Genomic DNA, 230,686 nt, shown 5'->3' with positions numbered 1-230,686 from the left:
CTGGAAACTTCGCGATCACGGCCGGCAATCACGGGAGATCCAGACGGCCGTGCATCGTCGTCATGAATGGCACTCCTGCTCGACTGAGCATGGGCAGATGTAGCCAGTCGATGTGGGCGTGAATCACGTCGAACTGGTTAGTGCAATTGGATACAGCTTCCAACTGGGCAGCCAAAGCCGCATTCGGATCTGAGAGTGGCGGCCCAAGGCGAAGGGCCTTGGGCCAGACGGGGAAAAGTGTAGCGCGGGTCCTGGAATCGCCGCTCGCGAACAAGGTGACGTCGTGCCCAAGCTCGACGAGCAGCGTTACCGCTGCGGCTCCGCGCGCCTGCAGCTCGCTCGCGACAGATTCCACGCCAGTCACCTCCTCGTCGTTGATCCGCTACATCGCGACCAACGTCGCGTTCGCCTTACATCGGAGACTCGAATTGCGGCTGCCATCGCAAGAGGTAGGACTGCAGCGAGCGCACCGCGATCGCCAGCAGGATGCCCACGAACATCATGACGAAGATGGCCACCATCATCTCGCTGGCATTGGCCCGCGCCTCGGCTTCGATGATGAGCTTGCCGAGACCGCGTTCGGCGCCGATGAACTCGCCGACGATGACGCCGATCAGGGCAAAGGACACGGCCGGCACGAGCGAGGCAAACACCCAAGCGAGCGCGGATGGGATCACGACGGTACGTAGTACCCTGAATTCGCTGGCGCCGAGCAGGCGGGCGGCGGCGATCTGATCACGGTCGACCGCGCGCGTTCCCTCGAAGGTGTTGAAGAACACCACGAAGAACACGACGAGCCAGGCGGTTGCGATCTTGGAGAGGTCACCGAGGCCGAAGATCAGGATGACGAGCGGCACCAGCGCGATGCGCGGGATGGAGTTGAGCGCCACGATGTAGGGGCCGAACACGCGGGAAAGGAAATCGGAACGGCCGAGAATCAGGCCGGCCGCGATGCCGCTCGCGGAGCCGAACAGAAAGCCCCACCAAGTGTTCTTCAGGGTGATGAGTGTGGCAAGCCACAGATTGTTGTCGCTGCCCGTGATGCAGGCGGTAAAGCCGGCCGCGTCGGAGAAGCAACCGAGCCGCAAAAAACTCTGCCAGATCAGCGATGGCTTGGCGACGAAATAGGGGTCGAGGATCTTCGGCACATAGGCCTTCGGCAACAGCGCCTTGCTCCATTCGAAGCCCCACTGCCAGACAACAAGAATAGCTGCGAGAATGGCAAGTTGCCAGAACAGGATGACGGCGCGGCTGTTGGACATGGTCAATCGGCCCTGGTGCGGCGGAATTCTTCGCCGAGGGAATGCCAAACGTGGGAATAGAGTCGGCCGAACTCGACCGTCTCGCGCACGGCCACGGGATCGCGCGGGCGCGGAATGGCGACGTCGAAGTCTTCCTTGAGACGCCCGGGGCGCGCCGAGAGCAGAATGATGCGGCTCGCCAGCGTCAAGGCTTCGCCAAGATCGTGCGTTACGAACAGCACCGTCTGCCGCTCGCGTTCCCAGATCTCCAGCAGCGTCTTGTGCATCTCGAGCTTGGTGTGGGTGTCGAGTGCACCGAACGGCTCGTCCATCAGCAGGATCTCGGGCTCCAAGATCAGCGTGCGCATCAAGGCGACGCGCTGGCGCATGCCGCCGGACAGCATGCGCGGAAAGCTCTGCGCAAAGCCTGCAAGGCCGGCCTTCTCGACCGCCGAAGCGACGCGCCCGGAGCGCTCGGTCTTCGGCACTCCCGCGATCTCCAGCCCATAGCCGATGTTCTGCTCCACCGTTCGCCAGGGAAACAGCGTGTCGCGCTGGAAGACATAGCCGACCCTGGGGTTGACCTTGCCGGTCTCCACCGTGTCCTGGTCGATCAGAATGCGTCCGCCGGAGCGCGGCAACAGCCCCGCGACCATGTTGAGAATGGTGCTTTTGCCGCAGCCGGATGGACCGAGCAGCGCGACGAACTCGCCCTGCTTGACCTCGAAGGAGACGTCATCCACCGCCACGAACTCGCGCCCGGAGGCGTTGAAGCGCTTGAAGAGCCCCTGCACGGCGATGCGCGTGCGCGCCGCCACTGTTTGATCCTCGTCGTTCGGGAGCGCGAGGCCCTTGCCTGGCGCGGCGTTCATTTGAATTTCGCCCTTGCCGCCTGAAGGAAGCTCATGTCGACCGCATCCTCGTACCTGGTCTCGGGAATGTCGGTTCCTTTGCGGTACCAGGGCTTGGCGCCGCGTTCGAACGAAGCCTTGTCGATGACGCCGTCATAGACCCAGGTCGACTTGTCGAAGCCGAGCTCGGCGCTGACCGCATCGGGATCGATGCCCGAGAAATATTTCGGCGTGACCAGCGCCTGCACCTCCGCGAGCGGCGTCGCCTTCACGAAAGCCATCGCACGGTAGATCGCGTTGACGTAGGACTGCACGATCGCCTTGTCCTGCTCGACCGTGTCCTGGAGCGTGTAGATCACGAGCACGGGCAGCGTCCCTCCGAAATCCTTGTCGAACACGCCAGGCTTCGACGTGTCGTAGATCGTCCGGCCAAAACCCTTCTTCTCGACCTCGACCATCCAGCTCGGCGGCGCCATGATGGCGTCGAACTGCTTGGTCTGCAGCGAAGGGAACATCGTGTTGGGTCCGCCGCCCGCGACCCAGTTCACCTTGTTGCCGAGTCCACGCGCTTCGAACACATAGGTGCCAAACACCCAGGTACCCGATCCGATGGCGGTCGCAGCAACGATCGGCTTGGCGCCATCGGGGCGCTTGTACTCCGTGAGCTCCTCGACCGAATTGATGCCGCTGTCGTAGAGGTCCTGCCGGACCATGATGTTGGCGTAGGAGCAGACCATCTCGGTCGCGAGCAGGATCTTGCAGGGCTTGCCGCGCGCACCGAGCTGGAGCGGATGGCTGGCATCGCCATGCGCGAACAGCGCCTGTCCCGCCGCCAGCGTCTGCCGGCCGAATGTGCCGGCATTGCCGGTAACGAGCTTGGAATCGAGTCCTTCGTCCTTGAAGTACCCCTTCAGCTCCGCGATCATGCCGATGGCGTAGACCGGCGACACCGGCCCGAAAGCGAGCGAGACCTGCTTGGTCTCGGCACGCAATTGCCCCGGCAGTAGCGATGCGCCGGCCCATGCGGAGCCCGCGATCAGCGCCTGGCGCCTGGAAATGCTCATGTGCTCCTCCTCCGTTGGTTCTTGTTCAATCGCGCGGTCGGTCAGGACGGCGCGACCTTGATCGTCCCTGCTTGTCTCAGGTGTTCGATCTCATTCGGTGACATGCCGATCTCGCTCAGGATCTCGCCGCTGTGCTCACCGATCCCGGGAGGATCGTAGCGATTGGGCAGACGCATTCCGTCCATGGAAATGGGCAACAGTGGCGTCTTGGCCTCCCGGCCGTCAGGAAGCCGAATGTCGGTCAGGCCACCCGACCGGTTGAGATGCGGATCGTCGAAGAGATCGCCGGGCTTGTTCACCGGGGCGTAGGGCAGATCGAGCTGCTCGAGCCGCGCTGCCAGATCGGCCTTGTCCCATTGCTTGAAGATCTTCGCGATTTCGGGAATCAGCCAGCTCCGATGATCGACGCGGTCATTGCTGCTCGCAAAGCGAGGATCCGAGAGCCAGGCTTCGCGATCGAAGGCGCGGCAAAACGCTTCCCATTGCTCTTCACCGACGATGGTGACGAACAGTTTTGAGCCGTCCCTGGTATCGAAGAGGTCGTAAACTGGCCACGGGCTGTCCTTGATCGAATACGGGATCGAGGGCTGGCCGCTGACCACCTCGCACATCATGGCCTGCGCCATCAGGAACACGTTGTTCTCGTACAGCGCGCTCTGGATGTAGCGGCCCCGGCCGGTGCGCTGCCGCTCGGCCAGTGCGGCCTGGATCGCGATCACGCCGAACATGCCGCCCATGACGTCGTTGACCGAAGCGCCGGCGCGCATCGGACGTTCGGGCAAGCCGGTCATATAAGCGAGGCCGCCCATCATCTGCACGACTTCGTCGAGGGCCAGGCGATTCTCGTAAGGGCCAGGCAGATAGCCCTTGAGCGAGCAATAGATCAGGCGAGGCGCGAAGGCCGCGACGCTCTCGTAGTCGAGGCCGATCCGCTTCAACAGGCCCGGCCGGAAATTCTCGATCAGAACGTCGCTGCTCGCGATCAGCCTGCGTGCGATGTCCTGGCCCTGCGCTGTCGACGTGTCCAGCGCGATGCTGCGCTTGTTGCGGCTGTACGTCGCAAAGAAGCCGGCGGCGGGCCCCTTGAAGGTGCGGGTGCGGTCACCCTTTGGGGGTTCGACCTTGATCACGTCGGCGCCGAGATCGGCGAGGATCAAGCCGCAGCTCGGCCCCATCACCATCTGGCTGAACTCGATCACCCGAAGGCCCGCCAGCGGACGAAGCTCCGATGCCGTCTCGCGCGCTGCGGCCGTCATGCCGCCCTCCGCAGGACCTTGGGATTCCGGCCTCGTGCAGATGCCCGGTCAGATGGTTTGCCGGGATGTGGCGGGCGAGAATCTCGCGCGTCTGCATCAGGCGGTCGAGGTCGATGCCGGTTGAGAGTCCCATGCGCTCCAGCATGAACACCAGATCCTCGGTGACGATGTTGCCGCGTGCGCCCGGAGCGAAGGGACAGCCGCCGAGGCCAGACACTGCGGCATCGAAACGGCGGATACCCGCTTCGAGGCCGGCAACGGCATTGGCCAAGCCGGCGCCGAGCGTATCGTGCAGATGCAGCCGCAGCATCATTTGCGACCCGACCTCGCGCCGCACCGCCGTGACGATCTGCCGGATGGATTTCGGCGTCGCATAACCGACGGTGTCGGCAAGCCCGATCTCGTCGGCCCGCGCTTCGGCAAAGGCGCGCGCGACCCGGCATACCGCCGCTTCGCTCACCTCACCTTCCAGCGAGCAGCCGAAGGAGGTGGAGATCGCGCCCATTAATTGCGGCCGCTGGCCGGCCGGCCGGGCATCGATCGCGGTGTGGACAGCGCGAAATCTCTCGACCTGCTCGTCGACCGAGCGGCGCACGTTGGCGCGGTTGTGCGTCTCGCTGGCCGAGATGACGAAATAGACCGCGTGGACGCCGGCGTCGATGGCGCGCTCGGCGCCCTTCGGGTTCGGCACCAGCGCGCCGATGGTAGTCGATTTGTGCGTGAGCGCATGCGCCATCACCGCATCGACGTCGGCGAATTGCGGCACGACCTTTGGCGGGACGAACGATCCGGCGTCGATCTCGCGTACGCCCGCCGCGGCGATCGTGTCGATCAGCGCGCATTTGGCGTCGGTAGGGACGAAGACGTCCAGGTTCTGAAGACCATCGCGAGGGGCCACCTCGCAAATGTGGACGTCGGACTCGCGCGCCATCGGGTCTCCTCCAGATGATTGTATATTGTTGCACAAAAGAACAATCCGTGGGACACTCTGTCAAGCCCTAAACTTGCGTGCACTGCAATGATTGCATCCGACAGTTCCCGACAGCGCAGCGTGAAGAACGGTTCCGAGCGCGCCGAACATCTCGCCGGCCTGATTATGGCGCTCGCCCGCCGCGAAGGCATGAAGGCCGGAGACCGCCTGATCGAACAAAGGCTTGCGGATGCTCTCGACCTTTCACGCGCGCCGATCCGGCTCGGCCTGAAGGCTCTGGAAGCGGCGGGACTGGCGCGCGGCGAGCCGCATCGCGGCTTTGTGCTGGCAAAGAATCCCACCAGCGGCGCTGCCCAGCCGGCGCTCGCGGCGGTCAGGCGCAACGAGCAGGTTTATGCAACCATTGCAGGCGACGTACTCGCAACACGGCTACCCGCCGACGTCACCGAAGCAGAGCTGATGCGCCGCTATGGCCTCAGCCGGGCCGAACTACAGCGGCTGCTCGACCGGATCGCGGCCGAGGGCTGGATCGCACGCCTGCCGGGGTATGGCTGGCGCTTTGCGGAGACCGTCTCGAGTCCCGAGGCTTTGGCCCAGGCCACGGCGTTTCGCTCCGTGATCGAGCCGGCAGCCATCGCGCAGCCCGACTTCATGATTCCGCAAGAGGTGATCGCACGCTTGCGCGAGCGCCAGTTGCGTGTCCTCGAAGGCGAGCTCGAGAAGATGACGATCGGTGAGATCTTTCACTCCGGCTGCGATTTCCACGAGGAGATCATCCGCGGGGCCGGCAATCCGTTCTTCATCGAAGCGCTCAAGCGGGTGAACTCGATCAGACGTCTGTTCGCGTATCGCAGCTTCGCCGACCGCGACGGCATGCGCCGGCACGTCCGTGAGCATTTGCGCCTGCTCGACGCTCTGGAAGCACGGCGCTATGCCGAGGCGGCGCGGCTGATGGCAAAACACCTGCAACGCCCGCTGATAGCAGGTCTGTCCTGACGCTCCATCCGGTTGGAGTTTTCGCTGAGGGCTATTGATATGGGTTTTTGGCTTGGTTGGAAAACTCCCTCGGAAAACAATGCCAGTGCCCGTGCTGCAGCGGCTGTGTTGCTGTGGTCGTCTTGGAATTTGATGGAAGCGCGCCCCGGCGCTGATCAGGTTATGGATACTGTGCCGGCCGGCAAGGTAGATGCGCCGGTCCCTCCGCTGCCGGAGCCCGCCGAACGGGCCAGGCGACGGCGTGAACGCCGCGAGCGTTAGCGCGAGGCCCGCGATCGAGCGCGGGGCGCACGCGTCTTAGTTTCTCCGTACGTCGACGGGCCCCAGTCGATGTCCTCCTTAACATCAAGCTGAGCTGCGATCCCGACAAAGCCAATCATCCAGATCGGGACGACCTCGAGCGTGCCCATCATGGCCGACGATAGTCCATTCCGCTCAATGGACGATATCCTGCACATCGCGAGGACGGATCGTGCGCGCACGGTAGTACAGGGCTAAACACTGAAAGAATAGGACCTCTTGAAGTTTGGGTATAGCAGCGGAGTCGGTCGAGAGCATTCCGCCCGGCCATGTCCTGGTGATCGACAGCCGCAACGATCCGCGGGCCGCATCGGCGGGCGCCATGCTGCCGACGCGGATGAAGGTGCGCGGCGCAGCCGCCATCGTGACCGACGGTGCGTTTCGTGACGGCCAGGAGCTGGCTCGGCTGGATTTCCCGGCCTATGCGCGGCAGGTCACGGCGTCGACGCGTTTGTCGTATCATCGCGTCGCGGATCTGAACGTCCCGATCGCCTGCGCCGACGTCGCGGTCTATCCGGGCGATATCATCGTCGGTGATGGCGACGGCGTTACGGTTGTGCCGCTGCATCTGGCGGCCGAGATGGCCGATCTCTGCGAGCGGCGCGACCAGCTGGAGAAGTACTGTCGTATCGCATCTCGGCCGGCGAGCCACTCTACGGCGTCTACCCGCCGACACCGGCCATACGCGCCGACTTCGAGGCATGGAAGAGGCGCCGGAGCAGATCCGGCCAGAGCAACGACGATCCGGGCGGGAGCATGAGATGAGCAAGACATCGCCCACCGCCATGGAGGCGACGATCCGTCGTTATTTCGATGCCTGCAATGCAGCTGATTATGACGGCCTCACAGCCTGCTTCACCGCGGACGCTGTGCACTACTTTCCGCCTGGCCTGCCGGACATTCCATTGCGTGGCGGCTGATACCATCGCTCGCAAATGGATCTGGTGCGTCGAGACGCTCGGCTCGCAATGGACGATCGAGAAGATACTTTGCTCGCCGACGGCGCCGGTTGCCGTGATCGAATGGACGCATTGGAAGCGCAAGCAGAGCACCGCGCTTCGCGGCGACGAATGGTACGTCTTCGACGAGACGACGGACGCATCAAGGAAATCAGGGCCTATTATGCGGCGCCGGCCGATGCCTCCGCGCGGATCTGCCAGCTCGTCGATTTCGACTATCGTGGCCGCGGGTATCATCTTGCTTGCGAATAGCGGGTTTCATCGTACCGCCTGTTGGCGTTGCCACTATCGACAGGTCAGCCTTTGCCATGGCCAGCGACCATCGCCGCTCCGGGTCAGAGCATCGGCTCGAACTGGCAGTGCACGAGCATTTCGGAGACTGAGGCATTGTTCGGCAGCATGAGTGCGGTTTCCGCAAGGCGGGCGATATCGCCCGGCTGGCTCATCTCGTGGCGGGGGATCTCGTCGTCGTTCAGCGTCATGTCGGTGGCAACATAGCCCGGGCAGATCACAGTCGCGCGAATGCCGGCCGCGCGTCCTTCGCGGCGAATGCCGTGGGTGAGTGCAACCACGGCGAATTTGGTCATGGCGTAGCCAACGTTGCTCCCCACGCGCTTTCCAGCGAGAGACCCCAGATTGATGATCCGGCCATGACCGCACATCGCCAGATGGCGCAGGGTTGCTCTGACGAGGCGCAGGGGACCCTTGACGTTCACGCGCCACATTTCATCTAGCTCGTTCTCGCCCTCGTCGGAGACACGGACCTTCGGATTGATACCGGCAGCGTTGACGATGGCGTCGACGCCGCCCCACCGCGCGACCGTTGCGTTGACCCAGGCGGTCGGGCTCTTGGCGTCTTCGGCGTCATAGCGGTGCGTCATGAGCCTCTCGCTTTCGGTGAGGCGGCTCGGATCGCGAAGCCCCGCCGATACGCGAAAGCCCGATTCCAGCAGCCGGTCAACGACGGCGCGTCCGATGCCGCGCGAAGCCCCGGAGACCATGACGATCCGATTGCCGACTTCCAACATCCGCGTCCGTCTCCTGCCGCGAGCCAAGCACCGAGGGAAATGTAAGGGGATGCGTACGAGGACAGTAAGAGAAATTCAGTCTGCCTGCATTGGGCATGCTTATGGCTCGCGGGTGTGCGGCTCGGAGCAGGATATTGGATGTCCTTATGAGGGCAGAATAAATCTGCTGTATGCGTGCGCCGATCTCCGCAAGTAGCTTCCCGCCGCTCTGGCTGACTGCAAGAAAGCCCCTTGCGGATGGGATTTTCAGACTACCGAACGGCGTTGGTGACGGGTGCATCCTCAGGTATCGGGGCTGCAACGGTTCGTCGCCTCCGCGCCGAGAGGCTTGAGGTTCACGCACTGGCGCGCGACGTTCGCAGGCTGGCCAGCCTTTCAGCTGAGACCGGATGTCACGCATGCGCGGTTGACGTGAACGATCTCGACGCTTTGAAGCGCCTTGCGAGTTCGGCCGAATTCGATGTTCTCGTCAACAATGCCGGCCAGTCCCGGCGCAGCAATATTATGGATACAGTCCCTGACGATGTCGACACGCTGGTCGACGTCAATCTGCGGGCGGTCCTGCACCTGACGCGGCTGATTGCACCGGGCATGGCGCACCGCAACCGCGGCCACGTGGTCAACGTCTCGTCGATCGCCGGCCACTACGCTTTCGGCGAGAACGCCACTACATTCAATTCGTCCGTGGCCTATCACGCGACGAAGGCTGGCGTTCATTCGCTGTCGCAGCAATTGCGCGTCGATCTCTACGGCACCTGTGTTCGCGTCACCGAAGTCTCGCCCGGGCGCGTGGCGACGAGCATCTTCCAGAACCAAAACGCTGCCGACAATCCGGATGCCCGCTTCGTCGGAGCATTCGAGACACTTCAATCCGAAGACATCGCCGATGCCATTGCGTTCGCGGTCGGATCGCCGGCGCGGATGAACGTCGCGACGATCGAGGTCGTACCCACGTTCCAGGTCGTCGGTGAACTGCGATTTGCGAGCCGATCCGAGGCCGCGCGTTTGAAAGAGATGAGAAGTGGAGCCGATAATGCCTGAACTCGCAAACCGCCTCAAGACCGTGAAGGTGTCGGCCTCGGCGGCGATGACGGACAAGGCGCGTGAGCTCCGGGATGCCGGCGTCAAGATCGTCGGCCTGTCGTCCGGCGAGCCCGATTTTCCGACGCCGCCGCACGCGATCGAGGCCGCACATCGGGCCGCCCTCGCAGGCGATACCAAGTATCCGGCGCAGCCGGGAACCGTCGCGCTGCGGACCGCGGTCCAGCGCAAGTTCAAGCGCGAGAACAATCTCGACTACGCCCTCGACGAAATCCTGATCGCCAATGGCGGCAAGCAGATCATCTTCAACGCGCTGTTCGCGACCTGCAATCCCGGCGACGAGGTCGTCATTCCGGCGCCAGGCTGGATCACCTATGCCGACATCGTTCTCCTTGCGGAGGCGACGCCCATCGCGGTGCCTTGCCCGGAGAACAACCAGTTCAAGCTCCGCCCCGCGGATCTGGAGGCGGCCATCACGCCTAAAACGAAGTGGTTGATCCTGAATTTTCCCAACAATCCGACCGGCGCTGCCTGCACGCGCGAGGAGATGCGCGCGATCGCCGACGTCATGCTGAAGCACCCCGATGTCTGGATTCTCACCGACGACATCTACGAGCATCTCACCTATGACGGTTTCGAGTTCTGCACCATCGCGGAGGTCGAGCCGAAGCTGAAGCATCGCGTCGTGACCGTGAACGGAGCGTCGAAGGCCTACGCCATGACCGGGTGGCGGGTCGGCTATTGCGGCGGTCCGAAGGACCTGATTGCGGCGATGAACAATGTCCACGGTCAGGCGACCGGCGGAATCTGCACGCTGAGCCAGGCGGCGGCCGTCGCGGTCCTGGACGGTCCGCAGGACTACCTGAAGGAGCGCGCGGACATTTATCGCGACCGCCGCGATCTGGTGGTCAAGCTGCTCAATCAGATTCCGGGCATTACCTGCCACAAGCCGCAAGGCGCCTTCTACGTGTTTCCAAACATCGCGGGCTGCATCGGCAAGACCACGAAGGGCGGGCGACGGCTGGATACCGATGCCGACTTCATTGCAGCTCTGCTGGAAGAACACCATGTCGCGGCTGTCCCGGGCAGCGCCTATGGCATGAGCCCGTACTTCCGGATTTCGTACGCGACCGATACCGAATCACTCAAGGAGGGCTGCCGACGCATCGCCACTTTTTGCGAAGGCCTGCGCTGACCGCGGATCGCGATGGCGGCGCGCCGCTGGTGCAGTGCGAAAGATGCAGCGGGCGGCATTCATCGGTCAAGATCGGAGCAGTTTGCCGAACCAATTGTCATAATCCATCCTGATACCCCCCAACGAAGATGTTCTTGGTCCTGTAGGATGCCGACGCATAAGCTTTGTGCAGCAGAGGGGTATGCCTTGGGATTGCGCAGTCGAGGACGGCCAGCGATGACCACCAGCGACGATGCGGTGGCAGTCTTAGGTGTTCAAGCTCCACCGGCAACCCGGCGGGCATCGCGGTGGCGTCTGGCTCTGCCGGTCGGGCTTCTCGCCGTCCCGATGCTGGCGTTCCTCACGTACTTCTTCTTCTATCCGGCGCTGGGGCTGCTGCTCTCGAGCATCCAGACCCAGGACAGCCGCGGCATCATCGGCCGCCCGTTCACGCTGGCGCACTACGCCCGTCTGATCAACGTCGAGCTCTATGCCCGCGTTCTCTGGACGACGCTGCGGACTAGCATCGTCACCTCGGTGCTTGCGACGGTGCTCGCCTATCCGGTCGCGCTGGTGATGGTCAAGAGCCGCCCGATGGTCACGCGCATCATTACCCTGATCGTCATCGCCCCCCTGATCGTGAGCGTGGTGGTTCGTGGATACGGCTGGCAACTCGTGCTTCAGAACGGTCCGAAGGGGATGCTGAATTGGATGCTGATGACACTGCACATCATCGACGCACCGATATCGGTCCTCTACACCGAGGCCGCCGTCGTCATCGGATCGCTGCACGTGTTCTTTCCGATGATGGTTCTACCGCTGGCCTCGGCACTCGGGAAGATCGATCCCAACCTCGAAGATGCAGCCCGGATGCTGGGCGCGCCATGGTGGAAGGTGTTCCTCCGCGTAACGCTGCCGCTGAGCATGCCCGGTTTCGTGGCGGGCTTTACCCTGGTGTTCTCGCTCACCGCCGGCTCCTTCGTCATCCCCGCGATCCTTGGCGGCGCCTCGGCGGTCATGCTCGGCAATCTGATCGAGCAGCAGATCTTCGTCGTCTACGACTGGCCGTTCGGCGCCGCGATCGCCGTCGTTCTCGTCGGCCTTGTCCTTGCGGTGAACGGCGTCTCGATGTGGCTTCTGGAAGGCCGGCGACTGAGGAGGCCCGAGTGATGGACGAGCGGTTTTCCGGCATCGGCGCCTTCATCCTCTACACGATCACTGCCGGCATGATGCTGTTCATCCTGGCGCCGCTGCTCCTCGTCATGGCAGCGTCGATCTCCGATTCCTATTTCGTGACGTTCCCGCCGCAGGGCTTCACGCTGAAATGGTACGCCAAGGTTCTCCAGGACCGCGACTTCCTCGAGGCGATGAGGCTGAGCATTCTCCTCGCCCTCGGCACGACCGCGGGCTCGCTCCTGTTCGGCGTGCCCGCGGCCTTTGCGCTGGTCCGCGGCAGGTTCTTTGGACTGGCAGCAATCAAGGGGTTCCTGCTGTCGCCGCTGATTTTCCCGGCGCTGGTCACGGGCCTGGCGCTGCTTCAGGTCCTGACCAGGCTTGGCTCGCAGGATGCGCGCCTCAACCTCCTGATCGGGCACGTGGTCGTGACGTCGCCCTATGTCATCCGCACCGTCGTCACCAGCCTTCAGCTCGTGGATGAGAACCTGGAGGATGCCGCGCGCACCCTCGGCGCAAACCGGCTGACGACTTTCTGGCGCGTGACGCTGCCGCAGATCGCCTCGGGCGTCGCCGCCGGCGGACTGTTCGCCTTCATGGTGTCCTTCGACAATTACCCGGTCACGATGTGGCTGGCGAACTCGGAGTACTCGCCCGTGCCGCTCGTCCTGATGCGGCAACTGGTCAACGTCTTTGACCCTTCCGTGCCGGCGATGTCGACGATCATCATCCTGATGGCGATGGTCGGCGTGCTGCTGCTGGAGAAACTGGTCGGCCTTCGCCGCGCGTTGGCTGCCTGATGTGCATTGGTTAGATGGAGATTGGACCCATGAAGCTGACACGTAGGACTCTCATTAAGGCCGGTGCATCCGCGGTTGCATTCCCGGCGATCATCAGCCGGTCGTGGGCGCAGGACACCAAGCAACTGCATGTCGGCGTCTACAACTCCGCGCTGGGCAAGCTGATCCAGAAGGAGGTCATTCCCAAGTTCGAGGCCGAGTTTAAATGCCGCGTCTTCACGATCGAAGGCGCAACGCTTTCGAACATCGCTGCCCTCCGCGCGACGCGCGACACGCCGCGGTTCAGCATGATGATGATGGACGACGTCGGCATCCCGCAGGCCAAGCAGGAGGAGCTGATCGACAAGCTCAATGCGGCCAAGATTCCCAACCTTGCGAAGGTCTATCCGCGCTATCTCTTCGAGGACGGCTATGGCGTCGGCTTCTCGATCTCCAGTGCGGCCATGTTCATCAATCCGCAGGTGACAAAGCCGCTCGAGAGCTATGAGCAGATCTTCGACGCGAAATATCGCAAGCAGATCCTGCTCAACACGCCCAAGAACACCCAGAGTGTGCTCATGCTCATCGTGGCGACGGCGCTCGTGACCGGCAAGCCGCTGAAGGAGGCGCAATACCTGGTCGATAGCGGCTGGGACAAGCTCGCGACCCTCAAGCCCAACGTCCTGACGATCTACGACAGCGAGGCGCAGGTGCTTCAGGTGGCCCAGGGCCAGGCGACGATCGGCGGCATCGAATATTCAAAGGCGATCTATCCGCACACGGCGAAGGGCATGCCAATCGACATGACCTTTCCCAAGGAAGGTGCGTTCACCGGCATCAACAGCATGACGCTGGTCAAGAATGCGCCCGAGCCCGAGCTCGCCTGTGCCCTGATCAACCGCATTCTGGAGCCCTCGGTCGCCAAGATGCTGTCCGAGCAGACGCTCAGTGCACCCTCAGTGGGCGGCATCGACTTCAAGCCGGAGACGGCCAAGTTCCTGGCCTATCCCGACACCAAGGCGACCGATCTCGGACTGTTCACGCCGGATTGGAAGTTCATCGTTCCGCGTCGCGGTCCGTGGCTGGAGCGTTATAACCAGGTGTTCACGAGCTAGGACAGGCTGCCATGAGGTCTTCCGAAGTCAGGCTTGACCGCCTCAGCAAGGAATATAACCGCACCAGTGCGGTCGACGACGTCTCGCTCACGATCGAGCCAGGCCACATGGTGGCGCTGCTTGGTCCGAGCGGATGCGGCAAGACGACCTGCCTGCGCATGATCGCCGGGCTGATCCGCCCGACATCCGGCGACGTTTTCGTGAACGACAAGAGGATGACCGACGTTCCCGTGCATCGCCGCAATGTCGGAATGTTGTTCCAGAACTACGCGCTGTTTCCTCATCTGACCGTCGAGGAGAACATCGCCTTTGGCCTCGAGATGCGCGGCATATCCAAGGCCGATGCCGCAAGGAAGGTGGCCGAGGCGCTCAGCCTCGTGCAGCTCTCGAGCTTCGGCAAGCGCTATCCGGCGCAACTCTCCGGCGGCCAGCAGCAGCGCGTCGCATTGGGGCGCGCCCTCGTGATCGAGCCGGCCATGCTGCTGCTCGACGAGCCGCTCGGGGCGCTCGACAAGGGACTTCGCGAAAGCATGCAGGTCGAGCTGCGCGCCCTTCAGCGCAGGCTCGGCCTGACCACCGTCATGGTCACCCACGACCAGGACGAAGCCCTGACCATGGCCGACAAGATCGTGGTCATGCGCGACGGCAAGCTCGAGCAGGTCGGCTCGGCGACGGAAATCTACCAGCGTCCCGCCTCGAAATTCGTCGCGCAGTTCATCGGCGCGTCGAATCTTTTTCAGGGGCCCGTCGAGCAGCGCAACGGCGGCGGGGCGGTCATTCGTGTGTCGCCCGAACTCAGCCTTCAGGTTGACCAGATCCCGTCGTCGGCCAGCGACGTGATGGTTTCGATCAGGCCCGAGGCGATCGTGGTCGAGCGCGTTGGCCAGAGCCCGGCGGCGCAACGCGCCAACAGCGTCACGGCGCGCGTCGACCAGGCCATCTATCGCGGGTTCGTCAGTCACTACTACCTCAAGACACCGAGTGGCACTCAGATCATCGTATTCGAGCAGAACCAGTCGCAGCAGGCCGGACTTCGATACGCGGTGGGCGAGGAGGTCGTGGCGCGGTGGGAGTCACCCAGCAATCACATCATTGTGCGTCACTGAAGCCGGACGCGAGCGCGACGTCCTGCGGGCAATCGACATCCCTTATACCCGCAGACGAACATCGTCTTGGATCGGCTTGCGCCGCTTGACTAGATCTAGGGGTGGCAGCGCCGCGGGCGTTCGACCAGCGAGGCCCTTTTGTCGATTAATCAGCCCAACGCTCCTTTTGTCGGCACGATCGAGAAAAGCCCGAAGATCAGCCTGATCGGCACGCTTGCAATGCTGGTCGAGGCACCGGGTGATTTCGACCTGGTGCAGCAGGGCCGCATCTGGGCTCTTGCGGATGCGGTTTCCACCTGGCCCAACGTCCAGGAGGCCGTCATTGGCGTCACCAATGTAATGCTCGTATTCGAGCAGCCACCGGCGGATATCGGTATGCTCGGCGCCTCGATCGTCGAACTGTGGCATCGCGTGCCGAGCCGCAAGGCCGACGGCAAGCTCATCGAGATTCCGGTGATCTATGGTGGCGAGCTCGGCTTCGATTTGCCGGCGGTTGCGAACCGCGCCGGCCTGTCCGAACGCGACGTGATCAGGATTCACAGCGAAGGCGAATACACCGTCTGTGCGGTCGCGAGTTCGCCGGGGTTCGGCTATCTCTACGGCCTCGATCCGCGCATCTACATGCCACGCAAATCCGTTCCGTCGCTCAATATGCGCGCAGGTTCGGTGACGATCGGCGGGATGCAGACAGGGGTGGCGGCGCTGACAAGCCCGAATGGATGGAACGCGATCGGATGGGCGCCGGTCGTCATGTTCGATTCGAAGTCAGAGCAGCCGTCGCTCATGCTTCCCGGCGACCGTGTCCGATTCAGAATCGATCGGATCGAGCTGTGATCGAGATATTGACCAGCCCCGCCTTCAACACCATCCAGGATCTTGGCCGCCACGGCGCGCGTCGTTTCGGCGTGAGCACGTCGGGCGCCATGGATCCCGTTGCGCTCGCCGCCGGCAATGCGCTGCTCGGCAATGACGACAATGCGGCCGGCATCGAGATACAGACCTTTCCGTTCCGCCTGCGCTTCCAGGCAGATGCTGCGTTTGCACTCACTGGTGCCGATCACGACGCGACACTGGCGGGATCGGCCGTCCGGCCGTGGTGGTGCACGCGGGCGAAGGCGGACGACGTTCTCGCGATCACAGCGCCGCGGCGTGGTGCGCGGGTCTACATCACGTTCGGCGGCGGTATCGATGTTCCACGCGTGCTGGGCTCGCGCAGCACGCATCTACGCGGCGGCTTCGGCGGGCTGGAGGGTCGTCCCTTGCAGGTGGGCGAAGTCGTGCCGATCGGCAGTTCCTCGGAGAGCAGCGACCGTCGCTTCGATTTCGGCGTCACGCCGCCGGAAGTCGCGATCGCGGGTGCCGCTCCGGCGGATGACCGCGTGCTGCGGATACGCGTCATGCGGGCCGGTGAGTACGACCTGTTCTCGGAGGCGATGCAGGCGACGTTCTGGTCGACGCGATGGCAGATCAGCGCCCGTAGCGATCGGGGCGGCTACCGTCTCACCGGCGGCAAGCTGACATTGGATGCGCCGGTCGAGATGCGCTCGCACGGTGTGGTGGCGGGCGTCGTGCAGGTGCCGCCGGCTGGCGAGCCGATCATCCAGATGAGCGATGCCAACACGGCCGGTGGCTATCCCAAGATGGCGGCCGTGATCCAGGCTGATCTCTGGCGCCTCGGCCAGGCGCCGCCGGGATCGCTCATCGCCTTTAGCGAGGTGAGCTACCAGGACGCGGTTGTGGCCATGGCTCCCGTCAACGACTACCTCGCGAAGTTGCGAGCGACCGCGGATCTCTATCGAGCGCTTTAGAGCATGATCCGGAAAAGTGTGAAGCGGTTTTCCGAAAGGATCATGCTCAAGTGAAAGTGGACGTCAACAATAACAAGAGCAGGGTACGAACATGAAAATCGGCATCAATTCGGACATGGGCGAAGGTTTCGGCAACTATCGCATCTGCGACGACGAGGCGCTGATGGGCATCATCTCCTCCGCCAACGTGGCGTGCGGTTTCCACGCCGGCGATCCCATCATCATGGATCGCATGGTTCGCCTCGCGAAACAGAAGGGGGTCGAGATCGGCGCCCACCCGGGACTGCCCGACCTTCTCGGATTTGGCCGCCGCGTGATTCAGATGGATGCCGCCGAGCTCGAGATGCACATGGTCTATCAGATCGGCGCCTTGCAGGCGATCGCGGCCAATGCAGGCCATCGCGTGACCCATGTCAGCTTCCATGCCGCGATGGGCAACATGGTCAATGCCGACCCTGACATGGCCGATGTCGTTGCCCGTGCGATTGCGACCATCAATCGTGATTTCATCGTGTTCTCGCAGCCTGACGCCGAGATCGTGCGTGCCGCGCGCAAGGTGGGCCTGCGCATCCTCACGCTGTTCCTGGCTGACCGCGCCTATGACGAGCACGGCCACCTGGTGTCGCGCAAGCTTCCCAACTCCGTCATCACCTCGACCGAGGCGGTGGCCGAGCGGGTCAAGCGTTTTCTGGACAGCGGGACGGTGCAGACCATCGAGGGCAAGTCGATCAAGGTCGAGGCGCGCTCGATCCTGATCCACAGCGACACGCCCGGATCGGTCAACCTCGCTGGCACGGTGCGCCGCGTGATCGAGCAGGGCGGTGGCGAGGTCACGCCCGCAACCGTCCTGCTCAACTGAGCGGGCGGATGCGCACGACCGGTGTGCCGTAGCCGACCGTTGCGCCGGTCTTCGCGATCACGGCATCGACGATACCGGCGGCCGGTGCCACGATGGGCGCATACAAGAGCCCGATCTTGACGAGGCCGACGATCGCGCCGGCCTCGATGCGCTGGCCCTGTGCGACGAACGGCTTGTCCCGCCAGGGATGAGCCGCAAGGAAATGCCCTGCGACGTCGGCCTTGGCGACGACGGAACGGTCTGCAGCGGGGGCGGCGAGCGTCGGTGCCGCAGCCATTCGCTGGCCCGTGTCGACGACGAGCTTCAGGGACTGGCCGGGCTCCTCGATCTCGATCGTGTCGACGCCGGACCTTTCGAGGATCTGCGCCAGACGCGCGATGTCGGTCAGCTCTATCGGCATGTTCGGGTCTCCTCGACAAGGCGCACATTGGTCCTGAGCCGATCGAGATAGGCCGACATCTCGGCTTCGGCTGCCAGCGCATCGGTATATGCAGTTTGCTCGAACCGCAGCCTGCTGCCGAGCCGCGCCTGCCCGATGCGCCACAGATCGGCGCCGATCACGGTCGCGATCTTCGGGTAACCGCCGGACGTCTGCGCGTCGCGCATCTGGATGATCGGCTGTCCGTTCGGCGGAATCTGGATCACGCCCGGGACGATGCCGTGCGAGCGCTTCTCGATCGGCACCTTCGGCTTCACGGCGGGGCCCTGCAGGCGGTAGCCGTAACGGTTGCTCTGCGGCGTGATCTTCCAGCTGATGGACCAGAACAGCGCCTGCGTGGCGGCGTCGAACCCGTCATACTCGCCGGCAATCACGACCCTGACGATGGTCTCGTCCACGGCGGTGTTCGGCCGCGCCAGCGTGATCTCGGCCGGCTCGACCCCGAACTCGCCGATGGTCGAAGTCGACGCGGCGCAGGGCAGGATGTCGCCCACCTGGAGCGGCCGTCCGTGCCAGCCGCCGAACTCGCCGCGAAACTGCGTGCTGCGCGAGCCCAGCACCATGGGCACGTCGATGCCACCGCCAACGGTCAGATAGAGCCGTGCGCCGCGGGGCATTGCCTTGATGATCAAGATATCGCCGGTACGGGCGTGCGACCGCCACCATGGCGCAATCACGCGTCCCGCGATTTCGGCCTCGACATCGGCGCCCGTGAGCGCAAAGGCCATGTCGCGCTCGAAACGAAGCTTGAACGGCAGCATCGGGATTTCGATGCCGGCGGCGTTCTCGTGGTTGCCGAGCAGGATGTTGCCAGCGCGCAGCGCGACATCGTCCATCGCACCAGACGTGCCGACCCCGAAGCGATACTGGTCGAAGCGGCCGAGATCCTGGACGCTGGCCGGCCCCGTGACTGACAGGATCTCGATCACCGGATCACCCGTTCGATCTGGAATCGGATCGTATCGCCCGGTGCGAGCGCGGCAGGCGTCGGCCAGGACGGATCGAAGAAGGTCCAGCTCGTGTGCCCGATGGCGTGCCAGCCGCTAGGGCCGGGCGATGCGGAGACGCCGGTCTGCGATCCGCCGATCGACACCGAGCCGCCTGCGGAGCGTTGCAGCGGCGTCTGCCGGCGCGGCATGGTGATGCGCGGGTCCATGCCGCCCAGATAGCAATAGCCGGGATGGCTGCCGAGCGCGAATACGGTGTAGAGCGGGGCGGCATGGATCGAGACCACATCGTCGACGGAGAGGCCGCAATGATCGGCGACGGATTGGAGCTGCGATCCGATCTCGCCGCCGTAGGTGACAGGCAGCCTGATCTCGCGGCCGCCGATCGCGAGGCCTTCCGCCGCGTCCCAGCCGTCGTTGAGCGCGGCGACCAGGGTGTCGAGCTCGCGCGGAGGCGTCTCGAAAGTCAGCATCATGTTGGTGATGCCAGGAATGGCCTCGCGGATTCCGGGCCATTTCGATGCAGTGGCCGCCAGCGCCCAGATGCGCCGCTGATGCGGCAGGTCGAACGCGCCGGGTGCCTCGAACAAGAGAGCTGACGTCCCGAGCAGGCTGATCCGCGGCCGGTCGGACGCCGTCATTGCGCGGCCACCTTCGCATTCATCCAGTGCTCGAGATGGTGGATGTCGTAGCCGCCCCGGCAGAAGGTCGGATCGGCGAGGATCGCCTGATGCAGCGGCACATTGGTTCGGATGCCTTCGGCGCGCAGCTCAGACAAGGCGACGCGTGCACGCGCCATGGCCTCGTCGCGAGTGACGCCGTGGGCAATCAGCTTGCCGATCAGCGAGTCGTAGTGCCGGGGAACGGTGGCGCCGGCGGTGATATGCGAATCGACGCGGATGCCGATGCCGCCGGGAACATCCCAGCGCGTCACCGTGCCGGGCGAGGGCGCGAAAGTGGCGGGGTCCTCGGCATTGATGCGGAATTCAATGGCATGGCCGATACGTGCGATGTCGCCTTGCACGATGCCCAACGGCTCGCCTTGCGCGATCCGGATCTGCGCCTTGACGATGTCGATGCCCGACGTCATCTCGGTGACGGGATGCTCCACCTGGACGCGCGTGTTCATCTCGATGAAGAAGAACTGGCCATCGTCGTAAAGGAATTCGAAGGTGCCGGCGCCGCGATAGCCGATCCGCCGGCAGGCCTCGACGCAGCTCGCGCCTACCTGCTCGATCAGTGCGCGGTCGATGCCTGGCGCGGGGGCTTCCTCGACCACCTTCTGGTTCCTGCGCTGGAGCGAGCAGTCGCGGTCGCCGAGCCAGAGATGATTGTCGTGCTGGTCGCTCAGCACCTGGATCTCGATATGGCGCGGCTTTTCGAGGAATTTCTCCATATAGACCGCAGCGTTCTTGAAGGCCTTGCTGGCTTCCGCGCGGGTCAGCGCCAGCGCCTCGTCCAGCGCGGCCTCGCTGCGCACGATCCGCATGCCGCGTCCGCCGCCGCCACCGGCGGCCTTGATGATGACGGGATATCCGATACCCCGCGCGATCACGTGCACCTCGGCCGGATCATCCGGCAGGGCGCTGTCCGGCCCCGGCACGCAAGGCACGCCTGCCAGCCGCATTGCGCGCTTGGCCGCGACCTTGTCCCCCATGGTGCGGATACAGTCCGCAGGCGGGCCGATGAAAGTGAGACCGGCGCGCGCGACGCGTTCGGCGAAGTCCGCGCTTTCCGAGAGAAATCCGTAACCCGGGTGGATCGCCTGGGCGCCGCTGACCTCGGCTGCGAGCAGGATCGCCGCAACGTTGAGATAGGTGCTGCTCGCCGGCGCCGGCCCGATGCAGAGTGCCTCATCGGCGAGCGCGACATAGCGCGCGTCACAGTCCGCTTCCGAGTAAATGACGACCGTCTTGAGACCCATCGCCCGACAGGCGCGCTGGATGCGAAGCGCGATCTCGCCCCGATTGGCGATCAGGACCTTGTCGAACATCAGGATGAACTCACAGGACCGATCCGGAACAGGGCCTGACCCGCTGCGATCTCCTCACCGTTCTCCGCGAGGACCGCAAGCACGACGCCGGGCGCCTCGGCGGCGATGTCGATGAAGGTCTTCATCGCTTCGATGATGCAGATCTTCTGCCCGGCCTCGATCCGCGCGCCGACCTCGACCAGCGGTGGCTCCTCCGGCGCCGCAGCCCGGTAAAAGATGCCATGCATCGGTGCGGGCACGACAATGTCGGCAGCTGCCGCGGGAGCTGGGCTTTCCTGATGATTGAGAGTGGGGGCCTCAACCTTGACTCGGTTTGTAGACTGGGCCGGAACCGCAGACGCGTCTGTAGACGCGCGCTTGAGGATGCGGATGCGGGTGCCGTCCTGCGTGAGGTCCAGCTCCGCGATGGAAGAGCGTGTAACGAGATCGACGAGTTGTTCGATTCTGGAGAGATCCACGGTCACGTTCCGCGTTGACAGCCTGTCGAGTTAGGGGCGTTCATGCGTCACTCCGCAGGCGGCCGGCTCTTCTGTGCAAAATTGAGGCCGCCGACGACCTGCTGAGTCGGCAGGACTTCCATGAAGGCAACATTCATGCGTGCCGGAGACCCAACCGCGAACGCGATCGAATTGGCGATGTCCTCGGGCTGAAGTGAATCATAGTCGTCGAAGAAGCGGCGCTTGGCTTCGGCGAGGTCACCGAGCAGCCGGCCGAAAACCTCGGTCTCGACCCGCGCCGGCGATATCTCCGTGACACGAACCCTGGTCCCGTAGAGATCGACACGGAGTTGCTGCGACAGCGAGTGAATGCCGGCCTTGGTGGCGTGATACACGGTGTTGCCGCCGCCGAATGCGTAGTGGCCGGCGATCGAGGAGATGTTGACGACATGGCCGCGGTCGCGGTGCGCCATGCCCGGCACGACCAGCCGCGTCAGATGCAGGACCGCGCGCAGATTGACGTCGATCAGGGCGTCGACATCCTCGGGCGTGGTGTCCAGGATATTGCCGCGCCGGGACTGACCGGCGTTGTTGACCAGGACGTCGAACTCGACCGACTTCGCCAAGGCCGCAAGCGTATCGAGGTCGCTGATGTCGACGGCGCAGGGTCGGCAACCGGTCTCTGCCGACAGGGCGCTCAGGCGAGTGGCGTCGCGGGCCACGGCGTAGACTTCGAGCCCTTCCGCACTCAGGCGGCGAACCGTCGCAGCCCCTATTCCGGAGGATGCGCCCGTCACCAGGGCCGTACGATAGTCCGAAAATCCCATCCGCGAGGGCTCCTCTGCTACCGTCCAACCCGCTGATGGCGTCGGCTGCAACGCGAGCGGCGGACGAGTTCAGCACTAGCTATAGGCCCCTCAGGTTCCCAGTGGTAAGAACAATTCCTTCTGATCCCATAGCTTCAGCCTATTGCTGCTGCACTGCTCCCTGACTGGATATGCGGAGACGCCGTATTGGATACGAAACGTTTGGAGGCCTTCATCAAGGTCGTGGATCTCGGCAGCATGACGAGCGCGGCGAAGGTGCTGAATGTCGCACAGCCGGCCCTGAGCCAGCACATTGCGAGCCTGGAGGCGGACTTCAAGTGCAAGCTGCTCGACCGCAGCGCCCGCGGGGTCAAGCCCACCGAGGCCGGAAGAATTCTCTACCGTTATGCCAAGTCGATCCAGCGGCAGCTCGAAGAGGCGAGGCGCACAATTCTGGACAACAAGCCGGAGCTGACCGGCAACGTCACGATCGGACTGGCCCCGCTCAGTTCGGCGGCATTGCTGGCGACCCCGCTGCTGATGCAGGTGCGCGAACGCTATCCCGGCATCGTGCCGCACATTTACGACAGCTCCGGGGTCATGCTCAGCGAGATGATGCTGAAGGGGAGCATGGATATGGCTGTCCTCTACGGCGAGCGACCGGTGACCGGTCTCGATTACAAGCCGCTGATGCGCGAGTACTTTTACCTTGTCGCGCCTCGCAGCATGTATCCGGAGCAGATGCCTTCGGAGGACGTTTCGGCGGCGGAGGTCGCAGAATTCGACCTGCTGCTTCCATATCGGGAATCCTTTCTGCGACAGACGGTGGAGCGGGTCTGCGCCGAGGTCGGACTCCGCCCGCGCATCGTCGCCGAGATCCACTCCCAATCGACCCTGTCTTCGGCGATTGCCGCCGGCGTGGGGGCGGCGGTGCTGCCCATGTCGATCGCAAAGGAGTTGCCGAACCTCGACGAACTCTGCATTCGGCGCATTAACGCGCCGTCGGCCTCGCAGCAGATGTCGTTATGCATTTCCGATAACGCTGCGTTGTCCGACGCCGCATTCGCCGTCTACAAGATCCTGCTCGAGATCATCGTCAAGACCTGGGGGCCGTTCGACGCCCAGCTCGGCTCGGCTGCCATCGCCGCGGGTGGCCCAACGTCGTTTCCGGACGGGCCGAAGGACGAGCCATAACGAAACACGATGCGGCAATCCTAAAATCTGAATTTGCCGCCCCCGGGCGGTTGGTTATGGAGGTGTAACGGAGATCGCGACCGCAAGGAGGTTTTCATGGTGCATGTGATCAGGACATTCGATCGGCCCACCGCCGAGCTTGTCGAGCGCATCAAGAAGTTTCCTCCGTCCACCCTGCATGAGGCGCAAGGGCGCTCGGGCGCGCTGACCTCCCGCATCAAGCCGATCTATTCCGGCATGCGCGCCTGCGGACCGGCGCTGACGGTGAGCTGCCATCCGGCCGACAACATGATGCTGATCACGGCGATTTCGCTGGCAAAGCCCGGCGACGTGCTCGTGGTGAGCGCGGGCGATCATCCCGAGCAGGGCGGTTTCGGCGAAGTGCTGGCGACGGCCTGTGTCGCCAAGGGCATCGTCGGCCTGGTCACGGATGCCGGCGTTCGCGACGGCCTTGCGGTGCGTGACGCCGGCTTCAACGTCTTCTCCTACGGCCTCTGCATGAAAGGCACCGTCAAGGAGACCCTCGGCACCATCAATCAGCCGATCGTCATCGGCGGCATCGCGGTCCGCCCAGGTGACATCGTCAGCGCCGATGACGACGGCGTCGTGATCGTGCCGAAGGAGAACGTCGCCGACGTCTGCGCCAAGTCGGCGGCGCGCGAGGACAAGGAAGCCGGCGTGATGAAGGCGCTCAAGGCCGGCGGTGACATCCTCGAGCTCTCCGGCATCGGCAAGGTGCTGGAATCCAAGGGCTGCACGTTCGGCTAGGCTGTCCGGCATCGCACTCTTGCAATGATGAGAGATCAGGTGTCTGCCGTTCTCGGCTCGGGCGAGCACCGCTACCGCGTCGTCGACAATTGGGCGAAGCTGCCGGAGGGCTGGCAGCTCACCGACGTCGCCTCCGTCGCCGTCGACAGCAAGGACCGCGTCTACGTCTTCAACCGTGGCACCCATCCGATGGTGGTGTTCGATCGCGATGGCAATTTCTTGCGCAGCTGGGGCGAGGGACTGTTCTCCCGCGCTCACGGCCTGCATATCGACACCGCCGACAATCTATACTGCACCGACGACGGCGACCACACCGTGCGAAAATGCACGACGGACGGCAAGGTGCTGCTGACGATCGGCGCCCCCCAAAAGCCCGCACCATTCATGAGCGGCGATCCCTCCCATCGCTGCACCCACACGGCTTTGTCGCCGAATGGCGAGATCTACGTCTCCGACGGCTACGGCAACGCCCGTATCCACAAATTCACGCCTGACGGCAAGCTGATCAGGAGCTGGGGCGCGCCGGGCACTGATCCTGGCCAGTTCAACATCGTGCACAATATCGTCACCGATGCCGATGGCTGGGTCTATGTCGCCGATCGCGAGAACCATCGCGTGCAGGTGTTCGACGGCAACGGCAAATACGAGACCCAGTGGAACAATCTGCACCGGCCCTGCGCACTGTGCTCTTGCGGTGGGGCTAAGAATCCCACCTTCGTCATTGGCGAGCTCGGTCCCGCCATGCCGGTCAACCGCAAGGTGCCCAATCTCGGCCCGCGGCTGTCGATCGTGGATGCCAGGGGCAAGCGCATCGCGCGGCTCGGTGGCGAGGATGGCCCGGGTCTTGCGAGCGGCAAATTCCTCGCGCCGCATGGTATCGCGCTGGACTCCAGAGGCGACATGTATGTTGGCGAGGTCGGCGTCACCGACTGGAAGACGAATTTTCCCGACGAGGACATGCCGGCCGTGGTTCTCGCCACGCGGTGCTTGCAGAAGTTGGAGCGCGTGAGGGGTTAACCTGGCTAGAGGCGCTATGGTTAGACCATCAGGATCCCAAGCTCCGAGCGTGGCTACTCTTCGCTAGAACAGGGCTCCGAATAGTGACAATCGCGCCGATTTGTCCGCCAAACTACGGTTTCTTGCTAATAAGGACTTGTACATCGCGATATGACTTCCAGCACTAGTTGCCACCCGTGATCCCGCGCTCTCGGATGATCTCGCCAAACCGCTTGGAATCTTCGCGGGCTCTCGCACCGAACGCATCAGGTGACATCGCCACAGGTACATTGCCAACGGCAGTGATACGTTCCTTCAACGTGGCCGTCGCGAGCGCCCGGTTGACCTCGGTGTTGAGGCGCAGGATGACCTCCTGCGGGGTTCCGGCAGGTGTATAGACGCCAAAGATAGCGTCCGCGTCAAAACCGGTGAGGCCAAGCTCATCCAGTGTCGGCACGTCGGGGAGCTGAGGCGAGCGCTGCGGGCTTCCGATCGCAAGAGCCCGCAGTACGCCGGACTTCACGTGCTCGATGGCGATGCCGGGGTCGAACAGGAAGTCGATCTGTCCCGCCAGCAGGTCATTCAGCGCCGGAGCTGCGCCACGATAGGGCACATGCACGGCGTCCGTGCCGGTCATCTTCTTGAGCAGCTCGGCGGCGAGATGTGGAGAGCTGCCGATACCCGGCGATCCGAAATTGCGCTTGCCCGGGTTGGCCTTGAGATCGGCGACGAACGCCTTGAAATCCTGCGCCGAATTCTGCGTGCGAACGACGAGATAGAAGGGGACACGCGCAACGGAAGCGACGGGAACGATGTCTTTCGTCGGATCGAAGGGCAGGTTGGCATACAAATGCGGATTGATCGCAACCATGCCGCCTGACGACATCAACAAGGTGTAGCCATCCGGTGTCGCGCGGGCTGCCATTTCGCCACCGAGATTTCCGTTGGCGCCGCCCTTGTTTTCGACGACCACGGGTTGCCCGAAGGTCTCACTGAGCGACTGTCCGATCAGACGGGCAAGCAGATCGGCAGCCCCGCCCGCCGGGAAGTTGACGATGAGGCGAATGGGATGGGTCGGCCAGGGAGCCGACGTAGAAGTCGACGAAGGAGTGGGCGAAGTCTGCGCCAGCGATGGCGATAACATACTCGCAACCAGAGCAAGCGCGGTCACGATGGCCCTCATATGCGTCTCCCTGAACTTTGATTGTTGGTACATGGTAGATCTTTGATCCACCTTGAGGATCTCGCTCGCTGCAAAGAGGCAGCTCGCGCAATTCAACCGAGGAAATCGCCGATCGCTGTGACGCAGTTTGGATCTTCCTGCATGGCAAAGTGCCCGACATCAGGCACGATATGGATGCGTGCGTTTGGAATCTCTTTTGCCCATAGCTCGGCCTGGCTGGCCAGCGCGATCCTGTCCTTATCGCCCCAGAGCAGGAGGGTTTCATTGGGGATGCGGCTCAGCCAGCGACGGAGATTTGGGTGTCCCATGCCATGCGCTTTCATGATGTGGCCGAGCGCCCTGCCTTCTCTTTCCCTTGCCGCGACGAACCGTTCGAGTGGAGGTGCAAGCGCGCCTCCGGGAAAGTATTGGGCCGCGATCTCGGCGCGATGAGCGAAGTATTGCGGCAAATCCTGCGGAATGACGCTGCGGGGGTCGGCGCCGCGATGATCGGGATGGTTCAATCCTGCGGGCGCATTGAGCACCAGACGAGCAAAACGCTCGCCCGCGACGACAGCCATTTCCGCGGCCATCCAACCACCCATGGAATGTCCGACAAGGTGCGGCCGATCAAGCCCCAGCGCCGCGACGAGCCGCAAGTTATGGACGGTCAGATCCTGCATTCCGCAAACGTGCGGGGCGGGCCCGCTTTCGCCGAAGCCAGGGTGAAACGGCAGATACACGCGAAACCTGTTGGCGAGACCGCGCGCCCATTCATGCCCCTCGATGGTTGCTGCGCCATGAAGGGCCAGGACGGCGGGTCCCTGTCCGATAGCCTTTATCACCGTATCGACACCGTCGATGTCGAGTCTTAGGGTTTCGAATGTCACCTCAAACTCCCTGCTCCTTCCAGGCCCGCCGCGCGTCCATCCCAATGGGAGGCGCTAGCTGTCTTGCGAGGCGTTGCATGCGCACAAAATCCACCACCTGGTGGCCGACCGTCTCGAGCTGGCGCGCGGTTGCCGGATCGGTGCAGTTTCCGTCGGCGTCGAACAACACCGCGGAGGTGTTGAGCATCGCTCCAAACGGGGTAGTCCAGCCCCGGAGCGCATGCGTGATCGTTCGGAGCGCCGCCAGCGTCTGCCCAACCGCCTGCCAGCCGCCAGCGCATGCGATGCAGCCGACCGGAATTCCGTCGAGATAGGCGCGCGCGTCGGTCCTTAGCTCCTCGGCGTAGTCGAGCGCGTTCTTGATCAATCCGGATATCGATCCGTGGTAGGCGGGCGAGGCGACGATCAGGCCGTGGCATTGACGAAGCGCGGCCAGGAGGCGGGAAGCCTGTTCAGATGGCGGCTGCCCGGGCATGTACATCGGCAGCAGCAATTCTGTGCCGGAGAGCAGGATTGTCCTTGCGCCTCTTCGCTCGGCCGCCTTGAGGCTGATGGTGAGCGCGCGCTCGGATGACGACCCGGATCGCGGCGTTCCACCAATCCCGAGAACGAGAGGCCTGTCCTGAATCATCCTCTGCTCCAGCCGTTGTGCCGCCAGGGGCGGGCGCTCAGCCAATCTGCGCGCGCCGCATCTGGGGAAGAACCTCCTCGCCAAAGAGAACGAGCGATTCGAGGCGTCGCGCCGCACTGCCCCGGCTCAGCATCGCGAGAAAATGCCCCGCACCACATGTGCGGCATTGATCGATGATCTGCTCGGCGACCTGGGACGGCGTGCCCGCGACGTAATCGTCGTCATGCAGCGAAAATCCGGCTCCGGCCTTCGGCGCATCGAGGGTTGACGATGCGCGGTCGGCGACACGTGGATCGCCGGCGACGATCTTCAAGGTCGCCGCCTTTGCGGTCCGCGCCTCTTCGCGTGCCGCGGCGGCGTCGCGCGAAACGGAGATGTTGCGGCGGATTCCGAACTGGTTGGGGCCTGCGGGCTGTGCGAGTGCGGCGCACTCCCTTCGGTATGCATCGAATATCTCGGATATGCGGGCGACCGACTCGAAGCCGGTGCAAATCTTAGATTGCCGTTGAGCGGACTTCTGCGCGGATGCAGTGCTGACGACGGTGGTCCATTTCGGCGGCGCAGGCTGCAGGAAGATGCCCGGCATCAGGTTGAGGTTCTCGAAGGTCCAATACTTTCCACGGTGGTTGATAATGGGGTTCGCTAGGGCCGCATCGAGTATCTCGAGAGCCTCGTTGAATCGCTCGCGGGCCTCCGCCATGCCGAGACCGATCTGCGCCAGTTCCTGCGGAACTCCGGCTGCAAAGCCGATCTCCAAGCGCCCGTTCGTCAGATGGTCGAGCATCGTCAGCTCTTCGATGACGCGCCACGGCTCATAGAGCGGCACCACGTTTCCCATCGTCCCCAGGCGCAGCCTTTTGGTGTGGCGGGAGATGGCGGCGATCAGGAGATTGGGGGAAGGGCTCAACGAGTGGGCGAAGTGATGCTCGCTGAAGAAGATTCCTTCAAAGCCGAGCCGTTCGGCTTCCAACCAGAAGGCGAAATTGTCGTTGAACACGGCCGTCACGGCGCCCGGCAGGACGGTCCCATCGCTCGGATTGGGGGCCTGCATGAATTCGAAGATCCATGGCTTGATCACGGTGTTCCTCCGGAGCGCGATTGTGTTTGGCGGCGTTTTCAGCGCGCTGAATTTAGTTGCATGGTTCCCGAAATCTGAAAAATCGATTATATTGATCCGTGATATTCACAGGATGGATGCGATAGATGCGGTTCGAGGGGCTGGACCTCAATCTCCTGGTCGCTCTCGACGCGATCCTCGAAGAGCGCAGCGTCATGGGGGCCAGTCGCCGGCTTCATCTGAGCCAGCCGGCGATGAGCGCAGCCATTGGAAGATTGCGTCAGTACTTCGGCGACGAGATTTTCACGATTTCACAGCGAAAGCTCGTGCCAACGCCGTTGGCGCAATCGCTGGAAAAGCCGACGCGGGACATATTGCTGCGTATCCGGGCCAACCTGATCTCGCCCCCGAAATTCGACCCGGTGAGCTCGGAACGTCGTTTTCGTCTGGTCGTTTCCGATTATGCGAGCATCGTATTGATGCATGCCGTGATGAAGCGCGTCTATCAGGCTGCACCGCGCGTTTGCCTTGAAATTCTTCCCTTTAGCGACCGGGTCGATGACCAGCTTCAGCGAGGGGAGGTCGATTTTGCCGTGGTGCCGACGTCGAATCTCATTGACGGCCATCCCAGCCAGCATCTGTTTGCAGACGAATTCTGCTGCGTCGCCTGGCGCGGAAGCCGCCAGATCGGCCGTTCGATCTCGCTCCGGCGTTATCTGCAAGCCGGACATATAACGGCTCAACTCGGGCTTATGGGCGGGGTATCCTTCGATGAGCGTGCGCTCGTCCAGCTAGGTTATCGACGGCGCGTCGAGGTCATTGCCCCGAACTTTACGGCGATGGCTGCCATGGTGATCGGGACAGACCGGATCGCAACCATGCATCATCGCCTCGCTGCGATCTTTGCGAGAAATTTTCCACTAAAATTGCTACGCGCGCCTGTCCGCTTCCCGGCATTTCGGGAGGCTCTTCAATGGCCAGCGTCGTTTCACATGGATCCAGCGCTGGCGTGGTTACGCGAGATAATAACCGACGTTGCTTCCGAGGTTGAGCGAACTCCGGCAGCACAAATGAAGGTTGGCTAATGGAGCGGCTCGAACCTGCCACTTTCGCTGGCAACGTCGTGCCGGGCCTGACCGCGCTCAGCTCTTGTACAGGCTGTAGAGATTGGATTCGAAGCTCGCTTCTGCCACCCTGAACCAAGTCACGATGTCCTCGCGAAATTTGAGCCATTCGCCGTAGATCTTGCGGAAGTCGGGATTCTTCTCCGCTTCTTCGGCGTACAGCGCGAAAGCCGCGCGGTAGCCGCCCTCCATGATCTCGCGGGAGAACGGCCTGAGCTCGACGCCATTTGCGATCAAGCGGCGCAGCGGCGCCATGTTGCTGGCATCGTAGTGCGACAGCATGTCCCACGACGCCTCCGCGGCCGCCACTTCAAACGCGCGCTGGTAGTGTGACGGCAGCGATGACCACGCCTTCGCGCCGACATAGAACGCCAGCTGTCCCGTGCAGTCCCACCAGCCCGGGTAATAGTAGTATTTGGCGACCTTGTTGAAACCGAGCTTCTCGTCGTCGTAGGGGCCGACCATTCGACGGCGTCGATCGTGCCTCTCTCCAATGCAGGATAGGTTCGCCGCCGGCGATGTTTTGCGGAACGACCCCGAGCCGCGCGACGACGTCGCCGGAGATGCCGGGGATGCGCATCTTTAGGCCCTTCAGGTCATTGAGTGTGTTGACCTCGCGGCGAAACCAGCCGCCCATCTGCACGCCGGTGCTGCCGCCGGGAAAGTTCACGATCCCATAGGACTTGAAGAACTCCCTGAACAGCTCGAGCCCGCCGCCGCGATACATCCAGGACAGATGCTGACGCGGAGTCATGCCGAAGGGCAGCCCGGTGTCGATCGCGAACGCCTTGTTCTTGCCGCTGTAGTAGATCGAGGCGGTATGCCCAAACTCGGCCGTCTCGCTCTGAATGGCATCGAGCACCTGCAGGCCCGGCACGATTTCGCCGGGGCCGAACACCTGGATTTGGAAGCCGCCATCCGTCATCTCCGCGACGTGCTTGGCGAGGCGAATGGCCATGCCGTGGATGGTGTCGAGGTTCTTGGGATAGCTGGACGCCAGACGCCAGCGGACCGTGGCTTTCTGCGCGCGGACGACGGTGGGAGCGGCCAACGGCAACAGTCCAACCGCTGCAGCTCCAACGATAGCTCGACGAGTCTTCATGGTTTCCACCCCGGTTCGTTATGATTGCTTATGATTATTGTTGGTTGGATCGGCTGACGGCGCGCCGGCTCTTTCCGGCGCTCCATCCGCAAATCTAGAGCTTCCGTTCCATCACGGCGTCGAAATTGGTGACGGGCGGAAAGGCCTCCTTGTCGATGACGACATCGATCACGAACGGATCCGATGCCTTCATGGCGATCGCCAGGGCTGCCGCAAACTTGTCGCGGCCCGTGACGCGCCCGCCTCTTGCGCCGAGGGCGATGCCAGCCGCAGCGAAGTCGACCCGGCCGAAATCGTTCACTCCCGCGACGACATTGCCGTTCCAGCGGTACTTCTGCTCGTGGTACTCGAAGGCGAGCGCGCTGTTGTTCATGGCGATGATCACCACAGGCAGCTTGTACCGGACCGCGGTCTCGATATCGGCCAGATGATAGCCCGCGCCGCGATCGCCGGTGACGCACACCACCTTCTCCTGTCGCGCGATTTGGACGCCGAGGGAAGCGGGAAGGGCCCAGCCGAGCGATCCAACTGCGCGGAAGAACGCATCGTATCGCAGCGCCGGAAACAGAACGCCCGTCCAGGCTGCCATGTAGCCGGTGTCCGCCACAAGGGTGATCTCCCTGGGTAGCGGGAGAGCTCGTCGAGCACCGTCAGCGGGGAGAGCGCGGCGTTTCCGGACGCAGCGGGCATCGCCAAAGCGGAACGTTGCCTTGGTAGAGATCAACAACTTGTCACGGCTCCCTTTAATGGCTTGCCCACGATGCGCTCGGACTCGCAGAGAGAATAGCCGTCTGCGCTGTCAGACATCGATACGCCGGCGTCGAGGCAGATATCTGAGAGGCGCCGGCTTCGTTTGCGTCGGTGCTGCCCCAGGCAGGGAGCCGACCAACCCCCCCAAAGGTGCCCATCCCCAGACTGAGAGCCGGTACCACCCAAGCGCCTGTCTTCCATTGTTCAACGCCGCCTACGTTCTCGTGCTCGCAGGGCTTTATCTGCTATGGCAGCGGGTGCGGAACGGCGAATTGCGGGGTCCCGCATGCAAAGTCTCGGCGCGATGTTGCTCGGGGCCATCTTCAATCTTCTCGAGGGCGTGGCGATCACGAGATCCTGCGCTGCATCAGGTCAACGAAACGGTGTCCGAAGGCCAGCGCGTCTTTGGGTTATCGGGTTCCTGGTGTGGGGAGCGGCGACGCTGACCATGGGCGCCAACATGGTGCGCGCGAGCCAGGAGAGAATGCATGCTGAAAGCCGCTTACAGTCTCGCTAGCAAGCCACAGCGATGGTGATTTACGCGGTCTTCCTGCTGCTGCTGCTGCTGGTGCTCGCCATGGTTCCAACATTTCGCGTTGTCCTGTTCGGGGTACTCGACGATCTCCTGCAATTGCGCTGCTTCGAGGCGGGCTGAATTTCACAAGTGAGTCGAGCCTCTTCGTTCCCACGATTGTTCTTGAGCGTGCCGGAGGTAACCATGGTTGATTTCAGGCTTCCGAAACATTCGCGTACCGAAAAAAACCGTGTGGCCGAAGCCGGCCGGAAAGACACTGATTCCAGGTCTAGCACTGGAATCCGGACGATGGCGGCAATCCCAGGCTCGATACCTATTCGTGGACGCGTCGGGCTGCGCGCCGATGCTGCTTGACCATGCGAAGAATGTGCAGCGCGCCGAGACCTTCTCGGGCATCGCCTGCGTGAAGCGCCAGAACATCGCCGGCAGGATGTTGCCATCCCCGTCGCTTGCGGCGGTAGCAGCCTCCGGCAGCTTAGCCGCGCTGGAGCAGCTTTCTCCAGCGCGTTAGTGAACTTCAGAAAAACCAGTTGCTTACAGAAAACGACTCGGACTTAAAGTCCGACACGACAAAATAACTCGTTCCTACAATCAAAGCTGACTCGTTCTTTCAGCGCAGGAGCGTGAATTTTTAATGCGTTAGTCGACTCGTTCTTAATCTGTCAGCATAGCACCAGGAGGTTCAGAGCCCCGACATCATAACGTACTTGATCTCAACGTACTCTTCCATGCCATGGTGGGAACCTTCACGCCCGAGGCCGCTTTCCTTCACACCTCCGAACGGCGCCACCTCGGTCGTGATCAGACCGGTGTTGATACCGACCATGCCAGATTCCAGTGCCTCTGCGACACGCCAGACGCGCCCGATATCACGTGAGTAGAAGTAGGAAGCCAGACCAAACGGCGAGGCGTTGCACATCTCGATCACGTCGGCTTCGTCCTTGAAGCGGAATACGGGCGCGAGCGGGCCGAAGGTCTCCTCGCGTGCAACGAGAGCGTCAGGCCTGACATTGGCGAGCACGGTTGGCTGGAAGAAGCTCCCGCCAAGCGCGTGACGCTTGCCGCCGATTACCACCTTCGCGCCACCTTTCACCGCGTCGGCGATATGCTTCTCGACCTTGTCAACGGCTTCCATGTTGATCAGTGGTCCCTGTGTGACGCCGTCTTCCGTTCCGTTGCCGATTTTCATCGCGGCGACCTTCCTTGACAGCTTATCGACGAATTCGTCGTAGATCTTGTCCTGGGCGTAGATGCGGTTGGCGCAGACGCAGGTCTGGCCCATGTTCCGGTATTTCGAGACCATGGCGCCCTCTACCGCGGCGTCAACATCGGCATCGTCGAACACGATGAACGGCGCGTTGCCGCCGAGCTCGAGGCCTAGCTTCTTCACGCCCGCGGAAGCCTGCTGATAGAGGATCTTGCCGACTTCGGTCGAGCCGGTGAAGCCGATAAAGCGCACCGCAGGATGCTCGCATAGAACCTTGCCGATCGCCGACGAATTGCCGGTGAGAATGTTGAAAACGCCTCTCGGGACGCCGGCTCTTTCGGCGAGAGCAACCAGCGCCAGCGCGGTGAGAGGGGTTTCGTTGGCGGGCTTGAGCACCACGGTGCAGCCAGCGGCGAGTGCCGGTGACACCTTCCGGGTGATCATCGAGCAAGGGAAATTCCACGGCGTAATGGCGCCGCAAACGCCGATCGGCTGCTTGATCGCGAGCAGCCGCGCATCGGCACGCTGCGTTGGAATCGTCTCGCCATAGACGCGGCGCGCTTCCTCGGCGAAGAACTCAACATAGGCGCCGCCAATATCGACTTCACCGAGCGCCTCGGTGAGCGGTTTGCCCTGTTCGGAGGTCAGGATCAGCGCTATGTCCTCGCGGTTCGCGGCGATCAGTTCGAACCATTTGCGCAAAATGTTGGCGCGCTGCTTGGCCGTCAACTTGGCCCAGCCGGGGAAAGCGCGTGCGGCGGCTTCGACCGCTTGCGTCGTCTCGGCGGCGCTCATCACCGGGATCTTGGCAAGTTCCACGCCGTCGACGGGGTTGGTGACCGCGCGTGAAGGCGATCCGACCCAGGTGCCATCGATATAGCAGGCGTCCCGCAGCAGCGACGGATCCTTAAGGCGGTTGTGCAAGGCGGAGGTGTGTTGGGTACGTGTGGCAGCCGTCGGGGTCATGGCGTTGGTCCTGAGGCAATCGTGGATTCAATCGGAGCTCTAGAAAAATGGCCGCGCGACATACCGCGCGGCCAAGTCAGGGAGGAAACGCCCCAAAGGGCCTAGGAGCTGCAGCAAGTAGATGAACTCGCGGCAACTCCAATCTTGCACGAAACGTCGTGAAATTCGTGCAAGCACCCATCGCATACTCATTTCCTCACGAGTATTGGCGGCGTTCGCTGGGAGATCTTGCAGCTTTTTTGCGCGAATACACCGAAGCTCGCAGAAACTGCGTCAACGCAACATTTCGTAGGTGAAGCGTCGAGCTCGGGCGCTGTTCAATTAAGGACATCGAGTAGTCGTTCGACATCGCGTGGCGGCGTCGGCTTCAGGGAAAATCAATCTGCGCGCCCCGAATTAGCACCATTTGCGTGTAGCGACAGCGCGGACAGCTTCGTGTTTCGGACAAAGTCATTGAAGGGCTGGCAGCGAAGCTGCGATTCGCGCCCGCTGATATTGCTATGAGCGTCACCGGCAATCCGCGAGCAGTTTGAGCCAGCGCCACCTTGTCCGCCGGCGACGAATTTCGGTGGCCCATCCACCCCGCCTTCCTTCGCTTTTGAGATCAGGCTCGCAATCCAGAAGCGCCGGAACGTCCCTTGGAGTAGGGGGCGGTATGTGATCAGCCGTAGCAGAGTTGAGGGCACCTGTGCCTTTCAAGCGCGCTCGGCTCTGTGCTCTCCATCTTTATCTTTGCTCGCTTTATCTGATCAACCCGAGTGAGGGCGTGAGGATCTAGTGACGGCAGTGAAGTACTCTGACCACAACCCTGCTTTCCCGACGCCGCAAGGCCGACCGATTTTAAAGGTTGTCGGGTTTACCCGCAGCAGAATTTCACTGGAGGGCGCTTCTTTGGAGCAGGATTGCTGCGTGCCTTCGACTGCCCATAGCGGAATGACCTGACAGGGTTGCGCGCCACAAATCATCGGCATCGGCCGTCGCTGAGTTCTCAGCCACTCAATCACGGCCTTTTGGGGTGTGGTCGCGCATCATGGCGTTCTCGTGCGTAGCGAGTCTTGTCTAATTGACACCTGCCAACTGGAAGCACGGCTGACATGGCCTGAGAGTGGCCTTTGATATGCAATTTGATGAGATCGCCCGTACCTCGTCATAAAGCTGTATCAGTGTATCCGTAGCCTAGGTCATTCTGCGGCGGAGTTCGTTTTGGGACGTTGTCAGCCCGAGAAGGAATGAACACGGTAGTGACTTTGGCAGGAGGCCGACAACCGGCCGGTTCTCGCTACCTCAAAAGATATTGCCGTGACTGCTGCGTTCGCGAAGGAAAGATTCCGGTTCATTAGAAACAAAGACGAATTCGTTTCATTGACTGAGCGAAGATCGCTCCTACATTTTCAACGTCAGAGCGAAGTCATCATGCCGTAGTAGAGTCCCTGCCGACGGCCTTTGCTCAAGAAGAAACTTTTTCGATTGAACCACGAAGCGCCAAATCGACGATCGCTCAAGCGACCGGCGATGGCGGAGTGTTGCTCTACCGGATCATAGGATGAGGATAGAACGATGCGAAATACGAAAATCGTTGATGCATTCATTCCGCGGACAAGCGTCATTAGGCGGGCGCTGCGGCTTGGTGCCGAGATTGTGAATGTCAAACTTTCTTCCAAAATGTCGCAGGACGTTCTCTGTGCCATTCGACAAGTCCTGCATGAGCAGCAAGTCATCTTCTTCCGTGACCAGACGCATCTTGACGAGGCCGAACAGTACCGCTTGGTGGCTATGCTCGGCAACGCAGGCTCGCAGCCCTCGCTCGCACCTTCCGTTCCGCTCGCGACCGTCGAATATGCCTCATATGACCATCGGTCTACGAATATCATTCATCATGTCGATTCAGGACTCTGCCTTCTACGGTCCGGGACGATCGCACCCGGCAGCCACGAGGCGGCCTGGTCGAACATGCGAACTGCCTATCTCGACCTTCCGCTGCCGCTTCGTAAGCTGGCTGACGAGCTGTGGGCTATTCATCGCGGTGAGTCTGCGGACGGCCTGGAAGCATGCGATGCCGAGGCGAACACAAAGTTTCCGAACGAGCAGCTCGCTCAAACAGGCTTTGAAGTCGACCATCCGGTGGTGAGAATCCATCCCCTGACGGGTGAACGCGTTCTTGCCATTGGTAATGTCGTAGATCGATTCGTCGGATTACAGAAGGATACGGGCCAGAAGCTCTTTCATCTGCTCCACTCCTATATCACTGCGCCGCAAAATTCGGTTAGGTGGAGCTGGCAGGCCGGAGATGTGGCGATTTGGGATCCTCGTGCAGCTCACTACTATACGATCCATGACATGCAGAGGGGCACAACAGATCGTGACAATCTCGCTCGTGATCTGCCGGTCAGCGTGAATGGTCATCGGGGCGGGATGCGGAGTATGCTGCCGAAGCCTCACGCAGCGAGGGCGGCCTGACTCTGGACGACGCTTGCGATCTGCCTCAGCCGGCCTCTTATATATATCGAGCGAGCCCCGACTCGCGACGAAATCGCCTGCTGCCTATTTGAGAGGAATTAGGTCTCTTGGGTCGACGTGAGGCGCAGACATGAGACGCGGAATTTGCCCTTCGCCGGTCTTGCGCGCAGGAGCGGTGCCGGCAGCCACAATGATCATTTCGGCGCGCTCGCTTCTATCGAATCCGGACAAGCGTCTCACTCGCAGCAGGGGGCGGCCATCACGGGTGATTGCTTCAAATTTCAGCTCTTGAACGCACAATTGCGGCTTCTAGCGGGTGAGATAGCCGATTCGCAACTCTCAGGTTCGATATTAATACTCCGACATGGACCTGTCCGTGGGCCGCCACATTCTTGAGGGTTGGATAATCGTAACGATCAGCTAGGACGCGGCCCCACCAGGTAGAACGCCGGACCGGGGGCACATCGCGGACGCCTTGATCGCGATCCCGCAGCGATTGCACTGCTCATCACTGTTTGATCTCAGTCATTGGTAGGTTCGTGAGATAGCAGGAATGGGGGACTGGCACGATGTTGCAGTACGAACATAGAAACATATACTGGTGCTGGCTTTGCTGGCTCGTTCACCACCGAAAAGGATTTGTGAAGCCAGGCGAATTAGCAGCCAGCGAAGAACGGATCGGAAAGAAGATCTGATCCGCCGGTCGGTTCCGAGGAGGAGAGCGGCAAAGCTCTCCCCGACCAAGCCTCTTGAAGACAGTGAAGCGGTCCCGCTCGAGCCGCGTGTGCGTGGCGCCAGTCGGACATTGTGAACGCTGCGAGGAGAAACGTTCGGTTCTCGCATCGGAGATGGCTTAGTCGCGTCCTCAACGTTAAGTTTGAGGAGTGGGGGGTCCTGAGCGACGCTGCACTGCAGTGCTTGGGGGTGTTTCTCCGGGTTTGCCAAGCGCAGACTTTGAAATTACAATCTCCGCAGCGCTTGGGACGTTTAACATCTTGAATTTTGGACCAGAGTGAATTCGCCAGATAGGTTTTCCCTGCGGGACCCTATGCTTAATGCCGCAACCACCGCTCTTGTGCGCGCCGTCATCGGTGAGATCTGCGGGCACATTGCCACTCACAACACGGGCGCCCGGGCCCATGTTGCCTCGAAAGTTCTGGAAGCCGCCAGCCGAGGGTACGCGTCTCCCGAGCGCCTCAGGCAGATCGGACGTGAGGCTCTCACGGAGCCGCCGACGATGTGGCGATAGTGGCGAAAGGCGTGAGGACGTGAACTTCCAGGTCACAGTTCTGAAGATCCTGGTAAGCTATCCGGATGGCTTCGCGGCAATGGCGGATCTCAAGCGCGACATGGCACTCCTTGCGACCAGCGGACGCGATTGGGCCGATCGAACCAAGCGATTGGCCGCGCACGTGCCTGATCTGGACATATTCTCGCAAAAGCTGGTTGAGCGTCTAAATGGCGGGTGGCGCATCACCGCGAAGGGGCGGGTAGTTCTGGACTTCATGGAAGGCCGCTCGCGTCGTCCAGAGCCTCTGACTCAGGAGGCTCCTTGCAAGTCAACCGCGCGGTCGATGTCGATACCGAGGCTCCCAGAGCAAAGCGCTTCGCGACGAAGCTTACGCCTCCAGCGGCGATGCGCCGCCCGCGAACGAGGTGCAGGTCGGACTTAGCATTTTGCCGGCCAACCCACCCTTCCCGACAATGCCTCCAGAAGACATCCTGAAGGCCCGCTCTAACGAACCTCCAAGCGCATCATGGAGGATGGCTTTGAGGCGCGCTGCCCCTTTAACCAGTGCGCGATCGACGTCCGATGTGATGGCGACAGCGTAGACGTTGCCGATCTCCACGGCATGGCTTGGATCGTTGCGTACGCGGCGGCAGGAGCTGATAGGGCTTTAAGCCCACGGTATGCGTGTCGCTTGCCCGGACAACCATCCGTGTCTCATGATATGGCGGAGGCGCCACTGTCGGCAATGGATTGGCAGCAAGCGCGACCGCGTAGCTGCCCCAAGAATACGCCCGCAAACCAACCGAGGAATCATCCAACATGCTGTGGAGCGTTGAGGCGCGCGTGTATGCCGTTCCACTGTGCGCTTCGAATGCAAGACGCCATTCAGTTATGTTGCCGGTTTGATCGCTGCTGCGTGCGCGTGCATGCAAAGTTTGTTCGAGATCGCCCGCAAGGGGAACGACGACTTCGAACGCCCTAACCTGTCCTCCCTGCTGCGAGGATTGTCCTTAAAAGTGGCGATCGCGGCCGGTGGGCCTCGGACAATGCAGCTACGCTGGCGTTCTGCGCCGTGCAATCCAGCGGTACGTCGCATGCAGCCCTTCAATGTCAATGTCGGCGAAACGCCACCGATAGGTGCTCTTCCCTCCCGGCGTGAATTTGTGGTCATCGGCGCAATTTTGAGACAGTGGCCAAAGAGTGGCCTATGAGCTCCTTGAGTGTGTCTTGCGTGGCGGGTGCGGGTGTGGCTGCGCCGAATCCGCAATGACCGAATGGCGCGAGCTGCCCCCACGCAAGGGCAGAAGACGTGCTTGCTACGGTGACTGCTGTGCAGATCGAAAGGCTAAGTTTGACAGGTGTTAGGAGGCTTCCTGAATTTCGATGAAGTGCAGCCATCTGCGGGATGGGCCAAGCGCGTGGGCCAGGGAACATTTACGGAGGGCATCGGGCTGGTCGGGAGCGGCTCGAAGCCGCTTTTGTGCTGGCTGCGTGTCGCCAGCATGATGGCAAAGGCCGTGAAGAGGATCAGAAGACCGCGCATTTTGAAAAACTACCTGAAATGACCTAGGCGAAATTATGAAGCCGCTCACACCTGCCACTTGAGACGCAATATCTCGAGGGCACGAGACGAGCGCCGACAACTCGATAGCCTCTCTATTCGCCGCAGGTCGGCGAACTGTACCTTAGATGCGCCGAAAAAATGCAGTACGTCAGGACAATAGCAGAAAGAATGCATTAATGATTGCAGAACACTCAATGGAGCTGTCAGACCGGCCGCTTTCTCTCAGGGAGCTGATCGAGGGCATTCATGTACGAATGTGCGTTGGGTCTCAGGTGGCCTGGCGGCGCTGACCGCTGCAGGCATCGCGTTGTTCTGCTCGAGCCTACTCGCATTTGCGTTGATTTAGGTGGATCGCGCTTTTGGTCGCACCAAAGCGGGCGCTCGTAGTCATGCGCTCGTCGCTGACACCTGAATGAACAAAGATGGCGCACTTTGCCCCAACGAGCTGAGCGCCTTTGCGGCACTGATCTACCGTGTTGCCCTCGGTGGCGCACGATACTGTCGTTTGCTGAACTATGGCTTTCGCTTCAGGAGATCGCAGCTCGACACATCAACGTTGCGGCCGAGCTGCCGCGTCGCTTCCTCCAGCACCAGCCGAAGCACGGCATAAGAGCCCGGCCCAAGGCTTTGAAGCTGCCACATCGAATCGATGACCCTCATCATTGAGGTAGATCGAACCCACGCCGATCTCACGAGCAAAACCTGGTAACGACACTCGGGGCGTTTCCTTGTGGCCTGCGCGATGTGTGAGAAATCGCTCGACTTGGCGAGGGGCGGTGACACTCAGTGTGTCCGCATCCCAGAGTTCTAGACTAGCGCGGTGATCGGGACGCGTGTTGAGAAGCAACATCTTGGTCTCTCTGCCGCGAGCAATGGATCAGTCTCAACCGTGTTCTCGAGCATAGCGTCGCATTGCGGAGCGCGAGGCTCTCTAGCCTGGCTGCAAAGCTCCTGAATGACTGACCGGCCATCGCTACGCCTGGGGCGCGGCGCACCGACGCGAATCTGATTGATCGCCAAAACTTGCGCAAAACCACGCTGTCGGCGCCCGCACCTCATCGGGGCTCTTGACCCTCCCCGGTTATCAGATGAACGAGAATAGCCAGACTGGCGGACAATGGATGTGATCGATCAAACGAGTGGCTCGGAGCTGCCGCCCTTCTTGCACAGACCTGCAAGACGTTTTCGTTGGATTCTCGCGCTCGTGGTCGTCTCGATCAGTCTGTGCGCCTTACCAGCCTGTTTTTGGATTAATTGAAGCAGTTTTCGCGACGCAGCCACGCGTGAACCTGTTCCTGCACCGCTGTTAGCACCTGAAGACAGGGAAGCTCTCTCGGAGAGTCGATGTGGGCAACGACAGGCAATCGATGAAATTGCAGAGCTCAATCGCAACATCAGCACGCAGCAAGCAGATCTGAAGCGGATGGCCGATCAGATCGAGGCATTGACCGCGAAGATTGTGTCTTTGCAGAACCAACCGTTTGCTGCGTCTGTACCCTCGGCTCCTTCTCCGCCTGCACCCCGTCCCATTTTGAGGCCGGCAAAGAGAACGATCCAGCCCTTTAAACCGGAAGGTCCAGTCTCGGTCGGGGGTGCGCCGCTGACCCCCGAGCCAGACTCGGACCGACGTTGAGAGAAGCGATTGTTAGCATCCATTTTGCTTGTTGCGCGTCAGCAATGCGAGACCCCGACGGGCCGAGATGATGGTCCTGCGCCTCCTTCGCGCTCGCGAAGAGAGGTAAAGGCATCGATCCGAGCTTATAAAGCCGGATCCTCGATCAATCCTCCGGCGGCATCTCGATTGGAATAGCAAAGCCCGCTTTTATGCGATCCAATACGACCATCGTCTTGAAGCCCTTTATGTCAGGGTTCACGTAGAAAAACTTCCGGGTGAAGTCCTCATAATCCTCCATGGTGCAGGCGGTAACGTACAGGACAAAGTCCGCATCGCCTGTGACGTAGAAGCCGTTGACGACTTCACATGACGACTTAACCGCCTTCTTGAATCTGTCGATTATATCTGCACGCTCCCGCTCAAGAGTCACAAGCACAAGCATTTGAATAGGTCTGCCCACCGCCTTCGGGGAAACGATCGAGATATCGGCCTCTATGATTCCTTCAGAACGGAGCCTCTTCAGTCGGCGCTGACATGCGGTGGCAGAAAGCCCGGCCAGTTCGCCGACTTCCTCGGAAGTGACACGGTTGTTTTTTTGGACGATCTCGAGGATGCGGGCATCTATCCGATCGTAATGCATAACCGGCCCCAACCTAGAGGTGAATTTCACCGCGAAATGGGTTCACGGTGCAGGAAATCCTCGCAAGGGTAACCCAGGTTCAGGGTTAGTTTCAACTAATGACCGGGGTCCGATCCATGCCGATTTTCTGAGTAACCGTCCGATAAAGGGGCGAGGGAAAATGGTGCAGCGCCAGGCCACGCGAAAGCTCGGCCAGGAGGGCACGACCGCGGTGCCAGGGTAATTGCTTCCGCGTTCGGTGGCCTCGGCCAGCGTCTTCAATAGTGGGCCGGCGATCGCGCCGAAGCCAAGGTGAATCGTCGGTTGCCCGTTTCTCTCGACCAGCGGAAGACCGCACCTTTCGCCCGGATGTTCGTCGGGGGATAGCGGGCGATCCAAGCAGCCGAAGGCCCCTTCCACGAGCTCGAAGATCCTGCCGCGTGTCGGGGTCCACTTGGCGAGGCAGTGCTTCGCCGTGAGTACCCAGCCGCTTCCCACCCGTACTCCAGAGCAAACGCGATCTCGGATGGCCTGTGTCTCGTCTCCCGTGTCGATCAGTACAACGTCCTGCAAACCTTCTCGGCAGTAGACGGGCGAATTCGTGGACCATTGAAACTCGTCCATCGTCGGGATCGACGGCGATGTCGGTGGCGCACAGTGTCGAGCCGAGCCTGCGGAGTCGGTACCCGTGGCGGCCTCCATCAGAGTCGGTGCGGCAAGGATGGGAGCGGAATCCGATGATATGTTCGAGTTGGCAGGCAAGTCGACCTTTCCGCCCGCGTCGATGCCCGGTTGCGCTTGTTCGATCGAGGCCCTCGGAGACGGGGTGGGCGGCTTAATGGCGACGGGCGGCAGCACGGGAGAGGAGGAGGGCGTCGCCGGTCCACTCGGAGCACCGCCGCCTCCGGCAGGTGCCGATTTCTTGTCATCGCCCTCCGTCCAGACGAGTTCGAGTTTTCCGGCGTTGACCCCTACGACACGCGCATGCTTCGTGATTCGATGTTCGACGATGTCGGAAGCTGGCTTTCGCGCAGCGTGAGCGAGAGGGGTGGGAAGCGGCTTGGGTCGGTCGTTCTGTATCTCGGATCGCCGCCGTGCGGAGCCCCAGCATCAGCAAGACCGGCAGCAGGAAGGGCAGGCGCACCGATCCGCTAACGAGGCTTTCTTCGGCATTTGCATCGCTCTATCCAGTGCTAGGTCAGGACTACGGCTTCGGCGGGATCCGGATCACTGTGACTTTCGCGAAGTCCCTGTTGAGCTCGTGCGCGACATTTGCCAGACGCCCGAGGCAGGCTTGTTGAGCCAGACGTATAGCTCTCCGTCGGGGATCGGCGTCAAGGGGTCGTCCAATCTGTCGCAGCTCGCGGGCGGCGCGTCGGCGTCAATGAAATTCTCCTCGTTTCCAGTCGGCAGTAGCATTGGAGGAAGCTCCCTCTCGGTCCGTCCAACGAACGCTTGAGGAAATACACGAACTCGAACAACTGCCTGGCCCGTCCCGCGGCGTAATTGCGGTTCGCGCGAAGCGGGTGCGCTCCATAACCGAGCCACTCCCATGATTGCGGCAGGAGCGCAGGAAGTTTCATCCTAGGTGCCGAGTGTAGACACGGCCAGTTCGCGGAAATCGAACGTCGTGCACGCAAACCGCCTCTGCAGAATGGTCGATCAGTGGAGTCATCCAGAGGCTGCCAATATTTGCCGACGACGAGCTGATATCAAGCGTTCCTCCCGCCGAAAATGCCATCGAACAGGACCTTCCTGATGGACCGCTCGGTCGAAGCTTTGGGTAGCCTGAAGGTCGAGTTGTTTGCCCGCGGGTGCAACGACGCCGAACCATACGGCGAGCTCGTATCCGGACGCTCCGGCCTCCAACGCGGTCGGTCCATTTGGAGCGAGGGCTGAGCGCATATCGCTGCTGACGCCAAGCCCCGCAGCTTTTTGCCGTTGAACTGGGTGCCTTCCAGGTGATCAAGGCTGCGGCTGCCGCAAACGTTCAGCAGAATCCGGGTTAGCGCCGTGCCGAATAGGGAAACAAACTTGACGCGTTTTTTTTTCGCGAGAGCCGGTCGGGGAGGCTAGCCTTGAGCGGGCTGCGCTATGCGAACCAACGATCGGTGCAGGTTCTTCCTCGCGTGATCATCTGGTGCCCGCGGAACATTGGGAATAACAACGCGCGTACTGGCGTCAGCGCCGCCTATGACGATTTCTGGTTGTCGAATTTGCCGGGACTCGATAAGCTGGCTTCATTGTCCGATGCTAATACTTTACGGCTCGTAGCGCGATTTGCGGAGAGCAATCCATGTTCCGCGCGATTCAAATATCCATCCGTATTCCATTGGTCGCGTTTGCCGTGCTTATCGCTGAGACCGGCCACGCTCAAATTGTTGGCCAGGCCGGCGCAATGCGACCGGTCGCGGCGCTGGCAACGAACGATCCGATACGACAGGTCGCGCAACCAGTCGGGTTGTTGCGTGCAGAGTTACCTGGCGGTTCGATAAGGGCCTGCACGGCTGCGATCATATCCGACAGCTACATCCTGACTGCAGCGCATTGTGCTGTTGATGCGCTAAGCCTGACGACCATTTTCGGCCAGGGACAGGAGAGTGCAAAGTTTGCTGTAACGCGCCCAATCGAAATCAATAAGGATCGGGATTATGCCGTCCTCGAAGTCGACGGGACGCCGTCCCGGCAATTTAACGCTGCGAAGTTGCTGCTTCGCATCCCCTTTAAAGGGGAAAGCGCATTCATCCTCGCTGTGAATACCGACGGTGAGCAGACGATATCCAGAAATTGTTCGGTGCTTGGAACAAACGACAGGGGCTTGGTTCTTCACGATTGTGACACGACGGCCGGCAGCAGTGGCGCGTTACTGTTTTCCGCCAACGATCTGGCAATCCTCGGTCTGCATATGGGGCCTGCCGATACTCGATCCAACCAAGCGTCCGCAATGTATTCAATTGCTCTTGAGAGCGATCTAATTCGCAACATTGCGACGATCAGACCCTCGACCACTCCGATCATCGATTTCCGGACGGTCGGCGGCAAGCCTGGCGAGATAGCTTCCGATTTCAAGCGCCTTTACCTGTCGCTTTACAATGATGGCCGACTTCCTCTCAAGCCCTATCAAGTGGGAAGCTTCACAAGTATTGAAGACGCATTCCGATTCAATCAGCTATTCTATGGATCTCCGTTCCCGCTAGAACTCGACAGTATAGCTTGTGATGTAAATCCGAATGTCTGCACGCGAGAGAGGGTCGCGGCGACTTTGGAGGAACTGAAGTCGGGCGTGTACATACGCGATGTCATTCCTGATACCGGCAGGCCGAGTGGAATGTCCAAACCGTCCGCCGGTAAATGGTCCGTGGCGCCGTCCACGTCGTTGTGGCTTCCTAGTATCAGGTTTGAGCAACAGCGGGGTTGGGTGGTCTATCGCAAACGCGCGGGCCAGGAGATCAGCGAAATCGTACGTGAGTTTGGAGTTTGCGATCAGTTCGACGACCAGTGCAAGACTCTCATACTCGGAATGAACCGTAACCAGGCCGAGAGACTCAACCGCGACTATGCGGGTACGGTTTTGCTGCCCAAGATATCCTTCAGCGCGCGGGATATCGACATCTCGACTGCTTCAGAGAAAGGCGCGGGCCCTACGAAAGAAATTAAGCCGGTATCGTCCGAGCAGACCGGTCCGTTGATATTGCGCGCAAGCGAAGCAGCACCCGGGAAGACATCGCAATCGTCGGACTCCGACTATCGCGTTTTGCAGGTTCCCGCCGAGGCCAGCATATCGACAGGTTTGGACGGGGTACTCAAATCGCTCGGTTCGACGGCGTCCGGCTCGGCACGCATCGAGCAGAACTCCACATGGCAGCCTCGATGCACTGGCAATGAGGCCGGCCCATGCGAATTGGACCCGATCGACTTTTCTGAATTGCAAAAGCGGTTCCTCGATGGCGTCAACTTTCCATATCGAACCCTTGTCGACTTTCCGCCGGCCGTTAAGACCAAGGCAAAGCGTCTGGGGGTCATCGACACGAGGCTGGAACTCGGACATTGCGCATTCGACCACCTGAGGACAGCGAACCGCCTCAAGCTTATCGATACCACTATAATATCGAATCCGGCGCCGATGAGTGCAGGGCACGTACCCTGCAAGTGGATAATGCCGAATGGGAAAATCGACCCCGGTGTTCATGGAACGCATGTAGCCGGGCTGATGGTCGGTAAGATCAGCGACCAATCGTGGGGATTGAACCCCTTTGCAACGCTCTCTGCCGGACAAATCGGGACCACGACAATAGGCCAGCAGGTGAAAGTCTCAAGTCTTGAACTGGCTAAACTCTTGGGAAACATGCTCGATGAGGCGGGCTCGGCAGGCGGTCTGGATGTCGTCAATCTCAGTATGTTTTATCAGAAAGAGAGTATAACTCCCGTGGGACCTGGTGGCGCCGGGACTCGTCCTCGCGGCGATCCGGTTCTCGATGTCATCCAATCTGGCGCCGGTTATGAGACCTTGTTCGTCGTCGCTGCGGGCAATGATGGGGAGGATTTCACGGCGATTTGCGACATGAGACCGGCTTGCCTGGATTTGCCAAACGTCATTTCTGTGGCCGCGCTGGACGGCAAGACTGCCGGATTGCTCGCCGGAAATGCTGGGGGAAGCAATTATGGCGGCCGGGTGCATGTTGCGGTGCCCGGAGCCGATATCCTGGGCGTGATCAACGGAAATTACCTCGGGCTTTTGAGCGGCACATCCCAGGCCGCTCCCCAAGTGGCGGCGATCGCTTCTATCCTGCGGACGATAAAACCGCGCGCCACCCCGGGGGACATCAAGGAGCGGCTCATCGTTTGCTCACAACCCGTACCGGCACCACCGGGCACCCCCAATGCAGTCACGAATGCAATATTCGGTGGTCGAGTGGACGCGACTTGCACACTTCGCTCCGACGGGGAGGGCATACTGCGGGAAAAGAACTCAAAGGAAATTTTTCGCGTCAGGAGTGTGATCGCTGCGGCGCAACCCGATATTGGGTTCGACCCTGTCGTCAGTGACTACAATTATCACCTTGTGATCCCTCCGAAGCAGCTTCGTGGTTTGCGAGAAAGCAGCAATCCGGAAGAGTTCACGATCTTCTACAAAAGATCTCCTGAGAACAGCAATGCCTCGCTGTCAAAGGATGAGCGTATGTCGGTCCAAGCGGGTGCGCAGCTTAGGGTAGAGGTGTGGGAAGAGACGCCGCCCGCTCCCGGAGCATGGAGGCCCAGGACGTTCTCCGTTGGCAACATCGCCCGTTTTGTCGCTCCCATGCTGAACCGTTAGTGCGCAGGGGAATGTTCGATGTTGCGAACACTATTCTGTGTGGCTGCCGTTTTGACCGGGTCACTCAATTGGCAGGTTGCGGCCCAAACCTTCCAGAATGGACGCGCCCCGCTCGTTGTTGGACAGACACAGGACGTCAGGCTCGAGATTGCATTGGCAGATCCGCAGTCTGCAAACAGAACGGCCGTCGTGCAAGGGCTTCCTAGCGCCACGACGATCAAACTCCGGTTGGATCATATCAGCGGACCGAATATCCCACTTGGCGCGATCGTTGTCATACGGGATGCCGGCAATAACGAAGTGGCCCGGTACGCCGGGGCAAAATTGGTCGAAGAACGCAGGATCTGGACCCCGCTGATAAAGGGGACGACGGCTCAGGTTGAAGTGGCGGGGGAGCCGCAGGCGGGGGCCGAATTTCGTGTTTTGATCGGAGCCGTCGCTTCCAACGTTCCACCCTCAAAGCCGACGCTCAATGTTGTCAGGGACTTCGACCTGGAGAATATCGAGTACATCCGGGTAAATCAGCCTGAAATGTTCGTTGCTAGTCGTCCTGTAGCAAAGATTTCTTTTGTGAGCAGCGAGGGGCCCGCAGCTTGCACGGGATTTATGGTGACCGACGATTGGATGCTCACCAACCATCACTGCATCAACACCGACGAGATTTGCAAGACAGCGGACGTAATCTTCGGCTTCAACAAATCCGACTCTCCGCTCGGGGATGAGATGCAGAAATGCCTGCGGCTCGTTGACAAGGACGAAGACCTTGACGCGGCCCTGATAGAGATCGCCGGTTCGCCGGGCAAACGTTGGGGCTTCCTTTCGTTCAGCGACCCCATACCAACTCTCAACGAGGCGGCTGTCGTGGTCCAGCACCCCGCAGGCTTTCCCAAATTTGTTTCACGCATAGACTGCGTCGTATCCACAATGCCGGCAGACGGAGTGAAGATAGGCAAGGGAAGCGACTTCGGTCATTCGTGCGACACCATGGATGGTAGCTCCGGATCTCCGGTGCTCAGGCGGGCCGATCTGAAGGTGATGGGCCTCCATCACTGGGGATTTGTCGATCAGGTCGAAAAGTGGAGTGCGGAGAACAGGGCCGTGCAGATACGCTTCATCAGGGAAAGATTTGGTCTTTAGCTGGCGCAATGGATGCGCTTGGGACCGCTTTGCGGCGAAGTCTTTCAGCTGATCGCCGTGACGAGGAGAAGCGGCAGGTGGTCCGAGAGAGCAGCGCGCCAGAGAGACAGTGTGGAGCGAAGCATGCTGGTGAAGTTTCTCATTGCTTTGGCTGCAGCCAAGCTCTTAGTGGGATTTGTATCGCCCGCGCTGGCGCAAGCGTCGACGGACCTCGCTCCGTTGGTCATTCTCGTCCGGCACGCGGAAAAAGCCTGCACGAATTCAGACGATCCGCCATTGTCGCAAGCCGGCAAAAAACGCGCAGAGGCCCTCGCGGCTGCCCTCGCCAGCGCCGGGGTGAGGCGTGTGATCACGACGGATTTTCGGCGAACGAACGAAACCGCGGGACCTTTGGCGCAGGCACTTGCGCTTCAACCTGTTATTATCAATTTGAAGAACGACCCGCCCGATCTGCCCTCTCACATCGGGCGAGTTGTGTATGCCGTCCGCGCATCCAACGAGGGTGCCGTGCTCGTTGTGGGTCATACTGTCACAATTCCGGGCATTATTGTCGGTCTTGGCGGACCTGACATGGGAGAGATTTCCGAGTCCGAGTATTCCAACCTGTTTGTCCTGGTCGGGGGCCCAAAAATACGCGTGGTTCGGTCCCACTATGGAGTGTCCGATCACAACTCGCAGGCTGACTGCAACTGAGGACTGCCTTGTCGTCGCACCAGACTATCCGGGCGGTTTTATATCCCGCGGCCTTGGTTCGATGCTTGGACTACGCTGAACGTTGCTCTGGACTCACCGTGTGTGTTGCGCTGCGTGGGCAACATGCGACGAGAGCGCGCTGGCAAAACCTCAATACGGTGATAGGATCATTAAGGTTGCCTTGAATAAATTTTACCACCTTTGTTCTTCTCGAAAGGAGTAGATCATGATTGTCGGATTTTGTCTTTCGGCGGTATTGCCGCAACGAGTTCGCTGCCCGCTAACCGGGACGGCCCTGGTCTTGGCCGTCTCAATGATTGCTGGTTCCAATGTTCTTGCGCAAGACAGTAAGGGCCCATTCAGCCCCGACGAAGGCAAGCTTTTTTTGCGAAGCGCCGCCGAAAAGGCGAGAGTGAAGCAGAAGGAGGCCGCCAAGACGTTTGAAGAATTCAAGAAATCCGTCACCAAAGAGCCGTTCCAAAACGGAAAATACATTGTGAACGGGGACACGCCCATTTCCACCGACAAAGGCCTCGAAGAATTCTACAAGCAGAACGTGGTTGTCGCAGGACATGCGACCACTGAGTTTGCCGTCTTGAGCATACTGGGAGTAGACGTCATTTGGAAACCGGCGGATAAGAAAGCACTCACATACTGCGTGAGCAATGCTGCGGCGGATTCGGGTGGGTTCGGAAACCGCTATAACACCGTTGTGAGCACCATGGCCGATGCGACGCGAGCATGGGAAGCAGTTGCCGACGTCAAATACGTTCACGTAAATACAGAGGATTCGAACTGCACGCCGGCCAACTCAAACGTCAAATTTGACGTCAGGCCGGTCAATCTCAACCAATATTTGGCGCGTGCATTTTTCCCGAACGATGACCGCGAGGCGAGAAATGTCCTCATTGATAACTCGGCATTCGAGATCCCGGCTGGCGGAAAGCTCTCGCTGACGGGCATTCTCCGGCATGAGCTCGGACATACGTTGGGCGCACGACATGAACATAACCGGCCCGAGTCAGGAACTTGTTTTGAGGACAACGATTGGAGAGGTGTGACCGACTATGATGCCTTCTCGGTCATGCACTATCCCCAATGTAACGGGAAGGGCGATTGGTCGCTGATATTGACCGTCCAGGACAAGAATGGAATCGCCTGCCTGTACGGGCCGGCACCTGGATTCACGATTGACACGACTATTTGCAAACCGAAGCAGTGATCCGGCGACCTGACGAATGATGCCGTTAGCAGCCTTGGCCATTGCCTGGGCTGCTAAAGGTCGAGGCCTCCCCAAGGTATCGTTATGAAGATGGCGCCTTTGCTTCTCTCGGGACTTTTTAGTTTATCGTCTCCTTGGCAACTCGGCCACGCTCACCTGAGGGTTGAGACTGCACAGCTACGTAAGGCGCTGGATTTGACTGCAGCTCAGGATCAGGCAACCGATCGCGCCGCGAACTTTGCGGTTATCGACGGCGGGTGGATTACGCGCACGGCTGGATCTGCTGACTCGGGTGGTGACAAAGGTGCCCCTGACACCGTTCTGGAGCTTCAGAGCTTTGCGTTATACGCGCTATCGCGGGGCAAGGGCTTGTCCGACGATGGCCGGAGGGCGCTCGAGGGATTTCGTCAGCTCTTGCGTGAAATGAAGGCGGAAGGTCAGGTTGTCGAAGTTTCGGACACGAGAATCGGGCTAGAGGGCGAAACGAGGGTATGCGCCAAATTCGCGAGTTCAGATTTGGCAGGGAAAGCGTGGATGCAAATGCAGCGCCTTTCAGCTGGTGCTGACCTCGTGCATCTAAAGCCAGAGAAGTGCTGAGTACCGTCTCACTTGCCAGGGAATATGAATGCTCGTTGTAAGCCGCGGCATTATGCCACCATTTGCCAAACGGCCCGCAGAATCCGCACTCCTCCAAAAATGGAGGGGCAAACTTCTTCTTCCGGCCCAATGTGCAGACTTTTGCCGACGAGACGAATATTGGAAACAATTCCGGCGAATGCGAGCGCCGACGACTATCGGTGTTTCCTGCAACAGTTTCCGCGGGGTATTTCGGCGCTCAAGCGCGCGCGAAAAGGGATTCCGCTCCATGGCCGGTGACCGAGCCGCACCCGACGTAGGTCGAAATATTGGAAGATGGTACCGCCCTGCGGGATTCGCCGATCGAAAGCGCCGCCGCTGGAACGTCATATAAGAAGGGGATGCGTGGCATTCTGATCTCGTCTTCCAGCGACTAGGTGTTTCTGCAAATGTCCGACGGCGAGCTGGGCTATGTGGCGCCTCGGTCCGTCAGACGGTGCCGTTGTTGCAAGCACCGGTGATCCTCGACTATGCCGCTGCCGGTGACGATCCTCCGGCAGAACTCGACAATTTGCTGAACCGGTTCGCGACTTCACGGATCGAGCGCGTAAGCATCTTGGCGCATGCCGATCAAACGGCACCGGGAACTGCCCTGGCTCGCATCGCCAAGGTCAACGCAGCACTGGAAAAGAAAGGCGTGGGCGGCGCCATCATCGAAATCAAGCCGCTGGCCCAGCGAGCAACCCGATGCGTCTGAAGCAGGTCGAAGTGACCTTGATGGGCACCAACTAATCACGATGGGTCCAAGGCGAAAGCTGCCTGCCATTCTTGATGCCAATTCGCGTCGCTGACGGCGCTTCTCCGACGGGCCCCGGATTGTCACCGCGGGATCGCGGGTGCCGCTTCGCTTAGTCGTTAAATCGTCAACGCCAATTCGCCGATTCGAGTTCAAAGATATATTCCCATTGTATGCACTTTTTGGTAGCGTATGATGAAGGTGCAATATTCTTAAATGCATTTCTAGGGAGGCCTGTCATGGCAACTTCGCGCAGGGACGTATTGCTGCAAGGTGCAGTGATCGGAGCAGGTATTATCGCGGCCAACACGACTGGCATGGAAGCGTGGGCGCAGAACGCGCCGCCTGCGCCAAAATTGCGGCGCTCGCTTCATGGCATGGCGCTCAATGATCCAATCTTGCAGACGTGGCGTGATGGGGTGCGGCTCCTGAAGTCAGCCAATGGCGATATCAGTTGGGCGAGCTTTGCTGCCATTCATGGCAACGACGCCGGTTGGGGTCTGTGTCCCCACGGCAACTGGTATTTCTTGCCCTGGCATCGCGCTTACCTTCTCATGTACGAGCGTGCGGTACGGCAACTCACCGGCAATAGTGATTTTGCGCTGCCCTACTGGGACTGGACATTGGATCGGCAGATGCCGCAGGCGTTCACGGATCAGACCTACAACGGACAGCCGAATCCCCTGTTCGAGCCGCAGCGCGACGCGACGCCGACGGATACCCTGCCGGACAGCGTGGTCGGACAGGCGGTCATCAACCAGATGCTCCAAGAGTCGCCGTTCGAGACTTTTGGCACTAGCCGCCCTGACGGACAGGACAATGTCGACCAATCATGGATCGTCTGTGAGTTCTGCGGCGTGTCCGGAACGCTAGAAGGTACCCCGCACAACAACGTCCACAATTTTGTCGGTGGCATCATGGCAACAGCCGGCTCGTCGCGGGACCCAATTTTCATGATGCACCACTGCAATATCGATCGCATCTGGTGGCTGTGGAGACAGGGCGGCGGCGCGGATTCTCCCGATCCGTTGTGGAGCGGCATGACATTCCAGAACAACTTCTTCAACCCCGACGGCACGCGCTTTTCGCCAACGGTTTCCGAGATGCTGACGCCGGAGCCGTTGGGCTACACTTACGTCGAGACGCCAATCGCGACCGTGTCCCTCAGCGGAATGTCGACGGCGCTTGTCATGCGATCCAACAAGTTCACTAGTCTTTGGTCGACGCCAAGGGGGGGCGCGAGGCCAGCAGGCATCGCCTCCTATTCTGCTCCGGTGACGCAGCCTGCTGCAACCGTCGCGAAATATCTGGAGGTCCCAATCGATGTGGATGCCGCAGCACTTGCGCCAGTCGCCGCCCGGCCGTCGTTACCGAGCGGCTTCGAGATTTTGAGCCTCGCCACGGCCCGCCAGCACTATCTCGACGGACCGCGCTGCTTTGCTTTCCTGCGCGACTTCGACTTCCAGAAGAACAAGAACACCGAATATCGCGTCTTCTTGAACTGCGATTATTTGTCGGCGAGCACGCCGACCACTGACCGGCACTATGTCGGGTCGTTCGGCTTCTTCGGCAGCCACGGTGGCCATTCCCACGGCGGCGGCGAGCCGAAAAAGCCGTCCATCAGCGTCGATCTGACGGCGGCGATTGCCCGCGTTTACGGTCCGGTAGCAACGCCGCCCGGCAAGTTGCGCCTGCAAATCCAGCCGGTGGCCTTGCGGGCCGGCGGCAATGCGGACGGCAGCGCCAGACCGGCCAGCGTCGAAGTTGCGATTGTCTCGGCGTGATCCCACATCAGGCGTTGCGGGTGACGCAAAGCTGATGGACCAAGGTCATGAACGTTCGTCGATTTTCGATAATGGGTGTGGGAAGCGCGCTCGCGACCCTTGTCGCGATCGGAGCACTTCCCGCAGAGGGGGATCCTTTGATTGCAACCGTCGGCAAACCCGCGATAGTGACGGCGACGCGATCGAAGCCGCAAGAAGGCCTGACAGCAGACAAGGTGCCGTCCCGCGTCGTGGTGCTCGTCACCGGTTTCCAGCCCGCACAACAGGGCAATGTCCGCGCTATCGTGAAAGTGCAGAGGGCGGACGGGAAGGAGCAGGAGATCGGGACCTTCGGGGTGTTTCCGGACAGGGCTTTCAAGGCCGAGACGTCCCGAGCGAGGGCGTTCAGCTTCCCACTTCCCAAGGAGTTGGCGGTCGATTCCGTGAAGCTGAAAATCGAGGTCGTTCCCGACAAGGAACGCGGAACAGGAGAGGGCGCGCGCCTAGAGATCGGACGCGCGGAAATCCAGTAAGCCGCGCGATGTTGGAGGCTGAGCTCCGGAGGGGGTTCGCGCCATGGATCCGCTTAGCTAGCAGGATTGGTCCAGCCATCCGCGGTGCAGCCGTTCGAAAACGCCTCCAGAGATCGAAAAGCGATCGCAACGGTCCGCTCGAGTTACTCTCTCGGGACCGCACGGGCATCGCGGGGGGCCTCGTTGCGGATGCCGTGATCGGCTGGATTGCGTCTTCGGCGTACGGCTGGGGACGTTACCATTACTACGGCGGCCCAAGGCCCATACGCCTACGACTAGGGTACGACGAGCTGTCCCTGGGGCGGCGGATACACCACGACCTACTCCACGGCACCCGTCTCTTACGGTGATCGCTATCGCCGCGTCGTCCGCCCGGCCTACGCTTATACCGCGGCTCCTATCCGGTCGTTCGGCACCGCTGGCATCGGCCCTATCGACACTGGTGACGAGCCCCGGTTCTGTCGCGTGATAGCGGCCGACTGGCCCAGTGCTTTCCGGTTAAGGGCGGCCCCCTGCTCGGGTCAGAGAAGGAGGCATGATCGCGGAGCGCGCGAACGGGCGTAGCCGCCGTTGTGGGTAATGGAACTTAGAGGAGAGGGCACCTTCGCCAGCAAAGCCTAAATAGACGCCCCCGCAGTCGCGATTTGTTATGGTTTTTTGCGGGAACCCAAAATATAAATGTGAAGGTTGCCTCTCAGTTTTGGTTCCAATGAAACGTAGCGATCTCAGCCACACAATCCGCGAGACCCTGAAACGGCTACCTTCGCCCTACGACTCCCACTATGGGATCGTGCCGCCGCCACCCCCGGAGGACGGCGTGTTCGTCGGCCGGGCGATGAAAGCCCTGGAAGCCGCTCAAGCGGCGTTCGGCAAGGTCGACGCCATCTGGGCGCAGATGAAGGACCCCTACACCGTCAGCCGGGTCCTTACCAGACGCGAGGCAGTCAGTTCCTCCTCCATCGAGGGCACCCAGAGCACTCTCGACGAACTGCTTTCGGTCGAAGAGACGGGCAACGACGGCGCACGGGACGAAGCGCGCCAGGTCCGCAACTACGCCGTTGCCTTGGAAGGATTCATCCCGCGAGCCACCAAGAGCGGCTACGGCGTCTTCACGATGGACCTGATCAAGGACCTCCATCGCGTCGTGATGAAGGACGATCCTGACTACCAGGACATTCCCGGCGACCTCCGCACGGGCGTCGTCTGGATCGGCGGAAACAAAGACATCGCATATTCCAGTTTGAATCCTCCGCCTCCTGCGGACGTCGCCGATTGCCTCGCCCAAACGGTGGATTACCTACGGAACGAGGGAATGCAGCAGCTGACGCAAGGGTTCATTACGCGCATGGCGATCGCGCACACCCATTTCGAGGCTGTACACCCCTTCCGCGACGGCAACGGACGCGTCGGCCGTCTTCTGCTTCCGCTCATGATGGCGGCGGAGAGGCACGTGCCTCTGTACCTTTCGCCTTACATCGAAAGCAAGAAGGGCTCGTACTACGCTTCGCTCAAGGACGCTCAACAGCGGCTCGACTGGGAGCCCATCATCACCTTCATGGCGGACGCCGTCACCGGAACCGTCGAAGAACTCATCCAAACCAGGACGGCACTGTCTGAATTGTCAGATCGCTGGAGAGAGCGCCGAAAATTCCGAAAGGGATCCGCGGCTATCCGCGCCTTGGACGAACTTCACAACTATCCCGTCCTGACTGCGAAGCGCCTTGGCCAACTGCTCGATGTGTCGCCGGCGCAAGTAAATCAGGCCATCGCCCAATTGCAGGAAGCGGGCATTCTGCAGGAGAGGACTGGATATGCGCGAAACCGGATCTACGCCGCCCCCGAAGCTCTCGCCATCATCAACCGTCCGTTCGGCGAAGAGCCCATCTTTGCCGAATTGGATGCCGACGACACCGATCTGGACGAGGTCTCGGTTGGCCCGAAGGGTCCGTGATCTCCCGGTAGACACGGAGACCGCATTGAGGCGGCTGCGAGCGAGCGTCCCCCCGCATCCTGCAGCTTAGCATCCGCATCGGGGACGGTGCCACCGGCGCCACAGCCGACGGCGAAGTCTCAGCTTATCTGACACGCGTCGCGTCCGCCGGATGAGCAGGTCCATTCCAGGTCCACAGCGATCGACCCCAGCGGTACGTTCCCCCGATCATGCGCGCGACCTCCTCGTCCGTGACAGGACGATCGTCTCGGTTATCTGCTATCCGTGCGGTTCCAACGAACGTGCCGGTGCTGGTTGTCGTTGCAAGAGAGGGTGTCTGGAGCGGACGGATCTTCGCTTCCGGCGACGATGACGTCGCAGTCCGATAAGGCAGTTTCCGCCTTCAAGCGCCCGATCGTAGCGAGGACACGTCGCACTTTCTTTCTCGACGCGCCCAACAGGCGGTCGCCGTTGCTCTGTTTCTTCGTTCGCGGGAAGATCCGCGTGTACTCGATGATCGGTCAGCGCACATGAACGAGGGCCGCCACTGATCGTTACGGTTTGAAAGATCGCGAGGACAGAAACAGCGGCTTCGACAAACTTCCAAGGATTCATTGAGCAAGAAGCGAAGTGCGTCCCCGTGGGCATCCCCAGCGGCGTTCCGCCTTAAAGATCTAGTACGCAAGCCGAGAGCAGAACCGGCAGTAACGAGGGGGATTCCGATGCCGCCAGTGGCGGACGAAAGGCTTGCGGCGCTGGTGAGGCAGGGTGATGCCGCCCGGAGCTCAGCAATGGATGGTGCAGGTCGTCGACGCTCATCAAAGACGCTTGCGAGATGTTTAAAGGAAACGTTCTGCGGGTCCATCGACTGGCCGACCGATGTCCACGACGCGCGGCTGCATTCCGTTCTGGCTTACCATCCGCTGAGTCTGAAGAAGGTGCCGTCGCAGGTTCTCCGGGCTCGCGTACAGTCGTCTACAAGAGACGCCTTTCGGAGGGTTCCTGGCCCGGAGCTCGGATGGAGAACTCGCGTTCCCCAGCACCGCCCCGGCGGGCTGAACTGGATGCGCTTCGCGAGGTCAAGCGCGCCATCTACGAAAGGGCCCGTCGGGCCCGGTCTCGAGCTCAACCAGACGAAGATTACCAAGATTTGTTGAGCAAACGTCTGACGCTTCGGACTATGATGGCTCCTTCCGTGTCCCGCTCTCGGACTCCGAACGCTGGTTGCCGAAGCAGAATACCGAGACCTTGAGGCTCTACGGCGAGGAAGGCGTACCGCTGCTGGTGATCGAAGACGCGGCGTTCGGGCTTGTCCCTTCGCTGAACGACCAAAATCTGGCGAACCTAATCTACCAATTGGACCGCGACGTCCAACGCGCAGAAACCGAGACGGACGACCGGGCGCTAGACCAGACGTTGGGAAGCCTGAACGACGGCTGGGCCAACAGTCGTAAACGAGAACAGGCCGACGATCATCGTCCCCGCATGATCCACATGGCGCCGGCCACCGCGATCATCGCCGACGTCATCAGCGCTGGCGCCGATCATCGGCGGCACCATGATGAACAGCATGATGCCGCTGCCGCTGATGGACATGTCGATCATCATCGGCCCCTGCATGATCACCGGCAGCATCATCAGCAGCACCAGCACCACTTCAGCAGGATAGATTGGAGCGCTGGCGTCTACCAGCGGCTACTGGCGGTCACGGATCGCTTGCGATCAGCTCAAAACCTACTATCTCACTCACGGCGAAATCTTCGCGGCGTTAATGTTTAGCTTCGGGCCCCGCCGCCGACTTCCCCTGATCTAGCGTCGATTTACGAAATCGAGTCGTTCTTAAAGCCCGGAATCGAGTCGCTCTTATATCCCGAGCGAGTCGCTCTTAAAGTGGACCAACAGCGGCGAGGCGTTGTGGTGGGGCCGGCAGGAGCATCCACCATTCTCGCAAAAGCCTGAGCTTTCTAGGTGCGGCTGGTAGGGGCGGAACGAAATGTCCCACCCCCATTCCTCACACCTATCCTCAACACATACCTAATCGCAATAGCGAGGTTGGTTCAGTAGTCCCCATGCAGATGAGCCTACCGTACTACGAGCTATTACGCGCCTCGTAGTCAGGTCTGTAGTAGCTTCGGTGGCTTGCAGCGCTTTCGGGATTGTACGGCACTCTTGACCTAAACATGGGTCATTCTTCATCAAAGATTTTCAGCCGCAAGAACGCCCTCAGCTTTGCTTCGCCGCTAGTACCGGGTCTAAATCTTTCGATAGTAAAATAGTCGGATCCAACATCCACGCGTTTGAACAGTTCGAGAAATTTTTTGACCTCTACGAATTGTCCGGGACGGGCTACATAATTGTAGGCTTCGCCGAACACTCTCATAAGCGCCCGAAAACCCGTTAGCTTGGTTGAGCTTGATGCCTTTGCCGCTTGCATTCCAGGCTTCCTCCCATCGCTCTCGTATGGCCATGAAATACGACGATCGCGATAGCTCGTGTCAGCGCGAAGATCTCCTCAATTCGTTCATCTGCCCGCTACGGGTTACGACAATAGAGGGTGGCGGTAAGAGAGTTGAAGCGGCACCCTCTCATGATCTTTGGATCGTCGACGAGCGACTTACATTTGCGCAATACTTCAGCTCTGACACCGAATTTGCGGCGCTCTCATCCGCCACTGATAGCAAGGACCGGCCAGATGTTCTAATTTTTGACCACGTGCATGGGTTAAGGCAGACAAAGGAGCCGTCTAACCTTTTGGTTGAATTTAAGCGGCCAGGCCGTAGTTCGTATGGAGATGATGAAAATCCGCAGATGCAGGTGCAGCGGATGTGCAACACCTATTATCTGGAGTCCTCAGAGATGTGCGAGGGCGGCCCATTAAGCTTGGGGCCGATACTGTATTCTATTGCTTCATAGTCGCAGATATCATCGGTAAGCTAGATGAATGGACCTTCAGCTGGCAACGCACTGCTGATGGTCGGGGCCGCTTCATGCAGCCGCAATACGGCTTCAAAGGCTCCATCGAGGTCATAGGGTGGGATGCACTTTTGTCTGATGCGCGGGAAAGAAATCAGGCGTCCTTTGATAAGGCGGGAATTCGGGAAAAAGCTATTTTAGCGCAGATTAATTCGCGGTCGCAGGGCTTTTGCCATCAGAGCCGGATATGATCATAGTGAATCCGTGCTTTTCGATGCCTTCCAATAATCCAGCGTTGAGGCCGCGCAAATACTTGAGCGTATCAACGCCCTCGCGACCGTAGGCAAAAAATTCGGCCCAGATCAGACCCATGATCCCGGACTCGCTCCAGTTCTGGAATATTTTCGATTTCTCTTCATTCGTATGGGCCAGGCCGCCGTAAATTACAACGTCAGCAATAAAGCGGATGCTGACCGCCGTATCCCCAAAAATAACTGTGGCTGTGCTATCGAGGTGATCGTTGAGCTGTTTGCGCGCACCTTCGAAGCATTCTTGTGCGTTGCCGCCCTTTAACCACTCGCTTGCATAGATACGAGACAACGAACGAAGCGAGATACGGTCGTTATCTTGGGTGAACAGGCGAAAGGTCAGTACAAAAGCGTCTATCTCGTCCTGGTCAAACTCAGGGATCCATGAGTGGATGCGTGCCAGCATCGAAAAAGTCGCAATGCCCGTTTTCTCCATGGTCAGGTCGTCCATTTTCACGACGACGTTCGGCACTTCGTTCTCGTAGCGCCTCCAGAATCCGGTCGTCTCAAGCCGGTCGACCTTGCGATTGAACTCCCGCAGGACGTTCAGCTGCGCTTCGATTTCCGCGCGTTGTCCTTGCGGCAATCCGCTCAAAGGTACGCCGGTCACGGCTGCACCCTGAGATCGATCCAGAAGTGATGAAGCCTGATCGGTGAAATCGCGAAACCGCGGTCAAAGCTGTGGCCGAGCTGCGTGGTCGCTCCCGCCACCCACGCACCCGTAGGGGTCAGGTCGGGAAATGCCTGACGCTGGCACTCTGCATTAACTGCAGCGAGGATCGTTTCCGGCGTCATGCTCTGCATATAGCCGACCATGGCACCACTCTGCGCGCGCTTCGCATAGGCCCAGTCGGGATGCCTGAACCGGACAATCCCATGTTCAATGTAGTTGAAATTCAGAACCCAGTCCGCTCTAGGTGGCTCGCCCAGCCGCTTGCACTCGACAACGAACTGTTTACTGCTGCGGAGCGGATCAGATTCATAACGGTCCAGGTAGACCCACTGGAAATCCGGCCGCTTCTGCTCCCGACGTGCCCGCGAGTCGTCGTCCGGGTCCGGCTGGTTGCAGCATTCGGTGACCGGCGCGACTTCATCATCGGGATACAGTTCCCGGCTGGCTGCGAGCAGGCAAAAATAGAACAAGCGGTTCAGCTCGATTTCCGAGTCTGGGAAGGCAGCTCGCTCACGAAACAGGTCAAGCGCGCGCGTGATGACGGCGAGACACTTGGCCTCGCGGCTGCGCCATAGCCGGTCTGATGGTATGCGCGGAACGCCTGCACGCATCATGCGACATCCGCAGCCGTGGAGTTCATCAGGAACGTGCGCGCCGATTCGGCGTCTTCGCGCGCCGCCGTCCGGGTCCAAAAGCGACGCTCGTTGCGCTTGATGAACAGGATTTCCGTATCGCTTACATAGCGGAAGAAACTGTCCACGAAGATTTTGGATCGCTCGACCGGGCTAAGCGAAACCCGGTCCAGGGTCGCGAGAACATTACGCCATGCGTGCGCGTCGTCCCTGGCTAATGGCGATACGGCATCAGTCTTGTAATGGGCCGTAAAGGACACCGCTATGAGCGGTGCCCCGGAGGGGGGAGATAGGACACGCCAGTGGAATTCGGAATCGGATTCCAGTTCTGCATTCCAGATTTGCAGGAATAGGCGCAGGTAAGACGTCAAACCGTTGCCAGCTCTCTTAAGATTGGCAATGGTCCCGGCGTCCTCCTGCGGTCTGGCGACCGCTTGCAGGGCATCGCTGTTCTCCCTACGGTAAAATAGGTCGAGTCCCAGATCGCACATCTCTCGGATGAGGTCTCTTTCTCCGAGCGACAGCCCATAGAGGTCGAACACGGCTTCGTCGAGTTGTCGTTCCAGTTGCGGCAATTGATCGAGAGCCTGGACCGAACCGAGCGGAAAGTTCTCCTCGATATCAAGCGTTTGAAGTTGCGTAACGATGTTAACGATCCGCTCGCGCAGTTCTGCGCTTTCGGGAAATGAAATCGGCATGTCCTGGACATGTTCGAGATGCACTTCGTCGTGCCATAGGCCCCAGGAGCCGATGGTTGTGAAGTAATAGTAGCGTGCGAGCGATGACCAGAAGATCGCCGTGATGACGGCTTCCTGCCATTCTTCCAGCCCTTTGAACCGCACTCCGTGGATCGAGTTCTTGAAGCAATATTTTTTTGTCTCGAAACGCGATGTGATGAAGCCGCTGCCCTTGATACCGCGTCCGACAAGCAAGCGTCGTCCGCTATACACTTCACGCTGTCCGCGACGATAGACCTTGCCCGGGACTTCCCGCAGCGACCGAAGGGATTGCGGCCCGTACTTCACCAAGTCCTTCGCAGGCAGTTCCTTGTAGCCGGTCAGCCAGTCGCTGTCTGTGCCGGTGCTCAGGACCTCGAAGCCGCGTCCTGCCGTCAACGTGACTCCCGGAAGAGTATTGGGAAGCTCGGAAAGACGATGACCGGCATCGAGCCGTCTGATCAGGGCGTCATCACGATGACCGCCCCACCAGTAAATTTTCCAAAGCTTTTCATTTTCAAGGCAATCACGTTGCGAAAGCCAGTGCATATCGCCACGGCTGAGCACAACGGCTTTCGTATTGGCGACGACAGCCGTGCGCTTGGCAGACCAGTACGGGAAATGGACGTCGTCGCGTTTCAGATCAACGTCGGTCTTGTCGAAGACGACAGAGACGAAAGGCGAAATGCCCTGGGCTTCTCGTTGAGTTCCGGAGAAAAAGATATGCCGCACATGCGCAAAGTTCACAACGTGCTTGAGCTTTGCGGATTCTAGCCATACGCGGCGGAACGCGCGGCTGTTATCGTGGTGCTTGAAGAACACGCCGGACGATACAAGCAGCCCGGCCCTACCGCCCGACCGCAACAGGGCCAGTGTCAGATGGATGAAGGCCTGTGAAAGCTCCTTGTCGCCAAGCGGACGGCCATCCTTTGCCTGACACCAGTTCGTCGTTGCTGTCATGGCCTTGCGGCCTTCTGCGTCTTCCTTCTTGGGATAGCCCCACGGAGGGTTCCCGACCACGACCGTCGCCGACCCGCGCCCAAAACGCTTAGTCACCTCGGCAGGGTATTTGTCCGAAATCACGTCGAAAGAATTGGCATCGAGCAGGATGTCGAAGAACTGCGCGTCCGGGCTCTTCTTCTCGCGCTTCCTGCGTTCGTCTTCCGCGACCCACTTGAGGTACGGCAGCCTGCGTTCGGTGTTGATCTCGCGCGGCGACTGGTAGTGCAGGAACGCCAGATAGAGGCTGAACGCGGCAACGCGGACCGCTTCCTCGTTGATGTCCATGCCAACGATCTGTTCGCGCAAAATCTTGCGCAGCTGCGGGCGGCTCACACGCCGTCCGGCCTGTTCCGCGCACAGGTGGCGGACAATGCGCCTGAAAGATTCCACCAGAAAAATCCCCGATCCGCATGCCGGGTCCGCCACGCGTGGCTTTTGAGCAAGCACATCGGGAGTGAGCGTCTGCGCAAGGACAAATTCAACCAGCGCAGGAGGAGTATAGTGAGAGCCTTTGTTACGGTCTTTGCCTTCGCGCTCGTTGTAGAACTCTTCATAGATCGTGCTGATCAGCTCGATTGGTATGACATCGAATCGGTAGGCGAAGAAAAAGAGTTCCTGCTGGCCGGTCGTATTACCAAGCAGGAACCCTCGGAGCTGGTCCAGGTGGTCCTGCTGGATACGTTCGCGTTCTTCGTCGTCAATGGGGAACGTGTCCCCGTTGAAGTCGATCGCCATCTGGTCGAACAGAGCATATGCGAAATCTTTGTTCTGAAGCACGCGCAGAAAACGGTTATCCGCCAGACGAGGTTCGATGGCTGGAGCCACAGGAGCCTGTGCGAGCAGTTTGTTCCACTCTTTGCGGCGCGAGGCCACTCCCTCGAAATAGGCTGGTGTCAGTATTTCGCGGTCTTCGAGGTACCGGATGAAGATCGCTCGTCCGATCAACGAATGGAGGTCGCGCAGGGTTGGCTTCTTGAATCCCCGGCGCGTCGGAACGGCGGCCAGCTGCTGGCGCACCGTTTTGAGGTCGCGGATCAGGGCACGGTCGGACCTATTGAGAGAATTTGAGAACCGCTCTTCACCGAACAGCACACCGGTCTCGACACGCTCGCGGTGGTAGTCGAGGAGTTTGGATTGAACCTCGGCAATGGACCGGGCGACGGCAATCAGGCGGGATTGGTCGTTGATCGACTCCTCCGGCTTTGGCGGAGCCTTGGTAAGATCGAGGACGAGCAACTCTCCCGGACAAGCCAGAAAGAGCAGCTGCGGCCTGGACATGCACCAAACGCGTTCATAGAACGCCCGCAACGCCGCTTGCGTCGTATCCGCCGTGCTGGCGAAGACCACCACGGGTTCACGGTCTACGAAGAAGACTTTTTCCGCGCCAACCTGGGCAGCCAGTGTCTGCCAGTCGCCCTTATCGATCCACTCGTGCAATGCGGACCGTTGCGGCTCTGCTGTGGCAGGCAACAATGCGCCCTGGTTGAAGCCCAGGTGTTCGTAGGCAGCCTTGAGTAGGTCCGCTGGAGCATCTTTGTCGATTGCCGGAGCCATTCTCTAAGACCTGCAAACCGGACGCGCTCTTGGAAGGACTGGAGTGTTGCTCTGGGAAAGGCTCTCAGTCATTTCTAGCTTTCAATGCAGCGAAGGCTTCGTAGAGCAGCTGGTTCAGTTTTTTGTTGTGCTGGAGAGCGTAGGTTTGAATTCGCGCCGGAAGTCGACGGGAATCTTGAAATTGAGCGGCGTGGTGCCGGGTGCCGCAGCCTCGCTGCGTTTTGGATTGGGAGGGCGCGTATTCGATTGCTTTATACCGGCCTGGGCTTTCGCCATCTGAGGAATCCTTTCCGTAAATCGGCACGGCAGGCATGCTCGATTCACCGGGATAGAATAGGACGAAAGCACGAAAGCACGCAACCGGCTGCCGGGCGAACGACTTACTCACATCGAGGGGTGCAGCGAGGGCGATACTGCGCGTGGTCCAGCGGCAAGGCGCTGGCGGCATCCAACCGGCGGAGGGTTGGCCATGGGGGTCTCGGGGGAGCTGGGACGCTCCGGCCGAGTGGCGCTGGACCGGCCATAACGGTCCTCCATGGTCCGGTGCCGGTGGAGCGGGAAGGCTCCAAGCCTGGCGAGCGGGTTTATGAGGGGCGGCGGCGAGCCCTTCGTGTCGATGGGGGGGTGCAGGGAGAGCGAAATCTCCCGCGCGTGGTTCAGGGGCAAGACCCCTGACCATGGGGGTGCCGGGGGAGCAAGGAGGCTCCGCCCCAGCTGGTGATGAAACGGCCAAACGTTCCGTCATGACGCGACCAGCTCGATGCCGGTCGTCGCGTCATGCGCCGGGGGGATGCAACGGGGGCGCGCCAGCGGTCCCCTTTGCCAAGATGCGTGCTGTATTACAGCACACATCTTGCAGTTAAGCGCGAAGCGCGCCGTTGTGCTGTACGACACGATTCGCTGGACTTGGTATTAATGGTAGCGCTTGGGCGGCAACGATTGCTTCGTCGTGGACAGCCATCCGAATTCTGTCGTGGCTTTGCGACCTGGCTCCCAGACGACCCACATGTACTTGTGGATGTTCTGGCGCCAAGGTGCTGGTCCGAACGCGGCCGCATCCCAGCACGTGCACTCGTCGAGTGCGTAGATGCGTGCGGGTGCATGCTTGCGCCACCAATCGATACATATCGGATGGCACAAGCTTGCGAGGTTAAGCAGCATGACGACTTGCCCAGCACTCCCGCTAGTCAGGCGCAGCGCGTGTTCGACAAACTGGTCGGCCAAGCCCTTGCCATAAGGCGGGTTGGTGACAATGTGCCGGGCGCGCGGGCGGGCTTCCTTGAGGAAGTCGATGCCGCGCTCGCCGAAGCCGTAAGGATGCAGTGCTGACGACCGGATAGCCGCAGCGGCTCAGGTCGCGAGGCGCTTTCCAATGGTTCGATCGCGGCGCGTCCTCGGCATCCGCAGGCCATCAATGATGTTGGCGGGCGCGGTGCTCGTCATGGGTAACTAAGTGAAGGATATCGGCCACACACTTTGCCCGCTACGCGAGCCTGCGCATACACGGCGAAACGCGTCGATAGTCTTTCTGCGAGGGAAAGTCGCAGGAAAGCTGCGCCAGGTTCGACCGACGTTCGCGGGCCGACGTTACGCCGTTTTATTGCGTGCCTTTATGTACCCCTATCCCGCTCGCCTTTGGCCGCGCTCGGCGGCACCAGTCACGCTGAAACCCTCTTTACGGCCCTAGCCTGCGGACTGACCCGGCAATCTGCCATTGACTAAGATAGGAGTGCAATTCAGATCCTTTATCCTTTGCGAACTTAACGGAGGCAAGAGATCTCATGCGCTACCTTATCGGAGTGCTCGCACTTCCCATCCTTGCCGGCTCAGGATCGCGTTCAACCGCTGATTCGCTGCCTTACTCGCACAGGCCAGCGGTTCGCCAGGACGTCTATTGTATGCAGGGACGCAGTTGGGGATATCCGGGCAATTGCCAGTTCTCGACCTATGGCCTGTGCATGGCTACTGCATCAGGTACATCCGCCTACTGCGGCATCAATCCGACGTACGCCTTCGAGCGGCAAGGAAGACGATCGCCCTGATGTGAATCAGAATTGCTGGTACACCAAGCCACGGTTTGCGCTTAAGATTTGCTCGTGCAGCCCTAGGTGCCTTTGTTCCCCTCACATGTTTTGTGCTGGATCGCCTCCCCCCTAGGATATCCAAGGCGCTGTGCTTCTCCGCCACACACAAAACAGGAGTACAACATCTGTTCGAAGGAGTGGCTGAGCGGAAATTCATCAAGACGGCGCCCCAAGAAGCCGAAAATAATCAGGTGATCTGACTTAAGCACCAGGGGGCCGGCTGCGGCTGTCGATTTGGGCCGGCGGCCGCAAGCAGACGGCAACGGGCTGCCCTGTGCGCCGAGCCAGGGCGGCCCTACTGCTCTGATTGGCTTCCTGGGCAGGGATGCACTCGGACGCCAGGCGCCATTCCGAGCAGAAATACCGCGCCTGAACCTTTGCATTTGGTGCGATTCTGCTTCTTGCGGTGCTACATGGCAAATATTCCCTGGGGGAGAATGGCCATTGGTTAGATCGCTGTATTTCGCCGTCACGGCGGTGCTCTTTTGGGGCGCTCTCGGTTGGCTTTTTTACTCTCTCTGGAAGTTGCCGTTCTAGTCGTCGCGCGGGCTGGTCTCACGCAATTTCATTCTGAATCGGCACTCTTGCGATATTATCGCCTGTCTTCAGTCTTGCGCCGAGCCGAAACCGCTCGTCAGAAATTGCTCATGGGTCCATTGCTTCAGCGCATCATGGTTGAGCATCGAGTTGACCAACGCATTCCAATTCTCACCTGCCTCTCTCCATTTCGTTTTTCGATCCGGAAGGGTCCGTAGCAACCGAAATGCCCTGGTTGCGATCTTGCTTGCCTCTTTCTCTTCAGCAGCCTCGCGGATCACGTCTTTGAACAATTGCTCGGGAAAGATCCACCCGGCGGCGATGAAGCGGTCTGCAAACATGTATTCGAAAGAGGCGCGAAACACGACGGCGGCTAACGCATCCTCGTGTTCCGTGCCTGCGCTACGCAGGTCGAACCATTGCAGCAGTCTTTGAACGGCTGCAGCAGGCGAGCACTGGCAGTCCCCGAGCGTCAGGGATACGAACATATACCCGATGTCCGATTGAAGTTCGTCGTCCAGGGACACGTACCAATGTTTGATTGCTTCAGTTGGCGTCATGGGAAGATTGCTATGAAAACGCGAGAATATAGGAGCCCGCCGATCGTGAGCGCTTGTTCAAGCGTAGCCGTAACTCTCAGTGCGTCCGGCTTTGCGCCGAGGCCAAGTTGTTCACGCTGCTTCTCTGCAGCAAGACAAGACGATGATGATGATGCTTCTCGGCAGGTCGATCGCACCTCGCTGTTGCTGCAAAACGGCGGATTCGTAAACAAAGGGGAAGCAACGATGTCCGATAGTCCTTCCTGCACATGAAGGTATCTCCGGCACTTCTCCTCAACATGGGACGGCAAATCATTTCGCCAGCGAATCGGGCCTGCGTCAACTGACCGGAACACCGTCGCCCTGTTCCAACTCGATCAGCGTGTCAACAACATCATTTGTGGTTCGGCAATGCCGAGTGCATGCCGTTGAAACACGAAGGCCGTCTAGACGAACATTAATGCCGATGATCTGCCATGTGAATCCCTTGAGCCCCGGCTCGCGACAGGGCTCTTCCGGAGCCGTCTTGTCAAATTCTGGCAGCTCTGCCAGAGCGAGTGCCACGATCAAACGTTGCACGAAGCGTGAAACTACCACACACGCGTGAACGTATCGGCACCCTTCATCTTGCTAGGCTTGCCGTTCTTATCAACATAGAACAGCGTCCAAGACGTTGGCATGGTCGACCCGTTAAGTTTACCAATCCACCGTGTAAAGGAATTGCACTGGGCAAAGGTAACAACAAAATACAGTCCGGTTGGACTAATGGCTCCGGATGCGGGATACGGAATGCCCTGGCACGCAAATCCTTGGGCATGGTTTGTGAAGGTCGCTTGGATTGCCCCACTGTTGGCGGACCAAACAAACAGTTCTGACCCTCGTTCATTCTTCCAGTAAGAGGGCGCGGGAAGTCCCTGCGCCATCGCCTCGGCGGAAAGAAAGAACGAATGGGCGAGAAGCAAGAATCCCAAAAGTCTCGTCATATCGAAGCTCCAACTAGAGATCGGCAAAAAGTAAGAACTCACATCACAAGTTTGGTACAACTTAACTTCCCGTTCGCTGCTCTTATCTAGCGTTCGCCAATGGAATGCGGCTCATATGTCGAATTTGCGCTGGATCTCGGCGTACGCGGATTCCCTCGAAATCCGGTTGATGCGCGATTTAGCAATTCAGTCTCATGGGTCGATAGCTCAAGGCCAACAGTGACGTGACCATGCTAAGGTGCGACGTTAGGTAGGGCCGGAGACGAAAAGGATGTCTGGTGCAGGTGAACGAGACCGACGGATCGGCCAGGTTTCCCTACGCAGCACTCTCCGGGACGTGTCCCCGGCGTCGTGAATGGCCAATTTGAGCCGGGCCAAAATTGCTAAAAGCCGAAGTTAAGTTGTCCCGGAAGGGACCGGAAATGGGAGCAAACATTCTCCAACTTGCCAAAACGTCAACGCAAATAGGCGCTGACGTAAACAGACTTCGGCCGGCCGCCTTGGCTTGCCATGACCACCTCCCTTTCTGCTTGGGCGGGTTACAGCCCACCGGCTCGGGCCCGCGTAACGCCGAGTCCCGGCGCAGGGAGCCCGGCCGTTAGGCCGGGCTGCAGAGGGGGGCCGCTGACGATACCAGCTATTTTATCCCGATTCGCGTTTGCGCACCTGACAAGCCCGAAGTGTTTCGGACCGCAATTGCTACTGGGCCAAAGAGCCAGGTGAGGGACCGTCGAGAAGTGGCGTGTCGAGGCTTTCTATTTCAGGCATGGCCTTGCCCGCGATGCCTTGCAGATCTCCATACATTCCAATCGTGGACTCAATGACGCTCGTCAATTGACTTTCGCGCTTGGCCCATACCCGCGTCATGAACTTCCGCTCTTTATCCAGATCTTCACGCATATCGTTAAAGCGCTCAACAATCGCCTCGAGGCGCTGCCGGAATCGTTTTCCGGTGAGATATCGATAAACCTCCTCAGCTTTGCTGAGTTGCCCCTGCTGCATCGTCCGAGCACCGTTGACCGCTACAAGAGACTGCCGCAAGGCTATGGCGACCGGGATGGCGCAGCGCGGATGGGCGACCCAAATTCCGTCCACAAGGTCGAAGTTTTCGATGTCTTTGGGAAGGGCGTTCGAGATCACCAACGCAATATCGGCTCCGCAGCGTCTCTGATCATCCCGCAACTTGGGAAGCCATCCATCCGACCAGTTCTTGGTCCGTTTTGACTCCCACAAGATCACCCCCGCAGGAACCCCGATCGCCCCGTTGACACGCTGAACAAGATCGGCGCCGAGCTCGCCCTTCGCGACTGGCTCAATCACATCCATCGGAAACCGTGCCTTGAGCACTTCTTCTAGTTCAAGTTCCAGGACCTCGCCTTGAGCTTGTTGTGAGGTCTGCTCCGCCTTTCGCTTCAACTCCTCGATTGTGCGGGTCATACCGGCGATCTGCTGGTCCTTTTCCGAGACCTTGAGCTTCAGCTCGTCCTCGGCTTCCTGCTTAGCCTTCGTCCTGACACTGGCAAGTTCCTCCTGAACCTTTTTTTGAATTGTGAGATCCAGCTCCCTGTGGGCGTCCTCGAGCTCCCGCTGTTTGCGCAGCAGGTCTGCCTGGTCCTTCTGGGCGGCGGCAAGTTTCTCGTTATTCTTTGCCAGTAGCTCCCGAAGCTCCGACGTTTCTCTGTCTTTATTCTCAAGCTCAACGGCTGTTGCATCGCGGGCCTTCTTGGCTTCGCTTGCGATGATTTGCGAGCGCTCGTCTTTTAACTTGGCCGCGACCAGCTCGTCGATTTTCTCCCGTGCTTTTGCTACCTGGTCCTGCTGTACGCGAAGTTCTTCGGATCTCCTCGCGAACTCTGTTTCCTTGGCAGCAAGCTGATGCTGGAATTGCTTCTGGGCCTGCGCAAGTAGCGGAGCCGCAAGCGACTCAGTGAGCTTTATCTCGCTGCTGCACTTCGGGCAGGTGATGGTTGGCTCGATCATATTGTGTCTCTGTCCTTCCGTACTGCTCCTCTATCTGACTCGCTTGAACTGGTAACCGGCATCCTTGACAAATTTGTTCAGGTAGCTCCCGACCGAGGATGCACTTTGAAGGCGGTCAAACAGGGACTTAGGGACCGCAAAGTAGTGGTACTCACTGCCATTGAGGAATTGCACGCCGAGAGCCCCTACCGAATCATCGTAGCCGACCGCGGCCACGGTGCTGGACCTTACTTCCACGTAATCCATCATTTCTCGAAAATCTCCTATGTCAGCGCCAGGATCGCTGCACAAAGCCGGTCGAGCGTGGGAAGCTTTGCGCCTTTGCTTCTCAAGATCGCCAGATGGTCGCCGATATGGACCGTATTCTTGGTGAAGCTGCCCGACGGATTGCCCAACCCCTTGGTCGCCGCCGAATAGGAGCTCTCCCACAGCGTTGCGCCAGCCTCTTGCTTGAGAATACAGCCGAGATTTTCCGGCCACACAGCATAGCTGCTGGTCCACAGCGGCTTGTCTGGAAAAGGCGTGTTTACATCACCGTCTAACAGGGTGAGAATTTTCAAATTGTCCAGTTTATGAAGGTTTCGTCGGCCCGGGTCCTGCACATTGCCGTCGGCATCAAAGACGACGAACGTCGGAATCCCAAGTTCCTTTGCTATCAGAAGCGGCTCTATGAGCGAGCTCTTTCCGTTCGCGGCGACGATGTTGCATCCAGACTTGCGATAATCATCCCACAGATTCGAATATGCCAGCCACGCCGTGATGTAAGCCGTATCTTCCAGCCCCTCCACGAGCACCAGCTTCTGCGTAAAAAACATCTCGTTTATGTGGGGTTGCAGGGCTTGGTGGAGCTGGGCGCGCTCGGCTTCAATGGGCGCTACCTTGTCTCCGGAGATTTCGGATAATCTATGGGCAACCCTTTCGCAGGTGGTCCAACGTATGCCGGATTCCTTTTTTGTCTCGTCCCTGCGAACCAGGCGTACATATTCGAAGTGCCGCCCCGACACGAAATGCGGGCTGTGGGTCGAAACCAGGATCTGTGCGTTTTTCTGGCTCAGCTTCTTAAAGACAGAGGCCAGATGGCGTGCCTGGGGCGGATGCTGATAAAGCTCCGGTTCTTCACACCCAAGGATCAACCGAGGCTGGGCTGTTTCGTTCGTTGCGGCAAGCTCCTGAAGGAGAGCCAGGAGATAGGACCGCTGAAGGCCGTGCCCAAATCTTGCAAGATCGCCGGAAAATGTTCCCTCGCTGGCGAAGAGCCGCGCAATGGGGTCGGCTATTTGTACAGATTTGATCGGATCCTCGGTCCATTCCAGCCTCGCAACCGCCTCTGGATGTGCCCATTCACCGAGCTTGGCTGTCAACGCCTGCGAGAGATGGTCGAGCGCAGTTTGCTGCTTTTGGATTATTGTCTTGTAAGATTCGAGTGTAGAATCCCTCAGCGAGGCTATCTCTCCGTCAAAATTGACCTTTGAGCGCACTGTCCGGGCGAGGAGTTTGCCAAGGGCAGTGTTGCGGCCTTCAACGTTTTCCTTTGTCGCGTCTTTAACGGCAGGAACGTAAACCCACTGAATATAGCGCGATAGACGATCGCCTCCCTTGCTGAAGCCGTAGAACTGATCTTCGCTGTCGATCAGAACACACCGCTCAGGATGATCTTCTTCATAGGATCGAAGCGCTTGTCGATTTGCTTCTTTGCTGCCTTTCTTGGGCAGGCCAAATTCAGGGTGCGCCTCTCGAACCGCCTCATAGATTCCTGCCAATTCCCCCGCCGGCGCCCCATCGTTGTACCTGCGGAAAAATTCGCTGAACTCTTTCATTGCGCTTCTTTTCGCAAACTGGCGGACTTGCGCCTTGCGAGTGGCTTCACTGAACTCGGCCAGCGCGGACACGACCAAGATGCCTGACCGATAATATTCGGAGAAATCCGCCTGAGCCTCCGGTTCGAGATCGTGGAACGTCAACGTAATCTCGACCGGCTCTTTGACGTTGCCGTTGTGAAAATCCTCGATATCCAGCTCGATGAGGTTGGTCGGAGCTTCCTCTGTCTGACGAAAGAAGATATTCAGCGCGCACAGAACGGTGGACTTTCCGGCACCGTTAGGGCCAACGAAAGCAGTATAATCATCCAGATCAACCACCATGTTCTTGAAAGAACGAAAATTCTTGATAGCGATAGACTTTATTTTCAAGAGTCGATCCCCAGGTATCGGACAATCTAAAGTAGTGGAAGCTTTATCGAACTTTGCTTGTTGCAGGCAACACCCAGGCGGAGTGCGGCCGCCGCAAGCGACAGCAATCGCTGCATCACTCGACAATGCTTGCGCGTTCGTTCTCCCGTTCTTCGTCTATAGCAGCATGGGTTTGGCACGAGCTCCGTGAAATTACTGCTCAGCGGCGCATCATTTTCACCAAATTGCGGTCGGGCACGCTTAACCGAAACACGTAGATCGAGGTCGGCGCAGCTTTCCCGCGTTCCTGGGGTGAGAGGACCGTTTCTGTCTTAATTCGCTACAGTTGAAAGTTGGCGAACTCGCCGTGGACTAGCTCCTAGGCGAAAGCGAACACGGAAAGAAGGGCCCTTGCTAGAGCTATGCGGGAAAGTGGGGATGACGGGCTGAGAGAGGCGGCGTATCAGGCGGGGGTCGAACCTGCCAGAACCTCTCAAGGAGCGACGCCATGAATGAGATTACCAACATCCCAGCCGTCTGCGGTTGACGGTCACTGACCGAAATTCTGCGGAGCTCGTGAGTTGCTCGCGGCCGGTCAAGATCGAACTGCAGGCTCGTAGGATTGGCCAAGGGGATCGGCGCGATGGCGGTCGCCCCGAGGTCAAAGACCGTGGTGCGGCCGGAGCTGATCGGATGTGCTTCACCTCGGCTGATCCTGCCGCTGTGGGCGCGCCGGACGAAGAGTCTGAGTGCGCTGCTGCCGGTCCTCTGTCTGCGCGGCATCTGGACCGGCGATTTCCAGGAAGCGCTCTCGGCGCGGCTCGGCAAGGATGCGCCCTCGGTGATCTCACGCCTGAAGGCGCAATGGCAGGGCGAGTATGAGCGCTGACAGACGCGCGATTTGTCTGCGCGGATGTCTACGTCTGGGCTGACGACGTTTTCCTGTAGGCCGGATGGGGGACCACAGCGAATGCATGCTGGCTTTGATCGGCGCGACGCCGGACGGCAAGAAGGAGCTGATCGGCTTTGAGGCTCGGCGTGGGCGCGAGCGACCAGAGCTGGCGCGAGCTCTGATCTACATTCGCCGGCAAGGGCTGCAGGTCGCGCCTGAACTGGCGGTCGGCGAATGGCGCACCCGGCTTCCGCAGGGCGATGAACGACGTTTTCCCCGGCACGCGGCGGCAGCGATGCTGACAGGACAAGGCCATCAATGTGCTGAACAAGGTTCCGAACTCAGTGCAGAGCGGCACGCGTCGTATCTCGGATGTTCGAAGGGGTGCTAATCGGATCTGGCACATCGAGTGTGGCACTGCCCGCGCTGGCGGCGCTCACCGCCCACGTCAACCTACACACGGCTTGACCTCCAGATGTCGCTTGCCGCACCAGACTATTGGATCTGAATCTGCGGTAGCTACATGGCATCGCTAACACTGTCTCGCGCAAGATCGAAAAAGCGTGGAGCGCTGCCGCGTCGCCATTCGGCTTCGAAATTCGTACGTGGGTCGCCAATTTTCGCAGTTTTCCTGCGGATTTCCGGCTGTTTTCTGAGGATCTATCGCCATCCCGCCGTGATAGATCTAACTATGGAACGCTAGGCACGTAAACGTCTGTTCGTCTTCGCGCAAAGTGGCACATTGCGTAAATGAGAAAGAAATGCGGATCGGTCAGGCTCATGTCCCATGGCAGAGTTGTTAGGCGTTCAGGCCTGTGGGGCAATCAGACCAGAGGGTTGTCGAGGAGCCTGCGGCGGTGCCTGTCTAGGGCACCCTTATCAGCCGCGGAGTACACTTGGGGTCCTCGCGCAATGTTGTTTAGGCAACGTACGGTGGGCAGTGCCTCGCCGATAGGATGTAAGCGCAGTGCGAACGGGTGGTGGTGTTGAAGGCAGCGATTGCACGAATTCAAAGGGATTAATGGTGACTCCCTTGCGGCAATGAACTCCGCGCTCCGAAGCAGGACGTGGCGTCTTAGGGTGCCGAGTAATCTAAGACAGGAGAAAGACGATGACTGAAGCGCTCCATTTCAAGAGCGAGGAGATGGCTTTTTCGCCAATGCATGGCGATGCTAGCGGCAAGGCAGCCTGCTGTGAATTGATCGGTCCAAAAATTAGCAAGACGATCGATGCGGGGATCGCTATCTACGACGACTGTTCGATCGAACGCACAGTAAATTACGACGAGGCTGCCGTTGTACTTAGTGGGACGTATCGAATACTTTGGGGTAAAGATTACAGCCGCACCATTGAAGCGAAATTTGGTGATGTGATTTGGCTTACCAAGGGCACTCGGCTGAAGTACCAGGGCGACAAGGCAAAGGTGTTCTACGCGCGTTACCCGGTTGATTGGAGCTCGCGCAGCGAGTCCATGGAGGACGTGAAACCGCTGACCGAGATCTATCATTTCCGAAGCACGGACATGATCTATTCGCAAATCCAAATCCATGCGGGTGGATTTGCTTCTACCTGCAGCCTAGTCACGCCAGAAATTAGTAAGACCATTGCTGCCACGATAGCTACGTACAACGACAGCTCTGCCGATTGGACGACTGAATATGACCAAGTCTCCATTTGCCTGGGTGGGGTCCTACGCATCCGCACAGGCGAGAACTACAGCCGTACAATCAACGCGAAGTTCGGCGACGTAGTGTGGCTTCCTAAGGGCACTCCGCTCAAGTACGAAGGCGACAAAGGAATCATGTTCTTCGTTCCATATCCGGTGGATTGGCGCTTGCGCAGCCAGCCACACCGGCCGAAGCCGTGGCCTGCATCGGTCCGCTAAAGTGCTTTCGGACTGCATAAGCGTTTGTTGCTGTCGCGAAAGTCCCTGAATGGATGGCGCGAGTTACGGGCGTGCGTTGGCGCGATGTCCGCCATATTGATGCTCATGGTGCTTTCGTGGCGGGCTGCGCGGGCGTCGTAGCTGTGGCGGCCAGATTGTTCTATCCACGGCTTGCACCGGCCTGTCCAGGACTGGACGTGAGCCGCGCGCGTAAACAGGGAAGACGGGAGTAACAGTCATGTCGCAGCGACTTCAAATCGACACGGGGACTGACGAGCTTGCCGCGGAAATCCGCGACCATGTTGCGGTCCTTACACTCAATCGACCGGAGGTCCGGAACGCCTTATCCAGGCGTCTAAGCGCGGCATTGGGCAACGTGATTAAGCGCTGCGGCGAAGATTCGCAAGTCCGGTCGATCCTTATAACTGGCGCGGGAGCCGCCTTCTGCGCGGGGGGCGACGTAAATGGGATGAGCCAGAATTCGCCCGCGACAGCACCAACATTCGATCAGCGGGTTTCCGATTTGCGCTCCAACCAGCGCGCGGTGTGGGGCGCGCTGGTTGGTCTGAGGAAGCCAACTGTGGCGGCGATTCCGGGAGCGGCTGCGGGTGCGGGCCTCGCGCTCGCGCTAGCATGTGACATCCGTGTCGCCGCACAGTCAGCTATTCTGATCACGGCCTATTCGCGCGTCGGTCTGTCCGGCGATTGCGGCATCTCCTGGCTACTGACCCGCCTGGTTGGATTCTCCCGCGCGCGCGAACTGATGTTCTTGTCTGAGCGCGTTGATGCACGTCGGGCTGAATCGCTGGGCCTTATCAACCAAAGCCTTCCTGACGCGGATTTGCAGGAGAGGGCGTTTGCGCTCGCGACCAGCCTTGCGCGAGGGCCGACTTTTGCGTTCGGTTGCATGAAGAATAACCTCGATCACGCTGTGAATGCCGAATTCCTAGAGTCGATGGACTATGAGGCGGAAAATCTGATCCGGACCGAACTAAGTCTTGACCACAAAGAGGGCGTCAGCGCCTTCGGGGAAAAGCGTAATCCTGCTTTCCAGGGAAGTTAACGACCCGAACAACTGCGTTGCCTTGGCTAGCGGAGGGCCTGTGCAGCTCATGACCTGTTTCAAGGCGACAGGAATTCCGTGCGATTGCGATCCTGAATTTTCCAGGCTTAGATGGTGTGGCGCACGCAAATAGCATCCAGACCAGTGATTTGCCATGGAGCCCGGTCATCATGGTGCGGATTAGGTCGGTGTGAGGCGAAGAAGTTGAAAACCTGCGCTAGCCGCGGACGTTTTGCAGAAATTCATCCCGCGATCCCGAAATTAAGCTCTAAAAGCTACTGGAAGCTGCGTAATTTGGTCTTGGCCCGCCCTGTAGTGCCATCACCGTGAGTTTCAGCTGACCGAGGAGGGGGCACCAATGAAGCGCTCAAGTCCGTCTGGTTTCATTCGAAATCGCGCAGTTGATCTCACAAAAGCACCGAAGGCACCTGTCACGGGGCTCCGACGTTCAGGGGTCAATCGCCGAACTCTCTTGCAGTTTGCCGCTGCCGCGATGAGCATTCCGGCAATTGCGCGGTCAACCACAGCTTTCGCCAAGGATAAGCTTGCCGGCAGTGGAGAGGTCGTAGTGTTCTCCTACGGGGGGACCTATACGAGGGCGTTGCGCAAGGCCGTGTTCGAGCCATTCACGCAGGCAACAGGCATCTCTGTGCTTGACGTGGTGGCCGACTTTGCCGAACCGCAAGTCAGGGCAATGAGCGAAGCTGGTCGCGTCGACTGGGACATCGCCATGATCGATGCACAGAATTACCCGGCCATGGACCAGGCTGGCATGTTTCTGCCCATCGATTATGGTCTGTGGGACGATGAGGCGGTGAAAGGGACATCGCAAGATGCCCGAATCAAAGGCGCGGTGGTCGCATTCCGGTCTGTGACAATGGTGGCCTACGACCAGCGCGCATTTCCGAAGGGCGGACCAAAAAACTGGGAAGAGTTCTGGGACGTCAAAAATTTCCCAGGACCGCGCGGTCTTGGTCCCAACGCGAGGCATAATCTCGTGTTCGCGCTTCAAGCCGACGGCGTCTCAAAATCAGATCTTTGGCCGCTGATTGACGACAAGCTCGAGAGGGCCTTCAAGAAGCTTGACCAGATCAAGCTGCAAATACCGAAATGGTGGGTGGCCGGCGGGGAGCCTGTCAACCTGCTCATGAACCGTGAATACGCGGCAACGAGCTGCCCGGACGGTCGCGCCATCGGGGCAATTCGTCAAGGCTCTCCTCTGCGCATTGTATGGGACGGAGGGAACTTAAACTACATTTACTGGACTGTGCTCAAGGGCGGTCCCAACAGCTCGAACGCGCAAAAGTTTATAGCATTTGTAAATCGGGCGGAGATCGCTGCGGCTTATACAATGGGCGTCGGGTATCCCGGCCCGAATACGAACCAAATTAAACATTTGCCGCCTGATCTTGTCCCGAACCTCAGCATCTTCGACGACAATGCATCAAAGCTCGTGCTTCAGGATAACGCCTGGCTCGTCGCCAAACGTCCCGACGGAAAGACGAACATAGATTACATCCAGGAGCGGTGGCTAGCTTGGCGATCGTCCTAGTCGGGGCCAACTCAATGCCGGGCGTATGAGCAAACTTAGCAGCCGCTGAAGAAAAGGCAGGTTTAGATGCATCTCGCGTCCGGCGGCGTGCTTGCTGGCAGAGTTCTTCTTAGAGGCCTGTCAAATCGCCGAGTCCGCATCGTGACGAGTTCTCGGTTGCCGAAGGGTGTCCCTGTGCCTTCCACAGTGTGCTTTGCAACACAGCTCGAAGGATCGGCGGGCCGGACAAAGGCATTGCCAATTTCCGAATAATGAGCAGTTCAGGCACTCGCCAGTCTGGTCGAACTGGCCCCGCGGATGTGGCGACACGCTCAGTACCACGACCGACTGCGCTATGGCCCAATGTGGAGGCATCACGTACCGGTGGGCAAATCACTAAAGTGGTTCGGCCTGGTGCAATGTTAAATTCGGCCATGCCGACACGCAACTTTGAAGAATTCGGTTGGGCTAGACGTAATTTACCGGGGAGTGTCCTGGTTGACGCCAGCGATGTCTGCAACCAAAGATACGGAACGAAACTCAAATTGCGGTCGCTTAAGTTTCCGATTTTGCGCGCCAGGTACTCAACACAGTCCATTTTTGAGGCGAACTCCTGCGTCGACAGTAAAAACTAGCTCAATTCCATGCGGGCGCGCCCTAAACTTAGCGATTTCCTTCGTCGTCAAGCCAGTAGTTTTCAGTTGAAATAGTGCCCAGACAACAAGGTGGATCAAACAATCTAGGATGAGTAAGCACAGCAACGGCTTTCTATCGGATGTCGAGCGCAATGCGGTAATCGAGCTAAGGCACGCGATGCACCGTGAGCCTGAGCTCTCCAACGCGGAATGGAAGACTCAGGAACGAATTCGTGTTTCGTTGCAGCAATTCGGGCTGACCGGCGCCAAGACCTTCCATACCACCGGGCTTTTTATTGATATTGAGGGCACAGGCTCCGGCCCGAAGCGGTCAATCGCCGTGCGCGGCGACATCGATGCCTTGCCGATCCAGGAGACGCGCGCGGATCTGCCCTATCGATCGCAAGTTGATGGTGTCATGCATGCTTGCGGTCACGATGTGCACGGCTCGATAGCGCTAGGAACTGCGCTCGCCTTCCACCGGCTGCGCGACAATTTTGCGGGCAAGGTACGCGTGTTCTTCCAGCCGGCGGAGGAGGCGGAGCCCCTCGGCGGCCGCACGATCCAAGACGAGAAGTTGCTGGATGGCTTCGACAAGGCCGTCGGATTCCATGTCAGTCCCGATATTCCAGCAGGCATGTTTGGTGCACGCGAAGGGGCCGTGACCAAATCCGCCGACCAGTTCAAGCTCACTCTCACCGGCAAAATGGCGCACGGCGCCTCACCCCACAAGGGTGTCGACGCAATTGCCATGGCGGCCGCTTTCGTCAATGAGGTGCAGAAGGTGGTCTCGCGCGAAATGCCGGCCGATGACGCCGCTGTTGTCACTGTCGGCACCATCCATGGAGGCGAGGCAACGAATATTATCTGCCCGTCTGTTGTCATGGAAGGTACGATCAGGACTCGTAGTCCGGAGCGTCGAGCTCTATTGTTCCAGCGCGTGCGCGAAGTAGCGGAAGGTGTGGCGGCGATGCATCGCGGACACGCTGAATGTATCATTCGGACCGGTGAGCCCGTCGTTGTCAATGACGCCGAAATGGTGCAGCGCTTCCGCCGCGCCGTTCACGAGAGCGTCGGCCACGACGCCTTCTTTAACGGAAAGAAGGAGATAGCCGGAAGCGATGACTTTGGCTTCTACTCGGCCTGCGTGCCATCAATTTACTTCTGGATGGGAACACGCGCGCCCGGCAACGAATCGCATGTGCATACCCCCACGTTTGGGGCGTCCGATGAGCTCATCATTCCGGCTACTGAGCTCACGGTGAGCTATATCTTCGATCTGCTGAACGCTTGAGATCCATTTGGGTGTCAAGAACGCCGAAGAGGCCCATCTGGTGACCGAACCCAGCGGAGACACGAGTATGTCGAAAAACCATGCCCCTGCTGCGCTGGCCAACTTGTTCGTCCCACTCTTGTGATCACGAACATGCCTTGGGGCCGCGGCGCGAGACCAAATAGCGTCGACCTTCGCGTTCTCAGCGGAGCCCGACGCGTACTGACGCCGGCAACCACCAGCCGATCGTGCAGCTGGCCAATGCTTGGCCTCTTTGACTAAAGGGGATGCTTATGATTGGTCTGGCTGCTATTCAGGATGCGCGCAATCATATCGCCAGACGCATTCTCTCAACACCGCTCGTAGGCTCGCCGACACTGTCCGATATCTGCGGCGTCACTGTCGGGTTAAAGCTCGAGCATCGTCAAACGACCGGCAGCTTCAAACTGCGTGGTGCCACAAATGCGATTCTCAAGCTCACGAACGCCGAGCGGGAGCGGGGAGTCGTGGCCGCATCGACCGGAAATCACGGCCGAGCGCTTTCTCATGCGGCCCGCACAGTAGGTTCGCGCGCGACGATCTGCATGTCGCGGCTCGTGCCCGAAAACAAGGTCGCCGAAGTCCGACGCCTAGGTGCGGACGTGCGCATTATCGGCAGTTCCCAAGACGAGGCGCAGAAGGAGGTTGAGCGCCTCGCCGATGAAGATGGGCTGGTGATGCTGCCACCATTCGATCATCCTAACATTGTTGCCGGACAGGGAACAATTGGTCTCGAGATTGTCGAAGCGATGCCAGACGTCGCGACCGTGCTCGTGCCGCTGTCTGGCGGCGGCCTCGCCGCTGGGGTCGCGGCAGCGGTCAAAGGCATTCGACCCCATACGAGAGTTATAGGGCTTACGATGGCGCGCGGCGCCGCGATGAAGGTTAGTCTTGATGCTGGTCGACCGGTGCAAGTGGAGGAATTTCCAAGCTTGGCCGATTCTTTGGGCGGCGGCATCGGCCTCAACAACAAGGTGACCTTCGCGATGTGTCGAGCTTTGCTCGATGACGTGGTGTTGCTAAGCGAAGAGGAGATCGCGGCAGGGATTCGTCATGCTTACGAGCACGAGCGAGAAATTCTGGAGGGCGCCGGCGCCGTTGGAATCGCCGCGCTGATAGCCAACAAGATCCCAAGATTGATGGGGCCCGTGGTACTGGTGCTCTCAGGCCGCAATATCGATATGAAACTGCACCGCTGTGTCGTAAACATGGTGAGCAATCCTTTGGGGCAGGAGATGTGATGCCAAGAATGAAGGTGCTCACGGAACGCGAGCTCAGAGACATCGTTCCTCTCGGCCTGATGGCAGTGCAATGTGTCGAAGGCGCATTCTTTTGGCTCGCCACGAAGGCCGTGGCGATGCCGCCCATTCTAAGGCTCGATATTCCCGAACACCAAGGTGAGGTTGATGTCAAGACGGCCTATGTGCCCGGCCTGGACAACTTTGCCATCAAGATCAGCCCTGGTTTCTTCGACAATCCAAAGATCGGATTGCCGAGCACTAACGGCATGATGGTGCTGCTTTCAAGCAAAACCGGTCTGGTGCAGGCTCTCTTGCTTGACAATGGCTATTTGACCGATGTCCGCACGGCCGCCGCTGGTGCCGTTGCTGCAAAGTATCTCGCTTGCAAGGACGCTTCGGTCGCTGCTGTGCTGGGTGCCGGAATTCAGGCAAAGCTGCAGTTGCAGGCGCTTGCTCTGGTTCGGCCGATCCGTGGGGCACGGATTTGGGCGCGCGACGCTTCCAAGGCTAAAACCGTGGCGCAGGAGCTCTCGGCGCTGTTGAAGTTTCCTGTAGTCGCATGTGAAGACGCGATTCAGGCTGTGACCGGCTCGCACGTTGTCGTAACAACGACGCCGGCCGACAAGCCAATTCTGAAATCGTCATGGCTTGAACCTGGACAGCACGTAACCGCAATGGGGTCTGACGCCGAACACAAAAATGAGATCGAGCCAGAGGCGATCAAGCGTGCCGACCTTTATGTTGCTGACAGTCTCAAGCAGACGCGACGGCTTGGCGAATTGCACCATGCCATAGCCGCGGGCACAGTCCGCGAGGATGCAAGGTTTCCAGAACTTGGCGAAATTGTCGCTGGCCTGAAGGCTGGGCGCACGAACGACATACAAATCACGATCGCCGATCTTACCGGGACGGGAATCCAGGACACCGCTATCGCATCACTTGCGTTTGAGCGATCTGTGGCGGCAAAGGTCGGCTCGGAATTCGAGAGTTGATGATCGGCCATGCGAAGTCGATCTCTGACTTCTAATCTCAATCAATCAGATCCAATGGAGCTACGATAATGGCGATCAGCAAAGGACCTCAGGCGTTCCCGCGGGCCGAGTTTCTACGAAGGCTCGGCGCGGTAAAATTAGAAATGAAGCGGCGCGAGATCGAAGCACTTGTGGTTTCCGATGCCCATAACATTACCTACCTTACTGGATACACGGCCAACTCAGGGTATGTGCCGCAAGCAGTCGTGGTTTCTCTTCAGAATGAGGAGCCCACCTTTATCCTGCGCCGCCAAGACGCACCAGCTGCGATCCATCAGACCTTTATGGATCGTGACAAGATCATCGGCTATCCCGAGGCGCTCATTGGCAATCCGACGATGGATGGTTACGACACAGTCATCGATTTCCTCAGCGATATAGGCTCAGGAAACCACGGCATCGGGCTCGAGCTAAGGGGCCTTTCCGCGCAAGCCGCAGAGAAGTTCAGGACGCGGCTGCCCAAGGCCAAGATTGTCGACTGTACGAATGTCGTAACCTGGATTCGCATCGTCAAATCCGATCTCGAGATATCGGTCATGCGAGAAGCGGCCGCCATCTCGGATGCAGCGATCATGCGCGCCGCCGAAGTCATTCGGCCTGGTGTGCGGGAAGCTGACGTGATCGCCGAAATCATGGGAGCGCTGGCCCGCGGTGCCAATGGAAAGCCCGGAACGACGAGATTTCCGAACGTCAGCTTGTGCTCCTCTCCTCGGACCGGAACCCCGCATATTTCGTGGAGCGAAGATGTCTTTCGCGAGGGTTCGCAGATCAACCTCGAGCTCGGCGGGGTACGCCATGGGTATTGCGCAGGGATCATGCGCACCTTCTCGATCGGTACACCGTCTGAGCGTCTGCGTCGGGTCCACGAAGCCGAGATGGAAGGTCTTGAAGCCGCCATCGACGTGATCCGGCCTGGGTCGACCTGCAGCGATGTCGCCAACGCATTTAATCGTACCATTGCGAAGCACGGGCTCAAGAAGGACTCTCGATGCGGCTACGCCCACGGCATAGGCTGGTTGGAGCCAACTGCTAGCCTGCAGGACGGGGATCTGACAGAACTGAAGGCGAACATGACCTTCCATTTGATGTTGGGTAATTGGATCGATGAGGACTTTGGCTACGTGCTCAGCGAGACATTCCGAGTGACGGAGTCTGGCGTCGAAGTTTTGACCAAGGCGCCGCGAAAGCTGTTCGAGCTTTAATTGAAGTTTGCATCGTCATAGGCATAACACTAATCGGCGCGCGGTGGCATTTGCCCACCGTCGCCTATCTAGGTTCTGTTTGCTCCTGGGCTGTACTCGACCGTGCCGCGACGCCGGCTTCACGAGGGCTGCAAGGTGCGAGATACAACCAAACGTTCTGGACGCGTGCCGGCGCGACTAGTCGGCACGACCTCGCGCGTGGCTCCCAGATCAAGACGGCAAAATCGTTTCAAGCTATTGCCGCCGCCTCACTCGGCACGTTGGCATGACCGAGGGTTTGGTCCGCACGCAATCGGTCAGCCCCCGGTAAACTGCTCCTCAGGCAACAGATGCGAGTGTCAAGCGACAGAGGGTGGTGATGTCGTAGATGGGCAGCTTCGTCACACGACGCATGGCAGGCGCGACCAAGGGAAAAGCCGTGCATTCGAACAGGATGGCAGCAATCGCTGGATGCTCACTTCGAAGCCGCGCAACGCATGCGGCAACTTCCCGTTCAATCACGCTGACTTCGGTCTGTGGAGGCGGACGTCTCATCTCGTTTTGCCACATCTCGCCGCCTTCGATGCCGCCAATGACAACCCGCGACCTGTCGCTGGGATCAATCCCTAACAGATCCTCGCTCAAATGGGTGGAGTCCGCTGTCAGCACTGCAATTTTCGCAGCCTTCGGGAGCTGGCGAAGAAGGGTTGGCAGTAAGAGTAGGCTGGAGGTCACGACTGGAACGTCAACCGACGCGGCCACTGCGGCCTGATGCCGAATAGAGAAGCCGCAGTTGGCAGTGATAACAACAGCTCCACGCTCGACCAATCTTTGGGCGGCTGAGATGTAAGCTGGCTCGAGTGCTGGATCTCCCCGAATGACGATCTCTGCCCAAGCTCCTGCGACGGTTTCCAAGATGACTGGGAAATCGTACGAAGTCGGATTCAGAATAGAGTGAGCGCGGGGTGCCCGAGAAGGAGCGCCAGGCGTCAATCCTTGTTCAAGGTTAAGAATTCCAAGAGAAGGTGTCGGTGCCATCTGACAAGTATAGCGTCGCTTTGCTGACATAACTTACCGATTTAAGGGGGATCTTGCTGAAAATCTGCACTACATTATTGGGTTCTTCAGGCTTTGCGCATTTTGGTTATTTGCCACACCTAACGTCCAGGAGGCGGCGCCCAACACATCGCCTCGCGTTCTCGAGAGTGTAGCAGTCGTAAGCCATGGCCTCCGATCGTCGGCACGGACTTGCAAGATCGCATCGACACGACCGCTGGAAAGGAGATCCCGACCGAGCGCCGTCAGGGTGCCGCCAGCTGCTGCCTTCTGACGGACGGGCGGATCGCTGGACCAGGAGCTATGGATTTCTCGCATCGGCCCCATACCGGATGAGTTGCAACGTCTTCGGGTTTGCCAGCCCATTACCAACACGCCCGGACAGCAGCCATGGTCTGCTCGCTGTCAATCTCCGGTATATATACCGTCTGACCAGGGGCGGATATTTCCTTCAAATTGATTCGCATTGAGATTGCGGGCCGCGCGATGCTTGCCCATATTTCACAACCGGTGCAGAGGCCTGAGCCGACCACGTCCTCGAAGTGTGTCGGCGTACGCGATGAGACACCGACACACACCATCCGGCTTTCCCGGCACGGATCGCCTCTCGTCGCAATTCTGCGGCTTGATAGAGTTATGGCTGGATAGCCCACACGTGGTCGTCAATTGTCGACGGGACGCGCATCCAACTCCAACCTGAGAAGCGGTAGATTCCGCGCCCAGCTGATTTTCACCGACGATCGCGCTACGGCGACGAAATAACCGCCTTTTCAGCTTGATATTAGAGAGCTACTTGCTCTCACTCGCTGAGTCACGATGCTCTAGATTAATCGAGAGACTACGCTTATCGTCTTGCCTCTGATCTGCAGGGCTCGCATCTAAAACGTTGATCGATAGGTGCTCGGCTACACGCGGCCAGCGCATGTTGGCCGCAAATAGATCTCGACGCTTCTTCGAGCCAAGACGCTGAGCTGATTTCAGAGCACCGATTGGTAGCTACTGCGCTTTGGTTGCAAGGCGTAGCGTCGCTCGAGAAAACGAAGGCCGGCAACAGCAGGTACACTAACCGCCAGGAAGAAGGCGCCGACCATGGTGATCGGCTCAAGATATCGATAATTGATGTTGGCAACAATACGCGCCTGAGACATCAATTCGACGACGGTAATCACGGACAACAGCGGAGTCTCTTTGAACATGGAAACCACGTAGTTGGCGAGTGCAGGAACCATCGGAGGCACGGCCTGCGGAATGATGACGTGCCGCCACACCTGAAAACGGGTCAGGTTCAGCGCTTTGGCAGCTTCCCACTGCCCGCGTTCCACATTGTCGATGCCAGCGCGGTAGACTTCCGACGTGTAACTCGAATAATGCACCCCAAGCGTGATCACTCCGGCGGTGAGGGGGCTGAGAAAAATGCCAATGTCGGGCAACATGTAAAAGACAACGTAGAGCTGAACAAGAAGCGGCGTGCCTCGTACGAATTCCACGAAGTACCGCAGAAGCAAGGCTACTAGGGGTAGTTCTGACCGTCTGCCGATCGCGATTGCACAACCCATTATCATAGCGACTGCGGAGCCGAGTAGGCTCGCGAATACCGTGATCTTTACTCCCTCAACGAGCTGAGGAAGGATCTCGAAAGCGAAGGACCAACTCCAATCCATTCTGCATCTTTCCGTTGCTTGGGTGCACTGTTGCTCAAGAAAGTGCGTCAACGTCGAAATAGCCGAAGCCGGACCGAGGCGCGACTCCAGAATGTCCATACACGGGATGACCGCCCCCGTGCTTTTGAAGCTTGCATCCGGTCGCTGCTTTGCGAGAGGCGTTGCTCGAGCAGACGCATCAACGTCGAAATGATCATCGCGAACGCGAAATAAATAACCAATATGGTGAGATAGGGAATGGCCGTTTCGCCAGTCTGCGTGCGCACTGTCTGGGCCCGGAAGGCCATTTCAGAAAGCGAGATCAACGACACGATGGAGGTGCTTTTGAGCAGCTCGACGGCGCTGTTCGAGAAGGGAGGGATCATCAGCAGCAAGGCCTGTGGCAACAGTACGTGCCTCAAGCGCTGCCAACGCCCAAGATTGAGTGCTATGCATGCTTCGATCTGTTCATGAGGCAGGGCGAGCATCGCCCCCCGAACAATCTCGGAGGCGTAGGCGCCGGAGTTCAGGCCGAGGACCAGCACGGCTGCCTGAAACGGACTCAACGAAAACCCCGAAAGCGGTAGCACGAAGTATGCCCAGAAGAGCTGGACATACATGGACGTGCCACGGAAGAATTCAGTGAAAACGAGTGCTGGAAGGCGCAACCAGAAAGTTCTCGACAGCCGCGCGAATCCTACAGCGAAAGCAACTATCCCGGCTAACAAATTTCCGAGGAGCGTCAATTCTATCGTGTGGATTGCACCCGAGAGGATAATCGGGAGAAACTGGAGCGATTCGGGCATTTAGAGGCTCAAGCCCGCAGCCACAATCTTACGCAAGAACGCTTTGGTTCGCTCTTGCTGTGGATTGCGAAATATTTGCTCCGGCGGTCCCTCTTCGACAATGCGTCCACCGTCCAAAAAGAGGATACGGTCGGCGAAGTCTCGTGCAAAGCTCATTTCGTGGGTTACGAGCAGCATGGTCATGTCCGTGTCGAGCGCCAGCTTGCGCAAGACATTGAGCACTTCCTCAACAAGCTCGGGATCTAGCGCGGACGTCACTTCATCAAACAGCATGACTTTTGGTTTCAGCGCGAGCGCTCGCGCAATTGCCGCTCGCTGCTTCTGGCCGCCGGACAGTTCGGCCGGCAAGGCATGCGCCTTGCTGGCCATACCGACCATTTCGAGCAGATCCATCGCTAGATCCCTGGCGGCCATCTCGGTGAGGCCGCCCCTGAGTACTGGCGCCAAAGTAATATTCTGCAGAACGCTCATGTGCGGAAAGAGATTGAATTGTTGAAATACCATGCCGATATTGCTGCGCATGTGTTCCAGATGCGCTTCCCGCCGACGTGGACTGAGTGTCATCGTCTCTGCACTCCAGAGCGGGTGACCTCCGACTAGAACCGCGCCACGCTGGACTGTTTCGAGCGTCATGAGGATGCGTAATATCGTCGTCTTGCCCGAACCCGAGGCACCGATGAGTGCCAGCTTCTCGCCAGGAGATACCGTGAAGCTCAGATCGGTCAAAACAGGATGAGTACCGTAAAACTTGCAGACCTCGCTGAACTGAATCATCGGCTGCGTCATTGCGCCTCCTCCAACACAGAGCTCTCTACGAACGCCAGAGCAGAGCCGATGGCCCTGATATCACGCTTGCCAGCCACATCCATCTGCTCGCCCTTAGTGACACGCCCGGTTCGATGTGCGTTTAAAGCTGTGCTGAGCAGCTACTTGGTGCACAGCTCTTCGGTTGTGATTTTCCCAACACCGACTGTGCCATCCTCCCGTCCGTACTTCTTCATGATTTCAAGATATTTCCCGCTAGCGATGATCTTTCGGAGGCCCTCATTGTAAGCGTTTCTCAATTCCACGCTGTCCTTGCTAAAGGCAGCCGCGGCGCAGGAAAGCTTTGTATCGGCCACATGGATGACTTGTGTCAGGGAGGGATCGCCAAGTCGCTTCTGCAAGTCAGCGGCAGTTGCAGTATCGTGGGCCAGAAGATCGATACGTTTGTCAGCCAGCAATTTCATTCCGCTAGTGCCATCAGGGAATATGACAATGTTGTCGGCCTTCACACCTGCGGAGATCGATAGCTTCTGCTGAGTGCAGCCGCCACAGACACCTATCTTCAAGGATTGTTCGGCGACATCCTTATAGGAACTCACTTTGCCGGCCAGTGAGGCGGGGAGAACAAATGCTTCCCCTCCACAACTGACGGGATTAGAGAAAATGACTGCCTGGCAGCGCTCGGGCCGAATGAAGAGAGCGCCTGACGAGGACAGCGTCGCTCGTTTCGATTGGATCGCCGGGATCATCGCGCCATATTCCATCATCTGGCCGGTGAATTTGGTCACTCCGACTTCCTGTAGGATAGCCTTGTCGCGTTCGGGGCCGAGGCCGGCGGGCGACCCATCCGACTCCAGCTTCATCCAGGGAGGCTCATTGGCAATTGCGATAATGACTCCGTTTGTTTGTGCTTCGTCCAACGTTGTGGCCGATACGGAGTAGGCTTGCGAACTGAAGATTGATGCGGCCGCTATCGCAGCTAGCAACCACCTTGCGCTACTCTGGAGCGAACATGAAACGTCACTTCGGTTCATCATTTGCGCGTCCTTCGATTTCCGCGAGTCAGGGTAACGTAGAGGTGCGTTCAAGCGCCTTATTAAAGAGAGGGCAGCTTGAGTGGCGGATCGCTGTCCGAATGAATGTCGCTTTCCCGCGAGCAAAGCAGGAGGCCTACCTGCTGGTGAGATTAGGAAAAGGCGCGACTTCCTTTGACGCGTCGCTGCTCATGGCAGATGAGCCTGCCGCCCGCGAGTGCACAGGAATTCGGTTGCGTCGTGCATCTGCACCTCGCCGAATGGCTCATTGTCCCGCGGTCATGCCCGGAGGCTTTTCTCTTAAATAGTATTGCCAAGCTCCGGCGCTGGATTTCTCCATTTTTTAGCTGCTTTTTGCAGGAATCCTGCGCACCAGTGGCGTTTTTTGCAGGATATAGTGCGTTTCCGCTCAGACGGGCTCGATCCAAGGAATGGGGTGGCTCGGCCTTAGCTTGCGGACAATCAGCCCGAAGAAAAGGCCGCGCTTCGTAATCATTTCAACCGCCCACAATCGGTCTGGCTCTCGGCGATCGAGGTGTTCGCCAAAATCGGGTCACCACTCGAGTGTCTCGCCATTGTAGTCCAGGAAAGCACCGCTAGTGGCAGGTGTGAGCTCCGCAATTCGTCGGGTGAGACAGAGCGCGCTATGTTCGGCAGAGATCGAAGTGGGGGAGGCAGACGCGCGTTCCCCTCCCATATCGGTACGCACCCATCCGGGGTAGAGTATTCCTACGAGTATCCCGTCTTCGGCCCAGTCGCGCGCGAGGCCGCGCATGCCGTTGTTGAGTGCCGCCTTCGAGGCTCGGTAAGCATATCTGTCGCGGCTCGAGCCGTAATTGTTGCCGGTGGAAGCATAATCGCTGCTAATGGCCACTAGCTTCTTCTCGCAGGAGCGCAATAAGTTGCCCCGCATCGCCTGCGCGATCAGCATGGGCGCCAGTGCGTTGATGCGCATCGTAGTCATCCAGCCTTCGACATCAATTTGTTCAGCCGACTGTGCTTTAGGTGTTCCGTTGATCCCCGCATTGTTGATGAGAATGTCGAGAGGCAGGTCGCCGATTGCGCGCTTGAGCGAGCTAATGGAGGCGTCGTTGGCTACGTCGAGCTGAACGATCCGCACCTGCTCACCGAATGTGGCCGCGAGTACCTTGAGCTCAACGGCTGTTGACGGGTCGCGGCAGCACGCGATGACCTCGGCGCCGTCGGCGGCGTATTGACGCGCAAGAGCAACGCCAATCCCTCGATTTGCGCCCGTAACTAGAACTCTCCTCATGTGGAATACCTCCCTATGATTGCCGCGGCTCGCGCCTGCAAATCTGTGAACTCGAAGGCTTCTCAAAGGCCGAAGCTTTGGCACGCCAGCTTAGGCTTGTTAGGTGCTAGCTCCCGGTCGGGCCGAAGTCACCCGAACTGGGCCTCTTTCGCCCGGTGGCTGGGGGGAGGCGAGCTCCAGCGTAGCGCAGCAATGATGGTATCGCTCTGAGCTGCGCTGACATTTTCCCTAGCGGAGAAGCTGACATTTTCCCTAGCGGAGAAATCGTAAGTGGCGGGATAGAGCGCGCGGGAGCCAGCCCCAGTCGAGGCGGTACCTCACCTGGCGACCGTCCGCGTTCGAGATTGAGGATTCCGGGAGATGGTGTTTTTTCTGACGGCATAAACAGAGCATAGCGCGCAAAGGCGGCGGAATCCGCTCGTGCTAAGCCCCGTTTCAGTTGAAAATCTGCATTCAATTGGAAAGGCGCGCAGGTGTCATGCAAATCCAGTGCGCTGGCCGCTCCCCTTCTTTTGCAGATCAAGATACGAAGCTTCAGTCGAGATCGTCTGCGCCGGCCCCGGTGAGGCGATGCCGAACATCGTACTCCGTTAGACAATGCGCCACACAGCCGACCTCCGTTTTCGAGGCGGAGCCGGCGCAGCTCTGCCCTAATCGGCCTTCTTCGCTGTACTAGCCTAGAGCTCATTCGGAACGCAGTCGGGCACCTCTTCTTTCCAGCGTACCGATCCGAACGGGCGCTCCAGCATACGGCGAATACGAATAGGCGGAGGGCCGACGTGGAAAGCCATGGCCTTCTCTTCTAACGCGCGTTCCGACTGGGTCCAGCGGTTGCGTTGGCGCAAATAATCTAACCAAGTGGGGCAGTGATACCGCTCGGTCCATAGCTCGGGATCAGCGATGTCACGCGCGATTGACCAGCCATAGGCGCCGTTGCGTTGCCGATAGAGCTGCACATCCTGCATGACGCTGTGGAAAGCGCGCGCATTCTCGGAAGCCACCCTGTATTCGAGTTCAACCACCAGCGGCCCGCTGCGGTAGGTAAGCGGAAGCCGCACCTTAGGATCGGCAAGCATCTCGGCGTCCTCGCCCCGCTCGGTGACGGACGGCATGGGCAGCCAGTGGCCAAGCAGCGGCAAGAGCAGCATCAGGGCAGCGGATAGAAGTAGCCCGATCTCGACTCCCACTCCATCGGTGAGCCGTCCCCAAGCCCAGCTGCCGATCGCAAGTCCGCCCGAGAACGATGCCTGCCACGCCGCAAGCGACCGGCCCGCAACCCATCGCGGCGCTGATAGCTGCATCCCGATGTTGAACAACGTCCACACGATTGTCCACACGGCGCCGGCTAAAACCAGAGCCGCGACTGTCAATATCGGCTCGCGGCTGAGCGCGACCGCGGCTATCGCGCCGCTCATCGATATCGTGCAGGCCCGAACCGCGGCTTCGCTGCTCATCCGCGCGCGTAATTCACCGATGTTGAGCGCGCCTATTACAGCTCCAACGCCGAAAGCACCTAGCATGATGCCGTAGGTTTGCGCTCCTCCGTGCAACAGATCGCGGGCGACCAGCGGCATCAATGCCTGGATTCCGCTGCCAACTATCCCGGTTATCATCGAGCGCGCAATCACGACCTTGATCGACGGCGAATTGGCGATATAGCGCACGCCCGAGACAATGGCGCGGCTCAAGTTTTCCCGTGGTAGCCGCGAGGGCTTCGGCACACGCTTCCACAGGAACAGCGCAGTTATCAGCGGGACGTAAAGAAGCGCGTTGACGGCAAACGCTAAAACCGCGCCTGCACTCGCAACGATTAGGCCACCAACGGCCGGCCCGAAACTCCGAGCGATGTTGTAGCTGATGCCATTGAGAGCGATCGCAGAAGGCAAGCTCTCGGCCGGCACCTGCTCGCTGACAGAGGATTGCCAGGCCGGTCCCATCAACGCCATGCCAGTGCCGACCACAAAGCAAAGCACCAACAATAAATTTGGAGTCGTGAAACCCAACCAATCAATCGCCGTAAGGGCGGTGGCCCCGCAAAGCGCGATCGACAGTGCAATCAGCATTACGATTCGGCGATCGTGCATATCGGCAATGGCGCCGGCCGGCATCGCCACCAACATGACCGGCAGCAACAAGGCTGTCTGCACCAGAGCAACCTTATCAGCGGAAGACGTCATCTCGGTCATCGCCCAGGCCGCGCCGACGCCTTGGACAAGTATACCGAGGTTCGACAGGAGACTCGCCAACCAAATGCGCCGGAACGTGGGATATTGCAGCGGCGTGGCAACGCTGTTGGATGATTGAAAGTCAGAAGTCGTTGGCATTTAGGTTCGCGGCCCGCGCGCGGCAATCTGATCCCAGCTCAGAAACTCGCGAAACGTTAGGGCCGAGGTGGACGAGCGGCTCTGACACGCGCCCAAACATTTGAAATATAAGCGCCGTGCCGCTCTTGGCTTTGCTGCCGCTAACATTGACCCGCAAACACCATATCGAGATCTCGTGATAATCTGTCTCGCTTTGATCGGAGGTCTCCTCGAATCTTCTGACAGCCCATCTTAGCGTCTAAGCAGCGCGACGCTGTCAGAGCCAATCTGAGAGGAACGGCCTTTGCCTTCTCTTGCAGATGCGCGCGTACAGATGTGCGCGACATCCATTCACTGGCTTGGAGCAATCATGCCCCTACCTTGGTGCGAATTTAACATCGCCAGACTCTAGCACAGCGATTGCACGACTTTTGTGCGTTCGGCGTGGCTAATCGACGAAAAAAGGCGAGAAGCCATGGGTCAACGACGACAAAGACACAAAACTCAATCTTCGTTGGGAGCCTCTACGGGAATCGCAAAACCAGCCTTCACGCGATCCATGACGACCATCGTTTTGAACCCCTTGATATCCGGATTCTCGTAGAAGAATCGCCTGGTAAACTGCTCATAATCTTCCATCGTCCGTGCCGTAATATACAGGACGAAGTCGGCATCTCCAGTGACGTAGAATCCGTTGACGACTTCAGCTGATGACCTAATCGCTTTTTTGAATCTGTCGATGATATCTGCGCGCTCACGCTCGAGACTTACCAGTACCAGCATCTGAATGGGCCTTCCAACGGCCTTCGCCGAAACGATCGATACGTCGGCCTCGATGATTCCGTCAGAGCGAAGCCTCTTCAGACGTCGTTGGCACGCAGTTGCAGACAATCCAGCAAGCTCTCCGATGATCTCAGAGGTAAGGCGATTGTTTTTTTGGACAATCTCCAGGATGCGGGCGTCTGTTCGGTCGTATTGCATTACTCGGAGCTCCAGTTGAATTCCGCCGCCAAATGGCGAGGTCCTGCAGGAAACCGTCCAAACGACGGTAATAAGCGACGCAAATCTGTTCGCAACATTAGTATCCTGATTGGCAGCAGAATTTCAACAAAATGACCGACAGGGACTTCTAAATGGTTTCGCAAGCTGTTCGGCCCAAAAGTCCACCTCTGGTCGGGCTAGCAAAAAAGCATCTCGAGAGTCTGAGTCGTCGGGATTTTGTCGCTGGGGCCGCTCTGATCGACGGACGCTGGATCGAGGGTGACAAGAGAGATGCCGTCGTTGATCCGGCAACTGGTGAAGTGATCGCTCAAGTCGCTCGTTGCGGCGCTGCTGATATGAATCTTGCGATCGAGGCCGCCGAACGATCTTTCGCACAATGGCGGAGCCTGCTGCCAGAAAGGCGAGGCGCGATTCTGAGGTCTTGGGCCTCATTAGTGCTCGCCCATTCGGAAGAGCTCGCCGTCCTCGTCACGAGCGAGCAAGGCAAACCGCTTGCGGAGGCGAGGTACGAAATTGGCTATGGCGCGGGGTTTCTCCAATGGTTTGCCGCAGAGGGAGAGCGCGCTTATGGCGAGACGATTCCGAGCCATAAGCCCGCAAGTGTGCTTCATGTCAGAATGCAGCCCGTTGGTGTTGCGGCGGCAATTACTCCTTGGAATTTTCCCGTCGCTATGATTACGCGCAAGGCCGGCGCCGCTATGGCGGCCGGCTGCCCGGTCATTGTGAAGCCCGCCCCTGAAACGCCGCTCTCGGCTCTTGCGTTAGCAAGACTGGCCGACGAGGCCGGGGTGCCGCCCGGCGTCTTCCAAGTTCTGGTTGGCAATCCAGTCGAACTGTCGACGCCGCTCTTGCGCGATACCAGAGTGCGAGCCCTATCGTTTACAGGATCGACAGAAGTTGGCCGGCTGCTGCTGGAAGGGGCTGCGCGGACAGTAAAGAAGGTGTCGCTCGAGCTAGGAGGACATGCTCCCTTCATCATCTTTGATGATGCTGATATCGACAAAGCTGTCAAAGGCGCAATTGACGCAAAGTTTGCAACCTCGGGACAGGACTGCCTGGCGGCTAATCGCATCTACGTACAGAGAGGCACTTATAGCGCTTTTGTCGAGAAGTTTGCTGCGGCAGTCACTCGGCTCAAGGTTGGCCACGGTCTTGAGGCTGGGACTGATATCGGGCCGATGACGAAGTTGTCCGTGGCTGAAAAGTGCAGGCATCAAATCAGCGATGCGGCGGCGAAAGGGGCGCGCGTTATTTCTACGAGCCAGGATCAGGGCTTCGGGCCAAATTTCGTCGTTCCAACTCTGCTGAGTGATGTCACGGAGGATATGCTCATTTCCAACGAGGAGACGTTCGGCCCAGTCGCCGCAGTGCTTCCATTCGACTCGGAGGAAGAGGTCCTGGCCAGAGCCAATTCAAGTGAGATGGGCTTGGCCGCCTACATCTATACCGACAGCTTGCGTCGTGCGCTGCGACTTTCTGAGAACATCGAGTACGGAATGGTCGGCATCAACACGGCGTCATTCACTGGGCCGCCCATTCCGTTTGGAGGTTGGAAGCAGTCCGGCCTGGGTCGCGAAGGTTCGCGGCATGGCATCCAGGAGTTTATGGAATTGAAGTACGTCTGCTTCGGCGACTTGGTGGCTTAGGAGATTTGGTATGAATGATATCAAGACGATCGCGGAGAAAGATCGCGCGACTGTTCTACATCCCTTCACCCAGCTCAAGGAGTTTGCCACAGGTAAAGCTGGTGATCCGACGATTGTCACCGGAGGGAAAGGAATCCGCATTGAGGATGCGCAGGGACATAGTTACATCGACGGGTTTGCCGGCCTTTACTGCGTCAATATTGGCTACGGCCGGACCGAGGTCGCCGAGGCAATTGCGCGGCAGGCCTACAAGCTGGCCTACTATCACACCTATGCGGCCCACACGACGGACGAGCTAGCTAACCTCTCCCATCGCCTTGTGCGAATGGCGCCGGGCAAGGCGAGCAAAGTCTTTTACGGTCTGTCCGGGTCAGACGCCAATGAAACACAGGCGAAGCTGGTCTGGTATTACAATAATTTGCGCGGGCAGCCCAGAAAGAAGAAGATCATCTCGCGCGAGCGCGGATACCACGGCTGCACTGTCGTTTCTGGCTCAATGACCGGTATGTCGTTCTATCATGATCACATGGATCTTCCGTTTCCAGGCATTTTGCACACCGGAGTCCCCCATCACTACTGGGGCGCGGAGTCAGGTGAAACGGAAGAGGCGTTCTCTCGCCGGCGTGCAGCCGAACTTGAAGAGATGATTGTGCGTGAGGGGCCAGAAACAATCGGAGCCTTCATTGCCGAGCCGGTGTTGGGTACAGGAGGCATCACACCGCCGCCCGATGGTTATTGGCGTGAAATTCAAGCCGTACTGCGACGCTACGACGTGCTCTTGATCGCAGATGAAGTGATTTGTGGATTTGGCCGCACAGGCGCTGAGTTCGGCAGCACTCTTTATGGGATGGAGCCTGACCTCGTAACGGTGGCCAAGGGTCTGACGTCCGGTTATATGCCGCTCTCTGCAGCAATCGTTGGCGAGAGGGTCTACAGGGTCATGGAAGAGGCCGCCGATCGGGTCGGCGCGTTCTCCCACGGATATACCTATTCCGGCCATCCGATTGCAGCGGCGGCCGCGAATGCAGTTCTCGATATCGTGGAGAAGGAGCGACTAAAGGATCGCGCGAGAATCGTTGGCGCTCATTTTTTGAAGCGCCTCAATGAGCGATTTGCGCAGCTAGAGATCGTCGGTGAAGTGAGAGGCGTAGGCTTGCTCGGTGCAGTGGAGTTCGTCGCCGATCGCCAGACCAAACGCCGTTTTGATCCCCAGCTCAAAGTGGGCGCCCGAATCTCCAAGGCGGCGCGCGAGAGGGGACTTATTGCCCGAGCAATGCCGCATGGGGACATTCTGGGATTTGCCCCACCTCTCGTCGTTTCCGAACATGAAATAGATGAGATCGTCGAACTCGCCTATCGCGCCACAAAGCAAGTGATGGACGAGCTTACGAAAGAATTTGCGGTTTGAGCTCGACACCTATTCTCGCCTATGCGAGGTGCCGGTTCGTCAATTTCGTTCATGTTCGCTTGCTTTGGCGGCAACCAGGACCCGGTTTCGATCGCGCTGCAGCAAGGTCCTTGTAAGGTACTCAAAGACCCACACGTCGGCGTCGTGATGGTTGAGTTGGACGGATTTTGCGTTCCATTCGACCATCGCAAAGGCGGTGATAGGAGTGCAATGCCGGCGGCGCCTGATCAGTCGGACGCGCTGGTCCGCGATATCGCCCAAACTTAGTTCCAAGAGGTGGCATGGAGTGGTGTGTGGTGCCCACGCGCATGGCGCCCATAACCGCTGGGTGAAATCGCAGCTACGTTCGCTGCACCTGCAGGTTTTCTTCAGTGCTATGGCCTCCTGTGCTGTCTTTGAGCGTAAGGGCGGCGGTAGATGGTGAAAATGTTTGCTTTAAACCATGTAGTGCTTGCGTCAGGGAGAGGATGCAATGACCGAAAAGAACTGCCTCGGCCAATTACATCGTGACCTGAGCCGACGTTCGTTTGTTGGATCAGCCGCAGCTTTACTGAGTGCGCCGTTTGTTGCGAAGGCGACTGCAGCCTGGGCGCAGGAAAAGCTTGCCGGCAGTGGGGAAGTCGTAGTCTTCAGCTACGGGGGATCGTTCACGCAAGGGGTGCGAAAATACGTTTATGAGGCCTTCACGAAGGCGACAGGTATTGCTGTGGTCGATGTGACTGGAGACTTTGCTGAACCCCAAGTGAAGGCGATGAAAGAAGCCGGGCGCATGGATTGGGATCTGGCCTTCATCGACGCGCAGAGTTATCCGGCGATGTCCGAAGCCGGCATGTTCGAGCCCGTCGATTACAGCTTGTGGGACCCGGAATCCCTGGTGGGCATTCCGGCCGCTAATCGTCTCAAGGATGCGGCTGTCGCCTACCGGGCAACAACAGTGCTCGCGTATGATGCTCGCGCGTTCCGAGATAAGCAGCCAAAAAGCTGGGCGGACTTCTGGGACGTGAAAACGTTTCCGGGCCCGCGAGGGCTCGCCTCGAACGTCCGGCACAATGTGGCATTCGCGCTATCAGCCGATGGGCTACCAGCAGCGGATCGGTGGCCCTTGACGGAGGGCAAGCTCGATCGAGCTTTCAAGAAGCTCGATCAGATCAAGCCGCATATCACGAAGTGGTGGAGCGCGGGAGGCGAGCCGGTTCAGCTGTTGCTGAATCGTGAGCTGGAAATGACGAGCTGCGGAGACAATCGAGCTTTAGCGGCCATCCGTCAGGGCGCGCCCATTCGTATCGTTTGGGATGGCGGTAACTTGGTTTACGTGTACTGGGCGGTACTAAAAGGCGGTCCTAATAGCGCGAATGCGCAGAAGTTAATCGCATTCGTTAATCGTGCCGAGAGCGCCGCCAATTTCACACTCGGGACGTTTCTCCCCGGTCCCAATACGAACCAGCTTCAGCACTTGCCGTCTGATCTTCTTCCGTTGCTTAACATCAATCAGGCAATCGCATCGGCGGTGGTTGAACAGGATTCCGCTTGGCTCGCCAACAAGCGATCGGACGGAAAGACGAATTTGGACCACCTCCAGGAGCGCTGGCTATCATGGCGGGCACAATGAGTTCCATCGCAATCAAAGACCAAACGCAATATTCGCGGCCTTGGCCTACGCCGTGGGCTTGGCTGTTGTTGCCTGGCACTATCTTCCTGGTGGTACTCTTTGTCGTGCCGCTCACGGGACTTCTCTTGCTCGCGTTTGGCATGCCAAACTGGACTCTGGCGAATTTCCTGCGGATCGGCGACACCCCCGTCTATTTGACCGTGATGCGTAACACGCTCGAGATCAGCGTTACGGTGACCGCGCTCGCCTTCGTGCTTAGCTATCCAATCGCCTACGCTCTCACGACGGCAGGAACAACGTTGCGTACCTTCCTGCTCATCGCAGTCGTGCTGCCCTATTTCACCAGCACTCTGGCTCGAACCTTTGCCTGGATCGTCCTACTCGGGCGCAATGGCGTCATTAACCAGTACCTGCTCGAGCTCGGCTGGGCATCTCAACCGATCTCAATGCTCTACAACCGGTTTGGTGTGATTCTAGGCATGACCCACATTGTCATGCCTATGATGATCCTGCCGATGTACACGGTCATGTCCAGCATTGACCCGAAGCTGATGCGCGCTGCGAGGGCGAACGGAGCCAGCCCACTGGCGGCGTTTCTCACTATTTTTCTGCCGCTCAGCCTCCCGGGCCTGATTGCAGGAGTGCTGCTCGTGTTCATCTACTGTCTCGGGTTTTACATTACACCTGCCTTGATGGGTGGGCTGTCGGACGTCATGATCACGATGGCGATCAGCTCCCAGATCCTGGAGCAACTCAATTGGAATTTCGGCTCTGCGCTTTCAGTGGTCCTGCTGGTCGCCGTCCTGAGCATCTTGTGGATCGGCTCGCGCTTCTTCCCAATCGAGCAATTGCTGGGATTCTCCGACGGCAAGCTCGGTTCGAGCGCTGCCCGCCGCCAGATGGGTGCCAAGATGTTGATGCGGATCGGCTCCGCGTCAAACGCTCTTGATCGCTGGCTTCCTTCGCTAGGAGGTCGAGGTGTCCCGATCCTGGCATGCGTTCTGGCTGTGCTTCTCCTGCTGCCAGTCCTGATCGTCGCATATTTGTCGTTCAGCGCCTCGTCCTACTTCGTCTTTCCGCTGCCTGGCTACTCCCTGCGCAACTACGAAGCCTTTCTGTTTGATACGCTATGGGTGCGCGCGACCGTCACTAGCATCCGTATTGCGCTTATGGCGGTTGCCATGGCGACTACACTGGGCGCCATGATTGCCTTCGGTCTTTCGCGCGGCGCCATGCCTGGTCGGGGAGCGATGGTCGCTCTCTTGCTCTCGCCGATTATCATGCCGACTGTTATCGTGGCCGTCGCGACCTATTTCCTCCTGGCACGGTTCGGATTGCAGGGCACCGAGTTCGGCTTGGCACTTGGTCACGCGGTCCACGCCATCCCCTACGTGGTGGTGATTGTGGTTGCCAATCTGCGCGACCTTAACCCGAGCTACGAGCGCGCGGCCCGCAGTCTTGGTGCCGGATCTTGGGCGACATTTCGCACCATCGTTGCCCCGCTTGTTATGCCGGCGCTCATCGTCGCCAGCTTCTTTGCGTTCCTGACCTCATTCGACGACGTCGTCTACGTGCTGTTCCTTGGCATTGGAAAGATTACGACCTTGCCGATGCGCATGTGGGAGGGGATCCGGCAGGACATCAGTCCCACCATTGCTGCCGTAGCCACTCTGCAGATGCTGTTTGCGACAATCGTAATTGTCGTTGGGACCCTGCTCAGACGAAAAAAGACCACCTGACGGCCCTGTCTGGGCGCAGGTGAATCTGAAAACCAATGATGAATTCATCCTAGGGAGCTGAAATGTTGATGAAAGCGACCGCGAGCGGCACTGATGTGAAAACCGGAGGCATCGCCCTGCGCAACCTGCAGAAGCGTTACGGTAGCGCGATCGCCGTCGATGATGTCAGTCTTTCCGTGGCACCCGGCGAGTTCATCTCGCTGCTAGGCCCGAGCGGATCGGGAAAGACAACAACTCTCATGATGATTGCCGGTTTCGAGCTGCCGAACAGCGGTCAGGTCCTGCTCGATGAGAAGGATATCACGCGCCTGCCGCCTCACCGCCGCGAACTCGGCGTGATCTTCCAGAACTATGCCCTATTCCCACATATGACGGTCGCCGAGAACGTCGCGTATCCGCTTCGGATGCGGCGTATGGCAAAGGCTGAGGTCGAAACGCGGGTGCGGCGCATCCTCGATCAGGTGCATCTTGGTGCCTTGGCCTCGCGCTCCCCTCACCAGATGTCCGGCGGTCAACAGCAGCGAGTGGCGATCGCGCGGGCTTTGGTTTTCGATCCACCCGTTCTTCTCCTTGATGAACCTCTGGGCGCGCTCGACAAAAAGTTGCGCGAGCATCTGAGGAACGAGATCAAGACCCTACACAAGGAGGTCGGCAAAACGATGATCTACGTCACGCACGACCAGGATGAGGCGCTCGCCATGTCCGATCGGGTCGCGGTGATGCACGAGGGCCGGATTCGCCAGGTTTCGGCGCCGAAGGACATCTATCGCAGGCCCGCCGACTTGTTCGTCGCTGGTTTCGTGGGTGAAGTCAATTTGATTCCGGTCAAGCTTAAATCCGGGACCGTGCAAGGTCCTGCGGGCGAAAGCCTCCCGGCTCCAGCCTGGCAGCATGCCGACAGGGACGCGACGCTGTGCGTGCGGCCTGAACATCTGCATCTTCAAGCCGGCGCCGCCGGGTGCTCCGGCGGAATTGAAGGGCGTATCAGTGGCATGACCTTCGTTGGCGACTCGACCCTCTTCGAATTCCGGAGCGAAGCTGGATTGCGGTTGCTATCGAAGGTGCTGAACGTGTCGGCCAAGACAATGCCGGAGGTCGGCGACGCCTGTGTCGCATCGTGGGCTGCTCACGACGCAACGATTCTGACGGATTAACTTGCTACGGTTACAGGTATCGCGAGCGCATGCGGGCCGTTTGAACATGACGAGCGGTCGTGCACAAGTGACATAAACAACAACTGGGAATGTCGACCCTTAACGATTTCCTCGATTGTGCTTGCGTCGAGTGGTGCGCGACCCATAGGGTCATCGAGATTGGCTCAATGTAGTTCCGGCCTGCCGCGCCGCTCGCAACTCGCATAGAGGGCAACGTTGTATCTTGCGCGGACAACCAAGCGCGAAATATTCGCGCCGTATAGGTTCATTAGCGAAAAAGCTGAGCATCGTCCGGCTGAGCTCGATTCGTGCGATCGCCGTCGTCCGACAAGAAAGGATCAGCAAGTCACTTCATGCTTGGCAAAAAACTTTGCGATCGAACCGACTAAGCTGGATCCAAAATCCATTCTTGCCGAGCGTCAACTTGCTGAGCTTCCAATCTCTGGGCGGGGGATTCCTGCTAAGAGCCTGACTATCAATCCCGAATTAGGCTTCATCAAGTAAAAGTTGGAGATTTTCCTCCTGTGAGAAGCTGTAAGCTCTTTTACGGCAGCTCGATCGCAACTGAACTCTCCAGGGGAGAATCCCAAGGCCTAGGAGCGGATCGTCGGCATTCCAACAGAGGTCTGGGTTCAGGGCTCTCTTACAAAATACCGGCTGTTATATCGTATCGAAGGCAACGTTTTCGGCGCCAAGTCAATCACAGTATGAGGCGACGTCGTTGGATCGCCAATCATTAGGTGGCGAGAGACGCAGACAAATCAAACACATGACGGTCTTCCTCAACTACTCAGAATTGCGACAGTTGGCTCAGCGCAGGTTACCGCGCGGCATTTTCCAATACATCGACAGGGGTACCGAGGATGAGGTTGGTCTTCGACACAACCGGATGTCCTTGGACGCGGTGCGGATTAAGCCGCGAATATTGACAGGCGATCGCCCGCACTCTCAAGCTATCTCTCTTTTCGGTGAGACGTACGATGCGCCGATGATTGTCGCGCCGACGGCCTTCGCTGGCCTCGTTTGGCACCAAGGCGAAATTGCGCTGGCTAAAGCTGCGTCGACTGAGGGGGTAGCCCTTTGTGCCGCAACCGACTCGATCTCTTCTGTAGAGGAAATCGCTGCAGCAAGTAGAGGGCCGATCTGGTTTCAGTTGTACCTTTGGAAGCACTACGAAATGACCCAGGCACTGCTCCAGCGCGCCTGGGAGACGGGTGTTCGAACGTTGGTGGTAACATGCGATACGGCCGTTGGTCCCAATCGTGAATACAACGCTCGCAACGGTTTTGACATGCCGTTCAGGTTTTCAGCGAGTAACCTGTGCGATGCTGCTGTCCATCCGCGTTGGGTGCTTGGCGTGTTGGCTAGATACATGGCAACCGGCCGCCTCCCAGGATTTGCGAACTATCCGGCTGGGTTTGAGAGCAGCATATTTGCTGCGGGAAAAGCACTACCTTACGACCGAGATCTTAGCTGGGAGCATATTCGTCGGCTTCGCGACGACTGGAAGGGCAATCTAGTGCTGAAGGGCATTCTGCGTGTGGACGACGCGCTTGTAGCAGTAAGAATGGGTGCCGACGGTATTGTGGTTTCAAACCATGGGGGGCGCAATTTGGACAGCGCGGTCGCACCCATCCAGGTGTTGGCAAAAGTAGTTGATGCAGTTGGTGGGCAGATCACAGTGATCGCCGACAGCGGAGTCCGGCGAGGCAGTGATGTCCTGAAGCTTCTGGCTATTGGAGCAAGGGCGGTAATGCTTGGCCGTATGCCGCTGTACGGGGCAGCCGTCGGTGGAATGTCCGGCGCCAGCCAGGCGATACGAATCTTGCGACGCGAACTTGATATTGCGATGAAGCTGAGTGGTTGCAGGGATTTCCGTCAGATGGATAGGAGCTTACTCGACATGTCGGAACTGCTCCACTAACGAGTGACTGCCGCTGATGCCGTCGAGTGACCGCAATAACTCAGGCGCCTCATTCCACCGCCGAGCACTCGACCGAGCTGACGTGGGGGGGGCAGGCGCAATGGGCAGGGCGACCATCACAGCCGTATTGGCTGCCGGAGAGCTAAGGCGATGTCGTCGGCTATGGAAGTGCAAAAGTGTTCGAGCTTGGGGTCGATGAGCGCGAATCTGGCTGTGCTTAAGAAAAGAGCTTTAGGGGGGATTTCTGCTATGAACACGATTTATCTCGTCGGTACTTGCGACACGAAGGGCGATGAACTGCGATATCTTCGAGAGTGTATTCGACAATCTGGTTGTCGCGTCGTTCTTGTTGACGTGTCGACGTCTGATTTGCGAAGCCATGCCCAAGACGTCGATGTTCATCCGGGCGAGGTCGCCTCATTCCATCCGGATCTGCCGAAGCGCAAACAGCTCGGGGATCGCGGTGAGGCCGTTGCCGCCATGTCGCAAGCACTCGTGGAGTTCATTCGATCGCGAAATGACGTGGATGGCATCATTGGTGCCGGCGGTTCTGGCGGAACAGCCTTAATCGCACCAGCAATGCGCGCTCTTCCCGTGGGAACTCCGAAGGTGCTCATTTCGACCGTTGCCTCCGGGAATGTCGCACCTTACGTGGGGCCAACCGATATCAGCATGATGTATTCGGTCACCGATGTATCCGGCTTGAACCGAATTTCGCGGGTGGTCCTCGCGAACGCGGGTAACTCGATCGCCGGAATGGTGCTAAACAAGCGCGCCTCTGTGGGCGACGATGGGTTGGCAATTGGGCTCACAATGTTTGGTGTCACGACGGCCTGTGTTCAGGCAGTGACTCGCGCGCTAGACAAGAGCTTCGATTGTCTAGTTTTTCACGCCACGGGAACTGGTGGGCAATCATTCGAGAAGCTCGTCGACTCCAGGCTGCTGGCGGGCGGAATTGACGTGACCACTACCGAAGTGTGCGACTATCTCATAGGAGGTGTCTTCCCCTGTACATCCGATCGCTTCGGTGCCTTCGCCCGTACTGGCTTGCCCTATGTGGGGTCCTGCGGCGCGCTTGACATGGTGAACTTCGGCGCGATGGAGACGGTTCCGAGCAAATTTCGGAAGCGCCGGCTGCACGTGCACAATCCCCAAGTTACGCTGATGCGGACGACCCCTGATGAGTGCGACACGATCGGTGAATGGATTGGACGGCGACTTAACAGCTGTACCGGGCCGGTGCGTTTTCTGATTCCAGAGTTAGGTGTGTCGGCCATTGATGCTCCGGACCAGCCTTTCCACGATCCTGACGCCGACGCTGCTCTATTCTCGGCGCTTGAGCGCGCGGTACGTCGCACCGATAAGCGGCAGCTCACGCGCGTTCCTCTCCACATAAACGATCCACAATTTGCGGAACTACTTGTTGCAAACTTCCAAGAGGTCCTTCGTGAGCAGTGATAATCGTATCCAACGTATCGATCGGCTTGAGTTGATCGAGCGGTTTCAAAAGAAGATCAGGGCCGGAGAGCCCATCATAGGAGGTGGTGCTGGCACCGGTCTCTCCGCTAAGAGCGAGGAGGCCGGCGGCATCGATCTTATTGTCATCTACAATTCGGGCCGCTATCGGATGGCCGGCCGTGGTTCGCTCGCTGGCCTTCTGGCGTACGGAAACGCCAATCAAATTGTCGTCGAAATGGCGCGTGAAGTCCTTCCCATCGTAAGACGAACCCCCGTTCTTGCTGGAGTCAACGCCACAGATCCATTCATCGTTCTTCCGAGCTTTTTACGCGAACTGAAGGAGATCGGGTTCGCCGGCGTGCAGAATTTCCCTACCGTCGGCCTAATCGACGGGCTCTTCCGGCAGAACCTCGAAGAGACCGGAATGAGCTATGTTCAAGAAATCAATATGATCGCTGAAGCAAACAAGCTCAACCTCTTGACGACTCCTTATGTCTTTTGTCCGGAGGATGCGGCGGCAATGACGGAAGCCGGGGCAGATATTCTTGTGTGCCATATGGGACTGACCACGGGTGGTGCGATCGGTGCTCGGTCGGGCAAATCCTTGGACGATTGCGTCGTTCTGATTAATCAGTGCGTCGAGGCGGTGCGAAAGATTCGCGATGAAATCATCATCCTCTGTCATGGTGGGCCGATCGCCAATCCAGGCGATGCTCGCTTCATTCTCGATGCGTGTCCCGGGTGCCACGGCTTCTACGGAGCAAGCAGCATGGAACGGCTGCCAACCGAGGAAGCCATCAAATCCCAGACACTCGCCTTCAAGGCGATCCGCAGCAAAGCAACAACATCAACCTAAAAGAGACGAGGCAAATGGCGCTTCATCGAGGACTGCTCCGTGAAGGTTTTAAGCTACCAACCTGCGAGAAGCACTTTCATGACTATGACGAGACTTGGCTAATTCTCTCGGGCCGCGGCACGGGTTATTGGATTGATCATGACGGTTTCCGGGAAGAATTCACTCTGGAAGCTGGTGACGTCTGGATGATCCCTGCGGGTTTCGAGCACGGTTCGGAGGGGTTTGCTGATACTAAGTCAAACAGCGAGGACTTTCGCATTCAGGTGTTCAACGGGACTTTGGCCGCCGGCCACCATGTCTTGGGCCACCACTATGTCGAGCAGTCGGGATACATTCCCCGCCTCACTCTAACGAAAACACCGACCGATCGATACAAACAGAAACTTCGCTCCAACCGGGGCGTGACATTTGTAGAAAAGGGGAAAGCAAAATTCGGCGCCGTCGACTGTCCACCTTTGCGCGAAGGCGAAATCCTGTGCCGGACAGTTGTGTCGGGTCTAACCAACGGGACTGAGAGAAACTCGCTTTTAGGAGGAAACTATGGCGGAGCGTTTCCGAGGCGCGCTGGATATCAACGGGTTGCCGAGATTGTCGAGCTGGGCGGCGGTGTAGCCCGTCGAATCTACAAGACGGGAGACCTGATCTTCTCGGGGCGAAGTTCAGGAATCGGACACGTCGAATACTTCACTTGCAATGTAGCCAACCCTAACGATGAGGACATGTTGCTCGTTAAGCTGGCGAAGGATGGGTCGATCGATCCGATCGCTGCGAGCCTCTTCGGGATTGCCAGCGTCGCGCTGCATGACATCCGTCGTGCCGATGTCAGGCTCGGTGAAGAGCTGCTCGTGATTGGAGCTGGGCCAGTGGGGCAGCTCGTTGCACAGGTGGGACGCGCAGCAGGCGCTCGAACGACCCTTGTGGACCTTGACGAAGCGCGACTAAAGTTGGGGCTGTCCCTCGGGCCTTTGACGGTGTTTCAACCCACCCCGGCGGAGACACTGGTTGACCATTTCGGCCGAGACCGGTTCGACGTCATCATGGAGACAAGCGGAGCCCCTGTTCTCGATGCGGTGTTGGGGACTGATTGGGCTGGAGGTCTTTTGAAGCCCAAGGGGCGGCTTGCTCTCATCGGTGGACGGGGAGAAGTGGGCTATACCTTCAACGCAGGTCAGGCGCGCGAGATCGAGGTGCTGCACGCAAGTCACTTCGTCCAATCGGACCTCGAGGAGGTGTCCCGGTTGGCCTCTCTCGGAATACTAAAAACGCGAGAGCTGATCACCAAAGTCGTTCCAATCTCAGAATGTGAAGCCGTTTATGCAGAGCTTGTCGAAGCACCAAGCAATTTGCTCGGCGTCGCATTTGATTGGCGATGCGCATAAATCGTGCTGCGTATCGTCAATAGGCCTAAAGACGGAGGTGATATGCCGGTTTTCAGAAGTGGAGAACAGCCCCCCGCATGGTGTGAACTCATGGGGTTCGAATTTGTCGAACTCACCGCGCAGCCGCGTGCAATAGCGGTTAAAGCCGACAAACAGCGTCTACTCGTCACGCGCGGATCTTGCCGGTTGACGAGCAGGGTGGGGGCGCAAGTGCTCAATGAAGGTCAGTTCTCCGACCTCGATGCGGCCAAGGGTCCCTTTACGGCAGACGCTGGCGATCGCACCGCGCAGGTCATCATGTTTTTGGGCAGGTGGGGCGCTGAGTTGGGCGGATGCGGCATTTTCAAGCTCACTCCGAGCACTCCAGCTTGGTGCAAGGGAGACCCCTTTAACTACCCCAAGTCGACGAATTTCGACTCTCACTATCACGACTGTGATGAATACTGGGTCATCCTCGAGGGCGCAGGAACAGTCATAGTCGGATCGCGCAGTTTCGAAGTCGAGGCGGGTGACTGCGTGGCAATTGGAATGGGGCACCATCATGACCTTCCTCAGCTTCGGGCCGACGTAAAGGGTGCTTATTTCGAGACGACTCTCGAAGGAAAGAAGCGGTTTGGACACCTTTGGGAGCATAGGCACGGACCTGCTGACGTTCGCGCCGAGCGGGTGTGACTTAAGCTCAACTCCCTCATTTGAAGGAGAGGTTCATGGCCTACAACGTCCTGCATATCGGCGCCGGCGGCTTTGGAGAGTTCTGGTGCAACACGTACTTACCAATGAACGTGGCAGACGGCACGATCCAAGTCGTCGGCTTGGTGGATATTGATACCAAAGCCCTGCAGAAGGGCGCGACGCATCTGGGACTTAACGCGGAGCAATGCTTCACTTCGGCACAGGAGGCCTTCCGCGCGGTGAACGCCGACTTCTGTACCATCGTGATCCCGCCCGCTCTGCACGAGTCAATCGTCGATCTTGCCCTTGCTCGAGGTATGCACATCCTTTCAGAGAAGCCAATTGCGGACACAATGGAAGCTTCGGTCCGGATAGCTGAAAAAGTGAAAGCGTCCCGTTGCAAGATGGGAATAACCATGAGCCACCGGTTTGATCAGGACAAACTAACTCTGAGAGAGGTCGTTAATCCGGATGCTCTCGGCCGCGTCAACACAGTATCATGTCGTTTCGGCAGCGATCATCGCGTTTATGATTCGTGGAGACGCTTTCGTCACGAAATGGCTCATCCTATGCTGATCGAGGGCGCGGTGCATCACCTCGACATCATGGCCGATCTGGCAGGGGCACCCTGCACGTCAATTTTTGCCCGTAGTTGGAAGCCGGAATGGGCGGACTACAAAGGCGACACTGACGTCATTGTATTGATGGAGTTCGCCAATGACGTGCGTGGAGTATACGAAGGCTCCTCGGCACAAGCGACGGGGCTCAACGGCTGGTCATTTGAATACTTTCGCGTTGAAGCAGCAACCGGGACGGCTGTCCTCGACCACCGTGAGGTGGAGGTTTTTCATCGCAATCCGAAGCGAATTTGTCAGGGCAACCGGCAGGGCAAAGGACAGCAGGTGTCGCTGCTCGCGGGGAAGAAGTGGGGGAACTCATTGCTAATCGAGCAGTTCTGTCGTTGGCTCGACGGAGGGCCGCCAATGGCTACTAACGTAGAGGACAACTTACAGTCCGTGGCAATGGTGTTCGCGGCCATCCAAAGTGCACGGCTCGACAAGCCTGTCAAAGTACAGGAATTTCTCCAAACCTTTCGGCAGGGCCGTCAGATTGCATGATTGCATCACGGTCGGGGTCAGGTTTCGCTGACTAGTGTTTTTCTACGCTCAACCTAACCGAATTCGCCTAGAAACATACGAAGTAGACTACGCGCTGCATGACTGGCTGTAAGCGCATACGTGCGAGAAGCGCTTTACAATGATAGTGAAACTTAGCTTCTTTCAGATCCAGGCGATGGTTAATCGATTGATCATGACAGCATACGCAGCGTTCTAACGAGAGCCGGCCAATGAAAACACCTCCGTCGCCGCACTTTACTCCCATAGACATGAAGCGCTCGTTCAACGGCAATCGCCGAATGCTCGCCGCAGAGCTCGGGAAAACATGCGATAACATTGATTGGAGCATCGATCTGCAAGGGCTCCAGACGTTCCGAGGAATGCCGTTCCTTTTCGGCGACGATGCTGGCCCCGACGTGCTCGTTCTACGCCCTGGGGAAGCTCCTACTCTTGTGAGCCTGCCGCCGACGATCGCCACTTACATCCTTTTTATCCAGGTGGCCGCGGATCGTCCACACACAACGCCGTCCAACTTCGGAGCCATAGGACCTACCCTTATTCTTGACTGCCCTAACGAAAGCAATGAGCTCGGCGACTTGGTGTCCACATACTCTCTTGCCTATACCGATGGCAGCAGAATCGATATGCCAATCCTGCGGCGGTTCGCAATTCAACAGATTCATGTTTCATGGGGCGCTCATCCGTTCGCGGCGGTCCCGGCGCGGTCGCCGAGCGTACATGCCACTCATCTTGAAGATTTCGTGCTTGGGCGAGCGCCCATTCTAGATTTCGGCGGTGCCGAGACTCGCACAATGTCGGGACGCCAATATCGTGGCCGAGAAAACCTCTGGATTTATGCACTGCCTAATCCACACCCCGACAAGGCGATCATAGGCCTCAAACTGCACGCAAAAGACGAGCTCTCCCTGCTGTATGCGGTGAGCACAACGACCGTCCAGGAGCATCCGCTGCGGCTTCAAGGTCGCCGGAAGCTGAGAATGCGTCTGCCATCCGGCGTCAACCTCAACGGACTGGGAGAACTTGACACCGACGATCGCGCTGATCAAATTGGAATCGACCTCGGTGCAGTCATCTCTGCTCGCGCCGTGCTTGAGTACTCACAATCGGATTGGCTGAGCGACTTGCATGACGTTCAGCCTATGCGGTCTCCTAACGAGGTTGTTGTTGAGTACACCGCTCACCCCGATGCGAGACTTTACCTGCGGTCTGAGGACGGCAGCTTGCTGATGCGGGAGCTTCTTTCTCTAGAAGCTACTCATTCTGCCGATTCCCCGCTGGAGGCCGTTGCCATCGAGCCAGCCAAGAGGCCCGTGAGTATTCGGATAATCGAGAAGTCTACAGGGCAGCGTGTCGCCGCGCGCTTGCATGTCCATGGCCCGCACGGGGAGTACCTCCCGCCAAAAGGTCACCACCGGAAGGTGAATGTAGGCTGGTACGTGGATAACGCAGCCGAATTTGCAAATGGGCTAAACCAGTATGCTTATGTGGATGGGTATTGCACTGTCGATCTTCCGCTCGGCCATGTCTTCGTTGAAATAACAAGAGGTTTCGAGGTGCGCCCGATACGGCGGATCGTGGAGATTGATGAGAATACCGAGAGTCTCACCTTTGAGCTAGAAAAGGTGCTCCGCTGGCGCGAGCAAGGCTGGATCAGTTCCGACACGCATGTTCACTTTTTGAGCCCGCAGACAGCTCTTCTGGAGGGGCAGGCCGAGGGAGTCAACGTCGTGAACTTGCTCGCATCTCAGTGGGGCGAAATGTTCAGCAATGTTGGCGACTTCGACGGACGAACGACGCTGGGAGCAAAGGACTTCGGTGGTGATGGCGAGTTCTTGGTTCGCGTCGGAACCGAGAACCGCATGCAGGTTTTAGGCCACATATCTCTTCTTGGATATGAGGGCGACATCATCGACCCGCTATGCACGGGCGGTCCCAACGAAGCAGCCATCGGTGATCCACTGGAAGCTACAATGGCCACTTGGGCAGAACGTTGCCGTCAGCAAGGTGGGCTCGTGGTAATGCCGCACGCTCCGAACCCTCAGGCAGAGCGTGCCGCAGACATCGTTCTTGGATTGGTCGACGCGATCGAGATGATGTCCTTCAATCCGCGGACTGCCCAGATCAGCGCTTTCGGTCTTGCTGATTGGTATCGCTATCTTAATATTGGCTATCAACTGCCGTTGGTCGCTGGATCCGACAAAATGGATGCAGCCTCGCTCCTCGGCGGCATCCGCACATATGCACATTTGGGAGCCCGCGATTTCACATATCAAACCTGGATGGACGCTGTACGTGGCGGCGACACGTTCATCACGGTCGGGCCGCTCGTTAGTATGACCGTGGAAGGGAAACGCCCTGGAAGCAAGGTCCGGATTCCCTCTGGAGGTGGCACGATTACCGTCGACTGGCGAGTTGAATCGCTTAGCGTTCCTCCCACACGCGTAGAGCTAGTGCTTAACGGCGTGGTCGTCGAGGAATGGCGTTGCGACAAATTGTCGTGCAAAGGGCACAAAGCACTGCAAATTTCAGCCTCTTGTTGGCTAGCAATTCGCATTCGAGGCAGTGTCGCCGGACGTGCTACTGATATAGCCGCGCATACCAGCGCTGTTATTGTAGAGGTCGGAGATAGTCCAATCTTTGCGACGGCCGATGCCGTCGCTGTCCTTGCGCAGATCGAGGGGTCAATAGCTTACTTAGATACGCTCGCTCCAAAATCTGATGAAGCGAGGCACGCACGTTTAAGGGCTGCTCTGGAGCTAGCTCACCATCGTCTACATCATCGGCTTCACCAGCTCGGCGCGCACCACGAGCATGCACCGGTCCACGCTGTTCACATAACACGCGAGCATTGAAGATCTAACTCATATGGCGTAGCTCCTGTGTTGCGGCGCCCTTGGGGGGACGACGCTTGATGAGGCCGCATGAAGCAGACGCGGCGTTGACTCACTGATCCGGTGCGTGGTGCAAATCAATACGGGTGGTTCGTGTCAGGCTCGTGAGGGGCGTACCGTTTCCGCGGCTCCGGCCAGGCCGGTGCGCCGATGGTGTCCTTCGACAGGTCATTCCTGATCACGTCGATCTGCTGCTGTGCCGCGGTTGTCGATTGTGCCGGTATCCGCTGGATTGCAGTCTGCAGTGACACGGTCTCTCCCCGATTTGGGTCGTGAGAGGCTCTGGATCGTCAGGGCGATTAGTCCGTTCGATCCTTAGATCGAGAAGCGCAGAAGGCCGCGAGTGCGTCGATGCTGATAAACGGCCGAGCTGCCAAAACGTTGTGCCAGATATGCCATCCGGTCGAACATTCACCTGGTAGTTCAAGCCAACGATCTGCTTGCGACCCATCAGGCGTGCAGCCAAAAATGACACAGCCATCCTTGTCGAGCGCCCCTGAACGCAAATCCGGGGACCAAACCAAAGATGATGCCGATAAATGAAGCTCGAAGAAACGGTCCTGTGGGCCTTCTCAAGCCCTGATGTAAAACCGCCCTGGCTCCCTTCCACGATCTGATATATCGCCCCGATCGAGATGGAGCTAGAAGCAGCTTAACGATTTTATTTGCGGGGAGATCACCCGTGGCGCTCTCGACCCGGTTCGCCTCGGCGATCCTGACGAAAAAACAGCTGCTTCTCCAGTCCCGGAGTTTGCCACTTGCAGCGGTGTGATGAGCGCCCCATCCTCGCCGGCTTACTTACCGGTTTAGAACTTATCTCCGTCCGCCTCTGGCATCGGCTGGACCCTACCACCACAACCAGGGTTGCGGGGAAAATGCATCCTGTACAATCAATCGCAGCTTTCCGGACGAAGAGGGCATCATCTGCAGGCTACTGTTAGGCCGTAACTGCTACGTCCGGCTACAAAGGCGGAGGTTCGTCAGAGGCGATCGTCTAATCGGATGATTTCATAGCATCGCGCTGCGATTTGCGATGTATTGAGGTTGGAAACGGAAAAGTAGAAATGGCTTTCAACGGTCTGGGACTTCATCTCGGCATGCTACCGCTTCTGTCTAATGCCGAGAGTCGATCGATAAGTCCAGAGAATCTACATGGTGCGCCTGGTCAGGGCGGCATGGCAATCGAGGGCACCGGCAGTTCGCGCGCGCGCTCCCTGGGCCAAGGTTGGAAGGTCTCGCCGTCGATCGATATCGCTCCTGGCACCACCCTTGTCCTTGCGGATATTGAGGGTCCAGGTGCATTGCAGCACATCTGGGCGACGGTCCGCGGCGGACGTTGGCGTTTCCTAATTCTGCGGATCTATTGGGACGATCAGGCGGAACCATCCGTGGAATGCCCCTTCGGCGACTTCTTCGCCAACGGGTGGGAGCGTTACGCCCACGTCAGCTCACTCGCGGTGTGCGTCAATCCTGCCGGAGGCTTCAATTCATACTGGGAAATGCCGTTCCGGAAGCGATGTCGCGCCACGCTGACCAATCTCGATGATGTCGAGACCAGAATCTATTACCAGATCGACTATACGCTTACTGACGTCCCGGAAGAGGCTGCGTACTTTCATGCAAGCTTCCGTCGCTCCAACCCGCTGCCCTATAAGTCGGATCACGTCATCATTGACGGCGTTAAAGGTAAAGGCCACTACGTGGGCACGTACATCGCTTGGGGTACTAACAACTCCGGCTGGTGGGGCGAAGGCGAGATGAAGTTTTTCATCGACAGCGACCACAAATTTCCAACCATCTGCGGCACTGGGACTGAGGACTACTTCTGCGGGGCCTATGATTTCGACATTGGTACGTTCGAACGCGATCAGCCGCAGGCGTATGTCCAATACTCAACCGCATATTCAGGTCTTTGTCAGGTAATCAAGCCCGATGGCGTGTACAAATCGCAGCAGCGATTTGGCATGTATCGCTGGCACATAATGGACCCTATCCGCTTCAAGGAGCGGTTGCGAGTCACAATCCAAGCGCTCGGATGGCGGACCGACAAGGAGGAGCGCTATCTACCACTTCAGGACGATATTTCGTCTGTTGCTTTTTGGTATCAGACTCTTCCTCATGCGCCCCTGCAACCGCTCCCGGAGCGCGACTTCCTCGAAGTCGTCTAAAGTGCCATCGCGTCTATCAGTGCCGCTACAAACTGCGGATCATTGTTAGCCATCGTTGCCAACGGCCGGCGTGCGTGCAGGTGCCAGGTAAACGCTTGTTGTGGTGTCAGTCGGACAGTATCGGAAATGAGGCTACGCCTCGGACCAGCGTGTCCTCAACAATCCGAAGTTTGTCGTCTCTGGAAAACCAGAGGCGTGGTCTTGTCTCCGTGATCACTTGCCAGTCGATGCGTCACTAGTTCCGACTTAAGCGTACAGCCAAGCGTAGACACGAGCCGATCCCTTCAAAGAGATCGTGAAACTCGCTATCGCGCCGCGAGAAGGCAGTAACAAAACGACACATACGATCAGCCATCCAGCAACCCCAAGCCGTTCCTGACAGTCTTGAGGAGCTGTCGAGGTAGCGCTAACGCAAAGACGTAACGCGCGGCACAATGCACGACAAAATGCTTCTAAGGGCCTAATGACGCTGACTTTCCGCGCTTCGCATCGGGGACGCCGATATCGCATTGCGCGACGACGAGCAGGCAAAAGGGAGGCGACACTAAATCCATGTAGTCAATTCCTTCTGTTGGGCTCGCCAGGGATCGGCCGCAAATCGATTGCCGACGCTAGGCGCGCTTTATCTGGCCGCGGAGCTACGCAGGAAGTGTGTCGCGCGCCTGCGCCCTAGTTGACCGCAATCATGCTTACGGATATTTATACGTAATACTAATACGAATCAGCATAATGGCGAAGAGAGCGACTCAGAAAGACGTGGCGAGACTGGCTGGGGTTTCGCAGGCGGCTGTTTCCATCGTGCTAACCGGCGCCGGCACGGGCTCCATTCCCGCCGAGACCTGGCAGCGCATCACCGACGCGGCGCGAAAGCTTGGTTATGCGCCAAACCGCTTTGCGCAAGGGCTTCGGACCAGACGAGCGATGACAGTAGCGTTCGTTGTGCCGGATATCACGAACCCATTCTATCCAATGCTGATGCGCGGTATCCAAACAGTGACCCAGGAGCACTCTTACGACGTGATCGCCATCAGTACCGATGGGGTGGCCGAGGGCGAGCGGCGTTTCCTTGACTGGACACGGCAGGGGCGTGTTGATGGCGTGATCGGTGTCTTCTTCACGCTAAGCGCGAGGGATTTCCGGCCATTGCTCGACGCTGGCATTCCGGTTGTCCGAATCGAGGCTCAGAAGAAGTGTGGCGGCGACATCCCGCTCGACGATATTTATGTAGACAGCTACGCGGCCGCGCGTAGTCTCACAGAGTATCTAATCGCGCGAGGCCATACGCGCGTTGCCATGATCGCGGGGCGCGGTGGGCCACAGAACGCGCGGCTCGAAGGCTACAACGCCGCGCTGAGAGAGGTCGGTCGCGCCCCGTACGTCGTGATCGACGACGTCTTCAACGAGGAGGGTGGGTTTAGAGCCGCTCAAGCCGCGCTCGATAGCGGCTATGGACCTACGGCTATCTTTGCCGCAAATGATCTGATGGCCATCGGTGCAATGCGGGGGCTGCGCGAGCGCGGCATCTCAATTCCGCGAGAGATTGCTGTCGCGGGCTTCGACGACATTTTGGCCGCCAAGCTCGTTGCGCCTTCGCTCACCACCGTCACGCAATTCCAGGGGAATATGGGCATCAAGGCTGCCCAGGTCTTGATGGACCGACTGCGGGGCGAAAATCCGGTCCGCGGGCGGGTATTTGAAATGCCATTCCGGCTGATTATGCGCGACTCGACCTGAGTCGCGCCAACAACACGAATTCGGAGAGTAAAAAATGAAAATACCCAACGACTACCTCGATCGCGTTTATGCAGGCGTCCTGGGTAAACTCATTGGTGTCTACCTGGGCCGGCCCTTCGAGGGGTGGAGCTACCAGAAGATAATGGAAGAACTTGGTCCCATCGAATATTTTGTGAATGAGCGGCTGAACCACCCGTTGGTCGTCACTGACGATGACTTGGCGGGTACGTTCACGTTCATCCGTGCTCTCGAGGATTACGGCGTCAAGCCTGGCCTCAGCTCGGAGCAGATCGGCAAAGCCTGGCTCAACTACATCGTCGAGCAGCGGTCGATTCTCTGGTGGGGTGGCAGCGGCAATTCAACCGAGCATACGGCCTGGCTGAACCTTAAGCGCGGCATCGCGGCGCCCGGCTCAGGCTCGATCGAGACGAACGGGCAGACGGTCGCAGAGCAGATCGGTGCGCAGATCTTTATCGACGCCTGGGCCATGGTTGCCCCAAGTCAGCCCGAGCTCGCTGCGCGTCTTGCGAAAGAGGCCGGCAGCGTCAGCCACGACGGGGCCGCGGTGCATGCAGCGATGCTGTGGGCGGCTATGGAGGCCGAAGCATTCGGTTCGTCAGACGTCGATCACTTGCTCGACATCGGTCTTAAGCAGATCCCCGCCGACAGCCCGATCGCCAGACTGATCGTCGACATCCGGGGTTGGCATAAGGAGCATCCCGATTGGCGAGACACCCGAAAGCGGATCGAGGAGAAATACGGCTACGACAGATATCCGGGCAACTGCCACGTAGTTCCGAACCACGCGCTGATGGTCATGGCAGTGCTTTACGCGCCGCATGATTTTCAGAAAGCGCAGATGATTGTCAACACTTCCGGCTGGGACACCGACTGCAATGCGGGCAATGTCGGTTGCCTACTCGGCATCATGAACGGACTCGCTGGCCTGGATGCCGGTCCGGATTGGCGCGGGCCAATCGCCGACCAGCTGCTGATCTCTTCGGCCGATGGCGGTAATTCGATCAACGATGCGGTACGCACGGCATATTATCTCACCAATATCGGTCTGCAGCTCGCAGGCTCGCGCAAGCTCGAGGCGCCCAAGGATGGCGCACAGTTTCATTTCTCGCTTCCCGGCAGTCGCCAGGGATTCCGGCCGCAGATGGGTGCCGAATTCTCGAAGACAGTCAGCATAGGTAATCAGGAATTTGAGGGCAGTCGTGCGCTCGCGGTGCACTATGCGGCCCTCGGCCCTGGCCAAGTCGCTGCCGCCACTACGCCGACATTCTCGCCGCGCGAGATGCTCTGCGCGGGAGGGTACGGCGGCTACGAGCTAATGGCGACGCCGCTAGTTTATCCCGGTCAGGTCGTAAAAGCTCGTGTCGTTGCGCCCGACGGCAACCGCTCGCCGGTCGAGGTACGACTGCGAGTACGTGTCTATGACGAGCGCGATGAGCTACGAAATGTAGACGGCGATGTCGTGACCCTAGAGCCCGGGACGGAAACCGTGCTCCGATGGCGCCTACCGGAGTTCGGTGGCCAACCTATCGGCGAGATCGGTCTGGCATTCACGGGCACAGGATTGCGCGCGGACGGAGCGTTGCTGGTCGATTATCTCCGCTGGGACGGCCCGCCGTCGCTGACGCTTCGCAGGCCTGCTGCCGATTGCGACTTCTGGCGCATGGCGTGGGTTAACGGCACAAGCTTTTTCTCGAAGCGTTTCAAATGGGCGGCCTTCCGAATCTCGCAGGATCGTGGTGAAGGCATCATTATTCACGGCACGCGCCAGTGGACGGACTATCAGGCCTCGGGTGATGTTATGCTGCATCTTGGCAATTACGGCGGCATTGCCATTCGCGTCCAGAGCCTGCGACGCTACTATGGGGGGCGCGTTACCCGCGAAGGCAATATGCAGATCGTCCGCGTTCGCGACGAGCAAACCAAGATACTTGCGGAAACGCCTTTCAAGATCGAATTCGAAAAGCCGATCTCAATGCGCGTCAGCGCAAAGGGACGCACAATCAGTTTTATTGCCGATGGTGCTTCGCTCTCGGTTGTAGATAGCGATCCTGATGCCCTCGACAACGGCGGGATCGGCTTGATCGTGCACGAAGGGGCGCTCTCCTCAAATGAAATACGCGTGGGACCTGCGTGATCGTGACGAGTCCCCATCAATGCCTTGGCGAGTCCTGCGCTGTGGGCAAGGCCCTGCACGGCGTCTGCTCGATTCGCGAATGGCGAGTTGTGCGGTGTTTCATTGGGCTGCGGAGCTGACAATGTTCCGCATGGTCGCGCGCCGCAAACTTTTTCGGCAGCACTACCGACGCCGGGCGGTGATGTTCTTAACGACCTACACCGCCCAAGGATCAAAACTAAATGGCACTTCAATCCTGTGCGCTGGACCAGCGGCGTCGCCCACCTCTCTCTACCAATTCGAATGGCTCGACTTGGGGCACCGCGGTCGCTCATTGTCTATAAGACAGGCCTTATATACTGCGCTTCCCTCAACAAGGCGGCCGTCACCGGGGGATCATGCACACGGCCGGGGCCACCAAGCGCGTCACGGACAAGAAATGCAGGCTCTCTTTATTGGACAGACCTATATCGACGTCGTCTTCATCACCGACCACATGCCGACCGGCGACGAGAAGCACGTGGCGCGTGACTACGCTGTCTCCTTCGGCGGCAACGCGGTGACGGCGGCGTTCTGCTGTGCCAAGCTCGGCATCGTGCCGGACCTGATCGCGACCGCAGCCAATGACTGGCTCGGGCGCATGTTCCAGGACATGTGCGCGAAGTACGGCATCTCGCTGCACGGGCGCAAGGTCAACCAGTCCTCGCTCTCCTTCATCATGCCCAAGGACGGCAAGCGCGCCATCGTCCGCTGTCGCGACGACGAGCACATCCACCCCTTTCCGATGCTCAATCTCGGCGGCTGCCGCGCGCTGCATGTCGACGGCCACCAGCCGGATGCCGCCATCCACTACGCCAAGGTGTGCCGCGAGGCCGGCATCCTGACCTCGCTCGACGGCGGCGGCCTGCGTACCAACACCCATGAACTGCTGGAATTCATCGACGTCGCCATCGTCGCTGAGCGCCTGTGCGAGCAGATGGATTTGACGCCGGAGAAGATGCTCGACTATCTCAAGAGCCGCGACTGCAAGATCGGCGGCGTCACCATGGGCGAGAAGGGCCTGCTCTGGTACGACGAAACCCCGACGGTCCAGGTGATGCCGGCGATGCCGATCCCGCGCGAGCGCGTGATCGACACAAACGGCGCGGGCGACGTCTTCCATGGCGCTTACACCTATTCCTACCTCGCCCATCCGGGCAAAAGCTGGCGCGAGCATTTCGAGTTCGCGCGTGCCGCCTCGACCTTCAAGATCCAGTGTCTCGGCAACGAAGCCGGATTGCCGACGCTTGTGGACATCGCGAAGGTCAGGCATGAATTCGAGGTCAGCCTGTAATCTCAGCTAGAGGTATCGCATGGGGCGCGTCTTCGTTGCCGGCAGCATCAACATGGATGTGGTTGCGACGGCCGATCGCCATCCGAGGGTTGGCGAAACCGTCGCCGGCAAACAAGTATTGTACTTCCCCGGAGGCAAGGGCGCCAATCAGGCGGTGGCGGCGTCAAGACTCGGCGCGACGACCACGCTGATCGGCCGTCTGGGCGAGGACTCCTTCGGCGCCGAGCTCCGGGCGTTTCTTGGCGCACAGGGCGTCGATCTCAGCTTCGTGCGGGACACGGCGGAAGCGCACACCGGCACCGCGATCATTACAGTCGCGCAGGCCGATAACACCATCGTGGTCATTCCCGGAACCAATGGGCTTGTAAGAACTGAGGATGTCGGCGCAGCACCGTTGTCGAAGGGCGACATCGCAGTCAGCCAGTTCGAAATTCCGCTGCCGACGATTGCAGCCTTCTATCAACGAGCGCGCACCGCCCATGCGACAACGCTGCTCAACCCGGCGCCGGCGCAGACATTCAGCCACGATCTGCTGGCGCTGGTCGACGTCCTCGTGCTGAACGAGACCGAGCTCGGCCTCCTCGCCGGCGTCGAACTGTCTGACGGCGATGACGTTGCGCGAATCATCGCCGTGGCGCGGGGGCTGCAAGTAAGCCCGGATCAGACCATTTGTATCACGCTCGGCAGGCGCGGTGTTGTCGCACTCGCCGGCTGCGACGAATTGATCGTGCCGGGCCGCATGGTGCAGGCGGTCGATACCACGGGCGCCGGCGATTGCTTCGTCGGCGCGCTTGCGGCGCAGCTCGCCGCAGGCTCGGCTTTGCGCGCAGCCCTCGCCTTCGCCAACAAGGCCGCCTCTGTCTCTGTGCAGCGGATGGGCGCTGGCCCGTCGATGCCGACGGCGGAGGAAGTTGCCGCGTTGATATAGAGCGAAGCGCTTCGTTTTGCTCCGTTGCTTGGGAGAGACGAAGATTCGAGAAAAAATTGAAGTCCGAGTGAGCGACGAATCTCTTACTCATGAGTGATCGCGGGAGGTCCGACCCTCTTTCTTGCAAAAACCGGAGGGACTGGAGAGGGTATCCGTCCGCCAAGGGCGGCCTTGTCTGGCGAAAGCAAGCGCTACAGGGGGTAATCCTAGGAGAAGCGCTATGACAATTCGAGGGCAGAGGTGATCACATTGGTCGAGCGGAGGCGCCGGCGGTCGCAGGATGAGAAGGAATGGCTGGTTGCAGCATCGCTTGAGCCCGGAGCCAATGTTTCCCAGGTGGCTCGCGTGGCCGGCTTCATGTGAGGCAGCTGTTCAGGTGGCGGAAGGAGCTTTGCAAGCACGCTGAAGCGAGTATAGCGCCGTTCGTGCCGGTCGAGATTGGGCCGTCTGTGCCGCGGCGGCAGGTGGCCGAAGCGCCATTGACGACGGGGGGGGCGTCGACGGAAGAGCCATGGCATCATCGAAGTCTTGGTACCGGGCACCGCATCCGGGTCGATCGCGACATGGATGGAGACGCACTACGGCGCTGCAGCCCCAACGTGAGGCGCGGCTGCAAGCCAAGGCGGTAGCTGCCAGTGCGCGGGCGGAGCTGTCGACCAGCGAGGCGCTGATCGCGCACCTTGAGCTGCCGATCGAGAAGCTCAAGCGCGAACTGTACGGACAGCGCTCTGAGCGCACGGCGCGGCTGATCGAGCAACTGGAATTGGAGCTCGAAGAACTCGTTACCACGGCGAGCGAGGACGAGCTTCCCGCCCAGGCGGCGGCGCCGAAAACCCGGAGCGGGCGCGCCTTCACGCGCAAGTGGCCGGTACGCAAGCCCTGGCCGGACGACATCCAACGCGAGCGCGTCGTCATCGAGGCCCCGACGAGCTGTGCCTGCTGCGTGCGGATCGCGCCTGGCGAAGCTGTGCGAGTATGTGACCGAGACTCTGGAGGAGATTCCGCGCCGGTTCAAGGAGACGGTGCGGGAAAAGTTCACCTGCCGCGATTGCGAGAAGATCAGCCAGCCGCCGGAACCGTTCCATGCCACGGCCGCGCGGCTTCATCGATCCGCAATTGCTGGCGACGATCCTGTTCGACAAGTTCGATATGCATATCCCGCTCAACCGCCAGAGTGTGGGCTTTAAGGCTGAGAGGATCGACCTGCCGCTGTCGACGCTGGCCGACCAGGTCGGCCACGGGATTTTCGCCGTCATGCCGCTCTTCCAGCTGATCGAGCGTCATGTGCTCGCGGCCGAGCGCCTTCATGGCGACGAAACCACCATCCGCATCTTGGCCAAGAGCAAGTGCACGACCGGCCGGATCTGGGCCTATGTGTGGGATGACCCGCCCTAAGGTGGGTCTGCGCCGCCGGCGACCGGTCTATTACGCCTCGAGCGACCGACGAGGCGAACATCCCCAGATGCCTCGCCGGTATCCTGCAGGCGGATCGCTAGCGGATTCGAGCCGTTGCCGATCCGCAAAAGAAAGCGACTGCCGATCACGCCGGCATTCTGCTTCGCCCAGGCGCGCCGGGGCTTCTTCGAGCTGGCCGACATCGAGAAGAATGCCAGGGAAGCTCGCAAGGCAAACCGGTCTCCCCAATCGCACTGGAGGCGGTCAGACGCCTCGATACGTTGTTCGAGATCGAGCGCGCCATGAACGGCCGCAGCGACGACGAGCGGCGTGCCGTGCGCCAGGAGAAAAGCAAGCCGCTGCTCGATTGACATGCACGACTGCCTGCTGCGCGAGCGAGAAACCCTCTCCCGCTCCTCCGAGGTCCTGAAACCCATGAATTACATGGGCGCTGGGCCGATTTTGCCCGCTTCCTCGACGATGGCAGGATCTGCCTCAGCAACAACGCCGCCGAAAGAGCGTTGCGCGGCATCGCCTTGGGAAGGCGCAATTGGACTTTCGCCGGCAGCCTACGCGGCGCCGACTGCACCGCCATCATGCTGACGATGATCACGGCGTGTCGCCTGAATGACGTCGATCCCAAGGCCTGGCTCGCCAACGTCCTAGCCCGTATCGCCGATCTTCCTGCATCGCGTCTGCACGAACTGCTTCCCCGGGAATGGAAGCTTCTGTGTCAAGCCGGCAAGGCCGACGATCGGCAAGCCGCCTGACCTTCACCCAACGCTGTCATACAGCTCGCCCGCGCGTACGCGGCAATCAGCGGGCTCGTCGTATGCGAGAGAACGTCCTAGCCCTCGCTGATCTGGTGTCCGCCGGGTCGACCTCGTGCCCAACGTCGAGCTCACGCAGGGGCGGGATTGGCCATCGTGCTGGGGGGAGACCCTAGCCTGGGCCGATAACAGCTGTGCCAGTTCCCTGGCTTCTGGCGTCAATTGCAGCACCTTCCGGTTCGTTCGCGCGTCCGCGCCTTCGGACGATAAAGGGCCGACCCACAGACGACGCAGCACACGCCGGACGTCGAGAACGGCGCCTAGCCGAAGCACGCTCGTCCGCGTCAGTTGGCCAGCACCATTTGTTGCGGTCGTGCCACTTGTTCCTTTCCGATGGTCAAGCCGAGCATCACGGCGCGTGATCAGATCGTCCCCGCCGTTCGACCTGCGCGGTCTCGCATTAATTCTTCCTTCCCTCCAAGCCTCCAACAAATAAACCCCAAGGTGCTCGACCATCTTAAAATCGTCTCGATCGCCAGCCGTAATGCGCAATTTAATCGCCTTATAGCTGCTAACTGGTGAATTTCGGCTCCGCTGATACAGTATTTCTAATTCCTGGGTTAGCGCGCACCTTGGACCACATAACATGCGCCACCATCCAAAGAGGGGAACTCCATGAGTGAGCAGGAGAGCCGCAAATTTGCTTTCAACGCTATGAATCGACGCTCGCTCTTGCAGTCGACGGCTAGCTTGCTGAGCGTACCGTTCACAATCAGCACCACAGGAGCATTCGCCCAGGAAAAACTTTCCGGCGCTGGCGAAGTAGTGGTTTATAGTTACGGCGGATCCTTTACGGAAGGTTTGCGCAAGAACGTCTTTGAGCGCTTCACCAAGTCGACAGGCATCAAGGTTGTTGATGTGACAGCCGACCTTGCTGAGCCCCAGATCAAGGCTATGAGGGAAGCTGGGCGCGTCGATTGGGACGTTGCTTTTGTCACAGGTGCTAACTACCCGGCTCTGCACGAAGCTGGAGCGTTTTTGCCCATCGACTACGACTTGTGGAACGCGGAAGCGTTAATAGGTGTGCCGGAATCGGCTCGTCGTGCCGACGCGGTCCTTGGCTACCAAAATGCAAATTTGCTGGTTTATGACGAGCGTGCTTTCCCTAAAGCTGGCCCAAAGAGTTGGGCTGACTTCTGGAATGTCAAGGAGTTTCCAGGGCCGAGGGGGCTGGATGCTGGCCTCGGTTATCGTAACATGGTATATGCATTAATGGCCGATGGCGTTGCGCGCAGCGATATCTTTCCGCTGACAGACGATAAGATCGACCGTGCGCTGAAGAAACTTGATGAAATCAAACCACATATCGTCAAATGGTGGACGGCGGGGGGGGAACCCGTACAACTGCTCCTGAGCCGTGAATATGCCCTGACGAGCGCGCCTGACGGCCGCGCCATAACGGCAATCAAGCAGGGGGCGCCGCTCCGCTTGGTGTGGGAGGGGGCTAACATGGGCGAAAATTACTGGACAATTCTGAAGGGCGGTCCGAACAGCGCAAATGGGCAGAAGTTCCTCGCGTTTGTAAACAGGGCCGAAGTAGCGGCCGATTTTACGCAAGGCGTAGGCTATCCTGGTCCCAACACAAATCAGCTCAAATACTTGCCAGCCAATCTCCTTCCGCTGCTCAGCATAAACCCCGACAACGCGGCGAAAGTGGTTCCTCCCGATTTCGCCTGGTTCACGTTGAAGCGCCCGGACGGTAAGACCAACGCGGATCATATGCAGGAGCGTTGGCTAACATGGCGAGCGCATAGTTAGCTGGTGCTTCGCCTGACTCTTGGACAAGGAGCAATCGCGCAAGCGCAGTTGGCTGCGCGATCTTGATGTGGTTGAGTGAGAACCGCTTTCGCAGGACAGTCTGTTATGGGCGCGCCGCGTGTCGCCAACACCGCGCGTGGCGAGAAGCCGGACAAACTATGCACAGCGGTTCTTCTCCAATAAAATCTCGTTGAAGCGCAGGCGTTGAAAGAACGAAGCGTGACCCGAGGTTTGGCTAATTTACCGTTCTAGCGCGGTGCTGCAGTCAACCGCCCGCCTTCGTAAGCTGACCTTGCCCTCAAGTTTTGTTCCGGACACGAAGTCGAACGACCAGCGGTCGTTCGGCGCGATCACCATCGTCAATCGGTGCTACGGCTTCCCGATCACCCGCTTGCGGCGGCCACGGCGTCGCACGCAAGCCTCTCTTGCCGGTAGATCCGGAACAGCTTTTTATAATTGGCCATAGCTCTCTCACTTGGAAGGCTTTGCACAGAGGTGTGAGCTGACGCTCGGGGTGCATAGCAGGTTTTTTTGACATGAGCCTGCGGCAGCGAGCGGCTTTGGGCTCATTTCATCCTCCATTATCCCCTGTTTTTCAAACGCAGGCGGATTGCTGGCGTGGTGCGGCCAAGGCGCCGGCCGCCCGACGCAGATTCTAGGCGCAGCAGGCGAGCACGATCAGCACCTTGTTGCGCTCGAAGTTGAAGAAGCGCAATCGTCGTAGTCCATAGTGCTCCTTGAACACGGCGTACGGCCGCTCAACGGCTGAGCGTACCTTGGCAATCAGCTTGTTGCGCCGCTTCTGCGCGGCGGCAGTTCGGGATGATGTTGGGGCGGCGCATCAAGCGGTCCGTGATGCCAGCCTCGGTCAGGCGCGCGTGCCGCGCGTGCGTGTAATAGGCCTGGTCGCCGTAGACCGCTTTCTCATCACCACAGAACAAACGATCCGCCGGCTCGGTGTCCGTGATCGAGGCATCCGTCACATGGACGCGGCGAATGAGGGTGTGGCCTGCATCCAGCCCGTGTAGACTTTGTAGCCGAACACGCTCTTCTTGCCCTTGCGGCCCCAGCACGCATCGCGATCCGCTGATGGTTCGGGCGGCTTCTCCTCCGCATCCTTGCGTGGCTTACGTGGCGGATTGGCCCGTGCCGGGATCAACGAAGCATCGACCAAGGTGCCCCGCTTGAGGATCAGCTTCTTGGCCTCCAAGTGCCGATTGATCTCGTTAAAATCTTCTCGATCAGCCCGTACTCCGCGATTTCCTGCCGGAACCGCCAGAACTGCTGTGGTCCGGCGTCGCATCGTGCAGGCTCAGGCCAACAAAACGCCGGAACGACAATCGATCCGCAACCGCGGCTTCCAAAGCCGGATCAGACAGATTGCGCCAGATCCGGCAAGCAAGCAGCGAAGCAAGGCTTCCGCTGGATAACTGCCGTTACCGGCGCTGCTGCCGCCCCGCTTGCCGAGCAAGGATCGCAGCGGCACCCACACCGCCTCGACTTCATCCAGGATGCTGCTTCGCGGCGCCTGAACCAGCCCGTCCGCCAAGCTCATCTGGCCGACATTGCGCTCAACCATGGCTCCCCCCGCCAGAATCAGTCATGCTTTATAGAATAACCCGATCGCAATTGCCCAAGCCCTCGCTTGAGCAGAACATGCAAGCGCCGATAACCGAAGCGGCGGCACTCCTGAGCGACCGCCCGCATGCGTTGGCGAAGGCTCGCGTCGTCCCCGGCCGTAGGTCAGGATGAATCCGGGGAACGCGTCGAAGTGCATGCTTAAGATTGGGCCCGGCTCGTGCTGGACCGCCCGGAACGGCAGGACCGATATGGATCAAATACTGGGGCTCCGGCGGTGTGGCCAACAGGATAAGGCTCCATACTACTCGACTAACTATAAATTTCTGTGAGCTCGTCAGCCGTACGACCTTGGCGCTGGGCTGCCTACCGTCGTTCGCAAGCGCATTTGCTGCGGCGACCCTGTCGTGCCACCGGCTGCGGTTCTGTTGCTGTCAGCACGTCGAGCGCGCTGGTCTGATGCTGCCGAGTGAGCAACGGTATCGAAACAGATTTAGGGAGAGAGAGGTTTAGTGCCGCAACTCGGGACATGGTGCAGTGGCGTTTGTTGCCGATACCCTGCGAGACTCGAGACCGAGCCGATCTCTGATTAATTGGCGCATCAGGCTTCGTCATATGGTTGTGAACGGACTGCGGACTGCCTCTCCTTGCCTTCTGTCATGGCCAAGCCAGCATGATGGTTTGCACCGTCCATGACCTTTTGGATCGCTTGGCTCGAGTATGCGAGCTCGCGTGCCGTTCAATGACCGGTTGCATTAAAACCTCGCATTCTGGGAGGTGAGCGCAGAATCTCGGCAATATGAGCCGCTACCTTAGGAGAACGCGGCTCGGGGGGCCGGGTAGGATCGCGGCGCACACAGTTTTCTACCGAACGGACCAAGCTATTCAGATTGCCACTCTGCTGGTGAGCTTCCAGGACGATGGGACTTAAGTAACAAGGAAACGAGATTAATGAACGGCGCTGAAAGTCTGGTTCGTACCCTGGTTGCGGGAGGAGTAGACACCTGCTTCGCAAATCCAGGCACATCCGAGATGCACTTTGTCGCTGCCCTCGACCGTGTCGATGGTATGCGCTGCGTTCTCGTGCTCTTCGAGGGAATTGCAACCGGCGCTGCGGATGGTTACGCGCGTATGGCCGAAAAGCCGGCCGCGACCCTGCTACATCTCGGGCCTGGCTTGGCAAATGGTCTTTCCAATCTGCACAATGCCACCAAGGCGTCCACCCCGATCGTCAATATTGTGGGAGATCACGCAACCTACCACCGCGGCTACGATGCACCGCTCACGTCCGATATCGAGGGGGCAGCGAAGCCGTTTTCTGGTTGGGTCCGGACTTCGCCGAATGCAACGCGTGTTGCGGCTGATGGTGCGGCGGCTATCACGGCGGCGCGCACGGCGCCCGGTCAGGTGGCAACCCTCATTCTTCCGGCCGATACGGCCTGGAACGAGGGCAGTGGACCGGTTGCTGTCGCCGAGGCACCAAAACGAGTGCGGGTTTCGCAGGATTGCATCAAGGACATTGCCAGGGCGCTCCGTTCCGGAGAGCCCACGCTGATGCTATTGGGGGGGCTTGCGTTGCGAGAACGCGGCCTTGATCTGGCGGGGCGCATCTGTGCCAAAACTGATGCGAAAATCATGTCGCAAACGTTTCCCGGTCGCATCGAGCGCGGCGCTGGTCGCGTTCCCGTGGCCCGACTTCCGTACCCGGTCAACCAGGCGCGGGAGACACTTGCTGGACTTAAGCATATCGTTCTGGTGGGTAGCCGCATTCCGGTAGCCTTCTTTGCCTATCCGGATAAACCAAGCTTGATGGCTTCCGAAGACACGGAGTTTTTGACGCTTGCACGTGCTGAAGAGGACGTCCTGGATGCGCTGGAGAGACTTGCGAACGAATTGCAGGCCCAATCATTTCCGAGCCAGGCCGCGAAGCTAGCGCCGCCATCGCCTGCTACCGGCCCAATTACCGGCCCGAACGTCTCACAGTCGCTCGCCGCGCTCATTCCGGAAAATGCGATCGTGGTCGATGAATCAATCTCGGCGAGCGCCAGTTTTTTCGCTGCAAGCTGGAATTCGCAGCCACACACTTATCTCCAGAACATAGGCGGTTCGATTGGGCTTGGGATGCCGATGGCAACCGGCGCTGCAATCGCCTGCCCAGATCGGCCTGTGCTAAATCTTCAGGCAGACGGCAGCTCGATGTACGCTATTCAGTCACTGTGGACACAGGTGCGCGAGGGCCTGAACATTACGACGGTGCTGTTCAACAACAAATCTTACGCTTGCCTCCGCGATGAGTTGGCTAACGTCGGGGCGCAGAATGTCGGCCGCAAAGCTCTGGACATGCTTGATTTGAGCCGGCCTGACATTGACTTTGCTGGATTAGCTAGAAGCATGGGTATGGCTGCGGTTCGGGTGACCACGATGGACGAATTCAATATCGAAGTGGCCCGCGGACTTTCGACGCCAGGACCGTATCTGATCGAGGTACAGGTCACTTAGACGATTTCTCGGTGATTGGGTCAGGCGAGATACTCAGGGCCACCCATCGTTCGGTGAGGTTGTCTTATGTGGGAGAAGAATTCCATCGGGAGAAGGCTGCTGCAGAACAGACATACCTTTTAAGGCGTCAGCTTCTGCCATAGAAGCGCGGGTGGAGATGGTTTGCCCGTGATCTGCGGCCCATCTCCGTACGTCATGCTTCCAGGGCTGTTGCTTGGGACCGACGTTGTTGCCCCCGTCGGTTGCGGCGCCGGTCAGTTGACCAGGACGTTTGGCGTGCTGACCGGCATGGTTACGACCGTATGAGCAGAGGCATCATAGACGGGGAGAGGGCCGGGGGCCGCTCACGTCAGGTGGATGCCGGGCGGCCGGCGGCCTCAGCAGGTCGCGTTCGTTGAACTAGCTGTGCAACAAATTGAGGACAAGCAACGCATCAAGAGATGCTTCGGCAGCTCGCGTGACGGTACCATCGGCGCATTGATTCGGACTAGTCGAACGACCGAGAAAAATAGCTAGGATGAGATCTCCGCATGCGGCGGAATACACCGGAGCGGACCAGCGAAGGACTAAGCCGGCCGTTGAATTAGGACTGACGCTGGAAGCTCGTTTCGAGGGAGTAATTCGCGCTGCGCGGAACATTCTTCGGTACAATCTACAAGAACTATAGAATTTTACGCCGCTGTCATGTCAACATCCAGCCTGGACCAAGATACCAGAAGGAGGAAGCTCAGAATGTGTTTATTTATTCGGGTAGCCACCCTCACGGTCGCCGCAACGCTTGCTTTCGCTGCTATGGCCCATGCAGATGACTCGTTAGAGCGCGCTCAGAAAGGTGGCGTGACATTCGGCTTCTCTAATGAGCCGCCCTACGCCTACTTAAGTCCTGAGGGCAAACCTGCTGGCACTAGCGCTGAGATAGTCGTCGCAATTTTCAAACGGATGGGAATAACGGAAGTTCGCCCTGTCTTGACTGAATGGGCATCACTGATCCCTGGGCTTAAGGCTCGTCGCTTCGATGTCGTTGTACCGATGTTCATTTTGCCGAACCGCTGCCGGGAAGTCGCATTCTCAAACCCGATTTCGCAGACGGGAGCAGCGATGCTCGTCAAGAAGGGCAACCCCAAGCAGATCCAAAGCTATGAAGATGCCGCAAAGAACAAGGACGTCATTGTCGCGGTGATGTCAGGCGCAGCCGAGCAAGGCTTCGCGCGCAAAGCGGGCATTCCTGACGATCGGATTATGCCCTTGCAGGATCCTGGGGCATTGCTCTCTGCTGTAAAGTCCGGACGAGCCGATGCTGCTGCCGTTTCGCCAGGATCTGCCAAGTCGATGGCTGAAAAGGGGGGGGGCGACGTCGAGGCGGCGCAGCTGTTCCACTCGGCCCCCCGGGCGATCTCCTACAGTGCTCCTCCGTTTCGCAAGGAAGACGAGTCACTGCTAAAGGCCTTCAATAAGGCACTCAGCGAGTACGTGGGCTCTGCTGAACACAAAGCAATCAACGCGACAATTGGTCGGGGCGATGAAGTTCTGCCTGGAAACGTCACTTCTGAAGAATTGTGCAAGCGCGATTAGCGTAGTGCTGCACAAGAGTTCTTCGACATGGAAGTGATGACGTTCCTCCCAATTTTGCTAAAAGGGGTCGTGGTGACAATCCAAATCACCGCGGCCGCCTCCGTAGTTGCCATTGTGTTGGCGTTCGTGGCCGGCCTCGCCCGGCTTTCGTCCAACCGCGCGATCCGTTGGCTAGCGGTCGGTTACGTCGAGCTTTTTCGCGGCACGTCCTTACTTCTCCAACTTTTCTGGATGTTCTTCGTTCTTCCGAATTTCGGACTACGACTGGATCCATTTCCGGTGGCGGTGCTCGTTCTTGGTCTGAATATTGGTGCGTACGGATCCGAGATTGTCCGCGGAGCCATCGTCGCAGTACCTGCCTCGCAGGTGGAGGCAGCGATCGCGCTCAACATGTCGGCAAGCCTTCGAATGCGCCGTATCATCGTTCCGCAAGCCCTGGTCACGATGCTTCTGCCATGGGGCAATCTTCTCATCATACTTCTGAAATCCACAGCTCTCGTTTCCCTGATCACGCTGCAAGATCTGACGTTCCAGGCTTACAACCTTAATGTGCTGACGTTCCGGACCTGGGAGCTCTATTCGCTGACACTTGTCATGTACTTTGTGATGGCGCAGGCCATCGCTCTCGCTGTCGCCTTCCTATACCGGCGCCTGAGCAGTGGAATGATCAGGGGGTGGATGTGAGCGATGTCTTTGACTGGGGCTTCGCCTGGTCGATCCTTCCGCTGCTCGCGTCCGGCGCTTTGGTCACGTTTCAGTCAACGGTAATCGGGTTCGTTTTGGCCCTCGCAATCGGACTACCGCTGGCATTGGGCCGCCGCAGCCGATCATTCTTGCTCTTCATTCCTGCGACAGCAGTGATCGAATTCATCCGGTCGACGCCACTCCTTATCCAACTCTACTTCATTTTTTTCGTTGGGCCGCAATTTGGCATCAAGCTCTCACCGCTTATGGCTGGCCTTCTGGCGATCGGGCTTTATTATGGTTGTTTTATTGCAGAAGTTTACCGAAGCGGTATCGATGCAGTTCCGCGCGGCCAATGGGAAGCCGTCATGGCCCTCAACATTGGACGCTGGCGCGCATACCGGGCTATCATTCTGCCGCAGGCCATTCCGCCGATGATCCCGGCGCTCGGCAACTATTTGATCGATATCTTTAAGGCGACGCCGATTTTGTCCGTCATCACGGTATTGGAAATGATGACCCGCGCGAAGATGATCGGTTCCGAGAGCTTCCGTTATACAGAGCCAATGACGATCGTCGGCGCTTTCTTCCTTATCATGACACTAGGAGCCTCCTTTCTTGTCCGGCGCCTCGAGCGGCTATTGGGAGAAGTCCGGAGCAAGACGCCGGCCGGACTAACCGGCGTCTGAGCGGTCAAGCATCGAGCACCGCGCGAAGGAACGCTCGCGTGCGCTCGTGTGCAGGCTTATGGAAGATCACGTCGGGCGGGCCTTGCTCGACAATTTCACCTTCCGAGAAAAAGCAAACTCTATCCGCAACTTCTGAAGCAAATCCCATCTGATGGGTCACGATCAACATCGTGAGATCGTGCTCTTCTCCGAGCTGACGCATAACCTGTAGAACTTCGTGCACGAGTTCAGGATCCAAGGCCGATGTGATCTCGTCGAAAAGCAAGATTTTGGGCCGCATCGCCAGCGCCCGGGCAATTGCAACGCGCTGCTGTTGGCCACCGGAGAGCTGCGCTGGATAATGATCTTTGCGGTCAACAAGGCCGACCTTGCCGAGCAACGAAACTGCGCGCTCAATCGCTTCGTCCTTAGGTAGTCCAAGGACGTGAACGGGAGCCTCGATGACGTTCTGCAGGGCTGTCATATGTGGAAAGAGGTTGAATTGCTGAAACACCATTCCGATCTTACCTCGAATCCGCCGAAGATACGCCTCTTTCGCTGGCACCAGGCGGCCGTCGATGCACTCATGCGTAAACGACTCGCCCTCGACTTCAATGAGTCCGCCGTCTATCGGCTCGAGAGTCATCAGGGTCCTCAGCAGCGTCGTCTTTCCCGACCCCGAAGGTCCGATCAACGCGACCTTCTCGCCGCGGGCCACGGAAAGGTTCAGGTTCTTGAGCACGACGAGTGAGCCGAACCGCTTCATCACATCAATGAACTGGACGGCAGGCCGCCCCGTCTGCGCTGCTTCTTGCTTATGCGCATCATGCGATTGTACAGCCTCGAGCTCGTAAATTTTCATGTTCGCAACTCAGCTTTGCTGGAGGACTGCGCAGCCTCGCAGGCTGCCCTTTGGAACAGAATCCCGTGTTCGGGGGCCGTGATCCACCTTCGCGCACGGGATCCAAGAGGAGCGCCCACGATCAGTGTAAAGGTCAAGAACGAGAACAGCCGCCGGGACAAGTCTCGTGGCGGCGAGGCGAGCAAGGCCAAGGCTTCTATCGCTGTCTCTCTGGGCCCCCCGGAGAGCTTCGATTTTTGGTGCGGCCATCGAGCGAGTAGCGCGGGGCGGCATGCTTGTGAAGCTCGTTGAGGATCTCGAAATGAATGATGCCCGCGCTTGAACGCTTTGATTATCTCGACCGCAGCACGACGGCGCGGGGGTTGTTCGACCATGGGCTTTCGTATTTGTGGTCGTAGACCCCTCCCGTGAGCGCGGAGGCCGGCTGTAGCCATTCCGGAGCACATGCCGTGGGCGGCGAATGTGGCCGTTGGCGCGAGGGCGGGTCTGCAAACTTTGACATCCTTGGACGAAATTGCGGCGTCAGAGTGGAAGCTAGGCTAAACGATCTGCAGCCGAGAAATGGGTTGGTAATGAGACGATATTCCTTTGGCTCAATCCCCCTCATCAAATAAGCCTGAGTAAAACGGTGCCTGGCATAGAGCGCCGCGACTCGGAGGAACCATAGCCCTGCTTCGGCTCGTTGTTGGACGCTGGCGAGTGCCGATCAAGCCGGCTAGCGCGAGCTTACAAGGGTCGCGCAGGCGACGAAGCCGGGTCAAAAACACCGGAGGCTTGAGCCGGCCGCCTCGCACATTTGCCAATGCCATTGACAGGCTGCGTTCACACGTATATCTCGAATAGGTCCCTGGGAATACGAGAGAATGTTTCTGCGCCAGTTTCGGTAACGCGGAAGGTCTCGCTAATCACGTAGCCGAGGTCTTCATCAATCCAGTTTCCAAGCATCAGGTGGAAAGTCATATTTGGCCTGAGGACCGTCGAATCGCCGAGCTTCAGGCTGGCGGTGGGTTCAGTCCACTCGATCCCGACTGCGTAGCCGCACCGCGAGTCCTTCTCGAAACCGTGCTTCCTCAGTGTCGAGTAAAATGCCTCGGCGACCTCGCTGCATGTGGCGCCAGGCTTGATAGCGGCGAGCGCGGCTTCCATTCCAGCGACTTCTCCCTCATGGAGGCGGCGCAGCCGCTCCGAAGGCTTTCCGATCGTGAGCGTTCGCATCAGCGGTGAGACATATCCATGACGTACGCCGCCAAATTCGAGATTGATCTGGGAGCCGTTCCGGAACACATCTTCGCTCCATCGTATATGAGGGGTCGCCGAACGCGGCGAGGCACACACGTAAAAGCTCGCGAGATCGGTGCCTGCCCTACCATTGGTGCCCCGAACCAGAGTCGCAATAATTTCTGAAGCCGCATCTGCCTCTCTCACGCCCGGACGAATAACATCTCTTGCTCGCAACATTGCGGCGTCGCTGATGGCAGCAGCCTCACGCATGACCGCGATCTCTAAATCTGATTTGATGCCGCGGATCCAGGTAACTCCGTTCGTGAAGTCGACGATCGTTGCGTCGGACATCCTTGTTTTGAATTTCTCGATCGAGCGATGTGTCAGGAAGTTCATCTCCAGCCCGATCTGCCGGCGGGCGAAACCATTATCACGGAGGAAATCGATCACGGCATCAAAACCGTCCATGTCCGGATTGGCGATAAGCGCCTCGGGATAGCCGTTGACCCGAGTCCGCTCGATGAACATTTGATGCAGTGCAGCTGGCGCATCCTGCCGGCGAGTGAAGAAAGTCGGTTCTTCATTTTTCAGGGAAACGATCAAGCCTTGTGGGACATATCCGGATTTGGAAGTGTAGCCAGAAAGATAAGTGATATTTGCCGAAGTTGTGACCACCAGCACATCGATCTCACGCCGTTCCATTTCTGCCTTAACAGCGGATAACCTTCTCAGATATTCATTCCGCGGGAATGGCTGTGGCCCTTTTGGCATTGACATGACGTGGCTCCCTTCAAGTGTTGAGCTTTCAGTTTGGATTTGCGGAAGAACAATCCTTTCTAGTGCACGGGTTTGTTGGCTTCACATGCACGCTTGCCCGATAGAATCCTCGGCGCTTGGCTCAATCTTCCAACGTTCGGGAGGCAATCACAATTCCGGCTTTGGTTTCTCTCTCAGGGGGGCGATGGCAGATTGCGTCCGTTCGAGCCCAAATGGCCTAAGCCGCTTGTGCGCATGAAACCAGATTGTGTCGGTGTTTTGAATGAGCAGGGCCGGCAACACGGATTTGACTATTATCAACGTGCTCCGACTTCGCGTCAGTAATGATCCCGTCAAGCTCGAGCACACGCTCCGCTCCCCGAGCCGATTGGCAGCGAAGAAATTGGCATGGGTGATCGCTGCCCGGTCAGGCTCATTCGTGTAACGTTGGCTTTGCAGAAGCGATTATGAAAACTTACGCGTTGATGAAGAAGAAAGCCGGCAAATTTGCAGGGAGCCCGCATTTTTGCGGCGCTGCTTGCGCCACGGCGCAGAGCTTCGTCGTACTCATCCTAATTCATCATTCACAGATCTTCACTTCCGGGCTGCATATCTGAAGTCGCGTTTTGCAACGAATACAAATTGCTCGAAAGGTGAGTCCAACCCTCGATTGGGCTGAATATGGCTTTTCGCGCCATCCCGCCGCAAAGGCGGAGTGAAGGACAACACGGACGAAGAGAAGATATCTGCGGCGGTGTTCGCCAACATCGAGCTCGCTGCCGAAGCAGGCCCGGTCGCCCAGATTGCCTCGTCAGCGGTTGATAGTGCTATAGAGGTTCAGCGCGCCACGGTGCCTGCGGACACGCGATGCCCGCATCTGCTCTCTCGAGAAATTTCCGCAATGACCTTCGCGGCGTGCCTGGCCTCAGGGCTGGTTGAACGGTCTCCCCGGCAAGCTCGCCCGTCGTCTCGCCCTACTGTGCTCAACCGGGTTCAGGTGCCAACCGCATCCGATGGGTCGGGACTCACCTGCACCAACATCTTTCCGAAATTGTCGCCACGCATCGTGTCGGTGAATGCTGCCGGAATTGCGCCCAGGCCCGAGCGAATGTCTTCGCGATACCTGATCGTTCCGGCAGTCACCAATGGCCCGACATAAGCCAGCATTTGGTCAAGATATTCCGCAGCAAAATCGCGGACCTCCACGTTCTTCGCCCGAACGTTTCGCGCTTTGAATATCGGCTCCGCGAGCCTCATCAGTGCCGCACGCTTGGCGACGCCGCCGTCTTCATCGCCGTAGGTGGAGATGGTGCCGCAAATCGTCATTCGGGCGCCCTGATTGAACAGAGGCAGCACAGCCTCGAAGACTCTGCCGCCTATATTCTCGAAATAGACGTCGATGCCCGCAGGACATGCCGCGGCGAGATCAGCCTCCAGAGCTGGTGAAAGGTGGGAGACACAGGCGTCGAATCCCAAATCTTGGGTTACAAACCGGCACTTGGCTTCGCGGCCGGCGACACCGACAACGCGTGCGCCGCGCTGCTTGGCTAGTTGACCGGCAATCTGCCCCACCCCGCCTGAGGCGGCCGAAACCACCACGGTTTCTCCGGCGAAGCCATCAGGTCCATTCCCGGATAGGCTGTGAGGCCGAGCATGCCTAGCACGCCGACAGCATGCGAGATGCGCCCCACCGATGGATTGAGCTTACGCGGGACCATGTAAGCGGGTCGCCAGACGCCCTCGCCAATTAGCCCGTATTCGGCCCAACCGTTGGTATTAAACACGAAGTCGCCCGGGGCATACCCATCGAGCTTGCTCTCGATCACCTGGGATACGGTGCGCGCATGACAAGGGGCGCCATTCGGCGCCAACCGTTCGCGAGCGTAGTATCACTGATAAGGATCAAGAGACACGTAGATGGTCCGGGTCAGCGCCTGGCCCGGACCGGGGGCCGGGACCGCGCGTTCCTTCAGCACGAAGGTGTCGGGTTGCGGGAAACTCGGCACGGCCCCGTCCGCTAAAGTCCAGTGTCGGTCTCTAGGCATGGCTCACTCCCTGTTTACTTGAGCTAAACTCACAACGTCGACGCCAGGATCGCACCTAGCTCTGTTTGTTGCCAAGGCCGATAGGATCTGGGTTACGAGACCGTGAATTCCAGCCACAACGCGACCGCTATCAAACACGGTGCAGCGAAGGTCGCGCAGCATTTCATGAGTTATAGGGATTCATCGCGGAATTTCGGACCATTCGCCCTCCTTTTGGCGGGTTCTCTGCACATTGGCCCCCCGTATTTTGGAAACCCATGTTGGCACCAGCGCCCGCGCCGATACGCTGTGTCTCAGCGGTCTGAATTCCGGCGGGCAGCTAAAATGAACGACAGGGGGCCGACAGCCGCATGCAATCGGGCAGGGGCGCCGCTGATCCGTGCTCGTCCGTACGGCCATTGTCGAGCATTGCCGGGCGCTTGTAGAATGACTCTTTCGATGTTTCTCGGCATGAATCAGCAGCCACACGTCGCCGCCGCTCGCTGGCCGCTCTTAAGGAGCGTGATGGACGGAGTAGCGCCCAATCGGCGTTGCCTGAATCGACTACATCAACACAGCGGCAGGAGTCTTCCGCCAGAGGGCGCTTGCCGAAGTCGCCGGTCAATGATTCTTGGGACGGTCTTTGCCTGATCGTCAGAACACACTTGACCGAGATCCCGGATATCAGGTGGTCAATTTCACCATCGTCTACGCCAGGTGGCGCGGCGCTAGCGCTCAGAAAGGGAGCCAAAAGACCAGATCAGATGCTAGGTCGTTTAGGAGGAAGCCTGAGCACAAAGGTCGCCGCATCGGCGTTCCCAACTGCGGACGGCCAGACCCTCGCGGTCACTCTCGCTCACCAGCTCGATGCGCTGCAAGCTGCTGCTTTGCTCGAAGACGTTCCCCGCCGAGGCAGTCAAGGCCGTTCCTATGACGCCTTTGCACCAAGCCAAGCGGTCTTGGAGCCGTGTTCTTTCCGCATGCCATTGGACAAGTAGTTCCTTTGGATGTTCTTGAATGAAATTCTAAAGGCGGGCAGCTGCATGCGTATCACGTCCCCGCTGCATGGTTATGTGCAGTGCGATGCGCGCTGTAGTTGAAAACAATCGCGCTATTCTGCAATTTGCAGGATTTCCACGCAGTTGGGTAAATTTCGGCGCCTACTTGCGGTCGATCCCCGATTAGATCTTCTCCATCAATATGGGAGGAGCAGCGATGAGAAGTGCAGCGCGGCCGACCGTTAATCGGGACGATTTGGAGTGCGTTCAGGGGCGCATTGCCTTTGTTCGGCGCGCGCCTTCCGAAAAAGCTCCCGAAGCGAAAGCTAGCAAGGGATACGCAGAACCAATGGTGAGCTACGACGTCACCATTCGCAATGCGCGTCCAATCGTCGGCGACCTTTCTCTTGACCGGGAAGGCTTCACTCTGATCCAGCACCAGATCTCTTGTGCGAACGAACGTGATCCAGAGATAATGCGAGAGAAGTATCTCCACGAAATGATCCCCTTCATCAAGAGCTACTTCAAAGCCTCGCGCGTTGTGGCTCGCCGGCAAGCCGTAGTCATTCGTGATACGGGTGAGGCCTCCGCTTCCACTCCGCCGGGAGAGGAAAATCGCCAGCTCGTAAACACCAACGTGGCTGGATTTGCTCATATCGATTACTCTCCCGTCGCCGCTCCGATGCTTGCCGCGCTCGCGAACCAACAGCAGGGAATTGCGATTCAGCCATATTCTCGGTTGATGCTGATCCAGGCGTGGCGTGCTCTCTCGCCGCCTCCACAAGACCTCGCCCTGGCATTCTGCGACGGCACGTCCGTCCTGGATACTGATCTTGTCAACACCAACTTCGAGAACTATGGGGTCAAGCACGGGAGCTGGCTTGTTCATCACAGTCCGTCTCACCGTTGGTACTACTTCCCAGAGATGAAGCCGGATGAGTTCATCCTATTCAAAGGGTATGATTCCGAAGATGGTTTCAACCCGAGGTCCACTCATGCGGCCTTTGACAACCGCCGCGCATTTCCCAATGCAAAGCCTCGCAAGAGCATCGAGGCTCGCTTCTTCGTGTACTTCGATTGAGCGGCCGGGTGCCAGTTGAGCAACTTCACACTGCCTAAGCGTTGCGCCCAACATATGGGGGTATTCATCAGATGGCTACAGTTCTGATCACAGGCGCGAACCGGGGCATTGGCCTCGCGCTCGCGCGGCAATATGCGGCCAAGGGAGCTGAGGTGATCGCCTGTTGCCGCGATCCGGGAAGGGCCGATGCGCTTGATGAACTCGCGGCGGCGTACAAGGGCCGAGTGCGGATCTTGCAGCTCGACGTAGCTGACCAAGGCTCGATCGCATCCCTCAAGGACGCGCTCGGGAATCAATCGACATCCTGATCAACAATGCGGGGATTAGCGATCCACGAGCGCGGTCTGCCGATCGGATCGACGCAGACATCTGGATGGCGGCCATGCGCGTCAACGCGCTTGCCCCGATGCTCATCGCCTTTGCGCTACGGGACAATTTGCGGCGAGGAGCGGAGAAGAAGCTCGTGGCGATCACCAGCATTATGGGCTCCACGAGCACGGCCGGCGGCGGGAGCTATGCTTACCGGGCGTCGAAGGCTGCTCTCAATAACGGTATGCGCGGGCTGTCTCGTGATTGGGAACGCGACGGTATTCTTGTAGGTTTGCTAAATCCCGGTTGGGTGCAAACAGACATGGTCAAAGGACAGCCGGCTTGGATTTCACCAGAGGAGTGCGCGGTTGGTCTTATCAGCCGAATCGACGAGCTCTCACCCACCACCAGCGGTGTGTTTCAGGACTACCGAGGGGTGGTGAGCCGCTGGTAATAGCCGAAAAGGCGTGACCCGGGGGAGGGTGCAGCGCGCGAGGTCGATGCCAGCCACGGCATCCTGGTTGCGACGCGATATTCGCGAGATGGGGGCTGACCGTATCTCGTGCTGTCGTATCCATCAGGCTCCGGTCTCAGGGGCGACCCATTCGCCACAATGTGCAAGAATGAAAGCGGCGACCCGTCTCTGGCTCAACGTGGAAGGTGAGCCCTCGATCCTAGAAGGCGAGCTCGCGATTAGCCGATTGAGAGTCGCATCCGTAAGAGCGGACGATCGCCGGCAGCCTCCACGGCTCTATGATGGCCAGCGCATGGCCCGGCCGGCTAGCCGGGCGCTTGGGGCGCAGATCCCCGCCTTCGCCGGCGATTCTAACCAGGTTCTGCACAGGCGCGTTGTGGGGCTCAATTTGGCCCTTCGCTGGCGCAGCGTTTCCTGCGTGTTGAGCTCGAACCAGCCGCCCATGCGCAGTACAGCTCCATCATATCTATTAGCCGCCTGCTCAGCGACTAAACCCGGCTCAACCGATGCGACGGCGTCCCGCATGATTTGTTTCAGTTCTGAAGGGGCTGAGCTGGCCGATCACGCTAGCGGCACATTATGGAACTCCTGCTCAAATTGAGAAAAGCCGCAGAATAACTGCAATTCCAGCGGGTCTTTTCGCGCACAATGCGCGGCGGCCTTTCGCTACACTTTGTGTTGAATACAGACTGGCGCAGGTTAGATGGCACATGCGGCGCGACTTTCACTGACCGCACGGGTAAAACCGAAATTTGTCAGCAATGCATTTGAGGGTCCAAATCCCTTTGCCTAGCGCGCTCCCCGCAAATGAGCACCCCAAGGGGGGCGTTTCAGATGGCCCTTTGCACAGCTATGACGTTGATGTTCGTAACACGCGTTCGATAGCTGACGATCTCCACCCCGATCGAAGAGGCTTTATTACAATTCCGAGCAAGGTGAGCTGGGCAAACAATCTGGTCCAGGCCCCATGCGCGATCGGTAAGCGCAAACAGTGGTCCCTTCAAGTTCAACGCCTCGTCGCGTGTGCCAGAGCGGGAAGCAGTAATTGTTCGATCGGCCGGCACCCTTCCGGGGAGGGGACGGCGCTGGAGTGAAATCGCAGTGCGCCCATGCGTTCGATGGCCGTTTCTTTGACTGAGCGGGGAAGGTGGCGGCGGTCATTGCGGAGAAAGGCTCGGTGCGTGCAGGGTGTTAAACAGAGGCCGTTCGTTGCATGAGCACAGTTTCGAACGTTGCGGTCTCGGGGCTCCAGGCCTTGCGCCCGCTTTGTAATCCGCGGCAGGTAAGCAGTGTGACCGCCTATTGCCCTGAGCTGGCCACAACCGGCCCGCCTGGCGATGTGCAGCTCGCCCGGTCACAGATCCTGCTCTCCGCCGCCAGCCGGTCAATCCGATCGAGATCGGGAGATAGATGACCGCGCGGTGCATCAATGCCTTCGCCCCTGTACCCGGCGGCTGAGGAGACCTGGGGCGGCTTGATGCGCTTCTCTGAAAGTAAGCTCGCCACTATCTGCAACGACATGGGTGGCGCTGACATCGCCGGACGCGGCATAGGTGCTTACGAGACGCCTTGGGCGGTACTTAATGCTTGCACGTACTTGTCGCCGCACGACTCCGGCGCCGGTACTTACACGGGTCTGCTAGAGGCAGGTGTGTCTCAACTTCACCTTGCCCGACTGATGCGCATGCGACTTCAGCTGCGATATCGTTGAGCTCGCACTTGTCACTAACGATCTCTCTAGAGCCGGAACGACGGCGATCCGATGGTCACCAGTCTACCCCTTGGCGCTTGAAGAGCGGGTGCGACCGTCGCGACCGGATGATGTTCCCGGTGTGTCGGGAGATGTCGGTGAGGGGACTACTACTAGGTAAGTGCTTGAACTTTTGTTTCATCAAGGGAGGGACGCTATGACCAAGCGAAATGTTGCTGGAAATCAAGTCCGCGGCCTAAACCGACGCTCGCTCATTCAATCAACGGCGGCGTTACTTAGCGTGCCGTTTGTGGCCACGGCCACGAGTGCTGGGGCACAGGAAAAGCTTGCCGGGAGCGGCGAGGTCGTCGTGTTCTCATATGGCGGTTCATTCACCGATGGAGTGAGGCGAGCCGTCTACGAGCCATTCACGAAGGCGACGGGAATTAAGGTCGTCGACGTGGTGGCCGATTTTTGCGAACCACAGCTAAAGGCCATGTACAGTGCCGGCCGTATGGACTGGGATGTCGCCTTCCCGGACGCGCGGAACTATCCAGAATTGCGTGAGACCGGGATGTTCGAACCAATCGACTACAGTCTGTGGGACCAGGAGTCGCTTGATGGCACGCCGGCGGACGCGCGTTTGAAGGACGCGTTCGTGGCGGGGCAGACGACGATTGTCATCATTAGTGACGAACGCGTATTCAAAGGGAAGGGCCCGAAAAACTGGGTAGAATTCTGGGACGTCAAGAACTTTCCCGGCCACCGCGGGCTTGCCGGTACCGTCCAGGGTCAGCAGAACATCCTTGCAGCTCTTGTTGCCGACGGAGTGTCCCCGAAGGATATTTGGCCGATGACTGACGACAAGCTTGATCGCGCTTTCAAAAAGCTGAGCGAGCTCAAGCCGCAGATTTCAAAGTGGTGGACGGCTGGCGGGGAGCCGGTTCAACTGTTGCTCAACAACGAATACGCCATGAGCAGCACGTATAACAACCGTGCGGTTCAGGCGATCCAAAAGGGCGCACCTATCAAAATGTCGTACGATAATTGCTACCATACTCGTACGTTTGGCACGCTTATGAAGGGCGGCCCTAACATTAGTAACGGGCAAAAGTTCGTGGCGTTCTTGAATCGCGCCCCGATTGCGGCTGCGTGGACGCAGGGCACCGGCTGGCCTGGCTCTAACGTAAATCAGCTCAAGTACCTCCCAGCGGACTTGGCCGAGCTATCCAGCGTAAATCCACAGAACTTCTCGAAGGTCATTGTCGAGGACTCTGACTGGCTGGCGGCCAAACGGCCGGACGAGAAGACGAACCTAGCGCACGTCCAGGAGCGATGGCTGGCGTGGCGGGCACAATAAGAATCCAGAATGGCCAATGCTGGATTGCCGGCAGCGCCCCTATGGTCCAGGTCCGTCGTATCGCTGGGCCTGGCGCTGCGGCCCGAAGCAAACGTCAATGTTCACTCGCATATAGAGAGGTCAATCGCGGAAATCCACCAGGCTGCCGAATGAATGATACGGCGTGAAGGGAATATCGTGCTGAACATCTGACGAATATCGATGATTCTTGAAACAACCCCCCGACTGCTGACCAATTGTCCTTCCCGGCCGCCCGAGATGTAACTGCAAACTACATCTCATATCAGCCGCGCGTTAGCAAAGATCTCAAAGAGGCAATCGAATGTCTGAAATGATGGTGCCCGACCAGCTTGTTACCGCAGACGTCTGGAGCGATCTACGGAAGTATAAAGAGATGCCAGAGATCGATATGCAGCGCCTCTACGCATACCGTATCGAGCGCCTGCGCGGCGCCTTGCGCAATGCGGGCGCATCGATGTGCGTGTTAGTGAGCCCCATCAGTCTACGCTATGCGGTGGACTATCGTTCCTTTGGGCTCTTTCAGGCGCATATCCCCGTTAGCTACCTTTTCCTGCCCGTGGAAGGGCCGATCGTCATCCACGAAGTTGCAGCGCAGAACAAGCCGCCTATTGTCGACGAATGCCGGCCAGCACGGCCCATTTCCTTTTTTCAGGGCGGTTACGACCTAACCGACGCAGCCCGTGAGCTCGCAAACGATATCGGATCGTACCTATCAGAGATCGGCACAGACAATCGGCGGATAGCAGTCGAGTACGTCAACCCGACCATCACTCAGGCTCTGCTGCAAAAGGGGCTGGAGGTGCTCGACGGAGTCGTTATCGCGGAAGAGGCGCGTATCATCAAATCCGCTGACGAGATAGCTTGTATGCGCTGGGCTATCGCCGTCGCCGAGCTCGGTATTGCAAAGATGAAGGAAGCAATGCGTCCCGGAGTGACGGAAGTGCAGCTGTGGGGGTTACTCAACTACACGAACCTCGCGAATAACGGTGATTGGCATGATTCCAGGATGCTGGCGTCGGGCCCCCGCATCAATCCTTGGGGGCAGGAGGCTTCTCAACGACAGATCGAGTCGGGCGATCTCGTTGGCTTCGATACCGACATGACCGGTCCGTTTGGATATTTCGCAGATATCTCCCGCACATTTCATTGTGGACCGGCCAAGCCCACCAAGAGACAGAAGGAGCTCTATCGTCTGGCAATGCGGGAGATCGAACACAATCTGGCACTTGTCAGACCGGGTATTACGTTTCGCGAGTTTCAGCAAAAGGCCTTGATCCTTCCGGAGGAATATCGCGCGAACGCTTACACATGCCTTATCCACGGGGTTGGAATGGCAGATGAGTATCCGCGCATCAATCCCATATACGGCAGGCCGTCACCGTACGAGGGAACACTTGAAGCCGGGATGGTAGTGTGTGTCGAAAGCTATGTCGGAGCCGCCGGCGAGCGGGATGGCGTCAAACTTGAGCACCAGGTGCTAGTGGTTGAGGATGGCTACGAAATCCTGTCGACATATCCGTTCGAAGAGCGCCTGCTCGATTGACCTTTGCGAACTTACAGCCAACGAGGATCTGGCTTGCTGTCGGCGAGCCGTGGTCCTTTTAAGACCAAGGAATCTGCGTGATCCGGCCAATTTGACCAAGCGAGCTTCGGCCCGCTCGTGAGAGAGCTCAGCACGAGCTCTCTCTCAAGTCCGGCTTCCCGATCGGAAAAAATCCGTCGGGTTGTGAGCTTTCTAACTTGCTCAGTCGAAGTCTGCAGTCTTCAATCTAGAGAGCTTAAGATTCTATTCCAGCTCGGCAGATCCAGCAACCGACTTCACTTCCAGGTAGTCTTCGAGGCCGAAGCGCCCCCATTCACGACCGTTACCGGATTGTTTGTACCCGCCAAAGGGTGCGGAGCTGTCGAGTGATCCACCCTGTAGATATATCGTGCCAGCTCGAATGAAGCCGGCTACGCAGCGCGCGCGTTCCGTTGAGCCTGAGAATACGTAGCCGGCGAGGCCGTATGGTGTATCGTTAGCAATGCGGACTGCGTCGGCTTCGTCCGCGGCACCGATGATCGCCAGCACCGGCCCGAAGATCTCCTCGCGCGCAATAGTCATTTCATTGGTGACATCCGCAAAGATGGTGGGGCGAACGTAAAAGCCTTTATCGATGCCTTCCGGTAGCCCTGGTCCGCCTGTGACCAAGGTGGCTCCCTCATCGAGGCCTTTCTGGATCAATGCCTGGATCTTCTCCCATTGGCTGCGGTGTACGACGGGGCCCATATGAATGCCCGCCGTGCGCGGGTGACCAACGGTGTACCTCTCCGCTATAGCTTTCGCGATCCGCGCGATTTCCGCCATTCTAGATTTCGGTACAATGAGGCGCGACGGTGCGTCACAAGATTGGCCGGAGTTTTGGAAAAGCGTCGCGATGCATTTGGTGACGGCTTTTTCAAAATCGGCGTCCTCAAGAACAATGTAGGGCGATTTGCCTCCGAGCTCTTGGCTAACGCGCTTGATCGTATAAGCGGCTCGCCTCGCGACGTCGATCCCGGCACGTGTCGATCCGGTAAACGAGATCATATCGACGTCTGGATGCTCGCTCATGGCGGCGCCCACTTCAGGTCCCAAACCGTTGATTAGGTTGAACACACCCTTTGGTACGCCAGCCTCGTGAAGGATTTCCGCAAAAATCAGTGCACAAGTGGGAGCGAACTCCGACGGTTTGAGAATCATTGTACAGCCTGCAGCGAGCGCCGGCGCTACCTTGCAGGCTATCTGGTTTATTGGCCAATTCCACGGCGTGACCATCCCGACCACTCCAATCGGCTCGCGAACAACGATTGTACTGTCGATCCGCTCCTCGAAAGAGTAGTTCCTGAGCACGTCAAGCGTAGTAGCCAGGTGAGCGATGGCTGAGCCAGCCTGCTTCTGTTCCGCCATCGCTAGCGGGGCTCCTATCTCGTCCGAAATGGAATCCCCAATCTCCTTCGCGCGCCCTTTGTAAATCTGGAGAATGTTCTGGAGAATGTTGATGCGCTGCTCGCGCGTTGTCCGAGAAAAGCTATCAAACGCGCGCCTTGCTGCGGTGACTGCCTTGTCGACGTCCGCTTTTGAGCCGAGCACAATCTCGTACGTCTCCTCCGCAGTCGCCGGAGTGACGATGCGCGTCGTTTTCATGACGGCGGGATCAACCCACGCGCCATCAATGTAAAATTGCTTCCGATTGGCCATGTTGTCCTCTCTGAATTAGTTGGATTGGTGCCGACGCCAGCCCGAACAACTGTTGTGGTTCAGCGCAGGCTTCGCTTGCTGATCTCCCCAGAAGGGGGCGCCTAGTCCCCGATAGAAAGACGCACATAGGGAGCTTAGATGCGGTGCGGCAGGCTCACTCAATGGTTTTGGCCGTGCCCGGGTGGCTCAAAACGCCAGCTGAGACGATTTGAGCCAAGGCAGAGCTCATAGCGCCTTCACGTTCTCATCCCTTCCATCATCTGCCGATGAACCTGACGGCTACGATACAGCACCATCTCCTTCCAATCGGGCCTATCCGGATAGTAGTGCTGCTTCACGCCGCGGCGAACTTCACGCCCGAAGTCGGTATGAATCTGAGCTTTGCCGAAGGCATAAAGCCAATGGTCGGCGCGCAACACTGGTCTGGCCGCCTCCGGAGGGTAGGTTCCGAATTCTAGGCAAACGTAGACGTGGCGATCACCGAGAATGCGCTGCCAGTAGTCGTCCTGCGTTCCATTGAGGACCAAGGACGATGAGGTGCCGAGATCGGGTGAAGTGACCGAATGACCGAAGATGTCACGTGCCCGCTGATATCCAATCATGCCAGATGCCTGCTCGCATTGCAGCTCACCATAGCCATACGGTCCGAGGCCTGTGTGGTAGTCGATGACGAGGACAAGCTGACGCGACGCGATACTGTAGTCCGATACGATCCGTTCGAGAGTTTGGCGAGCTACGGTAGGGCCGAAGCCGCCAAAGAACATCCCGGTCGGATGGCGATACTGACCGGTGGTCCTTGCCTTCCGATAAGCAGTTTCACCGTATCTTGACCGGTACTTTTCAATCGCTGCCTCGGCCGCCGCAAAAACAGCGCCATCCAAAGCACTTGGGACCAGACTGTCGGCGAGTACGTCATATCCCTCGTTTTGAGGAAGGGGTGCCGTGAAATCAATAAAGTTTCTGTTGAGGTCACAACCTTCTTGCGTCACCCGCCGATCCCATGCGAATCCGTACGGGTTGATGGCGTGGATTAGCAGCATCGCCTCATCCGGCTTCAGCTTTTCGTATCCGAGCTCGGCCAGCCAGTCCAGCTGGGCTGCGGATCCACAATATCCTTCAGCGCCGTGGGTAGCCGATATTAGAACGCCGATTCTCGAAGCCTGGCGATCACCAAACCAGGCAACGTCTGTTGACAGCTCTTCTCCACCTGGTCCGCGCGCGGGCGATGTATAAACCCGTGCCTCACCGGCGCCTGCCTCGCCAACGTAATCACGAAACTTCTGACGAGCTTCGAAGTAATTCGATGCAAAATGCTTATTCGCTGCATCGAGAATGCGAGTGTTCATGAGCCATTCCCATCGTTAGCTCAAGAGAAAAGCTGTGGTGCTCGATCCCCGTGACTTAGAGTCTTGGGAGCTCAACCCTAATCTGAATCCGCTTCGGCTTGATTAGGTGTGCGCAGCCTTACTTGATACCTTCGCAGTTTTCCGGCGTTTAAGCCCTTCGTCTGAAGAATGAATGCAGGGCTGGCCTTTCCTGAATCTAAATCTGCCAAAGAAGGTGAGTTGGGGCGGGGTGGTCTGGTCAGCACGCGTACAGCTAGCTAGAACGTTGGCCTGCAACGGCCGGGCATTGACGGCAAGAAGCCGCTGATTGACGCCCCTCATTCCCAACGCACGGACGTAGTTTATTCGCAAAACACCGACGCGCTAGATGACGGCTCAAGCCGATGGCGAAGCCATTCGACCAAGCCTGTAGCAGGCGCCGGGATCAATTCGGCAGGTCGGCCCTGAAGGTGTGCGGGCGAGCCGGCCGCTTCACCCTTGGAATTCTCGTGGCTTAGTGTTGAGGCTATGATGCTCTGCAGAAGTCCGAGCGCACGGATGGCTGCGCGGCTCCGATGCTTGGTGGGGGGCTCGCTTGGATTCGTTGCCCTAGGGCCGGCTGAAATCGGAATGTGCGCCGAACGAGGTGCGCACGGTCGGGGACCGCGACGACTCAGCTTCGTGGCGCATAAAAGCTTCAAGATTTCCATGTTCTACGCAGTTTTTCAGGCTGGATGGAGGAGGATTTTCGATTTTTGGCTTCAGTCGCGCAGGTATATTGGGCGAAGACGATTGTCGCGCTTTGCGCAACTAGGAAGCAACGATGGATCTGAACTTTACCCCTGACGAACTTGCCTTCCGCGACGAGGTCCGGGCATTCTGCCGCTCCGCAATCCCCGCAGACATCCGCGAGAAACTGATTGCGGGCCGGCATCCCAGCAGGGATGACAAGGTCCGCTGGACGCGGATCCTGGCGCAGAAGGGATGGGCCGTACCGCACTGGCCGGTCGAGTACGGCGGCACGGGATGGTCACCCGTCCAGCAGTACATTTTCGGCGAGGAAGTGAGCCAGACGCCGGCACCGGAGCCGGCAGGTAGCGGCATCAACTTGGTCGGCCCAGTCATCTATAACTTCGGAAATGAAGCGCAGAAGAAGTACTTTCTGCCGCGTATTGTAAACGTTGATGACTGGTGGTGCGAGGGCTTCTCGGAACCTGGGGCAGGCTCCGATTTGGCCTCGCTCAAGACGCGGGCCGTGCGCGACCGTGACCACTATATCGTCAATGGCCAAAAAACCTGGACGTCGTTGGCGCAATATTCAAACTGGATATTTTGTCTCGTCAGGACTGATTTTGAGGCCAAGAAGCAGGGGGGCATCTCATTTCTCCTGATCGACCTGAAGTCTCCTGGCGTGACAGTACGCCCGATCCAGCTGTTCGATGGTTATCCAGAAGTGTGCGAGGTGTTCTTCGACGACGTAAGGGTTCCTGTTGAGAATCTCGTCGGCCAGGAAAATCGCGGTTGGGATTACGCCAAGTTCGTCCTCGGCAACGGGCGCGTCACGATCGCTTGTGTTGGCCTTTCGAAGGAGCGCATCCGGCGCATCAAGGAGCTCGCTTCGCGCACCAAAGTGGGTGGCGAACGGTTCATCGACAGAGCCGATTTCCGCAAGAAGATCGCCGGGGTCGAGGCTCAGCTCAAGGCGCTTGAGATGACGCAGCTCCGCGTGGTGGCCAACCAATCGAAACGCGAAAAGGGCACCCAGGACCCGGCGAGCTCGATCCTCAAGATCAAGGGTTCTGAGATCCAGCAGGCAACCGCAGAGCTTCTGATGGATGTGATTGGCCCTTACGCGCTGCCTTATCAGTCAGAGGAGGAATTTCAGCGAGGGGAGACGTCCATCGGTCCCGATTGGGCCGGACCGATCGCGCCAGCCTATTTCAACGGACGTAAGGTGCCGATCTATAGCGGCTCGGATGAGATCCAGAAGAACATCATCGCAAAGGTCGTCCTCGGCCTCTGACTCTTCAGCAAAGCCATAAGACGCTGACTGCGCGGGTTCTAAAGGTTCGAGGGGCAAAGATGCGGCCCCGTTTTCAGGAGGGTTTCTAGTGGATCTTGATCTTTCCGAGGAGCAGCGGCTCCTTAAGGATGGCGTCGAGCGCTTGATGCGCGAGCACTACAGCTTTGAGGATCGCCGCAAGTACCGGGCAGAGAAGTCTGGTTTCAGTGAAGCGATGTGGGCCCGCTATGCTGAACTGGGGCTTCTAGGTCTGCCGTTTTCGGAGGCTGATGGCGGGCTTGGCGCCGGGGCGGTGGAGACAATGATCGTCATGGAAGCTTTCGGTAAGGCGCTGATCCTCGAGCCATATTTCGCAACGGTCGTACTCGCAGGCGGTATCTTGCGGCATGGGGCGAACGAGGCTCAGAGGGCGAATCTCGTCCGCGCGATCAGCGAAGGCCGGATGAAACTTGCCTTCGCTTACGCAGAGCCGCAATCACGATATGATCTCTCCGATGTGGAAACTTGGGCGAAGAGGGATGCTGAGGGGTGGGTACTGAACGGCACCAAGGGTCTCGTTCTCCACGGCGATGTAGCAGACAAGATCATCGTGTCGGCGCGAACGGCGGGCGGGGCGCGCGAAAGGGACGGGATTGGTCTTTTCCTGGTCGACGCTCATGCGTCAGGTCTCATGCGGCGCGCCTATCCCACGCAGGACGGACTGCGCGCGGCCGAAATCACGCTTCAGAATGTGCGAGTCGGGGCAGCTGACGCGATCGGTGACCCAACAGGCGCTTTCCCGATTATCTCACGCGTAGCAGACGAGGCGATCGGGGCCCTCTGCGCCGAGGCCGTCGGCTGCTTTGCTGAAATGCATGCCATCACCGTCAACTACTTGAAGACGCGCAAACAGTTCGGCACGACGATCGGTTCCTTCCAGGTGCTTCAGCACCGGGCGGTCGATATGTTTGTCGAATTGGAGCAGTCGCGCTCTATGGCGCTCTACGCCACCATGATGGCCGGAGAAGGTGATGTGACGGAGCGTGAGCGGGCCATTTCGGCGGCAAAAGCGCAGATCGGTCAGTCATCCAAAGCGCTCGGACGGCAGGCCATCCAGCTCCATGGTGGCATCGGTATGACCATGGAATACAGCATCGGCCACTACTTTAAGCATGTGACGATGATCGACACCTGGTTCGGCGATACCGACCACCATCTTCAGCGGCTCGCCTCGCTCGGAGGCCTCTTCGGCGAGCAAGCGATCCAACAATAGGACCGGGATCTCGACCGAAGCGAGGCGCCGGCCTCACGCAATACAAGAACCGACGGGTTGAACATGCCAGTTGATCGTCTGCTGCCACAGGAACGCATTCAAAAGGGAACGGCGGGGAGGATCGGCCAGCTTTTTCAGCCTGAATCTGTCGCAATTGTAGGAGCATCCCAGAAGGGAGGCTTTGCAACGGAAATCCTCACCAACATCAAAAAATGGGGCTTCTCGGGAGAGGTCGTTGCAGTAAACCCGCGTTACACGCAGATCGCGGGCGTGCCATGCTATCCGAGCTTGAAGGCCATACCTCATCCCGTTGGCCTTGCCATCGTCGCCATTCCAAGCAAAGCCATTCCGGAGGTCCTTGAGGATTGCGAAGCTGCTGGCGTGCGAGCGATTCAGATCATTTCGAGCGGGTTTGCCGAACAGGCGGGCGACGGGGCAACTAAGCAGCGCTGGCTCATTGAGTGGGCCGCACGAACTGGAATCCCGGTAGTCGGTCCAAACTGCTTCGGCTTGATGAACGCGGCCAATCGGCTGATGGCAGTCCCGCTAGATTTTCACACGATGAAGGCAGGCGGAATTAGTTCCATCCTGCAGAGCGGTACTCTCGTTTATAGCCTTATCGTGCCACTGCTGGCGCGCGGAATCGGCATCGGCCGTGTGGTCACGGTTGGCAATGAAGCGTGTCTCGATGTCGCAGATTTCATCGAGTATTTTGTCGATGACGAGGATACGCGCGTCATCACCTCATATTGCGAGCAGATCCGGCGTCCCGTTGAATTCATTAAGGCCTGCGAGCGCGCGGCCGATAAGGGCAAGCCCATTGTGATGATCAAGATTGGCCGCTCTGAAAAGGCGCGCCAAGCGGCATTGGCTCATACTGGCTCGCTCGTAGGTTCGGACGTGGCGATCGATGCCGTCCTGAAGAAATTGGGTGTCATCCGGGTCGATACCGTCGATGATCTGATTGAGACCGCGGTTGCGTCGTCTTCGACCGAGCGGCCGCGGGGCCGCCGTGTAGCTTTCGCTTCTTTCTCCGGTACTGCCGCCAGCATCCTGTCGGATGTCGCGGACGCTTACGGCATAAAATTTCCGCCGCTGCCCGCTCCGGCGAAAGCCCGGCTGGAAGCGGTCTTTCCCGAGTTCGGCAATGTCGGCAATCCGCTCGATCTCACCGCGCAGGGCGGTTATGATACGCACATCATCGATGAGGCGCTGAGCACGCTTGCGACCTGCGGTGCGTATGATATGGTGATCTGGGGCCGTGGCTTCCCTTCGTGCCTCGATATGAGTTCGTCCCTTGGACAAGCTTTGACGCGAGCTGCGGCAGCGGCTCCAGAGGTTGTGTTCCCGATATTGAGCCTTGCCGGCGGCCATTTCTACACCTCTCTCGATCCAAAGGATACGATGGTCGAGCCCAAGGCCGATTTTCACGGCATGCCGTTTTTGCAAGGGCTGGCTCCGGGGCTGAAGGCGCTCTCGGCCCTCATCGGCTATGCTGAGTTTCAACGCCGCCGGAAACCGGGCGATCGCCTATCGGCCCAGTGGGGGCAGCGCAGCGCTTGCTATCCCGAGGCATTGCGCATCATACGCGAGTCGAAGGACGACGTTCTGACGGAGCGTGAGGGCAAGCGTCTGCTCGCACTCTATGGAATTCCGGTCACGCGCGAAGCGCTGGCGACCCGGCCGGATGAGGCAACGCGCATTGCACAGACTCTTAGTTTCCCCGTGGTGATGAAAGTCGAGTCGGCCGAGATCGTGCACAAGACGGACGTTGGCGGCGTCATCTTGAATATTCCGTCAGCGGAAAAAGCAGCGGAGGCGTTTGAAAGAATCATGGCTTCGGTCCGGTCGCATCGTCCCGGCGCGAAGATCGCCGGAGTGGTCGTGCAAGAAATGGCCAAACCGGGGCCGGAAATCATGCTTGGGGCGACTTTCGATCCGCAATTCGGGCCCGTCATCGCGTTTGGTTTGGGCGGAATCTGGGTTGAGGCACTCAACGATGTACAAGTGCTGCTGCCGTCCTACGATGCGACCGACGTGCAATCTGCAATCGGGCGGCTGCGCGGCGCGAGCGTTCTGCGCGGTGCGCGGGGGGGCGAAAAGACAGACTTGGACGGATTGGCCGATTGCATTGTGAAGTTCGGCACGCTCTGCACCGATCTTGCGGACGAGGTCGGCGAGATCGATATCAATCCCGTCATCCTTGCGTCCGATGGCACTGGGCTCACCGCCGTTGACTGCCTGATTGCCAAAAAGAAGATCAAAGCAGTTTGACCCCCGAAATCGCAGCCTTGGTTCGACCCACGAGACGTTCGGCGAATATGGATGCCGCCATCTGCTCGAGGGGGAGAGGCGGCGGGGGATGATTTTTTGACTAGGAGAGTGATCTAAGCCACACAATTGCTCTTCCTGTGCAACAACTTAAGCCGTCGAAACCGCTGTAGCTTAGTGCAAGGCCTTGACGAGAGGAAATATCACCATGGCAATCAACTATGAGCAGCTGATGGCCATGAAGAGACTTGGCCAAAAGTACAGCTATCGGGATCGCGATGTGATGCTTTACGCACTTGGCATCGGCATGGGAGCTGATCCCCTGGACGAGAAGGAGCTCGCTTTCGTCAATGAAGCCACAGTGACGGCGCGGCCACTGAAGGTCGTACCGACCTTTGCCTCAGTCGCAGCCGGATTCTCTGAACCCGGTGAGTTCAATCTGAACTCCATCGCGTTGGACGGCGAGCGCGATATCACCTTTCACAGCACACTGCCGCCGGCTGCGGATATCACGGCTGATTCTTCCGTGACGGCCGTCTACGACAAAGGCAAGGACAAGGGGGCAGTGATCCGCTTCCGAACCGTGCTGAAGGGCAGTCACGGCGAACCGCTGGCTACCATGGTGACTTCCTACTTTGCGCGTGGAGATGGCGGTTTTGGCGGTCCCTCTGATGGCCAGCCCAAGCCACACCAAAGGCCGAGCCGAGCTCCCGACCAAATCCTCAACATTCCAACGCGCGCTGATCAGGGGCTGATTTACAGGCTTTGCGGCGATCGCCACCCGCTGCATTCAGATCCGGAATCCGCTAGGCAATTTGGGTTTCCGAGGCTAATCCTTCACGGCATGTGCACCTACGGAATCACTTGCCGCGGTATTCTGCAGACCTATGCCGACTTTGATCCCAGCGCCTTCAGGCGGCACGCAGCGCGGTTTTCATCGCCGGTCTACCCCGGGGAGACCGTGACCTTGGAGATGTGGAAGGATGGCAACGTGATCTCGTTCGAAGCGAGGGTGAAGGAGCGCGCTGTCGCAGTTGTCAAGAACGGCATGACAATGCTTGGCTGATATCTTGCGTCGCAAGGAGCGCTCGTATTATCCGAGGTGACATCGATTGCGGACGCCCCTCCTTCAAAACCTTACGCACAGGCGTGCCCCCCTGAGCAAGTCAACTCCGTCATGTGCTCGCACCTACACGTCACTTATAGGGCCGGAACTCGCGGCTGCACGACGGCGAGAGGGGCCAGACCCTTTCCAACGTCGATACCTGATCAGCAACGATGAATTCGAATGGTGCCGCCCGGGACTGTTAAGTCAAAGCGGAAACTGGTGTTCCAGCGTCCTGCCTGAGTGGACCATGGTCTGTCGACCTTCCTGGAAGACGACCATGACTTCTAGAACGAAATGAGACGAAGTGCGCCCTCAATGTCCACACCAAGCATAACTGCGACCTCAATCTCTGCTCCGTTGTCGGAATGCCATCTTCATGCGCGACGCCATTCACCATCCAATCGGGACGACAAAATCTGTGCAGCGCTGCGCGGCGATCTTATTGGCAAGCGACCGCATTATGTATGTTCAGGGATACGACAGGGTTCAAATCGCCGATTAGTCCTGATCGCAAGAGTTGCATCGGGCGGATCGATCCGAACGTAGGGTGAAGCCATGGGTGGTTGGACGCAAACGCTTCGTATGAGAAGCTCCGCCCTGGACTGGAGGTGTCGCTTCGGCGAGCTTGCATTTACCGGATGCTTTGCGAAACGCCGTTTTCCATCAGCTTGAACAGCTTCGCCACCTCGCGGCGGACCGTTTTCCTACCGGTGCGTTGATCCGAGCTTCGGTCGACCTGTCGGCGGATCCGCCTCGATCGGCCACAGTCCAGCCCTGCTCGGACTCTTGCGCGCCACGATCATCGCGGCAATCATAACCTCGCCGCGACACCGACTTGCCATCCTGATTGTCCCGGGCTTGCCAGCGAGATTGCCGCGGCATAATCAACGCGCTCAGCGGTCATCAGGCCGAATTTTGGGTGATAGCGACGTGTTGCCAAACTCGTTTCGGCGATCGACGACCATGACACCGCATTCCAGAGCTGGTCACTCTGTCATAGGCGTCATCGCTGCCTATACAGCCGCTGATCTCCAACCGTTCAGCTCCAGCATTTAACTCGCATCCGATCAACTAGTGCCAGCAACTGTCCGTCATTGGTGAATTCGACGCGGGCTCCATCCGCCGCAGTAAAGTGTGATTTTCTCGAGCCCCGTTTCGCGTAACGGCACATCCGAGATACATCCAATCAAATGAGTCTCATTCTATCCGCTCTCTTCGCTCCGAACACATTCACCTAGCCCTTGATCGGTACGAGCCGGCGTCGCGCACCAGGTCCGCAAACCCGTCGGGCTTCTCTAAAACCAACCGACCAGCAGTGCAGAGTCCTCGTATCGCCGGGTCAGGTTGTTCCTCGCATTTGCTCGAGATCAGATAAGACGGCCGATACGCTGTGGCCCGATGCTCCCGCGGCACCGCGCCGAGGGACGACAGGGCATCTTGCATTCCTAGCCCAATGCGACAAAGCTCGCGGCACCAGCCACGACATCCGCGTGCTCAAACGGGCAATGTACCGCTGGAAATGATAAGGGCGCTCCTCGAGCAGCACGCCAGCGGTGTGAGCCGAAGCTGGCCCATGTCTATAAACTTTCTTATGCCAAAAAAGCGCAGCAGACATTATGTGGCGAACTTGATTCACGAAGTGCCCACATCAATCTCTTCGCTCGTGGCGCGGCTATCGATATCGCGCAGAGTTGGACTGAGGCCAGCATAGGCGAGCAGCCCAGCGAGAGACAACAGACTGCAGAAGAAACGGGCCCGGAGGGAAGGCTTGGTAGAGACTCACCGCGAACGGGGCCAAAGGCACATTCACACTATTGACTGCCCCGATAGCTCCGGCTGCGCGGGATTGCTCCTTTCATCGAAACGGAAAGCGACGCACCGATGATGAAGCCTAGTCGGGCCACGCGAAGCCGAGGCTAGCAACGGCATAGCCCATGATGGCGGTTGCATAGTCTGGCGCGAGGCGATCAAGACGTGCCTAGGGACCCCAGTCCGGCACCCCATGGCAGGAGGACCTTCGGTGTTATGCCGAACACTGGGGGGGGGGGAACCCAGAGCCAAGTAAACTTGCGACTGCGCCGCCGACCATCGCAATCTCGATGTGACCTTGGGGTATGGGCAGCAAGGTCTGAGATGGTCGCTCTGGTAGCGCATTGCTTGTTTTGTCGACGATTAGAAAACCCAAAGTCTGTGCCAGCGCATTCTGGCATGCAAGAGCAGGAAGCCGTAAGCGATGAACGGAGCAAGGTCGGAGCGGAGCTATAGTGGTTTACCGACGGGTTTATCAGTCCGGAGCGGTGGCTTCATCGCCAATGTTGGCTGCTCATCGAGGCACCGCGCGACCACATCAGCATTGCGGTGGCGATTAGATCAAACGCGTACAGGGGGCCTTCGGATCCGACGATGCTAACGATGAAGAATGGCGCCACGACCTGGCTAAACACGGTTCCAAGACGGGATGCCCCAGCGATTCTCGACATGCACCGCGTGCGCTCGGCGGGGTAAGTGTGCTCCGCGATATACGTTTGACCCGCCGACGTCAAAGCAGCGCCGAAGAATCCAAGGATCGCGACTGGCCAGGAGAAGTCCGAAGGCGATCGTGGGAGTTGCGAGGTGGGCCAGGCCAGTGCTTACTGCCGGCCACAGAGCATCATGGAAACCACAAACCCAGAAAGGCCGACGATGATGAGTGCCTTACGTTCGCGCAGATCCGATCGACGAGCCCAGACCACGGATGTCACGGCTCACAATAGCGATGAGAGCGAGAAAATGGCCGCCACCATCGAATCTGCAATGCCAATCGAGCGCCTTATCGGCGGAAGCACGGACTGCAGCCCAGTGTTACCACTTGCGGCAGTCATCGAGTCGCAAAAGATGATGACGAAGGCACGGCGCGAAAGCTTGGGCACATCGGGCATATGGGTTCTTGTTAATGGAGCTGACGGCTGAAACTTACGCTAACCATACGAAAGTAATTCAACTAGCCCTGCGCCCCAGATCCGTGCAAAGAAAGGACGGGTTATGCGAGATCATCGGAGAACCGTAGTTATGATATACCCTTCGTGCAGTAGTTCGGCGCCTTTGTCACAAATCCGCTGAAATTCAGCTAGTCTGAGCGGCACACAGATCGCAAGCCAAAAAATCTCTCGGCGCACGCAATGGAAGATCACGTCCATGTCTATGGGGGCGCAGTAATTACGGCTATTTCTCTGGCATTTCCGAAAATGAAGGCCATCTTTCTTCTCACGGAAATGCAGTTAGCTACTTATGACGTGCCTCGTCGTCCTGGTTTCGCCGCGCGGGTGAGGCCGAGATTATCGCTGCAAGTTTACTCAAGAGCTCGAGTTGACATTTCCAACCGAGGCCTTGCACAAGTTGCAAACAGGCCTACTGCTATCGCCAAACTACCTGGTCTGCCAATAAGGGCATGACTTAGTGGCGGCTCGAACGCGAACTTTGTGAGCGTCTATCTCTAAAAGTTAGCCAGCCGTCGCTCCAAGTGAAGTTTATTTCAACGAAGACCCGAAATGCCGAGGCCGATGCCCTCATCGAGCGGTTGACGCAGATCCTGAAGGCCTTCGACCGCGCCCGGTTCGGCCGATGATCGGAAAAGCTCGGCTCGGCAAACGGCGACGATGAACAGCAGGCCTTCGCCTTCGAGGAGACCGAGACCGGCATCGCGGAGATCAAGGCCCAGGTCAGGAAGGGACGTGCGCAGGCGGATGGCAAGCGTGGACTGCGTCGGTGCAAGGGCTCTGCGCCACATCTGGAGCGGATCGAAACTGTCATTGGGCCGGAAAAGCTGGCTGTGCATGCCGGCAAGTAAAAGGTGCTGATTGGCGAGCACGTGCCGGAGCGCCTGATGTGGTGCCGGCGAAGTTCCGGGTGATCGTCACGCGCGCTCCCAAGTATGCGTTCAAAAACGTGGAGAGCGCCATCCAAGCGTCTGCCGCGGCCCATATCATTGAAGGAGGCATTCGGACGGGAGCGCTTCTGGCCCAGATCGCCGCAAGCGCCGTTCAGGGGCCACCTACCGAGTGACGGGGTGATCTGCGAGGCTGCGGTTCGGTTTGGACCGTTAGGCTTAGAATGGACACAGTGCATACTGCTATCACGGAGCCGGTGCGGCGGCTCGAGGTCTTCACCGGAGCCGGCCGTCGGCGGAAGTGGAGCGACGAGGACAAAGCTCGGATTGTTGGGGAGATCGCTGCGAGTGGCGACTCGGTCTGCTCGGTAGCGCGACGGCATGGATTGTCGCCGCAGCAGTTGTTCGGCTGGCGCCGTCAGTTGCGAGAAGCAGCGGGCGGTCACTCCGAAGCAGAAGAAGTACAGTTTGTTCCGGCGGTGGTGGATGCCGTAGTGCCGGCGCCAGCTCTTGGGCGTGAGCGCAAAGCGGTGCGCCGCAAGGCCAAGGCGGATACCGGGGTCATCGAGATCGAAGTTGACGGCATCACGATCCGGGCCGGCCGTGGTGCGGACCCGACGATGATTGCGTCGATCGTCAGGCGCTGAAGGCGAGCCGGTGATCGGTCCGTCGGGTGCGGTCCGGGTGATGGTGGCGACCAAAGCGGTGGACTTCCGCAAGGGAATGGAGGGGCTTGCTACCCTGGTGCGCGAGAGCATGGCGGCAGATCCGTTCTCGGGAGCTGTCTATGTGTTCCGGGCCAAGCGGGTATCCGTCTGTCGGCCGCGCGAATTGTCCGCGCTGCTGGAAGGGCTCGACTTGCGGCGTGTGCATGAGGCGCGTGAGACGCCGGCGCCAGCGCAACCGGGATAGTTGTTGGCTGCGCTGCGGCGAAGTGAATCAGGAGCGTCGGACGCCTCGCCAGATGGGGGCGAATATGCTCTGAATTGGGTGTGAGCGACGCCCTGCCTCGATCCCGAGACGCTGAAAGCGATGCTGCTTGCCGAGCGGTGCGAGAGCGAACGGCTGCGTCAGATCATTAAGGAATTGCAGCGGCATCGGTTTGGCCGGCGGGCAGAGACGCTACCTGAAGATCAGATGCTGCTGGGCCTAGAAGACGTCGTGGTGGCAGCGTACAGCGAGGCGGCGCAGGACGTGAAGGCCATAACGTGCGAGCCCGTAGGCGCCGCGGCAACCGCGGCGCCTTGCCGGCGCACCTGCCACGGATCGAGGTCGTCGTCGACATCGAGGACAAGACCTGTCCCTGCTGCCAGGGCGAGTTACACCGGATCGGCGAGGATAGAAGCGAGCGGCTCGACCTGGTCCCGACTCAGTTCCGGACGCTCGTGACCCGGCGTCCCAAATACGCCTGCCGTGCGTGCGAGGATGGTGTCATACAGGCGCCGGCCCCCGGCGCGGTTGATCGAGGGCGGACTGCCGACCGAAGCAACCGTCGCCCAGGTTCTGGTATCGAAATATGCCGATCACCTGCCGCTCTACCGGCAGGCGCAGATTTACGCCCGCCAGGGCATTGAGCTCGATTGTTCGACGCTGGCGGACTGGGTGGGGCAAGCAGCCTTCCACTTGCGTCCGTTGCACGAGCGCCTCCTCGGCAAGCTCAGGCAACGGCCAAAGCTGTTCGCCGATGAGACGACAATGCCGGTGCTCGATCCCTGCCGCGGTCGCACCAAGACCGGCCAGCTCTCGGCCTATGCGGCGGACGACCGGCCATGGGGTGGCGCCGATCCGCCAGGCGTCGCCTATGTCTATGCCCCCCAATCGCAAGGCCGATCGACCGATCGCCCATCTGGCGGGCTTCAAGGGGATCCTGCAGGTCGATGGCTACGCCGGCTATGGCAAGCTCGCGGAGCGTGGCGACGTTCAGCTTGCATTCTGCTGGTCGCACATGCGGCGCAACTTCTACGAACTTGCCGCCCCCGGTCCCGCGCCCATCGCGGGCGAGGCGCTCAAGCATATCGCCGAGTTCTATGCCATCGAAAAGGACATCCGCGGCCGCAGCGCAGAGGAGCGTCGTCTCGCTCGGCACCAAAAGAGCCGGCCACTCGCCGATGCATTCCAAAGATGGCTGCGAACAAAACTCGGCTTGATCAGCCAAAAGGGCAAGCTGGCCGACGCCATCCGCTATGCGCTCTCACGCTGGGTGGGCGACGCGCTTCATTGAAGACGGCCGTATCGAGCTCGATAACAACGCCGTCGAGCGCTCGATCCGTCCGATCACGCTTATCCAGAAAAACGCATTGTTCGCAGGTTCTGACGGCGGCGCCCAACACTGGGCCGTCATAGCCTCTTTAATCGAAACCTGTAAGCTGAATCATATTGATCCGCTGGCCTACATCACCGATGTGCTCACCAGGACCGTCAACGGTCACCCGAACCGCCAACTCGAAAGTTTGTTGCCATGGGCCTGCGGAAACGGCTAGAATCCGGCCTGAGCGAAGAAAATCGACGAACCGACATTCTTGAGGCGTGCCGATGAGCGACAAGAACATCTTGTGGCAACAGGATGGGGTAGATCACGGTTGGTTTACAGCCGAACACATCGGGTCGATCAGAAACAGCACGAGTTACCGCCCGGGTGGTTGGTGGTTCTTGCCTGCTTGGCTGCCCGACACGCAAGAACACGACGTTGGTCCGTTTAAAACCAAGACTGCGGCACTAGCTGAAGCGGAACGGCTGGCAGCTCACCACAAACGAAAAACATAGAGATCAGCTAACGTCCCGAACCCGTGTGTTCGGAACAGCGCTTATCGCCGCTGGTCGGACGAGTTTAAAACCCAAGTCGTGATAGCGGCGCTGGACCTGGGCGAACGTCTCCGCGATCGCCCACCGGATTGGCATTCACCCGTCGCAGCTGTTCGCCTCGCGACGGCGGTGAACGAACCTGGGCCGACCATGGCAACACTGCTGCAGACCACGAAAATGAACAACGTCCATCTGTTCGCCTGGCTCTACCTAACGCTTCAGCGTATTGTCGACGGCTGCCCGAGCAGCGAAATGGGCGCGCTTAGGCCATGGAACCACACCGTGTGACGGCCGCAGCTTGCCCCTAACGACTATCCCGAATATTGCGCGATCATCGCTGTATCGCTGCCTCCAACGCTCCGGCAGTAGCCGACTGCTCGAGGCCGAAGCGGCAGCCTTCAAAACAAAGAGTCAGGACGTATCCGATCGGCAATTTTTCACATCGACGCTGCCGAGCTCCGACGGCTGAGGCAAGCTCGACCGCAACGCCGCCATCGATCGCCCCACTAATTTCGGCTCGTCAAGAAGAAAGGACGTCAGCCTCAGGCTCGAAACTCTGATCACGGCTGCCCTCTACAAGATCCACTCGGTTCTCACCGACAATCGGATCCAGTTCGCCTTCCCAAGCGTTTTGGGGACGGCCCGACGGTCGATACGTGACGAGTTTGTTCGATACAACGCGCCTTGGCTCCTCGTACCAGTAACGACTCGTCTATTCGCCCAATCCGCCCAGACGTCATCACCTAGTTCTTACAAAAGTTTGCCCTTAATGCTCTCGTCCTAGTTTGGGCCTGAACGAACTTCAAGCAGTTACCCAACAGGCAAATTCAATGCGCTTGAGGCGAGGCTGCCAACCTTTGAACACTTTTCGCAATGCTTTTTGCAATGGCTTCGTAGCCGTATGTCGAAGGATGACATTCGTCGTCTTTCAGGTTGTACCTAGTCCAATCGATGTCAGTGTCAATGTTGACTAGCTCGGTGCGATGCTGCTTCTGTTTTTTAATACGCTCAATCAGGTCCGCGCCGCTTCTCGTATCTGCTCCGCTTCTGGGAATGAGAGCGACTAATGTTGCAAGCTGCTTCTGCTCGGCCAAGTTGTCGAGGAGGTCAATAATAACAGTAAAGCTCTCCTGGACGGCAACCGAGTTCAAGAGCAATTGGTACTCGGGAAGCCCAAGGAGACGGTATAAGCGCGACGGAATGAACTTGTAGTAGAACGAGTTCGTGGAGATGGCGGAGACTAGGGAGGCTACATAGGGAAACTCAGCCTTTGGCTTTCTCCAATAGTCCGTGTCGAAGCCCGTGTTTGCTGCTTTCCAGGCTGTCTTGATGTCTGCCCAAGGGGGCGGCGCAACTAGTGGATGAAGCTGTCCGTGAGAAAGGTACGGTTTGAACCCGTAGGGGCTTCCAGTGTAGCTGGTGAAGAAATAGACGGGTCGATAGCCATTTAGCAGGCGCGCAAAGTCGTCATACATGATTGCTAAGATCACGATGCGTGCTTTAGGATACAAGTTGATCATTTTGTCGAGCCTCAGAAATGACTGTAGCGGGTCATAACCGTTAACGCCCAAGTTGGCCACGGAAGTATTGAGGAGGTTTTCAAGTACAGCCGGAAATGTTGATTGGTCAGACGCTTCCTCTCCAAACGTGTAGGAATCTCCAGCAATAACTATCTGAGCGTCGCCAGCAGAGGCGCTGTGACGTCTGGTGCGATCTGGGTTGAATGTGTACGTATTGAGTTCGCCTAGGCAATTCTTGTAGGTCACCGTCGTACCGCTCGGATTATCCCATCCTGTAGAAGGGTTAGCTCGAGTCTCAACAAATTTTTGTAGCGTCGACTCATCGATTCGAGCTAGGGCTGCATCCCGTTGATCGTATAGCTCTGGAATAAAAGCGACGGAGATTCGGGCCAGAAGTTCCGCTGACGTGGCAATGGTTAGCATGACTATCAAATAGAAGACTATCTTCTTCATTTTGTACCTTTACTAACAGCAGTTCGGTTGACCTTCCCCTAGCAGTCTGACGGAAACACTAATTGATCGCAAATGTCCCCTACCGAGGATGACAGGGGCCTTCCCATGCTAGTGACCTGCGACTGAATTTTCATTCTGCAGCGGCCAGAGTCTCGGGGTTTTGTACGCCAAGTGGCAAGGGTGAAGCAGCGGACCTCGGTGGAGGTGATCGGGGTTGCGCAGCCGATCGTCCGTTGCGGTGAGTTGGGCGGCATAGGCCGCAGAGGTCAGGTATTTCACCGACGAGTGAGGCCGCCGGATATTGTAGTCGGAGACCAAGTTGGCGATCTTGGCGCGGGCGTCATCCAGATCGAAGAACAGGGTGGTCTCGTTGAGCAGTTCATCGCGCATCCGGTCATTAAAACTCTCGATAGAGCGGTTCTGCACCGGCTTTCCAGCGCGATGGACTGCCAATCGACAACCGTGTCTTTGCTCCAGGCGAGCATGGCGTTGCAGGTGAACTCGGTGCCATGGTCGGACACGATCATCCTTGTCGCTCGACTATCGTCAGTCGGCGGGCGACGCGCCGTCCTGAGATCGACGTCTCCAAAACGGCCCCAGGCATTCATTCCTTAGTGACGTCGTCGACGATGCTAAGAATGCGGAAGCGCCGGCTGTTGGCGAAGTGGTCGTGGACGAACTCCAGCGACGAGCGCGCGTCGGGCCTCGCCTCATCAGGATCAGGGCACGGGTCTCCACAGGTTTGCGGCGAGCCGCCGCTTGCGGACGGAGAGCCCTTCCTCGCGGTAAATCCGGTAGATCCGATTGATCCCCGAGGGCTCTCCCTCCCGGCGCAGCAGGACGAATAGCCGGCAATAGCCGAACCGCCGCCGATCGTATGCAAGATCGCGCAAGCGGCCGCGCAGATACGCGACCGCAGCGCGCCTGGCGGCGGGACCTATCATTTTGCAGAGCAGCCCGCGAAGAGCGGGCACACCGAGCAGCTGCTCGGCCAGGAGCTTCTTCAGCTTCGCGTTCTCCTCTTCCAAGGCCCTCAGCCGCTTAGTCTCAGAGATATCCATGCCGCCGAGTTTGGGGCTTCCAATGGAGATCGTCGCTCATAGGTTTGGTGCTTGCGAGCCAGGTCAGCCGTTTTTGCATCAGCCTCGTGCTCCTTCACTACCGCTATAGTTCTTCCGTGAACCTTGCCTCTGTCCGTCGTTCTTCGGGTCCGGTTTCTAATTCGTTGGAGGAAATACGCAGTTGCAGGTCAGCTTCCGCAGCGTCGGGTTCTCATTGTCCAGCTATTTTGGCGGACGCATTTCGGCCTACAAAAGTCCACCCACTTCTTCTTCCAGTTGAAGTAGGGAGGGTTTCTACTAGTGAGGCCGACGGCGACAATCAAGTGATAGCTTTTGAACTTATTTCTCACATCGCGTTTATTCACGTCGGATGGCTTCCTCGAGATGCATGTCGAAGTCCAGCGAAAAGGATTCAAACATCACGGTGCCCGCAAAGCGCAGGGTTTCACCGCCTCACTTCGTTAATCGCAACCATAGCAACTACTATAATCCGTCACCAACGCTCTGCTCTGGTCTTCCTTCCGTATCAGCGAATTGCCGACGACAAGCAGCTCAATTTCTGTACCCATGAAACAGCGGAACGCGTCCTCTGGAGTGCAAACGATCGGTTCTCCTCGCACGTTGAACGAGGTATTCACGAGAACGGGGCACCCCGTTAGCTCCTTGAACTTAGATATTAATCTATGAAACCGCGGATTTGTCGAGTTTTGCACAGTCTGCACCCGCGCGGAATAGTCCACGTGTGTGACGGCTGGAATTTCCGAACGTACGACGTTCAGTCTATCGATGCCGAAGAGCTGCTGTTGCTTTTCTGTCATCGGCAACCGCTTCGTGCTATTCACGTCCGCCACAAGAAGCATATATGGACTCTCGGAATCAAGCTGAAACCACTGCGATACGTCCTCTCGAAGAACGCTCGGCGCAAATGGCCGAAAAGACTCGCGATATTTCACCTTGAGGTTTAGCTGCTTCTGGACAGTCGGTGAGCGGGGATCAGCAATGATTGAGCGTGCCCCGAGCGCTCGCGGACCGAACTCCATCCGGCCCTGCATCCATCCAACCGCCTTACCGTCCGCGAGAGCATGAGCAACATTGTTAATCAGTGCTTCATCGGATTCAGTCGTGAATACTGCGCCGGTCTTTCCTAGACTCTCTTCGACTTCGCGCTGACTGAACTCTGGTCCCAGGTACGCACCTTTCATGCTATCGCCCGAATAGCTGCTCCTAGGCTTTTCAAGCATGAGATGGTAGGCAGCGAGTGCCGCGCCCAAGGCGCCGCCGGCGTCGCCTGCAGCGGGCTGAATCCAGATCTGGTCAAAGAGCTTTTCCCGCAAGAGCTTTCCGTTCGCCACACAATTAAGTGCGACCCCTCCTGCGAGACAGAGATTTCTCTGCCCGGTTGCGGCGCGTATTCCCTTTGCAAGCTTTAGGACGACCTCCTCGGTAATGGCTTGAATGGAGGCCGCCAAGTCCATTTCCTTTTGCGTCAACCTACTTTCAGGGCGTCTTGCCGGGCCACCAAATAGTCTCTCAAAGCGATCATTGGTCATCGTTAGCCCGGTACAGTAGTCAAAGAAGCTCATGTCCAGGTGGAATGACCCGTCCTCCTTGATGTTGATCAGGTGCTCCTTTATCAGATGCACATATTTTGGCTCGCCGTATGGCGCCAATCCCATTACCTTATACTCACCGGAGTTCACCTTGAAACCGGTGTAGTAAGTGAACGCTGAGTACAGCAACCCAAGAGAATGCGGAAAGCGAAGCTCCTTGTAGATCGATAGCTCTCTTCCCTTACCGATGGCAAGGGAGGTTGTCGTCCACTCTCCGACTCCATCCATCGTTAACACGGCGGCTTCGTGAAACGGCGATGGGAAGAACGCCGACGCCGCGTGACTAAGATGGTGTTCTGAAAAGCGGAGCCGGCTGGACCAATCAATACCGCGCCCAAGGTGTTCGTTCAGTGCGTTCGTGATTAGCATCCTCTGAAACAGCTTGTCTTTTACCCAAACTGGCACCGACGTTGCGAAGCTCTTAAATCCGTTTGGCGCGAAAGCTAGATAGGTTTCAAATATCCGCTCGAACTTGCTAAAGGGCTTGTCGTAGAAGACTATATAGTCAACGTCGGCTGGACATAGATTTCCAGCCCGGAGACAGTAACGAGCCGAATAACCTGGAAAACCTGGATCGTGCTTTTTTCGCGTAAAGCGCTCTTCCTGCGCCGCAGCTACCAGTTCACCGCCTGACACGAGGCAAGCGGCAGAGTCATGGTAGTAAGCAGAGATGCCTAGGATATTCATTGTTCAAAACAGCGGGTAAACGAACGGCGCAATGACAGAGCCTTCTGCCAAGATTAGCAGAGCAGCAATAAGAACCATGAGAACAATTGGAGGTGCGAGCCACAGCTTTTTGCGAACTCGCATAAAAGCACAGAGTTCCTTGATGAAGAGATACATGTGCGCCTCAGAACTGGTGGGTGAAAGACTGACCTGTCGGACCAGGCGGTTTACGAGTGATCCAGTAACTTGCGACCGGTCGTCGCTTCAAATGAAGCTCATCGCGCCCGAGCAAGCGAGTGACGACGGCGATCGGTACGAGAAGCCCGAAATAGATGATGCTCAGAACAAACGGACTGACTATCCGCCCTAGCAACTCGCCGAAGTGGAACCAGAGCACGTTGAGCGGCGCGAGAATTCGCGGTGCAGTCAATGCTATGCCGCCGAATGCGATTCCGATTGAAAAGAGGGAACCGGAAGCGGCAGCAACGCCTCCCTTTATGGCCGCGTATGTGCCGAACGCGATAAATACGGCGCAGAATGTGAGGCCGAAGCGCCGATTGGACGGCAGTTTGGTCAGAACACTCATGCTTGTCGCCTCCTATGTATCGTCGCTGGAGAATTGCTTTACAGAATATAATTCGAGACCCTGGCGGTCTTGCACCGCTGTTTGCATAGTTTGTTCGACCATTTGAGCGGTGAAACTCATGCTTCCACAGAGCTCCCTCTTGTCATTCAGGGCTCGGCCAAGGGCTTAGCAATTGTTGGGCCAGTACCGCGTTAGGGCAAAAGTGCGGCACCTTTCAATTAGATAGTGCGCGCCTGGCGCACCTAGTGAGCGCGCAGGCTACCAGAATGTTGCAGTAGCCCGACATAGCCGCAGACGGCTGTTACAAACCCGACATCACCGCAATCAACAACGCCTGCATTTGGTTTGTATTGACGACGATCACCAGCGCGCATTCATTCAGAAAAGTACCAGCTTCGAGATTGCGCAGGATAGACGCGCTCGGATCGCTTTGTTGAATTTGGCTCGAGCAACAATGAACAAAAGGGCCCACTTGCGGCACTGCGCTGACGGTTGTTTCGACCTTGAACTCTATTGCCTGAGACTGGTCTAGCAGGCCATTGAAGAAATCAGCCGCATTCGGGCGCTGAACGTCGCCTTCGAATGTGGAAGTGGCCTACGAGCCTGCCCGCTGCCCAGATCATGACCTATCCGCGACCGCAGAGCGCATCATTTCGTCGTGCCCTTTCCATGAGAACTCTGTCCAGGTCAACGTTGCGGGGGCCGTAGTCCACCTCCAGCAAGCGCCGGAGCGCCCACAAAGCCGATTTCGTCACCGGACTCGCCTTCGAAGGTGAGATGCGCCTCTTCGACTAGATCGACGAAGTTGCTGTCGCAGCTGTCTTTTCGACCATGCACCAATAGCCCGTAAAGGACTCAGCTAAGCCGGCACCTTGGCCATCAGCCGATCTCCGCGAGCAGCCTGGGTAGCCGCACCAGATTGTAGGCGACCGCAGCGAAGGTAAAGGTCCATGGCAACCCTGCCTCGACGATCCGCTTTGCGGACGCGCCGGCTGACGCCATACTGTCGGGCCGTTCGCCCGCCGATCGCAGAGCTTCAGCCACCAGTGTTCTGTGCAACACGCGTCGTCATATTCATCGAGAGCATCACCTCATGGGCGAAGTGTTCGTCGTCATAGGCGTTGTCGGCGCCAGATGTGATCGCCGCCGGCCGATTAGCGCGAAACTCGATCATGTGCGGCGCGCCCATCCGTTCGGCATGGCCCGTGAGCCCGCTTCAGGCAGGCGGCGACCAGTAGGCCACGGCGGTTCTCCAACAGCACATCTTTGCCTCCTTGCCTCGGCTTTGCGGTACAGCCTGACACCCTTCCAGTACTAGATCGTCGCGTCGGAGATTCGATGCTTGCGAGCTAGGCTGGCTGTCCTTGCCCAGCTTCTTGCTCCTTCAACACAGTGGGATCTACTCTTTCCGTGAACCTTGATCGCTTCATCTATCCGTCCTTCTGCGGGCCGGACTCAAACTCAATGAAATACGTAGCGGCAGGTTACCAGCGATCGCCGATGTACGCCCTCGAAGTAATGAATGTCAGATCGCGATGAGAACTATAGCGACGATCGAGCCGATAGAAATTGCACTCATGCGGTCTCTCAATGCGAAGACAATAGGGTCGTCGTCCATAAGACGGCGGTGCGCCATCATGAGGTTCCTTGCTATCCAATACAGAAGAATTGGACAGATGAGCCATAGTGCCTTCGGATGTCGATAGAGTGTCTGCACATCCGGCGATGTAACGTAGAAAGCAAAGATCGTGACGGCGTTCAAGCCGGCCGCGGCAATTAGAGCGGCAACCACGTCAAGATCGCCGATCTTATAGTCTCGATTTGACCGGTCGGGGAGGCCGCGGTCGAGCCTAGTGGCGAGCTCAACGTAGCGTTTAATTAGCGCGAGTGAAGTGAAAATGAAGATAGAGAAGGTGAGAAGCCACTGTGAAATTTGAATTTCAACCGCCACGCCACCTGCGACGATGCGTGTAGCGTACAGCATAGCCAGCACGATGACGTCCATAAGCATCTGGCGCTTAAAATAAATAGAATAGGCGCTCGTTAGCATAAAATAGCCAAGCAATACTTCGACAAACTCCAGTGAGATTGTAGTTGCTAGCATCAGAGAAATGAAAAAGAGTGCCGGAATCATAAGCAATCCGGCATGAAGTTGAAGCAGGCCACTTGCAAAGGGGCGACCACGCTTGTTAACGTGCGCGCGATCAGATCTTAAATCTAGCAGATCGTTCAAGATGTAGACAGCCGACGCGCAAGCACAAAAAGCAAGAAACGCTATTACGTCTGTGATCATGTTAGCCAACGCAATCTGATGCGAGGTCAGCGCTGGCACAAAAATAAGGAGATTCTTGACATATTGGTGGGCCCGAAGGGCCCTGAACCACGCCCCGGTGTCGGCCTTACGGCCTTCTAATGCGACGTAAGTACCCTTGAGTGCGACGAGCCGATTTCTTACCGAATTGGAAAGGCCAACGCCGTACGCTTTGTTCGCAAGCTCCCACACCGGCAAATCTGACGCGTCGTTGCCAATATAGTCAAATCCGTACTTACCGAAGGCCGCCATGAGTATCTCAGCCTTCAAACGTCCCGACAAATTCACTTTTGTGTCTGAAGCAAACCAACCATCGAAGACGCCCAAATGATCTGCGATGCCCTTGGCGTGCCTCGCGTTTGCTGCAGTAGCAATGTAAACTTTTCTTCCGCGCGCCTTGGCGGCCTGGATGAACTCCAAAACGCAAGCGTTGTACGGGAGAGTCGCATAATCCAGCTCGGAGGACCGGGCAAGTTGATCTTTCACCGCTGCTTTTCCATTGGCCGCGGCCCAGATCACTGCGAAATCCCCCCGCAATCCAAGAGCAGGCAAGGCGTTCAAGGCAGACTCATACAGCATATCGGTTAGCAGTAAAGATCCGTCCAGGTCCACTACCAGCGGCTTATCGCAGGGAGTTTCTGGGTGGGCGGGCTTACTATCTGCGGCGGCACGACAGGTTCCTTCGAGAACTTTCGGTAAGGCCTCATCCAGTTGGGTCGGGTGACCGATATAGGCGATGTGCCCGCCGCGATCGACCACGAACGAGATCGGCACCGTAAGAGAAGAGCTGTCACTCGTCCAAAGCTTGTTTGTTTCCCCCGTGGCGTCAAGTGCAACGCGATAGTTCAGATTTGGAAACATGTTTGTAAGCCATGCATTCAATTTGCCCCCGTCCTCTTCTGGCGTTGAACCCCGTTCACAAGTAGCGACGCCGATGACCTCAAGTCCCTCTTCTTTATGTTTCTCTTGCAACTCCATCAGATGTGGTATCGCCTCCAGACACGATTCGCTTTCAGCTGCCCAAAATGCGACGACGTACACTTTCCCCGACTGGAAATTGGTAGGCGGACCATGCACCCAACTTTCCAGTTCAATCGTAGGAGCTAGAGACTTGAGGCGCAGCACCATGTTGCTCTCCAAAACTATCGCCAAGCGTTACGCGCCTTTATGCGGAGGTTGCTTTCCCTCAGAGCAAGGAGACCTCCGAGAAAACAGGGAAACACTTTCTCGCCAATCTTGACGCTTGGGTGCACCCGACCTCCCTCAATGTTGCTCCATTCTCAATAGCAACGGCCGTGCCAGTTGCGGCGCATATCGCGCCCGTTACTTTTTACCTAAACGGCGCCACAACATCGCGGTGTTTTGAACGCGACGGGGCGGTTGTGCGGCTGTCAGAGACTGGGCACGAATTGCGCGCTTCACGCCATCACATCTTGCATCGTCAGCTATCGAACGTGGGGCGGGGCGCTGGCCCCGAGCGCTCGGGTCGCGGGAGGCCTTGGTCCGCCTTCCACTCCGACACAACACATGCCGATGTATTGCAGTTCGCTGTTCGGCAGTGGTTCACAGCAATACTAGTGCCTGCAGCCTCCCATACGAGGGGCGCAGTTTTGGTTTAAGCTAGGGCGTACGCTTTTGGATTGGTAGAAGCAGCAAAGTGAGGCAACGAGCCGACTGGCTGCAGCTTCACAACATCCTGCGTCAGTAACGCTCGACGCGCCCAGACTAAGGTCGAACTCCGGCAACCGTACCATTCGCCCCAAACCGGCGGGTTGTACGTCGGCGTCGGCTGAGCGAGCGAGATCATCACCGATCGCTGCACTTTCTGACCACCTGACTGCGGTCAGCCGGTCTCACATCGCGTACTCTAGTGCGCTGCTCTCGCGATTGTGCAACACCCTGATGGGCCGAGGATTGATGCAACTCCAAATAATGAGGCCTGACCTTGCCAAATCATGATCGACGTCCTTTGAGGGGCAGCCGTGCTGTCTCCGCAGCATGCTCCAGGAACAACTCCTCAAGCTCGTGATTGTCGCCAGGGCGCCGGAGGCTCTAGCCATCCGGCCGCGGCGATGGCGCCGTTCGGCGGGCCATTCCCGAACAGATGTGCTGGGGCCGGTTGTCGATCCTCCCTACCCACTCGATAAAGCTGCTGAAACGTGATGATGTAACCAGCCCGCCCGTGATCAAGCCGGAAACTCTACCCAGGCGCGATTAAAAATTCGGTGTTGCCACAAGAGCAAAACCCCTGAGACCAGCTACTGGATGAAAGGTCAGTGGCAAGCCAGAATGATTGTTCGAATGTAAAGCTAGAGCGAATGTTGCGATTCCCTCCAGAACTGGTAGGGAGACGGCTTTCGCGTATGTGGTATTGTTTCCCCATCGAACTCGACTGGCGCTTCGAGGTCGCAATATATAACGAACCGCGAACCGGGAACGCGTGGTTAGAGACGATTAGACATGAGAGGTCTCCAGATGTACGTGACGGGCGCCAACAATCTAGCACATCGCGAGATCGGCAGTGCAAATGGCACGTCCGATAGACCGTACACGCCTTCCAGAGACGCTCACAAATTCTGAAAGTGGTGCCCCGATTTCTGAGGTGAGGAAGAATGAGGCAGTGCAAGCGGGCGGGGTTCGTGCCGGGTATTTGCGAACGAAGCTTGCCCGAATGATCCTGTTGAATTCGCTGACGAGCTTTGTGCTTGCTACCCAACAGACTAACTTCAAAACCCGCCGATGAGACCATGATGAGCTTCGACGCAAGCGGACGGTTTTTCAAGCAGATTGTAGCAAGTGCGCCCCTTTCGGTGCTTCGCCCGGGCGAAGATCCCCGCGCTAATGAACTTCGTGGATGGTGGTCCTGTGGATCCCGGAAAGCCACATTGCTCGAAGTGTGCTTGATCCGCTGCATAACCGCAGGGGGCATCAGAAGCCCGGCGCGGGGTCTCTTCGGCGTTCAATCAAGGAGTCAGCGGCTGGCATGCGCCCCTGCTCACTTCCTTGAGATTTGTGTAGGTCAGAGATGGCGGCCATAGCTCTGGTGACCGGCGGTTCGGGATATTTTGGGCAGCTGTTGAGCAAACAGCTACTTGATCAGGGAACTCACGTTCGCGTGCTTGACCTCAATGTCCCTGACTTCAAACATTCTAATCTGGAATTTCTCAAAGGCACGATACTCGATCGCAATACGGTCAAGCGGGCACTCTTGGGAGTGAACAAGGTGTTCCATATTGCTGCCCAAGTTCCTTTGGCCAAGAATGTAGACCTGTTCTGTTCCGTCAATAAGGAGGGGACCCAGATTATTGCTGATGAAGCGGCTGCGGCAGGCGTCAAGAAGCTGATATATACTTCCTCTAGTGCTGTTTATGGTAGTCCGAAATCGAATCCTGTTACCGAGAACACGAAAGCCAGTCCCGCCGAAGACTACGGACGCTCAAAACTCGCAGGAGAGATCGTTTGTAAGGCAGCAGTGCACCGCCACGGTCTCGATGTGGCGATTATACGCCCGCGCACGATTCTTGGACCTGGCCGTCTTGGTATCGTCCAAATCCTGTTTGACTGGATAGAGCGGGGCCTCGACGTTCCAGTTTTGGCTGGCGGGAACAACAGATTTCAGTTTGTTCACTCGAATGATTTGGCTTGGGCATGCATTGCGGCATCGGAAATCAAAGGGCTTGCAGAATATAATATCGGTGCCGCCGAGTTTGGCACGATGCGTGACCTTCTGCAGGTGGTAATCGAACATGCCGGAAGCAAAAGCCGGCTCAAGTCTATCCCGATGAGGCCGGCTCAGTTCGCAGCGAATTTGGCGAGCTTACTCGGCCTCTCCGCCTTGAGCCCTTGGCATACGTTGACGTTTGGTAGATCGTACTATTTCGATATTTCGAAAGCACAAAAGGAGCTTGGCTATCGGCCGAAATATTCGAATTCGCAAATGATCATCGAGAGCTATGATTGGTATCTGGCGAATAAGGCGTCTCTGCGCCAAAGCGGAGCCTCACACCATAAATCTCCGGTCAAACAGCAGATTCTGGCAGTAGTTCCCTACGCGTTGCGGATGATCCCGGGATGAACCCGCTATGTCAGTTCTTAACGAGGCCTCCGACGCCCACGGCCTGCCGATGCAGCGCTAACCGGTAAGTGTCACTCAGTTTGTTTTGTGAGTGTATTGAGCTTAGGCTATCGCTTGCGAAACGCGCTCTCGAAGGTGTCTATCGATTTATCCGAGTCTAGTGGGCCTGATGTGAGGTCAGCCGTCGCGCCATGTTGAATTGTTCAAGAACCGTTCCATCTGTAGAAATGGACTGAGTTCGTCTCTATAATTATTTCTGGCTCGAGGAGACGGAAATGCTGTTCGATCGAGTGCTCGTGGCGGCACTTATGCCTGCGTGGCCCTTGCTCGAAGGGGAGGAGAAGCCGGCAATAGCCACTCAAGTATTAGCAAGCGTTACCCTAGCCATTGCGGACGCCCCCTTGCATATTCGTTTGGTGGCTCGAAGCGTGGCGATCGTCCTAGGCGTCTGCATCTTCTTGATTTCAGTTGGCGCGGAAGGTTCATTGGCAAGCTCCCGGCGCGCAGAGAGGTTCTGCACGTTTCTAGAAAGATCGCCAGGTCCCATTAGGTCGGTCATGCGCCTTTATCGATCCATGGTGCTGCTTGCATTTTATGAGCAGGCGCTCGTGGCAGCAAAGCTGTTATCCGCGCGGGCTACACTGGAGCAAAACGCTTGAAGTTGAAAGGTTGGAGCAATGAACTGCAACTGGATGCGGATGCGGTGATTGTCGGCTCCGGTGCGGGCGGCGCTAGCGTGGCAGATGTGCTAGCAGCTGCCGGTTTATCCATAATCATGCTTGAAGAAGGCAAGCATATTTCCACATCGTCGGCTTCTCCTCTGGGAAGAGGGGCATTTTCGGCAGGCTGGCGTGGCGGCGGAATAACAGCCACGATTGGCCGATGTCCCATTACCTATGCGGAAGGACGATGCGTCGGGGGCGGGACAGAAATCAACAGCGCTATTACTCAGCGAGCTGATAGCGATCTCATTGATCAATGGCGCAAGTTCAACAAGATCGAGAATTTTACGCCGGATGAGCTGGTGGCATATTACGAGCGCGCGGAGACGGCGGTCAATTCAAGCCTGACCCCCGGACCACTCGGACGTGCCAGCGACATTTTGCGGCAAGGAGGGGAAGCGCTGGGCTGGAAAGTGTCGGAGTTAAAACGGGGACAACGTGGCTGCAAGGGGGCCAATCGGTGTTCTTATGTATGTCCAAATGGCGCCAAGCAATCCATGACGGTGACCCTTCTGCCAAAAGCGCTAAACCGGGGCATGCGGCTGCTGGCTCAAACACGTGTGGACAAGATACGGATTACAAAACGTCGTGTCACGGAGGTGCTTGCCCAGTCACGCGATTCCCGCGGACAAGCCGTCCCAGTGCGGGTAAAAACTGATATGGCATTTCTTTGCGCTGGTGCGGTTCACACCCCGGCGCTTCTGCGCTGCTCCGGTGCGCGTGAACGCATTGGTAATACACTGCGCCTTCACCCGACGATCAAGATAACAGCGCTGTTTGACGAGCCTGTCGATGCACATCAGTCGCGACTTCCATTGACGGCAATAACCGAATTCATGCCGGAACAGCGCATTGGTGGATCGGTATTCACGCCCGCGATCTTTGGCCTCTCGCTTGCGGAAGACTGGACGAATCGCGCCGATCTGATGCGGGACTGGCGGTTTTGCGGCTCATACTACGGCATGATACGGCCGCGCGGAGTGGGCTCAGTAAGATCACTCCCCGGCTTTGACGAGCCGCTTGTCAGTTTCAAGCTCGCCCCTGAAGACTGGATTGCTTTGGGCCAAGTTCTCACACGCCTTGGCCAGGCCATGTTCGCCGCCGGTGCCCGCAAGGTCTTTCCCAGCATATGTGGACATGAAGGATGGACGAGCCCAGATCAGGTGCATGAATTCTGGGACAAGCCTTTGCCAGAAAGAGCAACGAATCTGATGACGGTGCACCTGTTTTCGAGCTGCCCACCGGGCGAGCATCAGGATGTTTGCGCCGTCGACAGCTATGGACGGGTACGCGGCGTCGAAAACCTCTTTGTTGCCGACGCCAGCCTTATTCCCGAAGCGCCCGGCGTCAATCCGCAAATGACCATCATGGCCCTAGCGTTCAGAGTTGCGGAAGCTGCGCTCTGTCATTCCACACGAGAACGCGCCCGGTTAGCGGCAAGAGACAGAAGTTGAGACAGGACTATTGATTTGCAAGAAATCCCGATCGCCCTGAATACGCCCCTCGTGCTTCTGACTGGAGCCACCGGCTGGCTGGGGGGGCGCCTCGCGGCAGCGCTGACAATAGGCCTGCCGGAAGTAGGCCTTCTTGCAACCCGAGGCTTCCGGGTAAGGGCGCTCGTGCTTCCGGGACAAGACATCTCCCAGCTGTGTGGGCAGGGCGTGGAAATCGTGACAGGTGATATCCGGGACACGGAAACTGTCAGTTTATTCATGGCCGGTGCCGAGGGCGCTGTATTCATCCACATGGCGGGGATCATTCATCCCACGACTGTTGCTCAGTTTGAGGCTATTAACATAAAAGGCACGGTCAATCTCCTTACGGCCGCGCAAAGAGTGGGGGTGCGGCGCGCGATTTTCATTTCGTCGAATTCCGCGATGGGCTTCAACCCGCATCCGGATCACAGATTCACGGAGGAAAGCCCCTATAATCCATACATGGCGTATGGCCGCTCCAAGATGCTAATGGAAAAAAAGCTGCGTGGGGAGACTACCGTCGGCGGCCGGCCAGAAATTGTCATTATCCGCACTCCCTGGTTTTACGGACCCAACCAACCACAAAGGCAAACGCTATTTTTCAAGATGGTCAAGAACGGAACGTTCCCCATAGTTGGATCTGGGCGAAACCGCCGTTCGATGGGCTATATCGACAATCTGGCGCAGGGCATCCTGTTCGCCGCAGCTCACCAAAAAGCGGCTGGCGAGATTTTCTGGCTTGCGGACGAGACGCCTTACACCATGAATGAAATTGTCGAGACCGTCGGCAAGGTTCTGCGTGAAGATTTCGGTATGATGGTCCACCCCAACAGGCTCCGTCTGCCGAGCATTGCGGCTGACGTCGCAATGGCAGTCGATGCGGCTCTTCAGTATGCCGGCATGTATAACCAGAAAATCCATGTCTTGTCTGAAATGAACAAGACAATTGCCTGCGATATCACCAAGGCCAGAAAAGTACTCGGTTATTCGCCCAAAATCGCGTTGCGAGAAGGCATGCGACTCTCGGTTGCCTCGTGCCTGAAGAACGGACAAGCGATTTAGGCTTCTCATCTGTGTGCGTAACCAGTCGATTGAGACCGCATTATTTGCTGGCATCTGACAGAAGCTCACATCGTTAGCAGCGTGAATATTTGAGGTCTTCAACAGGACGTGAAAGATGCCACACGAGATCCTGGTTGGCGTCGAAGGCCGCGTGCCGAGCAGGGCTCGGGATGTTGCCATTCCGACCCCTCAGGTAGCGTGGGGGACTGGCACGCCGACAGGACTCCCGATCGAGCCACGTTTGTGGTCCGTCCCAGCTCGCGCGCAGCTTGCGAGATTTCCCGCACGAGCCCTGATTTGCTTGGGACTGATACCGCTAGGCGGCTTCGGTCCGCCCCTCGTAGCTGGGTGAACAGAAGTGTCGTACACCTATTCCACCGCTCCCCGCAGAGCCCCTTTGTTCCGAGCCTGCGCCAGATCGCGGTGACGCAGAAGCCGCCGTCCACTTTCTGAGCTTGGCTCCGCGCAGACCGCGAAGATAGCGGCAGTCGAAGTCTAGAGCATTGGCCCATCTGACTGAATCGTCGGGGATTCCCAAATTAGCGTTTTGGTGATTCAAGCTGATCGCCGGGACGGGAGGCCGGTGGGCGTGGCGAAACCGCTGTCGATGGATCTTCGCAAATGTGTGCTTGCTGTATTGGAAGCGGCGTTTCAGGCCGGCAGGCTGCCGAGCGATTTGGCGTGAGTGCGGCAAGCGTAAGCCGCTGGCGAACGCGCGAGCGGGAGCAAGGCGATACCCATCCACAAGCTCTGGGCGGAGATCGCAAGTCTCATCGGATTGATGCCCATCGGGCGACGATCATGGCTCTGCTCGAGGCGTAGCCCGATATCACCATCGAGGAATTGCGTCATAGCTTGAGCCAACAAGGCCTGCCCTTTGGTTATGGCACGATCCGTCGCTTCTCGAGCGCCACAAGATCACGCGCAAAAAAAGACCGCCCATGCCACAGAGCAGGATCGCCCGGACGTTTTGAAGCGACGTCAGGCCTGGCGCGAGAGCCAGGGCAAGCTCGACCGGGATCGGCTCGTCTTCATCGACGAGACCTGGGCATCGACCAACATGGCGCGAACACATGGGCGCTGCCCACGCGGCGAACGCCTGCGGGCAGGCGTTCCTCACGGCCACTGGAAAACTACAACCAGCGTAGCCGCTCTAACCACACGCGGCATCATCGCACCCTGGGTGCTCGACGGTCCCATCAACCGCGATGCCTTTGAGACCTATGTCGAAAAGGTGCTCGTCCCCGAGCTTCCAGACCACGCCATCGTCATCATGGACAACCTCTCCGGCACAAAGGGCCACTCATACGTGAGATGATTGAGGCGGCCGGCGCGACGCTCCTCTACCTTCCGCCCTACAGCCCCGACTTCAACCCAATCGAGAATGCCTTCGCCAACCTCAAAGCAAATGCGAAAAGGCCGCCGAACGCACCGTCGGTGGCCTCTGGGATGCTGTCGGGCGCATCATCGACACCTATACGCCCGCAGAATGCACAAACTACTTCGTCGCCGTAGGCTACTTGCAGCCTGATCGGCTAACGCTCTAGAAAGCCCAAAGCTCTCGCTCGTTCCACATCGATGCGTAAGCGGCAAGCTGCGGCCGTCACACGGCGTGCTTCCATCGCATAAGCGCGTCGATTTCGCTGCTCAGCCAGCGGTTGGCGATGCGCTGAAGCGTTAGGCTGAGCCAGGCGAACGGATCGACGTCATTCATCTTTGCCGTCTGTAGCAGTGTTGCGATGGTCGCCCAGGTTCGTTCGCGGCCGTCGTTGCCCGCGAAGACGTTATTCTTTCTCGTAATCGTGTGTGGTTTGATGGCGCGCTCGACGATGTTGGAGTCGAGCTCAATGCGGCCATCAGTGAGGAAGCGTTCGAAGAGGGGGCGGCGCGAGACGGCATAGCGGATCGCCTCGGCCAGTTTTGATTTGCCGGAGATCCGTCGCAAGGTCTGCTGCCAGAGGTCGAAGAGATCTGCGACGACCGCCGCGGAGGCTTGTTGGCGCGCGGCAACGCGGGCGTGGGGGCTTTGACCGCGCACTCGACCTGCCAGAGCCTTGCCATCAGCTGGACCGTCGCCGTTGCCACTTTCGAGCTTCCTGCAAAATGCAGCTCATAGAACTTGCGCCGGCTGTGTGACCAGCAGCCAGCCAAGGTGACGCTGTCATTGGCGCGATCCGGGCGCGCCAGCTTGTTATACGCGGCATAGCCATCGACTTGCAGGATGCCGCGATAACCATTGAGATGCCGGACCGCGCATTCGCCGGAGCGGCTGTCTTCGAAGCGATAGGCCACCATCGGCGGACCGCTGCGGCCAAAGGTTCGGTCATCTCGGGCATAGGCCCATAAGTAAGCCGTCTTCGTCGATCCGGAGCCGGGAGCGAGGGGCGGCAAGGTGGTTTCGTCGGCAAAGATCCGATCTGCCTTCTTGACCTCTCTGAAGATGTAGTCGGCCACGATCTCTAGCTCGAAGCCGAGCTTGCCCATCCGTTGCGCCATCAGCTGGCGGTCAAGTTCGACCTGGTCGCGGGCGTAGATAGCCTCCTGGCGGTAGAGCGGCTGGCCATCGGCGTACTTGGAGACGGCGATCTGGGCCAGAAGGGCTTCGGTCGGAATGCCACCTTGGATGATGTGAGCTGGCGCTGGCGCCTGGATCACGCCGAGTTCTTGAAGACATACTTGGGACGGCGCGTGACGATGACGTGGAACTTCGCCGGCTCGACGTCCAGACGCTCCGACACGTCCTCGCCGATCAGCACCTTCTGCTTGCGCGGCAGCTCAGCCAACGCTTCCGGCTCAATGACAACTTCGATCCGTTCCAGATGCGACGCAAAGCGCTTGCGCCGACGAGGTGCGCGTTTGCCATCCGCACGCTCGCGGCCCTTGTTGACCTGGCCTTGATCGCAGCGATGCCGGTCTCGCTGCACAACAGACACGCGAGGCCCGCGGATATCGGTAAGCGCTTGCAATAGGCCTATGCAGGTCATCCATAGGTGCAAATGGGTTTTAGAGAAACCGGCGCGGCGCGCGAATTCCGATCACGTGCAAGGATTTCTATCCTCCAAGATGATAGATGATCGCCATCTCGCGGAGGAGCGGCAAGTACCCGATTTCACCGGCTGGCCCGACGAGAACATCGAGGAGACCGCCTCAGATCGCGAGGGACGGCCTCTACCAATTCTTAGAGGAGATTGCGAGGCTCGTGTCGGTTAGAAGTTCTTCGAGGCCGATATCCCTCGAATGGGCCTCCTTGATGAGCTGCCACGAAGGGCCATGCTAAGAAATAACCACCTTGCCAACCGAAGAACGTTGTCGGTCTTGCTGGATCGGACCCTGTTAGGTCTGTCCACAGCAACTACAGCAATTCTTTTCGTTTGGCTGCTATACTACAGTGGTCACGGTCTTGATCCAAGCGATGAAGGTTACTGGCTCAATGCCATGACGGACCCATTCGCCTACTCCATCAAGATACCGCCCAACTTTTTCGACTTTGTCCTCCACTGGCCATATCAATGGGCGGGTGGCGACATCGCAGTGCTTCGCATTGCGAACGTTACGCTAACTATGGCGCTAGGCTGGATCCTCAGCTTTCTGACGGTCCGGCGTCTCTGGACTGTGGCCTGGCCGCACGCGGCGGCGCTCTCGGCAGGAATCGCCAGCCTAGCATTAGTCGCCTTTCACTGGAGGGCGCTCACTCCCAATTACTACACGCTAAACGTTCAATCGGCCTTGATGGTGATTATTGGTTTGCTGCTCGCCGATCGGCCAGGGCGCATGGGTCAGGTCTTAGGGTGGCTCTTAATCGATCTTGGCGGCTGGACCTCGTTCATGGCTAGGCCGACTAGCGCTGTGGCCATTGCCCTCGTTGTGATGCTCTACGTCGTGGCTTTGCGTCGTAAGTTGCTCCTGCCCTTGCTTATCGCGGCGCTGGTCGCCGTCGGCCTACTGATCGCTACCGCCTACTTGATCGGTGGTGGCATCAGCGGGCTAGTGACTCGTATGAGCAAGGGCGCTGAGGGGATAACCCTGCTTGGTGCCGGGCACGGGGTGTCTCACATTATCCGGATCGACCCGCTGGAGACTAGTTTCGCCCAAGTCGCTATCGCTATTCTAGTTTCGACAGCCGTTCTGCTCAGTACTCTTATGCAGTTCAAGCATAAGTTGTTCACATGGCTGACTGTCGCTGCGGCGTTGACGGTAACAATTGAGATTGCGCTGCTAGGGACCGATCCGATCAGCATCAAGCCGTCGACGCTGTTCTTGGTGTCGGTCTTCACATGCCTTGGCGCGATGTTCCATCGTAAGGCAATGGTTCTGCGCACACAGACACTCACCAGTATCGCTCTAACGCTAATCTTTTTGGTCCTGCCGCATCTGCTCGCGCTGAGCTCCAGGGGCAATTACTGGACCGTTGGTTCGGACGCGGCCTTGTTCTGGATGCTTGCCGTCGTTGCTTTCCTGAGTTCTCTTGCGCAACCGGAACGCAGCGCCGCCACCCTACTGCCCCTGACGGTATCGGCACAGTTGCTCACCGCATCGGTGGTCAATGCCGGCATGCTCAAGCCATGGCATCAGCTGAAAGATCTGCGCGCTTATGATGCTTTGACACCCTTGCCGGGTGGAGAACTGGTGCTCTCGCAACCATTCCACGACTATCTGGCCACGGCCAGAGCTCAAGCTCGTGCGGCAGGCCTTGAAGTAGGAATCCCGGTGGTTGATCTCTCAAACGCGCCGACCTTGCTGTATGTGCTTGAGACACGAGCGCTGGGTCTACCGTGGCTGTTAGGGGGATTTCCCGGCAGTAATGCAGTCGCCGCAAAAGCACTCGGGCTTGAGACCTGCGCCGATCTGGCCAAATCATGGGTGCTGGTCGCGCCGGAGGGCCCGCGTCATCTTGACCAAGCCGGCGTCATGGCGTCCTTTGGAGCTGAGCAGGCAGACTATGTCGTCGCTGCTACGTTCGAAGTCCCAGTCATCGATGGGTATTATCCAAACGCTCACAGGCAGTTTCTGTTGAAACCTGTACGCCCACCAGGGCTCGCGGAGGAGTCCTGCCGTGAATCTAGGCGACAATGGCCGGATAGCCAAAAATGGCGCCGACCGTGAAAGTCGACCTTTGGTCCGTGGCACGCGAGCGACATGATGCCCAACCTGGTAGGATAATGCTGGTCATACCGGCGAGAGATCATAGTTGGTGGTCGGCTCAAACATTAGGCGCGATGGCCTGCGTGGCCGCTGACCATCGGCATCTGTTCGCGCTAAGTGAAGGTTTGAGAGGCTTTGAACTGTTCAACGGTCTGCAAAAGTACCTGATGCTTTCTGCCGGCCGATTTCCCCACACATTCGCTAGGATCTTCAGCTAAGAAATGAACTACAATCCGCCTACTATGACTAGGGGCACAGCTTGACCAGTTCATCGTTCGCATTAATCGCTTTTAGCGTAAGCTTCAATGCATTAGCTCAAATCGCTTTGCGAAAGGCTATGCTGACGGTTGGTCCACTACCGTGTATCGGCGACCCTTTAGTGTTCATTTGGGCCTGTATGAGAAATATCTATTTGTGGGGCGGCTTGGCTTGTTATGCATTTAGCGTTTTATTGTGGCTGGCTGTGCTCTCAGGCAATCAGGTTAGTGTTGCGTATCCATTGCTATCGATCGGATATGTAGTTGCCATCCTACTCAGCTTCCTTCTACTCGGCGAAGCGATACCGCTTGCAAGACTAGTCGGCATCGCATTGATTTGCGTCGGCGTAGTCTTGAGTTGTCGGGCGGGGTGACCCGATGGGATCCGTGTCACGGAGCGGCTCATACCGTGCATGGAATAGTCGTGCCTGGCGGGAGGAGAATGTTGCCCAGTTTAATGCCGAAGAGCCACCAGCAAAATCGGTAATCTCGTACGAGATAAACGTGCGGCAGGCTAGGACTTGGACTCTTTATCTGGAGCAAGATGGTGTGACCTATCAGCCTCACAACACGTGTATTAAACCGCGGGCGCGAGCAATGCACATCCACTGACCTCAACAGGTTGGGCTTCTCGTCGTGAATCTCGGTCTTGGCTTTGCAGCGCATACTTCTCGCAAAACTCTCTGGGGAGATCGCGATACGCCTCCACGTTAGTCCGACTGAGGTACATGTTGTTGTGTATTGGCAAGAAACTTGCGTTAAGGCTGCGGAGTATCCGCCAATCGTAAAGCGAGGAAGATCGTCATGGGTGCAATTAACATGGGTGCAACTAAAAAGCCAGCGCTCAGCCGACTGGAGAAGGAGGGACGCTTTGCAATCGTAAAGGCCGAGCATCTCAGCCACATCTCTGCTGCGCTGCTGCAAGCTGCGGGGGCGACGGAGGACGAGGCGCAAGCGGTCGCTACCGGTTGCGTCAATGCCAACCTGGCGGGCCATGATTCCCATGGCGTCATCGCCATTCCGACGTATATCGATCGCATTAAGGCGGGACACATCGTGCCGGGCGCGAGGTGGACCGTCGTGCAGGAGACCCCGACCACAGCCGTTATCAACGGCAATTGGGGCTTCGGTTTCCATGTCAATGCCAAGGCGATGGCGCTCATCATCGAGAAGGCAAAGACATCCAATATCGCGGCTTGCACCGTGTTTCACCAAAGCCATGTCGGCCGCCTCGCCGCCTATCCGTTGATGGCCGCAAGTGCGGGTATGATCGGGCTCGCGGCTGCTGAGACTGGCCGCTCACCTAAATTTGTTGCGCCCTTCGGTGGCCGCGAGGCACGACTCGGCACCAATCCGATCTCGATCGCGGTGCCGTCCGATCTTGAGGCCCCATTTCTTCTCGATATGGCGACCTCAGCGGCCGCCTTCGGCAAGATCCAGCTGGCGGTCTCGCGCGGTGAAAAAATTCCCAAGGGCTGGATCATAGATTCCCAAGGCCGGCCGACCACCGATCCCAGCGACTACCGCAGAGGCGGCGCGCTGCTACCGCTCGGCGGTACCGAGGGCTACAAGGGTAGCGGTCTCGCCGCCATGGTAGAAGTCCTAAGTCACCTCCTGACCGGCGCCTGTTTCGAGCTCGAGCCGTGCGGCCGAGACAGTAACGGATGCTTTATGGCGGTGTTCAATGTGGCGGCGTTCCGGCCACTTGATCAATTCAAGAAGGACGTCGCCAGTTTCGCGCATTACTTGAAGTCCACGCCGCTGTCAGAAGGCTCTTCCGGCGTGTTCTACCCCGGCGAGGCTGGATACCGGCGCGAGCGGGAACGAATCGCCAATGGCGTTAAGATAGAGGACGCGACTTGGGAAAAGCTGTGCGCGCTTGCGCGTGATTACGGGCTTGCTGACGAGCTCGATCTCACTTGAAGAAGGCATGGCATGCAAAATGGCAGATGCCTCGTGTAGCGGCGCAGAGCAGCAAGGCCTGTCGAGCTAATTGCAACACCGTCGACCTCGCTCAACCTGCTGCACCAAACCGCGCAGTACGGGGTAGCGCAAGGCTTTGCTACCTTTTCATAATTGGGTGCTCCTGCAGCACAGAGCGTAGTCAGCATCACGGCGCGCCGAAGCAACGCCCTGCCGACGGTCTGATTCCCTGTAAGCGCTGCGGTCGCAAGCTCACACTCCGGTACTCCGGCATGGAAAGCCATATCCCGCGCTACAGCTGCAACCGCCCCTCTGGATAGACAATGGCGGGGCCCACTGCATCGCCTCGGGCGGACTGCGCGTCGATGACGCCATCGAGGAACAACTGCTTGGCCTCGTCGGTCCGAGTGCTGTCGCCGCCGAGCACTGGGTGCGAGCGTCACCACATCATGCATGGCGATCTTGCCTTCGATCTCGGCAGCGTGAGCGAACGCCCTGTTCAGCGGACTTCCAGCTCACTGGCGACCAGCCGGTTCGCGGGATCAGTGGCATCGTATTGCCGGAAAGCCCTGTCGGCGGCACATCATCCAGGCCGTGCGTCAGCTGGTGCTGCTCGCCAGCGACGATCTGATTGCCGGCCACCTCAACGGTAACAGCCTCAAGTCTGGCAACGGTAATCGCTGGACCCGCGAGCGCGTCACATCAATGCGCTCGAACTACCACATGCCGATGTTCATTGCCGCGGAGGAGGCGAGCGAGCCATGGCTCAACCTCGAGAAGGCCGAAAAACTCTTTGAAAATCGTGCAAGACGCTCCTGTTGGCCGCTAAAGTCGGCGAGATCGCATCTATCCATCCTGTGCCGGAGGGGCGTTCGATCTTCGCCCGCATCTCGCTGATAAGAACTGCTGCTTCGAACGAGCGCGACAGAACGCAAAATACCCCACGGATCGCATCTCGCCCAACAGAATCTCTTCTCTTCAATCACATAGCCCAGATGGGGGGGTAATGCGCTCATGTAGTATCCGCGCAAAGTCTCCAATTTGTTGAGCGTCCGCAAGGCTGACGAACCAGTGAGTGTTGAGGCATTCGGATCGGAACCGGCCGTAAGGCTTGAATGATGACACTGCATTGGTAGGCTCATAGGTCCAGATCGCGCGACACGAACTCGCTGCGTTGATCGACGCGGACCATTGCGGCAATCCCACTTCCTTGCAGGCCCTTTCCAGGATCGTAACGACGTCGCGCCGCGGAAGGTGAACCGTTGGACGTATCGACCAATCGTGAGCACACGCAGCTTATGCCCTGTCGCCAATTGATCGTTGATAAAATTCATCACCCAAGTCTCGTTCGACCGCGTCGCCGGTTTGCGTTCGTCGCGCAACTAGGCCTTAACCCGACGCTTCGGCGTTTTGTTGCGCAACCATAGGCCCAATCCGCGATAGATGCTACGGGTCGTGTTCTGGCGCGTGGTGCCATCCGTCGCGACGCAGCGAGGCGTGCACACGGCGATAGCCGTAGCGAAGGCGAACATGGCAGATCCCCTTGAGTTCAAGAGCAGCCTGGCCGGAGCGACCTGAAATGGTAGGTTGACCAGTCGAACTCGAGAGCGTCACAATCCCGACGGATCGACACCTGTCACTCACGGCACATTTCGTCGACAGCTTGCGCTGGGCCAGGCTTCATAGCTTCCGGCGGATCACGTCGTGCAGCATCTCCCTCGAGCGACAGGTCCGCCATCAGGTTCTTCAGCTTGGCGTTCTCCTCCTCGAGCTGTTTCTACCGTCGCATCTCGGTCGGCAGCAGACCGTTGTACTTCTTCTTCCAGCTGAAGTAGGTCGCCTGGCCGATCCCTGCCCTGCGGCAGATTTCCGCCACTGCAGCGCCGTCATGGCGTTGCTTCAAGATGGAAGCCTTCTGGGCCTCCGAAACAGGGGCTTATGGCTGAGGTCGTGATGGCCGATGCCGATGCGTTCCGAGCCGCTATCGCCGCAAACGGCGCCCGCGCCGTCATTTCCAAACGATCCCTCGCGCGCGGGCAAATATCCGCTTAACAAGCCCCTGTATGGCGAGCGCCTCCTGATCGAATGCTGCTTCTCGAATTCAAGCAGCCAGACGCGTCGCGAGACGTTACGAAAAGACTGCGTGAAACTATTTCGCCGCCGCCGCAATCGCCGCAGCTCTGCTCTTACTAAGGTAGTTGTCCACACAGGTTAGCTAAAAATTTCGCGTTTGCCGGCCTCAGATCAGACCCACCAGGGCCATTCCAATATCAACTCGAGTTAGCAAGCGCCCACCAGATCCGTGGCCTGTTTCTAACCACGGCTGTCCGGTTCAAAACACTTCCGCCACTCTGCTAGGTGTGAACTCTCAATGAATATCGGAATCAAGGGGCTTGAACTTCTGTGGCACGGCAGTTGCACTTCAAGCGAGCAACACCATGGGAGCGGGTGGGGGGCTGTAAGAGCGATGCTTGCTCTTCCTAGAAAGTAAAGCGCTTAAGAGCAGCTGCCGCATTCCTTTTACGCCGTTGACGGAGAACAACATGTCTTCAATGAGAAAAATCACGTTTTGTGGTGCCTATTGAAGATCCTCTCCTTCCAGCCCGAGGAAAGGCTGGCAGTCCAATTCGACGTGACGGCCCTCGTTGGCGCTATTCCGCGCGACGTCTCAGGATAATGAGTTCGATGGTGCTCTACTGAATTCGCTCACTGGAGAGTCCGATGGATCTCGAATTTACAGCTGAAGAGCACGCATTTCGCGATGAGGTACGCCAGTTCCTGCGCGATAACGTTCCGCCGGACATGCGGCGCAAGCTGATCGAAGGCTGGAATCTGTCCAAAGATGATATGATCGGCTGGTGGCGCACTCTTAACAAGAGAGGCTGGGGCGTTAGCGACTGGCCGGAGGAATATGGAGGCACCGGCTGGACCTCGGTTCAGCAGTACATCTTCAAGGAGGAGCTTCAGATGTATCCGGTCCTGGCGCCGCTCGCCTTCGGCGTCTCCATGGTTGGACCGGTTATATACACTTTCGGCAACGAGTCGCAGAAGAAGTACTATCTGCCGCGCATCGCCAATGTCGACGACTGGTGGTGTCAGGGCTTTTCCGAGCCTAGTGCCGGGTCTGACCTCGCGTCGCTGAAGATGAAAGCCGAGCGCAAGGGCGACATATACATTATGAACGGGCAGAAAACCTGGACAACGCTAGCCCAATATGCGGACATGATTTTCTGCCTCTGCCGCACTGATCCAACTGCCAAGAAGCAGGTAGGCATCTCCTTCATCCTGGTCGACATGAAGAGTAAAGGGATCACGGTGTGCCCGATCCAGACTATCGACGGCGACTACGAGGTGAACGAGGTGTTCTTCGACAACGTAGAGGTGCCCGTGGAAAATCTCGTCGGGGAGGAAAACAAGGGGTGGGACTACGCGAAATTCCTGCTTGGCAATGAGCGCACCGGTATCGCGCGGGTCGGCGTCTCCAAGGAGCGGATCCGCCGAATCAGGGAAGTTGCCTCGAAACTCGAGTCTGGCGGCCGGTCTGTGCTCAAGGATCTTAGCTTCAGCCAGAAACTCGCCGCCTGTGAGATAGAACTGAAGGCGCTGGAGCTGACGCAGCTGCGGGTCGTCGGGAATGAACGCAAACATGACAAGCGCAGACCCAATCCGGCGTCTTCCGTGCTCAAGATCAAAGGTTCTGAGCTTCAGCAGGCCACGACCGAACTTCTGATGGAAGTGATCGGGCCGTTCGTTGCACCCTTTGATGGCCATCCCGATTCTCGGGATGAAGCGAGCGATTGGACCGCACAGATCGCTCCCAGCTACTTCAATAGCCGGAAAATCTCGATTTACGGCGGGTCAAACGAGATTCAGCGTAACATCATTAGCAAGACCGTGCTGGGGCTGTAGCCTTCTACCGACAAAGGGCCATTCCACATTGTCGTGAGGAAACATGGATTTCGAATTGTCTGACGAGCAGCGGATCCTAAGGGACAGCTTGGATGGCCTGTTGGCCAATACGTATCGTTTTGGCCAGCGCTACAAATACATGAAGGAGAAGGGAGGCTGGAGCCGAGCGATCTGGAACCGGTTTGCCCAGCAGGGTCTGCTCGGTTTGCCCTTTCTCGAGGCAGAGGGAGGCTACGGGGCCGGCCCCGTTGAGACATTGATCGTGATGGAGGCTCTGGGACGCGCGCTGGTGCTCGAGCCCTATCTGCCGACAGTTGTGATCGGCGGCGGGTTTCTGCGCCATGGCGGCTCAGCCGCGCAAAAGGCTGCGCATATCCCCTCGATTGTCGATGGCAGCAAGACCTTTGCATTCGCTCAACTCGAGAAGCACTCGCGTTATAATTTGAACGACGTGACCACCTCTGCGAAGAAGAGCGCCGACGGATGGCTCATCAATGGCGAAAAGCTCATTATCACAAACGGTGAGAATGCGGACGTACTCATCATCACGGCGCGTACGCATGGCGCTCAGCGTGAGCGATGCGGTGTTGGGGTCTTCCTGGTGCCTGCCAACGCCAAGAGCATCTCCAAAAGGAGCTATCGTACTCAGGATGGCCTGCATGCTGCTGATATTCGCCTAGCTGGTGTTGAGGTGGGCGCGGAGGCGGCGATCGGAGATGTTGACAATGGTCTGCCGCTGATCGAGCTCATCGTCGATGAGGCGCGCGCTGCCCTCTGCGCGGAAGCTGTCGGCTTGATGGACGAATCGCTGAAGACTACCGTCGAATACCTGAAAACACGAAAGCAGTTCGGTGTGACGATCGGATCGTTTCAGAGCCTGCAACACCGCGCCGCGGACATGTTCGTCGCGCTCGAACAGGCGCGCTCAATGGCGATGTTTGCCGCCATGGCCACCAAGTTCGATGATCCTGCCGAACGTGCGAAATCGATTGCAGCGGCAAAAGTGCAGATCGGAAGGAGCGGAAGATTCATCGGCCAGCAGTCGATCCAGCTGCATGGCGGCATTGGTATGACTTTGGAAGCCAAGATCGGCCACTATTTTAAGCGGTTGACCATGATCGAGCACGCCTTTGGCGATGCCGATTACCACCTCCGGCGAGTCAGTGAGAGCGGCGCGCTAGTCTGATCTTCGACCTTAGCAAGGCAGCAGCCATCACGCCACCATGCGTGACTTCGCTTCCGCAGGATGTTGAGACGGGATGAGTTGCTCATCTGTCAGGAATGTTGCGATGCGACACACGGACATAACTTGCTCTCCCTAATCCCACGCCTGGAGGACACGTTCGATACGACTACCTCCTGAGCGGTGCTAGCCGAGCTGAACCGGCCAAGCGGCGACCTAAATGGTTGGAGCAGCAAAGAGATGCGATGCGCTTCGCAGGAGCGCGCGGTCGACGAAATCACGCCTGTCGAGGCGCAAAAGCGCAATGGCGGTCGCGTCCGAAGCGGGGCCGTCTAGCACTCACGACCAGAATGCGAGCCGGTCCAGGCGCTGATCAAAACCGAGGACCGTCAAGCGACGACGGCAGGAATGCCCAACACTGGTTTGCTTCCGTATAGGCCAATGACTGAGTTGGTAGATGATCCAGTACAACTTTTGTATCTCGCTTCACAAAAGCTGGGCTCATCTTTGCCCCATCGATTGTATCGCTGAGGATGCACCAAGTTGGCAGATGCGGAAGTGGCGCATTGAACCTAGTGAAAGCTATTGGAAAAATACGGACAGCAAATGAAAATCACAGGCGTTCGCACCCACATCCTTGAAGCTGCGCTTTCGCAGTCTTTTGGCTCCTCACGTGCCTGGTATGATACCCGCGCTGCGATGCTGGTCGAGATCGAGACGGACCAGGGTATCGTCGGCTGGGGCGAATGCTACGGCCCAGCGCGAATGACCGCAGCCGTGGTCGATGGCGTTGTGCCATGGCTCATCGGTAAGGACCCGCTCTTTACGGAGAGCCTGTGGCAGCTGATCTATGCGGGCTTGCGCGATCACGGACAAAAAGGTGTGGTTATCCAAGGCTTGAGCGGGATTGATATCGCACTATGGGACATCAAGGGCAAACATTTCGGGGTTCCTGTGCAGCAGCTACTCGGCGGCGCGCAGCGACCGGAGCTTATTGCTTACGCGACTGGTCTGCTCCGTCGAAAAGCGGACGACCCGATGCGCTATCTGGGTGAAGAGGCGGCAGGCTACGTCGCTGAAGGATTTTCCGCGGTGAAACTCAAGATCGGCTTCGGTGTGGAGGAGGATGCAGCCGCGACCCGCGCCGTGCGCGAAGCGATTGGGCCGACTGTGAAGCTGATGGTGGATGCGAATCAAGCGTACGATAGTGTCGCTGCGATCCGTCTCGGACGCATGATCGAGCAGCACGACATCAGCTGGTTCGAGGAGCCGGTGCCGCCAGAGGATATTGCGGGCTATCGCGCGGTAAAAGCGGCGCTCTCAATCCCCATCGCCGGCGGGGAATGCGAGTTCACGCGCTTTGGCTTTCGCGACCTATTCGTGTCGCGCGCGCTCGATATCGCGCAACCCGACACCTGTGCCGCCGGCGGTCTATCCGAATGCAAGAAGATCGCCGACATGGCCGAAGCATTCGGAGTCCGTTATAACCCGCATGTCTGGGGTACCGGAATTGCGATTGCTGCGTCACTACAACTACTGGCCGTTCTGCCGCCGCACACGCCGCTCTCACTGACGGCCGTCGCGCCGATGCTGGAGTTTGATCGTACCGAGTACCCTATCCGGCAAGCGATCCTCACTGCGCCGCTCGAGCATACTCGCGGCATCGTCCCGGTGCCGGCCGGGCCTGGGCTCGGCATCGAAATCGACCGCAAGGCGTTGGCGCGATTTGCGGCACAGTGACGTGTCCATCGCCGCCCACGCCATCGACTTGACGGGTAGGTGCTGGTCAGCCGGTGCGCGCGCGATACAATATCGGATTCCCCCTCACCGGGAGCGCGGCTCGCCTGTGCCTGGTCCGGTTATTGCGCGAGGCGGCCGTTTTGGAAAGGTGGGGCTCTCGCCAACGTTCATCCGTTATTTGAGAGGTAGCTAACAAGATCGTGTGGGATATTCTACCTGCGATCATCTGTGTTGCCGTTACTATTACGAGGGTTCAAAAACGTTCGAGCGGCTGGGCACGCTTCTCGCCGTCGAATGTAGTGGTTCAGGGTAACGACCGTACTCTGCGGTCATGTCGATCTCGTTACTGCATCGGCGAGTAGCACGAAATTCGTGATCGCTCGGTGCACGGCAACAGCAGGCTGGCGAAGCCGTCTTGTAGAGGGCGCGATTTTCCTTTCAGCGGGACGTCGAACGTCGTGATGTGAAGCGCCGGGAGACATCGACAAAGACTGCGTCGGCGTTCAGCGTTAAGGAAATGCCGGATTGTGGACGAGCGATCCTCGGCGATCCGGTTTTCTGGTTGCCTGTCGCCGCGCCGTCACGCCAGTGCTCCGCGTTGGGAAGCGAGCGGCTTCCAATCGGCTGGCTCGGCCGGATCCCAGATCGATTTTGCCGACTTGACGCAAGAATTCGCTCCCGTGTATGAGCGCGCAAGCGGAGGGCTGGATGGGATTGCGCCGCAAGGTGCGATCGACATTCATGTCAATGGCTCGCCATCCACAGCGCGAACCCGAGAACGTGGCTTCCTGATCGCCTTTGGACTCGAAGACTGTTGGGCCTGAGGACACTGGACTAAGCGAGCCAGGTGCTGAGTGTCCTCAGGAAGTTGGGGTGAGCGGACGTTTGTCCCCGCGCCGAGGTCGCCCGGTGGCCGAGGCGAGTGCGGGCGCGCGGTCAGGCTGGACATCAGCAACTCGCTCGCGCCGAATCTCAGAGGCTCCAACGCTAATGGAATTTGAATTCGATGTGCAGGCTCGAGCGGTACAGTGTGCGGGCAGCTAAAAGCGACCCCCTGGTACCCACCCCAACGCGCCTAAACCATCTCGCAAATTGAGCTTTGACTGAACGTTGCGTCGCTTCCCTGCAACTACCGACTTTAGCAGTTCAATGCGATAGAAATCGCAAGTATCGCTTCACTGGAAACGTTACGTGAGGTGACATGTCTCACGGCTTCATTGAGGAACTGCGCGGGATGCTTGATCAGGCGTCGGTGCTGACCGACGCCGACATCGACGAGCGCTATTATCACGACCTTACGGGTGAGGCGGTTGCCAAACCGCTTGCGGTCGTCCGTCCCACCATTGTGCAAGCGGGAGCGCCGCTGCAAAGGATCCAGGAGCGTGTCGAACAGGAAGGCCACATTTTCCCGCTTGATCTGGGCGCACGGAGTAGCTGCACCATCGGTGTCAACATTTCGACCAATGCTGGCGGTAACCGTGTAATTCCCTATGGCATGGCGCGCGACTTGATACTCGGCCTCGAAGCCGTTACGGCCGACGGAACTGGCCTGCGCAAGTACGTCAGAAACAACACAGGGATCGACCTGAAGCAACGTTTTATCGGCAGCGAAGGCATTCTTGGTGTAGTGACGCGAGCGGCGCTGCGCATGGTTCCAGCACCTACTGAGCAGAAATTGATGTTGTGCGCCCTGGAGTCGTTTGCGAAAGTCTCTTCATTCCTGGGCATAGCGCGTCAACGTCTCGGTGGAGAACTCACCGCATTCGAGGCCATGTGGAATGAGTACTCCCGCCTGACCGTCGAGCGCGTAAACGGCATGGTCGGGCCGCTGCCAACCCATCACCCCTTCGTATGTCCTGCTCGAAGCTTCCGGTAACGACGATGCCAGAATTCATGCCGATCTCGAGAAGCTGCTTGAGACCGCGATAGGCGAAAACATGATGCTCTACGCGACGCTCTCAAACTCGAGGCATCTGCAGCAGCGATGTGGCGTATCCGCGATTCCTCGCTCGAACCTGCTCGAACCGTCCCTATGCCGCACGTATCGGCTTCGAGGTCAGTCTTCCTAACGAGCGTATGGATGAGTATGCGAAGCTGGTTCGTGCGCGCATCAAAGCGATCGACGCCCGTACGTTCGCGATCATTTTGGGTCACGGGGCTGATGGTAACCTGCGCCTAGAACTGCATCACGAACACACGCCTGACAGGCGGGAGGATTTCGAAAAAGCTTGTTCATCGGATTACCGGAGAACTTCAATTTCGGCTGAACACGGTATCGGCATCCTGAAGCGGCCATACCTAAATGTCAGCCGACGCAAGAGGAAATCAGAGCGATGCGTACGCTAAAACGCGCACTCGATCCGAATAACATTCTGAAGCAGGGCGTATTCGTCACGCTCGGGAGCGGCAATGAACAAAGTGCTTATCTTAGCTTGCGCGGGACAGCTTGGAGATGGTCCGACAAGGGTATAGCCTCTCGATGAATAGCGCAACGATTGGGATCATTTGGGAGCGGTTTCGCGCATCGTTGCTCGTGTCCCATATGGCTCGGCCGCCACTGTGCAGTCGCATCAATTCCCAACGCCACTTATACCAAGCGACCCAAACACCCACAAAACGAACACTCGTGAAAGCCTTCATGCCACATGCCACTTATTGTCCGGCAAAGTTCTCCGGCTGAAGACCTCAATAGACCGTCATTAGTTCATAAGTATTCCGCGGGCGTGGGGCAAAGCATCTGGTCAAGTGAGGTTCTTTACATGTATTTCGGCACCGCCGATTGCTGAACATTGGTGAAGGATTAGCGATAACCACGATCTGGTAGACCCGCGGCATGGCGGTGCAGCGCTTGGAATGAGCAGAGAAGAGAAGTCCGGCAATGTCCAAGACCCTAATCGACCTCCCTGCTATCTTCGATCTCGAACAGCTCGATCTGAATGTATTTTACGGCAACCTTCCAGATACCCGCTCGCAACGGCTGTTCGGCGGCCAGCTGATCGGGCAAGCCATGATCGCGGCATGCCGCACTGCGAAAGGCCGGTTACCGCATTCGCTACACAGCTATTTTCTTAAAGCCGGCGATCCGCAGGTGCCGATCACCTACCTGGTTGAAGCTCTGCGCGATGGCAAGAGCTATTCGAGCCGACGCGTTACAGCAATCCAGCGCTGTGACGCGATATTTTCCATTATGGTGTCGCTTCAAGCTCAAGAACAGGGCGCATTCGATCATCAGGACAAGATGCCAGACGTGCCGCCGCTGGAAAAGCTCGCATTGGAGGAACCGGACAATCAACCCATGTTTGTGGAGACGCCTGAATTCATCCGCCGCTATTATGGGATTGAGTTACTCATGGCCGAGACAGGACGTTACTTCGGCCAGAAGTTTGACGATGGCCGCATCCATCTCTGGATAAGGACCGCCATGAAGCTGCCGGACGATCCGATGCTGCATATATGCGCCCTGGCCTATGCCTCCGACTACTCGTTACTTGACGCGGTCACCGCGCGTTATGGCCGCAAGCCGTTCGACAGGCGGATGATACCTGCAAGCCTCGATCATGCGATGTGGTTCCATCGGGCGTTCCGAGCGGACGACTGGCTGCTTTACGCGCATGATTCTCCGAGTGCGCAGGGTGGTCGTGGCATTACGCGAGGACTGATCTTTAAGCCCGACGGCACGCTGGTGGCATCCGTAGCCCAGGAAGGATCAGTTCGCGAGCGACCTTCCCCTACCTGAGCAAACACTGATCGTCGCTGACAAACCTCGTCGTTACACGTTTGGCAGCGAGAGGCCGGTCTGTTGAAGACGGCTATGTTTGAGGGTGTGTTCAGGCAGCTGAAGCGCAGCCATGCTCTTGGCGACGCAGCTATACGAAACGCGATGCGTCCAGCAACGTCACGCGCGTCAGGAACGAGCCTGCCTTTGGTGTGCTTGCGAAAGCTGAAGCAGACAGTGGTTACTCGCAAAGTGGCACGGTGTGCGCCGTAGATCGCCGGCGGCATCGCGCTCTTCCCAACCCCGCGAGATGTAAAGGACAACCGGGCTGCGGCGGGAACACGGACCTGTGATATCGGTTGACGTGAGCAGCTAACCGAAATCTATTTCGAAGCCGATGTAGCTGGCGCGATTCCCATGCGCTCCTTGCGCCCTCAACTCTACCTGATTTGGTAGCTGTCCGGGTGATGAAGCCAGTGGTTTAGTCAGTTTCGCGAACCATTGAGTATGCGCGAGAAAGTTCACCCACTCGGCAGTGCGCTTTCTGATGAGATAGAGCTCGTGGCTGATTAGAGAGCGAGGTGTCTACTGGAAGAAAGGTGGCTGAGATCCATCAGCCTGAGACGCAGTGACAGTCTGCTCAGGATCGGGAACGTCATTGATCCCACATCTAGCGGTAGTCGTTCGTGTCTAGGGGGCGGTCAGTGGTTCTCACATCAGTAAACATAGGCTAGGCCGCGCTCATGGTCAGCCCCCGCCCACGACGTTCGAATTATCACCATGATTTGGAAATAGAGTCCTCGATGGAAGTCTTATCCGATCTGCGGGTCGTCGAAATCGGTAGCGCGGCCGGGACCAGCTACTGCGCGCGGTTGTTTGCTGATTTCGGCGCCGATGTTCAGAAGGTCGAGCCGCCGGCAGGTGATCCACTTCGCCGAAGCGCGCCACTTACACCTGGTGGGCAGAGCGCATGGTTTGCATTTCTGAATTTCAACAAGTCGAGCGTTATTATTGATCCCACTGCCCCAGATGCGATGACACGGCTGACGGCATTGATTGAAGAATGCGACATTCTGATCGACGGACGCGATGTTGATGCTGCTGACTGCCCGGCCGTTGATATTGGTGCCATCCGGGAACGACGCGCCGGCTTGATCTATCTTCAAGCCAGTTGGTTCGGCGGCGAGGGGCCGTATGCGAGATTTGCCGCGACTGATTCTACGGTGCGCGCACTAGCCGGTCTCGTAAAGCTGGTCGGGCCGGCCGAAGGCCCGCCCTCGCACGCACCGGATTTTCAGGCGGGTATCTTGGCCGGTCTATGGGGTTTCATCGCGGCGGCTTCTTCGGCGATTGCGCGAATGCAGGTTGGGGCGGGGCGGTCGTGGTCACTCAGCACTTTCGAAGCGATCCTCGCTCCGACCGAGTATCTGATGTTCGACGCGTTTGCGCGCGGCCACGTGACGCGCCGGATCGGCGTTAATCGCTTCTGGCCGAACTTCCCTGTCGGCATTTATGATACAAAAGAAGGTTGGCTCGGCGTTTCAACGGTAACTCCAAAACAGTGGCACGGATTCTGCGAAATGCTTGGCCTCTTTGACCTGCGCGATCATCCAGATCTCGCCTCTAACGAAGGTCGTCTGCAACACATGGATCGTATCGATCGACAGTTCATTCCGAGGCTGAAGACGCGGACAGCGCAGGAGTGGTTTTCGGAAGGGCTGAAACGCAGACTCCCAATCGTTCCGGTGCCCCAAGTCTCGGATTTGCTCCAGGATGCAGAAAAGATAGCCAGCGGTGCAATCGTGCGCGTTCGCCTTGGCGATGAGGTGGGAAGGACCGTCGGCTCGATGCAACGGCTGACATTGACACCGCCACGTGCGGGAGGGCCGGTTCCGGGGGTGGGCGAACAACAGCGCCATGCTGATGTACCACCAGCCGAGCCGAGCATTCCGCGATCATTGCGGGGTTGTGCCGAGTCGTACCAGTTGCCTTTGCAAGGGGTGCGCGTGGTGGACTTCACGATGGGCTGGGCAGGACCATTATGTACGCGCACACTGGCTGACCTTGGTGCGGATGTGATCAAGATCGAGGCGATCCAATATCCGGATTGGTGGCGCGGCGTTGATAAGCCCGCTGGCTACCTGGAAAATCGGATGTACGAAAGGGCGCCGTGCTTCTGCATGATGAACCGCAACAAGCGCGGTGTGACGCTCGATCTGAAGCGTACGGAAGGCCTAGCCCTTGCGAAGCGGTTGTTGGCACTAGCCGATATTGCCGTCGGCAATTATTCAGTCAACGTGCTGCCGAAGCTGGGGCTTGGCTACGACGTGCTCAGGACCCTCAACCCTCGGCTGGTCCTAATGTCAATGTCGGCCTTTGGCACGAATAGCGTCCATCGCGACTGCCGGGCATACGGTTCGACTCTTGAGCAGGGCTCAGGGCTTCCTGGCGTAATCGGAGCCGCCGGTGGACCGCCAGTCATGAGCCACATCGCTTTTGGCGATCCCGTTGGCGGGTTGAACGGCTGCGCTGCAGTTCTGGTTGCGTTGATTCACGCCCGCAAGACCGGGCAAGGCCAATTCATTGATCTGGCGCAAATCGACTGCATGATGCCGTTCCTAGCCCCATGGATCACGGTTCACTCGTTCGATGGTATGCCGCCACCCAAATATGGAAATCGGCATCCACAGCACGTTCCACACGGCTGTTTCCGATGCGCGGGTGAGGACAACTGGATTATAGTAGCCGCTACGGACGCGGCCATGTGGCAGAGGCTCGCCACCCTTATTGGCCGACCCGACTGGGCCAAGGACGCGTCTCTGAAGTTGCCCCAAGCCCGCCGAGCCATTGAGGGTGATATCGAGAAAGGTATCGAGGCCTGGACCCTCGCCCGCGACGCGGATCAGGCCATGTTTGAGTTGCAGGCGGTAAGGGTTGCGGCCGGCACCGCCCGCCTGCCAATTGATATGCTTAAGAACCCGCATCTCGGCTCGCGCGCATTTTTGCAGGAAGTGCACCGCGCCTTCGTAGGATTGCACCCGCAGCCTTCGATGCCAATTCGTGAGAACGTGACCCCCTATCCAGTGCGCACAGCGGCGCCGACCCTCGGACAACATAACGTAGAAGTATTATCAGGGATTCTCGGGCTCTCCGATGCGGAGATCGAGCAATTGGAGAGGGATCACATCATCGGTACGTCCATGCTGTCCGAGGCGGAACGCCCAAATGCTGAACACACCTTGAATTGAGAGGGTTGCGTGAAGTTCACGACTGACCAAACACTTGCGCTTGCTGGAGCGGTCGTCCACGATACCCGTATTCTGCAAATGCCGTTTTGTATGCTGCTCGCACGTTGTTGCTATCGGAATAGGGCTGCCAGAGAGTGATATCTCGATGAACCGCCGATACTGGGAAAAGATGGCCGGCAATGGGTGACACCGCCCAACTTGGAAAAGCTCCGCCGAGGAGCACTTGAGCCGTGCTGATGCACAAGAGGCCGTTTGCTCGACCGCCGAAGCGCTTCGGATCAATCCCTCGCGCCTGAACGAAATGCAAGGCCCGAGCAAGGACATGAGTGGCCGCCCGCCCGGGAACATCGGTGGTGACACAAGACGCAGTCTTATCTGCGCCAATGCAGGTTGTTGCGCGAGCGCATGCGTATAGATGAGGTGCCTTGCGGCGTCGACCTTTGGTGCTCGAGCAACTGAGATTGGAGGTATCTCAGAAACTCAGGGCATTGTTCATATAAAGGCGGCGCCTGGAGTCGCAAGCCCGGCCCCTCAGGGGATAACGCGCCCGCGGTTACAACCATGAATTCACACATGGGTATCAACTCTGACGATCTTATTGCCAGAGGAGCTGCTGCACCTTAGTTGGTCAGCTCGCATGGCACTACTAACCGCTCGCGACATCCGAACTCATTATCATGAAGATAGTCCAATTCTCGGACTTGATAGCGTCCGCTAAACGACAGGTCACGCTGGCTTTGCCGACAGCGCCCCTACAAGTACTGGTAGCTTCGTTGTTCCCGCGTGGCAGGTTATTAAGCGGGGAGGAAGGCCGCCAGAAAGCGTGATCGTGCTGAGTTAGGCCTGCCCATTCGTCTCGCTCGTCGGAGGGTGACACATGGCTAGAGCGACAGGCGAGTCACGCAACATGGAAACGTTGGACGCGCTGGAATCCCGCGTGCGCACGTATTCACGTTCGTTCCCGGCCATTTTCTGCCGAGCGTGCGGCTCAATCATGCTAACGGAGGATGGCCGAAAGGTCGTCGACTTCCTCTGCGGTGCTGGAACCCTCAATTACGGCCATAACAATCATCGGCTCAAAGCTGCCATTACCGACTATCTGGCATCAGATGCCGTAATCCACGGCCTAGACATGGCCACTCCTGCGAAGCTCGAGTTCATTGAGGCTTTTAATTCTGTCATACTTCGGAGACGGGATCTGCAATACCGCTTCCAATTTACGGGGCCAACCGGCGCCAATGCTATCGAGGCAGCAATAAAGCTCTCACGCAAAGTCACAGGACGGCAGAATATAATCTCTTTCACGAATGGCTATCACGGTATGAGCTTAGGAGCGATTGCCGCGAGCGGAAATCGCTATTATCGCAAAGCTAGCGGCGTCTCCTTGTCAGGCGTAACTTTCATGCCTTACGATGGTTACCTAGGGCCGGACGTTGATGCAGCGGAATATTTGCAAAAATTGCTGACAGACGAGAGCAGTGGCGTTGATTATCCAGCCGCCATTCTTCTCGAAACCGTTCAGGGTGAAGGCGGCATAAACGTCGCCCGCAAGGAGTGGCTGCAGTCTATCCAAACTATCGCGAAGAACGCGGGCGCGCTGTTCATAGTTGACGACATCCAGATGGGCTGTGGTCGCACAGGCGAGTTCTTTAGCTTCGAGTTCGCTGAGTTGTCGCCAGATATCGTTGTCTTATCGAAATCGCTGAGCGGCTACGGTTTGCCCTTATCCCTGTTGTTGATCAAGGAGGAGTTTGACGCGTGGCAACCAGGCGAGCACACGGGCACATTTCGAGGAAACAACTTGGCGCTCGTATCTGCAACGGCAGCACTAGATCTTTACTGGCGGGACGATACCTTCTCACATGGAGTTCAGCGAACGGGAGAAGTTATGCGCCATCGACTCGAGGCCATAGCGGCCCAGTATGGAAACAGATTTTCGGTTCGAGGGCGCGGAATGGCGTTGGGGTTTGATTGTGGAGTGCCAGAACTTGCGGTAACTACAGCACGCAAGGCATTTGAAAAAGGATTGATTGTCGAACGATGTGGACCTGTCGATCAGGTTATTAAATTCCTGCCCGCACTCACGATCGACTCTGAAACACTGAATGACGGTCTTGAGATATTCGAGCATTCATTGGACGAAGCGCTGGAACAGACGAGGCAATCGTGACTGGTCCAGACTTGGCCCTCCAACAGGTGAAAGAAAATGCTATGGTGTACGAGACGATCAAGTATGAGGTTGCCGAGCAAATCCTCACAATTACGTTGAATCGGCCGGAGAAACTCAACGCGTTCAACTCCCTTATGGAGCGAGAAATTGTAGATGCCTTTGACCGTGCCGACGGACACAATGACGTCCTCGCGATCATTGTGACCGGCGAAGGTCGCGCCTTTTGCGCTGGCGCCGACCTTTCCCTAGGCGCCGATACGTTCGATCGTGACGTGCGGCGCGGGCCGGTGAAACGGTTGCCCGATGGCAGAGTGGATTACAGCGATCCCTCAGTCAGCGACGGAGGCGGCAAAATTGCTATGCGGATCTTCAGGTGCCTCAAGCCTGTGATCGCTGCTGTGAATGGGCCCGCGGTCGGCATGGGCGTCACCATGCAGCTTGCGATGGACATTCGGATCGCGTCCGACGCCGCGCGCTTTGGTCTTGTGTTCTCCCAACGTGGCTTAGTGTCGGAGGGAGCCTCCAGTTGGTTTTTGCCTCGGGTGGTCGGCATAGCGCAGGCACTCGAGTGGTCTTACACGGGGCGGATATTTACGGCGAAGGAAGCGCTTGCCGGTCGCCTGATTAGCAAGATCGTGCGTCCTGATCGACTGTTGCCGACCGCCCGTGCCCTCGCTCACGAGATCGTGGACAAGACCTCTCCAGTATCGATCACGATGATCCGTCAGCTGATGTGGCGCATGTTGGGGGCCGATGATCCTATGGAAGCCCATAAGATCGAAAGCCGCAGCATGTATTCGCGCGGCCGCTCCGACGACGCTAAGGAAGGCATTATGGCGTTCCTGGAAAAGCGGCCGGCAGTGTTCAAAGACAGGGTGCCGGCCGATCTGCCGGACTTCTTTCCCTGGTGGACTGAGCGGGAGTACCGATAACCATTGATCTTTCGTTGTTCGGCTATAGCGACTGCTCCCGACCACCTTGCGTCGCGCTTGAACAAAACGGTCCAAATATTGAGTGACACACGGCTTGAATTGAAGCTTAGGGGCGCTTGGAGCTGCGAGCCCGCGATTGATTGTCTTCGTGTTCAGCTGGAGTCACGCGCCGCCTTCGCGAAACAGTACGCGTCCGGAAAGGTTTGTATGCTCGGCTAAGGATGGTCTTGCAGCCACTATCTTTCCAACGCTCGAATGTCATTGATCTCACGCATGCTGAGTGATCAAAGTGCAAAGTTTGATGTGGATTCTGACACATCATCGGCAGTAGCCCGTTGCTCGAATTGACCTGTGCACCGGCAAGTCATGTCGTAGCTCGCCTGATGTTAGTCGTGCCAAGTCCAGTTGCTCGTTCTCGGTCGTCCTCACCGGAGTTAGTAGTGGCCTGATCCATGACTAGCCTATAACCTGAACCGGACGTTCAGTCTATGACACGGCGATCAGAATAGGACAAGTTGCAGATGAAACGCGTAGTTAATCCTTTGAACGTCTCGCGCTTCCTTCGAGGATATGACGAAGCCGCCACTCAGAAAGGTATCAAGCTTTCGATCGGGTTCGATTTTCACAAGTATGTATCGATTACAAAAACGCTTTCAGCTAAAGTACCGACATATCCAATGTTCCGGCCAGATCGCTCGCCGATTAAAGCAGGTGAGGGATACTGGATGGTGGGCCTCGACAAGAACAATGAAGTCGTGCTTGTGCAGGCTGCGCGGCTGTACGATCTTTCGCACAGCAATTTCGCAGAGCATCTTGAATCCCTGAAGGCATTCTATGCCGATCCTGCGACACAGGCGCACCCTCAGGATCGTTGTAGCTGCACCGCGCCAAGTGCGAGGAAGATTACTGGAAAAGTAGCGTACCACGGGGATTTTTGGTTGCGCAAAGACTTTCGAGGACAGGGCATGCCTGAGATCATGGCCGCGGTATTGCGCGGCGTGTCGTTCTCGATGTGGGCTCCCGACTTCCTCGTAGGACTTCCAGAGCGCTGGCTACTGTCTAAAGGCGTTCTTGCGCAGTACGGACATTTGCATTGTCAGCCAGGCGGATCGGTGCTGCATCTCGTAGAGGAGAATATTGTGGCCGACGATCTCCTTGTCTGGTTAACAGGTGAAGAGCTGGAATCCCTTGTCAACCGCCACGAGGGAAGCGAGGTGGCCTTAGCGTGAGTATCGGCACCACATACTGGAAGGAAGGGCAACAAGTTGCGCTAGCCGCGTGCCTAGCAACGCTCCGCGCATACATTTGGCAAGGGGTAAAGATGTCGGCGGCCGGGCCATACGACGGAAATGTCGGGGCCTCGAAGGCCAGCGAGCTCTTCGGCTAATCTGGTCAAGGGTCGCTAAAACGAAAGAGCGGAGATCTCGCTAAAGGAATAATGATGCTCCGGAGCCAATCGCATTTGGCGAGCTGAGGGTGGCTGGCGAAGGTGAGCGGTCGATCTCAGTCAAGTAGCGGGAACAGCGTACCAGTGAGGTTCGAATATGGTGGCAATCTCGCCGGTTGGGCAAAAATCCAAAGATAGCTTTGCTCGTGCGCGGCGAGTGTTTCCTGACGGCACGTCGCGAGTGACCATCGAGCGGAATCCGGGTCCAATCTATATCGAGCGCGGAGTAGGCAGTTATCTCTTCGATGCCGACGATAACCGGTTTCTGGATCTCAATGGCAACTTTACGACGTTGATACACGGCCACGCTTTCGCGCCTGTAGTGGAAGCGCTGATGCGCCAGCTTGAGCGCGGTACCTGTTTCGCACATCCGACGGAAAGCGAGATCGAGCTCGCCGAACTACTTTGTCACCGCATTCCGCAGGTTGAGCGGGTTCGCTTTGTCAACACCGGGACCGAGGCCGTGCTGTTTGCGATCAAGGCTGCGCGTGCCTTCACTGGTCGTTCGAAAATCGCCAAGCTCGAGGGCGCGTATCATGGCGCTTACGATTGGGCTGAGGTGAGTGTCGCGGCCACCCCAGATAATTGGGGTGAGTCCGCGGCGCCAAGGTCGACCGCGGTCTATCGGGGTATGCCTGCAAGCGTGCTGGATGAAGTCGTTGTGCTCCGCTTCAATGATGCCGAGAGTGCACGCCAACTACTGTCGTTTCATGGGCACAGCCTTGCTGCAGTCATTGTAGATCCAATGCCAAGCCGCGGTGGTCTAGCTGCGCCCAAGCCTGAATTCATTGCAGCGGTTCAGGATACAGCCCGCAAGAACGGCGTTCTAGTCATTGCTGACGAGGTTCTGAACCTCCGGCAGAGTTTCCGGGGAGCATCCGCCTTGTATGGCCTTGTTCCAGATCTCATCACCATGGGCAAGATCATCGGCGGCGGTTTACCAATTGGGGCAATCGGAGGGCGGGAGGAAGTGATGAGAGTATTCGACGCCTCAGCGGGTCGACCTCTACTTCCGCAAGGCGGGACATTTTCGGCCAATCCTCTGTCTATAACAGCTGGTCTTGCCGCAATGAAGCATCTAGATCATGCGGCGTTTGCAAATCTTGACGAGCTTGGGTGTGTTGTTCGGGACGGAATTGGTCGAGCTATTTCAAAACGAAGGGCGCCGCTCTGCGTCACTGGAGCCGCCTCTCTCTTTCGCATTCATCCGATGGCAGAAGCCCCGAATGACAATCGAGAAGCCTATTCCTCGCCCAGCGCGTCTAAACTCATGAAGCAGCTTGCGGACTTCTTTGTGGAAAACGGAATTATGTTCCAGCATGGCGCTGCTGCTTCGATGTCAACACCCATGACTCGCGCCGACGCTGAGTTCGTCGTTGAGGTATTTGCAGGCTTTCTAGACAGCCATGACGTGTGCTGGAAAACATAGAAGAACTACTCGTGGCGCCAGTGAAGGCGACCTCAATTGTTGCTCCGCCTTGCAAGTGTTGCCGCGGACCTCGCCGTTTGCAATCTGCCGTTTGAATTGTTGGAGGGTAAGCGATCACTCCTTGGAGCTTGAAATACGGCACGGGCCGGCGCCTTACTATATCCAGCTCCTTGCGTACTTGTAGATCAGAATCGCTTCGCGCGAAGTCCTGGCGCTGTAAGCGCGTCAAGCTCTATATTCCGAGTGTGGCGATCGTTGGTTGGTGCGAGAGTTCTCTGGACTGATTACCGAACACGTGGACGTGACGATCGTCGACTTTGGGGCAGCACTAAAGTGCGTGCTCGCAGATACGACAACTTGTCATCTGATGAGTCTGCAGTCAGGTCGACGGCGCCGCAAAACTCCCTCTTACAGGGGGCCAAGCCGATCGAAGGACGACCTGGCAGCTGACGATGCCACGATGCAGCGCCCTTCTGCTTACAGAGGTGGCCGCGATTTGATAGCTCACTCCTAAGACGGCGCTCATTCGCAGCTCCGTTGAGGACTGCAGCGCCCTATTTGACCTAGTAGCTGCGAGAGCGACCTGCCATGTGTAAGGTCCCGGCTCTTAAGATCGGACAAGGCTGTTTCTCGGGACATGTAGAGAGTCCGCCCGACTTCGCCAAACCGCGTACCTTACCTAATTTCAGCAGCCTGGAGCGCGCGCCTGCAGAGGGAATGGAGAGCGACATGAAGCAGCAGATCGTGCCCCCTGAAGGTGGTCGCCCGAAAGGGCACTTTCGGAACACCGCATACGTCATCAACAAGAGCAGGCCATTTTTTGATGCGGCTCACACCGCTGGTCTCATGGCTGTTCAAGGACGTTCTACGATCGGACGTGCATTTGCGTTAGGCACCGGTCCACTTGATGATCGGCGGGAGATAATTGATTTTGTACGGTGTTCCTATCTGGGGCTGGATAATCATCCTGTGATCGTAGATGGCGCGATCAAGGCGATCGAGGCGCATCGATCACTGCACTGGTCTTGCGCTCGAACCCGGCTCAATTTCGATCTCCTGGCAAAGCTGGAGGCCAATCTGTCGGAAATGTTCTGCGCGCGTGTGATCGCTTTTTCAACCGTCATGCTCGCAAATCTCGGAGCGATGCCCATTCTTGCGTCTGGCATGTTGACAGAAGGCGCGAAGCCGGTTGTCGTGTTTGATCGTAATGCGCACCTCTCGCTCGCGTATCACAAGCCCGTAGTTGCAGACGAAACACGAGTGGAGACCATTGCGCACAATGATATTGACGCTCTTGAAGGCTTGTGCCGCAAACACCCGGTAGTTGCCTATGTTTGCGATGGTGTCTATTCGATGGGGGGGAACGCGCCGATCAAGGAGCTGCGCGAGCTCCAGGAACGTTATAAGCTCTTTTTGTATATTGACGATGCTCATGGCATATCGCTATTCGGACGCCATGGGGAAGGATTTGCGCGCACTCAGTTCCCCGAAGCTTTGGGCGATCGCACAATCATTGCAGCCTCGCTCGCCAAGGGATTCGGAGCATCGGGCGGCATGTTGATGCTAGGAACAGCCGAGCAGGAAGCTCTGTTTCGACGTTACTCTCTTCCCTATGCATTCTCGGTAGCACCCAATTTGGCAGCAGTTGGTGCGGCGCTGGGCTCTTGTAAGATCCACCTCTCGGCAGAACTCGGCGAACGTCAGAAGCAGTTGGGGCAACGGATCAAGGTTTTTGACGATCGTGTAGCGACGATCGAGCAAGGGAGTTCACTTCCAATCAGAATGGTTTCTATCGGATCGGAAGCCAAAGCTATTGCAGCGGCACGAGAGCTTCTCGACGCCGGCTTTTACACCTCCGTGATCTTCTTTCCGACCGTTGCCCAAGGAAACGCAGGCGTTCGCGTGTGTGTTACGGCAGATCATAAGGTTGGCGACATAGAACGGCTGTGTGACTGCATTCTGGACAGAGTACCGAAGGCCATTGTCGACAAAGTAGGAAGGAACGTGGCGCAATGATAGGGCCGCTCGCCGGCAGGAGCCCAACGAGGCAGGCCGCTGCAATTAGGTACGCCTGTGGCGGACGCAAGACGTGAGCGTTCATTTAAGCTGCGGACACTGTGCTTCTCTTCGAAGGACATCTCCCCCTCGTTGAGCGCAACGGAAGGCGCTCCTTTCGACGGTCTGAACCATGGTAACAGGAAAGCAGAGAGAAAGTGATCCGGGCGTTGCCCTCGTGACTGGAGGAGCACGCGGCATCGGACTGGAGATCGTGCGACGGTTCTTGGCGGACGGCTATCGAGTGGCCTTGGTGGCGACACAGACGAAGAACGTGCAGCGTGCACTCGAAAGCCTTAGCTATTGGGAAGATCGCCTCTGTGCGGGGGTAGTCGACGTCACTCAGGAGACTGAGGTGACCCGATTTGTTGACCAGATCCGAGGACGGTGGGGCGAAATCACCGCTTTGGTAAACAATGCCGGAATCTCTCCAAAGCGCGTGGACCAGAACGTTCCCTGGCTTTCGCAAATGTCGTCCCAGGAATGGGCAAAAGTCATCGATGTCAACCTAAGCGGTCCGTTCTTTTTAATGCGTCTCTTAGCGCCATCAATGATTTCAAACGGCTATGGACGCATCATAAACGTCGGCTCTCTGGCGGGCCGCGCCGTGCCGTTGATCGCAGGTCCGCATTATGCTGCATCAAAAGCGGGATTGGTCGGGTTAACCCGCGCTGCTGCACGTGATCTCGCTCCGTACGGTGTTACGGTCAATTGTATCGCCCCGGGTCGGGTTCTCAGTGATCTAACGGGGCCCGCAGAGGCGGCGGTGAACCGTTCCGCCCTCAGCCGCATTCCTGTCGGTCGGTTCGGACGGGCCGAAGAGGTCGCGGACCTCGCTGCTTTTTTGGCTTCACCGGGGGCTGGCTTTATTACTGGTGCGACGATCGATATCACGGGTGGCGAGTTCGCCGCCTAGCTGATGAGCGTCGTTACGGCGCAACAGCGTTCTGAACTAGATAGGGTCCGGACGGGATCAGCTAAACAATCTACCAAGATGCAAGCAACGTCTCCGGTGGCTCACGTCGTCGGACGGCCGTGCTGATGGCATGCTTTCCAGAAGGGCCGGCTGTACTTGGAATGAGAGTGAATAGGCTAGAGAGACCAAATTTAGAGAGACGACAGCTTGATCGCTGTGCGTCGTGGAGATGCATCAGTGATGACGCGCTTCTGCATCCCACTTGCGTGATATTTTCCGATTGAACGAAGACCGACATGGAACGCTCTGGAGGAACGGCCCACGGCTTGCGGGCTCCAGCATTGTGCGCTACTGGACAGGAATGTCGCGTTGAAAGTGAAGGAATTGTCGAGTGGATCTCAGACGCTTAACTCCGCATTCGATTCGTGATGTTGGTGCTATGTTGTCGTTCGGCATACGAGCGTTCTGCAACCCATTGGCGCAAGCGGGGTGTAACCGAACGAGGAAGCGTATGGGCCGTTCACGACTGTTCCTAGCATTATCGAACTGCTGATGACGAGCGTTGACCCGTTCAATATGCGCGAGGTGTCAGGGTATCTCGTCTCTCCAGAAGGCATGTGTCCCGGCGTTAGCCGGTCTGATGGCGCAGGGGGAACGGAGATTACACCTCGCGCTCAGAGTTAGGCCGCATACCCGTTAGCTGCGCTTTCTCGCCGCCTGAGATAGATCTGCATCGAAAGCGTCTCCTGTCGTGTCGAAGAGAAATTTATTCGAGACATTGCGCGCCGGCACCGTCCTTGCTGGGACTTCGGAGCTTCTTTTCAGCAGGTCCTCGAGAATGAGCGGAAGGCAAGCGGGTCGATCAAAAGACACGCATGGTGACGGTCTATCAGCTTTCATAGCTTGAAGCGCCGCGGGTGCTGGGCTCTCCTGAACAGTGTGGTGCTTACGGGCACCGCATCCGCAGGCTAGTAGTTCCAAAACATAGTTGTGGCTGAAGAAAATGAATCCAACCAGAGAGGCGTTGTCGCGGTTGCGAGTGGTCGAAATTGGTAGCTCAGCTGCGAGCAGCTATTGTGCGCGGCTGTTTGCGGACTTCGGCGCCGAGGTTTGGAAGGTCGAGCCGCATGCCGGCGATCCACTTCGCTCCAGCGCTCCGCTAACCCCAGGTGGTCAGAGCGCGTGGTTTGCGTTCCTAAACTTCAACAAGTCAAGTATTGTCATCGATCTTGGTGACCCAGAGGCCGCCAAGCGACTGGCACTGTTGATTGAGGATTGCGACATTCTGATCGATGGCCGCGATATCGATGGCGCGAACTGTCCGCCCGTTGATGTCGCCGCAATCCGAGAACTGCAACCTGCGTTGATCTACCTGGATGTGAGCTGGTTCGGCCAGGAGGGGCCCTATGCTGAATTCGCCGCCAGCGACACGACCGTTCGCGCCCTTGCCGGTCTCATCAAACTGGTTGGGCCAGTCGAAGGGCCTCCTTTGCACGCGCCGGATTTCCAGACCGGGATCCTGGCGGGTCTATGGGGCTTTATCGCAGCTGCCTCGTCAGTGCTGGCGCGAATGCAGAGTAGAGCGGGTCGATCGTACTCGCTCAGTATCTTCGAGGCATGTATCACGCTCAGCGAGTATCAGCTATTTGAAGCATTTCAGCGCGGCGAGGCGATGCGCCGGATCGGCATCAATCGCTTCTGCCCGAATTTTCCAGTCGGCATCTATGAAACAAAAAAAGGGTGGCTCGGCGTCACAACAATAACCCCGTCCCAGTGGCGTGCGTTCTGCGACATGCTCGGCCTTCCTCAATTGCGTGACGATCCAGCTCTGGTGCTCGGTGCGGACCGTCTGAACCATATGGAGCTGATCGAACGACTGCTCATCCCAAGGCTTAAGAAGCGGACCGCGCAGCAGTGGTTTGCCCAGGGACTAAAGCGCAAGATCCCGATTGTACCGGTGCCAGAGATGTCCGATCTTCTCCAGGATAAAGAGAAGATCGATCGTGGTGCAATAGTGCCCATTCTGCTCGGCAAGGAACGAGCGCTGACGGCTGGCTCGATGCAGCGGCTGACATTGACACCGCCGCGCCGGGGCGGAAGGGTTCCGTGTCCCGGCGAGCGGCAGGCTTTCACGAATAGCAGGCCCAAGCCCACCAGTGGAGCGCCGGTTGTCTTCGACTCCGGCAGCCCGGCCGAACGGCCTTTGCTGGGAACTCGCGTCATCGATTTTTCCATGGGCTGGGCTGGCCCATTGTGTACTCGCACCCTTGCCGACCTCGGTGCGGACGTGATCAAGGTCGAGGCGATCCAGTACCCGGACTGGTGGCGCGGTGTCGATCGCCGGCCGGATTACGTAAACCGTCAGATGTACGAGAAGACGCTGCGGTTCTGCATGATGAATCGCAATAAGCGCGGCATCACGCTCGATCTGACCAGACCCGAGGGCCTCACACTTGCTAAGCGCCTGATAGCGGGCGCCGACATTGTTGTCGACAATTACTCGGTCGATGTTCTGCCAAAGCTTGGGCTTGGTTACGACGTATTGAGAATGCTCAACCCGCGCCTCGTGGTGATGTCGATGTCAGCCTTTGGCAAGAACAGCGCTTTTCGCGATTGCCGGGCATACGGCTCGACGCTGGAGCAGGGCTCGGGGTTGCCGAACGTGGTCGGCAGTGCCAATGGGCCGCCGGTCATGAGCCACGTTGCGTTCGGGGATGCTATAGGTGGTCTGAATGGTTGCGCTGCAGTTCTTGTTGCACTGATCCACGCCCGCGAGACTGGGCAGGGGCAGTTTATCGATCTCGCGCAGATCGAATGCATGTTGCCGCTTGCTGCTCCATGGGTCATTATCCAATCGCTTTGCGGTACGTCGACAAGGTACGGCAATCGGCATCCTCAGTTTGTGCCGCACGGCTGCTTCCGCTGCGCCGGGGAAGACAACTGGATTGCAGTGGCTGCCACCGATGCTTGTATGTGGCAGAGGCTTGCGAGCGTGATCGGCCGAGCAGACTGGGCTGCAGCCCCCTCTCTGAAAGTTGCGGACCGCCGCCGTTCGATGGAGGATACGATTGATAGGGCCATCGAAGCCTGGACGCGCCCACGTGATGCAGATCAAGCAATGTTCCAGCTGCAGGCCGCAAGCATCGCAGCCGGCGTTGTCCGCCTGCCAGTCGACTTGCTAAAGGATCCGCAACTCAGATCTCGTTCATTCTTTCAGGACGTCGAACGCGCTTTCATCGGTCTGCACCCGCAATCGTCGATCCCGATTCGTGAAGGCGTACGGTCTCATTCCATCCGCCGAGTAGCACCGGTTCTGGGAGAACATAACACGGATATTCTGACCGGCCTTTTAGGGCTGTGCGAGCCCGAAATCGCTGATCTCGAGAGGAAGGGCATCATCGGGACGAGAATGCTCTCAGAGGTGGAGCTGAGCCAAAGACGAAGCTCTCAAGAAACCTCGACGATGTAGCCTCGCGTTTGCGTGTGGCTCTCACGGAGGCTTGAGGACAAAGTGTATGCCTACGCAGTCGCAGGTGTAACAGAATCCGCCAGGTCAAGGGAGGACTGGATTGTCTGAACAGCGCAGTTGCACTTGCATTTGAGGCATTGGGGTCGGTTCGCGCGCGATGCGTTAAATAGAATATGTGAAGCTCCGCATGCCCGCGCGAAACAACTGCCACCTGGCTGTGAGGAACGGGCTCAAAGATAGACGGTCGTCCTGACTGGGTCAGCTGGCTCGTCTACAGTGCAAATAGCATCGTTGTCGTGCATGTATCGAACTGCACCGATCACACGATTCTTTGCAGGCTGGTCGACACCGGTAAGATCGAACGTCCTGGAAGTCCGCTGCTACTCGGGTGCAAGTCCATAGCGAGATGAAAGTGGCACTGAAGTCAACTACCAGTGCTCGCTGTTGCTCCGGATATGGACCCGTGTCACCTATACTCTCGACGTCTGCTGCAAAAGAGCGAGACAGCTGCAAAATAGCTTTGCGCGAAGGCTAAGGTGAAGGAACAGCGCTTGCAAAGCAGTGACTTGCAACTCTACCGACCGGAGCCTTCCGCTGCTTTGTTGCTGCCTGCTGCTCTGAAAGAACATGGCGCGGTGTTTAGGTCATGGAATGTGGGTTTTCGATCGATGGGCCGGTCGCTCTAACATGAGAGGCGTTTGAGAGAGGAGTACGGCATGGCGCGTAATGGTCAAATGGCGCTCGGACTATACGTCTTACAGGCTGGATACATCGAGGGCGCTTGGCGCGATCCAAGCGTGCCGGAGACTGGCGGAGTCGATATCGACCATTATGCGCACCTTGCAGCGCTTGCCGAAGGCGCGGCATTTCACTTCGTATTTCTTGCGGATAGCCCAAGTGTCGTCGAACGTGAGAATGCGGACATAGCGCGTGCAGGCCGAAACGATACGTTTGAGCCGATCACGCTGTTGTCGGCTCTCTCATCAAAAACAAAGAATATCGGGTTTGTTGCAACGGCGACGACGACGTATCACCAGCCTTATCATCTCGCACGTATGATGGGATCCCTTGACCACCTCTCGCACGGACGTGCGGCTTGGAATATTGTTACCTCCGGAAATAAGTTCGAAGGGGCGAATTTTGGCGATGAGGAGATTCCAGAGCATGACGCGCGATATGAGCGAGCTAGAGAGTTCGTAGGCGTCATGAAGGGGCTTTGGGACACATGGGAGGACGACGCCTTCGTTCGTGACAAGCAAAGCGGGATCTTCGCAGATACGACAAAGCTGCACTTCCTCAACCACCGTGGGACTTATTTCTCGGTCAGAGGCCCACTAAATATCGCACGGCCGCCCCAAGGCTACCCTGTACTGGTTCAGGCCGGCTCATCAGAGGTCGGAGTCAAATTTGCTGCAGAATTCGCCGAAGTTGTATTCACCGCACAGCCCTTGCTTGAAAGCGGTAAGAAGTACTACGCAGATCTAAAGGAGAAGGCTCGCGGGCTGGGGCGCCAAGACGATCAGATATTGGTAATGCCGGGTATTGTCCCGATCATTGGAAGGACCAAACAGGAGGCCTCCGATAAGCTAGAAAAACTGCAGTCCTATACGCATCCAGACGTCTTGATGGAGACGGCTGACCGGTGGCTGGGCTTCGTCACCAATCTGCGTTCGATCAATCTCGATGCTTTGGTTCCCGCTACCCTCCCGCCGACGAAATTCATTCAGAGTCGCCAAAAGGTGCTCCTCGAGCTAGCTGCTCGCCGAAACCTGACCTGGCGACAGCTGATTCGCTTGATTTCGGATTCCCGCGGGCATTTGATGGTGGTCGGAACGCCAGATGAGGTGGCAGAAGCCATGATCAACGCGTTCGATCAATATGCGGCCGATGGATTCAATCTCATTCCGGCGATTGTTCCGAGCGGGCTCAAGGAGTTCACGGAGTTCGTTGTTCCTGAATTGCGCCGACGCGGCAAGTTTAGGTCGGCAAGCTCCGGACGCACTCTTAGAGAAAATCTCGGGCTCAAGCGACCAGGCAATCGATTTACGCGAGCGGCGTAAGCGGTCATCTCGAAGATGCTCTGCTTACTTGAAACAGATCGGGGTGAGTGCTGTTTTGGAGCCGGAGGTCGGGATGGCCGCCGTAGATGCGAAGGGGGCACGTGAGCCGCTCCGGCTCGTTTGCCCCCATCGTTAGCGATAGACATGGCTCTCTCGATAATTACGTCCTGCTCCGACGCCGGCGGGGCGGCTTGCGTCCTCTGGACATTGGCTTGGGAGGCGCCGCACCCTGGGCCGGCTCAGCGAACAATTCGGACAAGTGAATAGCCAAGGTCCTGGCGATACGATCCAGGAGATCAATGCTCGGGTTCTTTTTCTGCTGCTCAATGCCGCCCAAATACGAGCGGTCGATCCCGGCATCATAAGCCAATTGCTCTTGCGGAATGCCGCGATCTACACGGATCCGGCGCACATTCCAGGCCACAAGCGCACGAGCGTTCATGCGCAAAGCCAGCCATTCTGACGATTATGAAACCACTGGTTATAGACCGGGTATTAAGATAAGCTGTCGGAACCAGTTGGTTGTCCGCGGACTATTGCTTTGACGAAGCAAGTCACGGTGAGACGCAATGTCGTGGAGTTTGTCTTCTTTGAATCCCGTTGACCCATCACAAGCGAGCTCGCGGGCCGACAGAGCTCGCTACCGGCGGGACAGCAAACGAGCCCAGAGGGCCTGCGGCTTTTTCACGGCGCCGGGACCAAATAGGACAAACGTTCTGCTGGAGCTCGAAAAGTGAACGAAATTTTCCACTTGGCTGCCCTTCAGGCTGCGGCCTTTTCATCAGCGCGCGGGCAAACGGCGGGGCCACCACTCCGTTCCCACGGTGTGAGGAGCAAGGACAGCCTTAGCTGTGTGCCAAATCGGCGATCAGTCACCGTGTGGACTGCGAGTAGATTCGGGCGCCGATCAAAGAGCAAATGCGCAGAATGGAGCCAGCCGATATGCGTTCGCGGCTACGGGTCCGGCCAAAAGAGAAGGGGGCCGCGACAATTCGAGCGGTACCAAAATGACCCCAAGTTCGTTATCGTCGCTCGGATTTCGCTAGAATTTTCAGTTCGGTAGGAGTTTCAGTCAGTGCCGGCCGACCCGAAGATCGCAGAATTGGCCCCCAGCGCGCACGAGCTCACGTCTTATGACAAGGAGCACGCTATCACCTACATGCGACTTCTCGATGCCGACGCTGACAAGGCAGATTGGAGCGAAGTCGCGCGCGTTGTGCTTGGGCTTGACCCGACCGTTGAACCGGATCGTGCGCGACGCACCTTCGAAAGTCATCTGACGCGTGCCAAGTGGCTAGCAGGCCATGGCTATCGTGATCTGCTGCGTAGCGGTTGGCCAAAGCAGTGAACACCGCCCGATCTCAGGATCAGCGGAATTCCTAGCAATCGCAAAAAACGATCATTCCATCGATTAAGTGCGTGCAAGGCCGGTACGCGGCACCTACGTAGCCGGAAAGGGCCACAATCATGGGATGCACTTCGCTGCGCGTGAAATCTTGCGGAGAAATGGTGCGATGCCGGGTACTAAGTGGAGATCTGAGGAAGCATACAGCGACCTCAAGAAGGCAGAAGCTGCCGACGTGGCCTGGGAGTGGATGCGCCGGGATCCCGACTACAAAGAGGATTACAGGCGGTTGTCTCGCCGACAACGATCAAGCGCAACCACGGACCAGTTCCGACGGAAGTGGGGGCTCTCGTTTTCCAGCTGATCCGCAAAAGACATTCGACAAGCAAGCAGTCTTCTGGGCACCCGAAGTGCTGTCGACCGTACTACCTGTGCGGGCGGCCAACTGCGTGGCGCCGAAAGGCTACCAAGTCGATTTCGGCAATCTGCCGGGCACCGACCTTCGTCGCGCGCCGGATGGCTGGCATGCCATCGTGCCGCTCGGCGGCGCGAAGCATCGCCTTTGGCTGAGGAGCCTTCCGGCGAGGGTGTCTGCTGTCGTGCTCGACCTGCCGCTCGATGCCGATTTCGAGCTTCGCTTGCAGGCCGCACGTCGATTTTGGCTCGCCCTTGAGCATCGGCCGCTCGGAAAGCCCCCTCTTGCTTTGCCAGCTTTGAAGCGGCATCGGCTAATCCTCGCGCTGCGCGCACTGGATGGATGGCAGGAAGGAAATAGCTATCGCCAAATCGCGCAAGGTCTGTTTGGAAGTCATCGTATTGGCGAGCGGGGCTGGAAAACAGACGACCTGCGCAGCCGAACCATTCGACTCGTTGAGCTGGGGCGGCGCCTCATGCGCCTTCGCTGCCGCGCATTGCTCCACAAGGGCAGACGCAGGAATGACACTTCATGAGCTCTCGGGCATCAATGGCATACCTCCGTTCTGCGCAGCCAATTCTTCTGACATGGCACGATCGCCTATAGGAGGAGATCTTTGCGTTCCGATCTCTCAACTCTGTCCCTTGTCACCGGGATGGCTGCAACAGAGAGGTAATCTTTGTCGGAAGAAGACGCCGGCCGCCTTGTTCGGATTGTCTTTCAGGTTGAGTGCTCTCGACATGAATGGGGCGCGGTACATCGATCTGGCGCAGAGTCATTGAAGCAACCTGGAGAGTCGTTTCAGGTCGCCTGAGCTAGCGCTGCCTTCTTGCAAAGACGAGCAACCCAGCGGCAAAAAGAACGAGCGATTTCGGGATGCTCGCTGCGATCCACCGCATAGGCCCGATACCGCATGCCACTTGGAGCGCGCGAGCCGGGGATGATCTGCAAAGCGCCACCTCGTACCAGATCACTGACGATGATTTCTGGTGCGACAAGAAGGCACTTTCCTGTCATGACTGCCGGCAGAGCAAGATAGTTGTGATCATAGCGCGCGCCCGCTCGTATGTCGTTTGAGGACAAGTTCATGGCCCTCAGCCATGTCGGGAGGATGTCGGGACGAGAAGTGATGTTCAGGATCGGGGTTGATCGAACGATCGAGAGGCCTCTGCCCGCGACCAGATTGGGCGGGCCGACACATACCAGCTCCTCATTGTAGATCTCCCAGCTATCGGCAGGTTCGATGACGGAAAGGTCGCGTGTAATCAATATGTCATAGTCATCCGAAGATGTCGGCGGCGATAGCGAGCTGACGACGTCCACGATTACACCGCCCGCTTCAGCAGAGAACGCCTGCAGATTTGGAATCAGAAGCGAGGAAGCAAAAGTCGATAGTGAAGTGCGAACAACAATCCGATTGGTGCCCGCGGCCGCCCGCCGCCGCATTCTCTTGGCGGTAAAGCCGACTGTCTCGAGCGGCTCAGAGACTGCATTAGCAAATAGTCTTCCGAACTCGGTCAAATGACTGCGTCGGCCGCGCCGCTCGATGAGGTCCGCACCGAGATAGTCCCGCAGGACCGACAAATAGCGGCTGACCGAGCTCTGCGTCGTTCCCAAGCTGCTGGCTGCGCGGGTGACGCTTCCTTCGCGTGCGACGATCACAAAAGCGCGGATGGCGTTTAAAGGAACTTCATCGTCTTGAGCCGCCATTGTCTGATCCGCCGCCAGATTGAACATCCATCACATTATTCGATGTCCATAGCGGGATTGCCGCTAATAAGGCTCGGGTGCGCAGAAAATCCGCGTGGAAGCGCTTTCATACTTGGTCCAGTATTGCACAAGATCGGCGCCAACGGCTCGGTGCTGTCAGGGGGACTAGGTCCTTTTGCGGCGTGCCGCCTTCGGCTTGCGACCTTTAGGTAAGGTGGCGGGCGGCGGTGCACCCTTGGATGGCCGAACAAACAGCTCGGAGACAGCAACGCCGAGCGTCTCGGCAAGGCGATCAAGAAGATCGACTGTCGGATTCGCCTCCTGGCGCTCAAGTCCGCTCATATAAGAGCGATCAACACCTGCATCGTAGGCCAATTGCTCTTGCGGAATACCGCGCTCGACGCGGATCCGGCGCACATTGTAAGCCACAAGCGCACGAGCTCTCATGCGCGAAGGCAGCCATTTCGATGGTCATCAAACCACTGGCTATAACCTACATAAACACATCACAAATCTGGAGGCTTTCGATCGAACTATTCGATTCGTGTCACGAATCGTTGTTTCCACTCACTACTGAGGGGCCGCACCAGCGCTCGACTGTCGATTGTCTAGCAGTTTGTGGCGGAGCGGGTTTGGCCGGCGCTTGCTGACTGGAGCTCGGTCGTTCAGCTGGCTCGCCAGCCGTTCGATTCCGCTGCCGATTGGGTGAACGGCCTTGAGCCAAAAGCAAAGATGCTGACTGAGCGGGCGCCGAGGGTCTTTCATTCGGAGTTGCAACCCGAGTGAATGAGCCGCCCAAACCATCGAGATTGCAGCGACAGTCGATCAGGCAAGGCTAGAGTTTGTCTTCAGCCCCGCATCAGCGCAGAAAGCGCGTTTCAGCTGCCTCCATCTCGTCCATTCTTTGCAGCCTGAAGATTTCCTCTACCGGTACAATATCCTTGTGGGCGTTCTGCACGCCGCCATCAGCGATGATGCGGCGGAAAGTATCGCTCAATGCCGTGCATGAGGCCCGGATCCCGTAATTGCCGTAGATCATCATCTGGACGTTGCCCAACGCCTTGACCCGACGGGCATCCAAATCCGGATAAGCATTTGGCACAATGGCCAGCGGCGCTGGACCTGTCCAGGCGCGGGAAAAGCTTTCGATTTCGCCAGGATCCTTTTTCTTTGAATGGACCAGGATCACGTCGGCACCAGCTTTCACATATGCTTGCGCGCGGTCCAAGGCTTCAGCTTCGCCAAGGCCAGCGATGAGCGCTTCGGTTCTCGCGATCACAAGAAAGTTTGGATCCCGTCTTGCCGCGAGAGCGGCCTCGATCTTGCCCTGGAATTCCTCGATGCGCAGCAGTTGCTGGCGGGCGTCCGCAGCAAGACTGGTGACCTTCGGAAATGTCTTGTCCTCGATGACAACGGCGCTGGCGCCGGCCCTTTCATACTCGCCAATCGCATGGATGACATTGATGGCATTGCCATAGCCTGTGTCGATGTCGGCCACAATCGGAATCGTCGTGCGTCCAGCGATTGCTCGCAGCATATCCAGATGCTGTGCCATCGAGATCAGGCTCATGTCAGCCAAGCCATAAAGTGCGGATAGTTCGAAGCCGGAGGCCCACAGCCCGTCGAAGCCGGCTTCCTCCGCGAGGATCGCTGAAAGGGGGCTGTGAGCTGCCATAATGTGGACAAGACCGCGTTCGGCCATCCGGGCGCGCAGGCGTTTGGCAGGGGACATAAGACGTCTTTCAAGATGGGGCGGTGCAAGCGGTGATGATCCGATCGCAGGCGCGGGTGAGAGTCTTAAGCGAGGAAGCATGGCAGATGCGAATGTAGGGCGTAGCCTGGAAGCCGCCGGGGAGCTCTACCGGCACCAAAACGCATCGAGAGGGCGAACATGGCAGTCAGACTGTCACCTTGCCGTCCGGCGTGCGTTTGCGATCAAACTGGCGCAGGAGGAAAATGCGCAAAATGAGCCGAGTAAGGGGCACGATGGTGCTTCCGCCTGGTTCAGCTTCGCGACGACGAGTTGGCGGCGTTGCGGAAGCGCGCGCGAATTGCCCTAGATGATCCCGGGGGCCAGACCGCGCCTCGACAGCTGCATATTGCGCGACCGAGCTGCTTTGGGAAAAGGTGCGACACCGGACGAGATTGATGGCGTTGACCAGAGTTAAAGGTCCGACGTCATACGGAACGTGCCAACTAATCATTGCGTTGGCTTTCGAACCGCCGTTGCCTGGCATCGAGACTTGCAAAGTTCGCGTTGGACACGCCTGCTTCGCCGGAAAAAAAACCGCGGTCTGATCGACACGATCGTGACAAAATCCCCGCGGCCTGCGACCGCAGCGCCTGCTCGCGATGAGCGCGGTACATTGCGTCGGCCCGCGGCGGATTGCGCAGATGCGGGTCTCGCAGGCAGCAAGTGGGGTTTCGAAAGGGGGCGCCCTGACCAAGTTTATCGCGTCCGCACTTTCGCGTAGCTCGGCTGCTCGCGCCGTCATGGCCTCGGCTTCTGAGGGACGGACCGGACTTGAGCCGTTTTGCAACGAGAGACAATAGAGCACCTGAAGTTTGACGCCGGATTGTTGACGCCTTCTACTCTCGGCAAAGTTACAAACAAAACGGACATTCGTTTTTGTTGAATGAAATCATCGCAACTTGCGATGCCTTGCGTCGCGTCGTCGTAGACCACGGCGGGTTTCGCGGCCGCGCCTCACCACCAAGAGCAATATACTCGGCGGCTTTGTGCATTGGGTGCCGCGCAGACGTCTGAATGTTCCTGTCCAAAACGAAATGATCAACAAAAGCTCGAACCGCTTTCTGGCTCACCAGCAAGAAGTTACGCGCCGCCCCTTAAGGAAGCAGCGCCAAGGTCGGCTCGCTGCGGCCGGTCCGTTGTCAAGCGACCTCGCGCGACGCTGCTTAGCACTGTTTAACTCTGCAGTAGTGCGTTTATCGCATATTGCAGGGGCTTCCATCTACTTATTCGATACCTGTCATCCAGCTGTAGCAGGATAGGTTTTGAAGGTCCGCAGCTTGAGCAAAAAGTTTCATGCCCGCGAGGAAGTGATGCAATGGCATCTGTTTTGATCGAAAGCATCGTTAAGGCCTACGGTCAGACGCCTGTCCTGCGCAACGTCTCGTTGTCGATAGCCGATGGTGAATTTCTGACGCTGCTGGGGCCGTCGGGCTGTGGTAAGTCGACGCTGCTCCGTATCCTGGCCGGACTCGAGGTGCAGGACGCCGGCTCCGTCGCTATCGGCGAGCGCGTGGTGGATGGAATGCCGCCAAAGCGGCGGGATGTCGCAATGGTGTTCCAGTCTTATGCACTCTATCCCCATATGAGTGTCGCGTCGAACATTGCACTGCCGTTGCGGATGCGTCGGCTCTCTGCCTTACAAAGGCTCCCTCTTCTCGGCCGTCTTCTGCCTAGAACGACGCAGATCGCCGCGGACATTTGGCTGGACGTCTCCCGTACGGCTAAGTCCCTTGGGATTGGCCACCTGTTGTCGCGCAAGCCGGGGCAACTCTCCGGCGGCCAGCGCCAGCGTGTCGCGGTTGGTCGGGCGATGGTGCGCCATCCAGCTGTTTTCCTCATGGACGAGCCCCTATCCAATCTCGACGCCAAGCTGCGCGTGCAGATGCGCGCCGAGATCAAAGAGCTGCACCAACGGCTCGGGGTCACCTTCATCTATGTTACCCATGATCAGGCCGAGGCGATGACCCTTTCGGACCGCGTCGCGGTGATGCTCGATGGTGAGTTGTTGCAGGTTGCTCCACCACAGAGCATCTATTCCGATCCAGACAATCGCCGTGTTGCCGAATTCATCGGCTCACCCAAGATCAACCTGCTTGATGGCGTGATGCGCGAACGCGGCTTAATCGACGTGGCTGGTTCGACGCTCCAGATCGAAGCCGATGCCCTGGTGGGGACGCCGCTCTCGCTCGGCATTCGTGCGGAGGCTCTTTATCTCGCGGACCACGCTGGCCAGGGGGTGCTGACAGGTTCGGTGCGAATGGTTGAGCACATGGGATCAGACCTCTTCGTACACATCAATCTTGCCGGCATCGATCAGCCGTTCGTCGCAAGGCTGCTCGCCGAGCGGGCGCCGCATATCGCGCCCGGCCAGACCTTACACATCGGCGCGAGACCGGATCGCATTCTTCTGTTTACACGGGATGGACGGCGCTTACGGCGGGAAGCAGATCCTGTTTGCAGATACGTCGCTCCGTTTCGGGAGGCCGCGCGATGAGCGAGCCTCATGTTTTTGCCGACGCCTATATTCGGTCCTTAACGCGGCGATGTCTTGCGGTCTCACCAGCTCGTCGGCAAGCCTTTGTGGTGGCATTCGCAGGATACGCCCTGGCTGGCCCGGCGGTCTTCTTTCTGCTGGTGCTATTCTTGGCGCCGGTGGTTGGGGTGTTTTCCATCGCGCTTACCGACTGGCAGCTCGGGGCGGGTTCTTTTTCCTTCGTCGGCCTTGCCAACTACAGCGAGGCGTTCGCGGACGCCACCTTTAGGGCCTCCCTCGCCAACACCGCTGTCTATGTTCTGATCGTCGTGCCGGGTACGCTGCTGATCGGCCTTATCGTTGCACTTCTGATTGAAAGCGGAAAAACCGGTCGCTCGTTCTATCGTGCCGTCCATTTCCTGCCCTTTATGGCGACGGTCACGACGATGGCCATTGTCTGGGAGGCGCTACTGCATCCCACCATGGGCCTCGTGAACCAGATGTTCGCCGCAATCGGCCTTCCGACCGCCAACTGGCTGCGCAATGAAAATACTGTCCTTGCGGTGTTGGGCGCTTTCGGGATCTGGCAAAATCTAGGCTATGCGATGGTGCTGTTTCTCGCGGGCCTCAAGACCATCCCGCGAGATCTCTACGATGCGGCCGATGTCGACGGTGCCGACTTATGGATCGACCGCCTGCGCACCGTCACTCTGCCCTTGCTCGGGCCAGTCTCGTTGTTCGTTGTCATTGGCGTGACACTGCGGGCCTTGGAATGCTTCGACGCGGTGAAGGTACTGACGCAGGGCGGCCCTGGAGATGCCTCCGAAGTGCTGCTCTACACCCTCTATCGAGAGAGTTTTGAGTATCTGCGCACCGGATATGGCGCCGCCATCGCCGTCGTCTTTCTCGCCATGGTCGGAACTCTCACGCTGATCAACGCCCTCGTCATGGATAGGAAGGTGCATTACCAATGAGCGCGGCCACTTCCGTCAAAGGCTTCTCGTCGCTTGCCGGCATCCTTCGCCATGCCGTGTTACTCGTCACAGCAGCGTTGATACTCGTTCCCTTCCTGTGGATGATCTCGCTCTCGATCAAGGCGCCGGGTGAGATATTCCACGCGTCCTTCTCCTTCTGGCCGGTGCAATTCTACGGCATCGAAAACTATGAAAAAGCGCTGACTGAAGCGCCGCTGCTCCGCTACATGGGCAACGGCTTGGTGGTATGCGCTGTCATACTGGCCTTCCAAATTCTCCTCTGCGCCCCTTGCGCTTACGCGCTTGCAAAACTGCGATTTTTCGGTCGCGACCTCGTGTTCGGCATGGTGCTTGCCGGTCTGATCCTCCCGCACCAAGTGCTTTCGCTGCCGCTATTCGTCCTCGGGTACAAGCTCGCCATTCTCAACACTTACACCGTGCTGATCCTTCCTTATGTCGTCTCGCCGTTCGGCATCTTCCTGTTCCGGCAATTTTTCAAGACGATTCCGGATGATGTCGTGCACGCTGCACGCCTCGACGGTCTCTGTGAACTCGCTATCGTCTGGAAGGTCATGGTGCCGATGGCACGACCGGCCGCTATCGCATTCGCGATCTTCTCGGTGGTCGCGCACTGGAATGACCTGTTCTGGCCACTGATCGCCGTACGTGATCAGTCCCTGATGCCGCCACCGCTGGGTATTCTGGTCTTCAAGAATGAGGAGGCCGGCAGCGACTACGGTCCGCTAATGGCAGCATCCACTGTCGTGGTACTCCCGCTCACCATCGCCTTCCTTGCAGCGCAACGTTGGTTCGTCGAGGGACTGACCGGAGGGGCCGTCAAATAACACGTGAACCGAGGGGGTTGAAGTGTTTCCCTCGTCGCATGCGCTGGCATTGCCCCGGGCAAGTGCCGAAATGAATATGGTTTTGAAAAGGGAACTCCGATGTTTACAATAACAAAGCTTTCTTCCGCAATCGGCGCGGACGTCGCCAATGTCGATCTATGCAGATTGGCGGACTCGAAAGACGCCGCGCTTGTCGCCGCGCTTCGCGAAGCGCTTGAAACGCACCTTGTACTTCGCTTTCGTGGTCAACATCTGTCACCAAGCGACTTCGTCAGGCTAGCTTCAGCCTTCGGCCATACAAAGACGCTAAAGCGCGCCGCAGCGCCAAGTAACGCGCATTTGCCTGGCCATCCTGAAATCAAGGTCGTCTCCAACGTAGCGAATGATGATGGTCGCCCGATCGGTGACGGTGGTTCCTCTGAGAATTATTGGCACACCGACGGCACCTATCTGCCACAGCCGGTGAAATTGACGTTCTTGTACGGGCGCGAATCGCCCAAAACAAATCCACCGAAGACCTTTTTCATGAACCTGTCTGATGTCCATGATCGCCTGCCTCTCTGCCTGACATCCTATCTGAGCCGGCTGAGTTGCATCCATTATTCGCCGTACAACTTCGCTCCTGAATATGCTGAGCAAATTGCAGCACTCCCCGAAGGGGCGGATCGTCGGCATATTGGGCCCAGCTTTCCGCTCGTGCGCCTCAATCCCCATAGTGGAAGACCATCCCTGTATCTCCCTCGACAGCGACAATGCCTTATCGAAGGCTTGACGCGCGCAGAGAGTGAGAAGCTTTCTGACCTGCTATGGACATACGTCGAAGCCTACAACGATACATGGGGCGACGTGATAGGTGTCGATGATCTCTTCGTTTTCGATAATAGTTACACGCTCCATAGACGTGAGGCGTTCGACTCTCGAGAACGCCGTGTTCTATGGCATATCACGACGCAGGGTGAGCCACCGATCCCGTATGCATTGGCGTCCTAATCTAGCACGCTAGGGCCTGAGTGGCAGCAGAAAGAGCAGAGTGAAGGTGAGCGGTGCCATCTCGCCCTGCAGCGATCATCCATGCCTGCGAAGACGAGCATAGCCTCGGTCCGATAGCCCCAAGAACTGGCGGCGTTTTCCCCGAAACACAAGTCGAGCCATCATTGGAGAGGTGGGGTGGTTCCCTGTTGCCCGACAAGTTCAGAGCCCGCCGCGAGATCGGCGGCCACGCTATTTTCGAACGAGCTGTTTATGAATGGCGGCTCGTTTCCGGCGATTGTGTTTTGGCGCCCGCCGACCGGCACAAACCCAACCGTCGTTTTCTTGCCTGGCGGTGGCCATCTGGCCCGGGTCGCATATGGCCACCCGGGGGCGGATCCACGTGACTTCCTCGACTTCTGGCTGCGCGAGGTCGGATGGGGGCTTCTGGCCGCCTCCTATCCCAGTGATCATCCCTCCTTTCCCCGGCTTTATCCCGAGATGACCGTGAGCGACTGGGGGGCATCGGTGACCGCGATCACTCTCAGCCTCTTGGGCCCGAGCCCGGCGCCACGGCGGGTCATCGTGGCCGGCTGGAGCATGGCGGGTCGAGTTGCGCGCGCAGTCTGTCGAGGGCTCGCCCGAGGCGGTTTGCCGCCGATCGGCTTTATCTCGCTCGCCGCGAGCGCTCCGTTTCCCGGCCTGGTGCCCGTCTTCGGGAGGGGCGAGCCGGTGACGGAGGCGGGCTTGTGGGCTCTCTCGGCCGACGAGCCGGGTCTGCCAAGGCGTCACTCAAATTGGTGCGCTGAACTTGCTGCCCAAGCGGCCGACAACAATCGCGTGATCATCCCCGAAGATGTCTATCAACGCGATTATCGTGTAAATACGCCGCTTCTGCTGCGCGGAGAGCCACAATTTCTGAGATCGCGCAGCGCTGCCGTTTCGGTAGCCGAAGTCACGGACGAACTCGGCACTTTCGATTTCGGTTCCCATCCGTTAACGGGTGTAATAGCGCCGACGCGGCCTTCTGATGCGCGTCATGCGCTGACCGATTCACTCACCTGGGGTTTCCTGAACGCACAGCACGTCTTCGAGCGCTACGTTAGCGGATGCCCCGACCTTTCCACTATCCGTCCTCAGCTTTGGGAGCAGTTGCGCTCGCTTATGTTAGATTTGCCACGCCGTCTCACGCGTACTGTGTCAGGCGGTCATTTCTTCTTCCTAGGTGAGCGCAGTGCCGAAGCAACAGTACGTCATCTAACAGATCTCGCCACCGAAATCGCATCCCTGCAGGCCGAAGTCTCCGCCATCTTCTGCAATCAACCCGTACCAAGCAAATAGAGTGACGGCCTTCAGCCATTCCCAAACAGTCACTCACTGCATTTATACGCATGTTTCGATAATGCCCGCGCCCTCACAAGGTGTCGGGACCCGCGATTACAGTGGATTGAGCATGCGCTGCTTTGGGCAGCGGCCGCCGCCGGCTTGCTCGCCCTCCTCTCCATGCCACTGTGAGCAGCCCTCGAGAGGAGCGGACCAACAGCAGTCGGCGGCTTGGTAGATCCCTCGACTCTTGCAGAGACAATCTACTGGCGCCGTGCTAACCTTCGGCATCACCGCACGGTTCGTGGCCTCTACCGGTGACTGAGAGCCAAAATGCGCCCGCCATCTATGGGATCGGGAGATGGCAGTGGAAAACGAGGCGGAGCCTCTTTCACAGACTGAGCTGACGATCGTGGAGCGCTATAAGCGTGTCGCGCGTGAGGACATGGACGGTCCCGAACTCCTCAGATTGCTGAAAGAGCTGGAGGACGAGATAAAATGCCGTGGCGGCTGCGATCTCTAAGGCTCTGCAATCCTAAAGAAAAACGCTGCGCTTGGCGCTTGCGCAAAGGAAGCCACGCATTTAGGCCTGAAGATTGGAGTCTTTATCTCCACTCCGAGCCATAGAGGCGCACCATCTCGCGATGCGCGCGGTTGACAAAACGCCGCTTGCTGCTGCGCCAGGCAACGCATGAAGCGGCCGAGGCGAGGCCGCAGGCGAGATAGTCGCTCATAAAGCCCGACAAAATGTTGCTGCCGGCGACGATGGCGAACGCGAGCACCGCCGCCACAGCCGGAAAAGTCTTAGCCATGTTAGCCCCCAGCGAAACAAAAGTTGGCTCCTAACACTGTCGGCGGTGCGATAGTCGGCGTTCATCGCTATCGTGCGCCTTATTACTGCTCGATCGGTCTGGGTTGCGCCTGCAATTCGCACACCCTAAGGGATTGGATGGAGGCCCGGCGCCAGTCGACACATGTTAAGTTCGCGTCGGTAACTTCAGCTTGTCAGGGTATGAACCCGGTTGCCCGCGTTGCAACGCGAGCGCAAGGCGCAAAACCGCTTTGCCGCCGGTGCGGGTTTGACCTTCGTCACGGAACTAACAAGGTAGCAGAGGTTACTTGGCGTCACGAGCGACCGCTCCGATGCTGCTCGTACACGAGGTCCACCAAGAAAGATCAGAGAGGCGGTACAGGAGCCGCGCCTTAGCACGGCATCACTTCTTCAGAATGAGCTTGCGCGCCTCCTTGGCGGCATCCTCGAGCGCCGCCTGCGCCGAGAGTTTACGGCCTAACACCAGTTGCATTTTGTCCACGATCATCGCCGCAGCCTTCGTGCTGTTCTCGCCCGGAAATGCATACCAAGCCATCAGATTGCCAAGTTGCCGCAGCGGAACGGTGTAGTTCGGCTTTTCGCGATAAAGCTTCTGTAGCTGTGGATCCGACAGAGCGGCCGTGTTGATTGGTGTATAGCCCGTCATCGCTGCCATGATCGCCTGTGCCCGCGGGCTCGCGGCGAACTTGATGTATTTCCAGGCTGCTTCCTGCCGCGCCGGGTCCTTGGTTAGCATCGTCATTCCGTTGCCGGCGGCCAACGTCTTGCCGTCGTGCGCCAAGGGGACCGGCGTCATCGCAAGCACGAAGTGCTGACCGATTTTCTGCTCGAAATCAGCGAGAAGGCTGCTCGACGTCAAGTAGATACCAATCTTGCCGCCAACAAATGACTGACGGGCGTTGTCTCGAGACAAGTCGATCATACCAGAATCTGCGGCGCGCGCTAGGATTGCCATAGCGGCAAGCCCCTGCCGCTCGCCGAACGCGATATCGTCCTCGCCCTTGGTCATCATCCTGCCGCCATGCGCAAAGAGCAGTGTTTCAAAGCCCCACGCCCCATTGGCATTGTACTCCATGTAGAACCCGCTGACGTTCGGCTCCAACTTTGAGATCTTCTGTGCCAAATCGAAAACGCCGTCCCAGGTATCGGGGAGGTTCGCAGGGGCAGCGCCAGCGCGGGCGAGAAGGGCACTATTGTAGAATAGCACTGGCGTCGTCAGCGAATAAGGAACGGCATAAGCTTTGTCACCAACCGATCCGATGTTTCGGATGGCCTCGGCAACACCCTCCTGGCTCCACTCCGGTCCGGCCGAGATAAAGGGTTCGAGCGGTACGGCAAGGCCACGATCGGCCAGCAGCCTTATATAATTGAGACCCTGGTGCGAGACGTCGGGCGCGTCGTTGATCAAATGGGCGCGCAAGGTACTTTGTAATAATTCGTCGTAGCTCTTGGCCGTTTCGAACTTGATTGTTATCTCGGGGTACGCTTTCGTGAATTCAGCCGCGACTGCATTGTACATCGGGGAAAAATTGGCCGGCGAATAGCTCACACGCAGCTCCAGCGCGTAAACCATACTCGGTTTGGCGATGACAATCGAAACCAGCGAGAACAAAGCCACCGTGAGCAGACGTCGCATCATTAGCCTCCAATCAAAAGAATTCAGCGAGCAAGCGCTTCAACCGGCCGCTCGTCGCGCGGTTTATGTTTGTGAAGCATTTGCGCCGATGACCAGTGAACCCAAGGGGCAGACGTCAGCCTGGAGCATTTCCGATTGGTTGGCCGTCAATGGCGCGTTGCCACTCTTTTCACATCTCATCGCAGCTATAATTCCTCGACCTCTCGATCGCGCTGGCTCGCGAAGAACTTCAAGATGTAGATGGCGACACGCAAATGACATCCATCGAAAAAGTATATGAGAAACGCGCAACATGTAATCACTGGCGTGGTCTGGGGTAAGTATCAACTTGCGCGTGTCCGCGGAAAGAACGGCAGATCATCTCCGCGGCCGAACGCGACGGGCGAAATCGAGCCATGGACGCGTCCGCGCCTAGCAAGGTCCGGTTCATCGCGAGAGCGGCCAAGGCCGTGGCTGGCAGGTTGAGCGCCGCGCTAGATCTGGCGCAAAAGGTCGCAAATATCCACTGGCGAGCCGCTCGTTGGAGCGCTGTAAGCATGGATCCGGTGTTGACCAACCAATGAAACTGCGAGGGGACGCAAGTGGCGTCTCCCGCGCGTACTTTAAGCGAACCTCGGACGCGTCGTTTGCATGTCGGCTCGCCCAGATCTCCGAGGCGCCACGATTTAGCTGATCCAGTCTTGAGCGGCTTCACGTAGCCGGGCGACTTCGCTAGAAGAATATCGATGTAGACGCCGAGAAGTTTAGGGCATGGCCGATTTGGGGCGTGTATGTGATGCTTGTCGGATGATCGATATATGTCAGCCCCAAGCTCGCGTATATTCCGGGGCCAAGATGCGCAGTATATGTTCCGGAGATTGCTTTCGCGTCACGATGAACGAGATTTCCTTTAGCCGCCGCAGCATCAACCGCAAATCTGCTCCAAACCGTGTCGGTAGCAACAAGCGAGATCTGATCACTGGGCCGACTATCAAAGAGTCCCTTCGCGTAAAGCCGAACCTCATAATACTGGCTAACCTTGTTGAGGTCAGGCGGAGCTCCCATAACCGAGAATCCACCATAGATGCCGCGAGATGCGGCATCATGGACATGGCTCTGCCAGAGTTGTCTGTCAGCAGCGACGTAATAAAGGCTATTCTCGTCAGCTCTCGGTTGGGTTGGATGTGCCAAGTTCGTGTAGTGGCTGTTGTTGAAACCAACACCCGCCCGCAACCATGTCTCTGGTAAACCGGGAGCCGCGCGGTTGCGATAGCCGCTCTCATCAAGCAACAGAATGCCCGCGTTCGCTGTACTCCAGTTTAAGCCCGTTGGATTTGCAGTAATATGCGCAAATACCCCGTCTGGACTGGTAGAGCGTTGGAGTGACACTTTGTTATACAGCCGATCATCAAAATGGTAGGTCAAGTTGAGAGTTGGTGTCGGCGCCGGCGCGAAGTTCATCCCTCCTTGATACAGCACATTCGATGAGGGTCCAAAGACGTTTGCTCCTGGATTTCCTCCGACAACCGTGCCGGCAAGCTCATATGAGTTCATGAGATAGCCGACTTTGAGCTCGAGCTTCCGATCAAGAAAGGTTTGGTAGTAGGCGATCGTATTGATCCCCCATCTATCTGGGCCGCCGGGCTGCCATGTCCAAGATTGCTGCTCTGTTCCAACAATGATCTGACCGTCGGGGATCCCATATCGGCTGAGATCATAGGTCATCATCATGTAGTTTAGGGTATAAAAAGTCGGATTCTGTCCGCTATACAGTTGGTTGGCGATGGTGCTCTTGGCTGCATTGGGCAGAAGGTTGTTAACGTAGGTATTTTGCGTCCAGGCAATGTATCCGATTCCAATCTCTGCCAGCGCGGACCTTATCCCTCCCTTGTCCTGAATCACAGTATCGGCTGGGCCAGGCAAGTTGACTTCCAATCCCTTTATGCGGAGGTTTTCGAACTTCGCGAATTGGTCGGGCTGGGGGGTGTTAGCTCTGGCTGGGCGGGCGGCAGGACGTGCTGTTCGTTTATCGCCGGTATCAGCCCCAACTTGGACCAGCTTCTTTTGAACGTTTTTCTTGGTGATCTCGCTCGGAGTTTCTCCTTTCTGATTGGGCATGTTCGTCGTCTGTGCCAGCGCCGTTCCGGCAATCGGATGAGCTGCCAGGATACATGCAAGTGCTAGCTCCGCTTTTGCAATGGATCGAAAGCGGAACGCATGTCCTGATGTCGAGTACGGCCGTTTTTTCTGATCATTGTGTACATCGTTACTGTTCATCTTAACGCGCATAGGTCCCTCAGACGCGGTTAGAGCCGTTGTGCGCTGTGTGTGGCATCGTGACCGCAACTGGAGGATGACAGGCATCAGATAATTCGATGTGATTGCCTGAAGATGCGATGGTGCTTGTTGTTCGACCCGAGCGAGATCAAACTGCGGGCAGGCGGACCATCCAAGACATCCCGCGGAGGCGGTCTGAGGCGTCAAGTGGAAGGCGCCCGTGTTAAAGCTGTCTCGAGCAGGTGATCGGCTTTGGAATTATTCCGATACTGCAGATGAAGCGTGGTGCGTTATGACCTCGGCGACATGTGATGCACATCCGAGAGCGTGCCCTTCCGTTTTCTAGGCGAAGGAAGGCTGTTCGGTTACGCTGAATTGGCCGGTCATCATTGGGGTGACGCGCGAGGGGCAGCCGTTGTCCGCATGTTGAGTATCCGCGAAGAAGAGATCAATGCCATCGAAGCTCATAGCTACCTTCGTTGGCCGCCAGCTGGTGCTGACGGGGCGGCGAACACAATTGTGACACGCCTCCTTCTCTTTGTGCGATCTGGGGGACGTCCCAGACAGCCCAAGCCCATTGCCGCGCAGCAGCACGAGCTAGGCCCACCGTTTCTGAAGATCGGTCGACGAGCATTGCACTGATTTTGCGCAGCTGCTGCGGCTCACTCAACAGCCCGGCACGACCGGCATCGAGCCTGGATGTGAGCCAAGCGTCGATCACCGGCGGCCTTCGGCAATTCGGATAAGGTGAGTTAGCGCTTGCGCCGCGGTTTCTCCTGAGGTGGGGCTCTGCTCAAAACGAGATCGGTTAGCCAGTCAACGGTGACATAACCTGACGCGTCCTGGTGCCGGTCCAGAAGGCCATCGAGCTCCTTGGCGATAGTTGCGGCGCCAGACCTAGCTATCGCCGTCTTCATATGTCCTGATTGACAGTAGCCGCGAAACTGCTCTGCCGTGATCGTCTGGCGCCATTCGAGCTTGTGGCGCTCTACCGCCACCCAATCGTGTCTCGAACGAAGTTCCGCTTCGAAATCAGCTCTCCCATAACCGCCCCAGAAATCAGAGTAGTGGTCTCGGCGAAATCCAGGAATGTGGCGCTCTTGAAGGCTGGCGAAATCATCGAGAAATGCGCTTTCCTCGTGCCGATGCTTGTTCTGTAAAACCAGCAATGTTCCGAAAGGCTTCAGCACCCGTGCGGCCTCTTGGTAGAACATAGGTCGATCGAACCAGTTAGCTGCCGTCGCTGCGGTCACGAGCTCACATGAATGATCTGTGAGAGGGAGCTTTTCAGCAAATCCGGCGAGGACGTCGAGGCCGCGAAATGTCGCCGATCGTTCCTTGGCAATGGTTGCCATATCGCAGTTTGGCTCAATACAGGTGAGGCGCTCAATGCTCGGAACTGACGCCATGAGCTGTCTGCTGAAAATCCCAGTCCCAGCGCCGATGTCTGTGGCTGACCGCAGTGGCGCAAGTGCCGACTGATAGTTCGTGAGGATATCAAAGACCGCGCGAGGATACCGTGGCCTGTACTCGTCGTAGTCCAGAGCGGCGCCGTTATAGAGCTGCCATGTCACCCGTTCATTCATGTCGATCCTCGAGCGGACAATTAGATAAACAAGAGCGGCGCTCCTCATGCGGATGGATGCCGAGCGGCGAGTAGTTTCGAATGTCCAACAGAGTGCAGGATGATTCCTTCAGGGCGACGAAGACCCGCAGGGTACCTTGAAAGAGGACGTTGCATCAAATCTGCGCTCAATCACGCGGTATAGCCTATCAAGCAGCGCCCAAGACGAGAGACTACAAATACCAGTAGGTGAAGAGCGAGAGGGGAGGTGTGTCCCCATCTCCGGTTGGCGCTGTGGTGCCGATAGCGACGCTCGGGATTGGTGGCGCGCTCTTTACTGAGGTTGGCGACCGCAGCAGCGTCTGCGGCGGGTAAAAGCATTGCGGCAGTTCTGGTTTGAAGAACCCGAAATGATTCGACCATGATGACATCAATGACCATGGCTAGGGGCCAATGGGAGGTCACCCCTGTTTCCATCATGTCTTCAAAAGACAGGAGTTCGCCACGACTGGTGCGCGGTATTCGTTCCAGTGGCGATCGCGCCGTAGATCTCGATGAGCTGCCGTGTGATCGCTCCGGGCTGACCAGTCCCTACCACCATGCGGTCGATCGAAATCACCGGAGTGATTTCGGCGCCGGTGCCGCAGTAGAACACCTCCTGGGCGAGGATAAGTTCCGTCCGATCGACATCACGCTCGACGGTCTCTACCTCGAGGTATTCACGTGCTAGCTGAATAACAGTCTGGCGTGTGATCGATTCCAATATATCGTTGGTTCCGCTTGGCGTTACCAACTGACCATCGCGAACCATGAAAATGCACATTGCTGGCGCTTCGGCCAGTTTTCCTCGTGAATTAAGGAGAAAAGCGATATCGTACCCATCGAGTTGGGCCTGCATCATAGCCAACCGTGCGTTATGATAGTTTGCGTTGCATTTGATGCGTGCGGGCATGACGTTGTCCGGCATGCGCATCCAAGAGCTGATCTGAGCAGAAGCGCCTTGGACTGATTGTCTGGTGGTCCCGCGCGGCAAGGCCGTAATGGCAGTCCCTACAGGTCCTTTTGCTACCAAGTCGCCAGGCCCATCAATGAAGGCCATCATCCGAATATGCACTGTCGTGCGAAATGCATTCGCACGGCAGAGGTGAATGAGTGCCTCGATCAGCTTATCGCTGGAGATCGGCTCATCGAACCTCATTGCCTTTTGCGAGAAGGCATATCGCTCGAGGTGCTCTGCAACACGAAACAGATACAATTGCTGGAAATGTTCGTTCCAGTAGCCGCGTATTCCTTCGAAAACACCGATGCCATACTTCGCCACCGGCGAGAATACATGCACCCTGGCGTCATCCCATGGGACAATTCGGCCGTTGAGATACGCAAATTCTGGCGCCAACATCTATGCTTACACCTATCCTGAGTTGCCGTGATCGCGAGTTAAGTCCGACTGACGAGTAAGTCCGCCAAAGCGCTCAGTCCACGTCGTAGGTCCTCGTGGGTTGTCGGAGCGATCAGCGATGCTCTGATATTGTGCTCGACGTTGACGCCAGGTGTCGCAAACACTCGTGGATGTCGCAGGCTTACGCCATTCAATCGAGCAGCTCGGATGAATGGCTCCGCTGTCCAGGGAGATGGCAAGTCGATCCAGACGTGCAAGGACGATTTGTTCGTGTGCATCACCCCTAGATGCCCAAGCATCTCCTGCGCAATGTCCTGCCTGGCCGCGATCTCCTTGGATATCTCTCCGACAATCTGACTTGCGGCACCACTTTCAATCAGGTAAGTTATAATTGCCGCGGATAACCCTGGTACAAACCAACTCGAGACGCTCGGTATTGGTCGAAGAAGATCGGCAAGGCTGTCGTCCGATGGCGCAATAAGATACGCAGTCCTCAATCCGATGCCCAAGCATTTTGAGACGCTCATCAGGTACCAGGTGAGATCGGGGGCGATCGAGGCCAGCGGAGGGGGCGCGTTCTTCGTTATAAGGCCATGTACGTCATCTTCGATGATGGGAAGAGCGTACTTGCGGGCCACTCGGACGAGGCTCTGTCTGCGTCGAAGCGACATCATTGAAGTCGTCGGATTGTGACCTGTCGGATTAATGTAAACGGCCGCCAGATTGTGAGCTTTGCATAATGCCTCAAGAGAATCGTCACACATGCCGTCTTCGTCTATGTCAACGGGCAGAACCCTAATCCGGCCGAGCATTGCGAGTTGGCCGATCGCTGCATATGTCAGCTTTTCCGCGGCGATGGCAGCTCCTTCGGCAGCTAGGCGCGAGAACAGGACCACTAGCGTGTTCTGAGTGCCACCTGTCACCAGTAAGCGCGTAGGAGTAGGGGGCGCGCCAAGCCGCTTGCTCAACCAATCTGCAGCGGCCTGTTTGTCACGTGCACTCCCGTGGAAGCGATGGCGTTGTATTGTGCTGGCAAGATCCGGTGCGCGCGCCGCCGCAAGGAGGCTTCTTTCGACATGTTCGCGGAAAGCTGGCACTTCAGGCGCCCATGTCCGCGTCATATCAATCGGCGCCGTCGTTTCAGCACCATACATTTGGAATCTCCTCGATTGACCGATACGGCACTACATCAAAGTTGTGGCTGTTGGCAGGACTCTGGCCGGCAGAGGATAGAAGCGAAGTCGGGGAAGGGACTTCGCATGATGCGGTTGATGGCAGAATCGACGGTTCCGCCTCTGCCACAAATGCCGCGTTTCCCGGTCAGCTGTAGTTGCTCCGGGACGAGCAGCAGGCCTTTAAGACT

The 230,686-nt window shown here is 58.2% G+C and carries 173 protein-coding genes and 15 pseudogenes (1 of these 188 cut by a window edge); 113 read left to right on the top strand and 75 right to left on the bottom strand.

Annotation, left to right across the window (positions count from 1 at the left end):
- The 7 genes in view from I6F31_RS05945 to I6F31_RS05920 are tightly spaced (at most 55 nt apart) and all read right to left on the bottom strand, a layout consistent with a single transcriptional unit that may run on beyond the window.
- Positions 1-19: the start of a glycosyltransferase gene (locus I6F31_RS05945; protein ID WP_346656474.1), read on the bottom strand. The gene continues 647 nt to the left of window position 1, outside the view; only the first 19 of its 666 coding nucleotides appear in the window; it begins with the start codon at positions 17-19; its stop codon lies off the left edge, out of view.
- A 9-nt stretch (positions 20-28) separates the two neighbouring features.
- Positions 29-355, bottom strand: a complete 327-nt coding sequence (locus tag I6F31_RS36660) for a glycosyltransferase (RefSeq protein WP_346656465.1) — start codon at positions 353-355, stop codon at positions 29-31.
- A 55-nt stretch (positions 356-410) separates the two neighbouring features.
- Positions 411-1,262 (bottom strand): ABC transporter permease, encoded by an 852-nt coding sequence (locus I6F31_RS05940; protein ID WP_225185055.1) that lies wholly within the window; start codon positions 1,260-1,262, stop codon positions 411-413.
- 2 nt (positions 1,263-1,264) lie between these two features.
- Complete coding sequence (locus I6F31_RS05935) at positions 1,265-2,113, bottom strand: ABC transporter ATP-binding protein (RefSeq protein WP_225185054.1); 849 nt, start codon at positions 2,111-2,113, stop codon at positions 1,265-1,267.
- A complete protein-coding gene (locus I6F31_RS05930) occupies positions 2,110-3,156 on the bottom strand; it encodes an ABC transporter substrate-binding protein (RefSeq protein ID WP_225185053.1) in 1,047 nt (348 codons plus the stop codon). Before I6F31_RS05930 ends, I6F31_RS05935 begins: the two co-directional genes overlap by 4 nt.
- Before the next feature lie 41 nt (positions 3,157-3,197).
- Positions 3,198-4,355, bottom strand: coding sequence for a CaiB/BaiF CoA-transferase family protein (locus tag I6F31_RS05925; RefSeq protein WP_225185150.1), 1,158 nt, complete (start codon positions 4,353-4,355; stop codon positions 3,198-3,200).
- Positions 4,258-5,343, bottom strand: coding sequence for a hydroxymethylglutaryl-CoA lyase (locus I6F31_RS05920; protein WP_225185052.1), 1,086 nt, complete (start codon positions 5,341-5,343; stop codon positions 4,258-4,260). The genes I6F31_RS05925 and I6F31_RS05920 overlap by 98 nt, the downstream gene beginning before the upstream one ends.
- A gap of 120 nt (positions 5,344-5,463) precedes the next feature.
- Here I6F31_RS05920 and I6F31_RS05915 point away from each other — a divergent pair, with 120 nt between their 5' ends.
- The 4 genes from I6F31_RS05915 (at position 5,464) to I6F31_RS05900 (ending at position 7,850) form a co-directional block, all read left to right on the top strand.
- A complete protein-coding gene (locus I6F31_RS05915; protein ID WP_225185051.1) occupies positions 5,464-6,339 on the top strand; it encodes a GntR family transcriptional regulator in 876 nt (291 codons plus the stop codon).
- Positions 6,340-6,865: 526 nt separating this feature from the next.
- Positions 6,866-7,399 (top strand): hypothetical protein, encoded by a 534-nt coding sequence (locus I6F31_RS05910; RefSeq protein WP_225185050.1) that lies wholly within the window; start codon positions 6,866-6,868, stop codon positions 7,397-7,399.
- Position 7,400: 1 nt separating this feature from the next.
- On the top strand, positions 7,401-7,559 hold the full coding sequence (locus I6F31_RS05905; RefSeq protein ID WP_225185049.1) for a nuclear transport factor 2 family protein: 159 nt from the start codon (positions 7,401-7,403) through the stop codon (positions 7,557-7,559).
- Positions 7,560-7,607: 48 nt separating this feature from the next.
- The gene (locus I6F31_RS05900; protein WP_225185048.1) at positions 7,608-7,850 is read left to right on the top strand and encodes a hypothetical protein; all 243 of its coding nucleotides are present in this window, start codon (positions 7,608-7,610) and stop codon (positions 7,848-7,850) included.
- A gap of 83 nt (positions 7,851-7,933) precedes the next feature.
- On the opposite strand, the gene I6F31_RS05895 is transcribed toward I6F31_RS05900, so the two are convergent.
- Positions 7,934-8,626 (bottom strand): SDR family NAD(P)-dependent oxidoreductase, encoded by a 693-nt coding sequence (locus I6F31_RS05895; protein ID WP_225185047.1) that lies wholly within the window; start codon positions 8,624-8,626, stop codon positions 7,934-7,936.
- Between the two features lie 237 nt (positions 8,627-8,863).
- Here I6F31_RS05895 and I6F31_RS05890 point away from each other — a divergent pair, with 237 nt between their 5' ends.
- The 9 genes from I6F31_RS05890 to I6F31_RS05850 all read left to right on the top strand — a co-directional run bounded on the left by I6F31_RS05890 (position 8,864) and on the right by I6F31_RS05850 (position 17,681).
- A complete protein-coding gene (locus I6F31_RS05890) occupies positions 8,864-9,667 on the top strand; it encodes an SDR family oxidoreductase (protein ID WP_225185149.1) in 804 nt (267 codons plus the stop codon).
- Entirely contained in the window at positions 9,660-10,862 is a 1,203-nt protein-coding gene (locus tag I6F31_RS05885) for a pyridoxal phosphate-dependent aminotransferase (RefSeq protein WP_225185046.1), read from the top strand. Before I6F31_RS05890 ends, I6F31_RS05885 begins: the two co-directional genes overlap by 8 nt.
- 147 nt (positions 10,863-11,009) lie before the next feature.
- The gene (locus I6F31_RS05880; RefSeq protein ID WP_225185045.1) at positions 11,010-12,011 is read left to right on the top strand and encodes an ABC transporter permease; all 1,002 of its coding nucleotides are present in this window, start codon (positions 11,010-11,012) and stop codon (positions 12,009-12,011) included.
- Complete coding sequence (locus I6F31_RS05875; protein ID WP_225185044.1) at positions 12,011-12,814, top strand: ABC transporter permease; 804 nt, start codon at positions 12,011-12,013, stop codon at positions 12,812-12,814. The genes I6F31_RS05880 and I6F31_RS05875 overlap by 1 nt, the downstream gene beginning before the upstream one ends.
- A gap of 29 nt (positions 12,815-12,843) precedes the next feature.
- Positions 12,844-13,908: an extracellular solute-binding protein gene (locus I6F31_RS05870; RefSeq protein ID WP_225185043.1), complete on the top strand. Its 1,065-nt coding sequence runs from the start codon at positions 12,844-12,846 to the stop codon at positions 13,906-13,908.
- Between the two features lie 11 nt (positions 13,909-13,919).
- Entirely contained in the window at positions 13,920-15,014 is a 1,095-nt protein-coding gene (locus tag I6F31_RS05865) for an ABC transporter ATP-binding protein (RefSeq protein WP_225185042.1), read from the top strand.
- A gap of 138 nt (positions 15,015-15,152) precedes the next feature.
- Positions 15,153-15,848, top strand: coding sequence for a 5-oxoprolinase subunit PxpB (gene pxpB / locus I6F31_RS05860; RefSeq protein WP_225185041.1), 696 nt, complete (start codon positions 15,153-15,155; stop codon positions 15,846-15,848).
- Entirely contained in the window at positions 15,845-16,822 is a 978-nt protein-coding gene (locus I6F31_RS05855; protein ID WP_225185040.1) for a biotin-dependent carboxyltransferase family protein, read from the top strand. Before pxpB (I6F31_RS05860) ends, I6F31_RS05855 begins: the two co-directional genes overlap by 4 nt.
- A 91-nt stretch (positions 16,823-16,913) precedes the next feature.
- Positions 16,914-17,681 (top strand): 5-oxoprolinase subunit PxpA, encoded by a 768-nt coding sequence (locus tag I6F31_RS05850; RefSeq protein WP_225185039.1) that lies wholly within the window; start codon positions 16,914-16,916, stop codon positions 17,679-17,681.
- Here the strand turns inward: I6F31_RS05850 and I6F31_RS05845 are convergent.
- Genes I6F31_RS05845 through I6F31_RS05820 form a run of 6 tightly spaced genes read right to left on the bottom strand, consistent with a single transcriptional unit; the run spans position 17,674 to position 22,324 of the window.
- Positions 17,674-18,081 (bottom strand): acetyl-CoA carboxylase biotin carboxyl carrier protein subunit, encoded by a 408-nt coding sequence (locus I6F31_RS05845; RefSeq protein WP_225185038.1) that lies wholly within the window; start codon positions 18,079-18,081, stop codon positions 17,674-17,676. The genes I6F31_RS05850 and I6F31_RS05845 overlap by 8 nt on opposite strands.
- Complete coding sequence (locus I6F31_RS05840; RefSeq protein WP_225185037.1) at positions 18,072-19,049, bottom strand: biotin-dependent carboxyltransferase family protein; 978 nt, start codon at positions 19,047-19,049, stop codon at positions 18,072-18,074. Before I6F31_RS05840 ends, I6F31_RS05845 begins: the two co-directional genes overlap by 10 nt.
- Positions 19,046-19,708, bottom strand: coding sequence for a 5-oxoprolinase subunit PxpB (gene pxpB / locus I6F31_RS05835; protein ID WP_225185036.1), 663 nt, complete (start codon positions 19,706-19,708; stop codon positions 19,046-19,048). The genes I6F31_RS05840 and pxpB (I6F31_RS05835) overlap by 4 nt, the downstream gene beginning before the upstream one ends.
- Positions 19,705-21,060: an acetyl-CoA carboxylase biotin carboxylase subunit gene (gene accC, locus I6F31_RS05830; protein ID WP_225185035.1), complete on the bottom strand. Its 1,356-nt coding sequence runs from the start codon at positions 21,058-21,060 to the stop codon at positions 19,705-19,707. Before accC ends, pxpB (I6F31_RS05835) begins: the two co-directional genes overlap by 4 nt.
- Complete coding sequence (locus tag I6F31_RS36655) at positions 21,060-21,518, bottom strand: biotin/lipoyl-containing protein (protein ID WP_225185034.1); 459 nt, start codon at positions 21,516-21,518, stop codon at positions 21,060-21,062. Before I6F31_RS36655 ends, accC begins: the two co-directional genes overlap by 1 nt.
- Before the next feature lie 47 nt (positions 21,519-21,565).
- Positions 21,566-22,324, bottom strand: a complete 759-nt coding sequence (locus I6F31_RS05820) for an SDR family oxidoreductase (protein ID WP_225185033.1) — start codon at positions 22,322-22,324, stop codon at positions 21,566-21,568.
- Positions 22,325-22,525: 201 nt separating this feature from the next.
- On the opposite strand from I6F31_RS05820, the gene I6F31_RS05815 reads away from it, so the two are divergent.
- The 3 genes from I6F31_RS05815 to I6F31_RS05805 all read left to right on the top strand — a co-directional run bounded on the left by I6F31_RS05815 (position 22,526) and on the right by I6F31_RS05805 (position 25,282).
- Positions 22,526-23,497, top strand: coding sequence for a LysR substrate-binding domain-containing protein (locus I6F31_RS05815; protein WP_249788070.1), 972 nt, complete (start codon positions 22,526-22,528; stop codon positions 23,495-23,497).
- A 96-nt stretch (positions 23,498-23,593) separates the two neighbouring features.
- Complete coding sequence (locus I6F31_RS05810; protein WP_225185031.1) at positions 23,594-24,265, top strand: 4-carboxy-4-hydroxy-2-oxoadipate aldolase/oxaloacetate decarboxylase; 672 nt, start codon at positions 23,594-23,596, stop codon at positions 24,263-24,265.
- 39 nt (positions 24,266-24,304) lie between these two features.
- Positions 24,305-25,282, top strand: a complete 978-nt coding sequence (locus I6F31_RS05805) for a peptidyl-alpha-hydroxyglycine alpha-amidating lyase family protein (protein WP_225185030.1) — start codon at positions 24,305-24,307, stop codon at positions 25,280-25,282.
- A gap of 163 nt (positions 25,283-25,445) precedes the next feature.
- Here the strand turns inward: I6F31_RS05805 and I6F31_RS05800 are convergent, their stop codons facing one another.
- The 4 genes from I6F31_RS05800 to I6F31_RS05785 all read right to left on the bottom strand — a co-directional run bounded on the left by I6F31_RS05800 (position 25,446) and on the right by I6F31_RS05785 (position 29,022).
- On the bottom strand, positions 25,446-26,444 hold the full coding sequence (locus I6F31_RS05800; RefSeq protein WP_225185029.1) for a tripartite tricarboxylate transporter substrate binding protein: 999 nt from the start codon (positions 26,442-26,444) through the stop codon (positions 25,446-25,448).
- A 92-nt stretch (positions 26,445-26,536) separates the two neighbouring features.
- Entirely contained in the window at positions 26,537-27,313 is a 777-nt protein-coding gene (locus tag I6F31_RS05795) for an alpha/beta hydrolase (protein ID WP_225185028.1), read from the bottom strand.
- A 1-nt stretch (position 27,314) separates the two neighbouring features.
- Entirely contained in the window at positions 27,315-27,989 is a 675-nt protein-coding gene (locus tag I6F31_RS05790) for an NAD(P)H-dependent oxidoreductase (protein ID WP_225185027.1), read from the bottom strand.
- Positions 27,982-29,022, bottom strand: a complete 1,041-nt coding sequence (locus tag I6F31_RS05785; protein WP_225185026.1) for an LLM class flavin-dependent oxidoreductase — start codon at positions 29,020-29,022, stop codon at positions 27,982-27,984. The genes I6F31_RS05790 and I6F31_RS05785 overlap by 8 nt, the downstream gene beginning before the upstream one ends.
- Before the next feature lie 125 nt (positions 29,023-29,147).
- Between I6F31_RS05785 and I6F31_RS05780 the strand changes: the two genes are divergently transcribed.
- Positions 29,148-30,086 (top strand): LysR family transcriptional regulator, encoded by a 939-nt coding sequence (locus I6F31_RS05780; RefSeq protein ID WP_225185025.1) that lies wholly within the window; start codon positions 29,148-29,150, stop codon positions 30,084-30,086.
- Positions 30,087-30,143: 57 nt separating this feature from the next.
- On the opposite strand, the gene I6F31_RS36480 is transcribed toward I6F31_RS05780, so the two are convergent.
- From I6F31_RS36480 to I6F31_RS05765, 4 genes and pseudogenes are all read right to left on the bottom strand, one after another.
- Positions 30,144-30,590, bottom strand: coding sequence for a hypothetical protein (locus I6F31_RS36480; protein ID WP_276573191.1), 447 nt, complete (start codon positions 30,588-30,590; stop codon positions 30,144-30,146).
- Between the two features lie 100 nt (positions 30,591-30,690).
- Positions 30,691-31,083 (bottom strand): annotated as a pseudogene (locus I6F31_RS36475) (ABC transporter substrate-binding protein); the annotation flags it as partial.
- Positions 31,084-31,321: 238 nt separating this feature from the next.
- The gene (locus tag I6F31_RS05770) at positions 31,322-31,816 is read right to left on the bottom strand and encodes a thiamine pyrophosphate-dependent enzyme (protein WP_225185148.1); all 495 of its coding nucleotides are present in this window, start codon (positions 31,814-31,816) and stop codon (positions 31,322-31,324) included.
- 114 nt (positions 31,817-31,930) lie between these two features.
- A pseudogene (locus I6F31_RS05765) lies at positions 31,931-32,135 on the bottom strand (aldo/keto reductase); the annotation flags it as partial.
- A 371-nt stretch (positions 32,136-32,506) separates the two neighbouring features.
- Between I6F31_RS05765 and I6F31_RS36470 the strand changes: the two are divergent.
- Together I6F31_RS36470 and I6F31_RS05760 are read left to right on the top strand one after the other, a co-directional pair.
- Positions 32,507-32,632: a hypothetical protein gene (locus I6F31_RS36470; RefSeq protein ID WP_276573190.1), complete on the top strand. Its 126-nt coding sequence runs from the start codon at positions 32,507-32,509 to the stop codon at positions 32,630-32,632.
- Between the two features lie 67 nt (positions 32,633-32,699).
- The gene (locus I6F31_RS05760; RefSeq protein WP_225185024.1) at positions 32,700-33,023 is read left to right on the top strand and encodes a hypothetical protein; all 324 of its coding nucleotides are present in this window, start codon (positions 32,700-32,702) and stop codon (positions 33,021-33,023) included.
- A gap of 171 nt (positions 33,024-33,194) precedes the next feature.
- On the opposite strand, the gene I6F31_RS05755 is transcribed toward I6F31_RS05760, so the two are convergent.
- Positions 33,195-34,685, bottom strand: a complete 1,491-nt coding sequence (locus I6F31_RS05755; protein ID WP_225185023.1) for an NAD-dependent succinate-semialdehyde dehydrogenase — start codon at positions 34,683-34,685, stop codon at positions 33,195-33,197.
- 1,557 nt (positions 34,686-36,242) lie between these two features.
- On the opposite strand from I6F31_RS05755, the gene I6F31_RS05750 reads away from it, so the two are divergent.
- Both I6F31_RS05750 and I6F31_RS05740 read left to right on the top strand, forming a co-directional pair.
- A complete protein-coding gene (locus I6F31_RS05750; protein ID WP_225185022.1) occupies positions 36,243-37,142 on the top strand; it encodes a TauD/TfdA family dioxygenase in 900 nt (299 codons plus the stop codon).
- Positions 37,143-38,410: 1,268 nt separating this feature from the next.
- On the top strand, positions 38,411-38,815 hold the full coding sequence (locus I6F31_RS05740) for a hypothetical protein (RefSeq protein ID WP_225185020.1): 405 nt from the start codon (positions 38,411-38,413) through the stop codon (positions 38,813-38,815).
- Between the two features lie 1,635 nt (positions 38,816-40,450).
- On the opposite strand, the gene I6F31_RS05735 is transcribed toward I6F31_RS05740, so the two are convergent.
- From I6F31_RS05735 to I6F31_RS05725, 3 genes and pseudogenes are all read right to left on the bottom strand, one after another.
- Complete coding sequence (locus I6F31_RS05735) at positions 40,451-40,600, bottom strand: hypothetical protein (protein WP_225185019.1); 150 nt, start codon at positions 40,598-40,600, stop codon at positions 40,451-40,453.
- 1,115 nt (positions 40,601-41,715) lie between these two features.
- On the bottom strand, positions 41,716-42,192 hold the full coding sequence (locus tag I6F31_RS05730) for an Lrp/AsnC family transcriptional regulator (RefSeq protein ID WP_225185018.1): 477 nt from the start codon (positions 42,190-42,192) through the stop codon (positions 41,716-41,718).
- A gap of 1,650 nt (positions 42,193-43,842) precedes the next feature.
- Positions 43,843-44,106: pseudogene (locus I6F31_RS05725) on the bottom strand (hypothetical protein); the annotation flags it as partial.
- 361 nt (positions 44,107-44,467) lie between these two features.
- On the opposite strand from I6F31_RS05725, the gene I6F31_RS05720 reads away from it, so the two are divergent.
- From I6F31_RS05720 to I6F31_RS05680, 9 genes are all read left to right on the top strand, one after another.
- On the top strand, positions 44,468-47,485 hold the full coding sequence (locus I6F31_RS05720; protein WP_225185016.1) for a S8 family serine peptidase: 3,018 nt from the start codon (positions 44,468-44,470) through the stop codon (positions 47,483-47,485).
- Between the two features lie 18 nt (positions 47,486-47,503).
- Positions 47,504-48,622, top strand: coding sequence for a serine protease (locus tag I6F31_RS05715; protein ID WP_225185015.1), 1,119 nt, complete (start codon positions 47,504-47,506; stop codon positions 48,620-48,622).
- A gap of 123 nt (positions 48,623-48,745) precedes the next feature.
- Entirely contained in the window at positions 48,746-49,315 is a 570-nt protein-coding gene (locus I6F31_RS05710) for a phosphoglycerate mutase family protein (RefSeq protein WP_225185014.1), read from the top strand.
- A 226-nt stretch (positions 49,316-49,541) separates the two neighbouring features.
- Positions 49,542-50,537: a matrixin family metalloprotease gene (locus tag I6F31_RS05705; RefSeq protein ID WP_225185013.1), complete on the top strand. Its 996-nt coding sequence runs from the start codon at positions 49,542-49,544 to the stop codon at positions 50,535-50,537.
- Between the two features lie 84 nt (positions 50,538-50,621).
- On the top strand, positions 50,622-51,134 hold the full coding sequence (locus I6F31_RS05700) for a hypothetical protein (RefSeq protein ID WP_225185012.1): 513 nt from the start codon (positions 50,622-50,624) through the stop codon (positions 51,132-51,134).
- Positions 51,135-51,615: 481 nt separating this feature from the next.
- Positions 51,616-51,870, top strand: a complete 255-nt coding sequence (locus I6F31_RS05695) for a hypothetical protein (RefSeq protein ID WP_225185011.1) — start codon at positions 51,616-51,618, stop codon at positions 51,868-51,870.
- A gap of 278 nt (positions 51,871-52,148) precedes the next feature.
- A complete protein-coding gene (locus I6F31_RS05690; RefSeq protein WP_225185010.1) occupies positions 52,149-53,693 on the top strand; it encodes a tyrosinase family protein in 1,545 nt (514 codons plus the stop codon).
- Positions 53,694-53,740: 47 nt separating this feature from the next.
- The gene (locus I6F31_RS05685; protein ID WP_225185009.1) at positions 53,741-54,205 is read left to right on the top strand and encodes a hypothetical protein; all 465 of its coding nucleotides are present in this window, start codon (positions 53,741-53,743) and stop codon (positions 54,203-54,205) included.
- 709 nt (positions 54,206-54,914) lie between these two features.
- Positions 54,915-56,156 (top strand): Fic/DOC family N-terminal domain-containing protein, encoded by a 1,242-nt coding sequence (locus tag I6F31_RS05680; RefSeq protein ID WP_225185008.1) that lies wholly within the window; start codon positions 54,915-54,917, stop codon positions 56,154-56,156.
- 1,383 nt (positions 56,157-57,539) lie between these two features.
- Here the strand turns inward: I6F31_RS05680 and I6F31_RS05675 are convergent.
- The 6 genes from I6F31_RS05675 to I6F31_RS05650 form a co-directional block, all read right to left on the bottom strand.
- The gene (locus I6F31_RS05675; RefSeq protein ID WP_225185007.1) at positions 57,540-57,788 is read right to left on the bottom strand and encodes a hypothetical protein; all 249 of its coding nucleotides are present in this window, start codon (positions 57,786-57,788) and stop codon (positions 57,540-57,542) included.
- Positions 57,789-58,320: 532 nt separating this feature from the next.
- A complete protein-coding gene (locus tag I6F31_RS05670; RefSeq protein WP_225185006.1) occupies positions 58,321-58,569 on the bottom strand; it encodes a hypothetical protein in 249 nt (82 codons plus the stop codon).
- 686 nt (positions 58,570-59,255) lie between these two features.
- A complete protein-coding gene (locus I6F31_RS05665; RefSeq protein ID WP_225185005.1) occupies positions 59,256-59,966 on the bottom strand; it encodes a hypothetical protein in 711 nt (236 codons plus the stop codon).
- Positions 59,963-60,643 (bottom strand): hypothetical protein, encoded by a 681-nt coding sequence (locus I6F31_RS05660; protein ID WP_225185004.1) that lies wholly within the window; start codon positions 60,641-60,643, stop codon positions 59,963-59,965. Before I6F31_RS05660 ends, I6F31_RS05665 begins: the two co-directional genes overlap by 4 nt.
- Positions 60,640-63,933 (bottom strand): N-6 DNA methylase, encoded by a 3,294-nt coding sequence (locus I6F31_RS05655; RefSeq protein WP_225185003.1) that lies wholly within the window; start codon positions 63,931-63,933, stop codon positions 60,640-60,642. The genes I6F31_RS05660 and I6F31_RS05655 overlap by 4 nt, the downstream gene beginning before the upstream one ends.
- A 114-nt stretch (positions 63,934-64,047) precedes the next feature.
- On the bottom strand, positions 64,048-64,209 hold the full coding sequence (locus I6F31_RS05650; RefSeq protein ID WP_225185002.1) for a hypothetical protein: 162 nt from the start codon (positions 64,207-64,209) through the stop codon (positions 64,048-64,050).
- A 924-nt stretch (positions 64,210-65,133) separates the two neighbouring features.
- On the opposite strand from I6F31_RS05650, the gene I6F31_RS36465 reads away from it, so the two are divergent.
- Complete coding sequence (locus tag I6F31_RS36465) at positions 65,134-65,262, top strand: hypothetical protein (protein WP_276573189.1); 129 nt, start codon at positions 65,134-65,136, stop codon at positions 65,260-65,262.
- 452 nt (positions 65,263-65,714) lie between these two features.
- Positions 65,715-65,975: a DUF3551 domain-containing protein gene (locus tag I6F31_RS05645; protein WP_225185001.1), complete on the top strand. Its 261-nt coding sequence runs from the start codon at positions 65,715-65,717 to the stop codon at positions 65,973-65,975.
- Between the two features lie 647 nt (positions 65,976-66,622).
- On the opposite strand, the gene I6F31_RS05640 is transcribed toward I6F31_RS05645, so the two are convergent.
- The 5 genes from I6F31_RS05640 to I6F31_RS05620 all read right to left on the bottom strand — a co-directional run bounded on the left by I6F31_RS05640 (position 66,623) and on the right by I6F31_RS05620 (position 72,245).
- Positions 66,623-67,114 (bottom strand): hypothetical protein, encoded by a 492-nt coding sequence (locus I6F31_RS05640; RefSeq protein ID WP_225185000.1) that lies wholly within the window; start codon positions 67,112-67,114, stop codon positions 66,623-66,625.
- Positions 67,115-67,683: 569 nt separating this feature from the next.
- Entirely contained in the window at positions 67,684-68,076 is a 393-nt protein-coding gene (locus I6F31_RS05635; protein ID WP_225184999.1) for an avidin/streptavidin family protein, read from the bottom strand.
- A gap of 699 nt (positions 68,077-68,775) precedes the next feature.
- Entirely contained in the window at positions 68,776-70,056 is a 1,281-nt protein-coding gene (locus tag I6F31_RS05630) for a DUF2130 domain-containing protein (RefSeq protein WP_225184998.1), read from the bottom strand.
- 30 nt (positions 70,057-70,086) lie between these two features.
- The gene (locus I6F31_RS05625) at positions 70,087-70,305 is read right to left on the bottom strand and encodes a KTSC domain-containing protein (protein WP_225184997.1); all 219 of its coding nucleotides are present in this window, start codon (positions 70,303-70,305) and stop codon (positions 70,087-70,089) included.
- Between the two features lie 14 nt (positions 70,306-70,319).
- Entirely contained in the window at positions 70,320-72,245 is a 1,926-nt protein-coding gene (locus I6F31_RS05620) for an AAA family ATPase (protein WP_225184996.1), read from the bottom strand.
- Between the two features lie 639 nt (positions 72,246-72,884).
- Here I6F31_RS05620 and I6F31_RS05615 point away from each other — a divergent pair.
- The 8 genes and pseudogenes from I6F31_RS05615 to I6F31_RS05580 form a co-directional block, all read left to right on the top strand.
- Positions 72,885-73,496: pseudogene (locus tag I6F31_RS05615) on the top strand (transposase); the annotation flags it as partial.
- A gap of 731 nt (positions 73,497-74,227) precedes the next feature.
- A complete protein-coding gene (locus I6F31_RS05610) occupies positions 74,228-75,001 on the top strand; it encodes a hypothetical protein (protein ID WP_225184995.1) in 774 nt (257 codons plus the stop codon).
- A 238-nt stretch (positions 75,002-75,239) separates the two neighbouring features.
- Positions 75,240-76,064, top strand: coding sequence for an enoyl-CoA hydratase-related protein (locus tag I6F31_RS05605; protein ID WP_225184994.1), 825 nt, complete (start codon positions 75,240-75,242; stop codon positions 76,062-76,064).
- A 358-nt stretch (positions 76,065-76,422) separates the two neighbouring features.
- A complete protein-coding gene (locus I6F31_RS05600; RefSeq protein WP_225184993.1) occupies positions 76,423-77,616 on the top strand; it encodes an ABC transporter substrate-binding protein in 1,194 nt (397 codons plus the stop codon).
- Positions 77,617-78,339: 723 nt separating this feature from the next.
- Entirely contained in the window at positions 78,340-79,524 is a 1,185-nt protein-coding gene (locus I6F31_RS05595; protein WP_225184992.1) for a M20 family metallopeptidase, read from the top strand.
- 272 nt (positions 79,525-79,796) lie between these two features.
- The gene (eutB, locus tag I6F31_RS05590) at positions 79,797-80,783 is read left to right on the top strand and encodes a hydroxyectoine utilization dehydratase EutB (RefSeq protein WP_225184991.1); all 987 of its coding nucleotides are present in this window, start codon (positions 79,797-79,799) and stop codon (positions 80,781-80,783) included.
- On the top strand, positions 80,783-81,775 hold the full coding sequence (eutC, locus tag I6F31_RS05585; RefSeq protein WP_225184990.1) for an ectoine utilization protein EutC: 993 nt from the start codon (positions 80,783-80,785) through the stop codon (positions 81,773-81,775). The genes eutB and eutC overlap by 1 nt, the downstream gene beginning before the upstream one ends.
- A gap of 68 nt (positions 81,776-81,843) precedes the next feature.
- Entirely contained in the window at positions 81,844-83,016 is a 1,173-nt protein-coding gene (locus tag I6F31_RS05580) for a Xaa-Pro peptidase family protein (RefSeq protein ID WP_225184989.1), read from the top strand.
- Positions 83,017-83,334: 318 nt separating this feature from the next.
- Here I6F31_RS05580 and I6F31_RS05575 read toward each other — a convergent pair whose 3' ends face one another.
- The 8 genes from I6F31_RS05575 to I6F31_RS05535 all read right to left on the bottom strand — a co-directional run bounded on the left by I6F31_RS05575 (position 83,335) and on the right by I6F31_RS05535 (position 92,853).
- Positions 83,335-84,033 carry a hypothetical protein gene (locus tag I6F31_RS05575; protein WP_225184988.1) on the bottom strand — a complete coding sequence of 233 codons (699 nt, stop codon included), beginning with the start codon at positions 84,031-84,033 and terminating at the stop codon, positions 83,335-83,337.
- Between the two features lie 995 nt (positions 84,034-85,028).
- Positions 85,029-85,712 carry an ectoine/hydroxyectoine ABC transporter permease subunit EhuD gene (ehuD, locus tag I6F31_RS05565; RefSeq protein WP_225184987.1) on the bottom strand — a complete coding sequence of 228 codons (684 nt, stop codon included), beginning with the start codon at positions 85,710-85,712 and terminating at the stop codon, positions 85,029-85,031.
- Positions 85,713-85,759: 47 nt separating this feature from the next.
- Positions 85,760-86,497: an ectoine/hydroxyectoine ABC transporter permease subunit EhuC gene (gene ehuC, locus I6F31_RS05560; RefSeq protein WP_225184986.1), complete on the bottom strand. Its 738-nt coding sequence runs from the start codon at positions 86,495-86,497 to the stop codon at positions 85,760-85,762.
- Positions 86,498-87,283, bottom strand: coding sequence for an ectoine/hydroxyectoine ABC transporter ATP-binding protein EhuA (ehuA, locus tag I6F31_RS05555; protein WP_276573188.1), 786 nt, complete (start codon positions 87,281-87,283; stop codon positions 86,498-86,500).
- A 140-nt stretch (positions 87,284-87,423) separates the two neighbouring features.
- The gene (ehuB, locus tag I6F31_RS05550; RefSeq protein ID WP_225185145.1) at positions 87,424-88,296 is read right to left on the bottom strand and encodes an ectoine/hydroxyectoine ABC transporter substrate-binding protein EhuB; all 873 of its coding nucleotides are present in this window, start codon (positions 88,294-88,296) and stop codon (positions 87,424-87,426) included.
- Positions 88,297-88,849: 553 nt separating this feature from the next.
- Positions 88,850-89,569 (bottom strand): SDR family oxidoreductase, encoded by a 720-nt coding sequence (locus I6F31_RS05545; protein ID WP_225184985.1) that lies wholly within the window; start codon positions 89,567-89,569, stop codon positions 88,850-88,852.
- Between the two features lie 677 nt (positions 89,570-90,246).
- On the bottom strand, positions 90,247-91,893 hold the full coding sequence (locus I6F31_RS05540) for an MFS transporter (protein WP_225184984.1): 1,647 nt from the start codon (positions 91,891-91,893) through the stop codon (positions 90,247-90,249).
- A 483-nt stretch (positions 91,894-92,376) separates the two neighbouring features.
- Positions 92,377-92,853: an Lrp/AsnC family transcriptional regulator gene (locus I6F31_RS05535; protein ID WP_225184983.1), complete on the bottom strand. Its 477-nt coding sequence runs from the start codon at positions 92,851-92,853 to the stop codon at positions 92,377-92,379.
- 152 nt (positions 92,854-93,005) lie between these two features.
- On the opposite strand from I6F31_RS05535, the gene I6F31_RS05530 reads away from it, so the two are divergent.
- The 20 genes and pseudogenes from I6F31_RS05530 (at position 93,006) to I6F31_RS36645 (ending at position 120,441) form a co-directional block, all read left to right on the top strand.
- Complete coding sequence (locus tag I6F31_RS05530; protein WP_225184982.1) at positions 93,006-94,520, top strand: NAD-dependent succinate-semialdehyde dehydrogenase; 1,515 nt, start codon at positions 93,006-93,008, stop codon at positions 94,518-94,520.
- Positions 94,521-94,530: 10 nt separating this feature from the next.
- Complete coding sequence (locus I6F31_RS05525; protein WP_225184981.1) at positions 94,531-95,928, top strand: aminotransferase; 1,398 nt, start codon at positions 94,531-94,533, stop codon at positions 95,926-95,928.
- Between the two features lie 472 nt (positions 95,929-96,400).
- Positions 96,401-97,537, top strand: a complete 1,137-nt coding sequence (locus I6F31_RS05520; protein ID WP_225184980.1) for an ABC transporter substrate-binding protein — start codon at positions 96,401-96,403, stop codon at positions 97,535-97,537.
- Entirely contained in the window at positions 97,534-99,276 is a 1,743-nt protein-coding gene (locus I6F31_RS05515; RefSeq protein WP_225184979.1) for an ABC transporter permease subunit, read from the top strand. Before I6F31_RS05520 ends, I6F31_RS05515 begins: the two co-directional genes overlap by 4 nt.
- A 62-nt stretch (positions 99,277-99,338) precedes the next feature.
- The gene (locus I6F31_RS05510) at positions 99,339-100,430 is read left to right on the top strand and encodes an ABC transporter ATP-binding protein (protein WP_225184978.1); all 1,092 of its coding nucleotides are present in this window, start codon (positions 99,339-99,341) and stop codon (positions 100,428-100,430) included.
- 216 nt (positions 100,431-100,646) lie between these two features.
- The gene (locus I6F31_RS05505) at positions 100,647-100,934 is read left to right on the top strand and encodes a hypothetical protein (RefSeq protein WP_225184977.1); all 288 of its coding nucleotides are present in this window, start codon (positions 100,647-100,649) and stop codon (positions 100,932-100,934) included.
- A gap of 265 nt (positions 100,935-101,199) precedes the next feature.
- A complete protein-coding gene (locus I6F31_RS05500) occupies positions 101,200-102,354 on the top strand; it encodes an alpha-hydroxy acid oxidase (RefSeq protein ID WP_225184976.1) in 1,155 nt (384 codons plus the stop codon).
- Positions 102,355-102,603: 249 nt separating this feature from the next.
- Positions 102,604-103,812 (top strand): Tm-1-like ATP-binding domain-containing protein, encoded by a 1,209-nt coding sequence (locus I6F31_RS05495; RefSeq protein ID WP_225184975.1) that lies wholly within the window; start codon positions 102,604-102,606, stop codon positions 103,810-103,812.
- Positions 103,802-104,668, top strand: a complete 867-nt coding sequence (locus I6F31_RS05490; RefSeq protein WP_225184974.1) for a phosphoenolpyruvate hydrolase family protein — start codon at positions 103,802-103,804, stop codon at positions 104,666-104,668. Before I6F31_RS05495 ends, I6F31_RS05490 begins: the two co-directional genes overlap by 11 nt.
- A 14-nt stretch (positions 104,669-104,682) precedes the next feature.
- The gene (locus I6F31_RS05485; protein ID WP_225184973.1) at positions 104,683-106,047 is read left to right on the top strand and encodes a zinc-binding dehydrogenase; all 1,365 of its coding nucleotides are present in this window, start codon (positions 104,683-104,685) and stop codon (positions 106,045-106,047) included.
- 90 nt (positions 106,048-106,137) lie between these two features.
- On the top strand, positions 106,138-106,719 hold the full coding sequence (locus I6F31_RS05480; RefSeq protein ID WP_225184972.1) for a cupin domain-containing protein: 582 nt from the start codon (positions 106,138-106,140) through the stop codon (positions 106,717-106,719).
- Between the two features lie 35 nt (positions 106,720-106,754).
- Complete coding sequence (locus I6F31_RS05475; RefSeq protein WP_225184971.1) at positions 106,755-107,837, top strand: Gfo/Idh/MocA family oxidoreductase; 1,083 nt, start codon at positions 106,755-106,757, stop codon at positions 107,835-107,837.
- Positions 107,838-108,067: 230 nt separating this feature from the next.
- A complete protein-coding gene (locus I6F31_RS05470; protein WP_225184970.1) occupies positions 108,068-110,710 on the top strand; it encodes a CehA/McbA family metallohydrolase in 2,643 nt (880 codons plus the stop codon).
- A gap of 1,103 nt (positions 110,711-111,813) precedes the next feature.
- Positions 111,814-112,917 carry a glycoside hydrolase family 172 protein gene (locus I6F31_RS05465; protein ID WP_225184969.1) on the top strand — a complete coding sequence of 368 codons (1,104 nt, stop codon included), beginning with the start codon at positions 111,814-111,816 and terminating at the stop codon, positions 112,915-112,917.
- Positions 112,918-113,646: 729 nt separating this feature from the next.
- Entirely contained in the window at positions 113,647-114,651 is a 1,005-nt protein-coding gene (locus I6F31_RS05460) for a LacI family DNA-binding transcriptional regulator (protein ID WP_225184968.1), read from the top strand.
- A 34-nt stretch (positions 114,652-114,685) separates the two neighbouring features.
- Entirely contained in the window at positions 114,686-116,806 is a 2,121-nt protein-coding gene (locus tag I6F31_RS05455) for an ADP-ribosylglycohydrolase family protein (RefSeq protein WP_225184967.1), read from the top strand.
- 418 nt (positions 116,807-117,224) lie between these two features.
- Positions 117,225-118,118 (top strand): sugar kinase, encoded by an 894-nt coding sequence (locus tag I6F31_RS05450; protein ID WP_225184966.1) that lies wholly within the window; start codon positions 117,225-117,227, stop codon positions 118,116-118,118.
- Between the two features lie 19 nt (positions 118,119-118,137).
- Complete coding sequence (locus tag I6F31_RS05445; protein WP_225184965.1) at positions 118,138-119,046, top strand: ribokinase; 909 nt, start codon at positions 118,138-118,140, stop codon at positions 119,044-119,046.
- A gap of 511 nt (positions 119,047-119,557) precedes the next feature.
- A pseudogene (locus I6F31_RS36650) lies at positions 119,558-119,896 on the top strand (hypothetical protein); the annotation flags it as partial.
- 233 nt (positions 119,897-120,129) lie between these two features.
- The gene (locus tag I6F31_RS36645) at positions 120,130-120,441 is read left to right on the top strand and encodes a transposase (protein ID WP_346656463.1); all 312 of its coding nucleotides are present in this window, start codon (positions 120,130-120,132) and stop codon (positions 120,439-120,441) included.
- On the opposite strand, the gene I6F31_RS36640 is transcribed toward I6F31_RS36645, so the two are convergent.
- On the bottom strand, positions 120,438-120,815 hold the full coding sequence (locus tag I6F31_RS36640) for a hypothetical protein (RefSeq protein ID WP_346656476.1): 378 nt from the start codon (positions 120,813-120,815) through the stop codon (positions 120,438-120,440). The two genes, I6F31_RS36645 and I6F31_RS36640, sit on opposite strands and share 4 nt — an antisense overlap.
- Between I6F31_RS36640 and I6F31_RS36635 the strand changes: the two are divergent.
- The 3 genes and pseudogenes from I6F31_RS36635 to I6F31_RS05435 all read left to right on the top strand — a co-directional run.
- Positions 120,723-120,965, top strand: a pseudogene (locus I6F31_RS36635) (transposase); the annotation flags it as partial. The gene I6F31_RS36640 and the pseudogene I6F31_RS36635 sit on opposite strands and share 93 nt — an antisense overlap.
- Positions 120,966-121,037: 72 nt before the next feature.
- Positions 121,038-121,211 (top strand): transposase domain-containing protein, encoded by a 174-nt coding sequence (locus I6F31_RS36630; protein ID WP_346656473.1) that lies wholly within the window; start codon positions 121,038-121,040, stop codon positions 121,209-121,211.
- A gap of 675 nt (positions 121,212-121,886) precedes the next feature.
- Complete coding sequence (locus I6F31_RS05435; RefSeq protein ID WP_225184964.1) at positions 121,887-123,029, top strand: ABC transporter substrate-binding protein; 1,143 nt, start codon at positions 121,887-121,889, stop codon at positions 123,027-123,029.
- Positions 123,030-123,684: 655 nt separating this feature from the next.
- On the opposite strand, the gene I6F31_RS05430 is transcribed toward I6F31_RS05435, so the two are convergent.
- The 4 genes from I6F31_RS05430 to I6F31_RS36355 all read right to left on the bottom strand — a co-directional run bounded on the left by I6F31_RS05430 (position 123,685) and on the right by I6F31_RS36355 (position 124,608).
- Positions 123,685-123,813 (bottom strand): hypothetical protein, encoded by a 129-nt coding sequence (locus tag I6F31_RS05430; RefSeq protein WP_346656472.1) that lies wholly within the window; start codon positions 123,811-123,813, stop codon positions 123,685-123,687.
- Complete coding sequence (locus I6F31_RS05425; RefSeq protein ID WP_225184963.1) at positions 123,788-124,012, bottom strand: hypothetical protein; 225 nt, start codon at positions 124,010-124,012, stop codon at positions 123,788-123,790. The genes I6F31_RS05430 and I6F31_RS05425 overlap by 26 nt, the downstream gene beginning before the upstream one ends.
- Positions 124,009-124,239: a hypothetical protein gene (locus tag I6F31_RS05420; RefSeq protein ID WP_225184962.1), complete on the bottom strand. Its 231-nt coding sequence runs from the start codon at positions 124,237-124,239 to the stop codon at positions 124,009-124,011. The genes I6F31_RS05425 and I6F31_RS05420 overlap by 4 nt, the downstream gene beginning before the upstream one ends.
- A 102-nt stretch (positions 124,240-124,341) precedes the next feature.
- Positions 124,342-124,608 (bottom strand): hypothetical protein, encoded by a 267-nt coding sequence (locus I6F31_RS36355; RefSeq protein ID WP_249788067.1) that lies wholly within the window; start codon positions 124,606-124,608, stop codon positions 124,342-124,344.
- Positions 124,609-125,558: 950 nt separating this feature from the next.
- Here I6F31_RS36355 and I6F31_RS05410 point away from each other — a divergent pair.
- The 4 genes from I6F31_RS05410 (at position 125,559) to ehuD (I6F31_RS05395) (ending at position 130,051) form a co-directional block, all read left to right on the top strand.
- Complete coding sequence (locus I6F31_RS05410; RefSeq protein WP_225184961.1) at positions 125,559-127,106, top strand: acetolactate synthase large subunit; 1,548 nt, start codon at positions 125,559-125,561, stop codon at positions 127,104-127,106.
- A 732-nt stretch (positions 127,107-127,838) separates the two neighbouring features.
- Complete coding sequence (ehuB, locus tag I6F31_RS05405; protein WP_225184960.1) at positions 127,839-128,678, top strand: ectoine/hydroxyectoine ABC transporter substrate-binding protein EhuB; 840 nt, start codon at positions 127,839-127,841, stop codon at positions 128,676-128,678.
- Positions 128,679-128,705: 27 nt separating this feature from the next.
- On the top strand, positions 128,706-129,362 hold the full coding sequence (gene ehuC / locus I6F31_RS05400) for an ectoine/hydroxyectoine ABC transporter permease subunit EhuC (protein WP_225184959.1): 657 nt from the start codon (positions 128,706-128,708) through the stop codon (positions 129,360-129,362).
- Positions 129,359-130,051 (top strand): ectoine/hydroxyectoine ABC transporter permease subunit EhuD, encoded by a 693-nt coding sequence (gene ehuD, locus I6F31_RS05395; protein WP_225184958.1) that lies wholly within the window; start codon positions 129,359-129,361, stop codon positions 130,049-130,051. The genes ehuC (I6F31_RS05400) and ehuD (I6F31_RS05395) overlap by 4 nt, the downstream gene beginning before the upstream one ends.
- A gap of 4 nt (positions 130,052-130,055) precedes the next feature.
- On the opposite strand, the gene ehuA (I6F31_RS05390) is transcribed toward ehuD (I6F31_RS05395), so the two are convergent.
- The 4 genes from ehuA (I6F31_RS05390) to I6F31_RS05375 all read right to left on the bottom strand — a co-directional run bounded on the left by ehuA (I6F31_RS05390) (position 130,056) and on the right by I6F31_RS05375 (position 134,914).
- Positions 130,056-130,892, bottom strand: a complete 837-nt coding sequence (ehuA, locus tag I6F31_RS05390) for an ectoine/hydroxyectoine ABC transporter ATP-binding protein EhuA (protein ID WP_225184957.1) — start codon at positions 130,890-130,892, stop codon at positions 130,056-130,058.
- Positions 130,893-131,714: 822 nt separating this feature from the next.
- The gene (locus tag I6F31_RS05385; protein ID WP_225184956.1) at positions 131,715-132,890 is read right to left on the bottom strand and encodes a Xaa-Pro peptidase family protein; all 1,176 of its coding nucleotides are present in this window, start codon (positions 132,888-132,890) and stop codon (positions 131,715-131,717) included.
- Between the two features lie 972 nt (positions 132,891-133,862).
- Positions 133,863-134,468 carry an NADP-dependent oxidoreductase gene (locus I6F31_RS05380; protein WP_225184955.1) on the bottom strand — a complete coding sequence of 202 codons (606 nt, stop codon included), beginning with the start codon at positions 134,466-134,468 and terminating at the stop codon, positions 133,863-133,865.
- Positions 134,469-134,758: 290 nt separating this feature from the next.
- Positions 134,759-134,914, bottom strand: a complete 156-nt coding sequence (locus I6F31_RS05375; protein ID WP_225184954.1) for a hypothetical protein — start codon at positions 134,912-134,914, stop codon at positions 134,759-134,761.
- 1,194 nt (positions 134,915-136,108) lie between these two features.
- Here I6F31_RS05375 and I6F31_RS05370 point away from each other — a divergent pair.
- From I6F31_RS05370 to I6F31_RS05355, 4 genes and pseudogenes are all read left to right on the top strand, one after another.
- Positions 136,109-136,972, top strand: a complete 864-nt coding sequence (locus I6F31_RS05370) for a CmcJ/NvfI family oxidoreductase (RefSeq protein WP_225184953.1) — start codon at positions 136,109-136,111, stop codon at positions 136,970-136,972.
- Between the two features lie 52 nt (positions 136,973-137,024).
- A pseudogene (locus I6F31_RS05365) lies at positions 137,025-137,732 on the top strand (SDR family NAD(P)-dependent oxidoreductase); the annotation flags it as partial.
- A gap of 1,931 nt (positions 137,733-139,663) precedes the next feature.
- Positions 139,664-140,806: an extracellular solute-binding protein gene (locus I6F31_RS05360; protein ID WP_225184952.1), complete on the top strand. Its 1,143-nt coding sequence runs from the start codon at positions 139,664-139,666 to the stop codon at positions 140,804-140,806.
- Positions 140,807-141,128: 322 nt separating this feature from the next.
- Positions 141,129-142,370, top strand: a complete 1,242-nt coding sequence (locus tag I6F31_RS05355; protein ID WP_225184951.1) for a Xaa-Pro peptidase family protein — start codon at positions 141,129-141,131, stop codon at positions 142,368-142,370.
- A 243-nt stretch (positions 142,371-142,613) separates the two neighbouring features.
- On the opposite strand, the gene I6F31_RS05350 is transcribed toward I6F31_RS05355, so the two are convergent.
- Together I6F31_RS05350 and I6F31_RS05345 are read right to left on the bottom strand one after the other, a co-directional pair.
- Positions 142,614-144,047 (bottom strand): aldehyde dehydrogenase family protein, encoded by a 1,434-nt coding sequence (locus I6F31_RS05350; RefSeq protein ID WP_225184950.1) that lies wholly within the window; start codon positions 144,045-144,047, stop codon positions 142,614-142,616.
- Positions 144,048-144,283: 236 nt separating this feature from the next.
- Complete coding sequence (locus I6F31_RS05345) at positions 144,284-145,393, bottom strand: DUF2817 domain-containing protein (protein WP_225184949.1); 1,110 nt, start codon at positions 145,391-145,393, stop codon at positions 144,284-144,286.
- Positions 145,394-146,195: 802 nt separating this feature from the next.
- Between I6F31_RS05345 and pimC (I6F31_RS05340) the strand changes: the two genes are divergently transcribed.
- From pimC (I6F31_RS05340) to I6F31_RS05295, 10 genes and pseudogenes are all read left to right on the top strand, one after another.
- Positions 146,196-147,395: a pimeloyl-CoA dehydrogenase large subunit gene (pimC, locus tag I6F31_RS05340; RefSeq protein ID WP_225184948.1), complete on the top strand. Its 1,200-nt coding sequence runs from the start codon at positions 146,196-146,198 to the stop codon at positions 147,393-147,395.
- Between the two features lie 88 nt (positions 147,396-147,483).
- Positions 147,484-148,647, top strand: coding sequence for an acyl-CoA dehydrogenase family protein (locus I6F31_RS05335; protein ID WP_225184947.1), 1,164 nt, complete (start codon positions 147,484-147,486; stop codon positions 148,645-148,647).
- Between the two features lie 63 nt (positions 148,648-148,710).
- Positions 148,711-150,921 carry an acetate--CoA ligase family protein gene (locus I6F31_RS05330; protein ID WP_225184946.1) on the top strand — a complete coding sequence of 737 codons (2,211 nt, stop codon included), beginning with the start codon at positions 148,711-148,713 and terminating at the stop codon, positions 150,919-150,921.
- Between the two features lie 205 nt (positions 150,922-151,126).
- Complete coding sequence (locus I6F31_RS05325; RefSeq protein WP_225184945.1) at positions 151,127-151,984, top strand: MaoC/PaaZ C-terminal domain-containing protein; 858 nt, start codon at positions 151,127-151,129, stop codon at positions 151,982-151,984.
- Between the two features lie 2,811 nt (positions 151,985-154,795).
- Entirely contained in the window at positions 154,796-154,975 is a 180-nt protein-coding gene (locus tag I6F31_RS05320) for a hypothetical protein (RefSeq protein WP_225184944.1), read from the top strand.
- A gap of 568 nt (positions 154,976-155,543) precedes the next feature.
- Positions 155,544-156,040 (top strand): annotated as a pseudogene (locus I6F31_RS05315) (IS66 family transposase); the annotation flags it as partial.
- Between the two features lie 75 nt (positions 156,041-156,115).
- Entirely contained in the window at positions 156,116-156,538 is a 423-nt protein-coding gene (locus I6F31_RS05310) for a transposase (RefSeq protein WP_225184943.1), read from the top strand.
- A 10-nt stretch (positions 156,539-156,548) separates the two neighbouring features.
- The gene (gene tnpB, locus I6F31_RS05305; protein WP_225185142.1) at positions 156,549-156,803 is read left to right on the top strand and encodes a transposase; all 255 of its coding nucleotides are present in this window, start codon (positions 156,549-156,551) and stop codon (positions 156,801-156,803) included.
- Between the two features lie 120 nt (positions 156,804-156,923).
- Positions 156,924-158,371, top strand: a pseudogene (locus tag I6F31_RS05300) (IS66 family transposase).
- Between the two features lie 52 nt (positions 158,372-158,423).
- Positions 158,424-158,654 carry a hypothetical protein gene (locus I6F31_RS05295; RefSeq protein ID WP_225184942.1) on the top strand — a complete coding sequence of 77 codons (231 nt, stop codon included), beginning with the start codon at positions 158,424-158,426 and terminating at the stop codon, positions 158,652-158,654.
- An 866-nt stretch (positions 158,655-159,520) separates the two neighbouring features.
- Here the strand turns inward: I6F31_RS05295 and I6F31_RS05290 are convergent.
- From I6F31_RS05290 to I6F31_RS05260, 7 genes and pseudogenes are all read right to left on the bottom strand, one after another.
- The gene (locus I6F31_RS05290) at positions 159,521-160,666 is read right to left on the bottom strand and encodes a hypothetical protein (protein ID WP_225184941.1); all 1,146 of its coding nucleotides are present in this window, start codon (positions 160,664-160,666) and stop codon (positions 159,521-159,523) included.
- 130 nt (positions 160,667-160,796) lie between these two features.
- A pseudogene (locus I6F31_RS05285) lies at positions 160,797-161,888 on the bottom strand (integrase core domain-containing protein).
- A gap of 300 nt (positions 161,889-162,188) precedes the next feature.
- Entirely contained in the window at positions 162,189-164,024 is a 1,836-nt protein-coding gene (locus tag I6F31_RS05280; protein WP_225184940.1) for a carbamoyltransferase, read from the bottom strand.
- Positions 164,025-164,027: 3 nt separating this feature from the next.
- Positions 164,028-164,180 carry a DUF5989 family protein gene (locus I6F31_RS05275; protein WP_225184939.1) on the bottom strand — a complete coding sequence of 51 codons (153 nt, stop codon included), beginning with the start codon at positions 164,178-164,180 and terminating at the stop codon, positions 164,028-164,030.
- Between the two features lie 7 nt (positions 164,181-164,187).
- Positions 164,188-164,589 (bottom strand): SxtJ family membrane protein, encoded by a 402-nt coding sequence (locus I6F31_RS05270; protein ID WP_225184938.1) that lies wholly within the window; start codon positions 164,587-164,589, stop codon positions 164,188-164,190.
- Between the two features lie 879 nt (positions 164,590-165,468).
- A pseudogene (locus tag I6F31_RS05265) lies at positions 165,469-165,877 on the bottom strand (IS5/IS1182 family transposase); the annotation flags it as partial.
- Between the two features lie 237 nt (positions 165,878-166,114).
- Entirely contained in the window at positions 166,115-168,028 is a 1,914-nt protein-coding gene (locus I6F31_RS05260; RefSeq protein WP_225184937.1) for a UbiA family prenyltransferase, read from the bottom strand.
- Between the two features lie 1,897 nt (positions 168,029-169,925).
- On the opposite strand from I6F31_RS05260, the gene I6F31_RS05255 reads away from it, so the two are divergent.
- From I6F31_RS05255 to I6F31_RS05235, 5 genes and pseudogenes are all read left to right on the top strand, one after another.
- Positions 169,926-170,975 carry an NAD-dependent epimerase/dehydratase family protein gene (locus tag I6F31_RS05255; RefSeq protein WP_225184936.1) on the top strand — a complete coding sequence of 350 codons (1,050 nt, stop codon included), beginning with the start codon at positions 169,926-169,928 and terminating at the stop codon, positions 170,973-170,975.
- Between the two features lie 275 nt (positions 170,976-171,250).
- Positions 171,251-171,634: a hypothetical protein gene (locus I6F31_RS05250; RefSeq protein WP_225184935.1), complete on the top strand. Its 384-nt coding sequence runs from the start codon at positions 171,251-171,253 to the stop codon at positions 171,632-171,634.
- Positions 171,631-173,151 (top strand): GMC family oxidoreductase, encoded by a 1,521-nt coding sequence (locus tag I6F31_RS05245; RefSeq protein ID WP_225184934.1) that lies wholly within the window; start codon positions 171,631-171,633, stop codon positions 173,149-173,151. The genes I6F31_RS05250 and I6F31_RS05245 overlap by 4 nt, the downstream gene beginning before the upstream one ends.
- Before the next feature lie 15 nt (positions 173,152-173,166).
- Positions 173,167-174,234, top strand: a complete 1,068-nt coding sequence (locus tag I6F31_RS05240; RefSeq protein ID WP_225184933.1) for an NAD(P)-dependent oxidoreductase — start codon at positions 173,167-173,169, stop codon at positions 174,232-174,234.
- 589 nt (positions 174,235-174,823) lie between these two features.
- A pseudogene (locus tag I6F31_RS05235) lies at positions 174,824-175,781 on the top strand (IS630 family transposase).
- 56 nt (positions 175,782-175,837) lie between these two features.
- Here I6F31_RS05235 and I6F31_RS05230 read toward each other — a convergent pair.
- Positions 175,838-177,151, bottom strand: a pseudogene (locus tag I6F31_RS05230) (IS66 family transposase); the annotation flags it as partial.
- Between the two features lie 389 nt (positions 177,152-177,540).
- Here I6F31_RS05230 and I6F31_RS05225 point away from each other — a divergent pair.
- The 3 genes from I6F31_RS05225 (at position 177,541) to I6F31_RS05215 (ending at position 182,453) form a co-directional block, all read left to right on the top strand.
- Entirely contained in the window at positions 177,541-179,337 is a 1,797-nt protein-coding gene (locus I6F31_RS05225; RefSeq protein WP_225184932.1) for a hypothetical protein, read from the top strand.
- A gap of 1,115 nt (positions 179,338-180,452) precedes the next feature.
- Positions 180,453-181,556, top strand: a complete 1,104-nt coding sequence (locus tag I6F31_RS05220) for an Ldh family oxidoreductase (protein ID WP_346656471.1) — start codon at positions 180,453-180,455, stop codon at positions 181,554-181,556.
- A 594-nt stretch (positions 181,557-182,150) separates the two neighbouring features.
- Positions 182,151-182,453, top strand: coding sequence for a hypothetical protein (locus tag I6F31_RS05215; RefSeq protein ID WP_225184930.1), 303 nt, complete (start codon positions 182,151-182,153; stop codon positions 182,451-182,453).
- 111 nt (positions 182,454-182,564) lie between these two features.
- Here I6F31_RS05215 and I6F31_RS05210 read toward each other — a convergent pair.
- Positions 182,565-183,462: pseudogene (locus I6F31_RS05210) on the bottom strand (transposase); the annotation flags it as partial.
- A 23-nt stretch (positions 183,463-183,485) separates the two neighbouring features.
- On the opposite strand from I6F31_RS05210, the pseudogene I6F31_RS05205 reads away from it, so the two are divergent.
- From I6F31_RS05205 to I6F31_RS05130, 15 genes and pseudogenes are all read left to right on the top strand, one after another.
- Positions 183,486-183,703 (top strand): annotated as a pseudogene (locus tag I6F31_RS05205) (IS5/IS1182 family transposase); the annotation flags it as partial.
- 574 nt (positions 183,704-184,277) lie between these two features.
- Entirely contained in the window at positions 184,278-185,465 is a 1,188-nt protein-coding gene (gene pimC / locus I6F31_RS05200; RefSeq protein WP_225184929.1) for a pimeloyl-CoA dehydrogenase large subunit, read from the top strand.
- Between the two features lie 43 nt (positions 185,466-185,508).
- Positions 185,509-186,651: a pimeloyl-CoA dehydrogenase small subunit gene (gene pimD / locus I6F31_RS05195; protein ID WP_225184928.1), complete on the top strand. Its 1,143-nt coding sequence runs from the start codon at positions 185,509-185,511 to the stop codon at positions 186,649-186,651.
- Between the two features lie 603 nt (positions 186,652-187,254).
- The gene (locus tag I6F31_RS05190; protein WP_225184927.1) at positions 187,255-188,388 is read left to right on the top strand and encodes a mandelate racemase/muconate lactonizing enzyme family protein; all 1,134 of its coding nucleotides are present in this window, start codon (positions 187,255-187,257) and stop codon (positions 188,386-188,388) included.
- A gap of 1,201 nt (positions 188,389-189,589) precedes the next feature.
- Complete coding sequence (locus I6F31_RS05185) at positions 189,590-190,264, top strand: FAD-binding oxidoreductase (protein ID WP_225184926.1); 675 nt, start codon at positions 189,590-189,592, stop codon at positions 190,262-190,264.
- A 1,002-nt stretch (positions 190,265-191,266) separates the two neighbouring features.
- Positions 191,267-192,124: an acyl-CoA thioesterase II gene (locus I6F31_RS05175; RefSeq protein ID WP_225184924.1), complete on the top strand. Its 858-nt coding sequence runs from the start codon at positions 191,267-191,269 to the stop codon at positions 192,122-192,124.
- A 782-nt stretch (positions 192,125-192,906) separates the two neighbouring features.
- Complete coding sequence (locus I6F31_RS05170; RefSeq protein ID WP_225184923.1) at positions 192,907-195,351, top strand: CoA transferase; 2,445 nt, start codon at positions 192,907-192,909, stop codon at positions 195,349-195,351.
- Positions 195,352-196,258: 907 nt separating this feature from the next.
- Complete coding sequence (gene ectB, locus I6F31_RS05165; RefSeq protein WP_225184922.1) at positions 196,259-197,521, top strand: diaminobutyrate--2-oxoglutarate transaminase; 1,263 nt, start codon at positions 196,259-196,261, stop codon at positions 197,519-197,521.
- A 41-nt stretch (positions 197,522-197,562) separates the two neighbouring features.
- The gene (locus I6F31_RS05160) at positions 197,563-198,453 is read left to right on the top strand and encodes a crotonase/enoyl-CoA hydratase family protein (RefSeq protein WP_225184921.1); all 891 of its coding nucleotides are present in this window, start codon (positions 197,563-197,565) and stop codon (positions 198,451-198,453) included.
- A gap of 521 nt (positions 198,454-198,974) precedes the next feature.
- Positions 198,975-199,682 carry a hypothetical protein gene (locus tag I6F31_RS05155; RefSeq protein ID WP_225184920.1) on the top strand — a complete coding sequence of 236 codons (708 nt, stop codon included), beginning with the start codon at positions 198,975-198,977 and terminating at the stop codon, positions 199,680-199,682.
- A gap of 315 nt (positions 199,683-199,997) precedes the next feature.
- Positions 199,998-201,329, top strand: coding sequence for an aspartate aminotransferase family protein (locus I6F31_RS05150; RefSeq protein WP_225184919.1), 1,332 nt, complete (start codon positions 199,998-200,000; stop codon positions 201,327-201,329).
- A 729-nt stretch (positions 201,330-202,058) separates the two neighbouring features.
- Positions 202,059-203,345 (top strand): aminotransferase class I/II-fold pyridoxal phosphate-dependent enzyme, encoded by a 1,287-nt coding sequence (locus I6F31_RS05145; protein WP_225184918.1) that lies wholly within the window; start codon positions 202,059-202,061, stop codon positions 203,343-203,345.
- Between the two features lie 172 nt (positions 203,346-203,517).
- Positions 203,518-204,300 carry an SDR family NAD(P)-dependent oxidoreductase gene (locus tag I6F31_RS05140; protein WP_225184917.1) on the top strand — a complete coding sequence of 261 codons (783 nt, stop codon included), beginning with the start codon at positions 203,518-203,520 and terminating at the stop codon, positions 204,298-204,300.
- Positions 204,301-205,288: 988 nt separating this feature from the next.
- Positions 205,289-207,769, top strand: a complete 2,481-nt coding sequence (locus I6F31_RS05135; protein WP_225184916.1) for a CoA transferase — start codon at positions 205,289-205,291, stop codon at positions 207,767-207,769.
- A gap of 716 nt (positions 207,770-208,485) precedes the next feature.
- Entirely contained in the window at positions 208,486-209,829 is a 1,344-nt protein-coding gene (locus I6F31_RS05130) for an LLM class flavin-dependent oxidoreductase (RefSeq protein WP_225184915.1), read from the top strand.
- Between the two features lie 160 nt (positions 209,830-209,989).
- On the opposite strand, the gene I6F31_RS05125 is transcribed toward I6F31_RS05130, so the two are convergent.
- On the bottom strand, positions 209,990-210,271 hold the full coding sequence (locus tag I6F31_RS05125; protein WP_225184914.1) for a helix-turn-helix transcriptional regulator: 282 nt from the start codon (positions 210,269-210,271) through the stop codon (positions 209,990-209,992).
- A 633-nt stretch (positions 210,272-210,904) separates the two neighbouring features.
- Between I6F31_RS05125 and I6F31_RS05120 the strand changes: the two genes are divergently transcribed.
- From I6F31_RS05120 to I6F31_RS05110, 3 genes are all read left to right on the top strand, one after another.
- Positions 210,905-211,177, top strand: a complete 273-nt coding sequence (locus tag I6F31_RS05120) for a DUF2285 domain-containing protein (protein WP_225184913.1) — start codon at positions 210,905-210,907, stop codon at positions 211,175-211,177.
- A gap of 124 nt (positions 211,178-211,301) precedes the next feature.
- Complete coding sequence (locus I6F31_RS05115; RefSeq protein ID WP_346656462.1) at positions 211,302-211,538, top strand: DUF6499 domain-containing protein; 237 nt, start codon at positions 211,302-211,304, stop codon at positions 211,536-211,538.
- Positions 211,539-211,623: 85 nt separating this feature from the next.
- Complete coding sequence (locus I6F31_RS05110) at positions 211,624-212,124, top strand: DUF2285 domain-containing protein (RefSeq protein ID WP_225184911.1); 501 nt, start codon at positions 211,624-211,626, stop codon at positions 212,122-212,124.
- A gap of 266 nt (positions 212,125-212,390) precedes the next feature.
- Here I6F31_RS05110 and I6F31_RS05105 read toward each other — a convergent pair whose 3' ends face one another.
- The 3 genes from I6F31_RS05105 to I6F31_RS05095 all read right to left on the bottom strand — a co-directional run bounded on the left by I6F31_RS05105 (position 212,391) and on the right by I6F31_RS05095 (position 215,031).
- Entirely contained in the window at positions 212,391-213,326 is a 936-nt protein-coding gene (locus I6F31_RS05105; RefSeq protein ID WP_225184910.1) for a LysR family transcriptional regulator, read from the bottom strand.
- Positions 213,327-213,464: 138 nt separating this feature from the next.
- The gene (locus I6F31_RS05100; RefSeq protein ID WP_225184909.1) at positions 213,465-213,746 is read right to left on the bottom strand and encodes a helix-turn-helix transcriptional regulator; all 282 of its coding nucleotides are present in this window, start codon (positions 213,744-213,746) and stop codon (positions 213,465-213,467) included.
- A gap of 412 nt (positions 213,747-214,158) precedes the next feature.
- On the bottom strand, positions 214,159-215,031 hold the full coding sequence (locus tag I6F31_RS05095) for an isocitrate lyase/phosphoenolpyruvate mutase family protein (RefSeq protein WP_225184908.1): 873 nt from the start codon (positions 215,029-215,031) through the stop codon (positions 214,159-214,161).
- Positions 215,032-216,367: 1,336 nt separating this feature from the next.
- Between I6F31_RS05095 and I6F31_RS05090 the strand changes: the two genes are divergently transcribed.
- From I6F31_RS05090 to I6F31_RS05065, 6 genes are all read left to right on the top strand, one after another.
- The gene (locus tag I6F31_RS05090) at positions 216,368-217,546 is read left to right on the top strand and encodes an ABC transporter ATP-binding protein (RefSeq protein ID WP_225184907.1); all 1,179 of its coding nucleotides are present in this window, start codon (positions 216,368-216,370) and stop codon (positions 217,544-217,546) included.
- Positions 217,543-218,499: a sugar ABC transporter permease gene (locus I6F31_RS05085; protein WP_225184906.1), complete on the top strand. Its 957-nt coding sequence runs from the start codon at positions 217,543-217,545 to the stop codon at positions 218,497-218,499. Before I6F31_RS05090 ends, I6F31_RS05085 begins: the two co-directional genes overlap by 4 nt.
- Complete coding sequence (locus I6F31_RS05080) at positions 218,496-219,344, top strand: carbohydrate ABC transporter permease (RefSeq protein WP_225184905.1); 849 nt, start codon at positions 218,496-218,498, stop codon at positions 219,342-219,344. The genes I6F31_RS05085 and I6F31_RS05080 overlap by 4 nt, the downstream gene beginning before the upstream one ends.
- A 99-nt stretch (positions 219,345-219,443) precedes the next feature.
- Positions 219,444-220,334 carry a TauD/TfdA family dioxygenase gene (locus I6F31_RS05075; protein ID WP_225184904.1) on the top strand — a complete coding sequence of 297 codons (891 nt, stop codon included), beginning with the start codon at positions 219,444-219,446 and terminating at the stop codon, positions 220,332-220,334.
- A 252-nt stretch (positions 220,335-220,586) separates the two neighbouring features.
- Positions 220,587-221,654 carry a hypothetical protein gene (locus tag I6F31_RS05070; RefSeq protein ID WP_225184903.1) on the top strand — a complete coding sequence of 356 codons (1,068 nt, stop codon included), beginning with the start codon at positions 220,587-220,589 and terminating at the stop codon, positions 221,652-221,654.
- Between the two features lie 343 nt (positions 221,655-221,997).
- Entirely contained in the window at positions 221,998-222,159 is a 162-nt protein-coding gene (locus I6F31_RS05065) for a hypothetical protein (protein WP_225184902.1), read from the top strand.
- Positions 222,160-222,241: 82 nt separating this feature from the next.
- Here the strand turns inward: I6F31_RS05065 and I6F31_RS05060 are convergent, their stop codons facing one another.
- The 6 genes from I6F31_RS05060 to I6F31_RS05035 all read right to left on the bottom strand — a co-directional run bounded on the left by I6F31_RS05060 (position 222,242) and on the right by I6F31_RS05035 (position 230,477).
- Positions 222,242-222,448, bottom strand: coding sequence for a hypothetical protein (locus tag I6F31_RS05060; RefSeq protein WP_225184901.1), 207 nt, complete (start codon positions 222,446-222,448; stop codon positions 222,242-222,244).
- Between the two features lie 402 nt (positions 222,449-222,850).
- Positions 222,851-224,107 (bottom strand): extracellular solute-binding protein, encoded by a 1,257-nt coding sequence (locus I6F31_RS05055; protein WP_225184900.1) that lies wholly within the window; start codon positions 224,105-224,107, stop codon positions 222,851-222,853.
- A gap of 708 nt (positions 224,108-224,815) precedes the next feature.
- Positions 224,816-226,360, bottom strand: a complete 1,545-nt coding sequence (locus I6F31_RS05050; protein ID WP_225184899.1) for a carbohydrate porin — start codon at positions 226,358-226,360, stop codon at positions 224,816-224,818.
- 752 nt (positions 226,361-227,112) lie between these two features.
- The gene (locus tag I6F31_RS05045; RefSeq protein ID WP_225184898.1) at positions 227,113-227,946 is read right to left on the bottom strand and encodes a class I SAM-dependent methyltransferase; all 834 of its coding nucleotides are present in this window, start codon (positions 227,944-227,946) and stop codon (positions 227,113-227,115) included.
- 462 nt (positions 227,947-228,408) lie between these two features.
- On the bottom strand, positions 228,409-229,323 hold the full coding sequence (gene ilvE, locus I6F31_RS05040; RefSeq protein ID WP_225184897.1) for a branched-chain-amino-acid transaminase: 915 nt from the start codon (positions 229,321-229,323) through the stop codon (positions 228,409-228,411).
- A 38-nt stretch (positions 229,324-229,361) separates the two neighbouring features.
- On the bottom strand, positions 229,362-230,477 hold the full coding sequence (locus tag I6F31_RS05035) for a PLP-dependent aminotransferase family protein (protein WP_225184896.1): 1,116 nt from the start codon (positions 230,475-230,477) through the stop codon (positions 229,362-229,364).
- Between the last annotated feature and the right edge of the window lie 209 nt (positions 230,478-230,686).

Source organism: Bradyrhizobium sp. NBAIM01 (assembly GCF_020194115.1).
GTDB lineage: Bacteria > Pseudomonadota > Alphaproteobacteria > Rhizobiales > Xanthobacteraceae > Bradyrhizobium > Bradyrhizobium yuanmingense.
Note: the sequence above shows the minus strand (reverse complement) of the source record. Positions and strands in the feature narration are given on the sequence as shown.

Bases quoted from the DNA above. Each gene is read 5' to 3' on its own strand.
- I6F31_RS05610 (WP_225184995.1), top strand. From the start codon at position 74,228: ATGACTGAAGCGCTCCATTTCAAGAGCGAGGAGATGGCTTTTTCGCCA.
- I6F31_RS36470 (WP_276573190.1), top strand. From the start codon at position 32,507: ATGGTGATTTACGCGGTCTTCCTGCTGCTGCTGCTGCTGGTGCTCGCC.
- I6F31_RS05690 (WP_225185010.1), top strand. From the start codon at position 52,149: ATGGCAACTTCGCGCAGGGACGTATTGCTGCAAGGTGCAGTGATCGGA.
- I6F31_RS05810 (WP_225185031.1), top strand. From the start codon at position 23,594: ATGGTGCATGTGATCAGGACATTCGATCGGCCCACCGCCGAGCTTGTC.
- I6F31_RS05375 (WP_225184954.1), bottom strand. From the start codon at position 134,914: ATGCCTAGAGACCGACACTGGACTTTAGCGGACGGGGCCGTGCCGAGT.
- I6F31_RS05295 (WP_225184942.1), top strand. From the start codon at position 158,424: ATGAGCGACAAGAACATCTTGTGGCAACAGGATGGGGTAGATCACGGT.
- I6F31_RS05035 (WP_225184896.1), bottom strand. From the start codon at position 230,477: ATGTATGGTGCTGAAACGACGGCGCCGATTGATATGACGCGGACATGG.
- I6F31_RS05750 (WP_225185022.1), top strand. From the start codon at position 36,243: ATGCGAAATACGAAAATCGTTGATGCATTCATTCCGCGGACAAGCGTC.
- I6F31_RS05145 (WP_225184918.1), top strand. From the start codon at position 202,059: ATGAAGCAGCAGATCGTGCCCCCTGAAGGTGGTCGCCCGAAAGGGCAC.
- I6F31_RS05715 (WP_225185015.1), top strand. From the start codon at position 47,504: ATGTTGCGAACACTATTCTGTGTGGCTGCCGTTTTGACCGGGTCACTC.
- ehuB (WP_225185145.1), bottom strand. From the start codon at position 88,296: ATGAACCGAAGTGACGTTTCATGTTCGCTCCAGAGTAGCGCAAGGTGG.
- I6F31_RS05255 (WP_225184936.1), top strand. From the start codon at position 169,926: ATGGCGGCCATAGCTCTGGTGACCGGCGGTTCGGGATATTTTGGGCAG.
- I6F31_RS05345 (WP_225184949.1), bottom strand. From the start codon at position 145,393: ATGAACACTCGCATTCTCGATGCAGCGAATAAGCATTTTGCATCGAAT.
- I6F31_RS36355 (WP_249788067.1), bottom strand. From the start codon at position 124,608: ATGGTTGAGCGCAATGTCGGCCAGATGAGCTTGGCGGACGGGCTGGTT.
- I6F31_RS05170 (WP_225184923.1), top strand. From the start codon at position 192,907: ATGGAAGTCTTATCCGATCTGCGGGTCGTCGAAATCGGTAGCGCGGCC.
- I6F31_RS05530 (WP_225184982.1), top strand. From the start codon at position 93,006: ATGGTTTCGCAAGCTGTTCGGCCCAAAAGTCCACCTCTGGTCGGGCTA.
- I6F31_RS05680 (WP_225185008.1), top strand. From the start codon at position 54,915: ATGAAACGTAGCGATCTCAGCCACACAATCCGCGAGACCCTGAAACGG.
- I6F31_RS05465 (WP_225184969.1), top strand. From the start codon at position 111,814: ATGGCTTTCAACGGTCTGGGACTTCATCTCGGCATGCTACCGCTTCTG.
- I6F31_RS05105 (WP_225184910.1), bottom strand. From the start codon at position 213,326: ATGTTCAATCTGGCGGCGGATCAGACAATGGCGGCTCAAGACGATGAA.
- I6F31_RS36645 (WP_346656463.1), top strand. From the start codon at position 120,130: ATGCCACGGCCGCGCGGCTTCATCGATCCGCAATTGCTGGCGACGATC.
- I6F31_RS05820 (WP_225185033.1), bottom strand. From the start codon at position 22,324: ATGGGATTTTCGGACTATCGTACGGCCCTGGTGACGGGCGCATCCTCC.
- I6F31_RS05290 (WP_225184941.1), bottom strand. From the start codon at position 160,666: ATGAAGAAGATAGTCTTCTATTTGATAGTCATGCTAACCATTGCCACG.
- I6F31_RS05800 (WP_225185029.1), bottom strand. From the start codon at position 26,444: ATGAGGGCCATCGTGACCGCGCTTGCTCTGGTTGCGAGTATGTTATCG.
- I6F31_RS05930 (WP_225185053.1), bottom strand. From the start codon at position 3,156: ATGAGCATTTCCAGGCGCCAGGCGCTGATCGCGGGCTCCGCATGGGCC.
- I6F31_RS05545 (WP_225184985.1), bottom strand. From the start codon at position 89,569: ATGAGGAGAGTTCTAGTTACGGGCGCAAATCGAGGGATTGGCGTTGCT.
- I6F31_RS05580 (WP_225184989.1), top strand. From the start codon at position 81,844: ATGGCGATCAGCAAAGGACCTCAGGCGTTCCCGCGGGCCGAGTTTCTA.
- I6F31_RS05280 (WP_225184940.1), bottom strand. From the start codon at position 164,024: ATGAATATCCTAGGCATCTCTGCTTACTACCATGACTCTGCCGCTTGC.
- I6F31_RS05920 (WP_225185052.1), bottom strand. From the start codon at position 5,343: ATGGCGCGCGAGTCCGACGTCCACATTTGCGAGGTGGCCCCTCGCGAT.
- I6F31_RS05450 (WP_225184966.1), top strand. From the start codon at position 117,225: ATGCAGGCTCTCTTTATTGGACAGACCTATATCGACGTCGTCTTCATC.
- I6F31_RS05865 (WP_225185042.1), top strand. From the start codon at position 13,920: ATGAGGTCTTCCGAAGTCAGGCTTGACCGCCTCAGCAAGGAATATAAC.
- I6F31_RS05600 (WP_225184993.1), top strand. From the start codon at position 76,423: ATGAAGCGCTCAAGTCCGTCTGGTTTCATTCGAAATCGCGCAGTTGAT.
- I6F31_RS05895 (WP_225185047.1), bottom strand. From the start codon at position 8,626: ATGTTGGAAGTCGGCAATCGGATCGTCATGGTCTCCGGGGCTTCGCGC.
- I6F31_RS05060 (WP_225184901.1), bottom strand. From the start codon at position 222,448: ATGGCTAAGACTTTTCCGGCTGTGGCGGCGGTGCTCGCGTTCGCCATC.
- I6F31_RS05540 (WP_225184984.1), bottom strand. From the start codon at position 91,893: ATGCCAACGACTTCTGACTTTCAATCATCCAACAGCGTTGCCACGCCG.
- I6F31_RS05485 (WP_225184973.1), top strand. From the start codon at position 104,683: ATGGCGCTTCATCGAGGACTGCTCCGTGAAGGTTTTAAGCTACCAACC.
- I6F31_RS05520 (WP_225184980.1), top strand. From the start codon at position 96,401: ATGACCGAAAAGAACTGCCTCGGCCAATTACATCGTGACCTGAGCCGA.
- I6F31_RS05935 (WP_225185054.1), bottom strand. From the start codon at position 2,113: ATGAACGCCGCGCCAGGCAAGGGCCTCGCGCTCCCGAACGACGAGGAT.
- ilvE (WP_225184897.1), bottom strand. From the start codon at position 229,323: ATGTTGGCGCCAGAATTTGCGTATCTCAACGGCCGAATTGTCCCATGG.
- I6F31_RS05455 (WP_225184967.1), top strand. From the start codon at position 114,686: ATGAAAATACCCAACGACTACCTCGATCGCGTTTATGCAGGCGTCCTG.
- I6F31_RS05310 (WP_225184943.1), top strand. From the start codon at position 156,116: ATGGACACAGTGCATACTGCTATCACGGAGCCGGTGCGGCGGCTCGAG.
- I6F31_RS05710 (WP_225185014.1), top strand. From the start codon at position 48,746: ATGCTGGTGAAGTTTCTCATTGCTTTGGCTGCAGCCAAGCTCTTAGTG.
- ehuB (WP_225184960.1), top strand. From the start codon at position 127,839: ATGTGTTTATTTATTCGGGTAGCCACCCTCACGGTCGCCGCAACGCTT.
- I6F31_RS05510 (WP_225184978.1), top strand. From the start codon at position 99,339: ATGTTGATGAAAGCGACCGCGAGCGGCACTGATGTGAAAACCGGAGGC.
- I6F31_RS05670 (WP_225185006.1), bottom strand. From the start codon at position 58,569: ATGCAAGCGGCAAAGGCATCAAGCTCAACCAAGCTAACGGGTTTTCGG.
- I6F31_RS05090 (WP_225184907.1), top strand. From the start codon at position 216,368: ATGGCATCTGTTTTGATCGAAAGCATCGTTAAGGCCTACGGTCAGACG.
- pxpB (WP_225185036.1), bottom strand. From the start codon at position 19,708: ATGACGGCGTCCGACCGGCCGCGGATCAGCCTGCTCGGGACGTCAGCT.
- I6F31_RS05470 (WP_225184970.1), top strand. From the start codon at position 108,068: ATGAAAACACCTCCGTCGCCGCACTTTACTCCCATAGACATGAAGCGC.
- ehuC (WP_225184986.1), bottom strand. From the start codon at position 86,497: ATGCCCGAATCGCTCCAGTTTCTCCCGATTATCCTCTCGGGTGCAATC.
- I6F31_RS05095 (WP_225184908.1), bottom strand. From the start codon at position 215,031: ATGTCCCCTGCCAAACGCCTGCGCGCCCGGATGGCCGAACGCGGTCTT.
- I6F31_RS05155 (WP_225184920.1), top strand. From the start codon at position 198,975: ATGAAACGCGTAGTTAATCCTTTGAACGTCTCGCGCTTCCTTCGAGGA.
- ectB (WP_225184922.1), top strand. From the start codon at position 196,259: ATGGAAACGTTGGACGCGCTGGAATCCCGCGTGCGCACGTATTCACGT.
- I6F31_RS05525 (WP_225184981.1), top strand. From the start codon at position 94,531: ATGAATGATATCAAGACGATCGCGGAGAAAGATCGCGCGACTGTTCTA.
- I6F31_RS05220 (WP_346656471.1), top strand. From the start codon at position 180,453: ATGGGTGCAACTAAAAAGCCAGCGCTCAGCCGACTGGAGAAGGAGGGA.
- I6F31_RS05435 (WP_225184964.1), top strand. From the start codon at position 121,887: ATGAGTGAGCAGGAGAGCCGCAAATTTGCTTTCAACGCTATGAATCGA.
- pimD (WP_225184928.1), top strand. From the start codon at position 185,509: ATGGATTTCGAATTGTCTGACGAGCAGCGGATCCTAAGGGACAGCTTG.
- pimC (WP_225184929.1), top strand. From the start codon at position 184,278: ATGGATCTCGAATTTACAGCTGAAGAGCACGCATTTCGCGATGAGGTA.
- I6F31_RS36630 (WP_346656473.1), top strand. From the start codon at position 121,038: ATGCTGACGATGATCACGGCGTGTCGCCTGAATGACGTCGATCCCAAG.
- I6F31_RS05885 (WP_225185046.1), top strand. From the start codon at position 9,660: ATGCCTGAACTCGCAAACCGCCTCAAGACCGTGAAGGTGTCGGCCTCG.
- I6F31_RS05085 (WP_225184906.1), top strand. From the start codon at position 217,543: ATGAGCGAGCCTCATGTTTTTGCCGACGCCTATATTCGGTCCTTAACG.
- I6F31_RS05850 (WP_225185039.1), top strand. From the start codon at position 16,914: ATGAAAATCGGCATCAATTCGGACATGGGCGAAGGTTTCGGCAACTAT.
- eutB (WP_225184991.1), top strand. From the start codon at position 79,797: ATGATTGGTCTGGCTGCTATTCAGGATGCGCGCAATCATATCGCCAGA.
- I6F31_RS05595 (WP_225184992.1), top strand. From the start codon at position 78,340: ATGAGTAAGCACAGCAACGGCTTTCTATCGGATGTCGAGCGCAATGCG.
- I6F31_RS05350 (WP_225184950.1), bottom strand. From the start codon at position 144,047: ATGGCCAATCGGAAGCAATTTTACATTGATGGCGCGTGGGTTGATCCC.
- I6F31_RS36640 (WP_346656476.1), bottom strand. From the start codon at position 120,815: ATGTCAATCGAGCAGCGGCTTGCTTTTCTCCTGGCGCACGGCACGCCG.
- I6F31_RS05410 (WP_225184961.1), top strand. From the start codon at position 125,559: ATGAACGGCGCTGAAAGTCTGGTTCGTACCCTGGTTGCGGGAGGAGTA.
- I6F31_RS05100 (WP_225184909.1), bottom strand. From the start codon at position 213,746: ATGAGAGCTCGTGCGCTTGTGGCTTACAATGTGCGCCGGATCCGCGTC.
- I6F31_RS05875 (WP_225185044.1), top strand. From the start codon at position 12,011: ATGGACGAGCGGTTTTCCGGCATCGGCGCCTTCATCCTCTACACGATC.
- I6F31_RS05385 (WP_225184956.1), bottom strand. From the start codon at position 132,890: ATGTCAATGCCAAAAGGGCCACAGCCATTCCCGCGGAATGAATATCTG.
- eutC (WP_225184990.1), top strand. From the start codon at position 80,783: ATGCCAAGAATGAAGGTGCTCACGGAACGCGAGCTCAGAGACATCGTT.
- I6F31_RS05445 (WP_225184965.1), top strand. From the start codon at position 118,138: ATGGGGCGCGTCTTCGTTGCCGGCAGCATCAACATGGATGTGGTTGCG.
- I6F31_RS05890 (WP_225185149.1), top strand. From the start codon at position 8,864: ATGGGATTTTCAGACTACCGAACGGCGTTGGTGACGGGTGCATCCTCA.
- I6F31_RS05780 (WP_225185025.1), top strand. From the start codon at position 29,148: ATGCGGTTCGAGGGGCTGGACCTCAATCTCCTGGTCGCTCTCGACGCG.
- I6F31_RS05355 (WP_225184951.1), top strand. From the start codon at position 141,129: ATGTCTGAAATGATGGTGCCCGACCAGCTTGTTACCGCAGACGTCTGG.
- I6F31_RS05630 (WP_225184998.1), bottom strand. From the start codon at position 70,056: ATGATCGAGCCAACCATCACCTGCCCGAAGTGCAGCAGCGAGATAAAG.
- I6F31_RS05535 (WP_225184983.1), bottom strand. From the start codon at position 92,853: ATGCAATACGACCGAACAGACGCCCGCATCCTGGAGATTGTCCAAAAA.
- I6F31_RS05700 (WP_225185012.1), top strand. From the start codon at position 50,622: ATGAAGATGGCGCCTTTGCTTCTCTCGGGACTTTTTAGTTTATCGTCT.
- I6F31_RS05055 (WP_225184900.1), bottom strand. From the start codon at position 224,107: ATGATGCGACGTCTGCTCACGGTGGCTTTGTTCTCGCTGGTTTCGATT.
- I6F31_RS05045 (WP_225184898.1), bottom strand. From the start codon at position 227,946: ATGAATGAACGGGTGACATGGCAGCTCTATAACGGCGCCGCTCTGGAC.
- I6F31_RS05260 (WP_225184937.1), bottom strand. From the start codon at position 168,028: ATGGTGCTGCGCCTCAAGTCTCTAGCTCCTACGATTGAACTGGAAAGT.
- I6F31_RS05130 (WP_225184915.1), top strand. From the start codon at position 208,486: ATGGCGCGTAATGGTCAAATGGCGCTCGGACTATACGTCTTACAGGCT.
- I6F31_RS05065 (WP_225184902.1), top strand. From the start codon at position 221,998: ATGGCAGTGGAAAACGAGGCGGAGCCTCTTTCACAGACTGAGCTGACG.
- ehuA (WP_225184957.1), bottom strand. From the start codon at position 130,892: ATGAAAATTTACGAGCTCGAGGCTGTACAATCGCATGATGCGCATAAG.
- I6F31_RS05480 (WP_225184972.1), top strand. From the start codon at position 106,138: ATGGGGTTCGAATTTGTCGAACTCACCGCGCAGCCGCGTGCAATAGCG.
- I6F31_RS05050 (WP_225184899.1), bottom strand. From the start codon at position 226,360: ATGAACAGTAACGATGTACACAATGATCAGAAAAAACGGCCGTACTCG.
- I6F31_RS05685 (WP_225185009.1), top strand. From the start codon at position 53,741: ATGAACGTTCGTCGATTTTCGATAATGGGTGTGGGAAGCGCGCTCGCG.
- I6F31_RS05905 (WP_225185049.1), top strand. From the start codon at position 7,401: ATGAGCAAGACATCGCCCACCGCCATGGAGGCGACGATCCGTCGTTAT.
- I6F31_RS05160 (WP_225184921.1), top strand. From the start codon at position 197,563: ATGGTGTACGAGACGATCAAGTATGAGGTTGCCGAGCAAATCCTCACA.
- I6F31_RS05125 (WP_225184914.1), bottom strand. From the start codon at position 210,271: ATGAACGCTCGTGCGCTTGTGGCCTGGAATGTGCGCCGGATCCGTGTA.
- I6F31_RS05720 (WP_225185016.1), top strand. From the start codon at position 44,468: ATGTTCCGCGCGATTCAAATATCCATCCGTATTCCATTGGTCGCGTTT.
- I6F31_RS05735 (WP_225185019.1), bottom strand. From the start codon at position 40,600: ATGATGAGGGTCATCGATTCGATGTGGCAGCTTCAAAGCCTTGGGCCG.
- I6F31_RS05325 (WP_225184945.1), top strand. From the start codon at position 151,127: ATGGCAATCAACTATGAGCAGCTGATGGCCATGAAGAGACTTGGCCAA.
- I6F31_RS05360 (WP_225184952.1), top strand. From the start codon at position 139,664: ATGACCAAGCGAAATGTTGCTGGAAATCAAGTCCGCGGCCTAAACCGA.
- I6F31_RS05645 (WP_225185001.1), top strand. From the start codon at position 65,715: ATGCGCTACCTTATCGGAGTGCTCGCACTTCCCATCCTTGCCGGCTCA.
- I6F31_RS05900 (WP_225185048.1), top strand. From the start codon at position 7,608: ATGGACGATCGAGAAGATACTTTGCTCGCCGACGGCGCCGGTTGCCGT.
- I6F31_RS05625 (WP_225184997.1), bottom strand. From the start codon at position 70,305: ATGATGGATTACGTGGAAGTAAGGTCCAGCACCGTGGCCGCGGTCGGC.
- I6F31_RS05190 (WP_225184927.1), top strand. From the start codon at position 187,255: ATGAAAATCACAGGCGTTCGCACCCACATCCTTGAAGCTGCGCTTTCG.
- I6F31_RS05370 (WP_225184953.1), top strand. From the start codon at position 136,109: ATGAGAAGTGCAGCGCGGCCGACCGTTAATCGGGACGATTTGGAGTGC.
- I6F31_RS05660 (WP_225185004.1), bottom strand. From the start codon at position 60,643: ATGATGCGTGCAGGCGTTCCGCGCATACCATCAGACCGGCTATGGCGC.
- I6F31_RS05730 (WP_225185018.1), bottom strand. From the start codon at position 42,192: ATGCATTACGATCGGATAGATGCCCGCATCCTCGAGATCGTCCAAAAA.
- I6F31_RS05070 (WP_225184903.1), top strand. From the start codon at position 220,587: ATGAATGGCGGCTCGTTTCCGGCGATTGTGTTTTGGCGCCCGCCGACC.
- ehuC (WP_225184959.1), top strand. From the start codon at position 128,706: ATGGAAGTGATGACGTTCCTCCCAATTTTGCTAAAAGGGGTCGTGGTG.
- I6F31_RS05080 (WP_225184905.1), top strand. From the start codon at position 218,496: ATGAGCGCGGCCACTTCCGTCAAAGGCTTCTCGTCGCTTGCCGGCATC.
- I6F31_RS05500 (WP_225184976.1), top strand. From the start codon at position 101,200: ATGACGGTCTTCCTCAACTACTCAGAATTGCGACAGTTGGCTCAGCGC.
- accC (WP_225185035.1), bottom strand. From the start codon at position 21,060: ATGTTCGACAAGGTCCTGATCGCCAATCGGGGCGAGATCGCGCTTCGC.
- I6F31_RS05770 (WP_225185148.1), bottom strand. From the start codon at position 31,816: ATGGCAGCCTGGACGGGCGTTCTGTTTCCGGCGCTGCGATACGATGCG.
- I6F31_RS05575 (WP_225184988.1), bottom strand. From the start codon at position 84,033: ATGGCACCGACACCTTCTCTTGGAATTCTTAACCTTGAACAAGGATTG.
- I6F31_RS05705 (WP_225185013.1), top strand. From the start codon at position 49,542: ATGATTGTCGGATTTTGTCTTTCGGCGGTATTGCCGCAACGAGTTCGC.
- I6F31_RS05275 (WP_225184939.1), bottom strand. From the start codon at position 164,180: ATGTATCTCTTCATCAAGGAACTCTGTGCTTTTATGCGAGTTCGCAAA.
- ehuD (WP_225184987.1), bottom strand. From the start codon at position 85,712: ATGGATTGGAGTTGGTCCTTCGCTTTCGAGATCCTTCCTCAGCTCGTT.
- ehuA (WP_276573188.1), bottom strand. From the start codon at position 87,283: ATGACGCAGCCGATGATTCAGTTCAGCGAGGTCTGCAAGTTTTACGGT.
- I6F31_RS05880 (WP_225185045.1), top strand. From the start codon at position 11,010: ATGCCGACGCATAAGCTTTGTGCAGCAGAGGGGTATGCCTTGGGATTG.
- I6F31_RS05115 (WP_346656462.1), top strand. From the start codon at position 211,302: ATGCACTTCGCTGCGCGTGAAATCTTGCGGAGAAATGGTGCGATGCCG.
- I6F31_RS05185 (WP_225184926.1), top strand. From the start codon at position 189,590: ATGTCTCACGGCTTCATTGAGGAACTGCGCGGGATGCTTGATCAGGCG.
- I6F31_RS05250 (WP_225184935.1), top strand. From the start codon at position 171,251: ATGCTGTTCGATCGAGTGCTCGTGGCGGCACTTATGCCTGCGTGGCCC.
- I6F31_RS05640 (WP_225185000.1), bottom strand. From the start codon at position 67,114: ATGACGCCAACTGAAGCAATCAAACATTGGTACGTGTCCCTGGACGAC.
- I6F31_RS05320 (WP_225184944.1), top strand. From the start codon at position 154,796: ATGGCCGCCACCATCGAATCTGCAATGCCAATCGAGCGCCTTATCGGC.
- I6F31_RS05330 (WP_225184946.1), top strand. From the start codon at position 148,711: ATGCCAGTTGATCGTCTGCTGCCACAGGAACGCATTCAAAAGGGAACG.
- pimC (WP_225184948.1), top strand. From the start codon at position 146,196: ATGGATCTGAACTTTACCCCTGACGAACTTGCCTTCCGCGACGAGGTC.
- I6F31_RS05870 (WP_225185043.1), top strand. From the start codon at position 12,844: ATGAAGCTGACACGTAGGACTCTCATTAAGGCCGGTGCATCCGCGGTT.
- I6F31_RS05270 (WP_225184938.1), bottom strand. From the start codon at position 164,589: ATGAGTGTTCTGACCAAACTGCCGTCCAATCGGCGCTTCGGCCTCACA.
- I6F31_RS05140 (WP_225184917.1), top strand. From the start codon at position 203,518: ATGGTAACAGGAAAGCAGAGAGAAAGTGATCCGGGCGTTGCCCTCGTG.
- I6F31_RS05605 (WP_225184994.1), top strand. From the start codon at position 75,240: ATGTCGCAGCGACTTCAAATCGACACGGGGACTGACGAGCTTGCCGCG.
- I6F31_RS05755 (WP_225185023.1), bottom strand. From the start codon at position 34,685: ATGACCCCGACGGCTGCCACACGTACCCAACACACCTCCGCCTTGCAC.
- I6F31_RS05150 (WP_225184919.1), top strand. From the start codon at position 199,998: ATGGTGGCAATCTCGCCGGTTGGGCAAAAATCCAAAGATAGCTTTGCT.
- I6F31_RS05075 (WP_225184904.1), top strand. From the start codon at position 219,444: ATGTTTACAATAACAAAGCTTTCTTCCGCAATCGGCGCGGACGTCGCC.
- I6F31_RS05475 (WP_225184971.1), top strand. From the start codon at position 106,755: ATGGCCTACAACGTCCTGCATATCGGCGCCGGCGGCTTTGGAGAGTTC.
- I6F31_RS05460 (WP_225184968.1), top strand. From the start codon at position 113,647: ATGGCGAAGAGAGCGACTCAGAAAGACGTGGCGAGACTGGCTGGGGTT.
- I6F31_RS05940 (WP_225185055.1), bottom strand. From the start codon at position 1,262: ATGTCCAACAGCCGCGCCGTCATCCTGTTCTGGCAACTTGCCATTCTC.
- I6F31_RS05495 (WP_225184975.1), top strand. From the start codon at position 102,604: ATGAACACGATTTATCTCGTCGGTACTTGCGACACGAAGGGCGATGAA.
- I6F31_RS05515 (WP_225184979.1), top strand. From the start codon at position 97,534: ATGAGTTCCATCGCAATCAAAGACCAAACGCAATATTCGCGGCCTTGG.
- I6F31_RS36480 (WP_276573191.1), bottom strand. From the start codon at position 30,590: ATGGTCGGCCCCTACGACGACGAGAAGCTCGGTTTCAACAAGGTCGCC.
- I6F31_RS05175 (WP_225184924.1), top strand. From the start codon at position 191,267: ATGTCCAAGACCCTAATCGACCTCCCTGCTATCTTCGATCTCGAACAG.
- I6F31_RS05655 (WP_225185003.1), bottom strand. From the start codon at position 63,933: ATGGCTCCGGCAATCGACAAAGATGCTCCAGCGGACCTACTCAAGGCT.
- I6F31_RS05845 (WP_225185038.1), bottom strand. From the start codon at position 18,081: ATGCCGATAGAGCTGACCGACATCGCGCGTCTGGCGCAGATCCTCGAA.
- I6F31_RS05635 (WP_225184999.1), bottom strand. From the start codon at position 68,076: ATGACGAGACTTTTGGGATTCTTGCTTCTCGCCCATTCGTTCTTTCTT.
- I6F31_RS05650 (WP_225185002.1), bottom strand. From the start codon at position 64,209: ATGGCGAAAGCCCAGGCCGGTATAAAGCAATCGAATACGCGCCCTCCC.